The organism is Egicoccus halophilus, assembly GCF_004300825.1.
GTDB classification, from domain to species: Bacteria; Actinomycetota; Nitriliruptoria; order Nitriliruptorales; family Nitriliruptoraceae; genus Egicoccus; species Egicoccus halophilus.
In genome coordinates this window covers 3,727,919-3,958,604 of the sequence record NZ_CP036250.1, presented here as the reverse complement: position 1 = coordinate 3,958,604, position 230,686 = coordinate 3,727,919, and the positions used below count along the sequence as shown (strand labels likewise).

The following is a 230,686-nucleotide window of genomic DNA, read 5'->3' as shown; positions in this document are numbered from 1 at the left end:
GGCGCATCAGGTGGGTGGGGCCGCCCCGACGCCACCTCGAGGTCCGACGCCGCGACGTTGGGGTACAGGTGCGCCGGAACGGGCAGCCGCGGCCCGCGCTCGTCGACGTCGGCGGTGGAGTCGCCCAGCACGAACAGCCGAACAGGGCCGGTCCCCGGCCCCGGCGTGCTCATGCCGTCGAGACGTCGCGCGCCAGCGGCGGCCGGGAGGCCTCCGTGTCGGCCGGGTCGCCGGGCAGGTCCGGCAGTGGACGCGCCCGCGCCCAGCACGACACTGCGGCGGCCCACACCAGCGCGGCCCCGAGAATGTGCAGCGAGACCAGCCCCTCGGGGATCCCCAGGGCGTACTGCGTGTAGCCGATGGTGCCCTGCAGCAGCTCCAGGCCGAGCAGCACCCGCAACATCGACCGCAGTCGGGGCGGCCCGCTTCGCCAGGTCACCGCGACCAGCGCGACCGTCAGCCCCAGCAGCAGCCACACGGCGTCGGCGTGGGCGATCGCCACGAACCGGATGTCGACCCCCAGGCGCGGGACCTCCGGGTCACCGGCGTGCGGGCCGGCGCCGGTCACGATCGTCCCGAGCACCAGGACGACGGCGGCCACGACGAGCAGGACGGTGGTGGCCCAGCGGATCCCGCTCGAAGCGGGCACCCGGTCGGCGGGATCCCGGGCCGGCGGGCGCACGTACTCGTGCAACGCCACGGCCACCGCGATGAGCACCATCGACAACAGGAAGTGGGCCGCGACCGTCCACGGCGTCAGGCGCAGCAGCACCGTGATGCCCCCCATCACCGCCTGGGCGAGGACACCCAGCGGCAGGGCCCAGCCGAGCAGCCGGATCGGTCGCGGATGCGGTCCGGTCCGCCGCAACTGCACGAACACGGCGATGGCGGCGGCGAGCACCACGAAGGTCAGCAGCCGGTTGCCGAACTCGATCGCCGTCTGCCAGCCGGCGTGGTCGCCGCCGGGCGTCGGTACCAGCTGTCGGCCGTCGCAGGCGGGCCAGGTCGGACAGCCGAGACCGGACCCGGTGACCCGGACCACGCCGCCGGTGAAGACGATGCCGATGTTGGTCACCAACGCGGCCAACGTGAAGCGGCGCAGCAGACGCAGCGAGGCCGGGGCAGGGGAGGTCGCCATGCGCCGAGGGTACCCCTGCCAGCGCGCCTCCAGACCCCCGGGTCGCCGCAGGACCGGAACTACGAATACCCTGGGGTCGGCCCCCTCCGCGCCGTCAACGGACCGCATCGTGTCGACCTCCGCCCCTTCCTCGCGGAACGTCGCCGCTGGCGCCGACACCGTGGTCGCCACACCCGTCGCCGTCCACCGCCGCCGCGCCGTCATCCTGCTCGTGCTGGCGCTGTTCCAGTTCTGGCTGTGGGGCACCCGCATCAACAACCTCGTCCGGGACGCCGGGGACTTCTCGGCCGCGTTCGTGGCCGTCCACGCCGTGCTGTACGCCGCCGCCATCGGTGCCGGCGTCGTGCTCGCCGTGCTGGGGGTGCGCATGTGGCGCGAGGCGCGGGCGCCCGGAGGGCGACCGTGAGCTCCACCGCCTCCGGCCGGGGCGGCGTCACCCCCGGTACCGGCGACGCAACGGCCGCTGGGGACGAACCTCGCGCGGCAGCGGTCGGTCCGATGCACACGGCCGGACGCTACGAGTCCCGGCGGGCGACCCTGCGTCGCTACCTGCTGGTCACCAAGCCGCGCATCATCGAACTGCTGCTGGTCACCACCGTGCCGTCCATGGTGGTCGCCGCGCGCGGCTGGCCGGGTACCTGGCTCGTGATCGCGACCGTGCTCGGCGGAACGATGTCGGCCGGCAGCGCCAACGCGCTCAACAACGAGATCGACCGCGACATCGACCGGATCATGGCGCGCACCTCGGCGCGCCCCACCGCCACCGACGAGGTGCCCCAGGGGCACGCGCTGCGGCTCGGGCTGGTGCTCGGCGTGGCCGGCTTCGCGTGGCTGTGGGGGTTCGTCAATCTCACCGCCGCGCTGCTGGCCACCTCCGCGATCCTGTTCTACGTGTTCGTCTACACCCTCGGGCTCAAGCGGCGCACCAGTCAGGCCGTCGTCATCGGCGGCGCCGCCGGCTGCGTGCCCGTGCTCACCGGCTGGGTGGCCGTGCCGGGCGCGACCCTTGCCGACCCGACCCCCTGGCTGCTGTTCGCCCTGATGTTCTGGTGGCAGCCGCCGCACTTCTGGGCCCTGGCGATGAAGTACCGCGAGGACTACGCCCGCGCCGGGCTGCCGATGCTCACCGTCGTCCACGGCAACGACGAGGCCACCCGTCACATCCTGCTCTACAGCTACCTGCTGCTGTCGATCGTGCTGCTCACCGTCGTCGGTGCCGGTCTCGGGTGGATGTTCGCCGTCGTCGCGCTCGGTATGACCGCCGGCTGGCTCGTGCTCGCCCACCGCCTGCGCCGCACCCGCACCATCGGCGACGCCATGAAGCTGTTCCACTACTCGACGATCTACGTGGCGGTCGTCTTCGTCGCCGCCGCCGTCGACGCCGTGCTCTAGATCGGATCGCCGCGGTTCCTCGTGGGGGTTGCGGGGGGAGCTGGCCGGAGCGTGGGGCCGGACTGGTCACCGCCGACGGCCGCTTCGGCCGTACGTCCGCGTCGCTCTTGACGACAACTGAACATGTGTTTAGCGTACTGAACATGAGTTCAGTCGAGGCGGGCCCGCCGACGGGCGAGACGGATGCCGACCGCACGGCGCGGGCGCGGATCCGGGACACGGCCATCCGCTGCTTCGCCGAGTCGGGTGTCGCCGCGACCTCGGTGCGGGCCATCGCCAAGGCGGCCCGGGTGTCGCCGGCGCTGGTGATCCACCACTTCGGCTCGAAGGACGCCCTGCGGGTCGCGTGCGACCAGCACGTCGCCGCCCTGGTTCGCGAGCAGAAGGTCACGGCGATGGCCGAGGGCCCGAGCCTCGACCCGCTCGCCGCCTTCCGCGTCTACCGCGAGGGGCCGCCGCTGCTGCCCTACCTCGCGCGCACGCTCGTCGACGGTTCCCCGCACGTCGCGGAACTGATCGACGAGATGGTCGCCGACGCGGTCGGCTACCTGCAGACCGGGGTGGACGCCGGGATGCTCACCCCGAGCGACCACCCCTACGGCCGCGCCGCCGTGCTCACCCTGTGGTCCCTCGGTGCGCTGGTCCTGCACGAGCACACCCGGCGGCTGCTCGACGTCGACCTGCTCGGCGACCCGCAGGCCGCGACCGACTACTTCCTGCCGGCCCTCGAGCTGTTCGGCGAGGGCCTGCTGACGCGCCAGGCCTACGACGCCATCCAGGCGTCGATGTCACACCCTGCCCGGGAGGACGGATCATGACCGACGTGGCGATCCGCGCAGAGCGTCTGGTGAAGGACTACGCCGGCAGCGGTCCGCCCTGGAAGCGCACGGCGCCGTTCCGGGCCCTGCAGGGCGTGGACCTGGAGGTGCGACGCGGCGAGGTGTTCGGGTTCCTCGGCCCCAACGGTGCCGGGAAGTCGACCACCATCCGCATCCTGCTCGACCTGCTGCGCCCCACCGCCGGACGCGTCGAGGTGCTCGGCCGGACGCCGGCCACGGCCGGCCCGTCCCTGCGCGCCCGCATCGGCTACCTCCCGGGCGAGCTGACGATGGCGGGGCAGCGCACCGCCGGGGAGGAGCTCGCCTACCTCGTCAGCCTGCGTGGCGGCGCCGGCCGCGACGCGATCGCGCCGCTCGCCGAGCGGTTCGGGCTCGACCTCGACCGGCCGATCCGTGGCCTGTCGAAGGGCAACAAGCAGAAGATCGGCGTGATCCAGGCCTTCGTGCACGCGCCCGAGCTGCTGATCCTCGACGAACCGACCAGCGGCCTCGACCCGCTGCTCCAGCGCGAGTTCCTCGACCTGGTGCGCGAGGCCCGCGACCGCGGCGCCACCGTGCTGATGTCCTCGCACGTGCTCTCGGAGGTCGAGGACGTCGCCGGCCGGGTCGCCATCATCCGGGCCGGCGAGATCGTCGACACCGACGACGTGGGCACCCTGCGCCACCACGCCGGCCAGCAGGTGGTGCTGCACTTCGGTGACCACGTCGCCGTCGAGGAGTTCCACGGCCTGCCCGGCGTCGAGGACGTCCGTCTCGACGGCGGGCAGCTGACCTGCCTGCTGCGCGGCGAGCCCGACGCCCTGCTGAAGGTGGCCGCCCGCCACCACGTGCGCGGGTGGTCCGCCCAGGACCGCGAGCTCGAGGACCTGTTCCTCGACTTCTACCGGCTGCCGGTCGACCCGGTGGCCGAGCGCGAGGAGGTGGCCGCCCATGGCCGCTGACACCCTGCCCCGGACCGGTGCCGACGCCACGGACACCGCGCCGCCGCTCGCCGTCCTGCGCGGCGTGCTGCGCGACCGGCGACGCTCGCTGCTGCTGTGGTCGGTGGCCCTGGCCGCGATCACGGCCGTCTACGTCAGCTTCTATCCCGCCATGGGCGAGGGCGCCGACCTCGACGTGTTCGTCGAGAACCTGCCCGAGGGACTCGTCAGCGCGCTCGGCTACGACCAGATCGGCACCTCCGGCGGCTACCTGGGCTCGACCGTGTTCGGCATCCTCGGTCCGGCCCTGTTGCTGGTCTTCGCCATCGGCTGGGGGGCCCGCACGCTGGCCGGTGCGGAGGAGGACGGCACGCTCGAGCTCGAGCTGACCTCGCCGGTCAGCCGGACGCAGGTCTACCTCGAACGGCTGGCCGCCCTGTGGCTCGGCGTGCTGCTGCTCGCCGCGGTGGTGTTCGCGACCACCGTCGGGCTGATCGCCGTGCTCGACATGGAGTTGGCGACGGTCAACGTCCTCGCCGGCTCGGTCGGACTGCTCCTGCTCGGCCTCGCGCTGGGGACGCTCGCCGTCGCCGTCGGTGCCGCGACCGGCCGACGCGGGATCGCCCTCGGCACCGCGGCCGGGGTCGCCGTGCTCGCCTTCGTCGCCGACGCGATCGGCCCGATGGTGGACGGGCTCGGCTGGCTGACCGCCGTCTCGCCGTGGTCGTGGTACCTCGGCGAGGACCCGCTCGTCGAGGGCTTCGACGGCGTGGGTCTGTCCCTGCTCGCCGCACTGGCCGTGGTGGCGGCGCTCGCCGGGCTGGTCCGCTACCGGCACCGCGACCTCGGGGTCTGACCGGCGACCTGGCCGTGCGCCGTCGCCCGCCGTCGCCCGTCGCCCGCCGTCGCCCGTCGGCCGCCGCGGACCTCGCGTCCGCGGCGGCCGACCGCGTCGCGGAGGCGGACGGGAATCGAACCCGCCAGAGGGCGCCGAGCGCCCTCTCGTCGGCGTTGAAGGCCGCGGGACCCACCAGGCGTCCGGACGCCTCCCCACCCCTGGCAGCCAGGGGTACGGACGGCAGTCTAGGCGGACGTCCCTGCCGGGCGGACGGGCGGGGCCGCCGGCGGGAGGTCGGCGCTGGCCTAGGGTCCGCGGCCATGCCCATCCTTTCCCTTCCCGTGGCGTTGCTCGCGCTCGCGCTCGCCGCGGGCGCCATCGCGCTGGCCGGACCGCGGATGGTGCGGGTCGCCGATCGTCTCGCCGACGTCACCGGCCTCGGCGAGGCGTTCGTCGGAGCGGTGCTGGTGGGCGCGGCGACCTCGCTGCCCGACATCCTCGCCACCGCCCTGCCGGCCGTCCGCGGGTTCGCGGAGCTCGCGGTCGGCAACGCGCTGGGCGGGGTGCTCGGGCAGACCGCGTTCCTGGCGATCGCCGACCTGACCTACCGGCGGGCCAACCTCGAGCACGCCGCCGCGTCGCTGCCCAACCTCGTGCAGGGCACGTTGCTGATCACCCTGCTCGGGGGCGTGATGGTGCTGTTCACCGCCCCGGAGGGCGCCGTGCTCGGGGTGCACCCGGGGTCGCTGGTCCTGTTGGTGGTGTACGGCTACGGGCTGCGGCTGGTCACCGAGACCTCGCAGGCGCCGATGTGGCGGGCGGTCGAGACCGAGGAGACGACGCTCGACGTCCCCGACGAACCGGTGTCCGACGACGGGGCCCCCGCGCGCCTGTGGGGCGCCTTCGCCGGCCTCGCGGCGGTGCTGGCCGGCGCCGGCATCACCCTGGCGGTGGCCGGCGAGTCGCTGGTGTCGCAGGCCGGTTGGAACGAGGCGGCCGTCGGGGTGTTCCTGACCGGTGTGGGCTCGTCGCTGGCGGAACTGGTGGTGTCCATCGCGGCGATCCGTGCCGGTGCGTTGACCCTGGCGGTCGGCAACGTGATCGGCGGCAACACCTTCGACACGCTGCTCGTCGTCGTCGCCGACATCGCCTACCGCGACGGATCGGTGTACGCGGCGGTCGGGAGCAGCGCGCCGCTGGTGACCGCGCTGGCGCTGGTGGCGACCGCCGTGATCACCCTCGGGCTGTTGCGTCGCGAACGCCACGGCGTGGGCAACATCGGCGTCGAGTCGGTCGTCGTCCTGCTGCTCTACGTCGGCGCGATCGCGCTCGTCGTGTGAGCGGTGCACCGCCCGCCGCCGGGCGGGACGGGGAACGACGTCAGCCGCCGTCCACGGCCGTGTCCCCGTCGCGCCAGCCGGGGGCGCGCAGGTAGCGCGCCAGGGCCTCGGCGGCGGTGTCGGCCGGGTCGCCCCGCAGGCCGTACTGGGTCCGTCGTCCCTCCTCGCGCAGGCTGACCAGTCCGGCCTGGCGCAGCAGCGCGAGATGGTGGTGTGCGGTGGCCTTGGCGACCTCGAGCTCCTCCATGGCGTCGGCCAGCATGATCGGCCCACCGCTCATGCGGCGCAGCAGCCGAAGACGGCCCTCGTCACCCAGTGCCTTGGCCAGCTTCACCAGGCTCGGCGGCGGTGCCTCGCTGGGCAGCGCGACGAACTGGTCGGCCACCGGGGTGGACAGGACCTCGACCTCGTCGAGGCGGCCGAGGATCAGCCACGGTCGGAACCAGAAGCTCGGCAGCAGCACCACCCGCCGCAGCGTGCGGTCGTCCTCGGGCAGCTCGTAGCCGTTGGTGGCCTCGAGAACGACCTCGGCGGGCGGGACCTCGTCGTCGAGCTGGCGCCGGCGGTGCAGCACGTCACGTTCGATGGCGCCCATCGCCTCGTCCTGCAGGTCGCGGAACACCTCGGACTCGAACCGGTCGATGGCGGCGACGAGCCGGTCGCGGTAGTCGGCCGGGCTGGTCCGCAGCAGCACCTCGAGCTCGGCGGGGCATTGTCCGGCGGCATCCATCGCGCGCAGCGCCTCGAGGGCGTCCTCGTCGCCGTCCAGCACCCGTTGCACGAGCTCGACCGGGTTCGGGCCGTCGTGGTAGTGGTCGGAGAACACGAGGTTGGCCGCCAGCAGCCGCCACGGCAGCATCGGATCGTCGTGCAGCGCCTCGCGGATCTGCTGGACCGTGCCCGGGGCCGGCACGACGGCGCCCGCCTCGGCGAGCAGCAGCAGCGCCTTGTCGCCACGGTCGCCCGAGAGCGCCCGCAGTTCGTCGAGCAGGTCGTCGGGCGTACGCGCCCGGACGGCGGCGATGCGCTCGGGTCCGACGTCGAACGCGTCGGGGTCGTCGGTGATGAGCACGCCCGCGCAGCGCAACAGCTCGGCGCCGCTGGACGCGCGCACCTCGACCGCGGGGGTGGGCACACGCCCGCCGGCGCGGAGGTCGACCAGTCGCATGGCGGCTCTCTGACGGCTTTCGGACGCCCGCAGCGTATCCGCCCCACCGCCTGTCGAGCGGTCTCGAACGGCATCCGCCACCCTGGTTCGACGGAGGCCAAATGGTCAGGGGAGTAGCGTTCGACACGCGTCGTACGAAGTGGTTCGATGGACGTCGAACGGCTCGCTCGACGAGCCGCGGACGCACACGAGGCCGGACGCCACCGGGATCACGATCCCGGGCGACGCCGGACGAGCGAAGGATTCCCCCATGGTGGACCAGGACCTGCAGGCACAGACCGATACCAGGCACGCCGAGCTGCGGCGCTCGGTCGACGCCACGCGCGCCCGCCGACGCCGCCGTGGCCGTGCGCGTCCCGATGGCCGCCTGCGGGCGACGGGACGCCGCACGGACCGGCAGACCCGCCGCTGACCACCACGCCTCCCGGCGGCGACGACCCGGCGGCGACGTCGCTGCGGCCTTCAGGCGGTCGGGACCTCGGCCAGGCCGGCCAGCAGGAACGCCTCGGTCAGGCAGGCCTTGGCGAAGTCCTCGAGGTGGAGCGACTCGTCCTCGCCGTGGGCGTTGGAACCGGGGTCCTCCACCCCGACGAGCAGGCACGGCGCGCCACCGAACGCGTCGCTGAACGGCTCGACGAACGGGATCGAGCCGCCGCAGCCCATCGCGGCGGGGGCACGGCCGTACGCGGCCGTCATCGCCGCGACGGCGGCGTCCCAGGCCGGACCGCCGGGCTCGGTCACCCAGGCCGGGTTGCGCTCCCCGAAGACCACCTCGACCTCGAGCCCCCACGGCACGTTCGCCTCGAGGTGGCGGCGCAGCGCCGCCAGCGCCCGCTCGGGGTCCTGCCCGGGAGCGAGCCGGCACGACAGCTTCGTGCGCACCTGCGCGAGCAGCGTGTTGGCGGCGTCGGCCACCGCCGGCACGTCCATGCCGGTCGGGGTGATGGTGGGCCGCATCCACAGCCGTTCGAGGACCGTGCGACGGTCGTCGCCCACGAACCCGGCGCCCGGCACCAGGCGGGCGTCGCGGCGGAAGTCCTCGGCGAGCGCGACCCCGTCCCCCTCGAGCTCCGCCAGCCGGGCGCGCTCGTCCTCGCCCAGCGGGCGCACGTCGTCCTCGAACCCGGCCACGGCGATGGCGCCGGTGTCGTCGTGCAGGCTCGCGAGCAGCCGCACCGTGCCCGTCAGCGCGTCGGGGACCACGCCGCCCCACATCCCCGAGTGCACCGGTTGCTGCATGGCGCGCACCGTCACGGTCACGTCCGCCATGCCGCGCAGCGCATAGGTGAGTCCGGGCCAGCCGACCTGCCAGTTCGTCAGGTCGGTGAGCACGATCACGTCGGCCTGCAACGCTGCACCGTGGCGCGCGAGGAACCGCTGCAGGTTGGGCGAGCCGATCTCCTCCTCGCCCTCGACCACCACCTTGACGTTGACCGGCAGCGACCCGCGGGCGTCGAGCCAGGCGCGGATCGCCGCGACGTGGGCGAGGATGCCCGCCTTGTCGTCGGCCGATCCGCGCCCGTACAACCGGCCGTCGCGCTCGGTCGGCGCGAACGGTGCCGAACTCCAGCGGTCGGGCGTGCCGACCGGTTGGACGTCGTGGTGGGCGTAGAGCAGCACCGTCGGTGCGTCCTCGCCGGCGTGCACCCACGAGCCGGTCACGTACGGGTGCGTGCCGTCGAGTTCGAGCAGCCGGACGTCCTCGAGGCCGGCGTCGCGGAGCCGGTCGGCGGTCGCCTCGGCCGAGCGGCGGCAGTCGGCCACGTGCTCGGGTTGGACGCTGATCGAGGGGATGCGCACCAACTCGCGCAGCCAGTCCAGCGTCTGCGGCAACTGCTCGGCGAGCCGTTCGGCGACGTCGTCGAGGCCCTCGGGCACCCGGGTCTCGGCAGGCAGGCGGGACAACGGCTCGGCGGACACGTCGGGACCTTCGGTCGGCAGCAGGAGGCGGTGCGAGGCGGTGGCGAGGTGGTGGCGAGGCGGTGACCAGGCGGTCGCGAGTCTGCCCGACCCGCCACCGAGGTGCGCGAACCCGAGCCGTTGCCGCCGATTCCGCCGGTGCGGCCCTCGCGGCGACTATCCTCGCGCCGCAACATCTGGCGGTCGACTGGTCACGGAAAAGGCGAGCGGGTGGGCCACGCAGCAGACGTGTGGGAGCAGCTGTCGGGCATGCTCGTCAGCAGCGACGTGTCGGGGGTGCCGCAGCTGTATGCGGCCGACGCGCTGTACCTCGAGCCCTACAACCCGCCGCACCGCGGCAACCTGCTCATCCAGGCCTACCTCAAGGACTGGCTCGGCGGCAAGGAAGAGCTCGCCGTGCAGGCCAAGCGGGTGATCGAGGCCGCCGACGGCGCCTCGCTGGGCGTGGAGTGGACGATCTCGTACACGGCTGCCGGCCGGCGCTGGAACAACCTGCCGCGGGCGAGCTTCTTCGGCTTCGACGCCACCGGCCGCATCAACTACCACCGCGACTACACGTAGTCCCCGGCTGGCGGGAATTCAGCCGTCCCCGCGCAGCACGAAGCGCCAGACCGCGAAGCCGACCGCCATGGCGCCCACCGCGCCGGCCAGCACCTCGTTGCGCGGCTTGGCGACCTCGGGCAGACGGTCGCGCAGGCGGACCGGCGCGTGGAAGTCGCGCACGGCCCACGACATCGCGGTGGCCGCGGCACGCAGCTCGCGGTCCGGATTGACCGCGACCGGGTTGCCGACCACGGTGAGCATCGGCAGGTCGGTGATCGAGTCGGAGTAGGCGAAGCACCGGTCGAGGTCGTAGCCGCGGACCTCGGCGACCTGCCGGATCGCGGTCGCCTTCGCCCCGGCGTAGGCGTAGAACTCGAGCGTGCCGTCGTAGCAGCCGGTGTCGTCGATACCCGAACGGGTCGCGATGACGTCGCGGACCTCGAGGTAGTTCGCGAACGGCTCCACGATCTCCTCGCCCGACGAGGAGACGATCCAGACGTCGCGGCCGGCGCGCTGGTGCCGGGTGATCAGGTCGAGCGCCTCGGCGTAGGCCAGCGGGGCGATCACGGTCTCCATGGTCTCGCGCACGAGCCGCCGCACCCGCGCGGCCTCCCACCCCCGGGTGAGCTCGATGGCGGCGTGCCGCATCTGCTCCATCTTGTCGTGGTCGGCCCCGACGAGTTGGTAGACCGCCTGCGCGTAGAAGGTCTTGAGCACCGTGGTGGAACTGATCAGTCCGTCACGCAGCAGCGTGCGGCCCATCACCAGCGTCGACGAGCCGGCGATGATGGTCTTGTCGAGGTCGAAGAACGCCGCTTCGCTGGCGCCGGTGCGCCCCGCGGCGACCTGCTGCAGGAACGCCTCGCCGAGGCGGTCGGCGTCCGGGCGGGCGTAGCGCTGTTCGGTCTCGTCCGTGGCGCTCGTGGTGGGCCCGACCAGCTCGGCGGCGGCGGACACCACCCGGTCGAGGGATGGCCGGCCCTCGACGGTCGGCGTGTCGTGTCGGTCGCGGTCGGGGTTGCGGCCCACGGCGGAAGGTCCCCCTGCGGATGGTGGTGGCTGCACCGCCCCAGGTTAACCGCGTCCGATCGACTGCTGCTCGGCGACGGCCTCGAGGTCGAGGCGCATCAGCGTCCGGCCGTTGGTGACCAGGAGCGGGGGCTCGAGGTTGACCGGCCAGACGTCGTCGCCGTGCACGGTCACCTGCGTCCCCCGGAACCACAGGCGCAGGCGCTCGGGGCGGTGGTCGATGGCCAGGTCCGGGGACAGCCACCAGGTGCTCTCGGGCATGCCCGGCAGCAGGTCGGCGACCGTGGGGACCGGCTCGCCGGTGTCGGCGTCGAACGCCAGCGTGTACTCGCTCCGGTTGCCCATCTGCTGCGTGGCGAGCACCAGCGCCCCGGCGTGCCGTCGCGGCTGCGGGCAGCACAGCGAGCGGGAACGCAGCTCGTCGGGCAGCGGGCGTTCCCAGCGCAGCCGCCCGTCCGCCTCGTACAGGCGCAGGACCGGCGACGCGTCCGCGTCCGCTGCGTCGTCGTCGGCCGGGCCGCCGAGGCCGACGAACGCCTCCTCGCCGAGCACGGGAGTCAGTTCGGTCGCGTCGTCGATGGTGGCCAGCACCTCGAGGGTCTCGGCGTCGAGCACGTGGTGGGTGAGGTCGGGCTCGGTGACGAAGACCGTGGTCCCGTCCCCGAAGCTGATCCAGGCGTCGGCCGACACCGGCAGGTCGGCGACGACCTCGCCGGTGCCGGGGTCGAGCCGGACGTGGCGGTCGCCGTCGTGCGCGAGCAGTGCCTGCTGCGACGAGTGCGACACCTGCAGGTCGTTCCGCGTCCAGCGCACCGTGCCGTCGGTGGCGTCGATGGCCGTGAGCCGTTCGCCGACGTACCCGGTGTCGCCCGCGTCGTCCTCCCCGCCGCCGGTGACGTCGTCGGTGACGTCGTCGGTGACGTCGCCGGTCGGGTCCTCGACGTCACCGGGGTCGAGATGGCCGTCGCTGCCAAGCCCGTGACCGGCGGTGACGACGACACCGCCGGCGACGAGCGCGTGGTAGGCCGGGCGCTCGCTGACGTGGTGCCAGGCGAGCGTGCCGTCGCGGTCGAGGCCGATCGCCTCGCCGCTCTCGGGGCGCACCAGCACGAGACGCTCCTCGTCGGCGGTGAGGATGAGCGTCCACGCCTGCCTCGGCCGAACGTCCGCGCGGGCCGGCCAGGACGTGCTCCACCGGTGTTCGCCGGTGTCGAGGTCGTGCGCGTCGATCCGGTCGCGGCCGGCGACGACGACCAGGTCGCCGAATCGTCCGACCTCGCCGTTGGGGTGCCCAGGGTCGCCGCCGTCGGTCTCGACCCGCCAGGCCTCGCACCCGCGCGGTTCGCAGCGCAGGTTGGCCGGGTCGAACGGCGCGAGCACGCGGGCGCGCTCCTCGTCGCTCAGCGGTGCGCCGCTGGGCACCGTGTCGTCGGCGACGAGCTCGACGTCCGCGCTCGGTCGATCACCGGGCAGCTGGATCGTCGGCAGCGCACCGGTGCCGGCGGCCACGGCGGCGGCCACCACGACGACCAGTCCGGCGCCCGCGGCGGCGGCCCACCGCACGGCCCGCGACGGCCGACGCCGCGGCGTCCGTGTGGTCGCGCGTAGCGCGTCACCACAGGACCCGCAGAACCGGGCGGTCGCGCGGTCCCACGCGGCAGCACAGGACGGGCAACGGATGGTCCTCGCCCGGTGCACGCCGTCCTCCCCCTCGCGGCGTCCGCGTCCACCGTGCCGTCCGGCACGCCGGTCGCACGGTGTGAGCGCAGGGTACGACCTGCGTCGAGCCCCGGCGGGCCGCCGTGCGCGCGGCGGCGTGGGATCAGCCGTCGAGCAGCACGACGTCGAGCCGTCGCGGCCCGTGCACCCCCTCGACCCGGTCGAGCTCGATGTCGCTGGTGGCGGAGGGTCCACTGATCAGGGTCAGCGGCCGGGTCGGCACCAGCCGGGCGAACGCCTGCGGGACCGTGGCGTCGATGCGGTCGACCGGCACCACGCACACGTGGTGGTCGGGCACGAGCGTCAGTGCCCGCCGCCCCTGGTCCGGGGAGCCGTCGAGGACGATCGTGCCGGTCTCCGCGATCGCCCGGGCGCAACCGGTCACGACCGCGTCGAGCTCGTCGATGGCCGCGACGCTCAGCCCACCGTCGTCGCGGCGGACGGCAGGCAGCCCGTCGGTCCACGCGGCCGGCAGTCCGGCCGGCACCCCGACCCGTGCCGCGACGCCCACGATCGTCGCGAGCAGCGGCGGCAGGCCGGCCACGTCGCTGCGGTGCACGGTCGCGCGGTACTCGTCCACCCGCTCGGCGAACCGCCGCACGACCTCGCCGGGTGCCGTGGTGTCCCCGGTGCGGTAGTGGCGGGCGACCTCGACCTGCTCCGGGTCCGGGCCCAGCGCCGCGCGCACGCGTGCGAGCACCGCGTCGCGGGCGGGCGTCGATGGTGGGGGCGCGGTGCTCACGCGTCGTGTCCCCGCTCGCGCGCCCACCACGCACGGAACGTCTCGGTCGGCGGGCGCGGCGCGTCGCGGCGGTCCGTCCAGGCGGCGAGCGGGCCCGGCAGCGACCGGATCCGTCCGGCGTCGCGATCCTCCCGGCGTCCGAGCCAGCGACCGACGCGGGTGGCGGCCTGGGCCTGCTCCCAGCGCGAGGCGTCCGACATCGTCCACGCCGCCGCCGCCATGCCGATCGCCTCGGGGGTGGGAACGCGCCGTTCGCGCTGGGCTTCGACGTGCTGCGTGCGCAGGTGCACGAGCATGGAGGGGATGTCGATCTTCACCGGGCAGACGTCGTAGCAGGCCCCGCACAGCGACGAGGCGTAGGGGAGCGAGGCGTTGTCCTCGACCCCGGTCAGCTGCGGCGAGAGGACCGCGCCGATCGGCCCGGGATACACCGAGCCGTAGCTGTGCCCACCGGTGCGCTCGTACACCGGGCAGACGTTGAGACAGGCGCTGCACCGGATGCAGTGCAGTGCGTCGCGGCCGTGCTCGTCGGCCAGCACGGCGGTGCGGCCGTTGTCGAGCAGGACGAGGTGGAACGCCTCGGGACCGTCGCCCGCGTGGACCCCGGTCCACAGCGAGGTGTAGGGGTTCATCCGTTCCCCGGTCGACGACCGCGGCAGCAGCTGGAGGAACACCTCGAGGTCGCGGAAGCGGGGCACGACCTTCTCGATCCCCATCACCGTGATCAACGTGCGGGGCAGCGTCAGGCACATCCGGCCGTTGCCCTCGGACTCGACCACGGCCAGCGTCCCGGTCTCCGCCACGCCGAAGTTGGCGCCGGAGACGGCCACCCGGGCCCGCAGGAAACGCTCGCGCAGGTGGCGGCGTGCGGTCGCGGCCAGTGCCCGGGGGTCGTCGGACAGTGCCGGGTCGACGTCCGGGATGGTGCGCAGGAACAGGTCGCGGATCTCGCGGCGGTTGCGGTGGATGGCCGGCACGAGGATGTGTGACGGCCGGTCGGCGGCGAGCTGGACGATGAGCTCGGCGAGGTCGGTCTCCAGGGCCGTGATGCCGGCGTCCTCGAGTGCCTCGTTCAGCCCGATCTCCTGGGTCGCCATCGACTTGACCTTGACCACCTCCCGGGAGCCGGTGGCCCGCACGAGCCCGGTGACGATCGCGTTGGCCTCGTTGGCGTCGCGGGCCCAGTGCACCGTGCCGCCGCGGGCGGTCACCTGCGCCTCGAGGGTCTCGAGCAGCTCGGGCAGTCGCGCCAGCGTCTCGCGCTTGAGGTCACGTCCGGCCTGGCGCAGCTCCTCCCAGTCCGCGACCTCGTCGACGACCCGCGCGCGCTTGGTCCGGATGGTCGAGGTGGCGTGGCCGAGGTTGCGACGCAGTTGCGCGTCGGCCAGGGCCTCGCGGGCCGCGTCGGGGAACGGCTGCTGCTCGCGCAGCATGCCGACGCCACGTGGGGCGTGGACCGGCAGGGGTTCGCGCAGGTTCACACCGGGTCCTCCGTGGCGGCGAGGATCTCGGCGAGGTGGACGGTGCGCACCCCGGTCCGCAGGCGGGAGAGCCCACCGCCGATGTGCAACAGGCACGAGGCGTCGGAGGCGGCACAGACCTCGGCGCCGCTCGCGAGCACGTGGGTCATCTTGTCGGCCAGCATCGCGGTGGAGGTGTCGGCGTTCTTGATCGCGAAGGTGCCCCCGAAACCGCAGCACTCGTCGGCCCGGTCGAGTTCCTGCAGCCGCAGGCCCCGCACCGCCCGCAGCAGCGCCAGGGGAGCGTCGCCGACGCGCAGCAGCCGCAGCGAGTGGCAGGTCGGGTGGTAGGTCACGGTGTGCGGGTAGCTGGCCCCGACGTCGGTGATCCCCAGCACCTGCACGAGGAACTCCGAGAGCTCGTGGGTCCGGCGTCCCAGTTCCTCGGCACGTGCGGCCAGCTCCGTGTCGCCGGCCTGCCGGGCGACCAGCGCGTGCTGGTGGCGGATGGAGCCGACACAGGACCCCGACGGCGCGACCACGGCGTCGTACGGGGCGAAGACGTCGACGAAGTTGCGCACCAGCGGCAGGGCGTCGCGGGCGTAGCCGGTGTTGATGTGCGCCTGCCCGCAGCAGGTCTGCGCACGCGGGAACACCACCTCGATCCCGAGCCGCTCGAGCACGGTGACCGTCGCGCGTCCGACCTCGGGGCGCAACGTGTCGGCGAGACAGGTCACGAACAGCGCGACGCGCCGGGGCGCGCTGCCGCGCTCGCCCGTGTCGCCACCGGGGTCACCGACCGTGACGCCCCTGGGGTCGCCGTTCGTGACGTCGCTGGGGTCGCCGTTCGTGACGTCGCCCTCCCGCTCGGTCGCTCACCGGCACGGTAGCGCCGCCCGCCCGGCTCCGAACAGCCGCCCACTGTCGGAGGCGCCTGCCGGAGAGGTGCAACATCCGTGGAGTCGTGGAACGACCGACAGCTTCCACGACTCCACGGATGGCGGCGACCACGCCGTACCGAGCCGACCTGTGGAGTCCTGGAACGACCGACGGCTTCCACGACTCCAACGATTGCGAATCGTCGAATGGTGCGGCGACCGGCGTGTGCCGTCCGGTTGCCAGCTGGTGGTGATCCCGGCGCCGTCGAGCCCGCCACCGCCTGTCCACAGCCGGCGGCGAACTCGCGGCCGACGAGGCCGCCCGGCCTCGTACGGTCCCCGACGTCCACCAGCCCAGACGAACGGAGGCTCGAGTGACGTCCGCCACGTCGCCGTCCGCCACGTCGCCGTCCGCCACGCCGCCGTCCGCCACGCCGCCGACCGTCACGTCGCCGACCGTCACGTCGCCGACCGTCACGTCGCCGCCCGGGCTGCTGTCGGTCGAGGCGGCGTCGGTCCCCGACCCGCTCACCGCCCTGCCGGTGGTGCTGGCGCTGTCCTCGTCGCACGCGGAGCGGGTCCGCAGCTGGGTGGAGGGCGTGCTCGGGTGGCAGCCGGTGGAGGCCGTCGTCGAACCGCTGGTGCCACCGCGACTGTGCCTGACCGACGTGGGCGACGACGCCGACCGGCGTGACCCACTGCCGGCCGGTGTACCGGTGGTGCTGCTAGTCGCGCCCGACGACCCCCCGACGACGGTCGCCGCGCACGCCGTGCACCTGCGACCGGTGGCGACCCTGTGCTGGCCGCAGGACCGCGACCGGCTCGAGGACGCCGCCCGCACGGCTCTGCGGGTGCCGGCCGATGCGCGTGGTGACCGACGCCTGCTGCGCGTCGGTGGCGCGGCCGGCGGGGTGGGTACCTCGACCGTGGTCGCGGCACTCGCGGGTCTGTTCGGCTGGCAGGGGCACGCGAGCCTCGCCGTCGTCGGCCCCGGCGCTCCGGTCGGCGCCGTCCGGGACGTCGCCGTCGAGGCGCTCGCCGGCACCGGGCTGTGGTCGCAGGCCAGTGCGCTGCCCGGGGTGCCGCGAACCCGCGCGGTCCGGGTCCCGCATCGGCCGTCGGCCCGGGTGGTCGTCGGGGACGCCGCCGTCGAGGTCGCCGTGGTCGACGCCGGGGTCGACGACGACGTCGACGTGCTGGTCACCCGGCCGGACGCCGCGGGGCTGACGGCGGCCCGCCGGACGACCGCCGCGGTGGTCGTCGTCGTCGGCAACGGCCCGGCGCCACGTGCGGCAGTGCAGGAAGCCTGTGGTGCGCGCCGTCGGGTGCACCTGCCGCGTTCGGCACGGGTGGCCCGTGCCGGTCTGCTTGGCCGGGTCCCGGCCGGGCTGCCCGGAAGCTGGTTGCGGCCGTTGATCGGTCTCACGCACGTGCGTGGGGGCGACCCGCCGTAGGCCGGTGTCGCGCCGACCTCGTCGGCACGACGACACCAGCACACACCCCGTGGGGGCGGGGACGGATCCGAGGTGGACACCGACAACGACCAGCAACGCCGCGACCCGCACCACGACGACCCGCAGCGCACCGGCCGGGCGCCGGACGCTGCCCGCGCCACCACCGTCTCGCGCCCGGCGCCCTCCGAACTCGTCGACGCCCGACTCCGTCAGGCGGTGGCGACCCGGCTGCGCACCGACGTGGAGATCACCAGCGGTGTCGCCGACCGCGCCGCGCTGCGGCGGGCGGTGGCCCGGGCGCTCGCCGCCGAGGGCGTGGTGGCGGCACCCGACGTCTGGGCCCGCGCGGTACGTGACCTCGTGGACGAGCTCGGTGGGCTCGGCCCGCTCGAGGCGCTGCTGCGCGACCCGACGGTGACCGACGTGATGGTCAACGGCCCGGCCGACGTCCATGTCGAGCGCGCCGGCGAACTGCTGCGCGCCGACGTGCGCTTCGACGACGACGCCCACCTCGAGCGCCTGCTGCGACGGGTGCTCGGCCCGCTCGGCGTGCGCCTCGACCGTTCCCACCCGTTCGCCGACGCGGTGCTGCCCGGCGGTGTGCGTCTCCACGCGCTGCTGCCGCCGCTGTCCGAACATCCGCTGGTGACCCTGCGGCGCGTGCCCGCGGTCGTGCCCTCCTGGGAGGAGCTGCTGGCGAGCGGGTCGGTCACCCGCGCGCAACGCGACCTGCTCGTGCGGGCGGTCGACGACCGACGCAACCTCGTCGTGTGTGGTCGCGCCGGCGTGGGCAAGACGACGCTGCTGGCCCGCCTGTTGGCCGGGATCGGCGACGACCGGCTGCTCGTCATCGAGGACGCACCGGAACTGCGGCGCCCCTCCGCACACACGGTGCACCTGCGGGTGCGCCCGGCCAGCCCGGACGGAGCCGGCGGTGTCGACGTCGCCACCCTGGTGCGCAACGCCCTGAGGATGCGGCCGGACCGGCTGGTGGTCGGAGAGGTCCGCGGAGCAGAGGTGGCCGACCTGCTCCAGGCGATGAACACCGGGCACGACGGCTCCATGACCACCGTCCACGCCAACGGTGCGGCCGAGGCGATCGTGCGTCTCGAGGGCATGGCGTTGCTCGCCGGCATCCCGTTGTCCGCCGCGCGGGCGCAGGTGGCCGCGGCCCTCGACCTGGTCGTCGCGCTCGACCGCGGCCCGGACGGGCGCCGGCGGGTCGCCGAGGTCGTCGAGGTGGTCGCCGGCGTCGGGGGCGCCGAAGTTCGGGCGGTGACCCCGTGAAGGCCCACCGCCTCGGCCCGCTCGTGACGCGCGGCCGACGCCGCGACGGCGAGCGCACCGGGCCGGTCGACACCGGGCAGCTGGACCTGCTCCGGTTGCAGGCGGCCGCCGGACTGACCCCCGTGGGCGTGGACCGTCTGCCCGCCCGTGCCCGGCGTGGCCTGGCCGTCGCCCGGACCGTCGGCGCCCCACTGCTGCCGGCGTTGGACGTGGCCGCCGCGGCACAGGACGACGTCGAGGCCACCCGGCGGGCCATCGGGGTCGCCTCGGCCCAGACCCGCGCCGTCGCCGGCGGCCTGCTCGCCGCCCCGTTCGTGCTCGTCCCGGTGATGGGCCGCCTGTTCTCCGCCGACCTGGTCGGCTTCTACACCTCTGGCGTCGGCCGGGTCGTCGGCCTGATCGGGCTCACCCTGCTGGCGTCGGGGGCCGCGGCGATCGCGGCGATCGTCCGTCGCGTCGGGGCCCCGCCCCGCCCGCCGCGAACCCGTGCGGCGGCGCTGCTCACCGGCGTCGGCGCACTCGCTACCGGTTGGTTCCTGCTGCACCCGGTGGCCGGCATCGGTGCCGCGCTGTTGCTGTGGCGTCGCAAGGCGCCTGCTGCGGGAGCGCTGCCCGGTGTCGACGAGGCCGCCGACCTCGTGGCCACGGCGCTGGCCGGCGGTGTCGCCCCCGGCGAGGCGTTGCGCGTGACGGCCGACCAGCTGCCCGCGCACGCCGCCGACCTGCGCGGCCTCGCCTTCGAACTCGACCTCGGCCTGCCCCCGGCCGGCGGGAGCGCCGTCTCCCGTCTCGGCACGGTCCTGCGGGCCGCGACCGATGTCGGCGCCCCCGTGGTGCCGGCCCTGCGCCGGCTGGCCGGCGAACTGCGTGCCGACGAGCGCGCACGGGTCCTGGCAGCCGCCGAACGGCTGCCGGCCCAACTGACCTTCCCCACCGCCCTGGCATTGCTGCCGGCGACCCTGCTGCTGGTCGGTGCACCGATCGTGCAGGTGGGTCTGCGGCAGGCACTGCCGTGATCCCGCACCACGAACAGGAACCCCTCATGTCCCGTCCCGTCCCCACCAACCGTCCCGTGTCCACCAACCGTCCCGTGTCCACCAACCGTCCCGTGCCCACCAACCGCTCCGTGCTCGTCACCGACCCCGGGCTCGCGGTCCCGTCGGTGGCGCCGTCCCTGAGCCGGTCCCTGCACCCGTCGACCACCGCACCGCGCCCGCGCCTGCAGCTGGTCGCGGCACCGGTCGTGCTCGACGTCGAGCGTCGGACCGACGAGGAGGGCTCGCTCGTCACCGAGTACGGCCTGCTCGCCGTCGTCGCCGCCTCGATCGCGGGCGTGCTCATGACCTGGGCCTCCACCGGCGCGGTCGCGCAGCTGTTCGACGCGCTGCTCAGTGCCGCGCGCTCGCTCGTCGGCGCATGACCGGCGAACCGTCGTGGTCCGTCCACCGTCTCCGGTCGCGCCTGTGGCGCCGCCCTGGGCACGGTGGGCGGACCGCCCGCCAGGACGGATCGATGTCGCTCGAGACGCTGTTCGTGCTCCCGGTGCTGGCCATGCTGACCCTCGGGCTGCTGGGCACGGTCACGATCCTGCGGGACGTCCTGCTGCTGCACGAGGCGACGCGGGTCGGGGCCCGCGTCGCGGCGACGACGGTCGAGGACGCCACCGTCCACGCCGCGGTGCGGACCGCCGCGCCCGAACTCGAGGACCTGTCGCTGCAGGTCTCCCCGTCGGCCCGCGGGTCGGGAGACGTGGTCACCGTGTCGGCGGCCGTCTCCCGCAGCCTCGGTCCGACCACCTTCCGCCTGCGAGCACGCGCGCACGCGCGGGTCGAACCGATCGTGGACGCGCCGGGTACCGACGGGCACCCCTGGTGGTCCGGAGCCGGTCCCAACGCCGGCCCGCGCCCGGCGCCCGACCTCGCACCCGTCGCGCCGCCGGGGGAGCCGCCATGAGGCCACCGTCGCACGCCACGTCGTCCCGGCTGCCCCGGCGGTGGTCCCGCGCCGGCGACGAGGCCGGTTTCGCGTCCTTCGCGTTCCCGTTGTTGCTGTTCGTCACGGTCGTCGCCGGCATCGCGCTCGTCGACGTCGCGGCCTACCTCGTCGCCGCGGCACGAGCCCAGCAGGCCGCCGACGCCGCGGCGCTCGCGGCCGTGTCGGTCGACGTCGGTGCCGGCGGATTCGACGCGGCGACCGAGGCGCAACGGGTGCTCGTCGCCGCCGACGCCCGTCTGGAGGCCTGTCGCTGCCGGACCGGAAGCGAACAGGCCGAGGTGACCGTCAGCGTCGTCGTCCCCGGCCTGCTCGTGCCGTCCTTCGGCGCCGGCCGGGTCCAGGCGGTGGGGCGCGCGGTCCTCGCCGAGCCGCCCTGACCGCCGCGCGCGCAGCGGGCCGCGCAGTCCTCCCTCGCCGCGGAGCCGCGCGGTCCTTCCTCGCCGCGGAGCCGCGCGGTCCTGCCTCGTCGCGGAGCGACGCGTGTCCGGCTGCCGCCAGCCGCCAGCCGCCAGCCGCCAGCCGCCAGCGGTCAGCTCGTCGGCGCCTCGCCCAGCAGCAGGTCGAGCACCCGCACCGCGCCGGCCTTGTCGAGCGGGTCGTTGCCGTTGCCGCACTTGGGCGACTGCACGCACGACGGGCAACCGCGCGAGCAGCGGCAGGTAACGATCGTCTCGCGGGTCCGGGCCAGGTGCTCGGGCAGCCGCCGGTAGGAGCGCTCGGCCAACCCCGCCCCGCCCGCGTAGCCGTCGTAGACGAACACGCTCGGTCGCCCCGTGTCCGGGTGCAGCGCCGTCGACAGCCCGCCGAGGTCCCACCGGTCGCACAGCGCCAACAGCGGCAGCATGCCGATCGCGGCGTGCTCGGCGGCGTGCAACGACCCCGGGACCGCGGCGATCCGCACCCCGGCCGCCTCGAGCAACTCGTCGGGGACCGCGTACCAGACCGCGACCGTGCGCAGCTCGATCGGTGGCAGGTCGAGCTCCACGCGGTCGAGCACCTCGTCGGAACCGAGCCGCAGCACCTCGTACCCGGTCACCTGCGTGGTGACCTCCACCGTGGCGAGCCCGATCTCGATCTCGCCCCACCGACCGCCCTCGATCGCGGCCAGCAGGCGAACGTCGGTGTCGCTGCGCGGCCGGGTCGTGTGCGCCAGCCGTGGCGCCTCGGCGGCCAGCGCCACCGATCGCTCCAGGTCGAGCTCGGCGACCTCGTACTGCCGCCCCTGGTGCAGGTAGACCGCGCCGGGGTGGACCTGCCGGTGCGCGCGGGCCTCGTCGACGTCCCCCACCAGCGCGCCGGTGTCGACGTCGACGATACGTACGTTGCGGCCGCCGGCCGAGCGCAGGTCCACCTCGGCGCTGGCCCGCCGGCGCGAGACCCAGTGGTGCCGTCCGGCCCGCAGGCGCAACCTGCCTGCCGCGACGTCGTCGGCCAGCAGTCCCGGCGCCGACGGGCCGAAGAACGCCACCGCCTCGTCGTCGTCGAGCGGGAACTCCTGGCAGGCACACCGCAGGTGCGGGGCGAGCTGGTACGGGTTCGACGGGTCCAGGATCGCGTCCTCCGGCGGCCGCGAGAGCAGCTCCTCGGGATGGCCGACCAGGTAGTGGTCCAGCGGGTCCTGCTGGGCGACGAGCACGCCGGCCGACGCACCCCCGGCCCGGCCGGCCCGCCCCAGCCGCTGCCAGAACGACGCGGTCGTCCCCGGCCAGCCCGCGAGGACCACCGCGTCCAGCCCGGCCACGTCGATGCCGAGCTCGAGCGCCTCGGTGGCCGCCACCCCGCGCAGGGCTCCGGCCCGCAGGTCGGCCTCGAGCGCCCGGCGTTCCTCGGCGAGATAACCGGCCCGGTACGCGGCCACCTTGCCGGCCAGGGGCTCGCCGCCGGCGTCGCTGGCGTCGCCGAGCCGCTCGCGGGCCTGCAGCGCGACCACCTCGGCGCCCTTGCGGCTGCGGGTGAACACCAGCGTCTGCACGTCCGCGGCCACGAACGAGGCCAGCAGGTCACCGGTCTCGCCCAGCAGCGACCGGCGCGTCTCGCCGCCCTCGCCGCTCGCCTCGTCGCGGTCGACGAACGGTGGCTGCCACAGGCCGAGGTCCATGGGCCCGCGCGGCGAGCCGTCCTCGACGATGGCGGCCACCTCCACGCCGGTCAGCGTCGAGGCGTGCTCCGCCGGGTTGCCGATCGTGGCGCTGGTGAGCAGGAAGGTCGGATCCGCGCCGTAGCGCTCGGCGATCCGCCGCAGCCGCCGCAGCACCAGGGCGACGTGGCCGCCGAACACGCCGCGGGCGACGTGGGCCTCGTCGACGACCACGAAGGCGAGCCGGTGCAGCAGGTCCCGCCACGCGCGGTGGTTGGGCAGCAGCGCGTGGTGCAGCAGGTCCGGGTTGGTCAACAGCCAATTCGCGGTGCGCCGTACCGCCTCACGCTCCGGTGCCGGGGTGTCGCCGTCGACCACCGCCGCGCGCACCTGCGGCAGCCGGAAGGCGCGTACCGCCCGCAGCTGGTCGTGCGCCAGTGCCTTGGTCGGGGCCAGGTAGAGCGCCACCGCCCGGTCGTCGTCGAGCAGCCGGTCGAACACCGGCAGCTGGTAGCACAGCGACTTGCCCGAGGCGGTCCCGGTGGCGACCACGAGGTGCTCGCCCGCCCGCGCCCGGCGCCAGGCCTGCTCCTGGTGGACGTAGAGCGCGTCGATCCCGGCCTGCTCGAGGCGGACCCGCACCGCGGCGGGCAGTGCCTCGGGCACCGGGACGGTCCGCGCCGCCCGGGCCGGCAGCCGGGCGAGGTGCACCAGTCCCTCGTCGTTGGACGCGCCGCCCTGCGAGGCGCGCTCGCGCACGGCGCCCGACGCCGAGGTGCGGCCGAGCAGCTCCAGCACGTCCCGGGGGTCCGTCGGTGCTCCTCCTGCGCGCGGTCGGACGACGAGCCGTCGGACGGTACCGCTACCGTTCGCCTCCGCCGCGCCGAGGACACGCCGCCGGCGACCCGACCGGACCCAGGAGGAGACCGACCGTGCAGCTGCTGCGGACCTCGACCCGCGAGGAGCAGGACTGGACCGTCGTCGAGGCGTCCGGTCAGCTCGACGTCGCCACCGCGCCCCAACTGCGGCAGGTGCTGGTCGAGGCGCAGTACGGCGGCGCGTCGCAGGTGCTGCTCGATGTCGCCGGGGTGCAGTTCATCGACTCGATGGGGCTCGGTGTGCTGGTCGGCGCGCACAAGCGGGCGCGCTCCCACGCGGGCGCGTTCGTGCTCGCCGCCCCGTCGGAGCGCATGCGTTCGCTGCTGGAGCTCACCGGCCTCGACACCGTGCTGACGGTCGCGTCCGCGGCCACCGACGTCCTCGACGCACAGGGCTAGCATCGTTCGACGCGGCCAGCGACGGCGACGACAAGGGCACGGGTGGACCTCGACGAGCGGACGCTGCAGAGCGTCGCGGCCTACGACGCGCACGCCCCGGCCTACCAGCAGTCCCTGCGGCTGAAGCGGCCGGTGGCCGATGTGCGTCGGTTCGCCGACCGCGCCCGGCGCGACGCCCTGGTGCTCGACGCCGGCTGCGGCCCGGCCAACGACCTGCGCCTGCTGCGTGACGCCGGGGTGCATCCGGTGGGCGTCGACCTCGCCATGGGGGCCCTGCGCGAGGCCCGCATGCTCCTGCCGCGCCACCCGTTGGTCCGGGCCCCGTTGCACGCCCTGCCCTTCCGCCCGCGTTCGTTCGGTGGGTTGTGGCTGTCGGGCACGTTCACGCACCTGCCCCGCGCCGCCTGGCGCCCGACCTTCGCCGCACTGCTGGAGCTGGTCGACCGCGGCCCGGTCTACCTCGCCTGCTACCGCGGCACGGCCGACCTCGAGCGGCTCGACGACCCGGTCCTGGGCGAGGTGTTCGTGTCCGCCGCGGTCGAGCAGGAGATCGAGGCGCTGTTCACCTCGCACGGCCTCGCGGAGCCCAGCATCGAACTGCGCCCCGATCCGATCCACGACCGTCGCCGGCCGTGGGTGGTCGCGCTCGGCACGCTGGAACGTTGAGCGCCCGGTGCGCCCGGCGCGCCCGGCGCCGCCCGGCGCAGCCCGGTCGTCTCGCACCGTGGTCGGGGGCGTCCGGCAGTCGACGGCGGCGACCGCGCCGCTGTCAGGCGTCGTCGTGGAGGCGCTCGAGCAGCGGGCCGGCGGCGACGTGCAACGGGCGGATGGCGAGGTCGGCGCCACCCTCCACGAGTGCCTGCTCGCTGCCCTCGTCGTCGGCGGCCACCGCGATGCGTCCCCGGTAGCCGTGCCGGCGCAGCGCCTGCACCAACGCGAGGTTGGTGTCCCGTCCCCGCAGCGTGCTGACCACCCAACGGGTGCGCTGCAGCGGCAGTTGCTCGGGCAGATCGGGGTCCTCGGCATCGCCGTAGAGGACCGGGATCGACCAGTCGTCACGGATGCTGCGCGGGTCCCAGTCGACCCCCAGGACGTCGTCGCCGCGCTGCTCGAGCTCTGCGCACACGGTCCGGCCGAACCGGCCGAGGCCGATCACGACGTGGCTGGGCTCGACGGTGCGTTCGTCGAAGTCGATCGACGCGGTCGGCCGGCGGCGCTCGAACACGCGCAGCAGCGGCTCGATGCGGGCATAGATCCGGTCCGAGCCGTAGATGAGGTAGGTCGAGGCCGTGATGGTGATCAGACCGACCGCGGTCACCAGCCCGATGACGTCGGTGCCCACGTGTCCCTGTGCGGCGCCCAGGGCGACGAGGATGAGCGAGAACTCGCTGATCTGCGCCACCGTCAGCCCGGCCTTGAACGCGACCTTCTTGCGGTAGCCGAGCAGCCCCATGATCACCAGCACGATGATCGGGTTGCCGACCAGCACGAACAGGCTGAACAACAGCGCGGCCGGGATCTGCTCGGCTGCGGCGGTCAGCTCGAAGCTGGTGCCGAGTTGGATGAAGAAGAACACCAGCAGGAAGTCGCGCAGCGTCGACAGCCGCCCCGACAGCGCCTCCCGGTAGGAGGTCGAGGCCAGCGACATGCCGGCCAGGAAGGCGCCGACCTCGGAGCTGAAGCCCAGGACGTGGGTGAGTGCCGCGAGCCCGACGGCCCAGGTCACCGCGGCCAGGACCAGCAGCTCGCTCTGGCGCGCGAGCAGGTGGGTGACCCGCGGCAGGACCCACGTGCCGATGGCGGCCACCGCGAGCAGCAGCAGCACGCCCCGCAGGGCGATGCCGGCGAACTCGCGGGCGAGTCCACCCTCGCCGGTGTCGCCGGCCGCGGTGATCGCGATCATGGCCAGCACGACCACGATGTCCTGCACGATCAGGAAGCCCAGGGCGATGCGCCCGTGCAGTTCGTCGAGCTCGCGCTTGTCCGTGAGCAGCTTGACGATGATGATGGTGCTGGAGAACGTCAGCGCCACCGCGATGTAGATCGCCTGGACCGTGGCGAAGCCGAGCAGGGTGGCGATCAGGTAGCCGAACGCCGAGGTGAAGATCACCTGGCCCAGTCCGGTGGCCAGCGCGACCGGCCCCAATCGCTGCACGAGCCGGACGTCGAGCTTGAGGCCGACGACGAACAGCAGCAGCGCGATGCCGATCTCGGCCAGCAGCTCGATCTCCTCGGTGGCCTCGACCAGTCCGAGCGCCTCCGGCCCGACCGCGATGCCGGCGGCGATCAGCCCGACCAGCAGTGGCTGACGGAGCAGGGTCGCCAGTGCGCCGGCGACGACGCAGACGAACAGCACGGCCGCGATCTGTTCGAACGCCCCCATCAGCTCACTCCTGCCCGGCGCAGGCGGCGCTCGCCACGTCGGCGTCCACCCGTACCGAGTCGAGGACCTCGTCCGCGAGCGCGTCGTCGGACGCCCGGGCGGGTTGGGAGAGCTCCACCAGCACCAACGTGTCGCCGACGCCACCGTAGAGACCGATCACGCGCAAGGTCTCGGCGTCGTCGTCGCGGCCCGCACCGAGTGTCAGCGCCAGGCGGCGGGCGGTGTCGAGGCCCGGCACGGGCTGCTCGGTCTGGTCCTCCTGCGCCGCGGTGACGACCAACGGACCGCGGGGGGACTGCGCGCTCGCCTGCACCAGTTCGTCGACGGTGCCGCCGCAGCCGACCACCACCTGCAGGTTGCGGACGTCGCCGGTCGTCGACGGCGTCCAGCGGTGTGAGCCGACGACCCCGTCGGTGTCGCCCTGCTCGGCACGCTCCCACCCGTCGGGCACCGACACGCTCACCCCGTCCACGGTGGCCTCGGTCGGCCCGCCGTCGCAGGCGGTGGCCAGCAGCAGCACGCCGACGAGCGCCGCGGTGGACCGCACGCCGCGGCGGCCGGCGGAGCGAAGCGCTGCAGCGGGTTCGGTCACCGGTCGCCTCGTCTCGGGGGGTCGAACCGTACGTGACCGCCCCGCAGCACCGACGTGCACTGCGCGCTCGGTGAGCGTCCGGTACGTCCTCGTAGCGGCCCCCCTACGGGGGGCCCGCCCCGTCAGCGTCTCCACCCGTGTTCGAGGGTGTTTGACAGGTGACACCGGCGCCGTCACCTTCCGGCTCCCTCGCCCCTCTCCGGGCCCGACGCCCCGAAAGTCGAGCAGCACGTGGCAGACAACCTCGTCATCGTGGAGTCGCCCGCGAAGGCCAAGACCATCGAGCGCTACCTCGGCAGCAGCTTCAAGGTCCTCGCCTCCTACGGCCACATCCGTGACCTGCCACGCTCCGACTTCGCGATCGAGGTCGAGGACGGCGGGGACTGCCACCTGCGCTACGAGGTCCCGGAGAAGTCCAAGAAGCACGTCTCGGCGCTCAAGCAGGCGGCCAAGTCGGCCACGACCGTCTGGTTGGCGCCCGACCTCGACCGCGAGGGCGAGGCGATCGCCTGGCACATCGCCGAGATCCTCGACCTCGACGTGGCGCAGACCAACCGGGTCACCTTCGACGAGATCACGGAGTCGGCGATCCGCGCCGCGTTCGAGGCGCCGCGCCGGCTCAACACCGCGCTGGTCGACGCACAGCAGGCCCGCCGCGCCGTCGACCGCATCGTCGGCTACCGCCTCTCCCCGGTGCTGTGGCGCACGGTCGCGTCGGGAATCTCGGCCGGCCGGGTGCAGTCGGTGGCGCTGCGCCTGATCGTCGACCGCGAGGACGAGATCCGCGCGTTCGTGCCGCAGGAGTACTGGAGCTTCCCGGGTGCCTTCGCCCGGGACCGCGACGGTGCGCCGGAGATCCAGGCCAACCTGTACGCGGTCGGCGAGCAGCGTCTGTCGACCCCGAAGGACCTCGAGGACAAGTCCGAGGCGCGACGGGCCAAGCTGTTGGTCGTGCGTTCGGAGCCGGAGGCCACCCGGCTGGCCGAGCGCGCCCGCGCCCTCGAGTACACGGTCGCCGAGGTGCGACGCACCGAGGCACGGCGCAACCCCAAGCCGCCCTTCAAGACCTCGACGCTGCAGGGCGAGGCGTCCAAGTACGGCTTCTCCGCCCGTCAGACGATGGCCGTCGCCCAGCAGCTCTACGAGGGCATCAACCTCGGTGGCGAGCAGGTCGGGCTCATCACCTACATGCGTACCGACTCGCTCAACCTCTCCGCCCAGGCGCTGGGGGAGATCGGTTCGCTGGTCCGCGACCGCTTCGGCGAGCGCTACGCGTTGGCCGAGCCCCGCCGCTTCGCCGGCACCACCAAGGGCGCGCAGGAGGCCCACGAGGCGATCCGCCCGACGTCGGTCAACCGCACGCCCGAGAAGATCCGGCGCTACCTCTCCGACGAGCAGGCCCGCCTGTACGAGCTGATCTGGAAGCGCACGGTCGCGACCCAGATGCAGCCCGCCGTCTTCGACCGCGTCTCGGCGGACGTCGTCGGTGCGGACGCGGAGGGCGAGCTCACCTTCCGGGTCACGGGCCAGGTCGAGAAGTTCGACGGGTTCCTGCGGGCCTACCGGGCCGTGCGCGACGAGGACGAGGAGGCCGACGAGGTCACCGACCGCCTGCCACAGCTCGAGCAGGGTCAGCGACTGCACCTGGCCGAGCTGCTGCCCGAGCAGCACGAGACCTCGCCGCCCCCGCGCTACTCCGAGCGCACGCTGGTCGAGGCGCTCGAGGAGCAGGGCATCGGACGCCCGTCGACCTACGCGTCGATCATCTCCACCCTCGAGCAGCGCGAGTACGTGCTCAAGGAGTCGCGCCGGTTCTTCGCGACGGCGCTCGGCGAAGTGGTGGTCAGCTTCCTCAAGGCCCACTTCGGCGAGATCGTCGACGTCAACTTCACCGCCCGCATGGAGGAGACCCTCGACGAGATCGCGGCCGGCGACCAGGCCTGGTGCCGCACCGTCACCGGGTTCCTCGACGAGGTGGACGACTGGGTCAAGGAGCGCAAGCCCGAACGTCCGCGCCTGCCGTTGCACCACCCGGCCGACTGCCCCGAGTGCGGCGCACCGATGGAACGGGTGTTCTCGGGCAAGTCCAAGCAGTGGTTCGCCTCGTGCAGTCGCTGGCCGGACTGCGAGGGAACGCTGCCGCTCAACGACGACGGCACCGTCGGCGAACCCGAGCCGGAGCCCGAACCCGACGAGGACGTGCGCTGCCAGGAGTGCGGCAAGCCGATGCTGCTGCGCGAGGGACGCTTCGGCAAGTTCTTCGGCTGCGTCGACTACCCCAAGTGCAAGGGCATCCGCAACCTGCAGCAGCGGCTGATGTACCGCGACACCGACGGACAGGCCAAGCCGTTCCGTTCGCCGACCGACCCGAACAGCTTCATGGAGCTGCGCACGTCGCGCTACGGCAAGCCGTTCGTGGGATCGACCGGCTACCCCGACGACGCGTTCGCGGTCTGGTCGGTGCCGATCGCCACCCCGTGTCCGGCGTGCGGTGCGCCGCTGCGCCCGCCGCCGCGCAACCGCAAGGCACCGGTCGCGATCTGCACCGCCCCGAAGGTCAACCACGTCTACGACGCCGAGGACTTCGACCTGCCGTCGGTCGCGACGTGGACGGTCGTGGAGGGGGTCGAGAAGTACGACCCCGAGCTCGGGGGCACGCCGATCGCCCAGGACGAACTGCCGGAGCCGATCGCGCTGTCCTACAGCGGCGAGCAGGCACCGCCGGCCAAGAAGAAGTCCGCGCGCAAGAAGACCGCGGCGAAGAAGACGGCCGCCAAGACGGGCGCGAAGACGTCGGCGGCGAAGGCCTCCGCCAAGAAGACGGGCGCCAAGAAGACCGCCAAGAAGACCGCGCGCAAGCGCTCCTGACCGGTCGGTGTCCTGCGGGCGCCCGACGCGTCGAACGCCGCGGGACACCACACCGGACACTGGTGCGGCCGGCACGGGAACGCCCCCGTCCGCCGGTAGGGTGGCGCAAGCATGGGTCAGGCAGACAACGGGGCGGCGTCGCCCGAGCAGGTGTCGCCCGGTGGCGCCTCGCCCCGGGTCTACGCGGCGTTGTTCCGCAACCGCGACTTCCGCAACCTCGGACTGTCGACCTTCGCATCGACGCTGGGGGACTGGATCGGCTTCCTCGCCATCCTGACCCTCACCGAGGACATCCTCGGTGCCACGCGCGCGGCGGCGTTCGCGGTCTCCGCGGTGATGGCCGCCCGGGTGTTGCCGAGCATGCTGCTCGGCCCGGTCGCGGGCGTGTTCGTCGACCGTTGGGACCGCAAGCGGCTGATGATCGCCTGCGACGTGGGTCGCGGCATCGTAATGGCGTTGATCCCGTTCAGCGACGAGATCCTGACCCTGCTGCTGGCCACGCTGGTGATCGAGGTGCTCTCGTCGTTGTTCGGACCGGCCAAGGACGCGGTGTTCCCCACGCTGGTGAAGCGCTCGGAGCTGGTGGTCGCCAACCAGCTCAACCTGGTCGTGACCTACGGCACGCTCCCGCTGGCCGGCGTGATGTTCGCCTCGCTGACCGCACTCGCCGGACCGCTCTCGGGCGTGATCCCCTTCCTCGGTGAGCGGGCGGTCGCCCTGCCGATCTGGTTCAACGCCGCCTCGTTCCTGCTGTCGGCCCCGTTGATCGCGCGCATGCGCACGCCGGCGTCGCGACACCGCGTCGGCGACCACAGCGCCCCCTCGGCCTGGGACGAGCTGCGCGAGGGGTTCCGGTTCATCGGCCGCCACCCCATCATCCGGGCCCTCATCGTCGGGGTGATGGTCGCCTCGGCGGCGGCCGGCACGGTGATCTCGACCGGTCAGTTCTTCGCCAACGTCGTCAACGCCGGCCCGTCCGGGTTCGGCATCCTGGTGGCCGCCGTCGGGGTGGGACTGGTCGCTGGCCTCGGTGCCAGCGCCTGGTTGACGGTCCGGCTCGCGCCCGAGCGGCTGTTCGCTCCCGGCATCGGGGTCGCCGGGGTGATGCTGGTGACCACCGCGTTCATGCCGTCGCTCGCGTTCGCCGCCGCCCCGGCCGGGATCATGGGCGCGGGTGCGGGGGTCGCGTTCATCGTCGGCTACACGATCCTGCAGGCACGCGCCGACGACCGCCTCCGCGGGCGGACCTTCGGGGCGATGAACTCCGGTGTGCGCGCCTCGATCTTCGGTTCGACCACCGCGGCTCCGCTGCTGATCGGCCTCATCGGCCGCGAACCTCGGGTGGTCACCGAGGCCGTGCCGGGCGGTTTCTACCCCTACACGATCGGCGGGGTGCGCCTGACGTTGGCCGCGGCCGGTGCCCTGGCCTTCGTCGGCGCGGTGCTGACCGGGCGGGCGCTGCACCGGGCGGTGGCCGAGCACCCGGAGCTCGACCAGCCGCTGACCGGCGACGAGGTCGCCACCGAGGGGCTGTTCGTCGTGTTCGAAGGCGGCGACGGTGCCGGCAAGTCGACGCAGATCAAGCTGTTGCGCACCGCGGTCGAACGTGCGGGTCACCGGGTGCTGGTCACCCGCGAGCCCGGGGGGACACCCATCGGGGAGCGGGTCCGCGAACTGCTGCTCGCGCGCTCCTCCGAGGGCATGGCCGACCGCACCGAGGCGCTGCTGTACGCCGCCGCCCGTGCCCAGCACGTCGAGGAGGTGCTCCGCCCCGCACTCGAGGCGGGCACGGTGGTGATCTGCGACCGCTTCGTCGACTCCTCGATCGTGTACCAGGGCGCCGGACGCGGGCTCGGGGAGGCCGAGATCGACCGGCTCAATCGCTGGGCCACCGGTGGCCTGACCCCCGACCTGGTGGTGCTGCTCGACCTCGAACCGGACCAGGGCCTGCGACGTGTCGACGGTGAACCCGACCGTCTCGAGGCCGCCGGGCTCGGCTTCCACCGCACCGTCGCCGCCGCCTACCGCGAGCGCGCGAAGCGGGGTGATCCGCACCGCTACCTGGTACTGGACGCCACGCGACCGGTCGAGGACCTGCACGTCGCGCTGCGCACCACCGTGCTCCAACGCCTCGCCGACGCCGACGCCGACGCCGACGCCGACGCCGACGCCGGCGCCGACGCCGGCGCCGAGGAGGACGGCGGCACGTTCGCGGTGGGGGAGGAACTCGCGCGTGACACGCTCGAGGGACGAGGCCACCCGTGACCACCTGGGACGACGTACTCGGACAGCCGGCCGCGGTCACGGCCCTGCGCGCCGCCCTGCGCGCCGACGAGGTGGCCCACGCCTGGCTGCTGGTCGGCCCGCGCGGGGTCGGCCAGCGGGAGCTCACCCGGGCGCTCGCGGCGACGCTCAACTGCGAACGACCGCCGGCCCCGGACGCCGCCTGCGGCACCTGCTCGTCGTGCGAGCGCATCGGCCGCGGGACCTCGCCGGTCCAGACCGACCTCGAGCCCGAGGGCAGCAGCCACCTCGTCGAGGGCGTGCGCGGCGAGTGGATGCCGCTCGCGACCCGCACGCTCACCGAGGGCCGGCGCCGGGTGCTGCGGGTGGTCGCCGCCGACCGCATGAACGAGGCCGCCCAGAACGCGTTCCTCAAGATCCTCGAGGAGCCGCCGCCGTCGGTCGTCTGGGTGCTCGACGTCGAGGACGAAGGTGCCCTGCTCGAGACGGTCGTCTCCCGCTGCCGTCGGCTCGACCTGGTCCCGTGGGGTCCGGAGGCGATGCAGGTGCTGGCCGAACGGTTGGACGTGCCGCCCGAGCAACGCACCGCGCTCGCCCGTGCCGCGCTCGGTTCGCCCGAACGGCTGCGTGACCTCGCCGATCCGCAGGTCGCCGACGCCCGCTGGCAGCACCTGGCCCTGCTCGACCGGCTGGCGACCGGAGGACCCGGACAGGTGGTACCGGCCGCCAAGGAGTCGGTGGCCTGGGCACGCTCACGGATCGCGCCGCTCAAGGAGCGGCACCAGGCGGAGCTCGCCCGGCTCGAGGAGGCGTTCGGCGTCGAGGGCAACAAGGGCTGGCCCCCGGGCGTCCGCCAGCGGCTCACGCGGCGGTTCGAGCGCCTCGAGCGCCAGGAGCAGCGTCGGGCGTTGGATCTGCTGCTCGACGACCTGGCCAGCTACCTGCGCGACCTGCTCGCGGCGCAGGCCGGTGCGTCGACCGACGTGCTGATCAACATCGACCACGAGGCGGCCATCCGGCGCGACGCCCAGCGGCTCGGCCCGGCCGAGCTCGTGTCGGCCCTGCACGCCGTGTCGCGCTGTCGCGAGGCGCTCGACCGCAACGGCAACCCGGAGTTGCAGCTGGAGCGGCTGCTGCTGCAGCTGGCGCTGCCACTGTTCGCGGTCGCCAACCGCGAACGCGTGAGCTGACGCGCGGCGCGACGTGGCGGTGGAAAGGGCCGAGGGGCCCGTGCGGGACGCGCCGCTGGACCCTGCCCGGGGGACGGACGACGGCGGATCATCGTCTCGAGCACACCCGTGGGTGGTGTGCCGGAGGAGTCCGCACCATGAGAGCCGCCGTCGTCCGGGGTTTCGGGGAGCCGCTGCAGATCGAGCAGCGTCCGCTCCCGGAGCCGGGTCCGTACCAGGTCCGGGTCCGTCTCGAGGCGTCCGGGCTGTGCCACACCGACATCCACGCCTGGCGTGGTGACTGGCCGGTGAAGCCGGCGCCGCCGTTCGTCCCCGGGCACGAGGGCGTCGGGATCGTCGACGCCGTGGGCCCGGACGTCACCCGGGTCGTCGAGGGGCAGCGGGTGGCGGTGCCGTGGCTGCACACCGCCTGCGGGACCTGCGAGCACTGCATCACCGGCTGGGAGACGCTGTGCGAGTCGCAGCAGAACAGCGGGTACTCGGTCGACGGCGGCTACGCGGAGTACAGCCTGGCCGACAGCCGCTACGTCGGCCTCGTGCCGGACGGCATCGACCCGGTCGACGCGGCTCCGTTGACCTGTGCCGGGGTGACGACCTACAAGGCCGTCAAGGTGGCGGGCACGCGTTCGTCGGACCTGGTCGCGGTGTTCGGCGTCGGTGGGCTCGGGCACCTCGCCCTGCAGTACGCCCGCATCGCCGGTGGGACCGTGATCGCGGTCGACCTGCACGACGACAAGCTGGAGATGGCCAAGCAGCTCGGGGCGACCTACACGATCAACGCCGCCCGGCAGGACGTCGCCGAGGAGATCCAGAAGCTCGGTGGCGCCGACCAGGCCATCGCCACGGCGGTGTCGCCGCGGGCGTTCGAGGCCGCGTTCGCGTCGCTGCGCCGAGGAGGGACGCTGTCGATGGTCGGCCTGCCGGCCGAGAACCAGATGGCGCTGCCGATCTTCGAGACGGTGCTCAAGGGCATCACCGTGGTCGGCTCGATCGTGGGTACCCGGGTCGATCTGGCCGAGGTGTTCGAGCTGCACCGGCTCGGACAGACCAAGGTGATCCGCGAGACCCGCTCCCTGGAGACGGTCAACGAGGACTTCGCGGCCGTCGAGTCCGGCGAGGTCACCGCGCGCCTGGTCTTCACCTTCTGATCACCGGCGTACCGGCCGATCGCGGCGTCCCGAACGGGGCGCCGCGATTCGTCAGAGGGGGAGGGACCGGCGTGGGTGCCGGTCTGCGACCCGCCGCCGGGGGCGGCCAGCGGTCGGGGGAGCCGACGCGGCCGGGTTCAGACCTCGTGTCGCCCCGGTTCCCCGCCGGCGAGCCGGGCCAGGTCGTCGCCGGCCTGCCGCAGGCGCTCCCGGCCGCCGCGGCCGGCGCCGGACAGCACCCGCTCGACCGGCTTGAACAGTCGCGAACGCACGTCGAGACGCAACGCGAAGCGCACGGCCGTGCCGTCGGCCTCCTCGGTCAGCTCGAGCCGTCCGGTGCCGTGCACCGGGCCGTCGACGGTGACGACGTCGAGCCGTTCGCCGTTGTCGGCAACGGCCACGGCAACCTCGACCCGCAGCGGACGGATCGGCGTCCCGAAGGTCAGCAGGGCCGACTCGGGCAGGCTCGGCGTCCCCGCAAGGAGCTCCACCTCGTCGATCGCCGGCCACCACTTCGGCCAGGTCGACAGGTCCGCCACCACGACCCACACGTCGTCGCGCGGCGCCGTGGTGCGCCAGGTGCCGGCGAGGTCGATCGCTGCCATGGCGGTCCTTCGGGGCGGGACGGCGAACCTATCGCCGGACCGGGGAAGCGGTGCGTTGGCGGGGGCGGCAGGCGGTCCGATACGCTTCCCACCGCTCCGCGGCCGAGGCCGCGCACGCGCGCCGGGATAGCTCAGTCGGCAGAGCGATTCACTCGTAATGAATAGGTCCGGGGTTCGATTCCCCGTCCCGGCTCCGAACACGTGCACTGCGCCCTGCACCTGCCCTGCACCGACCCGCACAAGCCACCGGGCACCGTCGTCGCGACGGTGCCCGGTGGCGTTGGCGGCGCCGCAGCGCCGCCGGGGTCTCAGGACGGCCCGCGCAGGGCCTGCAGGCGCCGCTCCACCTCGAGGTCGTCGCCGAGCTCGTCGAGCTCCTCGAACTGCGAGTCGATCGACGAGGCCGTCACCTCCTCCATGCCGCGCACCCGCGCCTCCTCGCGACGGATGCGCTCCTCGAAGCGGCCGAGCTCGCTGGTCGGGTCGAGCACCGACACGCTGCGCACGGCCTCCTGCACCCGGGTCTGCGCCTCGGCCATCCGCGAGCGGCTGACCAGCTCGTCGCGCTTGGCGACCAGCTCCTCGCGCTTGCGGCGGATCTTCTCCAGACCGTCCTTGAGCTTGTCCACCATCTCGGTCTGCTGGGTGATCTGCCCGGCGAACGAGTCGGCCTGCTGTTCGAACGAGATCTGCTTGCGCAGGGCGATCTTCGCCAGTTCGTCGAACCGGTCCGCCTCGCCGGGATCCTCGTCGCGCAACTGGTCGGCGCGTCGGGCCGCCGCGGCCGCCTTGTTGCCCCACTCCTCGGCGGTCGACCGGGCCTCGTCACGGTCGTCCTCGAGCAGGCGCAGGTTGCCGATGCTCTGCGCCACGGCCGCCTCGGCCTCGGTGATGCTGTTGGTGAAGTCGCGCACCAGCTGGTCGAGCATCTTCTCGGGGTCCTCGGCGCTGTCGATGAGCGCGTTGACGTTCGCGCGCAACAGCTGACTGAGTCGTCCCAGGATGGTCCGTGCCACGGTCGTTCCTCTCGTCGTCGCGGTGGCCCGGACCGGGCCACCGAGTTCGTCCTCGTCAGAACCGTCCACCGCCGGCGCGGCCGCCGCCACCGAAGCCGCCGCCCATGCTGCGTCCGCCGCCGCCGAAACCACCACCGAAGCCGCGGCCACCCCCGAACACCCCGCCGGTGCTGCGGCCGCCGGGCGAACCCCACACCGAGCCGCCGAAGCCGCCGCCACCACGGCGCGAGCCGCCCAGCGGGATCGGGAAGCCGCCGATCACGATCGTCGGTCCGCCGCCGCCGCCGTAGGGGCCGCGCCCGAACGGGCCGCGGTACTGGTCGTAGGAGTCGAAGTCCCGGCTGGCGAGCCGGTAGGCCTCGGCAGCGAGCCGCTCGGCCTCCCGGGCCTCGTCGGCGGCCGTCGCCGGGTCGGTGTCGAGCAGCGCCCGGGCGCGGTCGAGGTGGCGTTCGGCCTCCTGGATCCGGGTCCGGGCCTCACGGCCGACACCCTGCCGGCGTACCGCGAGGTAGTCCGCCGCCCGGTCGTACACCGCGGTCGCCGTTCGCAGCGCCGCGCGGGCGGCGGTGGTCTCCCGTTCCCGGCGTTCGACGGCGGCGTGCGCCAGTGCGACCGCCTGCACGGCCGCGGACTCGGCGCCGCGGGCCTGTTCGTACGCGCGCAGCGGGTCGTCGTCCCGCGCGGCACGGGCGTGTTCGAGCAGCCGCCGCGCCTCGGCCACCAGCGCCGGCGCGGACGGCGGCGGGGGTGGTGGTGGTGTCCCGGCGCCGCCGCGGGCGCGACCAGCACTCGGCGCCCGGGCCGGAGCCGGCGTCGGGACGCGGGTGTCGGTGGCCGCCGCGGTGGCCTCGTCGAGCGCACCGGCCGCGGCCCGAAGCGCCGTGTCGAGTTCCCGCTCGGCCTCGTCGAGCTCGCTGGCGGCGTGTTCGACGGCGAGCAGCAGCTGCTGGGCGGCGGCCAGGGCGCCCTGTGCCTCGCGCACCGCCCGTGCCGCGGTGCTGGTCTCGTTCCCGGTCAGGGCGGCCTGTCCGGCGTCGACGGCGGCCGCCGCCGCGGCCAGCCGCTTGTCGGCCTCGGTCAGATTGCCCCGTGTGGCGTCGCGGGCCGTGGCCGAACGCGCGGCGAGCCGCTCGTGCAGCGGACCGGCCGCCTCCCGGCGGGTACGGGCGTCGCGGATGTCGGCCTCCAGGTCGTCGAGCAGACGTGGTGCCTCCTGCTCGAGCTCCCGGAGGTCGTCGAGCCGCGCGTACTCGGCGGCCAGCACCCCGTCGATGCGCTCGGTGTGCTCCACGATGCGCTGCAACAGCTGCTCGCGTTCCAGCGGCGTCTCGAGGACCTCGTCGTCGAGACGCTGTCGCAGCTCGAACGCGTCGTGCAGGGCGTCGCGGGCCGTGTCCAGCGCCGCTCGCAGGGGTGCGACGTCGTCGGCGTGGAAGCGGGCCTCGGCGAACGCCAGCTCGGTGGTGGCCTCGCGCACCGCCTCGTCACAGGCGAGCAGGCGGGCGTTGGCCGAGCGCGCGAGCTCGCCGAGCCGGCGGTCGCGTTCCTCGGAACTGCGCCGACGTCCCTGGCGTTCGGTGAGGCGGGACGCGGCGGCGAACAGGACGAATGCCGCGATCGGGATCACCAGCAACCACGGAACCTGCCCCCCGGTCGCGCCGCCCGGTCCGGTGGTCGGGGCCGGCGTCGGATCGGTCGGGGCGGGGTCGTCGTCGGCGGGCGTGCCGGTCTGCCCGGCCTGGGCGTCGGCGAGCGCCTGTCCGGCCGCGATCGCGGCCCCCGCGAAGTCGCCCTCGGCGAGCAGGGGCTCGACGACCGACGTGTTGATGCGGTCGATGTCGGTGTCGCTCACCCCGCGCAGCCCGTCGGCGACCCACAACGCGTAGCTGCGGTCGTCGATCGCGACGAGCAGCAGCGCGTCGTCGCCCCCGAGCGAGTTCTCCGAGGCGACCTCCTGCACGAACGACGTGACGGGGGTTGCCGCCGTGGTGTCCGTCGTCAGGACGAACAGGTGCACCTGGTCGCGCAGCTCGGCGAGCGCGGCACGGACCTCGTCCTCGCGCCCGGTGAGCAGTCCTGCCTCGTCGTTGATCTCGTCGGTCAGTTGCGGCACCTGCTGGGCACCCGCCGGGGGAGCGACCAGCGCGCCGGCGCCCACGACGAGCAGACCGGTCAGCAGCGTGAGCAGGGCGACCAGCCGTGCGCCTGCCCCGGACCGCACGGCCAGACGCACGGGCGGCACGGCCGACGACGGGAGCGGGGCGCACATGGGCATGCGCCGGACCGTAGCGCTGTCCGCCCGGTGCCGGGCACGGTCACTGGGACGCGGGTCCGGCCGAGCGGCGTCAGGCGGCGCCGGTGAAGTCGCCGGTCACGTGCAGCGCGGTCGCCTCCCCGGTGCTCGACAGGACCAACGGCAGCTCGAGGTGGTGCCAGCCGTCCATGCCGGCGTGCATCTGCAACGGGAAGTCGACCACGGCCTCGTCGCCGGCGGCCAGGGTGACGGGTTGGCCCGGCTCGGTCGCGACCCCGTCGACGTAGACCGGTCCCGGGCAGCAACCCTCGAGCACCCGGGGCTGGCCGACCGCGAAGGTCACCTCCGCGTCCCCGGTGTTCTCGACCTGCCAGCTCGGCACGACCGTGACGTCGAGCGGCACGTCGCCCATCTGCACGGCGGCCCCGGCCACTTGCAGGTCCCCGAGGCGGACGACGCCGTCGACGGTGCCCGGGGCCGCCATCGCGGTCCCGCCCATGGGGTTTGGCAGGTCACGGGTGGGTTCGCCGCCACCGCCCGGCAGGCCCAGACCGACCGCGACGGCGAGCGCGCCGACGACCAGCGCGCCGGCCAGCGGGCCGGAACGGGTCCGGTTCGTGGGCGCGGGACGGGTGGTGGAACGGGTGGTGTTCGAGCGGGTGGGGGTCGACACGACGTCTCCGATGTCAGGTGGTGATCCCGCCGTAGCGGGCGTCGATGCGGGTGATGATCTCGTCGAGCGGCAGGCCACGATCGAGGTCGGCGACCACGTCGCGGGCCTCGCCGAGGCACACGCCACAGCCGGTGGCGTGCCGCTCCCAGGCGCCGTCCCCGGGCCGGACGAAGCACGTCAGCAGGTCCGGGTGGTCGAGGAAGTCCTCGCACCCGCAGTAGCAGCGCACCGCGGTGAACGCCTCGCGGTGCTCGGCGGCGGCGAGATAGAGCTCGCGGTGCTCGGCCGGCAGCTGGTCCAGTTCCACGCTGCCGCCGGGCGCGATCGCGACCATGGCGGCATGGGCGTCGTCGTCCGCGGCGCGCTGCTCGCCGGCGGCCCGGATCTCGGGCGGCAGGACGACGGCGAGGCCGAGCATCGCGGCCACCGCGACGGCGAGCGCCGGCCACGGTCGGGACGTACGGGCATGGGGTGGCACGGGCGCGCTCCTGGGGGATGGCTCGACACTCGAAGGGTCGGCCACCGCCGTGCCGGTCGCGTCCGACACAGGGCCCGAAGTCGCGGGCCGTTCGCCCCCAGTGGGCGACCCGCGCTAGACCCGGTCGGCCATCTGCCGCCGTCGCTTGACGACGTACATCGCCGTGTCGGCCGCCGAGAGCAGCGCGTGCGGGTTGTTGCCGACGTCGTCGGCGCTGACCGCGCCGATGCTGGCGCCGAGGCGCGTGGGACCACAGGGCAGCACGAGCGGACGGCACAACTCGTCCTGGAGCCGCGCCGTCAGTGCCCGTGCGTCCGCCGTCGTCTCCACCTCCGTGAACAGCACGAACTCGTCGCCGCCGAGCCTGGCGACGGTGTCCGACGCCCGGCTGGCCGCGGACAACCGGCGTCCCACCTCCACGAGTGCCAGGTCACCGATGGCGTGCCCATGGCGGTCGTTGAGCCGCTTGAAGCCGTCGAGGTCGACGAACAGCACCCAGACCTGCGTTCCCCGGCGCCGACGGCGGTCGAGTGCCACGGTCAGGCGATCGAAGAACAGCACGCGGTTGGGGAGACCGGTCAGCGGGTCGCGCAACGCCTGCTCGCGCAACTGGTCGCGAGCCCGCTCCCGATCGACGACCAGGAGGGTGAAGCGCGCGGCCACGGCGAGACAGACGGCCAGGCTGCCGATGGTGGCGACCGGGGCGACGCTGTCGTCGAGCCGCCATCGCAGGGCGACTGCCAGCGGACAGACGAACAACGCGAGGGAGGGCAGCACGGTGCGCACGATCACGTGCGCGGTGTCGACGTCGGCCGGCTCGGTCAGCCGCGCCATGGAGGGATGCAGGGCGGCGACGCCCAACAGCAGCAGCCCGACCCCCCACAGCACGACCGTCGTTCGCGGCAGGTGTCCGTCGGGCATCCCGCTCGAGACCAGGTGAACGGCAGCGGCACCACCTGCCGTGCTCGCGGCCGCCAGCGTCCAACCGCTGAAGGTGGCGTACCCGCCGGCGAACACGACGCGCATCGTCATGGCCGCGACCCAGCAGGCCAGCGACGCCGTCACCAGGATGACGAGCAGTTCGGCCTCGGTGTCCAACGCCCCGCGGGCATGGCGCACCAGCGCAGCCTCCCACATGGCGGCGGTACAGGCGACGGTCACGATGAGACTGTCGAGCCACGGCCCGCGATCGCAACCGTCGCTCTGGGCCCGTGCGAATCGGCCCGCCGAGACCCCCAGCAAGGGGTAGGCGAGGACCATGAGCCCGCCGGCGACCGGGTGCATCCCCGAACCGACCGGCGGCAGCACGACGTGCGCCGTCAGGGCGGCGGCGAAGCCGAGCGTCGTGATCGACAGCAGCCGCCAGGCGAGCGGATCACGGGGACGATGGCGACGCCGGCCGCGCTCGATGGCGATCGTGGTCAGGCCGAGCAGCGTGGTCCACGTCGCCGCCTGGGCGAGACCGGTCGTGACGAGACACGCCGCGAGCAGTCCGCTCGCGACGGCGCCGAAGCGGACCCAGGACCGTTGCATGCCGTGTCCGTCGGCCCGGCGATCGACGACCTGAGTGGTCGGGAGCCCCGTGGGTCGGCGACGGGAATACGACACGGCCGTCGCGAGTTGTCCCGGTGCGACGCCTGCGCCGCCGCTCCGCCTGCGCCGACGGCGTCGTTCGTTCGCTGTCGCGCTCCGTCCTCGAGCGCTGTCGCGCTCCCATCCTCGAGGTGTCCGCCGTGTCCTTCCCACTGTCGCTGCTGGACCTCGCCGACGTCGGGGAGGGAGAGACGGTCGCCCAGGCCCTGCAGGCCAGCGTCACGCTGGCGCGCGCCGCCGAGGGGCTCGGGTACCGCCGGATCTGGTACGCCGAGCACCACAACGTGGCCACGATCGCGTCGGCTGCGACCAGCGTCCTGATCGCCCACGTGGCCGCGCACACCGAGACGATCACGCTCGGGGCCGGCGGCGTGATGCTGCCCAACCATTCGCCGTTGGTCGTCGCCGAGCAGTTCGGCACGCTCGCCGAGCTGCACCCCGGCCGCATCGAGCTGGGCCTGGGTCGTGCGCCCGGGAGCGACCAGGCGACGTTCCGTGCCCTGCGGCGCGACCTCGCCGCCGCCGACCGGTTCCCCGACGACGTGCTGGAACTGCAGGCGTACCTCGGCGACACCTCGCGCATCCCCGGGGTCGAGGCGACCCCGGGCAAGGGCACCCACGTGCCGCTGTACGTGCTGGGCTCGTCGCTGTTCGGGGCGCAGCTGGCCGCCGCGCTCGGGCTTCCCTACGCGTTCGCGTCCCACTTCGCCCCTGCGGCGCTCGAGCAGGCGGTGGCCGTCTACCGGCGCGAGTTCCGGCCCTCGGCGCAGCTCGACCGGCCGCACGTGCTGGCGGCCGTCAACGTCGTCGCCGCCGACGAGCACGACGACGCGCAGGCGCAGTTGCAGCAGGCCAAGCGCCGTCGGGTCCAACTGCTGTTCGGTCGCGGTCAGCAGCTCTCGTCCGCGGACGTGGACGCCGTGCTCGCCTCGCCGGCCGGCCAGCAGGTCGAGCAGATGGTGCGCTACACCGCCGTGGGGACCGCGGACGAGGTCCGCGCCTACCTGGAACGCTTCCGCACCCACGCCGATGCCGACGAGTTGATCCTCGCCGCCGCGGGCATCGGCCGCGACGCCCGCCTGCGCTCCTTCGAGCTCGTGGCCGACGCGTTCGCCCTGCCCCGCGCGGCCTGAGGAAGGACGTGCGCCAGACGTGCGTTTCTGAAAAAGCCCTGAAGTCTTTCGGGTGACGCGTGGCAGGGTGGCCCCTCCGGCGGTCGGGAGACACCGCCGGAGCGGTCCCGCCGGACGGCGGACCGCGTTGACGGAGGGAACGCGCGTGAGACGATCCACCACGGCGCGCCGGGGGCTGACGTTCGCCCTGGCCGCCCTGCTCGGTACCAGCCTGACGGTCCCTGCGGCCGCCGCGCCGCAACAGGACAAGGCGGCGAAGGTGGCGGCGTCGGCCGCTGCGGTGAAGGCCGCGCCGGCCGCTGCGGCGAAGGCCGGTAGCGCCGCTTGCGACAACCGCAACAACAACAGCTACGACAAGCTGCTCGACTGCATCACCCTGCCGGGCGTCCGGCGGCACCTCGCGGCCTTCCAGGCCATCGCCGACGCCAACGACGGCAACCGCGCCGCGGGGACGTCGGGCTACAGCGCCTCGGTCGCCTACGTCGCCTCACAACTCGAGGCGGCCGGCTACGAGGTCGAGTTCGACGAGTTCGAGTTCACCTACGTCGCCCCGGCGGTGCTCCAGCAGCTGTCCCCGGTGTCGGCCGACTACGAGACCGGGGCCTTCACCGGCAGCGGCGCCGGGGACGTGACCGCGACGGTCACGCCGGTGGACGTCAACGTCACCAATCCCGCCGAGGTGCCGCCCGAGGCGCTCAACAGCGGTTGCGAGGCGGCCGACTTCGCCGGCTTCCCGACGGGGGACATCGCGCTGGTGCAGCGCGGCAGCTGCCCGTTCGGGCAGAAGGCCGCCAACGCCGAGGCGGCGGGCGCCCGGGCCATGGTCCTGTTCAACACCGGCAACGTCCCGGCCAACGAGGGGCTGATCGTCGGCACGCTGCTGCCGGCCTTCGAGGGGGCCACCATCCCCGTCGTCGGCGCCAGCTACGAGCAGGGTGTCGCGCTCGCGCAGCCCGGCTCCACGGCGCGCGTACGGGTCGACGCACCCGAGACGCGCACCGACGTCAACGTGATCGCGGAGCTGCCCGGCGCCAACGACGACAACGTCGTGATGCTCGGCGCCCACCTCGACTCGGTCCAGCGCGGACCCGGGATCAACGACAACGGTTCCGGGTCGGCCGCCATCCTCGAGACCGCCATCCGCATGCGCAAGGTCTCGCCGGAGAACACGGTGCGCTTCGCCTGGTGGGGCGCCGAGGAACTCGGCCTGATCGGCTCGCGCGAGTACGTCCGTGGCCTGTCGGAAGCCGAACGCGACCGCATCGCCCTCTACCTGAACTTCGACATGGTCGGCTCGCCGAACTTCGTGCGGTTCGTCTACGACGGCGACGAGTCGTCCTGGACCGCGCCGGTGCCCGTCCCCGACGGTTCGGTGGCGATCGAGCGGCTGTTCGAGCGCTACTTCACCTGGCAGGGGCTGCCCTACGAGGACGCGGAGTTCTCCGGGCGCAGTGACTACCAGGAGTTCATCGTCAACGACATCCCCGCCGGCGGGCTGTTCACCGGCGCCGAGGTCGTCAAGACGCCCGAGCAGGCGGCGATCTGGGGTGGTACGGCCGGGATCTCCTACGACCCGTGCTACCACCAGGCGTGTGACGACCTCGGCAACATCGACGACGGGGCGTTGCTGACCAACAGCCAGGCCATCGCCTTCGCGGCCTTGACCTACGCCTTCTCCACCGAGGACGTCAACGGCGTCCCGGGTCGTCGGGTGCCGGGCAAGCCGCTGACGCTGCCGGCGCCGCAGGGGCCGGAGGGCACCGTCGGCGAGAACGCCGGTGGCCTCGGTCATGACCACGACCACGACCACGAGCACCACGAGGTCGACTGACCCGCGTGGGATCCCGTCGTGAACGCCGCCCCCGGTCCTCGGCCGGGGGCGGCGCCGTCGTCAGTCCCGGGCGGTGACGGCCCGGTCGTAGAGGGCGACGACCTCGGTGCGAACCTGCGCGCGTTCGGTGACCCGCGCGGCGAAGGGCAGACGCACCCGGACCTCGCCCGACGGCGTGGTGGCGCGCACGTCGAGTCCGTCCACGTCCACGCCGGTCGCCCGCGCCGCCGTCGCCCGTTCCACGCCGCCGAGCGTCCGACACAGCAGCAGCGTGTCCTCGGCATGGTCGGCGTTGAGGTGGCCGACGATCGCCTGCACGGCCACGTCGTCGAGTTCGTAGGCCATCGCGTCCTCCGGAGCAGCGGAACGGGAGTGAAGCAACGGATGGACCAGTCAGGGCAGCCCTGCCAAGGTGGGCCACCACTGCCTCGCCGACGTCCGTGCGCAGGGGCCAGCCGGGAGACGGCCGACCGTCGACCACCGACCACCCGGCGAGTGGTGACCGGCCCCGGGCGAAGTGCGGGCCTGGGCGGACCGCGCTGCGCCCGGCTTGGCACAGCCTGGCGCGCACGTCCGGCGGGGCTGCGAGGCGGTTCCGGTCGGGGCGCAGACGGAGGTGCGTGCGTGGCCGGGACGGAACGGCTCACCGTCGGAGCCGAGGAGGAGTACCACCTCGTCGACGCCGACCGTGGGGTGCTGGTGTCGGCGGCGGACGCGGTGCTCGAGCATCTCGACCACGAGGCCTACGAGCACGAGTTGCAGCGCTCGATGGTGGAGACGCACTCGGGCGTGCACGTGGCCCTGGGCGACCTGCGGGCGGACCTGGCCGCGCGCCGGCGGGCGCTACGGACCGTCGCGGATGCCCACGGGGCGTCGCTGGTCGCCAGCGGCACCGTGCCCCTGAGCGACTGGCGCGAGCAGCGCATGAGCGGCGACGAGCGCTACCAGCGCCTGCGCGCCGAACACGGCACGCTGGCCGAGGAACAGATCGTCTGCGGCTGCCACGTCCACGTCGGCGTGCCCGACCGGGCGACGGCACTGCAGGTCGTGCCGCACGTGCTGCCCTGGCTGCCGGTGCTGTTGGCGTTGTCGTCGAGTTCGCCGTTCTGGCAGGGGCTCGACACCGGCTACGCCAGCTTCCGGACGCCGCTGTGGGGGCGCTGGCCCACCGCCGGATTCCCGCCGACGCTCACCGACGTGGCCGCCTACGAGCGGCTCGCCGCGTCGCTGGTGGAGACGGGCACGGTGATCGACCGCAAGCAGCTGTACTGGTTCGTCCGCCCGTCGGAGCAGTTCCCGACACTGGAGTTCCGGGTCGCGGATGCGTGCACCCGGCTCGACGAGACGGTGCTGCAGGCGGCGCTGTGTCGCGGGCTGGTGGCGACCGCACTCGAGCGGCTGGAGCGGGGGGTCGACGCTCCTGAGCCGCCGCCCGCGTTGCTCGACGCGGCGCTGTGGCGCGCGTCGCGCTCGGGCCTCGGTGACCAGCTGATCGACCCCGTGGGGGCGGTCTGCGTGCCGGCACCCGAACTCGTCCGGCGACTGGTCGACGAGCTCGCCGGGGCGCTCGACCGCCACGGTGATCTCGACCTCGTCCACGACCACGTCCAGCGGATGCTGGTCGAGGGCACCAGCGCCGAACGGCAGCGCGCAGCGGTCGCGGTGCGCGGACGCCTCGAGGACGCGGTCGCCCGGCTCGTGCAGGAGACCGATCCCGACGGGGCCGGCGCGGCGTGAGCCCGCGCGCCAGGCGGCGCCGACTCCTCCGACGTACCGGCCGATCGGCCACCACCATGGGCCGGGTGGTCCACCTCCGCTCCGTAGCGTGCTTGCATGCGTGCCGGCCCGGCGTCCGATGCGCCGGATCTGCCGGTCGCCGCTCCGTCCGTCGACGCGTCCCGCCGGTCCCGCTTCGTCCGTCCGAGGAGGACGTCCCTTGCCCTCCGTGCGACCCGCCTCCCGACGCGACCTGCGGTCCACCGCGCGGCTGCACCGGGACCAACTTCCGGACGGCTTCTTCGCACGACTCGGGCCGGGCTTCCTGCGCACGTACCACGCCACGTTCCGGCGCAGCCCGGACGCGATCGCGATCGTGACCGGTGAACCGGGGCGCCCGGGTGGCTTCCTGGTCGGCACGCTCGACAACCGCACCCACTACCGCTTCGTCGTCCGTCGATGCGCGTGGCGCCTGGCGCTGCGGGGCCTGCTGGCGCTGCTCGCCCGCCCCCGGATGGGGTGGCTGTTCGTGCGTACCCGGGCGCTCCACTATGCGCGCTGGGTGGTGCGCTATCCGCTGCAGCGACTGCGGGGCGCAGACGGTGGTGCGGAGGCGCCCGACGCGACGCCGGACACCGCGGCCAGCGGGTCCGACCCGGTGCCGGACGTCGCGGGCGACGCGACCGACGACGCCGGTGGGACCGCCGCGGCCGGTGACCCGGACGAGTCACCCGCGCACCGGATCGCCGTGCTGACCCACGTCGCCGTCGACCCGGTCCGCCAGGGCGGCGGTGAGGGCCGCGCACTCGTGGAGGCCTTCGTGTCCGCGGCCCGGGAGGCCGGTGCCAGTGAGGCCCGCCTGGTCACCAAGGCCGGCGGTGGCGCCGAGGCGTTCTACGACCGCCTGGGCTGGGTCGCGGGCGCCCGGCGCCCGGGGTCGGGTGGGGAATCCGTGCGCGAGTACCGACTCGACCTGCGCGAGCACGTCTGAGCGACGTCGGACCGGGCCCGCTTCGGCGGTGGGTCCCGGCTCGGCTAGGATCCGCGCCTGCTTGTGCGTGCACGTTCGCCTGCTGGGAGGAACCGACCGATGCGCCGCGTTCTCGGGCCGCTGGTGCCCCTGCTGCTCCTCGTCGGCCTGTTGGCGACGCCCGTGGCGGCGTTCGCCGACGACGGCGGCGACCTCGGTGCGACGATCGTGCTCGCTGCGGACGCGGACGCCGAACCCCAGGGTCCGACGCCCGCACCGCGCACGCAGGAGGAGAACCCGGCCCGCACGCTGGCCGGCTACGAGGACCGGGAGACACAGTTCACGTGGGGGGCGGCCTGGATCCTGCTGGTCGCCGGCGCCTTCGGTGTCACCCTTCTCGGCGGGCTGTACTACCTGCTCGTCGAGCGGCCCTCGCGCCAGAGCGCCGGACGGCGCTGACCGCGGACATCGAGGCGACTCGTGCCAACGCCCTTCTCGAACGCGACGGAGGGCGATCGGCCTGCCGTGCCCGTGATCGACGAGTCGGCGGCCCTGTGGGCCGCCAGCCTCACCATTCCTCGTCGCCGCGACGACCCTGACGCCGCTGCGCGGCTGCGCTCCGAGGTGGCGGCCGACGTGCCCGACCTCGACGCGGCAGCCCGCCGCTGGAGCGGACTCGGCCTCGGACTGCCGCCGACGTCGGCCTCCGTGGTCGGACGGCTGGGCTGGATCCGGATCAACCTCTCGAGCCTGCGTGGCGCCTTCTCGCCGCTCGCCGAGCGCATGGGCGGCAACCGGGCGGTCGCGTCCCGGGTCGTCGGCGTCCAGCTCGGAGCGTTGTTCGGGCTGCTCTCGGCCAAGGTGCTGGGTCAGTTCGTGCTGCCCTTCGGCGGGCCGGGTGGGGGGCAGCTGCTCGTGGTCGGTCCGAACGTGCTCGAGCTGGCCGAGCGCCACGGAGAGTTGGCGACCGACATCCGCCGCGCGGTGGTCCTCCACGAGATCACCCACCGGTTGCAGTTCGACGGCACGCCCTGGCTCGGCGACCACCTGCGCGGGTTGATCGACCGCTACCTCGCCGAGGCCCGGGTCGACGGGGACGCGGTGCGCGAGTTGGCGCCGCGCCTGCCGCAACTGGTCGCCGACGTGAAACGGACCGGCACCATCCAGCCACTGATGGACGCGGTGCTCACCGAGGAGCAGGCCCGCCTCGTCTCCCAGGCGCAGGGCCTGATGAGCCTGCTCGAGGGCCACGGGAACACGGCGATGTTCGACGCCGCGGCGCAGGACCTGATCGCCGACCCGGAGGCGGTGCGCGCCGCCATGGCCGAGCGCCACAACGACCTGACCTCCAAGGTGCTCACGGCCGTGGCAGGCCTGGAGATGAAGCGCCGGCAGTACCGCGAGGGCGAGGAGTTCGTGCGCGGGGTCCTCGACCTCGGCGGCATGGAGGCGCTCAACCTCGCCTTCGAACGCCCCGAGCACCTGCCCATGGGGCGCGAGGTCGCCGATCCCGCCGCGTGGCTGGCCCGGGTACGGGCCGGCTGACGTGGAGCCGCCGGTCGGCCCGCTGGCGACCGGCCGGCCGCGGGCACAGCTCGTGGCCGCGGTGGCCGCCGGCCTCGCCCCGCTGCCCTCGGGCGCGCTCGCCCTGGTCGCCGTCTCGGGCGGGTCCGACTCCACCGCGCTGGCCTACCTCGTCGCCGAGGCCCGCCCCGACCTCGAGTTGACCCTGGCCCACGTCCGGCACGGACTGCGCAGCGACGACGACGAGCAGCGCTCGCTCGCGCGCCACGCGTCCTGGCTCGGGCTGCCGCTGGCGTGCCGCGAGGTCGAGGTCGTCGCGCGGGGACGCGGGGTCGAGGCCGCCGCCCGCGACGCCCGGTACGCAGCCCTGGGCACGCTGGCCGAGGAACACGACGCCCGTTTCGTGCTGGTGGGTCACACCGCCGACGACCAGGCCGAGACCGTGCTGTTGCGGGCGGCACGCGGCACGGGGACCGACGGGCTGGCCGCGATGACCGCGCACCGGGCACTGGACGGACGGCGTCGGCTGGTACGGCCGCTGCTGCGGCTGCGACGCGAGGCGCTGCGCGAGTTCCTGGTGGCCGAGGGGATCGGGTGGGTCGAGGACCCGGGCAACCAGGACCCGGCCATCCGCCGCACCGTGATCCGCCACGAGGTGCTGCCGGCGCTCGCACGCGCGGCGGGGGACCCGGTCGGGGCGCTGGGCCGGCTCGCGGAGCTCGCGCGCGCCGACGCCGAGGCGCTCGACGAACAGGCCGCCGACGCCACGCGTCGGCTCGTGCTGCGCACCGGACCGGTGCGCAGCCTGCCCGACGGAGGGCTCGACGCGCTGCCGGTGGCGCTGCGGCGGCGCGTCGTGCGGCGGGTGCTGGGGGAGCTGCTCGACCAGCCCGTCGGCGCGGTGGCGGTCGAACGGGTCCTGACGCTGGGGCCCGGCGCCGCACTCGACCTGCCCGGCGGGGTGCGGGCGACGGCCGGAGGTGGCTGGCGGACCCTGGGGCCACCGGTGTCCGCCGGTGGAGAGGCGCACGCGATCGCGATCCCGGGGCAGACGCCGTGGGCGCCGGCCGGTCTGCGCATCGACGCGTTGACGCCCGAGGCGGCGCGGCCTCCGCTCGAGGAGGGTGGGCAGGTGCAGATCGCCTTCGCGCTCGCCGACGCCTGGACGCCCCCGCCGGTACGGGTCCCGGCCCGTCTGGTCCCACCCGGGGGACGCCGCGAGCGGCTGTCCCTGGCGCTGGGCCCCGGTCTCGGGCCGCTGCAGGTCCGCCACCGCCGCCCCGGCGACCGGGTGCGCACCGCCGCCGGCACCCGCCACCTGCAGGACGTGCTCGTCGACGCCGGGGTGCCCCGGCCGGTGCGTGAGCTGTGGCCGGTCGTTTCCGACGGCGACCGGGTCGTGTGGGTGCCCGGTGTCGCCGCCGACGCCGAGGTCGTCCGTGCCGGCCGCTCGACACCCCGGGCGCTGCTCGTCGTGCAGCCGGCCCACTAGGATCCCGCTCCTCGCGCCGCACCGTCACCCGCAGCGTCGCCGCCGCCCCGTCGCGGCGGCGCCGCCCGTCTCGCGACCCGCCCACCCGGACGACGAAAGCGCCAGCCACATGGACGAGCTCGCCGACATCCCCCCGGGCTTCCGTGACGACATCGAGTCGATCCTCATCCCGGAGGCACGGCTGCAGGCGCGTCTGTCCGAGCTCGCCGCCGAGGTCGACCGCGACTACGCCGGCCGCGACCTGCTGCTGGTCGGGGTGCTCAAGGGCGCCATCTTCGTGATGGCCGACCTCGCCCGTCGTCTGACGCTGTCGACCGCGATGGACTTCATGGCGGTCTCGTCCTACGGCGCCTCCACCTCGTCGTCGGGGGTGGTGCGCATCCTCAAGGACCTCGACACCGAGATCGAGGGCCGCGACGTCCTGATCATCGAGGACATCGTCGACTCCGGCCTCACCCTCGACTACCTCACCAAGAATTTACGTTCCCGCCGGCCGGCCAGCGTCGAGATCCTCTCGCTGTTGACCAAGCCGTCGCGGCGGGAGGTCGACCTCCCGGTCAAGTACGTCGGATTCGAGGTCCCGGACGTGTTCGTGGTGGGTTACGGGCTCGACTTCGCCGAGCGGTACCGATCGCTGCGCGACATCGTGACCCTGCGACCCGAGGTCTACGGGTCCTGAGCCTGCCGCCGGCGGTCGGGCCGGGGCGTGCCGGCGCCCGCAGGGCCTGTCACAGCCCGAGGGGCCGTCTGCGCCGGTGGTAGCATCGAACCTCCCTAGCACAACTGGTCCGTGCGCGTCGGACGTGCCCCTCGGACAGGCTCCACCGCCTGTTCGCCGCGCCGGACAGGTGGAGGAATCGTGAAGCCAGGTCAGCGCCTTCTCCGCGGCCCCCTGCCGTGGGTGCTCGCCCTCGCCGCCGCGCTGTGGCTCGGCGTGAGCTTCGTGGCGGGGCAGGGCGCCCCGGACGAGCTCACCTGGACCCAGTTCGCGCAGGCGGTCGACAACGGCCAGCTGCAGGGGCAGGACCTCGAGGTCACCACGATCGGCAACCGCTCCGACGAGATCGCGGGTGAGCGTCGGGTCGGCAACCAGACCGAGGAGTTCTCGGTCCACTACAACCGTGACATCAACGCCGACCAGCTCGCCGCCTGGGTCGACCAGGGACAGATCGGCACGGTGCAGTTCGACCCCGAGCAGCCGGGCGCGCTGACCTCGATCCTGGCCACCGTGCTGCCGTTCATCCTGATCCTGCTGATCTTCTTCCTGTTGATGCAGAACATGCAGGGCGGCGGCGGCCGGGTGATGCAGTTCGGCAAGTCGAAGGCCAAGATGGTCTCCAAGGACGCGCCGAAGGTCACCTTCAGCGACGTCGCCGGCTCGGACAGCGCCATCGAGGAACTGCGCGAGATCAAGGAGTTCCTCGAGAACCCGACCAAGTTCCAGCAGATGGGCGCCAAGATCCCCAAGGGCGTGCTGCTGTTCGGACCCCCGGGAACCGGCAAGACCCTGCTCGCGCGTGCCGTCGCCGGCGAGGCGGGGGTGCCGTTCTTCTCGATCTCCGGCTCGGACTTCGTCGAGATGTTCGTCGGTGTCGGTGCCTCCCGCGTACGCGACCTGTTCGAGCAGGCCAAGGCCAACGCCCCGGCGATCATCTTCATGGACGAGATCGACGCGGTCGGCCGTCACCGCGGCGCCGGCATGGGCGGTGGGCACGACGAACGCGAGCAGACCCTCAACCAGCTGCTCGTCGAGATGGACGGCTTCGACGTCCGTAGCTCGGTGATCCTGATCGCGGCCACCAACCGGCCCGACATCCTCGACCCGGCGCTGCTGCGTCCGGGCCGCTTCGACCGCCAGATCGTCGTCGACCGGCCCGACCTGATCGGTCGCGAGGCGATCCTCAAGGTGCACGCGCGGGGCAAGCCGCTGTCGAGCGACGTCGACCTGTCGGTCCTGGCCCGTCAGACCCCCGGCTTCACCGGTGCCGACCTCGCCAACCTCATCAACGAGGCCGCGCTGCTCGCCGCGCGCTTCGGCAAGAAGGAGATCGGCCACACCGAGCTCGAGGAGTCGATCGAGCGCGTCATCGCCGGTCCGGAGCGCAAGACGCGCCTGATGGGCGAGAACGAGCGCCGAACGGTCGCCTACCACGAGGCCGGGCACGCCATCGTCGGGCACGCGCTGCCCAACGCCGACCCGGTGCACAAGATCACGATCATCCCGCGTGGGCAGGCGCTCGGCTTCACGATGCAGCTGCCGACCGAGGACAAGTACCTGATCTCGCGCAGCGAGCTGATCGACCGTCTCGCGGTGATGCTCGGCGGCCGGGTCGCCGAGGAGATCAAGATCGGCGACATCACCACCGGCGCCGGCGACGACATCCGCAAGGCCACCGCGACCGCCAAGGAGATGGTCACCCAGTACGGCATGAGCTCGAAGCTGGGTCCGATCACCCTCGGCCAGCGCGACTCGCAGCCGTTCCTGGGCAAGGAGTTCGGTCACGCCCCGGACTACTCGGGGCAGGTCGCCTTCCAGATCGACGAGGAGGTACGCCAACTCCTCGACGAGGCCCACGACGAGGCGCTCGAGATCCTGGTGGAGAACGACCACGTCCTCGAGCACCTCGCGACCAAGCTGCTCGAGGTCGAGACCGTCGACGGCGAGCTGCTCGCCGAGGTGTTCTCGCCGATCGACAAGCGGCCGACGCGCGCCGTCTCCGCCCCGGAGGCGGACGACCCGCGCGTGGTGATCAGCAAGCTGCGGCGGTTGACCGGCGCCACCAACGGCAACGGCAACGGGCACGCTCCGCAGGGTGCGCTCGGTGCGGGCTCCACCAGCGAACGCGGTGACGCGTGAGCGAGCTGCCCGTCCAGCCCGAGCCCCAGGAGGACGCGGGATCGGTCGCCGACCTGCCCGGCGTCGAGCCCCGACGGGTCTTCGACCACGACAAGATCCAGCGGGCCGTCCGCATGCTCTTCGAGGCGATCGGCGAGGACCCCGACCGGCCCGGCATCGTCGAGACCCCGGCCCGCGTCGCCCGTGAGTACGACGAGATCTTCGCCGGACTGCTGGTCGACGACCCCTCCGACGTGCTCTCGGTGGTGTTCGACGAGCGTCACGACGAGCTCGTGCTGATGCGCGACATCCCGTTCCACAGCCAGTGCGAACACCACCTGGTGCCCTTCGTGGGGCACGCGCACGTCGGCTACCTGCCCAACGTCGCCGGGCAGGTCACCGGGTTGTCCAAGCTGGCCCGGCTCGTCGACGTCTGCGCGAAGCGGCCGGGCCTGCAGGAACGCATGACCACGATGATCGCCGACGCGCTGGAGCGGGCGCTCGATCCGCGCGGCGTCATCGTCGTGGTCGAGGCCCGGCACTTCTGCATGGAGATGCGGGGCGTGCGCAAGCCCGGCGCGGAGACGGTCACGTCGACCGTGCGGGGCATCTTCCGGGAGGACCCGCGCACGCGGGCCGAGGCGCTGTCGTTGCTGCGCGGGGATCCACGCCGCAACTGACAGATCCCACACCGTATGCGTCGGGGGCAGCCGGACCCGGTGCCGTACGCTGGTGGACCGCGTGCCGGCACTTCCCCGGCGGTCACGCTTCGCGACCGGACAGGCACCTGCAGTGAGCGACACCCCCATCACGCGCGTCGAGGACGCCGCCCTGGTCCCCGCCGGCGGACCGGCGCGCCTCGCGCTGTCCCGACTGCCCCGGGCCCAGGCGATCGCCGATGCGGTGGCGGCGGCACGGGGGGTGTCCAACTGGATCGACGGGCGTCTGGTCGTCACGGCGGTGCCCTCGCGGCTGATCGACGCGGCCGGCCGCGTCGGCGGCCGCGAACTCGCCGACCTCGTCGGGGGCTCGGTCGAGCCGGCGGTCGCCGCCTGGTTGGGGGAGCCCACCGACCTGGCCCTGCCCGGTCGGGAGGCGCTGCCCACCGGTCGTCGACCCGTCGTGATGGGCATCGTCAACGTCACCCCCGACTCGTTCTCGGACGGCGGCACGGCCTACGACCCCGACGACCACCCGGCGGCGGCGGTACGGGCCGCCCTCGCGCTGCGGGAGGCCGGTGCCGACGTGCTCGACGTGGGTGGGGAGTCCACCCGTCCGGGCGCCGAACCGGTCGATGCCGACGAGGAACTGCGCCGCGTGGTGCCGGTCGTCGAGGCGTTGGCGGCCGAGGGGGCGCTGGTCTCGGTGGACACCACCAAGGCCGTCGTCGCCCGGGCCGCGGTCGAGGCCGGTGCGGTGCTGGTCAACGACGTGTCGGCCGGGACCTTCGACCCGCAGCTGCTGCCGACCGTCGCCGAGCTCGGCGTGCCCTACGTGCTGATGCACCTGCGGGGCAATCCGGGCACGATGCAGGACCAGACCGAGTACACCGACGTCGTCGGCGAGGTGTTCGACTTCCTCGCCGACCGGCTCGACCAGCTCGAGCGGCTCGGCATCCCACGGGAGCTGGTCGTGGTCGATCCCGGCATCGGTTTCGCCAAGACCGCGACGCACAACCTGCTGCTGCTGCGTCACCTGCGCGAGTTCACCTCGCTGGGACGTCCGCTGATGGTGGGCACGTCGCGCAAGTCGTTCCTCGGGCGCGTCGGCGGCGTCGAGGAGGCCGGGGACCGGCTGGTCGGCTCGGTGGTCTCCGCGGCCCTGGCCGTCGCCGCGGGAAGCCGTATGGTGCGCGTGCACGACGTGGCCGAGACGGTGCAGGCCGTCCGGGTCGCCCATGCCACCGCCACCGCCGGGGACGACGACGCCGAGGAGTCCGCGTGGACCGCATCGTCCTGACCGGCATCGAGGCGTTCGGTCATCACGGTGTACTCCCGCACGAGCGCGAGTTCGGCCAACGCTTCGTCGTCGACGTCGTCCTGGAGCTCGACCTGTCGACCGCCGCCGCGTCCGACGACCTGGCCGACACCGTCCACTACGGCGAGTTGGCCGGGCAGGTGGCCGACGAGGTGGCGGGAGCACCGGTGGACCTCATCGAGGCCCTGGCCGGGCGTATCGCCGATCGGGCGCTGCAGCCCGGGCGGGTCGTCGCGGTCGAGGTGACCGTGCACAAGCCGTCGGCGCCGCTGCCGGTCGTCGCCCGCGAGGTGGCGGTCACGCTGCGTCGGGAACGTGGCGGAGCGGGTGGGGCGGCGTGACGAGCGAGCAGGTGCTGCTCGGTCTGGGCGCGAACGTCGGCGACCGCCTCGAGACGCTGGCCGCGGCCGTCCACGCCATCGACGATCTCGACGGGGTCGCGGTCCAGGACGTCTCGGCGGTCTACGAGACCCCGCCGTGGCCGCCACCGGACGATCCGCGAGCGGTCTCCCAGGAGCCGTACTTCAACCTCGTGGTCAAGGCGGTCACCTCGCTCGATCCGCACGCCCTGCTGGCCGAGACCCAGCTGCTCGAGCAGGCCTTCGGGCGGGACCGTGACCGCGAGGTGCGCTGGGGGCCACGCACGCTCGACATCGACCTGCTGCTGTTCGGCGGCCGCGAGCTCGACACGCCCCGGTTGACCATTCCGCACCCACGTCTGACCGAGCGGGCCTTCGTGCTCGTCCCTCTGCTCGAGCTGCTGCCGGGCGGGGAGCTGCCGGACGGTCGCCGGCTGACCCGGCTGCTGGCGGCGCTCGCCCCGCTCGAGGGCATCGAGCTCGTCGTGCGACTCGAGGACGTCCCCGGCCGCCGCTTCGAACGGCCCGAGGGCCCGCGCGCTCCCCGGGCGTCGTTCACCCGTCCGGTCGTGGACCCCACGGACGGCGCGTGAGCGCCCGCGTCGCCGTGGTCGGCCCGGGCCGGGTGGGCACCCTGCTCGCGGTGGCGCTGTCGCGGGCCGGTCACCGGGTCGTGGCCGTGGCCGGCGGCTCGGCCGCGGCACGCGAGCGGGTCGGCTCCCTGGTCGCCGGGGTGCGTCCGCTGGCCTCGGTGACCGAGGCCGCGGCGCGTGCCCAGCTGCTGGTGCTCAGCGTCCCCGACGACGCGATCGAGGGCGTGGTCCGCGACCTGGTCCGCGACGACGCGATCGCGCCGGGCCAGCGGGTGGTCCACGTCGCGGGGGCACGTGGGCTGGCCCCGCTCGATCTCGCCCGCCGCGCGGGCGCCGCCACGGCCGCCTGTCACCCGGCGATGACGGTGTCGGCCGGTGCGAGCGACCCCGAGCTGCTGCACGGGACGGCGTGGGCGGTGACGGCCGCGGCGGCCGACCGGTCCTGGGCCCATGAGCTGGTGACCGATCTCGGTGGCGACCCGCTGGACGTCCCGGAGGCCGCCCGCGGCCTCTACCACGCCGGCCTCAGCCTCGGGTCCAACGCGGTCGGCGCGGCGGTCGCGGCCGCGCGACAGGCGCTGCTCGGCGCCGGGATCCGCCAACCGGAGCGTTTCCTGGGACCGTTGGCCGCCGCCAGCGTGACCAACGTGCTGGACCGCGGCGCCGCGGCGCTGACCGGGCCGGTGGTGCGGGGCGACGCGGGCACGGTCGCGCGGCATCTGGAGGTCCTGCACGCCGACCTCCCCGCGCTCGCGACGACCTACCGGCACCTGGCCGCCGCGGTGCTCGCGCAGGCGACGCCGGGCCTCGACGACGACGCGGTCGCCGCCCTGCGCGCGGCGCTGGAGGCGACGCCGTGCGACGGGTGACCTCGATCGCGGACCTGCGCACCGCCCTGGCCGCCGAGCGTCGCGCCGGCCGTACGGTCGCGCTGGCGCCGACGATGGGGGCGCTGCACGACGGCCACCTCGCCAACGTGCGTCGCGCGGCCGCCGAGGCCGACGTCGTGGTGGTCAGCATCTTCGTCAACCCGACCCAGTTCGACCGTGCCGACGACCTCGCCGCCTATCCCCGGACGCTCGACGCGGACGAAGCGGCACTGCGTGGCCTGGGGGGCGCCGCTCCCGCCTACGTCTTCGCCCCGTTCGAGCGGGAGATGTACCCGACGACGCCGACGACGACCGTGCACGTCGGCGGCGGCATCACCGAGGTCCTCGAGGGGGCGTCGCGTCCGGGACACTTCGACGGGGTCGCCACCGTGGTCACCAAGCTGTTCCACGTCGTCGAGCCGGACGTGGCGCTGTTCGGTCGCAAGGACGCGCAGCAGAACCTCGTCATCCGCCGGTTCGTGACCGATCTCGACGTCCCGGTGCGGCTGGTGTTCACCCCGACGGTCCGCGAGGCCGACGGACTGGCGCGCTCGTCGCGCAACCAACGGCTGTCGGCCGGGGCGCGCGCGGCCGCGGTGGGGCTGCCGCGGGCGCTGCGGGCCGGGGTGCTGGCGGCACGTGTCGACCGCGAGGCGGACCGGGCCCCCGATCCGGGACGGGTCCGCCACGCCGCCCTCGCTACCCTCGCGAGCGTTCCGGACGTGGCCGTCGACTACCTCGAGGTGGTCGATCCCGACACGCTGGCACCCCCCGACGCCGCGCGCGGGGAGGCGGCCGGTGTCCCCGCGGCGTCGTCGTCCGCCCCGGGACCGTCCCGACGGTTGCTCGTCGCGACGGCCGCCGTCGTCGGTGGCGTCCGCCTGATCGACAACGTCGAGGTGGGTGACGTCGAGGACGAGGACCGGCTGCTCGCCGCGACCGACTGACGCGACGCCGCACCAGTGACCGGTTGGAACCTCCGGCCCCGGCCCGCCATCACGATGGCGGGTCCGGCACGGGAACGACACGGGGTACCCCATGCGACGCACGCTGATGAAGTCCAAGATCCACCGCGCCACGATCACCGAGGCGAACCTGCACTACGTCGGGTCCATCACCATCGACCGGGACCTGATGGACGCCGCGGACCTGTTGCCCAACGAGAAGGTGCAGGTCGTCGACAACGACAACGGCGCCCGGCTCGAGACCTATGTCATCGAGGGCCCGCGCGGCAGCGGGACGATCTGTCTCAACGGCGCCGCGGCCCGCCTGGTCCACCCGGGCGACACCGTCATCGTGATCAGCTACGCCGAGTTCGACGACGCCGAAGCGCGGACCTTCGCGCCGACCGTCGTGTTCGTCGACGCCGACAACCGCCCCACCGCCGCCGGAAGGGAGATCCATGGTGTCGTCGCCTGACGCGGGAGGAGCGTCGCCTGACGCGTTGTCGGCGGCCGGTCGGGAGGCGGTGCGCCGGGCCCTGGAGGAGGACCTGGGCGAGGCCGGGGACCTGACCAGCATCGCCACCGTGCCCGCCGACGCCAGCGGGCACGCGGCGTTCGTCGCCCGTGAGTCCGGCGTCGTCGCGGGCCTGGCGCTGGTGGCGCAGACCTACGAACAGGTCGACCCCGACGTGGTGGTGACGTTCGAGGTGCACGACGGCGACGGCGTGGATGCCGGTCAGCGGCTGGCCACCGTCCGCGGTCCGCTGCGCTCGATCCTCACCGGCGAGCGGACGGCGCTGAACTTCCTGACCCACCTGTCGGGGATCGCGACCCGGACCGCCGCGTTCGTCGGGGCGATCGAGGGCACCGGGTGTGTCGTGCGCGACACCCGCAAGACCACGCCGGGCCTGCGGCTGCTGGAGAAGGCCGCGGTGCGGGCGGGCGGCGGGGTCAGCCACCGCACCGGGCTGTTCGACGCGCTGCTGGTGAAGGACAACCACGTCGCCGCGGCCGGATCGATCGAGGCGGCGACCCGCCGTGCCCTCGCCGGCAGCGGCGGTCGCCCGGTCCAGGTGGAGGTCGACTCGCTCGCGCAGCTCGACGAGGCCGTCGAGGCCGGAGCCCGCGACCTGCTGCTCGACAACTTCGGCGTCGAGGACACCGCGACCGCCGTGGCACGGGTGCGCGAGCTGGAGGGCGACCACGGTCGCATCCGGCTCGAGTCGTCGGGGCGGGTCGACCTCGACACGGTCGCCGGCTACGCCCGCACCGGGGTGGACCGGGTCTCGGTCGGGGCGATCACCCACTCGGCCCCGCAGCTCGACGTCGGGCTCGACATCCGCCTCGACGACACGGAGCGCTGAACCGATGCTGCTCGCCCTCGACGTCGGCAACTCCAACACCGTGGTCGGCGTCTACGACGGCGAGGACCTGGTGCGGCACTGGCGGCTCAAGACCGACGTGGACCGCACCTCCGACGAATTCGTGCTGGCCCTGGCCGGTTTCCTCGACTTCGCCGGCATCGACCTGCTCACCGACGTGGACGGGCTGGTGGCCGGCAGCGTCGTGCCGACGGTGACCGAGGTGGTGCGCGAGATGGCGGCGCGGCACCTGCCGTTCGCGCCGGTCGTCGTCGAGCCGGGGGTGCGCACCGGCATCTCGCTGCGCCACGACCAACCGCAGGACATCGGGGCCGACCGGATCGTCAACGCGGTCGCGGCCCATGCCCGCTACGACACGGCCGCCGTCGTGGTGGACTTCGGGACCGCGACCAGCTTCGACGTCGTCAGTGCCGACGGGGCGTTCGTCGGCGGGGCGATCGCCCCGGGCGTGCACGTCTCGGCCGAGGCCCTGGTCCAACGGGCCGCGCGCCTGCCGAAGGTCGCGACGGTGGCGCCGCCCTCGCCGATCGGCCGGTCGACGGTCACGGCCCTGCAGGCGGGGATCGTGTACGGCTTCGCCGGGCAGGTCGACGGCATCGTGCGTCGCATCCTGACCGAGCTCGGGGGCGAGGTGGCGACCATCGCGACCGGTGGCGCGGCGCCTGCGGTGCTGTCCGCCTGCGAGACGATCGACACCTACGACCCGTGGCTGACCCTCGAGGGCCTGCGGCTGATCTGGCACCGCAACCCGTGACCGGTAGCGTTGCGCGCCAACCACCGCTCCCGTGAGAGACCGCCGTGACCGACGCCCAGCACCCCGACGACGCGACGTCCGACGACACGACGTCCACGAGCGAGTCGAAGCTCGACGAGATCGTCGCGAGCCGACGGGCCAAGGTCGGCCAGTTGCGCGAGGCCGGCGTCGAGCCGTACCCGGTGCGGTTCTCGCCGTCGGCGACGGTGGCGCAGGTCCGTGACCGCTACCCGGACCTCGAGCCGGGGACCGAGACCGGTGACCAGGTGACGGTCGCGGGCCGCGTCGTCGCCAAGCGTTCGATGGGCCGGCTCCGCTTCCTCGTCCTGCGCGAGGAGGGAGCCGACCTGCAACTGTTCTGCCCGGTCAAGGCACTCGACGAGCCCTCGCGGGAGCTGATCGAGCTGCTCGACGTCGGTGACTGGATCGGCGCGACCGGTGAGGTCCTGGCGACCAAGACCGGCGAGCTGTCGGTCAAGCCGTCGACGCTGACGCTGCTCGGCAAGGGGCTGCGGCCGCTGCCCTCGACGTGGTACGGGTTGTCCGACACCGAGGCCCGCTTCCGCCAGCGGGAGCTCGACCTGGTGGTCAACGCCGACGCCCGACGGGTCTTCGCGATCCGCGCGAAGGTGTTCAGGGCCCTGCGTGCGGAGCTCGACGAGCGCGAGTACGTCGAGGTGGAGACGCCGATGCTCCACCCGGTCCCGGGCGGTGCGACGGCGAAGCCGTTCGTGACCCACCACAACGCGTTGGACGTCGACCTGTACCTGCGCATCGCCCCGGAGCTGTACCTCAAGCGGCTGGTCGCCGGTGGGATGCGGCGCGTCTACGAGATCAACCGCAGCTTCCGCAACGAGGGGATGTCCACCCGGCACAACCCCGAGTTCACCATGCTCGAGTCGTACGAGGCCTACGCCGACTACGCCGACGTCATGGACCTGACCGAGGCGCTGTTCCGCCGGGCGGCACAGGAGGCACTCGGGACGCTGGAGCTGACCTACCAGGGCCGCGAGGTCTCGCTCGCGAGGCCCTTCCGGCGAGCCACGCTGCTGGAGCTCACCCGCGAGGCGACTGGTCGCGACGAGCTGTCCTACGACACGCCGGTGGACGAGCTGCAGACGCTGTGCGCCGACCACGACGTGCACACCGAGGACGCCTGGGGCCCCGGCAAGTTGCTGCTGGAGCTGTACGAGGCGCTGGTCGAGCACACCCTGTGGGATCCCACCTTCGTGATCGACTACCCGGTCGAGGTGTCGCCGCTCGCGCGCCGGCACCGCGACGACCCGCAGGTGACCGAACGCTTCGAGCTGATCCTGGTCGGTCGCGAGCACGCCAACGCGTTCTCGGAGCTGACCGACCCGGACGACCAGCGCGGCCGGTTCGAGGCGCAGGCGCGGGCGAAGGCCGCGGGCGACGACGAGGCGATGGCGGTCGACGAGTCCTACCTGCGCGCGATGGAGCTCGGCATGCCGCCGATCGGCGGGCTCGGCATCGGCGTCGACCGACTGGTGATGCTGCTCGCGGACGTCGCCAACATCCGCGACGTCATCCTGTTCCCGACGCTGCGTCCCGAGCAGCAGGCGTGAGCACGACGGTGGTCCCCACCGGGCACGCACGGAGCGGCGGTTGACGACGTTCACGGTCTACACGTCGTCCTCGGACGCCATCGACCCGCGCTACCCGGCGGCGGCCCGGGCGTTCGGTCGCCGCCTCGGGGAGCGTGGCGACGCGCTCGTCTACGGCGGCACCGACGTCGGGGTGATGGGCGTGCTGGCGGCGGCGGTCCGCGAGGCGGGCGGGCACGTGACCGGCGTGCTGCCCCGCAGGATGTACGAGCGGGGGATCGGCGACGAGGCCTGCGACGAGCTGCTGGTGACGGACGGCATGAGCGAGCGCAAGCAGCAGATGATCGCCCGCGCGGACGCGTTCGTGGCGCTGCCCGGCGGGTTCGGCACGCTCGAGGAACTGCTCGAGGTGCTCACGCTCAAGCAGCTCGGCTACCACGACCGGCCGATCGTGCTGCTGAACCTCGACGGGTTCTACGACCCGCTGCTCGCGTTCTTCGAGGAACTGTTCGCGACGTCGTTCGCGGCCGAGGCCTACCGGGCGCTCTACGCCGTGGCCGCCGCCGTGGACGAGGTCTTCGCCCACGTCGACGGCTACCGGCCGGGGGCCGTCCCCGAGAAGTGGGCCTGACCCGCACGACGCCTCGCGGTCGGGCCGCGACGCCTCGCGGTCGGGCCGCGACGCCTCGCGGTCAGGCCGCGGCGGCCCGGGCGCGTCGGGTGTCCTCGGCGACCAGGTCGGCGTTGACGGCGGCACCGACCCGGGTCCCCTGCGCGGCGGCCGCGATCACCTGCGCGGAGGGGTCGGTGAGGTTGCCGGCCACCCACACGCCGGGCACCTCGGTGGCGCCCATCGGGTCGGCCGGCACGTGCAGGCCGGTGCCCGAGGGGTGCTCGAGCGTCGGTACCCCGAGGTCGTCGAGCAGCTGGGAACGGCCCACGAACCGGGGACCGACCGCCAGTGCCTCGAGCGCGACGCGGCGACCGTCGGCCAGTCGGACGCCCGTGAGCGTGTCGTCGGCGTGCTCCACCTCGACGACCTCGCCCTCGACGACCTCGATGCCCCGGGCGGCGAGGGTCGCGGCGTCGTCGGGGGCGGGAGAGGGCGAGGTGTGGGGCAGGAAGACCACCGTGTCGCTCAACTGCCGGAACAGTCCCGCCTGGTGCAGCGACAGCGGAGAGGTGGCGAGCACGCCGATGCGGCGGTCGCGGACCTCCCATCCGTGGCAGTAGGGGCAGTGCACCACGTCGCGGCCCCAGCGCTCCAGCAGACCCGGGACGTCGGGCAGCTCGTCGACGAGGCCGGTCGTCACCACCAGCCGGCGCGCGAGGAGCACGGCGCCGGTGTCCAGCTCGACCGCGAACCGCTCGCCGCGGCGACGCAGCGCCACCGCCCGGGCGGAGCGGTGCTCGACGCCGTAGCGGCTCACCTCGTCGCGGGCGATCGCGACGAACTCGGCGGGGGCGAGTCCGTCGCGGGTGAGGAAGGCGTGGACGCCGTCGGCCGGGGCGTTGCGGGGCTCGCCGGTGTCGACGACGGTCACGGCGCGCCGTGACCGTCCGAGGACCAGGGCGGCGGACAGGCCGGCGGGGCCGCCACCGACGACCACGACGTCGGCCTCGGCAGGGGATCGAGCGGGTTCGGGTCGCATGACGGGCTCCGGTGAGGTCGGCGCGGGAGTCCGAGGTTGACGGGCGGCGGACCGTCCCGCAACATCGTTTGCTGAACCGGCAAAGCTCGTCCAGGGGTGTGGTGGATGTCCGGGGAACCTCCGACGTCGGCGAGCGCCGAGCCGTCGCTCGACCAGCGGGTCCGCGACCGGCTGCGTGGGCTGCGGGCCGAGCGGGGCCTGACCCTCCAGCAGGTGGCCAGCGCGGCGAACCTCGACGTGTCCACGCTCAGCCGGCTCGAGTCGGGCAAGCGTCGTCTCGCGATCGACCACCTGCCGGGACTCGCCGCGGCGCTCGGGGTCCGTGTCGACGACCTCCTCGGGCCGACGCGCACGCCCGACCCGCGGGTGCGGCGTGGCCCGCAGCGCCACGACGGCATCACGTCCTGGCCGCTCACGCACCGCGGGCCGGCCGGCGGGCTGCAGGCCTACAAGTTCCGGGTCGAGGCCGAGCGCCACACGCCACCCGATCCACTGCCGGTGCACGAGGGGCACGACTGGATGTACGTGCTCGGTGGCCGTCTACGGCTGCTGCTCGGGGACGACGACCTCGTCATCGAGCCCGGGGAGGCGGTGGAGTTCTCCACGCTCACCCCCCACTGGTTCGGCGTCGTCGACGAACCGGTCGAGCTGATCGCGATCCTCGGCGCCCACGGCGAACGGGTCCACCTGCGCACCGGGGACGCCGTGCCGTGACCGGCCGGGGGCGGCAACGGTGGCCGGTCACTCAGCCCGTCGCGCCCTCGTCACCACTGGCCTGCTCCGGCTCCGCTCCGTCGTCGACGGTCGTGACGTCGGAGACGGTCGTCCCCGGGGTGCCCTCCGAGGCCCCACCGTCGGCGACCGTGGACTCACAGGTGAGGTCGTCGACCACCTGGTCGGCGACGTACTCGAAGCGGGAGACCACGTCCTCGGGCACGTCGCCGGCGGCGAACCCGTCGCGCGCCTGCGTCGCCAACGTCCGGGCCTGCTCGATGGCCTCACAGGCGGCGTCGCGTTCCAGCAGTCCGGCCAGTTGCTCCGCGCCGGCGGCGAGGTCCCCGGTCGTGCCGGAGGCCGGCTCGGTCGTGGGGGCGCTGGCGCACCCGGCGCCGAGGCCCAGCAGTGACAACGCGACCAGGGCCCTGATGGCGTGTCGGGGGCGCAGGCCTCGTCGACGGCAGGGCATGGCAGGGCGGCGGGGGAGCACAGGCATGTCGTGGCGGAGGCTACGGCGGTGACCGACACGCCACCGGAACCGGTGGCGGCGGCCGGCCACGGCCGCGTGCGCCTCTCGCCCAGAGCGTTCGCGTGTGCCGCTGCCGTGAGCGAGGCGGAAGGTACAGCGGCGGGCGTGCGTTGTTCCCCCACCCGGGGTGGTGCGGTCACCCCCGGGTCGCGTCCCGCCCGGTCCGGTACTGCTGACCGGCATTCCGTCGGCCGGGCGTGCGCGGGCGGTCCGGCGCCGATTCCTTGCGCCGCCATCACTCAGGCCGACGTCCGTCCCCTACGGACGTGACGTACACCGAGGGTCAGCTTTCGAGCTTCCGTTACGATCGTCCGGGCCACAAGGCTCCTCATCCGGAGGATGCCCACGGCCCGACGTGGGAGTCAGTCCTATGTTCGAGCGGTTCACCGACCGAGCCCGACGGGTGGTCGTCCTCGCGCAGGAAGAAGCGAGGATGCTCAACCACAACTACATCGGCACCGAGCACATCCTGCTCGGCCTCATCCACGAGGGTGAGGGTGTCGCCGCCAAGGCGCTCGAGTCGATGAGCATCTCGCTGGAGGCCGTCCGCAACCAGGTGACGGAGATCATCGGTCGCGGCCAGACCGCCCCCGCGGGCCACATCCCGTTCACCCCGCGCGCCAAGAAGGTGCTCGAGCTGTCCCTGCGCGAGGCGCTGCAGCTCGGCCACAACTACATCGGCACCGAGCACATCCTCCTCGGTCTGATCCGCGAGGGCGAGGGCGTCGCCGCGCAGGTGCTGCAGAAGCTCGGCGCCGACCTCAACCGCGTGCGCCAGCAGGTGATCCAGCTGCTGTCCGGCTACGCCGGCGGTGAGCAGGGCAAGGCCGGCGCCGGCGTCGGCGAGGGCTCGCGCGAGGGGTCGCGTGAGGGATCGACCATCCTCGACCAGTTCGGGCGCAACCTGACCCAGGCCGCCCGGGACGGCGAACTCGACCCGGTCATCGGTCGTGCGCGCGAGATCGAGCGCGTCATGCAGGTCCTGTCGCGCCGCACCAAGAACAACCCGGTGCTCATCGGCGAGCCCGGCGTGGGCAAGACCGCCATCGTCGAGGGCCTCGCGCAGCGCATCATCGCCGGCGAGGTGCCCGAGACCCTGCGCGACAAGCACCTCTACACCCTCGACCTGGGTGCACTGGTCGCCGGCTCGCGCTACCGCGGTGACTTCGAGGAGCGCCTGAAGAAGGTGCTCAAGGAGATCACCTCCCGCGGCGACATCATCCTGTTCATCGACGAGATCCACACCCTGGTCGGTGCCGGTGCCGCCGAGGGCGCCATCGACGCCGCGTCGATCCTCAAGCCGATGCTGGCCCGCGGCGAGATCCAGACCGTCGGTGCCACCACGCTCGACGAGTACCGCAAGCACCTGGAGAAGGACGCCGCCCTCGAGCGTCGGTTCCAGCCGGTCAAGGTCGAGGAGCCCTCGATGGAGCACTCCATCGAGATCCTCAAGGGGCTGCGCGACCGCTACGAGGCGCACCACCGCGTCACCATCACCGACGAGGCGTTGGTGGCCGCGGCGGAGCTCGCCGACCGCTACATCTCCGACCGTTACCTGCCGGACAAGGCGATCGACCTCATCGACGAGGCCGGCTCGCGCCTGCGCATCCGCTCGATGACGACCCCGCCGGACCTCGCGGACCTCGACTCGGAGATCGAGCGGGCCCGCAAGGCCAAGGAGGACGCCATCGACGCGCAGGACTTCGAGCGCGCCGCGGCACTGCGTGACGAGGAGAAGAAGCTCATCGAGCGTCGCACCGCCCGTGAGGACGAGTGGCGCTCCGAGGGCATGGACACCGTGCTCACCGTGGACGAGGAGGTCATCGCCGAGGTCCTGGCGACCTGGACGGGCATCCCGGTCTTCAAGCTCACGCAGGAGGAGACCGAGAAGCTGCTGCACATGGAGGACCACCTCCACGAGCGGGTCATCGGTCAGCACCAGTCGATCGAGGCCGTGTCCAAGGCGATCCGCCGCACCCGTGCGGGCCTCAAGGACCCCAAGCGCCCCGCCGGCTCGTTCATCTTCCTCGGCCCCTCGGGCGTCGGGAAGACCGAGCTCGCCAAGACGCTCGCGGCCTACCTCTTCGGCGACGAGAACGCGCTGATCCACCTCGACATGTCCGAGTACATGGAGAAGCACACGGTCAGCCGGCTCATCGGCTCGCCGCCCGGCTACGTCGGCTACGACGAGGGTGGTCAGCTCACCGAGCAGGTGCGCCGCAAGCCGTTCTCGGTGGTGCTGTTCGACGAGGTCGAGAAGGCCCACCCGGACGTCTTCAACACGTTGCTGCAGATCCTCGAGGACGGGCGTCTGACCGACGCGCAGGGTCGGACGGTGGACTTCAAGAACACCATCCTGATCATGACGTCGAACCTCGGCACCAAGAACCTCACCGCGCCGGCGGTCGGGTTCGTCCAGGCCGACGACGACTCGATGTACGAGAAGATGAAGCGGCAGGTGGACGAGGAGCTCAAGAAGCACTTCCGTCCCGAGTTCCTCAACCGCATCGACGAGACGATCGTCTTCCACCCCCTGACCCGCGAGGAGGTCAAGGAGATCGTCGACCTGATGATCACCCGGGTGAAGACACAGCTGCGTGCCCGCGACCTCGACCTCGAGCTGACCGACGCCCTCAAGGGCTGGCTCGCGGAGAAGGGCTACGACCCGCAGCTGGGTGCCCGACCGCTGCGTCGCACGATCCAGCGCGAGCTCGAGGACAAGCTCTCCGAGCGCATGCTGTACGGCGAGTTCACCGCCGGGCAGTTGATCGTCGCCGACGTCGACCAGGAGAACGACGCCGTCGCCTTCCGGGCCGTGGACTCCCCGTCCGCGCCGGACGTCCCCCCGGTCGAGCTCGCCGGTGGCGACCGCGACCGCGACGGCGAGCAGGACGAGTGAGCGCTTCCGGCTGACACGAAGCCGCACACCTCGAGGGCGGGCCGAACCGGCCCGCCCTCGACGTGTTCCGGCGGACACCACGGACAGCGACGCCGGTCGGCGTGGTGCGCGACGGGTACCCTCGATCTCCCGCAGGGACGCAGGAGACGAAGCGTGAGCCATCAGCCGAGCGAAGCCGTCGAGATGTACCTGCGCACGGTCCTCGAGCTCGAGGAGGAGGGGGTGCCGGCACTGCGGGCGCGCCTGTCCGAGCGGCTCGGCCTGTCGGCCCCGGCGGTCTCCGAGGGCGTGTCCCGGCTCGAGCAGTCCGGACTGGTCGTGCTCCAGCCCGACCGGCACATCGAGCTCACCGAGCAGGGGCGCGAGCGCGCCGAGCACGTGATGCGCAAGCACCGCCTGGCCGAGCGGCTGCTGGTCGACGTGCTCGGACTCGACCACGAGCACGTCCACGAGGAGGCGTGCCGTTGGGAGCACGTCATCTCCGACCGGGTCGAGGCCAAGCTGCTCGAGTTCCTCGGCAACCCGACCACCTCGCCCTACGGCAACCCGATCCCGGGTGCCACGCCGGGCGACCACGAGCCGGTCAGTCTTGCCTCGATCGACGCCGCCGAGGTCACGATCAGCTACATCTCCGAGCGGCTGCAGAGCGACCACGACGTGGTGTCACAGCTGCGCGAGCACGGGATGTGGACCGGGGCGCAGGTCGCGGTCGAGCGGTCGCCGGACGTCGTCCGCCTGCGCACCGACGGGCACGAGGTCGAGTTGCCGGCCGATGACGCCAAGCTGGTCTTCGTCACCCCGGTCTGAGCCGAGCGCCGTGCGCGGCGGAACAACGGCGACCCCGTCGGGGTCGCCGTTGCTCGTTCGTACGCTGCGTCGCGGGCTGCGTCAGGAGGTCGGGTCCTGGTCGACCTCGCCGCGCCACGCGCCGGTCTCGACGCCGCGCTGCTCGATGAAGCCCTTGAAGTTCTCGAGGTCGCGCCGGACGATGCGGTCGTAGGCACCGACGGCGTCGCCGAGCTTCTCGGCCCAGTCGTTCGGCTCGACGTCCATCTGCACCATGACGCGGGTGCGACCCTCGTCGATGCGGTGGAAGGTCACCACGCCCGCGTGCTTGGTCTCGCCACGGGCTTGCCAGGCCACCCGCTGGTCGGGCTCCTGCTCGGTGATGTCGGCGTCCCACTCCCGTTCGTTGCCCGCGACGTTGACGACCCAGTGCGTGGTCGTGTCGTCGACCTGGTCGATGCGTTCCACGTCCTCCATGAACTTCGGGAAGCTCTCGAACTGCGTCCACTGGTCGTAGGCGGTCCGGACCGGGACCTCGACGTCGATGGACTGCTCGACGGTGCTCACTGGCTGCCTCTCTGTGCCGGGAGGGGCGACCGTGCCGCACCGGGCGACGTCGTGTGCGCGTCGAGGCCTGCACGTCGTCCACCCGCCCAGCGGTCACCGGCACCCGTCCGACACCCACCGCCGGGCCGGCGTGGCGGCGCTCCTGCGTCCGGATGTCGTCCACCGTCGTCGTGCCGGACCCATGGCCATGGCCGCGGCGGGACCGGTACCGTCGCGCGCTCGCCGCAACCCGACCAAGGCCCGCTCCGTCGTGTCCTCGCTCCTGCCGGCCCCTGTGCCCGTGCGCGTCCCGACCCTCGCGGACCGTCTCCTGCAGTGGGGCGCCGAGACCCGCCGTGACCTGCCCTGGCGTCGCACCCGTGACCCGTGGGCGGTGCTCGTCTCGGAACTGATGCTCCAACAGACGCAGGTGGCCCGGGTGCTGCCGCGCTACCGCGACTTCCTCGACCGCTTCCCGACGCCGCAGGCGTGCGCCGACGCGGCTCCTGGCGAGGTCGTCCGACGCTGGGACGGCCTGGGCTACAACCGGCGCGCGCTGAACCTGCACCGCGCGGCCGTGGTGATCGTCGACGAGTACGGCGGTCGGCTCCCCGACGACCTCGAGGCACTGCTCGCCCTGCCCGGCGTCGGCCCCTACACCGCCCGGGCGGTGCTCGCGTTCGCGTTCGAGCGCGACCATGGGGTCGTCGACACCAACGCGGCCCGGGTCCTCGCGCGGGCCGTGGCCGGACGACGTCTCGGGCCCCGGGAGGCGCAGGCGCTGGCGGACGCGCAGGTGCCGGCCGGTGCGGCGTGGGCCTGGAACCAGGCCATGCTCGACCTCGGCGCCACGGTCTGCACCAAGCGCTCGCCGCGGTGCGAGCGTTGTCCCCTGCAACCCGCGTGCGCCTGGTTCTCCGCCGGACTTGCCGAACCGGACCCGGCGGTGGGCAGCGCCGGCGTCTCCACGCCGCAGGCCCGCTTCGAGGGCTCGGACCGGCAGGGACGCGGACGGCTGGTACAGGCCCTGCGCACCGGGCCGCTGGAGCGCGGGCGGCTGGCCGACGTCGCCGGGTGGCCCGAGGACCCCGACCGCGCGCAGCGCATCGCCGACACGCTCGTGGCCGAAGGGCTGGCCGAGTACGTCGACGGCCAGCTCTCGCTGCCGCACTGAGGTGGACCTCGCCGCTCGCATCGTCGCGCGGCTGTCCGACGGCCGTGCCCGCACCGTGCCGGTGCTGGTGCGTGAGTTGCGCGACGACGGGCCACGGCTGCCACGTCGGATGATCGAGCAGGTCCTGGCGGCCGACGGCCGGTTCGTCTCCGACGACGACCCGCTCAAGCCGCGGTGGTCACTGCACACCGACGCGGGACGGGACGTGGCGACCGACACCCGCGCCCGGCTCGACCTGCTGGCGCTGCGCGACTGGCAGGCCGAGGCCCTGGCGGCCTGGTCCGCGACCGGCCGTGGGGTGGTGGAGGCCGTCACCGGTACCGGCAAGACCCGGCTGGCGATGGCCGCGATCCGGCTGGTCGTGGACCGTGGGGGCCGTGCGCTGGTGCTCGCGCCGACGCTGGAACTGCAGGACCAGTGGGTGCGCGAACTGCGGGCGGCCGCACCCGACCTGCGGATCGGGCGGCTCGGCGGGGGGCACCGCGACGACCTGTTCGAGCGCGACGTCGTCGTGGCCACGCCCCACTCCGCGGCGAGCGTGCCGCTCGAACCGCCACCCGGTCAGCTGGGCCTGCTCGTCGCCGACGAGGCCCACCGCTACGGCGCGCCCACCTGGGGGGCGGCGCTGGCCGACGCGTTCTCCCTGCGACTGGCCCTCACGGCCACCTACGAGCGCAACGACGACGGCGTGGCCGACGTGCTCGCGCCCTACTTCGGCGCGGTCGTGCACCGCTACGGCTACGACCGCGCGGTGGCCGACGGCACGGTCGCCCCGTTCCGGATCGCTCTGGCCGGTGTGCGTCTCGAACCTGCGGAGCGCGAGGCCTACGACCGCGCCGACGCCCGAGCACGTCAGCTCCACCGCGAGCTCGTCGGCGGGCTGGGGATGCCCAAGGACCCCCGCAAGCTCTTCGCCGCCGTGTCGGCCGTCGTCGCCGAGGCGGAGACGGCCCGCTCGGACGGCCCGCAGGTGCGCGCCTGTCGGGAGTACCTCGTCCGGGTGCGCGAGCGTCGCGAGGTCGCCGCGGCCTGCGTCGGCAAACTGCGGCTGTGCGCCGCCGCCGCACCCGGACTGGCCGGTCGAAGGTCGCTGGTGTTCACCGACACCGTCGACCAGGCCGATGCCGCCGCCGCCGAGCTGACCCGGCGCGGCGTACACGCCGAGACGCTGCACGGGGAGCTGCCCGGGGACAAGCGACGGATCCGTTTGGCGCAGTTCCGGCGGGGCCGGATCGACGCGCTGGTCGCGCCGCGTGTCCTCGACGAAGGGGTGGACGTCCCCGACGCCGACGTCGCGCTGGTGCTCGCCAACTTCCGCACCCGCCGACAGCTGGTCCAGCGGTTGGGCCGGGTCCTGCGGGTCAAGCCCGACGGGCGCACGGCGATCCTGGTCCTGGCGCACGCGCTCGACACCTTCGAGGACCCGTCGCGCGGTGGCCACGCCGACTTCCTGCGGCAGGTCCGCGACGTGGCCCTCGAGGTCGCGACCCATGACGCCGACGCGGCCCCGGGGCGACTGCGCGACTGGCTCGGCGACGCCGGCAGCGACGGGCCATGATCGACCGGTCCGCATCCGCTGACCACGAACGCGCGCCGTTCCAGTAGTCTGCGCGGCGGCCGCGCATACCCGTCAGGACGTTCGTGCGGGTGTGCCATCGAGGTGGTGTCGCGTCCGGGCGAGGCGGCCGTCGGCGTTCCCGAACGCCGCAGAGGAACGACGGAAGGACGTGCGGTGCCCGAACCGATGCGTGACGAGGGGCTGCGAAGCGTCCTCGCCATGCTGGCACCGGGCTCGCCACTGCGTGAGGGCATCGAGCGCGTGATCCGCGCCGGACGCGGCGCCCTGATCGTGATCGGCTGGACGCCGGAGATCGAGGCGGTCGTGTCGGGCGGCTTCGTGATCGACATCGGCGCGACCAGCCAGCGGGTGGCCGAGCTGGCCAAGATGGACGGCGCGCTCGTGCTCGACGGCGACGCCCAACGGGTCCTGCGGGCCAACGTGCACCTCGTGCCCGACCCCGCGATCGAGACCTCGGAGACCGGTACCCGGCACCGCTCAGCGGAGCGGACCGCCCGGCAGACCGGCCAGCCGGTGATCGCGGTGTCCGAGTCGATGGGCATGGTCACCCTCTACTACGGCGACCGACGCCACACGGTGGAGGAGGTCTCGGCGCTGCTGTTCCGCGCCAACCAGGCCCTGTCCACGCTGGAGCGCTACCGCGCCCGCCTCGACGAGGTGTCGGCCACCCTGGCGGCCCGCGAGGTCGAGGACGCGGTCACGGTGCGCGACGTGGTGCTCACCCTGCAGCGCGCCGAGATGCTGCGCCGCATCGCACTCGAGGTCGAGGACCACGTGGTCGAGCTCGGCTCCGAGGGCCGGCTCATCCAGTTGCAGCTCGACGAGCTGGTCGCCTCGGTCGCCGACGACCGCGAACTGGTCGTGCGCGACTACCTCGCGGACCGTCGGCGCAAGCTGCCGCGGGTCCTCGACGACGTCGCGGCGTTGTCGACCGACGACCTGCTCGACAGCGAGTTGGTGGCGTCGATCCTCGCCTACGACGAGGAGGAGCTCGACCGGCCGGTGACTCCCCGTGGCTACCGGTTGCTCTCGCGGATCCCGCGGCTGCCCCCCCGGGTGGTCGAGCGACTGGTCGACCGCTTCGGGAACCTGCCACGCATCATGGAGGCCTCGATCGCGGAGCTCGACGAGGTCGAGGGTGTCGGTGAGTCCCGCGCGCGGACCATCCAGGACGGCCTGCGGCGACTGGCGGAGGCGAGCCTGCTGGAGCGCTACGTCTGACCCCGCCGCCGCCCGCGCGGGCGTCCGAACGGTGGTGGCCGTTCGGCCGGAAACGACGAGTTACGCCGGCGTAATCAGCCGCTGACCAGCACGGATGCACCAGAGGCCTGTTGAGGCCGCCCCCGGCCGTGTGGTAGGGTCCCTCTACACGTTCGCACTGCACGTGCCGACCGCGGAGGCTGCAACCGGGAACCGTGTGGGTCGGCACGCTCGAAACTCCGGGTGCCCGTCCAGCCTGCGCGCCCTCCTGCCGCCCCGGTCCGTGCGCGCGGCCGTTCGACTTGTTGGACGAACCGAGGAGCTGCCACTCATGGCCTACAGCGTCGGCGACACCGTCATCTATCCCCACCACGGCGCAGCGGTCATCGAGCGGAAGGAAGCTCGTGAACTCAAGGGCGAGGCCCGCGAGTACCTCGTGCTGCGGCTGACCTACGGGGACCTGACGCTGATGGTGCCTGCCGACTCGTGCGAAGAGGTCGGCATCCGCTCCGTGGTCTCCAAGAAGGAGGTCGAGCAGGTCCTCGACGTCCTGCGCGAGCCCGAGGGCAAGGCCGCCGGCAACTGGTCGCGGCGTTTCAAGGCCAACTACGAGAAGTTGCGCTCCGGCGACATCTACCAGGTCGCCGAGGTCGTGCGGAACCTCGCCACGCGCGAGAAGGACAAGGGTCTGTCCGCGGGCGAGAAGCGCATGCTGACCAAGGCGAAGCAGATCCTGCTCTCGGAGCTCGCCGTGGCCATCAAGAAGGACGAGGCCAAGGCCGAGGAACTGGTCGAGAAGGTCCTGGCCGAGTCCCAGGTCTGAGGTTGTTGACCGTGGCCGGTGGCCGCACCGGCCACGGTCGTTGCCAGTCGGGAGCGGATGCGGCGTGACGTTCGGCGTCGTCGTCGTCGCGGCCGGCCGCGGTGAGCGGCTCGGGCACGACCGCCCCAAGGCCCTGGTTGAACTCGCTGGCCGCCCGCTGGTGCACCATGCGGTTGCCGGACTGGCGGCCGCGGGTCTGCCGCCGCCGGTCGTGGTGTGCGCCCCCGGCGAGCAGGCCGCGTTCCGTCGTGCGCTGGCCGGGCTCACCGTGGCGGCGCTCGTCGCGGGCGGCGAGGACCGCACCGCCAGCGTCGCGGCCGGACTGGCCGTCCTGCCCGAGGACGTCGAGGTGGTGCTGGTGCACGACGCGGCGCGCGCACTGGTGCCCGCGGACGTGATCCGACAGGTCGCGGCGGCGGTCACCGGTGACGTCGTGGCGGCCGCGCCCGGAGTGCCGGTGAGCGACACGCTCAAACGTGTCGTGGGGAGCGAGGTCGTGGCGACCGTCGCGCGTGAGGGCCTCGTCGCCGTCCAGACCCCGCAGGCCTTCGACCGTGCCGCGCTGGCCGCCGCGCACGCCACCGGTGCGCGTGCGACCGACGATCTCGCGCTCGTCGAGGCGCTGGTGACACAGGGGCGGTTGCCGGGCCGGGTGGTCGTGACCCCGGGAGCCTTCGCCGCGATGAAGGTCACGTTCCCGGCCGACCTGGTCGTGGCCGAGGCGCTGCTGCGAGCAGGCCCCCAGTGACGCCGCCGATCCGCATCGGCAGCGGCGTCGACGTCCACCCCTTCGCCGACGACCCGGACCGTCCGTTGGTGCTCGGCGGGGTGACCATCCCCGACGCCGTCGGCCTGGCCGGCCACTCCGACGCCGACGTGGCCGCCCACGCCACCGCCGACGCGCTGCTCGGTGCCCTGGCGCTGGGGGACCTCGGGGCGTGGTTCGGCGTCGACCGTCCCGACACCGCCGGCGCCGACTCCACCGGCCTGCTCGCGACGGTGGTCGCCGCGCTCGCCGAGCGGGGCTGGCGGACCGGGAACCTCGATCTCACGGTCGTCGCGCAGCGGCCACGCCTGGCACCACACCGCGACGCGATGCAGGCGCGGCTGGCCGCGGTGATCGGCGTCGAGCTCGACGCGGTGTCGGTGAAGTTCACCACCACCGATCGGCTCGGCTTCCTCGGCCGGGGCGAGGGCATCGCGGCCTACGCCTCGGTCCTGGTGGTCGCCGCCGACGAGGCCTGAGCGGCCGCCGACGCCTGCGGGCGGGGCCGCCGACGCGTGCCGGGCGTGGCCGCCGACGAGGGGTGAACGCGGCCTCTAGACTGCGCCTGCTGCGGAGCCGGCCTGTGCTGCCCGCCGCTTCCCACCACACTCCCGATCCGGTGGTCGACGACGTTGTCCCTGGTCCTCTACGACACCCTGCGCCGCGAGAAGGTCCCCTTCGAGCCGCGGGACGCCGGACGCGTGTCGGTCTACGTGTGCGGCCCGACCGTGCAGGCCGACGCACACGTCGGACACGGGCGCCTGGCGGTCGTCACCGACGTCCTGCGTCGGCACCTGCGCCATGCCGGCAACGAGGTGACGTTCGTGCAGAACGTCACCGACATCGACGACAAGATCATCCTGCGCGCCCGTCGCGAGAAGGTCGACCCCGCCGTCGTCGCCACCCGCTACACGCGGGCGTGGAACCGCACCATGGACGCGTTGGACGTGCTCGCCCCCGACGTGCAGCCGCTGGCGACCGCCCACCTGCTCGAGATGCACGCCCTGATCCAGGAGCTGATCGACCAGGACAAGGCCTACGCGGTCGATGGTGACGTGTTCTTCCGGGTGCGTTCCTTCGAGGGCTACGGCAAGCTCTCGCGGCGGCCGATCGACGACATGCAGCAGGGCGACGACGTCGTCGGCGCCGACCGCAAGGAGGACCCGCTCGACTTCGCGATGTGGAAGTCGGCCAAGCCGGGGGAGCCGTCGTGGCCCTCGCCATGGGGCGACGGCCGTCCGGGCTGGCACATCGAGTGCTCGGCGATGGCGGTCCGGCACCTCGGCAGCGGCTTCGACATCCACTGTGGTGGACTCGACCTGGTGTTCCCGCACCACGAGAACGAGATCGCCCAGCACGAGGCCGCCCACGGCGGCGTCTTCGCCCGCCACTGGGTGCACAACGGCATGGTGCGCATGGGCGAGGAGAAGATGTCGAAGTCGATCGGCAACGTGGTCTCGCTGCACGACGCCGTCGAGGAGTGGGGCGTCGGCCCCCTGCGACTGTGGTACCTGTCCGCCCACCACCGCAGCCCGCTCACCTTCGACACCGAGCGGTTGCGTGACGCCGCCGCGTCGCACCAGCGGCTCACCACGTTCCTGCGCTCGGCGCGGCGGGCCGCCGACGACGTGTCCGCCGACGAGCAGGCGGCACGGCCGCACCTCGACGCCTTCACGGCCGCGATGGACGACGATCTCAACGCCCCGCAGGCCGTGGCGGCGTTGCACGAGCTGGTCTCGACCGGCAACGAGCGCCTCCCCGCTGCCGAGCGGGGCGACGAGACCGCCCGTGCGCAGGTCGCGTCGCTCGCCGAGGCCCTGGTCACGCTGGGCGACGGCGTGTTCGCGCTCGGTCTGGAGGCGGCACTCGCCGACGCGGCGGGCCTGGAGCGCCAGCTCGCCCCGCTCGTCGAGCAGCTGCTCGACCAGCGCCGCAACGCCCGCGGGGACCGGGACTTCGCCACGGCCGACCGCATCCGTGACCAGCTCGCCGCAGCCGGCGTGGTCGTCGAGGACCGTCCCGACGGTCCGCGCTGGTACGTCTCGTGACCAGCGTGCGGAGGAGCTGATGAGTCCGCGACCGCCCGCCGGCAACCGCCGTGGCCGGAATACCGGGCGAGGCCCGCGCCCGGCCGGGCGGGAGCACCGCGACGAGCGCCTGGTCGCCGGACTGCACCCGGTCCGTGAGCTGCTGCGGGCCGGGGCAGCCGTGCGCCGGCTGCTGGTCGCCGACACCCGCGACGCCTCCGCCGTGCTCGACGAGATCCTCGCGTTGGCCCGCACCGCCGGTGTCCCGGTCGAGGAGGTCGAGCGCCACCGCATCGACGAGCGGGCCGAGGGCCTGGTGCACCAGGGCGTGCTCGCCCTGGCCCCGCCCTTCCCCTACGCGACGCTCGACGACGCCCGCCGCCGTGCGGCGGACGAGCCGCTGCTGCTGGTCGCCCTGGACTCGGTCACCGATCCGCACAACCTCGGCTCCATCGCCCGTTCCGCCGACGCCGTCGGGGCCCACGGCCTGCTGGTGCCCGAGCGGCGGGCGGCGTCGGTGACGACCACGGCCGAGAAGGCGGCGGCAGGTGCGCTCGCCCACCTGCCGGTCGTGCAGGTCACCAACCTCGTGCGCACCATCCGGGCGCTCCAGGGCGAGGGGGTCTGGGCGGTCGGGCTCGACGGCGAGGCGCCGACGGCGATGGCCGACAGCCGTCTGCTCGGCGACCCGTTGGTGCTGGTCGTCGGGGCCGAGGGCCGGGGCCTGTCCCGGCTCGCCGGCGAGACCTGCGACGAGCTCGTGCACCTGCCGATGCGGGGTGCCGTCGGCTCGCTCAACGCCTCGGTGGCGGCCGCGGTCGCGCTCTACGAGGTGCTGCGCCACCGCGGGTGAGCGGCGTGTGCGGCCGCCGTACCGGGCCGGGGCACGGGTACGGTCGGGCCTCGCTCTCGTCCACCGGCATCAGGAGCCGCCCGTGCGCCCGCAGGACCTGCAGCACCTGGTGCTGCCCAGCGACCCACAGCTGCACCCCGACGGACGGCGGGTCGCCTTCGTGCTCAGCGAGCTGGACGTGGAGGACGACCGGACGCTGCGCACCATCCACCTGTTCGACGGGGTGCGCACGCGTCGCTTCACCCACGGCCCCAGCGACTCGCTGCCGCGCTGGTCGCCGGACGGGTCGTGCCTGGCCTTCCTGCGTACCGGGGTCGAGGAGGGCGAGCGGCCGCAACTGGTGCTGATGCCCGCCGACGGTGGTGAGGCACAGCGCCGCACCGAACTGCCGCTGGGCGTGTCGGACTTCGCGTGGTCGCCCGACGGTCGGCAGCTCGTGCTGGTGGCCGCCCGTTGGGTCGACGAGGTGGCCGACCTCGACGACGACGAGCGACGTCGCCGGCCCAAGCGCATCACCCGCCTGCCCTACCGCACCGATGCGGGAGGATGGGTCCACGACCGCACGGTCCACCTCTGGCTCGTCGATCGTGACGGCACCGAGCCGCCCCGTCAGCTCACCACCGTCGCGCGCGACCACCGGGAGCCGGCCTGGCGTCCCGACGGGCGGGCGATCGCCTTCGTCGCGCGCCCCGAGGACGGCGACGAACTCGACCCGCACGTGCAGGTCTTCGAACTGGACCTGGACACGGGCGACGTCCGGCCGCTGCTCGCCCCAGGGGCGTGGTCGTGGGTCGGTTGGTCGCCCGACGGGCGCCTGTTCGCGCTCGGCCACGTCGATCCGTTCGACTGGCCCGGCACCCACGACGTGTTCTGGTGCCGGCCCACCGACGACGGCGCGTATCCGTTCGCGCCGGTCGAACTGCTCGCCTCCCTCGACCGTGACGTACTGCCGGGGGCGCCCGGTACCAGCACCGTCGGTCCGCAGTTCGTCGCCGGTGGTTTCCACCTCGCGCTCGAGGACCGTGGGACCACCAAGGTGGTGCACGTCGACCTCGACGGCTGGGACCCGGACGGCGACACGCCACCGTCGGTGCGCGACGTCGTCGGCGGACGGCGCAGCGTCACCGGCTTCGGCGTGCGCCGGGACGCGTCCGCCCTGGTGTTCACCGTGACCGACCCGGCGACCCCGGGTGAGCTGGTGTGGTCGCACGACGGGCGCGAGCGCAACCTCACCGACCTGACGCCCGGCTTCCGTGCCCGGTCCCGGATCCTGCCCACGCAGCGGTTCACCTTCGTCCGCGAGGATGCCGAGATCGATGCGTGGGCGGTGCTTCCCGACGGGTTCGACGAGGCGGCGCCCGGCACGGTGCCGCTGTTGATCAACATCCACGGTGGACCGACCTCGCAGTACGGCGACTACTTCTTCGACGAGTTCCAGGTCGAGGCCGGTGCCGGCTACCTGGCGGTCGGGTCCAACCCCCGGGGTTCGTCGGGGCGTGGTGCGGACTGGGCACGGGCGGTCGTCGGTGCGTGGACCGACCACGGCTCGGTCGACACCCTCGACCTCGAGGCGCTGGTCGACGCGACCCTGGAGCGCTTCCCGCAGGCCGACCCGGACCGGATCGGGATCATGGGCGGCTCCTACGGCGGGTACGCGACCGCCCGGCTGCTCGCCCGCTCGGACCGCTACCGCTCGGCGATCGTCGAGCGCGGTCTGCTGCAGTGGGAGTCGTTCTCCGGCACCTCCGACATCGGTCCGTACTTCGACCGCATGTTCCTGTCCGCCTCCCTGCCCGACGGGGTCGAGGCCCACCGGGCGGCGAGTCCGGTCGGCACGGCGTCGTCGGTCACCGCCCCGACCCTGGTGCTGCACAGCGAGGCGGACCACCGCTGCCCGATCGAGCAGGGCGAGCAGTACTTCGTCGCGCTCAAGCGGGCGGGCGTGACCACCGAGATGGTGCGTTTCCCGGACGAGACCCACGAGCTGTCGCGCAGTGGCAGCCCGAAGCACCGCATCGAGCGCTTCGAGGTGGTGCTCGACTGGCACGCCCGACACCTGCTCGGTGCGGCGGACCCCGACGGTGACCCGGCGACGGTGGCGCCCGGCTCGCCACGCGTCTGACGGCGACGGCCCACGGTGCGGGGCAACACATGGAGGGACGTCGTTGGAGCCGGGTGCGGGATTCGAACCCGCGACCTTCGCTTTACAAGAGCGCTGCTCTGGCCAGCTGAGCTAACCCGGCACGGGGCCCCACCGTAGCCGGCCGTCACGGGCGTCGATGCGCGCTGCCCGACGGGTCACCACGGCGTAGTTGCAGGCCTGTGGTTCGTCTGCGACCCTGACGGGACACTGCGTCGATCGTCCGATCCCCTTCTCGTCCGATCTGCCGTCCGATCTGCCGTCCAATGTCCGTCGACCGATCCGCTGTCCGACCAGGAGCCGCCGTGAGCGCCGACCCGCAGGACGTCGTCGCCGTCGACCCCGACCCGGGGATCGACGAGCGCGCCCGGCAGATCCTCGACTTCGAACGTGAGTGGTGGCGGTACGCCGGCGCCAAGGAGCAGGCGGTCCGGGAACGGTTCACGTTGGCCCCGACCGACTACTACCAACTGCTCAACACCGTGATCGACGACGATGCGGCACTGGCATACGATCCGATGCTGGTCAAGCGGCTGCGTCGGCTCCGCTCCGCGCGTCAGCGGCAGCGGGCCGCGAAGCGTTCGGGCGCCGACGCCCGCTAGAGGAGGCGACCGTGACGACGCCGGGCAGCACGGGCAGCGAACGGCTCGGCGTGGCCGTGGGCAAGCGGGCCGCTGCCGCGCTGGTGGTCGTCGTGATCACCGCGGGGGCCTTCGCCTTCGTCGGTGAGCGTCAGCGCGACCCGGGGGAACAGCTCGCCGCCGGTGACCTGGTCGAGGTGCCGGAACCCGAGCCCGAGCCCGAGCCGGAACCCGATCCGGAACCCGAGCCCGAGCCCGAGCCGGAACCCGAGCCCGAGCCGGAACCCGAGCCCGAGCCGGAACCCGAGCCCGAGCCGGAACCCGAGCCCGAGCCGGAACCCGAGCCCGAGCCGGAACCCGAGCCGGAGCCGGAACCCGAGCCGGAACCCGAGCCGGAGCCCGAGCCGGAGCCCGAGCCGGAGCCGGAACCCGAGCCGGAGCCCGAGCCCGAGCCCGAGCCGGAACCGGCGATCGCCCCCGGGAACGTCACGGTCCAGGTGCTCGACGGGTACAAGGCCGATGGTGGCGCCGCCGCGCAGGGCGTTGCACAGACGCTGCGGGGCCAGGGCTACGACATCGTCGCGGAGAACATCGCGCTCGACTACTCGGTGACGACCGTGCTGTGGACGAGCGGCAACGAGGCCGCGGCGCGACAGGTCGCGGCCGCCATCGGCGCCGGCGACGTCCGCCCACAGCCCGGGAGCCTCTCCGAGTCGGTGGCGGTCCATGTCGTGGTCGGCGCCGACCGCGCCTGACCGCGCCGCTCGGCGGCGTGCGCGCCGGGACGGGGACCGCACTGCTCAGCCACGAGCGGCGCGTTCGATCGCCAGGCGGCTGGACGTGGCCGCGTCGTTGATGGTGCGCGCGAGCTGGTCGGTGGCGCAGCGTTGTTCGGCGGCTGCGCCCGACACCTGCGTCTGGGTCTGGTCGATCTCCTCGAGGACCCCGACGACGGCCGTGAGGGCGGCAACGACCTCCTCGACGCGTTCGCCGATGGCGGCGATACGGCCGCTGACGTCCTCGGTCGCGTCGGCGGTGTCCCGGGCCAGCTGCTTCACCTCACCCGCGACGACGGCGAAGCCCTTGCCGGCCTCGCCGGCTCGCGCGGCCTCGATGGTGGCGTTGAGCGCCAACAGGTTGGTCTGTTCGGCGATGGAAGCGATCGTCCGCACGACGTCGCGGATGCCTTCGCTGGCGGCGCCGAGTGCGAGGACGGCCTGCTGGCTGTGGTCGGCTTCCGTGACCCCTCGGGTGGTGATGGCCGTGGCGAGCTCGGCCGTGCCGGCGATCTGCGCCACCGATGCGGACAGTTCCTCGACCGCGGAGGCCGCGGTGTCGAGGTGATCACCGAGCGCGGCGACGGACTCGTTGGAGCGGCGCAGTTCCGAGACGTCCTCCCAGGCGACGACGTAACCGAGCTGCTGCCCGTCGGGCGCCACCAGTGCATCGATGCGGGTCTGCAGGCTCACCTCGCCGAAGCGGAAGGTCGCGTCGTGGGGGAGGCGGAACCCCGGTTCGCGGTGCAGGATGCGCTCGACACGTCGCGGGTCCCGGTGGAAACGGTGGATCGAGCCGCCGACGATGTCGGCGGCGGCGATACCGAACTGGGCGCGCAGCTGGGGCTCGATCGCGCGCAGGGTCTGCTCGGCCCGGCGGTTGGCGTGGACGATGACCAGCTCGAGGTCCGCGACGAAGACGTTGGTGCCGAGCGCGTCGAGCAACGGCCGGGACCGGCGCAGCAGCGCGGCCAGGGCGGTCTCGGTGTCGGCGGTCGAACGGTTCCTGCCCAGCGTGCGCACGGACGGCGGCTCCTGCCGGACCCGGCGGGTCCACGTCCGGAGACGTCGGCCGTCCGCTCCGCCGCGCAAGCAGATGTTGGTCGCCCGTCCAGCAGCGTCGCGTGTCGGGCCGCCGCAGGTCGGGCCCTGCCGGACGGGTCCGGGAACGCGTCAGTCGTTGCGCAGGAGCTCGAGCTTCTCCATGATCAGCCGCCGCCGCCGTTCCTCCTCGACGGGATCGGTGGCCAGGACGTCCTGCAGCACCTGGGACAGCGCCAGCGGAGAGAAGGGCTTGGTGATGTAGTCCGCGGCCCCGTGGGCCCAGCCCCGCAGCTGGTCGGCATCCTGGACCTTGGCCGTCAGCATGACCACAGGGATCTCGCGCAGGTCCGGGTCCGACTTCAGTGCCTGCAGGACCTGCCAGCCGTCACGCCGGGGGAGCATGACGTCGAGCAGGACCACGTCGGGCTGGTGCGCGCGCACGGCCGTCAGCGCGGCCTCGCCGTCGGTGGCCTCGATCACCTCGTAGCCCTCGAACTCGAGGTTCACCCGGCACAGCAACAGGACGTCGGGCTCGTCGTCGACCACCAGGACACGACGCCGTCGGTCGTCGAGCATGCGTGGGCCGCCTTTCTGACGCGGGGAGGCCAAGTATGGCCGACACGTGTGACACGCGCGGCGGTTGGCCACCCGCGGTGGGTCAGCGCACGGACGGCGTGCTCAGCGCCCGTCGCCGACCCGCGCCACGTACACCGTGTTGGCCGACCGCCCACCGATGAGCGGGTTGGGGAAGTCGACCACCTCGGCCGTGGCGTCGTCGAAGACCGCGCGGAGATCGGCGAGGAACGGCTCGTCGGGCGGGTCGTCGGACCACAGGGCGAAGACGCCGCCCGGGCGCAGCGACCGGAGCAGCTGCCGGAGGCCGTCACGCGCATAGAAGCTGGCGTGGCTCGGGTGCAGGACGTGACGCGGCGTGTGGTCGATGTCGAGCAGGACCGCGTCGACGCGGTCCTCGGGTCGACCCGGGGCGAAGCCGGCGGCGTCGCGGACCAGCGCGAAGAAATCGGCGGTGAGCAGCCGGGTGCGCGGGTCCGACGCGAGGCCGGCGACCTCGGGCAGCAGCTGCCGTTCGTGCCACGACACGACCTGCGGCAGCGCCTCGACGACCGTCAGTGACGCGACCCGCTCGTCCTCCAGCACGGTGCGTGCCGTGTACCCCAGGCCGAGGCCGCCGACCACGACGTCGAGTCGCCGACCCTCGACCGCGCCGAGCCCGAGGCGGGCCAGTTCGATCTCGGCCACCGGGAACAGGCTCGACATGAGGAACTCGTCACCGAGCTTGACCTCGAACACGTCGACGTCGAGCGTCAGTTCGCGCCGACGGCGCAGCGAGATCGGGCCCATCGGCGTCGACGCGGCGTCGAGTTGCTCGAACAGGGGCATGTCGGGGCCTGTGGTCGGGCCGGCCCGGTCGGTGGGCGCAGCGGCGTGGGGACGGCGGGCAGTGTGGCGTGGCTGCTGCCCCGGTGTCACCCGACCGGGGCGTGCGGGCGGGGTTGCGCGATGGATCCGCCGGCCCGGGCTAGGTTCCCGCGCTGGCCGGGGGTGGTCCGGCCGTCGACCGTGTTCCGAGGGGAGTGCCTCCATGTCCGACGCACTGGGCACGATCAGCGACTTCGTGTGGGGTCCGTGGCTGCTGATCCCGTTGCTGCTGCTGACGGGTCTGTATCTCACCGTGGTGCTCCGCGGGGTGCAGTTCCACAAGCTCACCTACTCGCTGTGGCTGGCGCTCGTGAAGCGCAAGGAGGTCGGCGGTGAGGGTGACGTCACCCACTACCAGGCGCTGGCCACGGCGCTGGCCGCGACCGTCGGCGTCGGCAACATCGCCGGCGTCGCGACCGCCATCGGCATCGGTGGTCCGGGCGCGCTGTTCTGGATGTGGCTGACCGGTCTGGTCGGCATGGCCACCAAGTACGCCGAGGCCTTCCTCGGCGTGAAGTACCGCCGTCGCGACACCGCCGGAGAGCAGTCCGGCGGACCGATGTTCTACCTGCGCGACGGGGTGGGCGGCTCGTTCGGCAAGGTGCTCGGCGTCGCGTTCGCCGTCTTCGCCGCCATCGCCGCCTTCGGGATCGGCAACGGCGCGCAGGCCAACACCGTCGCCGACGTGATGCTCGACGAGTTCGGGCTGGCGACGTGGATCACCGGCCTGGTGCTGACGGTCGGCGCCGGTGTCGTGCTCATCGGCGGCATCAAGTCGATCGGCCGGTTCGCGGCCGCCTTCGTGCCCCTGATGGCCGTGATCTACCTCGTCGCCGCCACGGTGGTCCTCGCCGCCAACGCCGCCGAGATCCCCGGTGCGCTGGGCATGATCTTCTCCGACGCCTTCACCGGGACCGCCGCGACGGGTGGGTTCGCCGGTGCCGCCCTGCTGACGGTGATCCGCATGGGTGTCGCCCGCGGCATCTTCTCCAACGAGTCGGGCCTGGGCACCGGCGGTATCGCGGCGGCCGCGGCGCAGACGACCAACCCGGTGCGGCAGGCGCTGGTGTCGATGACCCAGACCTTCCTCGACACCCTCGTCGTGGTCACCTTCACCGGGCTGACGCTGGTCGTGACCGGCGTGTGGACGGGCGAGGAGGAGGGCGCGACGATGACCTCGGCCGCCTTCTCCCAGGGCCTGCCGGGTGAGTGGGGCAGCATCCTGGTGACGATCAGCGTCGCCTTCTTCGCGTTCTCCACGCTGCTCGGCTGGGCGTACTACGGCGAGCGCAACATGGACTTCCTGTTCGGACGCAAGGCCGTGGTGCCGTACCGGGTGGTGTTCATCGCGGTCATCTTCGTCGGGGCGACGGCCGATCTCGACGTGGTCTGGACCTTCTCGGACATCATGAACGGATTGATGGCGCTGCCGAACCTCATCGGTCTGCTGCTGCTGTCGGGACTGATCGCCCGCGAGACCCGCGCCTACCTCTCGCGCCCGGACTGGAAGGACGTGGACGCGCCCGGTACGACGACCGGCGGCGACCGTCCGAGGAGTTGACGTCCGCGTTCGCGTGCGATCGCGCCCGAGTGGCGCGATCGCACGCGAACTGGCAGACTCGTCGCACTGGTGCTCATCCAGAGAGGTCGAGGGCTCGGGCCCATTGACGCCTCGGCAACCCCTTCGTCGGTGGAGACACGGACGGGGAAGGTGCCAAACCCGGTCCCGCCGGAAGGCGCGGTCGATGAGCGAGGACGCACCGTCGTCCACGAATCGTCGTCAGCGGCCTCCCCGGTGGGGAGGCCGTCGCCGTTTCCCGTCCCGTCGGGGACCCGGTCGCCGGTCTCCCGCCCGAACGTCGCGACCGCGACGTCCCGGTCGGCAACGATGAGACAAGGCGACGACGATGACCCTCACGACCCCGCCCTCCCCGACGGCGACCGCGGTGCCGCCCAACACCGCCGGCGTCCCCGCCCTCGGCGTCAACGTCACCGGACTGCGCTGCCGCGAGTGCGGTGAGCCCGAGGAGCTGGCCTCCTCGCACGTGTGCAGCTGGTGCTTCGGCCCGCTCGAGGTCGCCTACGACGAGGCACTGCTCGCCTCGCGGGTGAGCCGGGAACGGATCGAGGCCGGCCCGCGCTCGCTGTGGCGCTACGGCGACCTGCTCCCCGTGCTGAGCGACGACCCGGCCACCCGCATCGACCTCGGGACCGGCTTCACCCCGCTGCGTCCCGCGCCGCGCCTGGCCGCGCACCTGGGCCTGCGGGAGCTGTGGCTCAAGGACGACACCCGCAACCCGTCGGGCTCCTTCAAGGACCGCGTGGTCACCATCGCGCTCTCCGCTGCCCGGGCGCTGGGCATCGAGACCGTCGCCTGTGCCTCGACCGGCAACCTGGCCGGCTCCGTCTCCGCGCACGCCGCCGCTGCCGGCATGCCCGCCTACGTGTTCATTCCGCACGACCTCGAACGCGGCAAGGTCGTCGGCGCGGCCGTCTACGGCGCCAACGTCGTCGCCGTCGAGGGCAACTACGACGACGTCAACCGCCTGTGTGTCGAGGTCGCCGACCGCGAGGGCTGGGGCTTCGTCAACGTGAACCTGCGGGCGTTCTACGCCGAGGGATCGAAGTCCATCGGCTACGAGATCGCCGAACAGCTCGGCTGGCAGCTGCCCGACCACGTCGTGGCACCGCTGGCCTCGGGCGCGATGTTCACGAAGATCGACAAGGCCTTCGGTGAACTGCGCCGCTACGGACTGGTCGACGACGCCCAGCCCACGCCGCGGATGTCGGGTGCCCAGGCGACCGGCTGCTCGCCGATCGCCGAGGCCTTCGCCCGTGAGAGCCTCGACGTGCGCCCGCAACGGCCCGACACGATCGCCCGCTCGCTGGCGATCGGCAACCCGGCGGACGGCTACTACGCCCTGCAGGTCGCCCGGGCGACCGGCGGCGTCGTGGGGCACGTCCCCGACGACGAGATCGTCGCCGGCATCCAGTTGCTGGCCCGCACGGAGGGGGTGTTCGCGGAGACCGCCGGCGGCGTCACCGTCGCCAACCTGGTCCGGTTCGTCGAGCAGGGGCACGTCGACCGCGACGAGCGCGTCGTCGCCGTCATCTCCGGCAACGGCTACAAGACCATCGAGGCGGTCGAGGCCGCCGTGGGCGTCACCCACCGCACCACCCCGGCGCTCGACGACTTCCTGCAGGCGCTCGGCGCCTGACCTCCGCCCGCCGTTTCCGAAAGGACCTGCCGTGCCCACCGTTCGCATCCCCACCCCGCTGCGCAAGCTGACCGACGGACAGTCCGAGGTCGCCGTCGAGGGCGACGACCTGCGCACGGTCGTCGGCAACCTCGACGCGGCCCACCCCGGACTCGGTGACCGACTGCTCGACGAGAACGGGCAGCTGCGTCGGTTCGTCAACGTGTTCGTCCGCGACGAGGACGTGCGCTTCCAGGACGGGCTCGACACCCGGGTCGAGGAGCGCGACACCGTCTCCATCGTCCCGGCGGTCGCGGGCGGCGCCTGAGCGCGAGGGGCACGCCCGTCCGGCGCAGGTGGCCCGCGCGGCTGCCCGGCGCGCAGGGGCACTCGCGCCCGCGGCCGTGCGCGCGCCGTTCGGCCCTGGCCGTCGGAGGACGCGGAGCGCGAGACTCCGATCGACGCGATCCGCGGGATCGGATGGGGACGTGGGGGCACGGGTCGAGGCGACGGTCCCTTCGCGGCCGTCTTCGCGGGGATGGTGCTGGTGTTGGGCGCCGCCACGGTCTGGGTGGCGGCGACCTGGGTCACCGAGCCGCCCGGGATCGCGGCGGCACCGGCGACGACCGAGGCGGCGACCGGAGGCGCGAACGAGGCGACCCTGCGCCTGCACGTGACCCCGCCCCGGTACCTGGTGGCCGGTCACCCGTCCCCGGTCGGGCTCGCGCTGACCGACACCGACGGACGTCCGCTGCCTGCCGACACCCGGCTGGTGGTCTCGGCCGAGCTGGTCGGGATCGGGAACGCGCCGGTGCCGGTCGTCCTGGACGCCCCACCCGCCTGGCCGGTGACCGCCGGCGAGCTCGTCTCGTCGCCGCTGCGCCTGTTGCCGACCGCCGAGCCGGCGTGTGACACCGTGGTCGCCCAGCTGCGGGTCCGTGTGACGCCGGTCGAGGAGCGGGTGCGCGAGGCCGAGACCGTCCGCGACCTGCGCGGCCCGGTCTGTGACGGGGGGGCGTGAGAGACGACGGGCGGAAGCCGGCGGCGTCCGGTGCGTCCGGTGCGTCCGGTGCGTCCGGAGCTCAGGCCAGCAACGGGATGCAGACCAGGTAGCCGATCAGCAACGCGGCGCCCTCCCAGCGCACGACGCGCTTGCCGGTGACCATGAACGCGGTGGCGAGCACGGCGACCGCGACCATCAGCACGGTCGCGAAGCCGACGATGGTCGGATCGGCCAGTGGCCCCGGTCCGGCGAGCCCCGCGACCATGCTGACCGCGCCGGAGTTGAACAGGTTGCTGCCGAGCAGGTTCCCCACGATCAGGTCGGTCTCGCCCTTGCGTGCCGCCTGCACCGCCGTCGCCAGCTCCGGCAGCGAGGTCCCGATCGCCACCACGGTCAGTCCGACGAAGCCCTCGGCGAGGCCGAGTTCCGCGGCGATCGTGGTGGCCGAGGCCACCAGCAGCTGTGCCGCCGCGAGGGTGCCCAGCAACCCCAGTACCGTCCGGACCCACTCGCGAGGCAGCGACACCGCGCCGTCGGCCAGGTAACCGTCGACCTCGCCGCTCAACGACGGGTCGCCGCTGCGGGCGGAGCGCAGGATGAGGGCCAGGGCGACGACCAGCAGCAGCCCGAGCACGGCGGCGTTCCACCGGCTGAGCCCACCCTGGACCAGCACGGCGAACACCACCGTCAGTGCCAACGACAGCGGCGCCTCGCGCTTGAGGACCGGGGAGCTGACCGCGATCGGGGTGAGCATCGCGGCCACCCCCAGCACGAGCGTGAGGTTGGCGACGTTCGAGCCGACGATGTTGCCGACACCGATGTCCAGCGACCCCTGGGCGGCGGCGAGCCCCGACACCACCATCTCGGGTGCGCTGGTCCCGAAGCCGATGACGACGGCACCGATGACGACCGCCGACAGGCGCAGGGCGGCGGCGATGCGTGCGGCGCCGGCCACGAACTGGTCGGCGGCGAACGTCAGCAGGGCGAGGCCGGCGACGACCCCCAGCACGGGTAGCAGCATGCGCGGACGGTAGCCGGTCGGGGCCCGGCGGTAGGCTCGGCGTCCGATACCCCCGACGGCGGCCCGTGCGCGCGTGCGGTCCGACCGCCCCCCACCTCTGCCGGCACGACCCAGGACTGCTGGAATGACACGGATGCGACGTGCCACCCTGGCGGCGGCCACCGCTGCCGCCCTCGTGCTCGCCGGTTGCGGCGACGACGGCGGTGGCGACGGTGCCGGCGGGGATGCCACCACCGACACGACCCAGGACGCCGACATGGAACAACGCCCCGACCCGGCCGCCTCGCTCCCCGACGACGGCTCGGCCCCGCCCGACGAACTCGTCACCGTCGACGTCGTCGAGGGCGACGGCGCCGAGGCCACCCCCGGCTCGCAGGTGAGCGTGCACTACGTCGGCGTGGCGTGGTCGACCGGCGAGGAGTTCGACGCCTCCTGGGACCGTGGGCCGTTCGACTTCACGCTCGGCGCCGGGCAGGTCATCCCCGGTTGGGACCAGGGTGTCGAGGGCATGCGTGAGGGCGGTCGCCGTCGGCTGACGATCCCGCCCGAGCTCGCCTACGGCGACCAGGGCGCGGCCGGGGTCATCGCGCCGGGCGAGACGCTGGTGTTCGTGGTCGACCTGCTCGAGGTGAACGACTGACGGTGTCGAGCGCGACCGAGCTGCACCCGTCCCTGGCGCCGTTGGCCGGGCTGGTCGGTACCTGGGCCGGTGCGGGCGAGGGGCACTACCCGACGATCGACCGGTTCACCTACACCGAACAGGTCACGTTCACGCACGTCGGGCGGCCGTTCCTCGCCTACGCCCAGCGCACCACCTCGCCGGCGACCGGACTGCCGATGCACGCCGAGACCGGCTTCCTGCGGGTGGTGGGCAGCGACGACCCGGCGCGGCCCGCGATCGAGCTGGTGCTGGCGCATCCCACCGGCGTCGCGGAGGTGGAGGAAGGCAGCCTCGCCGACGGGGTGCTCGAGCTCGCGACCACGACGGTGGGCCTGACCGCGACCGCCAAACCGGTGCGCTCCCTGCGCCGCCGCTTCGTCCTCGACGGCGACGTGCTCGCCTACGATCTGTGGATGGCACACGCCGACACCCCCGAGACCCACCACCTGCGCGCCACCCTGCACCGCCAGCCCCGGGCCGCACGCCCAGGACCACCGGACCCAGGCCCACCGAATCCAGGACCACCAGGACCAGACCCAGGGGAGCATGGCTGACGTGGACCCCCGGACCGCTGCCGATCTCCCGGACGCCTTCCTGCTCGACGTGCGCGAACCCGTCGAGTGGATCGCCGGACATGCCCCCGGAGCCGTCCACATCCCGATGGCCGAGCTCGGGTCACGCCAGCAGGAGCTGCCCGCCGAGCGGACCATCGTGGCGATCTGCCGCAGTGGCATGCGCAGCGCCGCGGTCGTCGAGGCGCTCACCCGCGCCGGCTACGACGCGCACAACCTGGTCGGGGGCATGCACGAGTGGGCGGCCGAGGGGCTGCCGGTCGTGCGCGACGACGGCGCGCCCGGGGTCGTCGCATGACCGAGCGTCTCGTCGTCGTCGGGGGTGACGCGGCCGGCATGAGCGCCGCGAGCCAGGCCCGCCGCGGACGCGGCCCGGACGCCCTCGGCATCGTGGTGTTCGAGCGCGGCCACGACACCTCCTACTCCGCCTGCGGCATCCCGTACTGGATCGGCGAGGTCGTCGACGACCGTGCCGACCTGGTGGTGCGTACGCCGCAGGAGTTCCGCGACCGGCAGGCGATCGACGTACGCACGCGCACCGAGGCGGTCGGCGTCGACACGGCCGCCCGCACCGTGCGGGTGCGCGACCTCGACCGGGGGCGCGAGTACGACGAGTCCTACGACCAGTTGCTGCTGGCGACCGGGGCCGCGCCACGCCGCCCCGACCTGCCCGGCCTCGACGGTCCCGGCGTGTTCGGCGTGCAGACCCTCGATGACGGTCAGGCGATCCTCGACCACCTCGACGCCTGCCGGCCGCGACGTGCCGTGGTGATCGGCGCGGGCTACATCGGCCTCGAGATGGCCGAGGCGATGGTCGTGCGCGGCTACGAGGTGGACCTCGTCGAACGCAGCGACCGGCCGATGACCACGCTCGACGCCGACCTCGGCGGTCGGGTCGCCGACGCGATGGACGGCATGGGCATCCGGTTGCACCTCGAGACCGACGTGCAGGGCGTCATGCACGACGGAGACCGTCTGCGTGCCGTCGCCACCTCGGTCGGCGAGCTGCCCACCGACGTGGTCGTGCTGGGCCTGGGCGCCACCCCCGACGCACGCCTCGCGGTCGAGGCCGGCGTGCCGGTCGGGCCCGAGACGGGCGGGGTGGTCGTCGACGTGCGGCAGCGGACGAGGGTCGACGGGGTGTGGGCGGCCGGTGACTGCGCCGAGGTGCACCACCGTGTCTCGCGCGCACCGGCCGCCATCGCGCTGGGCACCATCGCCAACAAGACCGGACGGGTCGCGGGCATCAACCTCGGTGGCGGCTACGCGACGTTCCCCGGCGTGCTGGGGACCGCGGTGACGAAGGTCTGCGGGGTCGAGATCGGCCGCACCGGCCTCGGCGAGCGCGACGCCGAACGCGCCGGTTACGCCCCGGTGACCGCGACGGTCCAGACGACGACGAAGGCCGGCTACTGGCCCGACACCGCCTCGATGGAGGTGAAGGTGATCGCCGAGCGCCGTTCGGGCCGGCTGCTCGGTGCGCAGGTCGTGGGGGGCGCGGGCTCGTGCAAGCGCATCGACACCTTCGCCGCGGCGCTGTGGAACGAGATGACGGTCGAGGAGCTGCTCAACGTCGACCTGTCGTACGCACCGCCGTTCTCCCCGGTCTGGGATCCGGTGCTGATCGGCGCCCGCAAGGCCTGGGACGCCGTGCTGGCCGACCTGGACGGCTGAGTCAGTCGGCGAGGCGGGTCAGGAAGTCGGCGGCGAGCGGGGCCGCCACGCGCCCGCCGACGCTGTCCCGGGTCTCGGCGACCAGGACGGCGAAGGCGAGGTCGCCCTGGTGGCCGATGAACCACGCGTGGGTCCGTGGGGGCGTCTCGGTGCCGTACTCGGCGGTGCCGGTCTTGCCGTGCACCGGGTCGCCGGGCACGTCGGCGAGGGCCGAGCCGGTGCCGTCGGTGACGACCTGCCGTGTCAGCGCCTGCAGGTCGGTGGCGAGCTGCGGGTCGAGCGGGGCCTCGCCGGCCGGGTCCCGCGGATCCGGGTCGAGCACCAGCCGCGGCGTCCGGTGCCCACCACGGGCGACGGTCGCGGCCACGTCGGCCATCGCGAGGGGACTGGCGAGGTTGCGGCCCTGCCCGATCGCCGCCGCGGCCCGGTCGGTCGCGCCGTCGTTGACGGGGATCGAGCCGGTGAACGCGTCCACGCCGAGCGTGTGTCCGCCGCCGACGCCGAACCGGCCGGCGGCCTCGGCCAGCTCGTCGTCGTCGAGGTCGTCGGCGAGCGACACGAAGGTGGTGTTGCACGACTGGGCGAACGCCTCACGGAACGGGACCCGGCCGCGGGCGCCGTCCTCGGCGTTGGTGAAGCGACGGCCGTCGACCACGGCCTCGGCCTCGCACCCGACGGTCGCGTCGGGATCGAGACCGTCGGCGAGCAGCGCCGCGGTCGTCACCACCTTGAAGGTCGAACCGGGTGCGTACTGCCCGGACACCGCGATCTCGGCGCCGGCCGTGCCGGGGCCGTTGGCGACCGCGACCACGTGTCCGTCGCTCACCCGGACGGCGACCAGCGCGCTCGGGGCGTCGGACACGTCGGCCAGCGTCTCGTCGGCGGCGCGTTGCACCCGCTCGTCGAGCGTGACGGTCACGTCGCTGCCGTCGACCGCGGGCACCTCGTGCAGCACCGCCTCCTCGACGCCCTCGGGCGCGTCCGCGACGGGAACGGCGACCACCTGTCGGCCGGCCTCGCCGAACAGCTGCTCGTCGTAGCGGCGCTGCAGGCCGGACAGGCCGACGACGTCGCCCGGGGCGTAGCGCTGCGGGTGCGCTTCGATCCGCTCGGCCGTGACGTCCCCGGCCCGGCCGAGCAGGGCCCGGGCGAAGTCCGCGGTCGGCGCCAGCGGCAGCGTGCCGCGGCGTACCACCGTGCCCGGCAGCGGCAGCAGTTCGTCCTCGACGGCCGCGAAGGCGTCCTCGCGCAGCGTGACGACCGGCACGAACGCGTTCGGGTCCGCGGACACGATCCGTTCCGCGAGCCCGTCGCCGGAGATGGCGAGGATGTCGCGCAGGTCGTCGACCAGCGTCGCCACGTCGTCGGTCCGTGCCGGCTCGACGCCGACGTCCACGACCGGACGCGGCGTCACGATCGGCGTGCCGTCGGTGCCGACGACCTCGCCGCGGACCGGCCGGGTACGCCGGATGGTCAGGCCAAGGTCGTCGCCCAGCTCGGGGTGCACCACCTCGGGCGTGAAGACGACCTGCCAGCCGTCGTCGCCCCGAACCAGCTCGGCCCGCGTGGGATAGCTCCAGCGGCGCTCCCCACCGAGGTCCCAGCCCACCGTCAGCTCGGCGGTCGCGGTGCCGTCGACCGGTTCCGACACCGAGGCGAGCGCGACGTCGGGCGCGTCGGGGCCGAGGCCCTCGACGAGCGCCGCGTAGCGTTCGCGGACCCCGGCGGGGGCACCGGAGACCGGACCTGACGCCGGGTCGCCGTCGTCCCAGGCCACCGCGAAGGCCTCCGCGGCGGGGCCCGGCCCCTCGTCCCGACTGGTCCACCATCACCAGCCGCCCGCGGCCACCCCGACGACGAGCAGCACCGCGAGCCCGACGAGGGCATGCCGGCGACGTGGTCGCGTGGCGATGCGGCCGAGGTCGAGCGTGTCGGTCATGCCTTCTTGCTGGCGCGCGAGGGGGCGCGGCCGTCGGCGTTGGTGGCGATGTACTCGACGACCTTGCCGGCGACGTCGATGCCGGTGGTGGTCTCGATGCCCTCGAGGCCGGGAGAGGAGTTCACCTCGAGCACGACCGGGCCGTGGTTCGAGCGCATCAGGTCGACACCGGCCACGTTGAGCCCGAGGATCTTCGCGGCCCGCTTGGCGGCGGCCCGCTCCTCCGGGGTGAGGCGGACCTTGCGGGCCTCGCCGCCACGGTGGACGTTGGAGCGGAAGTCGCCCGGCGCGGCGGTGCGTTCCATGGCCGCGACGACCCGGTTGCCCACCACGAAGGCGCGGATGTCGGACCCGCCGGCCTCCTTGATGAACTCCTGCACCAGGATGTTGGCGTTGAGCTGCCGGAAGGCACCGATGACCGACTCGGCCGCCTTCTTGGTCTCCGCGAGGACGACCCCCATGCCCTGGGTGCCCTCGAGCAGCTTGACCACGACGGGGGCCCCACCGACCAGCGAGATCAGCCCGTCGATGTCCTTGGTCGAGTGGGCGAACGAGGTGACCGGGAGGCCCACCCCCTCGGCAGCGAGCAACTGCAGGGCCCGCAGCTTGTCGCGGGAACGCGAGATCGACTGCGAGTCGTTGGTCGGGTAGACGCCCATCATCTCGAACTGGCGCACCACCGCCGTGCCGTAGAAGGTGTGGGTCGCGCCGATCCGGGGCAGGACCGCGTCGACGGCGTCGAGACGCGCGCCGCCGTAGTGGATCGCCGGTCGGTGCGAGGTGATGTCGATCACGCAGCGCAGGTAGTCGACGATGCGGACCTCGTGACCGCGCTGCTCGGCCGCCTCGCGGAGCCGACGGGTCGAGTACAGCTGGGAGTTGCGCGAGAGGATCGCGAGCTTCACGTACGCATCCGATAACGACGAATCGACCGGGGCGTCTCCCGGGCGACGAAGGGCGTGGAACGGTGCGCACGGTAGTGGGCGAGAACGCGACGCGTGGCGCGGGCGGTGGTGCGCAGGCGCGCCGCGAGCAGGTCGGCGTGCCGCGTGTCGCGGCGTGACGGTCAGGCGCTACCGTCCGGGCATGCCGAGTCCCGTGCCCTTCGTGATCATCGCCGTGCTGATCCTGCTCGCGGCGCCGCTGTGGCCGTGGAGCCGCGGCTGGTCGTGGGCACCCGCCGGGATGCTCATGATGGGGCTGGCCACGATGCTGCTGTTCCAGTACGCCGTCGTCCCCGAGGGCTGAACCGCAGGAGAGGGGCTCGCACCCCCTCACCCGTTCGCGGCGCTCCCGGTCTTCACGGCCTTCGCCTCCGCCTTGCGGGCCTGCTTGAACGCGCGGACCTCGAGCAACGTGTCGGCATCGACGACGTCGGCGATCGAGCGGCGACCGTCCTGCCCGTAGTCACCCGCGGCCTCCCGCCAGCCGTCGGGGGTGACGCCGCACTGCTTGCCGAGCAGCGCGACGAAGATGCGCGCCTTCTGGTCCCCGAAGCCCGGCAGATCCTTCAGCCGCTCGCGCAGCGTGCGACCGTCGGGGACCTCGCGCCACAGCGCCTCGGTGTCGCCGTCGTGACGTTCGACGAGCGTGGTCGCCAGTGCGTGGACCCGCTTGGCCATCGAACCGGGGTAGCGGTGGACGGCGGGGGAGATCCGGAACAGGCGCTCGAGCTCGTCGGGATCGACCGCGGCGAGGTTGGCCGGGGTCAGCGGTCGACCGAGTCGCTCCTCGAGCCGTCGAGGCCCGACGAACGCCTGCTCCATCGCGATCTGCTGGTCGAGCAGCATGCCGACCAGCAGGGCGAAGGCGTTGTCCGACAGCAGCCGGTCGGCGTCGGGGTCCCCGGTGAGGGTCAGGGTCGGCATCGCGGCTGGCCTGTCTGTCGGGCGGGGCGTGGTGCGGTTCAACCGTCGGCGGCGAGCTGGAGCTCGAACTCGTCGACGAGTCGGCCGGCGATCGGGGCGGCGACCTCGGCCCCGCTCCCGCCGTCCTCGACGAGCACCGCGAAACCGTACTGCCCCCAGGAGCCGGCGAACCAGGCGTGTCGCTCGCCACCGCTCGTGCGGGCCGTGCCGGCGACCCCTTCGACCAGCTCGCCCGTCGCGCCGTCCCCGGCCGCGCCGGCGGCCGCGACGGCGTCGCCGTCGGTGACCGCCGCCCGCAGCAACGTTCGCAGGTCGTCGAGCGTCCCGGCCGCGAGCTGGCGGGCCTCGTCCGGCTCGTCGTCGACCATCAGCGAGGGCGGGTGCCACACGCCCGAGCGGGCGGCGGCCGCCATGCTGGCCAACTGCAACGGCGACACCTCGACCCGCCCGAGCCCGACCGCCGCTTCGACCAGCTCGGTGGTGTCGGCGGGGGTCGGGAACGAACCGCCGAAGGACGGCACCGGCAGCTGCGGCTGGGTCCCGACCCCGAAGCGTTCGGCGGCGGCGGCGAGCCCTTCGGGCCCGAGCGCGTCGGCCGCGAGCGTCGCCAGGGTGGTGTCACAACCGGCGGCGAAGGCCTGCTGCAGCGAGGTGGTGCCCAGCGCCGGACCTTCGGCGTTGGTCACCGTGCGCCCGCCGACCGTGGTCCGCTCGTCACACACGACCTCGGAGCCCGGCACGTTGCCGGCCGCGAGCAGGGCCTCGCCGGTCACCAGCCGGAACGCCGATCCGGGCGCGTAGCGGCCCTCGAAGGCCCGGTTGTAGGCCGTCAGCGGCCGGCTCGCGGCCGCCCGGATCGCGCCGTCGGCAGCGTCGACGACCACGATCGCGGCCTCGTCCTCGACGCCGGCCAGGGCGTTCTCGACCGCCTGCTGCACGGGTACGTCCAGCGTGGTGCGCACGGCGTCCAGCCCGCCCGCCAGCGCTTCGCCCAGGACCTCGTGGACTGCGCCCTCGGCGCGCTCGCGCAGGACCGCACGGATCCGGACGGCGTCGACGAGGTCGGACTCGTAGACGGCCTCGAGCCCGAACTGTCCCACCTCGTCGCCCGACGCGTAGCTCGGCCCGAGCCGCTCGAGCTGCTCCGCGGTCACCGGACCGACCACACCGACGACGTGGTGGGCGAAACCGGCGTCGTACAACGCCCGGCCGGTGCCGCTGCGCAGTACCACCCCCCGCACCCCCCGCAGCGCGGCACGCACCTCGTCGGCCTGCTCGGCCGGCAGGCTGATGACCGGGTAGAACCAGTCGTCGACCAACCCGCCGCGGGCGTACAGCCGCTCGACGATCTCGCCGGTGTCGGGGAGCACCTCCTCGAACGTGGCCACGAGCTCGTCGCGGTCGGCGACGGTGCCGGGTTCGAACCCGACCGTGACCTGTTCGCGTTCGCCGGCCAGCTCCTGTCCACCGACGGCGAGGATCGGCGCGCGGTCGACCTCCTCGCGCACGACGTCGAAGACCATGCCCGGCCGCAACGAGGGGTGCACCGTCGCGGTCGACCACACCACGCCCCACGCGCCCCGTTCGCGCACCGTCTCGAGTTCGACGTCCCAGCTCACCTCGCCGAACGGACCGTCCACCGTGACGGCCACCGGGGTGCGCGCGCGGCCGTCCTGGACCTGCTCGGTCGGCCCGGGCCGGACCTCCAGCGCGTCGCTGTCCGCCATCAGCCCCTCGGCGAACTGCTCGTAGGTGGCACGCACCGTGTCGTCGTCCTCGCGGGCCAGCTCTGCCAGGCTCTCGGCGTCCCCGCGCTCCCAGGCAGCCGCGAAGGCGCCTGCCGTCTCGGCCGGGTCGGCTTCGGCGGCCGAGTCGGCGAACAGTTCGCTCTCGGTCAGCACCCACCAGCCACCCAGGGCGACGACGGCGAGAGCACACAGCGACAGGACCGCCACGAGCAGGTCCTTCACGGCTACCTCCACGCCCGTCGGCTCCGTGCGCGAACGGTACCCGCCCGGGTCCCCGCGCACGGCCCGATCGGCGCGCCGTGGGGCTTGACGTGCGCCCGGAGGGCCGGTCCACTGCCGGTCGTGGCAGCGGGGTCGTCCCCGACTGCCGTTCCCGTGTCTCCCCGCGCCGGCCGCCCACCTCCCGGTCCCGCGTTCCGCGACCGCCGTGTCCGTGCGCCGATGGGGAGCCTCGCCGCCGCCGCCCTACCCTGGGGGCACGTCGCCCCGGAGCCTGAACGCCGACATGGCCAACCAACCCGCCGCCTCGTCCCAGTCGGAGCTCAACGCCTGGCTCGTCGAGGAGATGTACGAGCAGTACCGCGACAACCCGGACGCGCTGTCCAAGAGCTGGCGAGACTTCTTCGCCGACTACCGGCCCGAGGACCAGGGCCGGACCGGCAACGGTGCCGCTCGCACGGCCTCGAAGCCCTCCGGCAACGGTGCTGCGGGCGCGTCCGGTGTCGCGCGCACCGCGCCGACCGTGGCCGCCGACGACCCCGCGGCCAGCCGGATCCGTGGCGTGGGCGCGCGCATCGTCGAGAACATGGAGACCTCGCTCGGCGTGCCCACCGCCACCTCGGTGCGCGACGTCCCCGCGAAGCTGCTCGAGGTGAATCGGCGCATCGTCAACAACTACCTGCGCCGCACCCGTGGCGGCAAGGTGTCGTTCACCCACCTGATCGCGTACGCGATGGTGCGCGCCGTCGACGCCGTGCCGGCCATGAAGTCGACCTACGCCCAGACCGAGGACGGCAAGCCGGCGCTGCGCCGCGCCGACCACTTCGGGCTCGGTCTCGCCGTCGACGTGGAGAACAAGGACGGCTCGCGCAGCCTGCTCGTCCCGGTGATCCAGGACGCCGACGCGCTCGCCTTCGACGAGTTCCTGCGGGCCTACGAGGAGATCATCCGCAAGATCCGCACGGGCAAGCTCGACCCGGCGATGTTCTCCGGTGGCACCATCACCGTCACCAACCCGGGCACCATCGGCACCGTGCACTCGATCCCGCGGCTGATGTCGGGCCAGGCGGCGATCCTCGGCGTCGGGTCGATCGACTACCCGGCCGGCTACCAGGCAGCCGACCCGCGCACGATCGCCAAGCTCGGCGTGTCGAAGGTCATCACGCTGACCTCGACCTACGACCACCGGGTCATCCAGGGCGCCGAGTCGGGGCTGTTCCTCAAGCGCGTCCACGAACTGCTGCTCGGGGAGCACGGCTTCTACGACGAGGTCTTCAGTGCGCTCGGCCTGCCCTACGAGCCGGCCCGCTGGCGACCGGACTCGAGCGACTTCGACGACGAGTTCGACCTGCTCGCCAAGCAGAGCAAGGTCGACCAGCTGGCGAACATGTACCGCGTGCGCGGCCACCTGATCGCCGACCTCGACCCGCTGCGCCTGCAGCCGAAGGCGATGCACAACGAGCTCGACCCGACCTACTACGGGCTCTCGATCTGGGACCTCGACCGCGACTTCATCACCGACATCGGCGGGACGCCGCGACGCATGCCGCTGCAGAAGATCCTGGGTGTGCTGCGTGACGCCTACTGCCGCACCATCGGCATCGAGTACGGCCACGTGCTCGACCCCGAGCAGAAGCACTGGATCCGCGAGAAGGTCGAGGGCGTCGACGACGAGCTCTCGCCGGAGGACCAGCTGTGGATCCTCGAACGGCTCAACGCGGCCGAGGCGTTCGAGTCGTTCCTGCACACCAAGTACGTCGGGCAGAAGCGCTTCGGCATCGAGGGTGGCGAGAGCCTGATCCCGCTGCTCGACGCGGTCTGCGAGGCCGCCGCCGACGACGCCGACATGGCCGACATCGTGATGGGCATGGCGCACCGCGGCCGCCTCAACGTGCTCTCCAACATCGTGGGCAAGTCCTACCACCAGATCTTCGGCGAGTTCGAGGGGCACATCGACCCCGACACCGTCCAGGGCTCCGGCGACGTCAAGTACCACCTGGGAACCCACGGGGTGTACGAGGCCCGCTCGGGCAACACCGTCGAGCTGCACCTGCCGCCCAACCCCTCGCACCTCGAGGCCGTCAACCCGGTCGTCGAGGGCATCGCGCGGGCCAAGCAGGACCGCTACGACCGCGGCGAGGAGTACGTCTACCCGGCGCTGCCGCTGCTGATGCACGGCGACGCCGCCTTCGCCGGCCAGGGCGTGGTCACCGAGACCCTCAACCTCTCGCAGCTGCGGGGCTACCGCACCGGCGGGACGATCCACGTCGTCATCAACAACCAGGTCGGGTTCACCACCTCGCCGCACGCGGCCCGCTCGTCGTACTACGCCACCGACGTGGCCAAGACGGTCCACGCGCCCATCCTGCACGTCAACGGCGACGACCCCGAGGCGGTCGTGCGGGTGGCCCGGCTGGCGTTCGAGTACCGCCAGCGGTTCCACCGCGACATCGTCATCGACCTGATCTGCTACCGGCGTCACGGCCACAACGAGGCGGACGACCCGTCGTTCACGCAGCCGCAGATGTACGAGGTCATCGACAACCTGCGCTCGGTGCGCAAGCTCTACACCGAGCGACTGGTCCGCCGCGGCGACATCTCCATCGAGCAGGCCGAGGAGTTCCTCCAGGACTTCGAGGCACGTCTCGAGGAGGCGTTCAGCTCCACCAAGCAGGCCGCCCCGCCCGAACCGCCCAAGGCGATCCGTCCCGAGGAGTCGACCTCCATCCTGCCGCCGGCCGAGACGGGGGTGGCCAGGGACGTCCTCGACCGCATCGCGGCCAACCAGTTCGACGTGCCCGAGGGCTTCACCCGGCACCCCAAGCTCGACCGGATCTTCAAGAAGGCCCGGGAGCGCTACGACGCCGGGACGATCGACTGGGCCTTCGGCGAGACGCTCGCGTTCGGCTCGCTGGTGCTCGAGGGCACCAACGTCCGGCTCGCCGGGCAGGACTCGCGGCGCGGCACCTTCTCGCAACGGCACGCGGTCCAGGTCGACTTCAAGACCGGCGAGGACCATCTGCCGCTGCAGAAGCTCGACGACGAGCAGGGCAAGTTCTTCATCTACGACTCGCTGCTCAGCGAGTACGCGGCCGTCGGTTTCGAGTACGGCTACTCGGTGGAGGACAAGACGTCCCTGGTCGCCTGGGAAGCCCAGTTCGGCGACTTCGTCAACGGCGCCCAGATCATCATCGACCAGTTCATCGTCGCCGCCGAGGACAAGTGGGGTGAGACCTCCGGGCTCGTGCTGCTGCTCCCGCACGGCTTCGAGGGCCAGGGGCCGGAGCACTCGTCGGGCCGCATCGAGCGGTTCCTGACGCTGTGCGCCGAGGACAACATCCAGGTCGTGAACTGCACCACCGCGGCGCAGTACTTCCATGTGCTGCGGCGGCAGATGCACCGCGAGGTCCGCAAGCCGCTGATCATCTTCACGCCGAAGTCGCTGCTGCGCTCGCCCAACGCCTTCTCGAACATCGACGAGTTCACGGCGGGTTCGTTCCGCGAGACGCTCGACGACCCGACGTGGGCCGAGGGCGACCGGTCGCAGGTGCAGGCGGTGACGCTGTCGTTCGGCAAGGTCGCCTACGACCTGATGAAGGCCCGCGACACGCGCGAGGCGCCGGTCGCGGTGGTTCGCGTCGAACAGCTCTACCCGTTCCCCGGCGACCAGATCCGCGAGATCCTCGCGTCCTATCCGAACGCCAAGGACGTCGTCTGGGTGCAGGAGGAGCCGTCCAACATGGGCGGTTGGGGCTTCGTCGACGGGCGGCTGTGGAACCTGCTCGACGAGCTCGACGACGGCCGCAAGCTGCGCCACGCGGCCCGGGTGCCGTCGGCGTCGCCGGCCGCCGGTCAGCACGTGGTGCACGACCAGGAACTCGAGCAGCTGCTCGGCGACACCTTCGACCCCGTCGGCAAGGGCTGATCCCCCCGCCCGACCCGCACCACCTCGGACGCCCCGGCCATCTCGGCCGGGGCGTCCGCGGTTCACGCGTGGGCCGGGTGGCGCTCGGCAACCTCCTCCACGGAGATCATCCGGCAGGCCGAGGCACGCGGCTACCGCTTCGTCACCCTCGACCCCTACCGCTGACCGACGCGGCCACCACTTCCGTCGCCCGCGACGGAAACCGCTCGCGGGGACCGCTCCCACCGTCCACCGACTTGTTGTTCCCGTCGCCCGCGACGGAAACCGCTCGCGGGTCCGGTGGCTGCGGGCCGCCGGCCGTGACGCCCGACGTCGTCCACAGGCCGGAAGAGCGTCGTCGGCGTCGAAGGGTCCACCGCGAGCATGCTGCCGGCCATGGACGACTTCCCCCCGCCGACACCGACGGCCATCGCGCCCGAGGCGCCCGACGCCGAACCCGCCGCCCGACGCCGCGATCGCTCTGCGCCTTCGCCGATGGACCGTGCGCTCTCGCTGGCCGAGCGACAACACGGCGTCATCGCCCGGTGCCAGCTGGTCGATCTGCTCGGGTCCGGCCCGACCGACCACCTGCTGCGCACCGGGCGGCTGGCGCCGCTCGTGCGTGGCGTCTGGCGGGTCCGTGGCGGTGCGCTGCTGCCCGAGCAGGCGGCCTTCGCGGCGGCCCTGCGTGCCCGTCCCGGCGCGTGCGTCACCGGACCCGTGGCACTGGGGCTGTACGCGGTGCCTGGCTTCATCGGCGCCGAGGCGTTCGAGATCCTCACGGCCGAGCACCGCTGGCTGCGCAACGTCGAGTTCGCCCATCGGCCGGACCGGCAGGCGCGGCGGGGCACCGCCCCGTACGGCGCTGTCCGGGTGGCGAGCCCGCTCGATGCGCTGATCGACAGTGCGGCGTTTCGCGCCGAGGTGGACGAGCGCAGCCTGCGGGTCGCCTGGGACCACCTGCGGGCCACGGGCATGGTGACCGTGGCCCGGCTCCGTCGCCAGCCCGAGCGTCTCCGTGCCGTGGCGCCGGGTGCGTCGATTCTCGCTGCGGTCCTCGAGGCGTCCGGCGGGTACCTCGTCGAGAGCGAGGGTGAACGCCTGCTGTGGCCCTTCGTGTCCTGCTTCGAGCCGGTTCTCGAGGCGCAGGTGTGGGTCACCCCGGCTCGTCGTCTCGACTACTTCTCGCGGCGTTGCCGGTTCGGCTGGGAGTACGTCGGCAAGGTCGACCACCAGTACGTCGCACAGCGCATCGCCGACGACGAGCGCGACGCCGAGCTGCGCGTGAGGGCATCCGGCTGGGCTACGTCACCAAGGCGGACCTCGACGAACCGACGGCCCTGTTCGCCACGATGGTCGCGAGCCTGACCGTTCGCGCCCATGAGCTCGGGGTCCAGCCTCCCGTCGCCGTCCGCTCCCCGCAGACCTGAGGCCGCTCGAAGGGCAGGGCGTGGTTGGTCTGCTGGCTGCGGTTTCCCGCGCGGGCGACGGAAGGACGCGCGAACAGTGACCTGGCCCAGGGGTCAGGCGGGCAGGGACTCGAGGTAGTCGCGGATCGCGAGGTCGACCGTGCCGGCACGTGCCGGGGCCAGGGCGTGGTCGTCGCCCTCCAGCAGGTGCACGCCCCGGGCGTCGCGCAGGGGCGAGGTCAGCGTCTCGAGCGACGCGCGTGAACGGGTGCCGGGCGCCGCCGGGGCGTGCACGACGACGGTCGGGATGTCGAGCTCGTCGAGGCGGGCGTACTCGTCGGCGTCGTGCGCCGGAAGGTCGAACAACAGCACCCCGCGCACCCGGTCGGGGGCGAACAGGCCCGCGCGCAGCCCGACGAGCGCCCCTGGGCCGTCCCCACCGAAGATCGACCGCTCGATGCCGACGTGGTGCAGCAGGGCCAGGGCCAGGCGTGCGTGCTCCCGCGTCGCGTCCGAGTCCAGCACCGGCGGAGGGTTCCAGGCGATCACGCGGTAGATGGTCGCGAAGGCGGTGAAGCGCGCCGCCAACTGCGACGCCGACGTGTCGACGCCTGGGGTCAGCAGGATCGGTGGCCCCTCCCCACCGACGTCCTCGAACGTCACCTCGTGCTCGTGCAGCAGGGCGGAGTAGGCCACGTCGGTCTCGACCTCGTGCGTCGGGGAGCGGTGCATGGGGGGAAGCTAGCCAGCCGGCACGGCGTGACGACCGCGCGGTCGCCACGCCGGGCTGCCCGCGACCGCGCCCGCCGTCGCGGTCGGGTCACTCCTCGCGGTCCTGCGGCATCGCGTCGTAGGCCTCCGGCGTGTAGCGCACGCTCGGGTCCCACATGAGGAACTCGTCGATGCCCTGGTCACGCGAGGCCCGGATCTGTTCCCGGACCTGGAACGGCCGGTCCCAGGCCCGGTAGGTGGTGTCCTCGAGCCACGGCACGATGCGCGTGTCGGTGCCCTCGACCGCGTCCTGCCAGACCTCGAGCGTGGCGGTGATGATGTCGTAGGGCTGCCGGTTGGGATCCGCCACGCCGTACTCGCCCGGCCCCCAGTGCGACGGGTAGATCATCGGGGCGACGTAGTCGAGGTGCTCGGACATGCCCGGCACGTCCTGGGCGATCTGGGTCGGCCGGTCGGCGGCGATGCCGTACAGCGACGCACCGTGCCCGATCCCGTAGCGCGAGAGCCGTTCGTCGGCCTGCCGGGTGAACTCGATGATGGCCGGCTCGAGCGGCTCGTCGTTGGGGATGCCTTCGAGCACGAGGTTGTCCCGCGGGCCGTCGGGCTTGCGGATGTAGTCCCACAGGATGTCGTCGACGCCGGCCCGGGCGGCCTCCTCGGCGATCGCGAGGTTGTACTCGATCACCTCGGGATGGGCGAAGTTGGTGAAGCAGCACTCGTAGCGGCCGGTGTAGGGCTCCCCGGAGGTGGTCTGCACCAGCCAGTCGAGGTCGCCGTTGTCGCGCGCGTAGGGCCCGAGCATCGGATCACGGAAGGCGACGATGCGCCCCGCGACGTGGATGCCGCGCTCGTGCAGGTCGGCGATCGTCTGCTCGAGGTCGTAGACGCCCTCGTTGGCCCCCGACAGCTGGGCGAGCTCCACGTCGCTGTCCCAGCCGATGCGGCCACCCTCGTCCTTGAGGGTGAGGGCGATCGAGTTGATGATGCCGTCGTCGGCCATCTGCAGCAGGCGTTCGCGGAAGCTCTCGGTCGCCCAGGCATGGGAGGTCACGTGCACGGAACGGACCTCGTCGACCTCCACCCGCGAGGGCACGGTGACGAGCGTGAACTGGTCGTCGCTGGTGTTGCCGGCCTCGTCGACGGCGACGATCTCCAGGTCGCCCTCGGGGGCCTCGTCGAGTTCGACCTCGAAGGCGCCGTCCTCGTCCGCCTCGGTCTCCTGGCCGGCGACGGTGACGGTCGCGCCGGCGTCGGTCGTGCCGGCCACCAGGACGGACTCGCCGGCGACGACCGCGCTGTCGGGGGAGCTCAGCGCGATCTCGGGCGGGGTGGCGTCGACGGCGAACTCCCATTCGTGCAGCAGTCGGGGTTCCTCGTCGTCCTCGTCCTGGCGTTGGACGACCAGGGTGTACTCGCCGTCGTCGAGGTCGTCGGGGTCCCAGCGCAGGGTGTCGGCCGCTCGCTGGGCGTCGACCGACTGTCCGTCGAGCAACAACGTCAGCGTGGGGGGCAGCCCGTCCTCGTCGTCGGTGCGCACCTCCCACGCGGCGTCCTGGAGCGTCTGCGCGTTGAGCAGGGTGCCGTCGTCGGGTCCCTCGAACTCCAGGGCGGCGTCGCCGCCCCCGCAAGCGGTCAACAGCACGCCGGCGGTCGCCGCGCCGAGCAGTCGGATGGTGGCCTCGCGTGCGCCGCGGAACGTCATGCCGCCCCCGTGGGTCGTCCGTCCGGCCGGCGAGCAGCCCCGCCGGCGCCGCCGGCGCCAGGGGCTGGCGGCACCGGTCGTACCGCCCACTGGGGCCAGCGGTCGCGGCGACACTACCCGTCCGATGGGGCTCCGCCACGGCAGCGAGGATCGGCCGGACGGCCCGATAAGGTCGGGCGACCTTGCCGGTACACCTCGGGGGACCTCGTTGCCGCTCTCCGCTCGACCGGGCCGTCCGCGCCCCGTCCGCACGTCGCTGTCCGTCGCGGTGGCCCTCGCGCTGGCGGTCTCCGCCTGCGGCGGGCAGCCCGACGAGCCCGGTGACGGCGCGGTCGTGACCGATCCCGACACCGCGCCCGCCACGCCGGAGGACGCAGCGACCGAGGAGGCCGGTGCCGCGTCGGGTGACGGCGCCGAGGCCACCGGGGAGGACGCCGAGGGTGCGACCGAGGCCGCAGCGGACCTCCCGGACCCGGCCGAGGTCGGCGCGAACGAGCTCGGTCAGATCCCGGTGCTGATGTACCACCGGCTGCTGCCGGGCGGGGGAGGCGACTACGACCTGACCGCGGACGAGTTCCGCGGCGAGCTGCAGTATCTCTACGACCACGGCTACCGACCGGTCCGCATGGCCGACGTCGCCGCCGGCACGATCGACCTGCCGGCCGGGACCAGCCCGGTCGTGCTGACCTTCGACGACTCCACCCGTGAGCAGTTCGCGTTGGACGAGCAGGGCGAGGTCGACCCGGAGACCAAGGTCGGCATCCTCGAGGCGTTCGGATCGCGCCACGACGACTGGGACGCGACCGCCGCGTCGTTCTACGTGATCACCAGTTCGCTGTTCGGTGGTGGCCAGGGCAGTGAGCAGCTGCTGACCGCACTCGCCGAGCGCGGCTACGAGATCGGCAACCACACCCACACGCACCGCAACCTCGGCCAGGCCAGCGCGCAGGAGGTCCAGGAGGAGCTCGCCACGACCTCCCGCATGGTGGAGGAGCTCACCGGACAGCCGACGACCACGTTGTCGCTGCCGTTCGGCGTGCGGCCCCAGGACCCCGCCCTGGCCGGCGCGGGCGAGGCCGACGGGCACCGCTACGAGCACACGGCCGTGCTGCTGGTCGGTTCGGGTCCGGCCCTGTCGCCCTTCGACGCCGACTTCGAGCCGCTGGGCGTGCCGCGGATCCGCAGCTCCCCGTCATGGGACGGTGGGGAGCCCGACTACGGCTCGGCGTTCTGGTTGCAGGTGTTCGAGGACCATCCGGACCGTCGCTACGTCTCCGACGGCGATCCGGCGACCATCTCGTTCCCCGCCGAGCTCGAGGACCAGCTCGACCCCGCCCACGCCGAGCGCGCCAACCCGTACTGACCGGGGGCGGCCGAGCGGCGGTCGTCCCGGACTTGCGGTCGTCGTGCCGCCCGGCGAACCTCTCCCCGTGACCAGCATCCTGCCCCCGTATGCCTCGCGAAAGTCGAAGCGACGTGCGTGACGACGCCGACCGCCTGTTGCCTGCCGCTCCCGTGCGCTCGCTCGACGAGCATCTCGCCGCCGGCGGTGGCGCCGGGCTGGCGCGCGCGTTGGAGCTCGACAGCGACGCCATCATCGACGAGATCGACCGTGCCGGGCTGCGCGGTCGCGGCGGAGCCGGGTTCCCGACCTCCCGCAAGTGGCGCGGGGTGATGGAGACCGCCGCCTCCGCCGGTGGCCGTCTCACGCTGGTGGCCAACGGGGCCGAGGGCGAGCCCGGCACCTACAAGGACCGCGTGCTGCTCGAGCAGCAGCCCTACGCGTTCCTCGAGGGGGTCTGCATCGCGGTGCACGCCACCGGGGCCGACAAGGCCTACGTGGGTACGAAGGCCAAGTTCGTCGGTCCGGTCGAGCGGTTGCGCGCAGCCCTCGAGGAGGTCCGGCAGGCCGGCTGGCCCGGTGCCGATCGCATCGAGGTGGTCCTCGGTCCCGACTCCTACCTGTTCGGCGAGGAGACCGGGATGCTCGAGGTCATCGAGGGCAAGCTCCCGATGCCCCGAATCGTGCGCCCGTACGAGCAGGGCCTGTTCGCGACCACCAGCGTCCCCAACCCGACGATCGTCAACAACGTCGAGACCCTGACGCACGTCGCCGCGATCCTGGCCAACGGCGCCGACTGGTTCCGGCAGGCCGGCACCGAGTCCTCGCCCGGCACGATGATCTTCACCGTGGTCGGCGACGTCGAGAACCCGGGGATCTACGAGCTGGCGCTGGGGACCCCGCTGCGCACGCTGCTGGTCGACATCGCCGGTGCCCACGACATCAAGGCGATCTACTCCGGCGTGTCGACCCAGGTGCTCACGCCGGAGCGGCTGGACGTGCCGCTCGGCTTCGACGAGATGCGCGACATCGGTGCCGGCATGGGGTCGGGCGGTTTCGTCGTCTACGACTCGTCGCGCAGCATCGTCGACGTGCTGGCGGCGCTGATCCGCTTCCTCGCGGTCGAGTCGTGCGGGCAGTGCAACTCCTGCAAGCTCGGCAACCTCGCGATGTACGACGAGCTGGCCAAGGTCCAGCGGGGCGAGGCGACCCAGGCGGACCTCGAGACGCTGCTGCGGCGCAGCCACGCCGTGACCGACGGCAACCGCTGTTACCTGCCGGTCGGTTCGCAGCTGTTGGTCGCGAGCACGATGCAGGCGTTCGTCGAGGAGTTCGTGGCCACCGTCGAGCGCGGCGAGCCCACGCCCGACGACGTGCCCGTGCCGCTGGTCGACCACATCGACGAGGCGACCGGCGAGGTCACCTTCCATCCGCGCTACCACCTCAAGCGCAGCGACTGGTCCTACGCCGACGCCGACCCGCGCGACGAGCGCCTGGCCGCGATCCGCGACTGAGCGGTCAGCCCGAGCGGTCAGGGTCGAGTGGTCAGACGAGCGGTCAGGGCCGAGTGGTCCCGGCAGCCGGTCACCAGCGCCGGTCGTCCGGTGGGCGGCGGACCTCAGTGTCCCGCGAGGTCGTCGCCGAGCTCGGCCCGGCGCGGCGGGTCCGCGCCCTGGCGCGTGCAGGTGATCGCCGCCACCCGCACCGCGGTGCGCAGCGCCTCGGCCCACGCCGTGGGGTCGAGTGAGCGCACCCCCGAGGCCGACGCCGCGCCCCGACGCCCGAGGGCGTGCAGCAGGCCGGAGGTGAAGGCGTCACCGGCACCGACCGTGTCGGCCACCTCGACCCGTTCCCCGGGCACCTCGACCCGCTCTCCCGAGGCGAGCAGCGCGACGGCGCCGTCGGGGCCGCGGGTGACGACCACCGCACCGGGGCCGCTGGCGACCCAGCGGCGGGCGGCCTGTTCGGCGGGCAGATCCGGGTACAGCAGTTGCAGGTCCTCGTCGCTGACCTTCACCAGGCCGGTGTGGCCGATCGAGCGCTCGAGCAGGCGCGCGTAGGCCGGCAGGTCGTCGATCACGCTCGGTCGGACGTTGGGGTCCAGGCTCACCAGCGCGTCACCGTGTCGGCGTGCGAGCAGCTGACGCAGCGCCTGCCCGGCCGGTCGGGTCTCGAGGGTCACGGCGCCCAGCGAGACGTGCACCGCGGCGCCGTCGGGGACGGCGGTCAGCTCCTGCTGACGCAGGCCGGCCGCGCTGGTGCCCTCGAGGTAGAAGCCGTAGCTGGCCCGACCCTCGTCGTCGAGGTGGACCACGGCGAGGGTGGTGGGCGCGTCGGTTCGGCCGGCCAGTTCCAGCGACACGCCCTCGGCCGTGAGCCGGTCGGCGAGCTGCCGGCCGAAGGCGTCGCGCGACAGACCCCCGAGGAAGGCGGCCGGCGTGCCCAGCCGCCCGAGCCCGACCGCGACGTTGTACGGCGAGCCGCCGAGCAGCGGCCGCAGCAGACCTCCGGCACGCGGCTCCTGCGGCGCGAGGTCGACCAGGGCCTCCCCGACGACGACGATCATGGTGCCAGCTCCACGAACGCGGCCACGTCGGCCGGCAGGAACAGCGTGTCGCCCTCGACCCGGGCGCCGTCGTCGCTGGCGTACACCAGGCGGCCCGGTGCGGGGAGCGGGACCTCACGGACGTCGTCGGCGTCGTCGCCGCCGACGTGGACGGCCACGACGACGTCGGCACCGCCCGTCGGCTGGTCGGCGCCGTCGCTCGGCTGGTCGGCGCCGTCGCTCGGCTGATCGGCGTCGTTGCGGCGGATGGCGACCACGTCCGACGCCCCGTCGAGCCAGGTCCAGTTCGCGTCCTGGGCCAGCACCCCCAGCGACCGGCGAACCCGTAGCAGCTCGCGGGTGCGTTCGAGCGGTGAGCCGGGCACACCCTGCTGGGACGCCACGGTGTGCTGCGGCCCCCGGTTGTCCCCGAACGGCAGCCACGGGGTGCCGGTGGTGAACCCGAAACCGTCACCGGGCTCCCACAGCATCGGTGTTCGGACGGGGTCGCGGCCCGGTGCACCGGGGTTGCGGACCGCGACGGGGTCCTGGGCGGTGTCGTCGGCCAGTTCGCCGTCGTCGAGCCCCAGTTCGTCGCCCTGGTAGAGGAACGGCACGCCCGGCAGGCCGCACAGCAGCGTGAGGTAGGCCCGTGCCCGCTTCGCGCCGCGCTCGCCCCCGCCGAAGCGGCTCGCGGCGCGGGGGTCGTCGTGACTGCCCAGCGGCCAGGCGAAGTGCTCGCCGGCGGCGTCGACCAGTTCGCCGAGCGTGGTCCGGATCTCCTTGGCGTCCCACGCGGCGTGCAACGTGGCGAAGGCGAAGGCGAGGTGCAGGCCGTCACGGCCCTCGACGTAGCGGCGCAGCCGGTCGGTCTCGAGCAGGTACACCTCGCCGAGCAGCATCGCGTCGTGCCGGGCCGCGACCTGGTGCCACTCGCGGTAGACGTCGAGCACGCCGTCCTGGTCCTGGTCGTAGCGGTGGTCGAACGACTTGAACCGTTCGCCGGGGGTCGCGTCGTCGCCGAGTTCGACGATGACCGGGTTGTCCCGGAACTGCTGGTCCTCGACCAGCGAGTGGGCGACGTCGATGCGGATGCCGTCCACGCCGCGGGCGAACCAGGTGTCGAGGATGTCGACGAACGCGGCGCGCACCTCGTCGCTGGCCCAGTTCAGGTCCGGCTGCTCGGGCAGGAACAGGTGCATGTAGTACTGACCGGAGGCCTCGTCGAGCGTCCAGGCCGGACCGCCGAAGTTGCTGACCCAGTTGTTGGGCGGTCCGCCGTCGGGTGCCGGATCGCGCCAGACGTAGAAGTCGCGGTGGGTCGCGTCCCTGCCGCGCAGGGCGTCGCGGAACCACGGGTGCTCGCTGGAGGAGTGGTTGGGGACCAGGTCGACGACGACGCGCAGCCCGAGTTCGTGGGCGCGCTCGACGAGTGCGGTGACGTCGTCGACGGTGCCGTAGGTCGGTTCGACCCCGAGGTAGTCGGACACGTCGTAGCCGTGGTCGGCCTGTGGTGAGGGGTAGAACGGGGTGATCCAGACCAGGTCGACCCCGAGGTCGGCGAGATACGGCAACCGCTCGCGGACACCGGGCAGGTCGCCCATGCCGTCACCGTCGCTGTCGGCGAACGAGCGCACGTAGATCTCGTAGCCGACCGAACCCTGCCACCAGCTCACGAATGTGTCCTTCGAGGAGTGGATCTGCGGACCGGGGGACCACGGCACCGCGGAGGAGTGTGCGTGCCGGCGGCGTCCACCGGCGCACACCCGACACGCTATCGGCGTGGACGCGGGCCCCGCCCGGCGTCGGGACGGTCGGCGTCGGGGGCCCGGGCGGTCTATGGTCGGCGCCGTGGCGGCGGGGACCCGCCGCGTCCCGAGACCCGGTTGCTGCCTCGACGCGTTCGACACCGGCGGCCGACACGAGAGGAGCCGCAGATGGCGGGCGTGGTGTTCGAGGATGTCCAGAAGGTGTATCCGGACGGGACCCAGGCGATCTTCGATCTGTCGTTGCAGATCGAGGACGGCGAGTTCGTGATCCTGGTGGGGCCGTCGGGGTGTGGGAAGTCGACCGCGTTGCGGATGGTCGCGGGGCTCGAGGAGATCTCGGGCGGCAAGCTCTACATCGGTGATCAGGTCGTCAACGATCTGTCGCCCAAGGAGCGCGACATCGCGATGGTGTTCCAGTCCTATGCGCTGTATCCGCACATGTCGGTCGCGGACAACATGGGGTTCGCGCTCAAGTTGGCCAAGACGCCCAAGGAGGAGATCGACCGGCGGGTCAACGACGCGGCGGACATCCTGGGGTTGACCGAGTACCTGCACCGCAAGCCCAAGGCGCTCTCGGGTGGGCAGCGGCAGCGGGTCGCGATGGGCCGGGCGATCGTGCGCTCGCCGCAGGCGTTCTTGATGGACGAGCCGTTGTCGAACCTGGACGCGAAGTTGCGGGTGCAGATGCGTGCGGAGATCGCGGCGTTGCAGAACCGGTTGGGGGTGACCACGGTGTATGTCACCCACGACCAGATCGAGGCGATGACGATGGGGGACCGGGTCGCGGTGTTGATGCGCGGCAAGCTCCAGCAGGCCGACTCGCCCCAGACGTTGTACAACGAGCCCAAGAACCTGTTCGTGGCCGGGTTCATCGGTTCGCCGTCGATGAACATCGCGCAGGCCACGTTGGTCAAGGCCGACGGTCGGGTCTGGATCGAGCTCGATCGGGGTCAGACCCGGTTGTTGGTGCCCGATGCGGCGTTGGACCGGTATCCGGGTGCGGCGCAGCGGGATGGTGGGCCGGTCGCGATCGGGATGCGTCCGGAGCACTTCGCGCCGGTGGACGAGGTCGCGCCCGAGCAGATCTGGCGGGACCGGGAGGTCACGCTGGTCGAGATGCTCGGGGCGGAGATGCTGGTCCACTTCCGGACCGACACGCCGCCGATCGTGACCGATGACATGAAGGAAGCGATCGACGACGACGAGGCGTTCGAGGAGCTCAAGCGGCAGGCCGCCGCGGGTGGACAGACCTTCACCGCCCGGTTCGAGCCCGGGAACCCGCCCAAGTCCGGGACCCGTATCGACGTCGGTTTCCGTACCGAACGGCTCCACTTCTTCGACCCCGAGACCGGCCTCGCCCTGCGCTAGACCCACCGGCACCACGTCTTCCCACCGGCATCACGGATCACGGCCAGCGGCTCACGCCGCTGGCCGTCGCCGGGTGCGACCGCGCTGCACGCCTGCCAGGACGCCGTGAGCGTCGACCGCCGTCGCGGTCACGGGCTCGACCCGCCGCGTCGCACACCCGGACCACCGGTCGGCCATGCCGTCCTCCACGCCGTCGTTCCCCGGCCTACCGTTCACACGTCCCCCCGTCACCCGCGTCCCCACGCTCCTCGCGTCACCACGTCCCCCGCGCCACCACGTCGCCGCAGCGGAAGGTCGTCCCCGAAGTTGCGCTTCCAGTTGACCGCCCGCACCGGGCATCCCGACTTCCTCGACCTGCCCTGGAACGAGCCGCTCGCCGAGTGGACCTCACCACGGCTGGTCGAGATGCCCATGGGCATCCATCGGCACGTCGTGCGCACCGTCCGCTACGACGACCGGCTCTACCACCTCAAGGAACTGCCGCGCCGGTTCGCCGACCGCGAGTGGCGGTTCCTGCGCCATCTCCGGGCCGAGGGGGTCCCGGTCGTCGACGTCGTGGGCGTGGTCAGCCGCCGGGAGGCCCTCGACGGCAGCCCGCTCGAGGCGGTACTGATCACCGAGCACCTCGAGTTCTCGGTGCCCTACCGCCTGCTGTTCCTGCGCCAGGAGCACCAGCGCATCCGCGAGCCGATGATCGACGCGCTCGTGCACCTGCTCGTGCGCATCCATCTGCAGGGCTTCCTGTGGGGCGACTGCTCGCTGTCCAACACGCTGTTCCGTCGCGACGCCGGGCGCCTGTCGGCCTACGTGGTCGACACCGAGACCGGCGAGCTCTACCAGGACCTGTCCGCCGGTCAGCGCCGCATGGACGTCGAGCTCGCCATCGAGAAGTGCGGCGGTGAGCTCATGGACCTGCAGGCCGCCGGGGTGCTGTCGACCGCGATCGACCCGTTCGACCTCGGCCTGGAGCTCGAGGAGCGCTACCACGCGCTGTGGGCCGAGCTGACCCGCGACGAGTTGTTCAGCGACGACGAGCGCTACCGCATCGCCGACCGGCTGCGACGCATCAACGAGCTCGGCTACGACGTCGAGGAGCTCGAGCTGGTGCAGGACCATCACCGCAGCGACCTGACGAGGATGGTGCTCAAGACCTCGGTGCTCGAGCCCGGCCGCTACCGCCGCCTGCTGCGCCAGCTGACGGGGCTCGACGTGCAGGAGCACCAGGCTCGACGCCTGCTCAACGACATGCACAACTTCGGCGCGTGGCTGCAGGCCGAGGAGGGGCACTCCCTGCCGGAGTCCCTGATCGCCCACCGGTGGATGCAGCAGTCGTTCGAACCCATCGTGGCGCTCGTTCCCGAGGACCTGCACGGCAAGCGCGAGCCGGCGGAGCTCTTCCACGAGGTCATCGACCACTGGCACCACCTCTCGGAGCTCAAGGGCGCCGACGCGGGGCTGTTCGACGCGGCCCGCAGCTACGTCGAGACCGTGCTGCGCTTCGAGCCCGAGGAGCGACGGGTGTCACCGGCGGAGGCCGACGACGAACTCGTCGACCTCGTCCCCGACGCGCTGGTCGCCTTCGACGAGGAAGCGGACGAGGTATGAGCGACGCGGCCGCGCTCGAGCGTCTCGCCGGCGCGCTGGAGGCGCTGCGTTTCGAGCTGAGCGCGGACGCGGGGGAGCGGTTGCGTCGCTCGGCCACCGCGACCACCCGGCTGCTGCGGGCCACGGTCGCCCGCGCGGCGGACCCTGACGCCCCGTTGCTGGTCGTGGTCGCCGGCGGCACCGGTGCGGGCAAGTCCACGACCGTCAACACGCTGGCCGGGGCGCAGGTCGCGGCCACCGGGGTGGTGCGGCCGACCACGCACGCTCCCGTGCTCGTGTGCCACCCCGACGACGAGGCCGCGCTGGTCGACTCGCGGTTGCTGCCGCACCTGCCCCGCGTGCGCGGCGACGACGGGCGCCACCTCGGCGCCCGGCTGGTGGTCCGCACCGCGCCCGGACTGCCGCCCGGGCTGGCCCTGGTCGACACTCCCGACGTCGACTCGGTGCAGACCGACAACCGGCACCTCGCCGAGGACGTGCTGGACGTCGCCGACGCGTGGCTGTGGTTCGTCACCGGCCGCACCTACGCCGACGAGGTCGGCGCCGGCTACCTGCGCCTGGCACGCGACCGGCAGGCCGTCACCGCCGTCGTGGTCACGCAGCTGCGGCCCGGCGACCGCGACGAGATCCTCGCCGACGTCGAGCGCCTGCTCACCGGCGAGTCCGTCCCGGTCGGGACGATCGTCGACGTGCCGGCCAGCGAGGTCGTCGACGGACGCTTGCCCCCGGCCGCCGTCGCCGGGCTCCAGGCGTGGTTGACCGGTCTGGCCGCCGACGGTGCGCGTGAGGAGGTCCGTCGGCGGGCACTGGCGGGGCTGCGGGCCGCGGTGCCGGGTGAGCTCGGTCCGGTCGTCGCGGCACTCGACGCGCAGGACGCGGCCGCCGACCGCCTCGAGGCGACGGTGGACGCCGCCTACGGGCGGGTCGAGCAGGAGCTGTCGGTCGAGCTCGAGCGCGGCATCCCGATGCGTGCCGACGTGCTGGACCGGTGGCGGGACCTGGTCGGCGGAGGGGAGACCCTGCTGCGGGTGCAGACCGCCGCGGCCCGCGTGCGCACGATGGTGCGGGGGCTGCTCGGCAACGCCGACGATGCGGCCGAGAGCCCGCGCCAGGTCCGCGTCGAGGTGGCCGACACGTTGACCGAGACGATCCAGCGCCTGCTGGAGCGGGCGGCGTGGGACGCCCGCCGGCGGCTCGAGCAGGACCCGGCCGGACGCCAGCTGCTGGACCAGCACCCGACCCTGCGCGAGGAGGATCCGGAGCGACGACACCGGATCCGTGCGGCCGTCGACGCGTGGGGGGACCACGTCGCCGAACTGGTCGCGACCGTGGGAGCCGATCGCCGCGTGCAGGCGCGGGTGTGGTCGACGGCGCTCAACGCCGTCGCGACCGCGGCCATCCTGGTCGTGTTCACGGTCAGCGGAGGCCTCACCGGTGGCGAGCTGGGCATCGCCGCGCTCGCCAGCGCCGGCAGTCAGGCGTTGCTCGTGCGCCTGTTCGGCGAGCAGAACCTGCGTCGCCTGCTCGAGGACGCCAACGAGGACCTGTCCCGCCGGGTGACCGAGGTGGTGGCACAGGACCGGGCGGTCGTGGACGGCGCGGTGGCGGCCGCCCGTCCCGATCCGGACGCCGCCGCGACCGTCCGTGCGGCGGCGGACCCGCGCTCGTGATCCGGTCGCGGCACGCCGGTGACGCGCCCGCCCGGCCCGATCCGGACGGCACCGCGGCGGCGCTCGACACGGTCGTGGCGTTCGGCCCCGGTCGCCTCGACGACGACGCGGTCGGCGCCGCCGTCGCCCTGCGCCAGCGCTTCGACGAGCGCCTCGCCCGCGGGGACGGCCTCACCGTCGCCGCCGTGGCCGGTGGTACCGGCGTGGGCAAGTCGGCCCTGGTCAACGCCCTGCTGGGGCGGCCGGTGGCCGTCGAGGGCGTCCGGCGGCCGACCACCTCGGTCACCCTGGCGGCCGCTGCCACCGTGGGCCCGGAGGTCAGCGCGCTGCTGGACTGGCTCGAGGTGCCCGAGCGGCACGAGGTCGACGCGGCCCTGCCCGACGGGCTGGTCCTGCTCGACCTCCCCGACCACGACTCGGTCGTGGAGGCCCACCGCCGGACCGCGGCCCGGCTCGCCGGGCGGGTCGACGTCGTGGTGTGGGTGGTCGACCCGATCAAGTACGCCCGCGACGACGCCCACGCGGGTCCCCTCGCGCAGCTCACCGCGCACGCCGAGGTGCTGCTCGTGGTGCTCAACCGCGTCGACGAACTGGCGCCGGCCGACGTCGAGGTCTGCGTCGCCGACCTGCGCACGCGGCTGGCCGCCGGGGGACACCGGGACGCCACCGTGCTGACGACCTCGGCGGCCACCGGTCACGGGCTCGACGTGCTGCGCGGGGAACTGACCCGCCGTGCCGCCGCCCGGACCGCCGCGGCCGCACGCCTGGTGGGGGACGCCACGGTGCTCGGCGAGCGGCTCGGCACCGGCCTCGAGGCCCCGCTGCCGCCGGAACCGTCGGTCGGGGAGCTCGTCGGGGACGTGCTCGTCGCCGTCGACGGCCACCGTGCGACCGCCGAGGCCGCCGGCCGCTACCGGCGGGCCGCCGCGGCCGCGACCCGCTCCCCGCTCGGACGGGCGGTGCGGGCGCCGCTGCGGGCGCTCACCGGCGGGTGGGCGGGCGCACCGGGGGGCGGGGCGCTGGAGCGCGGCCGTGGCGCCGCGGACGCGGTGCCGGCGCGGACGGTGACCACCGAGGCCCTCGAGACCGCCCTGTTGCGGGCGCTGCGCGTGGGGACCACCGTGGGCGGGACCCACGCGGCGCTCGACCGGGCCGTGCGGGCCGCCGCGGACCGGGCCACGCCGGCCCTGACCGACGCCGTCGGGGAGGCCAGCGAGCGCCCGACGCCACGACGGTGGTGGGCGCTGGCGGCCATGCTGCGGTTGGTGACCGAGCTGGCGGCGGTGGTCGGTGGTGGTTGGTTGGCGGCCGTTGCGGTCGTCGACTGGCTGCTGCTGCCGGCCCTCCCGGTGCCCGAACTGGCGGACGGCGTGCCCTGGCCGACGGCGCTGCTGCTGGGAGGCCTGGTGGCGCGGGTCCTGGTCGGGGTCGGTACCCGGCTCGCGGCACGGGCCGGTGCGCGCCGTCACGCCGCGGCGGTGCGCCGCCGGATCGAGCGCCGGCTGCGGGCGGTGATCGAGGGGACCCTGCTCGAGCCGGTCCGCGAGGAGCTGTCGGCGCAGCACCGGCTGCGCAACGCCGTCGCCACGCTGCGTGCGCCCGACCGGTGAGTGCGCCGGCGGGTCAGCCGAACAGCTGGGTGGCCTTGAGCACGGTCTGCACCAGCCCGTAGGCGAGCGGCGCCGCCACCAGGGTCCAGGCGAGCACGAGGCGGGAGGTGGACGTCGTCATGCGGGCACCGCCGGTTCGAGGGGACGGGGGTCGGGCAGTGGGCGCCGATCCGGCAGCGGCCGGACGGCGAGGTTGGCGACCAGCCCGACCAGCAGCAGCCCGACCATCAGCAGCAGCGACGGTCGGTACGCCGCCGCGCCGGTGACCCCGGCGGCGCGGCGGGCGTCGGTCAGCACGTTGACCACCAGTGGGCCGGCCACGCCCGCCGCCGACCAGGCGGTCAGCAGCCGACCGTGGATCGCGCCGACCTGCGTGGAGCCGAACAGGTCCCTGAGGTAGGCGGGGACGGTGGCGAAGCCGCCGCCGTAGAAGCTGATCGCGACCGCGGTCGCCAGCACGAACACCGGCAGGCTCGAGGTCCCGAGACTGGCGGCGGCGAGGAAGGCGAGAGCACCGACGCCGAGGTAGACGACGTACACGCGGCGCCGTCCGATCGCGTCCGACGCCGACGACCAACCGAAGCGCCCGGCCATGTTCGCCAGCGCCAGCACGCCGACGTAGCCCGCGGCGGTCTCCGGGCTGACGTGCGCGAAGAAGTCCTGCACCATCGGTGCGGCCTGCTCGAGGATGCCGATGCCGGCGCTGACGTTGCAGAACAGCACCAGCCACAGCAGCCAGAACTGCCGGGTACGCATCGCCTCGGCGGCCGTGCGGTCGTCGACGGCGGCGGCCGGTGCTGCGGCGGCCGGCATCGTGGCCGAGGCCGCGGGTGTCACGGCTGCGGCGGGAACCGGGGGCGTCCGGCCGGGCGGGGTCCAGCCGGGTGCGGGGACCCGGATGGTGGCCGCGCCGAAGGCGATCAGCACCAGGTAGACGGCCGCGAGGGTCACGAACGTGGCGACCAGGCCGTCCCCACCGTTGGCGCCGTGGAGGGCCAGCAGCCGGTTCGACACCGGCGCGGCGACCAGCGCGCCGCCGCCGAAGCCCATGATCGCCAGGCCCGTGGCCAGCCCCGGGCGGTCCGGGAACCACTTCAGCAGCGTCGAGACCGGGGAGATGTAGCCGATGCCGAGCCCGATGCCGCCGATCACGCCGTAGCCGAGGTGGACGAGCCACAGCTGGCCGAGTGCGATGCCGAGGGCCGCGACGAGGAAGCCACTGGACCAGCAGGCTGCCGCGACCACCATGGCCCGACGCGGACCGTTGCGCTCCATCCAGGTGCCGCCGAACGCGGCCGACAGGCCCAGCATGACGATCGCGATCGAGAACACGACCGCGATGGCGGTCTCGCTGGTGCCGAAGCGCTCCACCAGCGGCAGCTTGAACACGCTGAAGGCGTACACCTGCCCGATGCTGAGGTGCACGGCCAGGGCGGCCGGGGGCATCAGCCAGCGCGACTGGCCCAGCGGGGCGACGCTGCGTTCACGCGACAGTCGGTCCCACCAGCGGTGGAGGGCGGTCATCGAGGTTCCTTGTCGTCCCGCGCGGCGAGGGACACGCGCACGACCCCGAGGGGTCGTCCGAGCATGACGGCCGGTGCCACCGCGGCATCGGGGGCCAAGGTCCCGACTTCGGGGGTCGGCCGACCGTCGAGGCAGGTCGCGGTCGGCCGCGCCGGGGCCGGGAGCCGGCCACCGGTGGCGAGCCACGGCATGTCCCAAGGTCGGCGACGCGCCACGAGCCCGCCTCGGGCAGAATCGTCGGCACGACCAGGGGGGTGCCGGTGGCCGACGGGGGCACCCGCGACGACGCGTGTGGGCTCCGGTTGCTGACGCTGAACCTGTGGGGCACCAACGGGCCCGTCGCACGCCGGATGGAGGACCTGGCCGGTTGGCTGGCCGCGAGCCGACCCGACGTGGTCGCGTTGCAGGAGGTCCGACGGTTCGACGGCGAACTGCAGTCCGACCTGCTCGCCGAGGCGGCCGGCTACCCCCACCGGTGGTGGGCGCGCACGTTCACCCGCGACGGCGAGCAGGAAGGGCTCGCGGTGCTCGCCCGGCGACCGTTGACCGCGGGGGAGACCACGCGACTGCCCGGTCATCCGCGCGACGTGCCACGCCAGTTGCAGCGGGCCGAGATCGCCACCCCCACGGGCCCGGTGCTGGTGGCCAACACCCACCTGACGTGGCGCCGCCGGCACGGAGGCGTGCGGCTCGCGCAGGCCCGTGCGGTGCGCCACCTGCTGGGCGAGGAGTCGCTCCCGGTGCTCCTGGTCGGTGACCTCAACACCACCTGCCGGTCACGGGCCGTGCAGGCGCTGGCGGCCGACTTCCCGCCCGGCAGCGGCCTCACCGACGTGTTCGACCTCGCGCCGACCCGCCCGCGCGCGACCTTCGCGTTCGACAACCCCTTCGCCCGACAGCCCTGGCTGCTCGGCCGACGCGTCGACCACGTGCTCGTCGGCGCGGCCTTCGAGGTCGTCGACGCCCGGGTCGTGCTCGACGGCCGTGACGGCCCGGTGGTGTCCGACCACCACGGCGTGCTGGCCGAGCTGCGACTGCCCGCCCCCGACGGTCCCGCCGACGGTCCCGGCCTCCCGCCGCTGGTCGCCTAACTTCGGGCCGTCACGGCCCTGGCGTCGCGGGTCCCGTGAGGCAGGAGGGGGTACGGGCCGCGAGGGATAGGCTTCGGCCCATGAGCGCTTCCGACACCTCCGCGGGCGACCCGCGCCACGTCCTCGTGGCCGTCGCCTGGCCGTACGCGAACGGGCTGAGCCACCTCGGGCACATCGCCGGGTGCTACCTGCCGGCCGACGTCTTCGCGCGCTACCACCGCATCAGCGGCAATCGCGTGCTGATGGTCAGCGGCACCGACGCCCACGGCACGCCGATCACGGTGAAGGCCGACCAGGACGGGGTCGAACCGGCGGACGTGGTCAACCGCTACAACCCGCGGTTCCACGAACAGTGGGAGCGGCTGGGCATCTCGTTCGACCTGTTCACGACGACGATGACCGACAACCACCGTGAGGTCACCTGGGAGCTGTTCCGGGCACTGCACGCCAACGGCTACATCGACACCCGGACCACCGAGCAGTTCTACGACCCGCAGGCCGGTCGGTTCCTGCCCGACCGCTACGTCGAGGGCACCTGCCCGCACTGTGGCTCCCCCGACGCCCGCGGGGACCAGTGCGAGACCTGCGGCAAGACCCTCGACCCGATCGATCTGATCGACCCGCGCTCGAAGTTCACCGGTGCCACGCCCGAACCGCGTGAGACCGAGCACTACTTCATCCTGCTGCCGCGGCTCCAGGAGGACCTGCTGCGCTGGCTCGAGGGGCGCGAAGGCTGGCGCGGGCACGTCATCAACTGGGCGCTCGGCTTCGTACGGGAGGGGCTGATCGAGCGCGCGATCACCCGCGACCTGGCCTGGGGCGTGCCGCTGCCACCGGAGCTCGACATCTCCACGCCGGACTCGCAGAAGCGCATCTACGTCTGGTTCGAGGCCGTCATCGGCTACCTGTCGGCGTCCAAGGAGTGGGCGCAGCGCTCCGGGGACCCGGACGCGTGGAAGGCCTGGTGGCTGGACCCTGCCGCGGAGTCGTACTACTTCATCGGCAAGGACAACATCCCGTTCCACGCGGTGTTCTGGCCGACCTACCTGCTCGGGTCGGCGACGGCGGAGTCGCCGCCGCTGAACCTGCCGACCAACGTGCCGGCCAACCAGTACGTCACCTTCCGCGGCGCCAAGGCGTCCAAGTCCCGCGGCATCGGCAAGTCGCTGCTCGACTACCTCGACGACTACCAGCCCGACGAGCTGCGCTATGCGCTGGCGACGATCCTGCCCGAGTACAACGACACCGACCTGACCGAGGACGAGCTCGTCCGGCGCATCAACGGCGAGCTGGTCGCGGCCTGGGGCAACCTCGTCAACCGGGTGCTGGCGATGACCCGCAAGAACTTCGACGGGGTCGTCCCCGAGCCGGGTGAGCTCGACGAGCGTGACCGCGACATCCTCGCCACGGTCGACCGCAACCTCGCCCGCGAGGCCGAGCTGCTCGAGCGCGTCGAGCTGCGTGCCGGGCTCAAGGAGGCCCTCGACGCCGCCCAGGAGGTCAACGCCTACCTCAATGCCACCGAGCCGTGGAAGACGGCCAAGACCGACCTCCGGCGCACCGGGACGACGCTGTGGACCGCCCTGCAGGCGATCGCCGGGTGCAATCTCGCCTTCGCGCCCTACACGCCGTTCGCCGCGGCCAAGGTCGGGGCGTGGTTGGGGCACGGCGAACAGCTCGAGGGCACCGGCTGGCAGCGACGCGAGGTCCCGGCGGGAAGCACCCTGGGCGCGCCGACCCCGCTGTTCCGCAAGGTCGAGCTCCCGGAGGACGACGGCGACGTCTGACGGACCGCGGGGGCGCGCGGGCGCTCTCGACGGAGGCCGCGGAAGGTCCCTTCGGTGGTGGTCGCGCGGACGACGAGGCGTTCACAGACCTCCGCCCCTGCCGCACGGACGGGTGCGCACGGTCGCCCACGCCGCAGGATGGGGCGCCCAACCGTCGTGGAGGTAGGCCGTGGACCTGTCCGCCGTCGAGCCGTGGATGTGGATCGTCGCCGCCGTCGTGGTGCTGCTCGTCCTCGTCGTGGTGTTCGTGGTCGTCCGCAAGCGGCGTCGCGAACGCCTCGAGGTGCGCCGTCACCTGCAGCGGCGCTTCGGCCGTGAGTACGACCGCACCGTCGACAGCGCGAAGAACCGGCGCGCCGCCGAGGAGGAACTGCTCGCACGCGAGCAGCGCCGCCAGGCCTTCACCGTGCGGCCCGTCCCCGTCGACCATCGAGACGGGCTGCGGCACCGTTGGGACGAGGTCCAGGCCAGCTTCGTCGAGGCGCCCAACGCGGCGCTGCGACGGGCGGACGAACTGCTCGACGAGGTGGCGGTGCTGCGGGGCTATCCCGACGCGCCGCGCGAGCAGCGGCTGGGAGACCTGTCGGTCGACCATCCCGCGGCGGTGGAGCGCTACTGCTCGGCCCGCCGCGAGGAGGCCAAGGAGCCGACCACGGAGCAGCTGCGCGAGGCGATGCTGACCTCCCGCGACCTGTTCGAGACCCTGGTCAGCCAGGGTGATCCCGGCTCCGAGACCGCCCCGGCGACCCCGTTCCAGCAGCTGGTGGCCGAGGACGACGCATCTCCGACGGACGACGCGCGACCCGGGGCCGCGCGCGCCGAACCCGCGCCCGGCGGTGACACCGAGCGTCCCGACGCCCACAGGTCGGGGGGCAGTACCCCGGTGGGCGAGCGCGACCGACCCTGACGAGGCGTGGGCGGCACCTCCCCGACACCGCCGTCGGGCTCAGGCCAGCTGGATGGTCAGCCCGGTCTCGCGCAGCTCGTCGAGCAGCTCCGGGTCGGCCGCGCGGTCGGTGAGCAGCAGGTCGACCTCGTCGAGCGAGCAGACGTGGGCGAGCGCGACCGCGCCGAGCTTGGTGTGGTCGGCGCAGATCACCCGCCGCTGGGCCGCCTGCAGGATCAGCTTCTTGACCTGCGTCTCGGGCAGGTTGACGTTGGTGACCCCGCCGCGCACGTCCACGCCGTTGCAGCCGAGGAAGGCGATGCCGGCCCGGATCTGCGCCAGCACCAGGCCGGCCAGCGGTTCGACCAGTGAGTGCTGCGCCGGCCGCAGCGTGCCACCGGTGACGACCACGGTGAACCCGGGCGTCGCCGCCTCCAGCGCCATCGCGATCGTCAGCGAACTGGTGAACACGGTGACGTCGTGCAGGTCGTCGCGGCGGGCGAGCTCCTGGGCGATCGCCGTCGTGGTGGTCCCGACGTCGAGGATCACGGTCTCACCCGACTGCACCATCGCGGCCGCGGCCCGGGCGATGTCGCGCTTCTCGGCGGCGGCGGCGACGGTCGACTCCTCGAAGCGTCGCTCGACGAGCGGACCGGTGCCCGGCACCGCACCGCCGCGCACCCGCCGCAGCAGGCCGCGGTCGGCCAGCGCGTCGAGGTCGGTGCGCACGGTCACCTCGGAGACCTCGAAGCGTTCGGCGAGCTCGGCGACGCGTACGAACTCCCGCTCGCGCACGAGGGAGAGCATGCGGTCGCGACGGATCCGGGCGGGGATCGGGGCGGCGTCGGGCATGCGGGTCGGAGCCTTTGTGCGGCGCGTCGGACGGTCGCTCAGGCTGGCGCGGAACCTTCGCGCCACGCGTCGGCGACGATCTGGTGCAGGTCGGTGTGTCGGGGTCGCCATCCCAGCACGTCGGCCGCCCGGCGCGAGGAGGCGACCAACGTCGCCGGGTCACCGCTGCGGCGTGGCGCCTCCTGGGCCGGGATGGGGTGTCCGGTCACCTCGCGGGCGGCCTCGACCACCTCGCGCACGCTGAAGCCGCGTCCGTTGCCGAGGTTGAGCGTCAGGTGCGGATGGTCGGCCAGCGCCTCGACCGCACGGACGTGGGCGTCGGCGAGGTCGGCGACGTGGACGTAGTCGCGCACGGCCGTGCCGTCCGGCGTGGGGTAGTCGGTGCCGAAGACGGCGATCTGCTCCCGGCTGCCGGCGGCGACCTGGAGCACGAGGGGGATGAGGTGGCTCTCGGGGTCGTGGCGCTCGGGTCGACCGGGCGTGGCCCCCGCGGCGTTGAAGTAGCGCAGGCTCGCGGTCCGCAGGCCGTGGATGCGGTGGTGCCAGGCCAGCATGCGTTCGACGAGCAGCTTCGACTCGCCGTAGGCGTTGGTCGGCGCCAGCGCGTCGTCCTCGTCGATGGGAGTGCGCTCGGGTTCGCCGTAGACCGCGGCCGTCGAGGACAGCACGAACCGCTCGACGCCGTGCTCGATCAGGACGCGCAGCAGCGTCGCGGACCCGGCGGTGTTGACGGTGAAGAACCGTTCGGGCGCGCGCATCGACTCGCCGGCCTCGATCAGCGCCGCGAAGTGCAGGCACGCGTCGAACCGGCCGTCGGCGACGACCGGCGTGAGCGCGTCGGCGTCGGTGACGTCGGCGCGCACGAACGTGGCCTCGGCGGGTACGGCGTCCTGGTGGCCGGTGGAGAGGTCGTCGACGACCGTGACGTCGTGGCCGGCGTCGACCAGCGCCGCCGCGGTCGTGGCACCGATGAACCCGGCACCGCCGGTGACGAGGACCCGCACGAGACGTTCCTTTCGGTTTCTTGCCCTAGGCTTCGATCGAAGTTCGGTTCTCGGCTCGAGCTTCGCTTCGGCTTTCGCACATCCTGTCACACGAGAGGGCGCCTCCGTGCCACGTTTCCACGCTCCCGGTCGGGCCAACCTCATCGGTGAACACACCGATCACACCGACGGCCTGGTCCTGCCGGTGGCGATCGACCGTGGGGTCACCCTGGAGGTCGAGATCGGCGGGGACGCCATCGAACTGACGTCGGCGGACGCCGCGGGAACGGTCGCGGTGCCGGCCGACGGCAGTCGCGCCCCGCAGGCCGGCTGGGGCCGCTTCGTGGCCGCCGTGGCGGGCGAGCTCGACGCGCTCGGGCGTCCGGCGGTCGGCATGCGCGGCGAGCTGCGCAGCGACCTGCCGCAGGGTGCCGGACTGTCGTCGTCCGCGGCGCTGGAGGTGGTGCTGGCGCTCGGACTGTGCCACGCCGCCGGATTCGAACTGCCGCCGCTGGAGCTCGCGGCGCTGGGCCGCCGGGCCGAGCGGCGGGCCGTCGGCGTGCCGTCGGGGATCATGGACCAGGCCGCCTCGGTCCTCGGCCGGGCCGACCATGCGGTGCTGCTCGACTGCGGCAGCCTCGCGTACCGCCACGTGCCGCTGCCCTCCGACCACGTCCTGCTCGTGGCCGACTCCGGCGTGCGCCGCCAGCTCGAGACCTCCGGGTACGCGCAGCGTGCCGAGGAGCTCGCTGCCGCGCTGCCGGTGCTCGCGGGCCGCAACCCCGCCACGGTCGACGTCGAGGACCTCGACGAGCTGCTGGCCGGGTTGCCCGACGTGCCGGCCCGCCGCCTGCGGCACGTCGTCACGGAGAACGAGCGGGTCCGGCAGACCGAGGCGGCGCTGCGCGACGGCCGCCTCGAGGATCTCGGCCTGCTGTTCGCCGCCGGGCACGCGAGCCTGCGCGACGACTACGAGGTCACCATCCCCGAACTGGACCGACTCGTTCAGCTCGCCCGCGGCGGTGGGGCCACGGCGGCCCGCATGACCGGCGGCGGGTTCGGGGGCGCGATCGTCGCGCTGGTGCGCGAGGACCGCGTCGCCGCCGTCGAGGCCGCCATCCGGGACGGCTACGGCGCCGAGTACCCGCAGCACGCGCTGCGACTGCACCGCTGCCGCGTCGCCGACGGTGCGCGCCGTCTGTCCGACTGAGCGAGCGCCGCCCGAGCGCGTGGAGCGGCCCTGGCCGCGGGCAGCGCGTCGACGGCGGGCCTAGTCGACCTGGCGGACGGACGGCACGACGACCTCGCGCCAGTCGGTGTGCGGCGGGTGGGTCTCGCGCAGGCCGGCAGCCGTGGTCTCGGGCAGGGTGTCGTTGATGAACAGGCCCGTGGCCGTCTCGACCGAGGCGCGGACCTTGAGCTTGTCGGGGCCGCGGTGGGGTGGGAAGAACTCGAACGACAGGTGCCAGTCCGGCTGCTCGTGCGGCGCCTCGTGGGCGACCATCATGTAGGGAAGGTCGTGGTCGAACAACCGGTCGTAGCGCAGCACGAGGTCGCGCAGCGCCGCGGCGAGGTCGCGCTGCTCGTCGCCGGTGAGGTCTCCCAGGCGCCCAGCGCCGTGCCGCCGGGCGCGCACGTGCACCTCGTAGGGCCACCGCGGAGCGAAGGGCACGGCGACGGTGAAGCTGTCGTTGGCCGCGACCTGCCGCTCGGCGGCGCCGTCGTCGGCCGCGACGACCCGGCAGCCGAGGCAGTCGTCGTGCCGGGCCCGGTGCTCGCGGTGACGCCGGGCGCGCAGGGCGATCTGCGGCGGCAGGTGGTCGAAGGCGTAGATCTGACCGTGCGGGTGCGAGAGCGTCGCGCCGACGCCCTCACCCCGGTTCTCGAAGATCAGCACGTCCGCCACGTCCGCCTGGGCCCACAGGTCGTTGCTGCGGTCGGTCCAAACGGCGACGACCTCGGCGACCTGGGCGGGCGCGAGCGTCGCCAGCGAGCCCACGTGCTGTTCGGTGTAGAGCACCACCTCGCAGCGCCCCGAGGACGGGGCGGTCGGGGCGATCAGCGCGTCCTCGGCAGCCGGAGGTGCCGGTGGGTGTGCCATCAGCGACGGGAAGCGGTTCTCGAACACCGCGGCCTCGTAGGAGAAGGGCAGCTCCGGTCCGCCGGGGCACAGCGGACACGACGGGCCCTCGTCGGGGGTGTCGACGGCACCGTCGGGTGCGTCGGCGCTGCCGGGTCGCGGCGGCGTCTGCGGGCGCGCGTTGCGGGCCGGGGAGACCGCGACCCAGGTGCCGGTCAGCGGGTCGAGGCGACGGTGCAACTGCGGCGGGGGCTCGCTCCGGGCGCCGTCGGTCGGCAACTGGCCGCGCAGCTCGCCGTAGACGTACAGGCGTCGACCGCCCGGATGCTCGAGCACCCGTCGGTCGAGCAGGCGGATCGGACGCCGGGTGCCGGTCGATGGTGCTGCCATGGTGCACGCTCCTGACGTCCGCACCGACGTCGCCGGGCGGGAGGACACTGCGGCGGGACGCTACGATGACTTTCGATTCCTTGTCAACGCTTGCGCATTGCAGCGGGCGCACCGTGCCACCCGAGTGAACTGTTCGGTATCTGTTCGGCTTGTGGGGTCATCCTAGCGGTTGGATGTCGGAACTTGTTCGTTCGTGTTGACTTTCGCCACCGCAAGTGCGACGGTGGCGGCAAGCGGTCGCCGACGCGCGCGCCGCGCCGCCAGGTCTCGGACCCGGCGGGCCATCGACAGGGAGAAGGTCATGAGCATGCATCGACGGCGTCGATATGCGCTGCTGGCGGCGACCGCGCTGGTCGCCGCCGCGTGCGGCAACGGGGGCGACGGCGGTGAACAGATCGAGACCGCGGACACCCCCGCGGAGGACCTCGAGGCGAACATCACCGTCTGGGCGTGGAACGTCGCAGCGGGTGCCCTCGACGGGCTCGTCCCGGCGTTCAACGAGGAGTACCCCAACGTGCAGGTCACGGTGGAGGACATCGGTCGGCTCGACGTCTACGACCGGCTGACGGTCGGCCTCGAGGCCGGGACCGGACTGCCCGACGTGGTCGCGATCGAGACCGACCGCATGCCGACGTTCGTCAACGCCCACCCGCAGGGCTTCGTGGACCTCGGCCCGCTCGGCGCCGACGAGCACGTCGACGACCTCAGCCCGTCGCAGCTGCCGCAGTCCGAGGGCCCGGACGGCGAGCTGTTCAGCATCCCCTGGGACGGTGGCCCGGCTGCGGTCTTCTACCGCACCGACCTGTTCGAGGAAGCCGGCGTCGACGCCGACTCGATCGAGACCTGGGACGACTACCTCGCGGCCGGTGAGCAGATCCTGGAGGCCACCGGCACGCCGCTGCTGTCGATCGACATGCCCAGCGACGACGGCATGTTCCGCACCTTCACCCAGCAGCAGGGCAGCTTCTACTTCGACGAGAACGGCGACGTCGCCGTGGCCTCCGACGAGGCCGTGCGCACGATGACGTTCCTGCAGGACCTGGCGGAGGCCGGTCTGGTCTCCAACGACGCCGGCTGGGACGGCCTGGTGACCGCCAACATCTCCGGTGAGGTCGCCAGCCAGCCCAACGGCGTGTGGTGGAGCGGCACGCTCGAGGACGAGGCGTCGGACATGGCCGGCCAGTGGGGCGTGTTCGAACTGCCGGCACCCGAGGCCGGCGGCAACCGCGCGTCCAACCTCGGTGGTTCGACGCTGGCGGTCCCCGCGGCGTCGGAGAACCAGGAGGCCGCGTGGCGCTTCGTCGAGTTCGCGCTGCTCGACGCGGAGAACCAGGCCTACATGCTCGACGAGTGGGGCCTGTTCCCGTCCTACCTGCCGAGCTACGACGAGCCGGTGTTCTCCGAGCCGCGTGAGCTGTTCGGTGGCGAGCCGATCTTCGAGCTGTTCGCCGACACGGTCGAGGACATCCCGGAGGTCAACTACACCGAGGACTTCTCCGAGGCCCAGGAGATCGTCATCAACGCCCAGGCCGACATCCTGCTCGAGGGCGCCGACCCGGAGACCCGACTGCAGGAGGCCGCCGAGCTGATCGCCAGCCAGACCGGCCGCGACGTCGCCGAGTGATGGCCTCGCGCGACGCGACCCCGGCGAAAGGGGAGCAGATGAGCTCGTCCGTCGACCGTGTGTCGCGTCGCGCGGCCGTGCCCGGTCCCGAGCAGGACGATCCTGCCGGGACCGGGACGTCCGGCCGTCGCCGTCGACAGCTGCCCAGCGGGTGGATCTTCGTCGGCCCGGCCGCGGTGTTCTTCGCGATCTTCTTCGCGTACCCGATCATCGCCAGCTTCATCATGAGCTTCCAGACCCGGGAAGCCGGCGAGATGGTCTTCGCGGGCATCGACAACTACGCCCGCCTGGCCGGTGACCCGATCTTCCGGCGGGCGCTGTTCAACACGATGCTGGTGCTGTTCGTGCAGGTCCCGGTGATGCTCGTCCTGGCCATGCTGCTGGCCGTCATGCTCAACTCGAGCCTGATCAAGGCACGTGGCACCTTCCGGGTGATCTACTTCCTGCCGGCGCTGGTCTCGCTGGTCGCCTATGCGATCGTGTTCCGGATCCTGCTCAACACCGACGCCGGACTGGTCAACCAGTTCCTCGGTGCCGTCGGCCTGCCGGAGGTCGACTGGCTCAACCGCGGCTGGAACGCCCGGTTCGCCATGATCGCGTCGATGACCTGGCGCTGGACCGGCTTCAACATGGTGATCCTGCTCGCGGGCCTGCAGGGCATCTCGCAGGACGTCTACGAGGCCGCCCGCACCGACGGCGCCGGCCCGGTCGACATCTTCTTCCGCATCACCCTGCCGCTGATGCGGCCGATCATCCTGTTCTGCGCCGTGCTGTCCACCATCGGCACGCTGCAGCTGTTCGACGAGCCGTTCGTGCTCACCGGTGGTGGCCCGTCCAACGCCACGCTGACGCTGGTGCTCTACCTCTACCAGCAGGCGTTCCAGAGCCTGAACTTCGGCTACGCGTCCGCCATCGCCTACGTGATCGTGTTGTTCGTGGGGATCCTCTCGTTCCTGCAGTTCAAGTTCCTCGGCCGAGGGGACGTCACATGAGCGCCGCGCCGCAGACCCCGCTGCCCGCCACGGACACGCCGACCGGCCCGCCGCCGGCGTCGCGTCGCCAGCGCCGACTGGCCGGCCGGATCGGCCTGCACGTGCTGGTGCTGATCGGCGCCATCGTCTCGATCGTGCCGTTCCTGTGGATCGTGATCGCCTCGACCCACCCGACCAGCGGCATCTTCAGCCGGCCACCGAACTTCCTGCCCGGCGACAACCTGCTCACCAACCTCAGCAACCTGCAGGCGGCGACGAGCTTCGCCCGGGTGACGCTCAACTCGCTGATCATCGCGGTCGCGTTCACCGCCATCGGCGTCGTGGTGTGCTCGATGTGCGGCTACGGGCTCGCCAAGCACCGCTTCAAGGGGCGCGGGATCGTGCTCGCGCTGGTGCTGATGACGGTGATGATCCCCTACCACGTCACGCTGGTGCCACTGTTCCGGCTGATGGCGAACCTGGGGTGGCTCAACACCTACCAGGCGGCGATCCTGCCGTTCGTCGCCAACGCCTTCGGCATCTTCCTGATGCGCCAGGCGTTCCTGTCGTTCCCCGACGAGCTGATCGAGGCCGCCCGGGTCGACGGCGCGGGCGAGCTGCGGACCTTCTACCGCATCGTGCTGCCGGCGGTCCGGCCGAGCCTCGCGGCGCTGGTCATCTACCTGTTCATGTTCCAGTGGAACAACTTCCTGTGGCCGCTGGTGGTGCTGACCTCCGGCGACATGTACACGATCCCGGTGGCGCTGAGCTCGCTCATCGGCCTGTCGCGCATCGACTACGGACAGGTCATGGTCGGCACGGCGATCTCCGTGCTGCCCGTGGTCGTGGTGTTCCTGTTCTTCCAGAAGCACTTCATCGCCGGCCTGCTCGGCGGATCGGTACGCGGATGACGATCGACCTCTCGCAGTTGACCGCCGCCGGAGCCGCGCCCGCCGTCGTGCCGCCGCCACCGGCCACACGGCGCGACGGTGGCCGCGAGCTCGGCCGGGCGTTGGGTGGGTTCGCCTACGGCGGGGACTACAACCCCGAGCAGTGGCCCGAGCCGGTGTGGAAGGAGGACGTCGCGCTGATGCAGGAGGCCGGCGTCAACCTCGTCACCGTCGGCGTGTTCTCCTGGGCCAACCTGCAACCCGCCCCCGACACGTGGCGCTTCGACTGGCTCGACCGCGTGCTCGAGCTGCTCCACGAGGGTGGCATCGGTGTCGACCTCGCCACCGCGACCGCCAGTCCGCCGCCATGGCTCGCGCGCCGCCACCCCGACACGCTGCCGGTCACCCGCGAGGGCACGACGCTGTGGCCCGGTGGGCGCCAGCACTACTGCCCGTCGAGCCTGCGCTTCCGCGAGGCGGCCACCGAGCTCGCGACCGCGATGGCGCAGCGCTACGCCGACCACCCCGCGCTGCGACTGTGGCACATCGGCAACGAGTACGGCTGCCACGTCGCGGTCTGCTACTGCGACCGCTGCGCATGGGCGTTCCGGCACTGGCTGGTCGAGCGCTACGGCGACCTCGACACCCTCAACGACGCCTGGGGCACCGATTTCTGGTCCCAGCGCTACGGCGACTTCGAGGAGATCCTGCCGCCACGCGTGGCGCCGACGTTCCCCAACCCCTCCCAGGTGCTCGACTACCGCCGCTTCGCCTCCGACGCGCTGCTGTCGTGCTACCTCGCCGAACGTGCGGTGCTCGACGAGCACGCACCACAGGTGCCGATCACGACCAACGCGCACCCGGACATCCCCGCGCAGGACTGGTGGCGCTGGGCCGCCCACCTCGACGTCGTCTCCTACGACTCCTATCCGGACCCCGCGGACGAGGTCGGGACGCACGTCGACGCGGCCACCGCCTACGACCTGATGCGCGGGCTCGGTGGCGAACGGCCGTGGATGCTGATGGAGCAGGCGCCCAGCGCGGTGAACTGGCGCGACGTCAACCCGATGAAGTCGCCCGGCACGATGCGCCGCTGGAGCCTGCAGGCGGTCGCCCGCGGCGCCGACGCGGTGATGTACTTCCAGTGGCGCGCCTCGCGCGCCGGCGCGGAGAAGTACCACAGCGGCATGGTCGGCCACGCCGGCACGGAGGGCTCGCGCACGTGGGACGAGATCCGGACGCTCGGCGGTGAGCTCCAGCAGGTCCGCGAGCTGGCCGGCTCCGCGGTCGAGAGCGACGTCGCCTACGTGGTCGACTTCGACTCGTGGTGGGCGCTCGAGTTGCCGAGCCAGCCCAGCGCCCGCCTGCGCGCGGCCGACCAGCTGCGCTGGCTGCGCCGCCCGCTCGAGGAGCACGGGTTCGCCGGCCGTATCGTGCGGCCGGGTGACGACCTCGACGGCGTGCGGCTGCTGGTGCTGCCCAACCTCTACCTGTGCCGCGAGGAGACCGCCGCCTGGCTCGAGCGGTTCGCCGAGGGCGGCGGCGTGGTCGTGGTCGGGTTGTTCTCCGGCATCGTCGACGCCAACGACCGCATCCACCTCGGGGGCTATCCGGCACCGCTGCGCGACCTGCTCGGCATCCGCGTGCCCGAGGTGGACCCACTGCCCGACGGCGCCGAGATCGCGGTCGAGCTGGCCGGCGCAGGCGCTGGGTCGGCCGGGACCGCGACGCTGTGGCGCGAGCCGATCGAGCTCCACGGCGCCGAGGCGCTGGCCACCCACGTCGAGGGTTGGCTCGCGGGCCGTCCCGCGGCAACGGTGCACACCTTCGGCGAGGGGGCGGCGTACTACCTCGGCGCGCGGTTCGACGACGAGACGACGGGCCGGCTGCTGCTGGCCGCCGCCGAGCGCGCCGGCTGCCGCCCGCCGGTGGCCGTGCCGGCCGGCGTCGAGGTGCGACGTCGCCGGGCCGGGGACGGACGCTCCTGGTTGGTGGTGTGCAACCATGGCGCCGACGAGGTGACGATCGAACTGCCGGTGCCCGGTACCGACCTGCTCGCCGACGGTGGGCCGAGCGGGACGCTGACGCTCGCCGCCGGAGGCGCCACGGTGGTCCGCGAGGAACGGTCGGCGTGAGCCGGGGAGGTTGAGCGTGCTCGCCAGCGCGCGACGCTCGCGAATCCTGGACGCGGTGCGTGACCACGGCAGCGTCCGGGTCGCCGACCTCGCCGTGCAGCTCGACGTGTCGGACATGACGATCCGGCGCGATCTCGACGCGCTCGCCGAACAGGGGGTCGTCCGCAAGGTCCACGGTGGTGCGGTGCTCGCCGGGGAGCGGGCGATCGAGCTCGGCTTCGAACGCAAGCGCCGGTTCGCGGCCGCGGAGAAGCGGGCCATCGCCCGTCGGGCGGCGCAGCTGGTCCGGCCGGGGACGGCCGTCGCCCTCTCGGCCGGGACGACCACCTGGCAGCTCGCGCAGGAGCTCGCGCAGATCGACGGGCTGACGCTGGTCACCAACTCGACCAACGTCGCCATGCAACTGCACCGGCTCGGGGTGCCCGGGCAGAGCATCGTGCTCACCGGCGGGGTGTTCCGCACCCCGTCGGACGCGCTGACCGGCCCGATCGCCGACGCCGCGCTGCGCGGACTGAACGTCGACGTGCTCTTCCTCGGTGCCCACGGGCTCGACCTGCACGCCGGGGTGACCACGCCGAACCTCGCCGAGGCGCAGACCAACCGCACGATGATCGCCTCGGCCGGACAGGTCGTGGTCGTCGCCGACCACACCAAGTGGGGCGTGGTGGGCCTGGCGACCTTCGCGCCGCTGCGAGCCGTCGACGTGCTGGTGACCGACACCGGCTTCCCGCGCGTGGCCCGCGAGGCGGTCGCCGACCAGGTCGGCGAGATCCTGTTCGCCGAGCCCGACGCGCTCGACGCGCCGGCCTGAGCGGTTCCGGCTGGCCGTGCGGTGGGGCCGGCCGGTCCGACGCGAGTGGCTGGTGGTGTGGCGCCCCCGGCAAGAATCGAACTTGCGACGCACGGTTTAGGAAACCGACGCTCTATCCACTGAGCTACGGGGGCGGGACCTCCGCGGAAGGGTCCGCGTGGGGCTCCGCGCGTTCCGAGCCCTGGGGACCCTGCCCACAGAAGGTCCCGGCCAGCCTACCGGCGTGCAGCCCAGCGACCGTGGGCGCCGACGGTATGCAAATGGGGAAGTTTGCAGTTTGACGTACGCTGGCGCGATGGAGACACGGACAGAGCTTCTTGAACGGCGCGAGTCACTCCTGCGGGAGAAGGAGGGGGTCTGCCCAGACTCGCATCCCTCGGCTGGCGACGCCAACTCCTGGACGTCGCCGGCTGGGCCATCCTGATCAACAGCCGCGCCCACGCCCGACACGGCCCACCCCGACCCGCACCGCCGAACGCTGCGCTCGAACCTGCGGCACCGCTCGACACCCTCCTGACCTCAAGATCTGTCGCCTCCGCCTCAGCAGCCACGACCGGCGGGCGTAGCCAGCACGGGTCCGCTTTGGCGGCAACTGCTCGCCCTCCTCCTACAGCGCGCCGGGCAATCACGAAACGACTGACCGCCGCTGCCCTGCCGTCAACCGTCGCGGCGGCTACTCCCCACCACCAACGACTGGCCATCTCAGTCGCAGGGCGGCTTGCTCTTCTTCTCTGGGATCCAGATGCAGCCCTCGCCGCTCGGGAACTCCTTGCCGGGGAATCCACGGCGCTCACCGACATCGAGCCGAGCCACGAGGCTGGCGACAAGCGCGTCCCGCTCATGTTCCGTCGCCTTGTACGGATCCTGTTGCCGTCGGCTCGGGTCCCACGAGACGTCATCTCGGATCAACGCTTCGACGTCATCACCGAGGTGTTTGCGGTCCGGCCACTCCCAGACGTAGCGCGCCGCGGCGGGGTAGGTCTCCAGCACGTGGTCAGCGGCGTTCGTGTCCTTCATGGCGGCCCGGATGGCAAACCAACGCATAGTCGCGGCCCCGAGCTTGTCGGTCGAGGCCGACAGGGGTGAGGGAACCTTGTTGGCTCCCCAGTTCGTGGGCTTAGGCAAGACCTCGTGGAGGTGTCCGTGAAGATCCTGGTCCGCTTGACGTAGACGGAGATCGATGTAGCGGTAGTCCTTGCGGTGATGCTGGAGGAGTGCCTTGGACTCCTCGGAACTCGGGTCCTGGAGGAAGTCTCTGAACTTCGGCGACCAGCCCAGTGGGACATCGATCGCGACGGGAACCCTCGGCTTCGCTTCCCAAGCTTTGTAGATGAGTGCTGCGAGATCCTCATCGTTGCGTCGCGAGTCGAAGTAGGCGTAGGTCTTCCCGTCGGAGTCCTTCCTCAGGACGCAGACCCCCGTCTTCGAGGCCTGCACGGCGAGGTCGATGCCTACGGCGATCATGGTGTCGCTCACGTGTTCTCCATTGGCCAGGTTCGTCCAAGACGCTCGTGCTGGCGGCGGGTCTACGCGGAGCTCGAGACCTCGAGTCGGGCTCGAGCGGCGGCGTACTTGGCCGCGAGTCGCTCCTGTGTCTCTGGGTCGAGGAGCGCGAGCCGGGCGTTGTCGGCGTTGTCGGCGATGTCTGCGGCTTTGACCCTGGCGGCGATGGGATCGGCGGCAGCGCGGCTGATGGCCTGCTCGTACGGCTCGCCGTCGCGTTTGGTGAGCGCGTCGACGGCGTCGCGGACGGCTGTGGGGAATCCGGCGGCGGCGAGGTCGTCGAGAGTGAGGGTCGAGTCTTCGACGACGTCGTGGAGCAGTCCGGCGGCGACCACGTCGTCCCCGTCGGCGACCAGGCGTGCTGCGACCCGCATCGGGTGGGCGAGGTAGGGCAGGCTCGCCTCGTCGAAGGTGCCGGCGTGCGCCGTTGCGGCCAGACAGAGGGCGGCAGCCAGCAGCGCCGGTCCTTGCAGTTCAGGTGCGGCCACAGCGCCATCGTCCTTCGTGTCGTCGGGAGATCAGGGTGACCCGTGGCGGAGTCCCGGACGGCGGTCATCGCCATGCGGCGATGGAGGTCAGGTCGTCTGCGGTGTCGAGCCAGTTGCGGACGTGGACGGTGGCGGCGACGTCGTCGCGGTTGTACTGCAGCAGCCGCTGCCGCTGTAGTTCCCGGAGGTCGGGGGCAGGGTCTGGTCGACAGCGTCCTGCCACCACTGCATCGACTGTGCCCCGCCGGGGTCGTGATCCTGCCAGGCGAACCCGAGGCGTGTGGCGACGGTCTTCAGTCCGTTGCCATGGCCGGTGACGAGCTGGTCGCGGAACACCGCGAGCAGGTCGATCCACTCGGCCGAGTCGATGAAGGTCTCCACCTCGTCGGCGAGGTCGAGATGCTGGCCGCCGGTGCGGAGCCAGGTGTTCTCGGCGGAGGCCGACCAGCAGTAGGCCGCGACGCTCACACCTGCCGCTCGGCACTGGTGACGGAGCTGTTGCAGCCAGGACCAGAACCGCTCGAAGGCTGCGATGCCGGCCTGGGCTGGGTCTGGGTTCCAGTCGACGAACGCCTGGTACCCGCCGACGGCGATGCCGAGGCCCGTTCGGTCGGTGACCCACACGCCCCACAGGTAGGCCCCGCCCTCGACGTTCTCCATGTCCACGTCGATCTCGACGTCGGCCCTCGGGACATCGAGCCGCTGGATTCCGCGGCGCAGGTAGGCGAGCTGAGGACCGAGGTAGGCGCGAGCCTCGTCGGCTGCCCGCTGCAGCCGGCCTTCGTCGACGTCATCGACCTGGTCAAGGTCCTCCCAGTAGGCGAGGGCGGGGATGGTGTCGAGCCCCACGTCGTGGAGTTGCCGCCACAGCGCCAGGTCCACAGCCGGGAGCAGCGAGACGTCTTGGCGGTCGGTGAGGAGCTGGCCGCAGTGCAGCCGCCAGCGGCACTGTTCGCAGTCTCCGATCCGCACCGGCTGCACCGGCAACGGCACCTTCGGGTCGTGGAGGTAGCTGGTCGCGGCCTCGGCAACAGTCCGGCGGTGGGCGAACTCGTGGTCGTAGACCTCGAGGGTGGTCGCATCCGGCAGGTCCGTGCCGTCGCTGGCTCGGTGTTGCCACGCCGGTACGTCGAGCCGGTACCAGGCGATCGCGCCCTCACGGCCGAGCACACCCGCCCACACCGGCCCTGGGGCGGCGTGCCCGCAGGCCCCGAGGGTCCGCTGGTAGTGGGCCAGCTGCAGCAGGTCCTTCTTCGTCGTGCTGTCGCGACGTCCGACCGGTTCGGTCTCGGCCCCATCGGGTGAACCGAGGTCGGCCAGGTCGTGCACGACGACCTCGGCGCCCTTGTCGCTGTCGACCAGGGTGGCGTGGTGTTTGACGTCGACCGCCAGGTACCGCCACCGGCCATCCACTGGCTCGGACCCGTTGCGGACCAGGACGTCGGGGTGCGCGACCCGGCCGCCGAGGTGGTCCACCGGTAGGCGGCCGCCGAGGATCAACTCCACCCCCGCGTCCATGGCCTCGCTGGTGAGCCCGGCGCGTTCGGACCGGCGGACGTCTTCGGCGATCCACGCCACCGACGGGTGCAGACGAGCGAGCTGTTCGAAGACGGTCGCCTCGAAGCTGACACCGGCCTCACCGAGTCCCGCGAAGAACGCCGACGCGGACGCGGGCTCAGCGGGCCGCACGATGTCCCACTGCGTCACCACGGGGCAGGACCGTGCCGCGTAGCCCCCGAGCGGCGCGAACCCCTCGCGCACGTCCCCGTCCATCCCGCCCCATCTCCCCGTTGCTGCCCCAAGCCTGTCACACGACTGCGACGTCTCGTCGTGATGTGGGTTCGGGTGCACGCTCACAGGTAGTTCCCGTGTCTGGCTGCCGGGTCGGCGAAGTCGGCGTCGGTGACTGCAGCGAGGAGCGCGGGCGTGTCGGGTGCTCCGTTGGTGGCGAGGACCGCGTGGCGGACGACCTCGCGGAGGTCAGCGCGGTCGCTCCGGCGCTGGCGGTGGCGATGCGTTGCACGTCGACGTTGTCGGCGAACCGGCCGAGGTAGCGGGTCAGGATGCGGGCCCGCCCGGCCGCGGGTGGTCGGGGGAGTTCGATGAGCCGGTCAAACCGTGCGGAGCGGCGGGCTGCTTCGTCGATGACCTGCAGCCGGTTGGTGGCTGCCAGGGTGATGATGCCCTCGTGGGAGTTGACCGCCCCGTCCACGCTGGCCAAGAAGTCGACCAGTGTCGTGCTCGATCGGCCGCTGCCGATGATGAGGTCGATGTCGTCGAGCACGACCAGGCTCGGGCGGAGCTGGGCGGCCAGCGCGTAGAGCCCGGTCAGGTTGTTGCGGGCGGCGCTGTTGTCGGGCAGGAGCACGGTCACCTGGTCGCGGAGTTCGTGCATCACCACCCGCATCAGGTCAGTCTTGCCGGTCCCGGGCGGCCGTGCAGCAGGACCCCACGGTCGAGCCCGAGGCCGAGGTCGAGCAGGACCTCGGCGTTGTCGAACAGTCGCAGCACGTCCTCATCGACGACGCGCCAGACCTCGGCGTCGAACTCCAGCTCGGCACGTTCGATGGGCGCAGGTCGAGGTTCGATGGTGCCGTCGCTGACCCGGTACACCGCACCGCGCAACGCAGCACCGAGGCTCTTCTCCAGCTCCCGGGTGGTCTGGCGACGCCAGGCGTGGAAGCGTCGGACCAGCGGTCGGGGCACGTACCAGGCCAGGTCGAACGCGTCAGCGAAGGTCCGGCTCGGTGCCACCAGCAGACCGACCGGCCCGCCCAGACCCTCCAGGTCCTTCCAGCCAGCAGGCAGCCCGTGTGGCGGAACCGGCACGCCGGGGGCGAGCGCATTGTCAACGGACACGCATCACCCCACACCGGCTCACGACCAGGCAGCACGCCCTCGAGCAAGGTCGGTGGCTGCTTCTCCAGCAGGATGCCGAGACCAGCCCACTCGACCAGATCGGCCAGCCCACCGACCCTGTTTGCGAACTCGACGAAGTCGGGGTCGCCACCGAGCGCCGACGCCAACCGGTTGCGGAAGGTCGGCGGGGTACGCCGTTCTACCTCACCGGCCAGGAGCTCGGCGATGAGCAGCGCCGGTGCACGCTGACGCCAGTCGAGCCAGTCAGTTCGCTCAGTCACGTTCGCCTCCATCGGACAGCGGCTCACGGCCACGGACGTGGCGCGAGTGCGATCGATGGAGCCGCCGCGGGCACCGACGTGCCTGGCGACGAGGATCAGTATCCCGGGCACCTGTGACACGGCGGGTGCGAGCGGGGGTGGCTCGGCGTCAGAGTCGCAGCGAACTCGTGTGGTCGGCCATGAACTCGTCGAACTCCGGCAGGGTCGACCAGTCGAGCTTGGCGCCGAGTTCGAGGTTGAGGTTGACCATCGCGTCGAGGGCGTCGCTCGCGTGACCATCGGTGAGGGCGCTCTCGAGTCGGTCCATCGTGGGCAGCAGGGTCGTCTCGAAGACGTCTACCTCGGTGGCGATGGTCGCCTCGACTGTCAGCCGACACTCCTCGAGCCGCATGATGGCGGTCATGATCTCGTCCTCGATCGAGACCAGGCGCGCTTCTGCTGCGTCGGCATCCGCAGCGGCGAGGCGGGCGAGCTTGAACCCTTCGAGGACTATCGCGGAGGTGAGGTACCCGGCGGTCGAGCCGACCAGTGCGCCGACGACGGGGACGGGGACGACCGCCTGGCCGATGATGCCGAAAGCCCATGCGCCGGTGTTGCGCAGAGCGACCTCGCCGCACCGATCGATGAGTTCATCTCGAGATGTGCGGCCGAGCGCGTAGTCGTAGGCGGCCTGGCCGGTGGAGATCACGGCGCTGGCGATCGCTACCGGCGCGGTGGTCTCAGCAAGGGGCGAGAACATCTGGCTGTTGCGGGCGCCGATCTGGATCACCTGTGCGAGACCCGATGTGGTTCCCGACCTGACCGCAGCGGTGGCCGACGTGGTCGCGATCTCCACGATCGACTCGGCGATGCCGATCTCGCCGTGCTGGGCGGCCAGCCCGAGCCGGAGCGACTGCGCCGCGGCGGTGAAGACACCTCCTGCGGCGGCACCGACCGCGGCGGCCGCGAGGGTCTCGTTGACCATCGAGCCGACCTGCTGCTCGCGAAGCCAGCCGGAGGGGTCGCCCGCGGCTCGCTGAGCCTCAGCGCGACTGGTTCCGCCCGAGCTGACACCGTCGTGGTGCAGTTCGCCGGTGAGGTTGCGTTCCACGTCGCGGTAACCGGACACGCGGATGCCATCAGGGTTCATGCCCAAGCGACGGCTGAGTAGATCTCGGAGGTCCTCGACCTTGTCGGCGGATGCCAGCCGCTGCATCCCGTCGTACTTCTCCGCCTCGAACGCGTTGAGCGCTTCACGGGCGTTCTCGTAGAACTTGGCCTGCACCTCGCGGACAAGGTCACCATCCCGCGAGATGATGATGTCGGCAGCTGCGGTCGACTGGCCCATCGAGGCTGTCGTCACGGCGCGCAGTGTCTCGCCGGCTCTCGCGCTCGCGGCGTTGAACTTCAACGTCTCAACGAACTCGAACGCGTGGCCGGCGGCGAAGTGCGACGCCTTGTTGGCGTGCTGGCGCGCGAGTTCAGCCGCAGCGGTGCGGTTCCCGTCGGCCAGCCACTCCTGGGTGGCGCGGGCGAGACCCGCCGACGCCTCGCGGGCGAAGACCCAGGCAGCGTGCCGCCCGGACTCCTCAACGAGTCGCTGCTGCTCCTTCACCGGGCGACCTGCATGTCGTTCTCGGACAGCAACTGTTCAGCAGCCTCGAGCGCGTCGTTGCTCGCGCCGGCGAGCGCGCCGTCCTCGTCGAGCAGTGGAACGTCGATCACCGTGCGAAGCGTCTTGGTCGCCGAGACAGCCAGCATGACCGCCTGTCGGTCGTGCTCGTCGAAACTCGCGTAGTCGTCGTTCCTGTCGACGAGGTGTTCGAGCACGGCCACCCGGCGCTGAGCCAGGTCCGCCAAGACCGTCACCAGCGCGGTGATGTGTGAAGCGCGCAGCGCGATCCCGTGAGCGACTGTTCGGGCCAGTTCCATCTCGGTGATCGTGAACTCCGCCTTCGCCGCGTCCTCCTTGGCTTCGGCCAGCGCCTGCCTGCCCTTGTGGTGGACGACCAGCCCACCGACAGCCAGCACCGGGAGGGCGACGAGGCCACCCAGCACCATCGTGCCTGCCGCCACGCCGCCCCCTCCCGCAGCCAGCGATCCGCCACCCAGCCACGCAAGCGTCGCGTTGGTGGCAGCCGCCCCACTCAGCGACCCGATCGCCGTACCGGTCGAAGCGGTCGCCAACGTGCCGACCGCCGCGAAGGCGGTCAGGCCCGCTGTCGCGCCCGCGCCACCGCCCGCGGCCAACGTCTTCAGTGCGTCGACGGCCGCGAAGTCCACCTTCCGCACGTCCATGTCGAAGGACCGCACGAACTCCGGTGCCTCCTCGATGGTCAGCTCAGAGAGCTCGACGTTCTTCAAGCGTGCGAAGACCGTGACGAAGTCGCGGATGGGACCGTCGTAGGCAGCCAGCTCCTCCTCGCCGAGCTGCTGCACGGCCGCAGCGGTCTCGGTGTGCTGTTCCTCCAAGCCGGCGGCCGCAGCCTCCAGCAACCCGGCCGTGCCCTTGCTCAACCGCTGAGCTTCGAGCAACGGAACCGTGACCTCGACCTCGGACAGGCGGCCCCGGATCTCACGGACAGCACCCTCGGTCGCGACCCGTACCTCGCCCGTGGTCGACGTCAACCGGTCACGTGCCGACGACATCAACCGCTTGCCGTCCTGGAGGTCCGGGATCTTGATCTTGAACTCGCGCACTTCAACCCCCCCGCGATCAGTACGTCACCCTCATCGAGCACCCCAGTCAGGCGCTCGGCGTACGCGACGATCTGCCGCAACGCCTCCCCAGCAACCTCGAACTGCGCACCGAACATCTCGATCAAGGCGCGCTCATCATCGCTCACCTGACCGTCGGCCGCAGCCAGGAGCGACAACTCGACCAGAAGGCCCCGCCGACTCGCAGCAGACGCGAACAGCCTAGCTGGAACCACGACCTCGCCCTCCGGTCTCGAGGGAAGCTCATCCAGATCCATCTCCCGCGCGACCCGGCGTAGGAAGGGGGTCTGCCCAGACTTCGGTTGACGGCGGTTGGCAACAGGCCATCGAGAGCGCCGCATCACCGGACGCGGTGGCGGCCAACACCCGAGTCCTCGACGTCGCGACCAACGGCGCACTCGATCGGGATGCGCTCTTCTCCCTGGCAGAGATCGCCGACTGGGACGCGCTGCACCTCGCCACCCTCATCTGGGGGTACGGCAGGTTCGCCAACCTCACCCACCGCAAAGCCGTCAAGCAGTTCGTCGCCACCGAACCCACCGTGCGCGCCGAGGTCTGCGAGGAGGTCCGCATCAACAGCCGGGCTGGATGGGGCCGGTGGTGGATCGGCAAGGCCCAGACCGCCATCCCGGGTCTACGGGTCGCGATGGGGACCAAGCTGCTGTACTTCGCCGGCTACGACTCGCCCGCCCGACCCCGGCCCCTGATCTACGACCGACGAGTTCACAGCCAGCTCACCGCCCTCGGCTACGACTTGACCAACCCGACGGCAGCTACGGCCTCATCCGCTGGACGGACGACTACCGGCCCTACCTCGAGCTGTGTGCTGCGGCCGCAGCCGAGTGTGAACTCGAACCCGAAGACGTCGAGTACGCCCTCTTCCGTGCCGCCTCCTGACCGACCTCGCTTGTCGGCGTTCCGAACGCAAACGTCCGGGCGACCGCGTCGGTAGCCGGCCGCCGAACACAAACTGGGGATCGGATGGCGCAGCAGCCGGCCGGCGATCTCGGTGCGCGAACTCGGCCGGATCGATTGCGCGTTCCACCTCACGCCCCATGGTCGGCGAAGCGGGCGTGTACCCGAACGGGCTCAGCGCCTGGTCAGACGCTTCCCGCGGAAGTCCCACGGGGGCGGGCCTTCGATCCGACGTCCGCGTGCGGCGTCGCGCGCTGGCGCCGTTGCGGCGGGCGTCGGAAGGCGGGGGCAGCGTACCGATGGCAGCGGACCGGGAGCGTTCGGGCCGCGTCGTCGTGGTGGCGGAATCTCCCGGTGCCTCGGGAGCGTGCACCCTGGCGGTCGGGAACGCGGGCGGGTCAGCATGGGGTCAGGCGTGACGTCCACGCCGCCGACCCGAGAGGTGCATCATGACCCTGTCACCCACCACCGTCGACGAGCGCGCGTCGTACCCCCTGGCCGTGATCGGCGCGGGCCTGCTGCTCAACGGCACGCTGTTCGGCCTGCCGTGGCTCTTCGACGGCGCGGAGCGCTTCTCCGAGACCGCCGGTCTGTGGCAGTACGCCGCCTTCCACCGCGTGCAGTTGGTGCTGCTGATCGCGCTCGTGCTCGTGCTTCCCCGGTGGCGCGGCGCGGGCGGCGTCGCGGGGACGCGCACGCTGGGCGCGACGTTGCTCGGCGCGGTCGTGGCCGCGTGCGTGCTCAAGGCCGGCAGCGTGTTCGCGATGGCGTTCGTGGCGCCGTTCCTGGCGCAGGTGGCGCCCGCGGCCCTCGACGTCGAGAACGGCGGGACGTTCATGCTGGCGATGATCGCGGCCGACGTCGTGTTCCTCGCCGCCACCGTGGCGCTCGGGATCACCGCCTTCCGGGCCCGCGCCTTTCCACGTCCTGCCGCCGTGGCCGTCGTCCTCGGCGGCCTGCTCACGCCGATGTTCGGTCCGCTCGCCGGCGTGCTCGTCGGCGTCGGACTGGCCTGGGCCGGGTGGGCCGCTGGTCGCGCCGCGACCCGCCCGGCGGCGCCGCTGGCGCACACGAGCGCCTGATGCGTCCGGGACCCCGCCACCCGTCGTTGCGCCGACGTATCTTCCGCCGGTGACCACCGTGGACGCCCTGGGGGAGCCGAACCTGCCGTCGGCTCCCGACGCGTCGGTCCGGGTGCTGCCGGATCTGCTCGTCGTGCTCGCCGTCACGAGCGCGGTGCTCGCGCTCGCGCTGGTCGTGTGGCTACCCGATCTCGGCGACGGCGGGATGGGTCGCCTGGCGGTCGGCGCCGTCGTGTCGGGCCTGAGCGGCCTGGCGCTGACCGGCACGGTCCTGCTCCGGCGCCGGCCCGGCCACCCCATGGGACGGCTGCTGGTCGCGGGCGGCCTGGTGGGCACGGCCGTCTACGTCCTGATGGGGTACGCCGCGGCGACCGCCACGACGCCGGCCCTGCCGCAGCCCGACGTGGTGCTGTGGGCCACGAACTGGGCCTGGGTGCCGGCGCAGGTGCTGGCGGTCTCCCTGCTGCTGCGGTTCCCGGACGGGACGCTGCCCGGCCCGCGCTGGCGGTGGGGCGAACGGCTGGCCTGGTCGTGGGGCGCGACGACGGTCGTGGTCACCGCGGCGCTGCCCGGGCCGCTGGGGGCCAGTCCGCTGGAGCACCTGGACAACCCCTACGGCGTCGCCGCGCTCGCCGGGCACCTCGAGGCGCTGCTCGGTCCGCTGTTCGTGTGCTCGCCGCTGCTGATGGGGATGGTCGCCGCGGCCGGGGTGGTGCGTTGGCGGCGGGCCGACGGCGAGGGCCGCCAGCAACTGCGCTGGGTCCTGGCCGCGCTCGTCACCATCGCCCTGGCCGCGCCCTTCGCCGCCCTCGGCGGGGTTCCCGAGCTCGCCGAGGCGTTCGCGTTCCTGGTCCTGCCGGCTGCGATCGCGGTCGCCGTGCTGCGGCACCGGCTGTGGGACCTCGGTCTCGTCGTGCGTCGCGGTCTGGTGTACGGCCTGGCCACGGTCGCCCTCACCGCCCTCTACCTCGCCGTCAGCGTCGCGGTGGACGCGCGCGTGAGCCCGCTGCTCGCCGCGGGGCTCGTCGCGGCGGTGGCGGTCCCGGTCCGGACGCTCGCACAACGCGTCGTGGAGCGGGTGCTGTACGGCGACCGCGGCGACCCGGACGCGGTCGTGCGTCGCCTCGCGGGCCAGCTGCACGACCCGCCGCGCCCCCTGCTCGAGGTCGTCACGACCCAGCTCGCCCGCTCGCTGCGACTGCCCTACGTGGCGATCGAGCACCTCGACGGGTCGCTCGCGGCCAGCGCCGGGAACCCGACCCGGGTCGCGTCGCGCCTGCCGCTGTCCGCCGAGGGGCGGGTGCTCGGGCACCTCGTCGCGCACGAGCGTGCCCTCGGGGAGGGTCTGGGCCCCCGGGACCGGCGGTTGCTCGCCGAGGTGGCCGGGCACGTCGGCATCGCGCTGTACTCCACGCGGCTCGCGGCCGAGTTGCGGCGCAGCGCCGAACGGGTCCTGGCGGTCCGGGACGAGGAGCGGGCTCGGCTGCAGCGTGACCTGCACGACGGGCTCGGTCCGACCCTCGGCGCGATCGGCCTCCAGGTCGAGGCCGCCCGCAACCTCGTCGGACGTCCCGAGGCGCTCGACCGGCTGGACCGGATCCTCACGGACGTGGGCGCGGCCACCGAGGCCACGGTGCAGGAGGTCCGTCGTCTGCTGCACGACCTGGCACCGATCCCGCTCGAGGCGCAGGGATTCGAGGCCGCCACGACGGCGGCGGCGCGGGCGGCGGCCCGAGGGCTGGCCCTGGACGTGGTGATCGACACCGGTGGCCGTCAGCTCCCACCGGCGGTCGAGGTGGCGGCCCACCGCATCGTGGTCGAGGCGGTGCACAACGCCGCCCGCCACGCGCAGGCGACCCGGTGCCGGGTCGCGGTCTCGCTCGCGCAGGACGTGCTGGTCGTGACGGTCCGGGACGACGGCCGCGGCCTGGGTGACGTGCCCGCCGGAGTCGGGATCGCCGCGATGCGCGGTCGGGCGAGCGATCTCGGTGGCACCTTCTCCGTGGCGACCGCGGAAGGTGGCGGGACGAGGGTCGAGGCGCGCCTGCCCGCGCGGCTCGCCGCGAGCGGGCTGCCGGGACACGAGGCATGACCATCCGGGTCCTGATCGCCGACGACCACCAGCTCTTCCTGGACGGACTTCGACTGCTGCTCGACACCACGCCCGACCTCGAGGTGGTCGGCGCGGTCGGCGACGGTGCCGCGCTCCTCGAGGCCGCCGAACGCACCGACTTCGACGTCGCGGTGGTCGACCTCGACATGCCGGGGTTGGACGGCGCGACCGCCACGCGTCGGCTGCTCGCGTCGCAGCCGACCGCGGCGGTGCTGATCCTGACGATGCACGACGACGAGGCCTCGTTGGTGCAGGCGCTGCGGGCGGGGGCGCGGGGGTACGTGCTCAAGGGCGCCGGCCAGGGCTCGCTCGTGCGGGCGATCACCGCGGTCCACGAGGGCGACACGGTGCTCACCGGCGCCGCCGGTCGCGCGGTGCTCGCCGCGGTCCGGGCCGAATCGCCGCCGTTCCCGGGCTGCACGCCCCGGGAGACGCAGGTGCTCGACCTCGTCGCGCGGGGACTCGACAACGACGAGATCGCGCGGCGGTTGTCGTTGTCCCGCAAGACCGTGCAGAACCACGTCAGCGCGCTGCTCACCAAGCTGCAGGTCAACTCGCGTGCACGCCTGGTCGTCCGGGCGCGCGACGCCGGCCTCGGGGCCTCGCGCAGCTGACCCGGCAGGCGTCACAGGGGCAGGCGTCGGACGAGCCAGTCGGCCAGCAGCGGGTCGGTGACCACGATGTCGCCCTCGTCGCGGTGGCGCAACTTGCCGTCGGCCAGTAGGCGGTCGCGGGCGTGGTTCGCCGCGCCGGGGGACAGCTCGAGCCGTTCCGCCGCCGAGCCGTAGATCGAGCCGCCGTTGGCGTAGATACGCACGACCTTCTTCTCGGTCGCCGTCAGGTCGTCGTAGGTGGCGGCCAGCACGCCGGCCTCGGCGTCGCGAAGGCGTGTCAACGCTCTACCCCACCGCCCGTCCGCGGACTCGCCCGGGCCGGTCAGTCGCCACACCTGGTCCGCCGCGCGCATGGTCCGCTGGGGATGGCCACCGGTGAGGTCGAAGAGGTTGCCCGCCACCGATCCGGCGTCCCGGCCGGTGTCGGCGAAGCCGTCGACGACGATGGCGTGGACCGCGGCGAGGTCCAGCGGCTCGATGGTCACGAGGTCCGCCTGGTTGAAGAACGGCTGGTCGTGACGGGTGAACACGTCCCGCATCGCCGACGGCGCCGATCCGGCGAAGATCAGCCCGACGTCCGCGTAGTGGTGCTGCAGGCGGGTGCGCAGCACCGCCGTGGCCCCGTCGACGGTGGTGAGCGACTGGAACTCGTCGAACACGAGCAGCAGCGGCATGCGGCGCCCCAGCGTGACCAGCATCTGCACCAGCTGGTCGAACAGCGCCCGGGCGTCCGGCCGTCTGGCGGGCGACAGCGCGAGCTTGGCCTGCAGCCCGCCGAGGTCGATCCCGGCCTCGACCGACAGCTCCACGGCCGGCTCGCGGATGCTCGGGACCGCCGCCTGCATCGCCGAGGACAGCCGCACGACCGCGTCCGCGTGGGTCTGCACGCCGAACAGGTCGATCGCGATGGTCGAGACCTCCGTGAGGTCTGCTGCCAGGCGCCGCAGGACGGAGGTCTTGCCGAACCGCCGTGGTCCGAGCAGCGCGGTCACCCGCCGTTCGGTGACGCGCTCGGCCAGGTCCTGCAGCAACCCGTCGCGCCCCCGCACCCGGTCGGGCGGCAGCGGTCCCTGGTAGGGAAACGGCGAGACCTCCATGATCCCTCCAGAAACCAGTGGGAGATAGGCACGGTTTTCTGGTGTACCTTAGCGTGCGGAGAGCCCGCCGGTCAGTGGGCTCGGGTGCGTCGGGCCGCCGCGCGCCGCCGCGCGCCGCCGCGGGGCGCCCAGGACGCGCTTGCCGACGGCTCGGCACCTCCTTACCCTTGGGCGAGGTAAGGCTCACCGAAGTGACAGCCCATCGAAGGGGCGGCATGTACGGGCAGGTGGTGGCGGTCGAGCGTCTGACGCCGTCGATGGTGCGGATCACGCTGGGCGGCGAGGGGTTGGCCGGGTTCGCGCCCGTCGACGCGACCGACGCGTACGTCAACGTGGCGATCCCGCCGGACGGGGCCGCCTACACCGCGCCCTTCGCGATCGAGACCGTGACCCAGCTGCCGAACGAGCAGCGGCCGCACCGGCGCCGCTACACCGTGCGGCGCTGGAACGCTGCCCGGAGGGAATTGCAGCTCGACGTCGTGGTGCACGGTGACGTCGGCGTCGGCGGCCGCTGGGCCGCCGCCGCACAGGTCGGTGACGCCCTGGTGTTCCAGGGGCCGTCCGGGAAGTACCGTCCCGACCCGAGCGCCGACTGGCACCTGTTCGCCGGCGACGAGTCGGCCTTACCGGCCATCGCCGCCTCGCTCGAGGTGCTGCCCGCCGGCGTGCCGGCCGTGGCGCGCATCGTCGTGGACGGTCCCGACCACGAGCTCGAGCTGCGCACCGCCGCCGACCTCGACCTGGTCTGGCTGTACCGCGGCGGCACCGACCTCGACCCGCAACTGCTGCAGCACGCCGTCCGGTCGCTGCAGGCACCGGTCGGTCGCGTCCACGCCTTCGTGCACGGCGAGGCAGGCGAGATCCGTGAGGTTCGCCGTCACCTGCTCGCCGAGCGGGGTGTGCCGAAGGCCGACCTGTCCTGCTCGCCGTACTGGCGACGCACCTACACCGACGAGGCCTGGCGGGAGGTCAAGCGGGACTGGGTGGCCGAGGTCGAGCGCGACGTCGCCTGACCGCCCCGCACCGCGGTCGGTCCGGGCGGCGCCGACGTGGGCGTGCTTGCCTGTCCGCCGAGGTGACCTCGAGACCAGGAGCGAACGTGCGGGCGGTACAGGTGACGCGGTTGGACGGGCCGGACGCGGTGGAGGTCGCCGACATCGACGAACCGGCCGGCGACGGGCTCGTGGTCGTCGACGTGCATGCCGCCGGCGTCACCTTCCCCGACGTCCTGGTGACCCGCGGCCAGTACCAGGTCAAGCCGGACCTGCCGTTCGTGCCGGGCTCGGAGGTCGCCGGCGTGGTCCGCAGTGCCCCGGAGGGCGCCGGAGTCGGCGTCGGTGATCGCGTCGCGGCCTTCGGCGGTTTCGGCGGGTTCGCCGAGACGGTCGCGGTCGACCCGGGGCTGGTGTTCGCGTTGCCGGACGAGCTGTCGTTCGCCGCCGCTGCCGGACTGCCGATGAACTACCTCACCGTCCACTTCGCCCTCGTGCGGCGCGGCGGGTTGCAGCCGGGGGAGACGGTGCTGGTCCACGGTGCCGCCGGGGGGGTCGGCACGGCTGCCGTGCAGCTCGCCAAGGCCCTCGACGCCCGGGTCGTCGCCGTCGTCTCCAGCGACGCGAAGGCCGAGGTGGCACGCCGCGCCGGGGCCGACGAGACCGTGCCCGCCGACGGGTTCCGGGATGCCGTGGCGGCGCTCACCGACGGCCGCGGGGTCGACCTGGTGGTCGACCCGGTGGGCGGGGACCGGTTCACCGACTCGCTGCGCAGCCTCGCGCCCGAGGGGCGGTTGCTGGTGATCGGGTTCACGGCCGGCGAGATCCCGACCGTGAAGGTCAACCGGCTCCTGCTCAACAACCTCGCCGTCGTCGGCGTCGGATGGGGGGCCTTCTGGCTGCGCGAGACCGACTACCCGCGTCAGCAGTGGACCGAGTTGTGGCCGCACCTCGAGGCCGGGGTGCTGCGGCCGGTGCTCGGGTCGACCTACCCGCTCGAGCACGCCGCCGAGGCGCTGCGCGAGCTCGACGAGCGCCGCGCCCAGGGCAAGGTCGTCCTCGAGGTCCGTTGAACGACGCACGTGCGTCCGCGGTCCGCCGGGTGCGGACGACGACGCACGTGCGTCCGGATCGGTGAAACCGACGACGCGGCGACGGTGCTCGCCGAACCGACTCGCACGTGGGGCACGCTGCGGCGAGAAGGTGGTCGCCCCGTGGTTCGGCGGCCGGATGGCCGGCTCGCGCGCGCAGGCGGAGGTGCCCGTACGACTCGCCGACCGCGCTTCAGGCGTTTTCTGGCCGATCGGTACGCGTTCCGACGGTGAACGTATGGTCTAGCTCGGGGTGGGGGAGTGGCCATGACCGTCGGTATGAGACCGGTTGTCCAGATGCCGCGGCTGCTCGTCGGTCCGATCGTGCGTCGGGTCGAGGTCGAGCGAGCCCACTTCTTCTTCGCCACGCGCGTCCCCGGCTCGATGCGTGTGGAGGTGCACCTCGGCCGCAAGCAGACCGGCGCGGCCGGTCCGGTGGCGACGGGCACACGTGCGCTGACGAGGATCGGCCAGCACCTCTACGTCGCGCTCGTCACCGTGCAGCTGCCCACGGTCGGACCAGGGCAACTGTGCAGCTACGACGCCGTCCTGGTCGAGGCGGGAGGCGAGGCACGCCTGCACCAGCTGGGGTTGCTCGGCGGCTCGGTGCCGGTCGATGGGATCGATGTCAGCCAACAGCGTCTGCGGTTCCCCCTCGGCTACGAGGTGGGGAAGCTGCCGACGTTCGTCACGCCCGTCGTGGACCCGGGACAGCTGCGGATCGTTCACGGTTCCTGCCGCAAGCCCCATGGCGGGGGCGAGAAGGAAGCCGACGCCCTGCATCTGCTCGACCTCGAGTTCACCCGCCTCACCAACGAGCCCCTGGTCGCCGACGACCCAGCCGAGCGGCCGCAGCAGCTGGTGCTGACCGGTGACCAGATCTACGCCGACGACGTCGCGGGCGCATTGCTGCACAGTTGCACGGAAGTGGGCCGTGAGCTGCTGGGCTGGGACGAATCGCTCCCCGCCACCGACGACGCCTACCCGGTCTCACCCGGGTGGCGCACCCGGTATCTCGAACGGGCCAAGATCAAGCGGGACGCGGACACCGGGTACTCGCGCAACCACCTGTTGCGCTTCGCCGAGTGGTGTGCGATGTACCTGTTCGCCTGGTCCGACGCACTGTGGGCGACGGACCCGTCGACCGGCGCCTACACGCTGCCGCCTCGCCCGTCGTCGCCGCTGGGGGCGCCGTCCCACCATGCCGATGCCGTCAACGCGTGGGAGGAGACCGCGCCGAAGGTGCTGGGGTTCGCGACGTCGACCTGCGCTGTCCGCAGGGTACTGGCCAACGTCGCCACCTACACGATGTTCGACGACCACGAGGTCACCGACGACTGGTATCTGAACGACCGCGTTCGCCGCGCCCTCAAGGGCGAAGGGCAGGCGGGCGAGCTCGGGGAGGTGGGACCGCGGCTGTTGCGCAACGGCCTGAGTGCCTATGCGATCTTCCAGCACTGGGGCAACGTGCCCGAGGACTTCGACGTCGATCCGCAAGGCAACCGGCGGCAGGGGCTCGAGCTGCTCGACCTGTGGACGTGGGGCGGGGACACCGATCCGGCACCGCTCACGAAGCATGCCAATCGCCGTGCGGCCGACGAACTGCTCGATCTCGGAATCGACGACCAGCCGATCCCTGTCAGCGGCATGCGCGGCGACTTCGAACGCATTCGCTGGGACTACGCGATCGCGTTCCCCGCTCACCGTCTCCTCGCGCTCGACACGCGGACCTGGCGAGGATTTCCCGACGACGACCCGTTCAGCTGGGAGTCGCTCGCGCCGGCACCACCACCGCCGGGGGAGGTGCTCGCCAGCGGAGGCACCTACCTGCAGGCCGTGGCGCAGGCTTGGATGACCGCCGGGTCGACCTCCAACGACGGAGCGCTCTCGCTGTTCGGCGTCGTCCTGTCGAGCGCCGTCGAACTCGCCGAGGCCCTCACGGATCCAGTCGGGCCGGTGCATACCAAGTTGACGGCGCTGCTCACCGCCTACGCGGGTCTCGTCGCGGTCCTGCCCGGGCGGGCAGCGGTGCCGCCGGGGCAGCTCCTCGACGGCCGGCCGCGCTTCGGGCCGGCGTTGCTCGCCGACACGCCCGCGCTGGTGAGCGCGCTCGATGCGTTCGGCGACGACGAACTGGGCGCCCTGGCCCCCGAGATCGTGCGCGACCTGGCCGCCCTCGACTTCGGTCCCGAGAGCCAGGAGCTCGGCCACTTCTTCCTCGCCCTCGCAGAGTTCGTGGCAACCGCGACGGTCGCGTCGGCCGCCGGCATGGCGAACGCGGCGGCTCAGGTCGCGAGCCATGCCGGGGAGACGGTGTGGAGCTCACTGACCACCCTCGGCCGATCCGTCCCCGCGCACGTCGCGCTGCTCGACGAACTGCGTCCGGCCCTCCAACAGCTCGACCACCTCGCCGCGACGACACCGGTCGGACGGCATGCGGCGAAGCTGTTCCGTGACGGCAGCCACCGGCTCGGCGCGGCCCTCATCAGCCGGCCGGCGCTGCAGTTCATGGTCGCGGACGCGTTGGCGGCCACCCGGCCGTCGCCGCTGACGTTCGTGCTCAGCCCTGCACCGATCTTCGGCAACCGCCTGGTCGAGGTGATGCAACGCACGATGGTGGCCAAGGCCATGGCGGCTGGCGAGGCCGGCGAGGAGGAGTGGGACTTCGAGGCTTGGAGCGTGAACGTTCCTGCCATGTGCGACCTGTTCAGCGCAGCCCGCGAGCTCACGTGTGCCATCGTGCTCTCCGGCGACGTCCATTACGCCGGCAGCAGTGTGAACGAGGTGACGCTCACCGTCCCGGTCGACGGCAACGGCGACCGGGACGGCACCCCGGTACGAACTCGCTACGTGCAACTGACCTCGTCCAGCACCCGCAACTCCGACGGCACGACGCGCGCGCTCGCTCACGCCGACGACGTGCTCTACGACCCCGATGGCACGTTCCTGATGCTGCAGTCGGACTGGCTCGGGGTGCTGGATCACGGGGCGGCCGCCGCCGGCCATCTGGCGGTGCTCGCCAAGGCCGCCATCGCCGACCTGCTCGACGACCTCGCGGGCTTCGATCCGTTGAAGCCCCTGCGCGACTGGTGGGCCAAACCCTTCGACTGGGAGGTGGTCGACGAGCTCGTACAGCGCATCCTCGCTTCGCCCGAGACCCTGGCGCGCCTCTGGCTCCAACAGCTCGCCTGGGAGATCGCTGCGACGGCGGACCTGATCGTCGAGTTCTTCGACGATCCGCTGTTGGCGATCCTCGGCGATTTCATGACCGCGCGGGAACTCAGTCGCCAACTGCTGCGCGAGCTGTACCGCGACCTCGGGCTCGACCCCTCGCTCGGCCTCAAGATCGAGGGCACCGTCCTGCGCGACGGGCGTCCCGCTCGGGTACCGAACTACCCCGCCCTCGCGGAACGCCTGCCCACCGGCTCGCGCACGGACCGGGCCGAAGCCCTGGCCCGCCGGGTCGTTGGCCATGCCAACCTCGGCTTCGTGGGCGTCGAGAAGCGGGGGATCGAGATCGTCCAGGTCCGGCACGAGTTGCGTTGGTATCCGTTCGACGAGCCCGCAGCCGGCGGTGCCGCCGCGTCCGCCGTACCCCGCGGTGACGTCTACGGGACGCTGCATCGCGCCGGGTGGGGTTCGCTGCCAGGGGCGCCCGCGGAGGTCGGGACATGACCACCAACCTCGTCGTGGTCGCACTCGAGCAGTTCACCGACCTGTTGCAACCGATACGCGAGATCACCGAGGCCGACGACCCGCTGCTCGCGACCCGACGCTTCCTGCGCTCGGCGGGTTGGCACCTGCACGGCACGATCGACGTCGCGCCGATCACCTCGACGGCCGGGACGGTCCTCGCCGCCGTGGAAGCAGCGAAGGACGGTCTCGATCCGAAGGACCTGGTCCAGTTCACCCGCGCCACGGTGGACGTGCTCGGTGTGGTCGCCAAACTCGGCGACCTCATCGACGCGTTCACGGCCGCCGGGCCCGGCGGCGACTCGGCGACGCGCGAGGCACTCGGCGAGGACGTCGTCCACCGACTGTTGGTCGGCTGGTTGCGGCGCCGACGCGTCGTGCGTCACCTCGCCTCGCCCCTGGGACTGATCACCACGGTCGACGTCGACGAGCGGGCCTTCGGCGGGTGGCTCGTCCGACGGGCGGGAACGGCCGAACGACTCCGTCCGGCCGCGTTGCTCGATCTGCTCGACGACCCGGTCGCCACGGTCCGCGACATCCTCGCGCCTCACGGCATCGACGAGCGTGCGCTGGCGGCGACGACCAACCTGTTCGTGGCCAGGTTGTTCGACCCGGCGCTGCGCGCTGTCGGTGGCCGCTGGGAGTTGCATCCCGACGCGCTCGCTGACGCCGACCGTGTGCTCGACCTCGGCCGCAAGGGCTTCATCGACCTGACCTTCCCGGTCGCCGACGGTGACGGCAACGCGAGTGTCGGCACCACCTACGAGGTGCTGTCCGGATCGGACGTCTCCAGCCGCGGAACCACCGGTCCGGGGCTCGAGCTCGCGCCGCACGGCCGTTACTCGCATCGGTTCAGTCGCGACGGCTGGGAGATCGATCTGGCGGTGATGGTGCTGCTCGCTGGCGTCGACGCGGGCACGGCGGCGCCCGCGATCGTCGTGGACGCCGACGGTGTCCACCTCGACGCTCACGTGACCGCCGAAGCAGCGGTCGGTGCGAGTTTCGACCTCGACGTCCTGGTCGGTGGCATGGGCAGCCGCATCGAACTCGGGACGATCGAGCTCCGCTTCGAGACGGGGGTCTCCGCCACCGGCCTCGATGTGGAACTCGAGGTGGTCGCGCGTGGTGCCCGGATCGTGTTCAGCGCCGCCGACCTCGGTGCGGCCGTCGCTGCCGTCGTCGACTTCGAGAACGCGATCGAGTTCGACCTCGGCCTGGCCTGGTCGATCCGGGACGGGCTGCGGCTGTCGGGCGCCGCGTCGCTCGTGCTCGAGTTCACCGAGGGCATCGACATCGGCGGGGTCGTCGCGCTGTCCGGCATGCGCGTCGCTCTCGAGCTCGGTGACGGGCTGTCCGTGGCGGCCACCGCGGACGTGCGGATCGCGCTGGGACCGGTCGCGATGGTGTTCGAGGACGTCGGCCTGGCAGCCGTGATAGCGCTCGGCAGCGGTGACGGCCCGCCCTTCGCGCTCGCGCCGAGGCTGCCGACCGGGATCGGGGTCCGGATCGACGCCGGGGTCGTCCGCGGCGGTGGGTTCTTGAGCTTCGACCCCGAACGTGGTGAGTACGCCGGCATCCTGGAACTCGGCATCCCGGCGCTGTCGCTCTCGCTCAAGGCGGTCGGGATCTTCACCACCGACCTGCCCGGCGGCGCCGACGGCTACGCGCTGCTGTTGCTCGTCTACGCGGAATTCCCGGCCGTGCAGCTCGGATACGGATTCACGCTCAACGGTGTCGGAGGCATCCTCGGCATCCAGCACGGGGTCAGCCTCGATGCGCTGACCGCCGGCATGCGGACCGGGGCGCTCGACAACGTGCTGTTCCCCGACGATCCGGTCGCCCGGGCGCCAGGGCTGCTCAACGACCTTCGTGCGGTGTTTCCGATCGTCCCAGGCGCACTGACCTTCGGACCCGTGCTCCAACTCGGCTGGGGCACCGGCATCGTCACGTTGTCACTCGGACTGGTGGTGCAGTTCGACGACGTCCTGGGCGGTGGCGGCGCCGGACCGACGCTGTCACGGATCGTCCTGATCGGCCAGCTCGAGGTGCGGTTGCCGCCGATCGAGGGCGTCCCGGCGCTGGTCCGGCTGCTGGTCGACATCGTGGGTTGGTTCGAGGTGAGCGACCTCGAACTCGGTATCGACGCGCGCTTGCGCGACTCCCACGTCTCGGGATTGCCGCTGACGGGTTCACTCACGGTCCGAGCCCGCTTCGGTGACCGACCCACCTTCGTCATGGCCGTCGGCGGCTTCCATCCCGCGTTCACCGATCTGCCACCAGGGCTGCCGCCGCAGGACCGCATCGGTTTCGCCCTGGTCCGAGGGAAGCTCCGTGCGGAGCTCGCCGCCTATCTCGCGATCACCTCGAACACCTTCCAAGTCGGGGCGCAGGTGTCGGTCCGCGCCGAGGTCATGGGCTTTCGTGTCGAGGCATACCTGGGCTTCGACGCGCTGTTCGTGTTCGAACCACGCTTCCACTTCACGATCGACTTCCGGGTCGGCGCCTCGATCTCGTACAAGAAGTGGGACTTCGCCTCGGTGCGCTTCCGCGGGAACCTCACGGGACCGGGACGCTGGCAGCTCACGGGCTACGCGACCGTCACCATCCTCGGCTTCGACAAGGACGTCGACGTCAACGAGGCCTGGGGCGCGGCCCCCGCAACCCCGCTGCCGAACGTCGCCGTCCTGTCCCGTGTCGTGCAGGCGTTGACGTCCGCGGATGCCTGGCAGGCGAGCTTGCCGGCGGGACCTCTCGTCACGTTGCGCCCCGTCGAGGCGGGCCTCGGTGAGGTCGTCGTCCACCCGATGGGGCGACTGCAGGCGCGCCAGACGGTGGTCCCACTGGGCATCGACGTCGCCCGCGTCGGCGCCAGCCGGCCGAGCGATGGCCCTCGTTACACGATCGACCTCGCGACCGTCGAGGTCGGCGGCGTCCCGGCCACCGACGTCCGGCTCGTCCAGGAACACTTCGCCCGGGCCGAGTACCTCGACCTCTCCGAGGACGACAAGCTCGCGGCGCCGTCGTTCGAGCGGTTCGACGCCGGGATCGCGATCGGTCTCGACGGGTTCGTGCTGCCCGACCGGCACGTCGGCTTCGAGCCCGAGCACGAGACCAAGTACCTTCAGGCCTCGGAGGTGAGCGAGCTCACGCTGCTCCGGGGTGACCTGCTCGTCACGCTCAGCCACTGGGGCGCGGCCGCGTACACCGAACGGGCCCGGTACCTCCGGCTCGTCGGCCACGACCGGCTCGCCATCGAGGTCCGAGAACCCGGTCACGAGGTCGTCGATGCCGTCACGCTCGCACCGGTGACGCTGCCCGAGCACGCCGTCACCGGCGACCGTCCGATGACCTTCACCGAGGCGATGCAGTGGTCCGAGGCCGTGGCCGGCCCGGTGCTGGCCGTCCAACGGGCGGAGGTCTTGGCATGACGACACGGTTCCTGCCCTGGACCCGTCGCGGAATGACGGGTCAGCTGACCGAGGTCGACACCGGCGGGTCGCTGCCGCTGCGCGCCACTCTGCCCGTGTCGGTCCGGGTCAATGGCACTGCTGCCACCGCGGACGTCGCCACCTACGGGCCTGGGGACGTGACCGGGCTCGATGCCGACACGATCGTGCGGACCGTTCCGGAGCGCTCGGCGGTCGACGTGGCTCCCGACGAGTTCGTCGCGGTCGAGTTCGACGAGCCCGACCTCCCGTGGATGTTCACGCCCGCCGCCGCCGGGAGCGACCAGCAGCTACGGCCGTGGCTGGTGCTCGTCGTCGTGCGAGCGGGCGCCGGGGTGTCCCTCGGGCTCTCGGCCCGGGCACCCCTGCCGCGGATGGTGATCGAGGCCCCAGCGGTGCCTGACGCGGAGCTGCCAAACCTCACGCAGAGCTGGGCATGGGCACACACCCAGGTGATCACCGGTGCCGGCGACTCCCTGACGGCGTCCACCCTTGCTGCGGCGCCGTCGGCGGTCTCCCGGCTGCTGTGCCCGCGGCGGCTCGAGCCTGGTGTGCGCTACCACGCCGCGCTCGTGCCCGCCTTCGACGCGGGTGTGGCAGCAGGGCTCGGCGTGCCCTTCACGGGTGAGGTGCTCGGCCCGGCGTGGACATTGACCGGGCGCGAAGACCGGGTGGTGCTTCCCATGTACCACCACTGGGAGTTCACCACCGGTCCCCCCGGTGACTTCGAGTCGCTGGCGAGGCGCCTGCAGGCGACGTCGCTGCCCGAAGGCGTGGGGACGGCCAGGATGTGGCTCGGGGCTGCCCATCCCGCGTTGCCAGACCTCGCCGCCGAGGATGCGACCGTCGGCATGGAAGGGGCCCTGCGCGCTCCCGAACCGGGTTCGGGCGACCAGCTCGGACCTCGACACGCTGGCTGGGTGACCCGACTCATCGACCTCGTCGACGGTCCGGCGGCCGCGGTCACCGGCGGCACGCTCGCCGATGGCGAGGTGGTGGCGCCCCCGGTGTATGGCTCGTGGCACGCCGCATGCCCCACCATCCCGGCCTCGCGCAGCGGTCCCACCTGGTTGCGCGAGCTCAACGTCGACCCGCGGCACCGTGCCGCCGCCGGCCTCGGCGGCGAGGTCGTGCGCGCCAACCAGGAGGAATACGTCGACGCGGCCTGGACGCAGGTCGGTGAGGTGGTGGAGGCGAACCGACTGCTCGAGACCAGCCATGCCATGACCCTCGTGGCCGAGCGGCTCCATCAGCGGCACGTTGCCGCCCGGGATGCCTTCGACGGGCTCGTGCTGACCCACGCCGCGCATGGGCGCATCCGTCACGCTGGCACCACGCTGCTGGCCAGCCTCGACGCCTCGACGGCACCGGCCGGGCTCGAGACCCGCTCGTTCCAGCGCTTGGCCAGCCCGCGCCATCCGAAGCTGCGCGCGGCCTCGGCCCGCGCCGGACGGACGCGAAGCCGCGTCGACAACGCGGCGCTCGACGGCCTGTCGTTGCTTCCGGTCGGCAAGCTGCCGCCGCGGGTGTCCGTCGTCCCCGATGGGTTGGTGGACACGGTGCTCGCCGCTCACCTCGGCAGCTTCCAGGAGCTCCTCGCTCCTGAGGTCGCGAACCCTTCGCTGCTCGAGCAACTCGCCGACGTCAGCCGCACCCTGCAGACGCGGGTCAAAGAGCTGACGTCCAGCCCCGTGTCGCCGCCGAGGCCGCGCCGCGACCTCGGTCACGTCGGCGTCCTCGACGACCATCATCTGGCAGCGCTCCGCCTCACGGCCTCCCCGACCGCCGACCTGCTGCTTGCGGTCGAGCAACTCCGCGCGCTCGTCCATGCCGCGCCGGGACGTGGAGACGAGCGCGTGATCGGCGTCCGGAAGGTCGGCGACGCCGTGCAGCCGTTGGCTCTCGACCGCTTCGGTGTGGTTCGGGTCGAGGGCACCAGAGACGAGGTGCTCCGCATCGCGACCGGCCGCGACCAACCGCTCGTGGACGTGCGGGATGCTGCCGCGAAGGTGCGCGCCTTGCCCGACGTGGTCGCGCCGGGCGACCCGTCGTCGGCCACGGTCGACAAGCCGTTGGCACAGGCGCAACAGGTGACGGCGTTCGCCCGTGACCTGCAGGTGGTGTTGGCCAGATCCGCCACGGCGGTCGTGCCGCTTCCCCCGCCGCGAGCCGAACTGGATCTCGAGGCCGTTGGCGCGGTCGTCGTCGAAGCGACCCGGCCGACGCCGGTGGCACAGGCGCGAGTCGACGAGCGCCTGCGCATCGGCGGCCACCGCTTCGCGCAGTTCCCGGGCGGGACGCGACGGGTGGATCTGCTGCGTCAGGATCGCGACCTGGCACCGGTGATGGTCGGGCCGGTGCTCGACCGCCCGCTCTACCTGGACCTGGCCCGCCTCGACCCGGGACGGTTCCTGCCCGGCGCCGGGGCCATCCCCGACGACACGATCACACTGCTCGAAACGAATCCGCGGTTCGTCGAGGCGTTCCTGGTCGGGGCCAACCACGAGATGAACCGGGAACTGCTGTGGCGCCGCTATCCCACCGACCGGCGGGGGACGCCGTTCCGACGGTTCTGGGACCGTCTCGACGACGGCGACGACATCGCGCCCATCCACGAGTGGGACGGTCGCCGCGGACTCGGTTCGCACAGTGGGGGGGACGCCGACGGCAACCTGGTGCTGCTCGTGCGAGGTGCGCTGCTGCGTCGATTTCCGAGGACGGTCATCTACGCGATCGCGGCCACGGCCGACAAGCGCATCGATGCCGTCGCGGTGCCGAGAACGCCCGTCTTCGCCGGGAGGGTGGAGCCGGACATCACCTTCGTCGGCTTCGACTTCGGCGTCGCGGAGGCACGCGCGGGACACGGGACGATGTTCGTGCTCCAGGAGCAACCGAGTGAACCGCGCTTCGGTCTCGACGGGGAGACCGATGACACGACCGACATGCCGCCCACGTGGTCGGACCTCGCCTGGGACCACGTCGGCGTCCAACCCGGAGCCCACCTCGATCTCGAGCGAGTTCCGAGTGAACTGCGCGCCGATCCGTCCCGGCCGCTCGCCACGCCTCCTTCACCGTCGGCCGTCTTCGGTCGTGACGCCGGTGACATGGCCGCCATCACCTTCCAGCGTCCCTTCCGGGTCGCCGTTCACAGCTCCGCGATCCTGGACCAGGTCTGATGCCGACCCACCCCGACCCCCGCCGCACTCCTGACCGGCGTGTGCTCGACGCGCTCGGCCAGGACCTCGACCGGGTCGACCACGACCTCGACAGCGAACGTCTTCGGCTCACCGAACTCGTCTCCGAGCGCAAGCGGCTCGAGCGGCTGCTGGCGGATCCGGGAACGACTGCCGCCACCGGTCGGAGGTTGCAGAGCAGGCTCGACCGCGTCCGGGGCGAGCAGGCGCGAGTGCACGGCGAAGTCGCTGGCCTGCTCGAGCACCACCGCGACCTACGGAACCGGTTCGACGGCCTTGTCGTGCAGTCCGACCCGCTCGCCGGTCACGACGGTTCCGTGCCGATTGCGCTGCTGCCGGTGCGGCTCGAGACGCGGTTCGTCGGTGACGAGCTGCGGGTGCGCATCTTCCCCGACGTGGTGCACGTCGACCAGCACGAACCGCTGCTCACCGACGAGGAAGCCGCGTTCGGCGAAGCATGGTGGCGCCAGCGGTGGGACGCGACCGACGAGGTCGCGGCTGCTCTGTGGGAGTCAGCGCTGGAGGGCCGGCGACCCGGCCGGGTCGCCTGGGTCCTGCGAGCGACACGGCCCACGAACCACCAACAGCTGGGTCATGACGAGCCGCTGTTCGCCAGCGCGCCACGACGTGACGCCGCGGTGACCACGCCGCCCCGAGCGCGGCTGCTGCCCAGCCGCTGGCTCGTCGTGGGCAGCCGCGGGGACGCCGAGGTGGTCCGCGCCTGGTCGGCGCTGGTCACCGACCCGCTCGCGACCGGCATGGGTGATCCGGACACCGACGCGGCGAACCTCGACGTCGACGCACCGCCGGACGTCCAGGACGAGCTCGCGATCGATGAGGCCACCCGGTGGTTGGTCGACTTCGATGCCGCGGTGGCGGCCGGCATGGCCGTGACCATCCGGGCCGGGGACGTCGATGGCGGCCTCGCTGCCGGTTTCGACCGCCTGACCGCGGTCGGTGTCGCCGCCGGCACCCCTGCCGGTCGAGCGGCGGAGTTCGAGCGGCTGCTCGAGGCACACCACTTCACCGACGGAGTGGACCACGTGCCGGCCGGGACCCCGACCAACGCCGATGATGCCGACGCGATCCCGGACCGCCCGCGGCCGGGGCGGCCCGACCGGCCAGCCGTCGCCGTCGGTGCCGATGGCGCGGGTGCGCGCCTCGCCGGCGCGTTCGGCCTGCCCAGCTCCTCGACCCTGAACCGGGTCCCAGCTGCCGAGCACCGTCACGACCCGCTGGCCGGGGCGATGGCGACCGCACTGTGGGAGCCCACGCTCGGCTACTTCCTGCGGCAGGTCCTCGAGCCGCTCGTGCCCGACGAGCTCGCCAGCCGGATCCGGGACCACTTCCGCCTCCACGTGCGGCCACGTGGGCCCTTCGCACCGCTGCGCGTCGGCGCACAGCCCTACGGGATCCTCCCGGTCACCTCCCTGCGTCACCACCGGGGAGATGAGACCGAAACGATCCTGGCCAGCATGCTGCGCCGTCTGCGACCGCTGTGGGTGCTGGCCGCTCGTAGCAGCCGGCAGCTCGGCAGTGGCGACGACCCTGGTGCCGACCTGGTCCATCTGCTCCAGCGCTCCAGCCGGTCCAGCCATTGGCGGGTGCGCTCGGTCCTTGGCCCCGGCACGGTGGCCAACACCACGGGATGGACGGGATTGTTCAACGTCCAGCAGTCGAGTGCCCACCTGCTGTTCGCCATCCTCGGGGTCGAGGGGCGGCCCGCGGTCGTGGACTGGACCCTGCAGGACGACCAGGTGCCCCTTCCGGTCCCGCTCGTCACCGGCGCTGGCACCGAGGCGACCGCACCTCTCACGGACGACTACGTGGCGCGCATCCTGCGGGACCTCCGTTCGGCCGGCGACTACGCGCGGGCCGTCGGCGAACCGAGCAGAGCAACCACGCTCCTCGAGGCACTGCTCGTCCATGCGGCCAAGCTCGAGGTGGCCCGCGCCTCGGCCACCACGATCCTCGACCACCTGCAGATCCATGCGCCGCTCCAGGTGGCGCTGCGTGAGCGCGAGATCGCGCTGCCCACGTCGTCCGAGACGGCGAAGACGGCCACGGCGAAGGCGGCCACCGTCGCCAAGAAGCTGTCGCAGGTGCACGTCGAGGACGCCGGCACGGTGTCGGCTCGCCTCAATCTCGACGTCGGCGAGCTCGCGCACGTGGCGATCCCGGAGCTGACGGGGCGGCTGGGCGTCGCCGAGTGGTTGTTGCACCGGACCGACCGCGACCTCGTTCGCCTGCCAGGGGGCGGCCAGATCGCGGAGTTCCGCGGCAGTCTCGAGGCACTGGTCGGTGCGCCGACGAAGGCCCTGCACGACACCACGGCCGACGTCCTGGACGCGGTCTCGCACCGGTTCGACGCTTGGGAGACCTCGCTGGCGACCCGGCGCCTGCACGCGCAGCGGGACACCGGCGTCGCGGGGCTGCACGTGGGCGCGTACGGCTGGGTCGAGAACCTGCGCCCTGCCGCTGGTCCCGTCAGTCACGGCTTCGTGCACGCGCCGTCGGTGCCCCACGCCGCGACGGCAGCCGTCCTGCGTTCGGGTCACCTCGCCCGTCGCGATCCGGCGGCAGCCGAGGCAACGGCCATCGACCTGTCGTCGCGACGAGTGCGCACCGCGATGAAGCTCGTCGACGGGCTGCGTCAGGGGCAGCCGCTCGGCGCGCTGCTCGGCTACCAGTTCGAACGCGCCCTCCGGGACCGTGACGTCGAACTGGTCGAGTATGTGCTCGACATCCGCCGGGAGCACCCGCTCGGTGCGGACACGGACCCACGGGCCCCCCGGGGACCCGTGGCCACGACGGCGGTGCGCAACGTCGTCAACGGCGCGGAACTCGCCGAACTCGACGACGCGGGACGGCAACGCCTGCTCGACCGGGCCGGTGTGGACGCGGCGCACCGGCCTGCCCTGATCGAGGAGATCGACCGCCTCGGTGACGCACTCGACGCGCTCGGCGATCTGCTGCTCAGCGAGTCGGTGTTCCAGATGGTGGCCGGCAACGCGGACAGGGCCGCAGCAGCCATGTCCGCACTCGACCGGCAGCAGTTGCCCCCCGACATCCAGGTGGCGCGTACGCCGTCGGCCGCCACGGGAGTCGACCACCACCTCCTGCTCGTGCTCGACGACACCACGCCACCCGCGGGCTGGAGCGGCCTGTCGGACCTGCGTGCCCGCGTCGCTCCCCGCGTGAACGCTTGGGTCGGCCATGCCCTCGGGGATCCGACTCGCTACCACCTGGCCGCAGACGTGCTCGACGCTGACGGTGAGGTGCTCGCCACCATCACGGTCGGGCTCGAGGAACTCGGACTGTCCCCCTTGTCCACCGTGTTGGCCGCCGTCCGCGGTGGGCCGGAGGGCAGCGAACTACAGGGCCACCTCGCAGCTCGTCTCACGACGGCGGTGACCGACGAGCGGGCAGTCGGGTTGCGTGCCCACGACGGCCCCGCCCCGGGGGGCCCGTCGGACGCGATGGGACTGACCGACCTCGTCCTGCTCGCTCGTCGCCTCGCCGACCTGCTCGGCAGCGCACGGTCCCTCGCGCCGGAGGACCTCGCCGGGCAGGATGCGGGCGACGACCCGGCCGGCTGGGAGGCCAAGGACGTCGCCGAGGTGCAGACGCGGGCCGACGTCGCCGCGGCCTTCGTCGCCGATCTGGCCGGCGTCACCGACGTCGGCAGTCTCACCATCAGCCAGCTGCGGAGCCGTCGCCGCCAAGGGGTCGAGCTCGGCATCCGTGAGACCCAGGCCCTCGAGGACGACCGTGACGGCCTGCGCGCCCAGGTGGAGGCCGCGGTCGAGATCGCCCGATCGTTGCAAGCCCGCCACGACGAGGTGGTCGCCACCTTCACCGCCCACCAGGCCGAGGTCGCCACCGGCGGCGGCGAGGTGTCTGCGCTCGAACAGGTGCGGTTCCACACGACCCGCATCCAGACGCTGCTCGGAGACGACGTGCCGGTCGTCGTCCCCGTCACGACGAGGGGCGAGGCCCGCGGGCGCTTCGCCCTCGCGGCGGGGGACCCGGCGCTCGTCGACGACGAGCCCTTCGCTCCGACCGAGTTCCTGCTCGCCCACGCCCGCGTGCGCCCGTCCGTCGGTCGGCTCTGGGACGTATTCGGACAGGCCGAGCTGTTCGGAACCGGTGTCGACGCGACCCAGCTCGTGATCGGGCAGACACCCCACCGGCCGGGGACACCCTGGGTCGGTCGCCGGCTCGGCCCGGCCGACGGTGCGCCGTTGCCGACCACCTCCTGGCTCCTTCACCGCCGCGCCGAGGAAGGGGCCCGTCACGAGCTACCGGAGCGCCTGCACGCGCTGGTGATCGACCAGTGGCACGAACTGGTGCCGAGCACCGAACGGACGACGGGGGTGGCCGTGCACCACGACGCCCCCGGCGCCCGCCCACCACAGGCGATCCTGCTCGCCGTGCCACCGGATCCTGATGCCGCGCACTGGCGGCTCGACGTCCTGCTCGACGTCGTGGGCGACACCATCGAGCTGGCCCGGATGCGCACGCTCGACATCGATGACCTGCCGCTGGCCGGCCGCGTGCTGCCCGCCACCTACCTTGCTTTCGACCTCGAGAACAAGACGGCCTCGTTCGGAATGCAACGTCTCGTCGAGCATGCCGTGAAGACGTGGGGCATGGTGGAGGTGGACCGATGAGCATCACCACGTGGAACCGCCTCGAACCGGTTCCTCGTTCGTCCGACATGCGACCGCAGTTGCGGGCCGAGCTCGCCGACCCCCTGTGGTCGCTGTCGCGACAATGGCAGTTCGGTGAGTTCGCCGGCGAGGACGCCGGCACGCCGATCGACGTGACCACGACCGTCGAGGTGGCACCGGTGACCCGCTACCACCCTGGCCGTCCGGGCGGGACGGCGGCGTCGCGAGCGAGCGACATGGATGCGCGGCACCTCCCGCTCGAAGCGGTGGTCGAACAGCGACCGGTCGTAGGCACGATGGCCGGCGTTCGACGCCGAGTCGACGGGGGCCAGCACCTGTTGCGGTTGCTGGCTGCGGCTGGTGCATCGCGTGCGCAGCGCTCCCGCTGGGTCGCGACCTTCCCCCTCGATCTCGCCTCGACCCCGATCGCCCATCTCGTTCCCCACGACCCGGCCGGTGCCGCCTGGCTGGACGCCGCCGTCGGGCGCGTCCCCGACGGCGAGGCGGTCGCCGCCACGCTCGAGCGGCTCCGCGACGACGGCCGGCCGGACGATCTGCCCGACGAACTCGAGGTGCCTGCCCGCCAGCTCGATCGCATCGTCGCCGCCGCGGACCGGTGGTTGACCTGGTGGCGAGCAGACGTCGACGAGCCGGCCACGGACGCCGGCGGCGATGCGTGGGAGACGCGACGGCTCGAGTACGCGTTCGCGGTCCAGGCCCGTCTGTCCGACGGTGACGTGGTACTGCATGCAGACGACTACGGCGGTGGACGCCTCGATTGGTTCGAGTTCGAGGCCGATCATCGGCAGTCCCTCGGCGGGGCCGGTGCCGACGGTCGCACCCTGGTCCGCCACGCCGTCCCGACTCCCGCCTACTACGGCGGGATGCCCGCCGACCGGTTCTGGGAGTTCGAGCCGACGACCGTCCGGTTCGGGGCGACCACGGTGGCACGCACGGACCTCACCCACCTGCTGCTCGACGAGTTCGCGCTCGGCTACGGAACGGACTGGTTCGTCGTTCCCGTGACGCTACCGACCGGCTCGGTCGCCGCGGTGCGCGAACTTCGCGTTCGGGACGTGTTCGGCGTCGAGACCACGATCGCCCCGACCGACCGTGATGGTCATGGCTGGCGCATGTACGCGACGTCCACGCGCCTCGGCGCGGCGCCGCGCGTGGCCGGGCTGCTCCACCTGCCGGCCGTCGCGCCGGCCGGCCAGGAGGGACCTGCGATCGAGGAGGTGGCCTGGTTCCGGGACGAGCTGGCCAACCTCGTCTGGGCCGTCGAGGAACGCACCCCGGGGATCCTGGGTGGGGCGGTCGAGCGTCGAGAGGCCCGACGCCGCGGCCTCGTGCCGGGCACCAGCCAGCGGCTCGACGTCGACGTGCCGGACATCGACCTGGTCTACCGCCTGCACACGGCGATCCCCGAAGACTGGCATCCTCTGGTGCCCGTCGTCCCGCGCGGGGCGGACGTCGGTGCGCTGGAGCTCGAGCTGCGCACCGTCGAGCGTGTCGATGCCGACGGGATGGTCCACGCCAGCGCACCCCTGGGGCATCTGCTCAGCCTCGAGACACCATTGCGGGTCGCGGCCGAGGAGGTGGGCCGCGAGGGTCGCCGGACCCGGCTGCACTGGCAGCTGGCGCGCGCCGCCGACGGGACCTACCACTCGTGGTTAAGCCATCGGGTCGGTGTCGGGCGCGGGGAGGGCTCGAGCGACCTGGCTTTCGACGTCTCGCGCCCGCCTCGCACAGGACTGCGCTGACGGCAACACCGGACCGGGGGTCAGACGATCGAACCCGGTGGGCGCAGCGGGACGGCGGTGGCGTAGAACAGCAGCCGCCCGACCAGCTCCGAGGCGCCGAAGGCGACCAGCATGCCCCACACCAGCGGGCTGGCGCGATAGACGAGCCGGTCGGTGCGCAACCGCTGGAGCAGCACCACGACCAGGGCGACCCCGACGATCCAGCCGACCGCCCGCAACGCCAGCAGCCACCGGTGGTCGACGGTGAACAGCGCGAGGCTGGCCTCGCCCTCGAGCCCCAGCGCCGGGAGCCGGCCCAGCTTGAGCAGCAGCGACGCGGCCGACAGCAACGCGCCGGCGAGCACGGTCACCGCCATGGCCCGCAGGTGCAGCCCCAGCAGCGGCTCCAGCGACCCGGCCGTGCGGCGCCGTGCGTAGATGGTGAGGAACACCGCGGCGACCAGCAGTGGCCCGAGCACCAGCGCGGAGGCCACGAAGGACAGCGGTGTGGACAGCTGGTACCAGCTCGGCATCGCCGGGACGAGGTAGAGCATCGTCATCGACGCCAGTCCCAGTGCGCCGGCCACCCCGGCAACGGCACCGAGCGTGGCACGCAGCGGGAAGCGGTCGCGGTAGCGCCACCACAGCGCGGCGTACAGGCCCCCGAGGGCGAAGAACCCGCCGAGGAAGAGGATCTCGCGCGAGAGCCACGAGTTGCCGAGGTTGAACAGGGCCCGGTAGGCGTGCATCGGCTGCCCGAGGTGCAGGGTGGACGCCACGAAGCCGAGCGCCATCAGCGGTCCGAGCAGCCAGACCCCGACGCTGGTGAGCTCCTCCTGCTCCCCGGTGTCGGCGAGCTGGCGAGCCAGCAGGTCGGTGACCCACAGCACGGCGAAGGCACCGAGCACCAGCTGGGTGATCAGGGTGAAGACGGTCAGCGGCCAGTCGAAGGCAGGCATGGCTCAGCCCTCCCGGGACTCGGCGAGGCGGTCGGTGCCGTCGACCCGTCGCAGGTCGTCGGGCAGCTCGGCCGGCAGGTCGAACAGGATGTTGGGGCGCGTGATGTCGATGTCGGGGAAGAACGGCGCCTCACGCTGGGCGGTGGGGTGCCGGCGGTACAGCTCGTCCATCGGCCCCCAGTCGAGTGCGTCGTAGGGGCAGCTCTCCACGCAGGCCGGGATTCCGCCCTCGTCGACGATCGGGGCGCACATGTTGCACTTGCTGACCTTGCCGAGCTTCTTGTCGTACTGCGGCGCGCCGTAGGGGCAGGCGAAGGTGCACATCTTGCACCCGATGCACACGTCCTGGTCCACCAGCACGATGCCGTCGTCGCGCTTGGTGTAGGCGCCGGTCGGGCACGCGCTGGCGCAGGCCGGCATGTCGCAGTGGTTGCACGACAGCGACATGAACAGCTGGGTGACGTCGGGGAAGTCCCCGGCCTCGAGCGTGCCGACCTTGCGGAAGGACACGTCGATGGGGGTCTCCCAGGTCTGGTCGCAGGCGGCCTCGCAGGTGCGGCAGCCGACGCACTTGTCGAGGTTGACGTAGAAGCCGAGACGGTCGGTCATGGTGAGGTCTTCCGGTGCCAGGGAGGGTGGGGGAGCTCAGAGGAGTTCGAGGGCGGCGGCCGTGTGCTTGAGCGCGGGCTGGAAGCTCAGCTCGTCGAAGAACCGCCCGGTGAGGTCGTTGACGGGCCGGCTGCCGAACTTCGGGCCGAAGTGCATCGGCACGAACAGCGAGCCGGGCGCGACCTTCGCGGTCACCCGTGCCGGGACCTCCATCTGCCCGCGACGCGATCGCAGACGCACCCGGTCTCCGGACCGGATGCCCAGTCGACGGGCGTCGTCGGGGTTGACCTCCACGTAGTTCTCCGGGGAGCGCTTGAGCACCGAGGGCATCCGGCCCGTCTTGGTCATGGTGTGCCAGTGCTCCTGCACCCGACCGGTGTTGAGCCAGAACGGGTAGCTGGCGTCGGGCGCCTCGAGCGGCGGCACGTAGTCCATCGCGTGCAGCACCGCACGGCCGTCCTCGGTGTTGAACCGGCCCTCGGTGTACAGCCGGGGCGTGCCGGGGGAGGCGGTGTCGGGCACCGGCCACTGCAGGCCGTGCTCGGCCTCGAGCCGGTCGTAGGTGATGCCACGCAGGTCGCAGGGGCGGCCCTCGGTGAGCGCCTTGAACTCGTCGAAGGCGTCCTCGGTGGTGGCGAAGGGGAACATCTCGGCGAACCCGAGGCGGCGGCCGACCTCGACGAAGATGTCGAAGTCGGAGCGGGCGCGGCCGTAGGGCTGCACCGCCTGGCGCAGGACGTTGACCCGCCGCTCGGAGTTGGTGAACGTGCCGGCCTTCTCCCCCCACATCGCCGCCGGCAGCACGAGGTCGGCCAACTCGGTCGTCTCGGTCTCGAAGACGTCCTGGACGACCAGCGTCTCGACGTTGCGCAGCACCTCGGTGGCCCAACGCGTGTCGGGGAAGGTCACGGCGGGGTTGGTGCCGATGACCCACAGGAAGCGGATGTCACCGGCTTCGATGCCCTCCCAGATCCTGTGGGCCGCGACCGGGGCCTCGGGCAGGTCCTCGAGTTCGATGCCCCAGGCGTCGGCGATCTGCTGGCGGTGCTCGGGCTTGGCCAGCGAGCGGTAACCGGGCAGCGACCCGCCGCCACCGGCCTGGCGGAAGTCCATCGAGGACGGCTGACCGGTCAGCGAGAACGGACCGGCACCGGGGCGTCCCACCTGCCCGGTCATCAGGTGCAGGTTGCACATCTGGTTGACGGCGGCGACGCCCTGGGTCTGCTGGTTGATGCCCATGGTCCACAGGCTCGTGGTGGCGTTCGCCTCGCCGAACCAGCGGCCGGCCGTCTCGATGTCGGCGGCCGGGACCCCGCACACCTCGGCGGCACGCTGCGGCGTCCAGTCGGCGACCAGCGCGGCCACCTCGTCGTAGCCGGTGGTGTGCGCGTCGAGGTAGGCGCGGTCGACGAGCCCGTCGCGGATCACCACGTGCTGCATCGCGTTGAGCAGCGCCACGTCGGTACCCGGACGGATCGGCAGGTACAGGTCCGCCAACCGGGTGAACTGCACCGCGCGCGGGTCGGCGACGATCAGCTTGCAGCCGCCTTCCTGCAGGCGTGCCATCAGCCGGCCACCGAGGATCGGGTGCGCCTCGTGCAGGTTCGCGCCGGTCAGGTAGACGAGGTCGGTCTCGGCGAGGTCGGCGTAGGCGTTGGGCGGACCGTCGGAGCCGAACGAGCGTTGGTAGCCGGTGACGGCGCTGGCCATGCACAGCCGCGGGTTGCCGTCGAGGTTGGGGGTCTTGATCGCGCCGCGGGCGAGCTTGCTGAGCGTGTAGAACTCCTCCTGCAGCAGCTGGCCGGTGTTGTAGATCGCGACCGCCTGCGGGCCGTGCTCGTCGATCACCGCGCGCAGACGCCCGACGAGTTCGTCGAACGCCCGGTCCCAGCCGACAGCAGACAGCTCGCCGTCGGCGTCGCGCAGCTGCGGGTCGCCCAGGCGACCCTCGGCGCGCACGACCTCGGCCTGGTGCAGCGACTTCTGGCACAGCAGACCCTGGTTGACCGGGTGGTCCGGGTTCCCGCGCACCATCACCGGCTCACCGGCGGTGGTGCCGATCTGCAGGCCGCAACCGGTGGCGCAGAACTGGCAGGTGGAGGTGGTCCACCGCTCCACGCGCTCGGCGGGGGTGAGCGCGGCGGCCGCGGCGGCCGTCGGCGCGAGCAGTCGGGCACCGAGCGGAACCGCACTCGCGGCGGTCAGCCCCAGACCGGCCGTCCCCGTCACCTGCAGGAAGCGGCGGCGGTCCATGCCGAACAGGCGGTGCGGACCGTCGTCCCGGGTCGCGGGGGGCGTGGCGGTGTCGACCACGGCGGCTCTCCTGGCGTCGTACCCGGCCGCGACGTTCGCGGTGGGCTTCGGTCAGGAGGGTCGGCCGTCGCGGGTGTCCGTGTGAGCGCGACAAGGCCCGACTTCGCGGGACCTCTCCGGGCTCCCTCGGGGCCGTTCGGCCCTGCCGCGCGACGCTCAGGCCTCCTCGGCCAGGACGTCGTCGATCCAGCCCATGGCGGCGACCGCGGACGGGAAGCCGGCGGTGGTGATCGCGAGCACGGCGACGTGGCGGATCTCCTCGGCCGTGCAGCCGACCCCCAGGGCCTTGCGGACGTTGGAGCGCACCGCGCCCTTGGCCAGGGCGCCGACGGCGATGCCCAGGGTCGTGAGCCGCTGCTCGCGCTCGTCGAGCGGTCCGGCCTGTTCCCCGGCGCGCCCGAGGCCGTCGAGGGCGTCGGCGACCTGCGGATAGCGGTCGCGGATACCGAGGTAGATGTCGGGGAGGTACGCGACGTCGGGGGTGTCGGACACGATGGCTTCCTCGTCGATCGGCCGTCCCGACCCTAGTGATCGACGTCGCTCGCGGTCGGGGAGCGGACACGACGCTCGGCCAGCCCGCCGTGACGCCCGGCGGGCCGCCCGCGACGCCCGGCAGGTCTGTGGCGCTCAGGCGGCGGTGCGTCCGAGGTCGCTGCGCAGGTCGCGGACGGCGATCCGGGCGGCGCGGTTGGCCCCGATCGTGGACGCCGAGGGCCCGTAGCCCAGCAGGTGCAGGCGCGGGTCGTCCGCGACGTGCGTGCCCTCCATGCGGATGCCGCCGCTGGCATCGCGCAGATCGAGTGGCGCGAGGTGGTCGAGTGCGTGGCGGAACCCGGTCGCCCACAGGATCACGCCGGCGCGGACGGAGCGGCCGTCGTCCCACGCGACGCCATCGGGGGTGATGCGGTCGAACATCGGCGATCGTTCGAGCGCGCCCCGGCGGCGGGCCTCCTCGACCGGTGGGGTGGCGACCAGGCCGGTCACGCGGACGACCGACGCGGGCCGTCGGCCCTCGGCGACGGCGCGCTTCACCTTCGCGATCGCCTCGCGGCCGGCGTCGTGGTCGAAGGGGGTGTCGCGCCACACCGGTTCGCGCCGGGTCACCCACGTCGTGGTCGTCACCCGCGAGATCTCGGCGAGGTGTTGCACGGCGGAGTGCCCGCCGCCGACGACCACCACGTGCCGGCCGGCGAAGGCGTGCGGCCCGGCGTAGTCGGCGGTGTGGAGCTGCTCGCCGCGGAACCGCTCGCGACCCGGGTAGCCGGGCCAGAACGGGCGGGTCCAGGTCCCGGTCGCGTTGATCAGCGCGCGGGTGCGCCAGGTGCCGCCGTCGGTCTCCACCACCAGGCGCCCGTCGTCGGGAGCCTGGACCTCCCGGACGGCGCGCACGGCGACGGGGCGGTGCACCGGGAGGTCGAAGGTGCGCTCGTACCGGGCGAAGTAGTCGGCCATCACCTCGCTGGCGGGCTCGTCGTCGCCCACCTCGCCCAACGGCAGGCCCGGCAGGTCGTGCACCCCGTGGACCGCCCGCATCGTCAGCGTGGGCCAACGGTGACGCCAGGCGCCGCCGGGCCCGTCGTCGGCGTCGAGCAGGACGAACTCGTCCCCCGGCGAGAATCCGCGCGCACCGAGGAAGTGCGCCGCGGACAGTCCCGCCTGTCCGGCGCCGACGACGACCACCTCGACGTCGCGCATGCGCTCCTCACCGATTCGTTCGTCATGCAACCACGTGGGCAACGCCGGGGTGGCCGCCGGCATTCCGCGCCAGTACGGTCGCGGCCGCGCACCAGGGGGAACCATGCGGTCCGACTTCCGCCTCGTCCGGCTGATCGCCACGGCGTTGGCCACGACCGGCCTGCTGCTCGGCGGCTGCACGTCCGACGACACCGGGGTGTCCGACCGCGTGCGCGACGGCGCGCCGGTGGCGCAGGACCCGGCCGACGACGACCCGGCCGACCGCGAGCCGGCGGACGACGACCCGGCCGACGATGACCCGGCCGACGCGGCGTCCGCCGGTGACGGCCCGGGCGAGAGCGTTCCCGGAGCCGGTGACGTACCCGGGGACGCCGAGGACGGCACGACCGACGCGGCCGGGCAGCCCGCCGCGGGGCGAGACGCCGAGGATGCCGCCGCGGCGGACGACACCGGCGCGAACGGCGCTGCCGACCGTGGCGTGGACGAGGGCACCGGCGGCGCGGGCCGGGGGGAGTCGACGTCCGGTGCTGCCCGCCCACGCCCCACCGAACCGCCGGCGTTCCGCGAGGGCGGCGTGCTCGAGGAGGCCTTCGGGGCGGACAACCCGTTCCCGGCCGACGTGGAGCTCGACTGCGTGACCCAGCAGGACCTCGACGTCGTCGCCCAGGTGCTCGGCGAGGAGGCCGTCGCCGAGTTCGAGGACCTGATCGCCCAGGGCTATCTGGAGCGTTGCTGAAGACCCGCGAGACGCGGGCACCGAGGCAGCCCGAACGGACTAGGGTCCCGCCGCCTCGGGTGCGGCGCGACGGGAGTTCACGGGAGGACTCCCACGGCATCGCGTGACCGCGCCCGGCGGTCACGGGAGCCTGGACGTGAAGACAACGCTTCGTGCGGTGCTGGGGGCGGTGGCCGCCGCCGGCCTGCTGTTGCCGGCGACGACCGCGGTCGCCGTCGACGCTGCCTCATCGGTCACCACGACAGCGGCGCGGACCGGTCCGCCGGCGTCGGTCGCCGTGCTCGGTGACTCGATCTCGGCCGGGACCGGTGCCGACGGGCGCAGCTTCGGTGACTCGCTGATCCCGCTGCCGGGCAGCGAGCGGCCCAACCGTTCGTGGGCGACCGGCGACCAGTACACCGATCTGCAGAGCGTGTTCCAGCGGGTGCGGTCCCTGCGGCCGGGGCAGAGCACCACGCGGGCGAACCTGGCGGTCAACGGCTCCCGGGGATCGGACGTCGCCCAACAGGTTCGGGGCGCACCGGTGGACGTGGGGTTGATCCTGGTCCAGATCGGTGGCAACGACCTGTGCCGGCCGACGGTGCAGGACATGACGCCCGTCGAGGAGTACCGGGCGCAGATCGACGCGACGCTGGCGTGGATCGCCGAGCACCGACCCGAGGCGCTGGTGCAGGTCAACTCGGTGCCCGACATCTACCGACTGTGGGAACTGCGGCGCACCAACGCGGTCGCGGTGACGTTCTGGTCCCTCGGGCTCATCCCCTGTCAGTCGCTGCTGGCGAACCCCACCTCGCAGGACGCGGCCGACGTCGCCCGCCGCGACGCGGTCCGTGCGCACGGGTTGGCCTACAACGACCAGCTGCGCGAGGCCTGCGCCCGGTACCTGCGCTGCCGCTACGACGACGACGCCACCTGGCGGTTCAGCAACGATCCGGCCACGTTCGTCGACAGCGACGTGTCCAGCCAGGACCACTTCCACCCCTCCTACCGGGGACAGGTGAAGCTGGCCGAGGTGTCGTGGCTGGCCGGGTTCGACTTCGCCGACGAGGCGGTGCCCCAGGTGACGCTGGCGACGACGACGGCGCCGACGTCCGCCGGCTGGCACGCCGCGGCCGTGGACGTCGAGGTCGTCGCGACCGACGAGGCCGGTGTGGCCGGCATCGAGTCCCGGGTGCACGCGCCGGACGGCAGCGTCGGTACCTGGCAGACGTCCTTCGGGGACCGGGCGCTCGTCACGGTCGAGCAGGACGGCGCCAGCTTCGTCGAGGCCCGGGCGATCGACGTCAACGGCAACGTGTCCGCGAGCGAGGTGCACGCGGTGTCGCTCGACCGGCAGGCGCCGACCGTCACCGTGACCGGGGTCGACGACGGCGACGAGGTGCTCCTCGGGGCCGAGGCCGGGTTCGGCGTCGCCTGCGACGACGACCGCTCCGGTGTGGCGTCCTGCGAGCCGTCCCAGGCGGACGGCGTCCTGGACACCACCACGGCCGGACGGCGGACGCTCACGGTCACGGCCGTCGACGCCGCTGGCAACCGCACCGAGGCCACGGTGGGCTACCGCGTCGTGTACGACGTCGCGGTGGCGTCGGACCGGCTCGAAGGAACCGGGCCGATCGAGATCCAGCGCAACGCCATGCTGCCCGTCCGCGTGTCGGTCCGTGACGCCGCCGGACAGCCCGTGGCCGGCGTGCCAGCGTCGTTGCGGCTCGTCAGCGCCCACGGGACCGCGTTGGTCGCCGGCGAGCTGACGGAGGGCTACGACGGGGACCGCTACGGCGCGCAGCTCCCGCTGCGGCGCCTGGGGGTGACGCCGGGCGGCTGGACGCTGGTCGCCGACCTCGACGACGGCACGACGCGGGTGCTGGCGGAGCTCGACGTCCGCTGACACGACCGACACGACGGCGCCCGGGGCACTCGCCCCGGGCGCCGTCGTGTCGACAGGGGGTCGGTCAGCGCCGGCGTGCCCGTCGACGCGGCTGACCCTGCGACGAGCGGGAGTCACCGCCGGCGCGCTGTCCGCCGCCGGTGCGCTGTCCGCCGCCGGTGCGCTGGCTGCCGTCGGCGCGCTGCCCGTCGCCCGTCCGCTGGCTGCCGGACGCGTGCGATGCGCCGGAGCGGCCGGACTCCCCGGTGCGCGGTCCACCCGAGCGGTGGCCGCCGCCGGAGCGTTGCCCGTCACCGGAGCGCTGCCCGCCACCGGAACGCTGCCCGCCACGCGAGCGTTGGCGCGGGCGCGCCTCGGTGGTGGCGCCAGGACGCGGGGACGGGAGGGTGTCGGCCGACAACAGCGACCACTCGACGTCGTGCAGGCCGACCGGCAGCTCGAGGTCGCGCTGGAGCTTCTGCACGTCACCGCGCTCCTCGGCACCGACGAGCGAGACGACCAGGCCGTCAGCGCCCGCACGACCGGTGCGACCCGAGCGGTGCACGTAGTCCTTGTCCGTCGCCGGCTGGTCGTAGTGCACGACCGCGGCGACGTCGTCGACGTGGATGCCGCGGGCCGCGACGTCGGTGGCCACCAGCGCCTGGACGGTGCCGTCGGCGAAGCGGGTCAACGCCGACTCGCGCTGGTTCTGGCTGCGGTTGCCGTGGATCGCCGCGGTCGTGATGCCGTCCTTGGCCAGTTGCTTCGCAAGCCGGTCGGCGCCGTGCTTGGTGCGGGTGAACACGATCGTGGCGCCGGTACGGCGGACGATCTGGGCGGTCAGGGAGCGACGCTCGGGACGCTCGGCGGGCCAGAACAGGTGGCGTACGTCTCCGCGACGCTCGGCCGGCGTGTCGAACTCGTGCCGGGCGGGGTTGCGCTGGTAGCGGCGGATCAGCACGTCGACGTCGCCATCGAGCGTCGCGCTGAACAGCAGCGTCTGCCGGTCACCGCGGGTCTGGTCGAGCAGGCGCCGCACGACCGGCAGGAAGCCCATGTCGGCCATGCGGTCGGCTTCGTCGAGCACCACCAGGTCGACGTCACCCAGGTGCAGGGCGCGCTGCTGCAGCAGGTCCTCGAGCCGCCCGGGCGTCGCGACGAGCACGTCGACCCGGCGGCCCAGACGCTGGCGGTCGCGGTTGACGCTGGTACCGCCGTAGACGGTCACCAGGTTGCGGCCCATCTCCTCGAGCAGCGGCGCGAGCACGTCGCGGACCTGTGCCGCGAGCTCGCGGGTGGGGACCAGCAGCAGGGCGCGGGGTCGGCCGGCCGCGCCGCGACCGACGCGCATGGCGACCGGCAGGGAGAAGGCGAGCGTCTTGCCCGAGCCGGTCGGTGCCTTGCCGCACAGGTCCCGACCGTCGACGGCGTCACGCAGCGTCAACTGCTGGATCGGGAACGGTGCCTGGATGTCCAGGGCGCGCAGTCGCGCCACCAGTGCGGACGGAACCCCGAGGTCGGCGAACGAGCGCTCGGAGGTGGAGGTCGTCATGAAGATGCCTTGCAGCCCGCCGTACGCGGGCACGTCGTCGTCGCGTCGGATCGGGGACCCGGACGCGTGCACGCGAGGAGCCGGCGGTGCCGGCGCACGGTGCGTGTGTCGAACACGCAGCCGATCGAGGGTGCGGCGTGTGCCGCAGGCCGACCGAGGGCCAGGACTGCTCCGAACCGAACGCGTGCGGCGGACGGAGGAGCGCGTGTTCCGAGTGGACTGGGGCCAGCTCGTGGCACGAGCCTACCGCGCCCGGGGTCGCGGGCCCAGGAGGTCCGACGGTGGCCTCCGGATGCGTGCTCACCCGGACTGCCCACCGAGCGGGACCGGAGTAGGCTGGTGGACGTGAGTGACAACGTTGGCGCCGAGGAGCGCGAGCAGGCGCTGGCGGCGAGGGAACGTCAGCTCGCGACCCGCCATGCGGATCTGCAGGCGCGGGAGCAGCGGGCCGACGATCGCGAGCGGCGTGCCGACGCGCGTGACGAGGCGGCGCGCCACAGCGGGACCCCGTCACCGGGTGAGGTGACCCGGGCGCTGGACGGTGACGTCCGACCGGGTTCGCTGATCGGCGAGCGGTGGCGGATCGAGGAGCTGATCGCCCGCGGCGGCGCCGGCACCGTCTGGCGTGCCACCGACCTGCGGTTGCAACGGCCGGTGGCCGTGAAGCTGTTGCGCACCGACCTGCTCGACGACGGCCTCGCGATGCGCCGCTTCCGGCGGGAGGCCGAGCTGCTGGCCAGCGTCGAACACGAACACGTCATGCGTCTGCTCGACGTGCACGTGCGCGGACACCAGCTGTGCCTCATCGCCGAGCACGTGGGTGGGATGAGCCTGCGATCGCTGATGGCCCGGCATGCGCCGTTCTCGCCCGACGTGGTGGCGGCGCTCGGGGTGCAGTTGGGGACCGGGGTCGCCGCCATCCATGCCCAGGGGATCGTGCACCGCGACCTCAAGCCCCGCAACGTCGTGCTGACCGAGCGCGGCACGCTCAAGATCGTCGACTTCGGCACGGCTCGGCACCTCGCGGGCGAGCTGACGCCGGCGACGGCCGGGCAGGTCGCCGGCAGCCCGGCCTACCTCGCACCCGAGCAGGTCGAGGGCCGGCTCGGCGACCAGCGCACCGACCTGTACGCCCTCGGGCTGATCCTGTGGGAGGCGGCCGCCGGTCGCCGCCCGTTCAGCGGCGACACCAGTACGGCGATCGCGCTCGCGCGGCTGACCGCCGAGGTGCCCGAGCTCGCCGAGCTGACCGCGTTCCCGTCCCATCCCCTCAGTGCGGTGGTGCACCGGCTGACCCGGTCCGACCCGCGGACACGCTTCCGGTCGGCTTGGGAGGCCGTGGACGCGCTGGCGCCGCTGGTCCCGGCACGACCCGTCGACCTGGTGGCCGCCGTCACCGAGGACCGCTGAGCCGGGACGGCTCAGGTGCCGGTCGGCTCCGAGCGCCGACGCAGCGACGACGGGGCGACGACGTCCTCGCCACCCAGGGCGCGCCGGAACAGCGACAGGTCGTCGGCGATGAAGCGCGCCAGGGCGCTGAGCATCGTCTTCTCGTAGTACACGAAGGCGCCGGCCCGCAGGGAGTTGAGCTCCTCGAGCTCGGCCGGTACCGAGGTCATCATGGCGATCATGGACCGTGGGGCCGAGCGCAGCAGCGGCGCGATGAGGTCGGTGCCACGCTCCGCACCCAGCATGAGGTCGAGCAGGACGACGTCGGGCTGTTCGTCGGCGACCATCTGCATCGCCTCGGCGCCGTCGGCGGCCAGACCGACCACCTCGATCTGACCGCTGCTGCGCAGGGTCAGACTGACGACGTCGCGGATGGTGCGATCGTCGTCGACCACGACGAGTCGCGGCAGCTCGGAGGATGCGTGCACGAAGGGACCCAGTGACGAGATGGTGTGGGCGCGCTCGTGGTCTGAACGGCGGTCGGACGACCAGAAGGTAGCCGAGCCCACGGACGTGCCGCGAGCCGGACCGCCGGTCTGGTGCTGCGGCACTCTAGCCGACCTCTCGGCCACCGGCCGTCCGGCATCGGGATACCGGTCGGTCTCCATCCGGCTGTTCAGGCTCCTGCCGCGGGGTTACGGAAACGTTGCGCACGGGCGGCTCGCCGGGTCGGGGTCCGCGTCCGCGCAGCCATGGATCGGTGGAGTCGGTGGAGGCCCTCGCGACGACGTCCCGCGACCTGCTGTCGGTGGCTTACGTGCTGCTGGCGGTGACGGCCGCCTGGCAGTTCGTGCGCCGGCGGCAGCTCCCGGCGGCCCACCTCGCGACCGCCTTCGGTGCCCTCGCCGTCGGCCTGTTCGTCGGTCGGGTCAGCGTGGTGGTCGACGCCGTCTGGGTGGCGCAGGGGCTCGCCGTCGCCGCGGTGGCGGCCTTCCCGTGGTTGATGGCGGCCTTCGCCTGGTCCTTCGACGACGGGCCACTGCCGCGCTGGCTGCGTCTCGGGCCCGCGGTGGTGCTCACGGTCTCGGCGGCGTTCGTGCTCGCTGCGCCCGACGGCGGCGGGGTGCGGGACGGGAACGACCTGGTGTTCTACGGGCTGTTCCTGGGGGCCTGGCTGCTGCCGTCGGCCGCGGCGGCGGCCCGGTTGCTCGGTGCGGGGGGGACGTCGCGGGTCGTGCGGGCGCGGATGCACCTGCTCGCGGTCAGCCTCATCCTGCTCTCGACGGCCGTGGTCGCCACGGTGGGAGTCGGCTCGGCCCGCCCCGCGGCGCAGGTGGCCGTCAACGCCCTGTGCCTGGCCGCAGCTGCGCTGTCGGCCGCGGCCTTCGCACCGCCGTTGCCGCTTCGCATGTGGTGGCGGCGGCAGGGCGCGCACCACTTCCAGTTGATGCAGCAGCAGCTGATCGCGGCCGTCACCCCCGGCGAGGCGGCGCGGGCGATGGCGCCCATCCTCGCGAGCCAGATCGGTGCCGGCACCGCGGTGTTCGGCATCGACGGTGACGTGCTCGCCTCCGCGGAGCTGTCCCGGGACGAAGCCGAGGCGATCGCCGCGCGGCTCGCCGCGGGCGACTCCCCGCACGTCGGCACGCAGGTCGTCCCGCTCACCAACGCCACGCTGGTGGTTCGCCTGACGCCGTACAGCCCGTTCTTCGGTGACTACGAACGGGAACTGACCACGGCGTACGCCTGGCAGTTGCAGCTCGCGCTCGAGCGCAGCGAGCTCGCGGCCAAGCACCTCGCCGCGCTCGCGCAGGTGGAGCGCGCCAACCGGGAGCTCGAGGCGACGCTGCTGGGCCTGTCGCACGACCTGCGCAGCCCGGCCGTCGCCATCGGCGGGTACAGCGCCCTGCTGCGCAGCGTCGCCACCGACGAGGAACGGGCGCCGCTGCTCGACGGCATCGCCGCCAGCAGTGCGTACCTCAACGGCCTGGTCGACGCGCTGCTCGACCTCGCGCGTCTCGGTCGGGACGCGGCGGTCAGCGAACCGGTCGACCTCTCGCGCGTCGCGCGCACGGTGCGGGAGCGGGTCGCCGTCACCGCTCCCCGGTCCCGGATCGACCTCGACCCCCGACCTGCCGGTGCTCCGGCTCGACCCCGTCCGCGCGGAACAGGTGCTGGACAACCTGGTCACCAACGCGGTCAAGCACGGCGGGCGCGACGATCTGCGGGTGCAGGTCACGTCCCGGTTGACCGCCGACGCGGTCGAGCTGCGGGTCACCGACGACGGCCGTGGCGTGGCGACGGAGGACGCCGAACGCATCTTCGGGCTGTTCCAGCGCGGACGCAGCGCGGGCGCTGCTGGCTCCGGCGTCGGTCTGGGCATGGTCCGTCGCATCGTCGAGCACTACGGCGGCGAGGTCGGGCTGGAGCCCCGCGAGCGAGGAGCCGCGTTCGTCGTGTCCCTGCCCCGCCACCTGCTCGCCGCGCCGCCGGAACGGCGCGGCGCCGACGCCGCCGTCGACGTCGAGGTCCGTCCCGCGACCGCGGCACAACAGCTAGCGTTGGTCCGTCCACCTGATCCCACGCCGGAGCCGGGCCCGTGCCGTCCAACGAACGCCACTGGACCTTCCTGACCAATCACGGTCATGCGCTGGTCTGCATCTCCCGCGATCCCGACGTACGCATCCGCGACATCGCGGAGCTGGTGGGCATCACCGAGCGCGCCGCGCAGTCGATCGTCGCCGACCTCGTCGAGGCCGGCTACGTCAACCGGCAGCGCATCGGCCGGCGCAACCGCTACGAGGTCAACCACGACCGACCGCTGCGTCACGAGCTCGAGGCCGACTCGCGCGTCGGCGAGCTGCTGAAGGTCCTGCAGGTCTGAAGCGTCCGGCGGCTACTGCGGCAACGGCGTGAGCAGCTGGTCGACCGGTGCGAAGTCGTCGGTCAGGACCGGCGCGTCGCCGACGAAGTCGCGCAGGTCCGTGCCGTGCAGCACGTCGTCGACCTGCCCGCGCGCGCGGTTGGCGGCCAGCAGCTCGTCCACCGGCAGTGCGGCGTCGGAGGCGAGCACGACGAAGTTGCCGCCCAGCCCCGGGACCGTGGGGCCGAGCGCGTCCTCGCGCCCGATGATCGCGACGGAGTCGAACACGGCGGCGGTCGTGGCGAGGTAGGCGCGCAGGAAGTCGCGGTCGGCGTAGTCGATCACGTTGGTGACGACGACGCCCTCGTCGTCCAGCGCGCCCTCGACCTGGGTGAGGAACTCGACGGTCGCGAGGTGCCAGGGGACCGACACGCCACCGAAGGCGTCGTTGATCACCAGGTCGTAGGCGCCGGCGTCGACCCGTGGCGCGGTCAGCCGCGCGTCACCGGTGAGGACCTCGATGTCGTCGCGCAGTTCGAGGCCGAGCTCGTCACGCGACAGCTCCACGAGCAGCGGGTCGACCTCGAGCACCGTGGAGGTCGAGCCCGGATTGCTGACGCGCAGGTACTGCGGCATCGTGAACCCGCCGCCACCGACGTGCAGGGTGCGCAGCGCCTCGCCGTCGGGCGCCACGGCCGTGATCGCGTCCCCGAACCACTGGGTGTAGGTGAACTCGAGGTGCGTCGGGTCCTCGACGTCGACGTAGCTGTGTCGCAACGTGTCCAGCCACAGTGCCCGACCGGTGGGGCGTTCGGGATCCACCTCGACCCGCGCGCAGTAGTAGGCCGACTCGTGGTCACAGGGGTGACGGGCGGCGAACGACAGCGCGCCGGCGGCGACGATCGCGACCACCATGGTGGCACTCACCGCGCTGCGGGTGCCGCGCAGCCACACCAGCGTCCCGATGCCGAGCAGGACCAGGAACACCCCGACGAACCGGATCGAGGGCCGCGTCGGCGCGGCCGCGACCAGCAGGAACCCGGTGAAGAACGTGCCGATGATCGCGCCGGCCGTACCGATCGCCGACAGCCGTCCGACGACGCGCCCCGTCTCGTCGAGGTCGGCGAGCTGCAACTTGATGACGGCCGGCGTGACGGCGGTCAGCACGGCCGCCGGCGCGAAGAAGGCCGTGAACGTCAGGACGACCGTGGTGAGCGCGTTCGCGCCCCGCATGCCCGTGCCGAGCAGGTCGACGAGCGGGATGGTGAGGAACGACAGCCCACCGCCGGCGATCAGCAGCGGTCCGATCAGGGTGTTGGGGTCGCGTCGGTCGGCCCACCGGCCGCCCCACCACGAACCGAAGGCGATCCCGGCCAGGATGGTGCCGATGATCGCGGTGTAGACCTCCAGCGTGTCCCCGACGTAGGGCGCGAGGAGCCGCGCCGCGAGGATCTCGAGGACCAGCACGGCGGCGGAGGAGAGGAAGACCAACAGGGCGGCGGCGAGAGCAGGCATGGGGGCGGAGGGTACGGCCTGTCGCGCCCGAGCCGTGCACCGGGTGACGGCAGGCCGCAGACGTGCGGGCGGAAGCGCAACTTCCCGATCGGACAGGTGGTCGTGCGATCGGCACCCGACAGGCTCCTATCGTCGGACCAGAGCTGGTGGCGGCACGGCGGCGGGGACGCGGAGACTTCGGGGGACGCGGTCGCCGGTCGGGACGGTGCCGCACCGGCGTGGACGTCCCCGACGAGGAGCACAACCATGTCGTACGCGAGCAAGACGTTCCGAAGGCGCGTGTTCGCCTCCGTCGCCGCACTGGCGCTGGTCGTCACCGCCTGCGGTGGCGACGACGTCACCGACGACACCCCACAGGTCGGCGGTGACGAGGGCACCGAGGACACCACCACCGACGAGACCACCGACGGTACGGACGACGGGGCCGACGACGGCGCGACGGGGGAGACCACCGCGGGCGGTGACCTGCTCGCCGAACTGCAGGAGGCCGGCGTCGTCCGCGTCGGGATCGCCGACGAGGAGCCCTACGGCTACGTCGACGACGACGGCAACGTCACCGGGCAGGCCCCGGAGGTCGCTCGCCGGGTCCTGGAGGAGCTCGGCATCGAGGAGATCGACGCCCAGGTCGTCGCCTTCGAGTCCCTGATCGCCGGGCTCCAGGCCGGGCAGTTCGACATGATCACCGCCGGGATGTACATCAACCCGGACCGTGCCCAGCAGATCCTGTTCTCCGACCCCGATTACTGCGTCGGTGAGGCGTTCGCGGTGCCGGAGGGCAATCCGCAGGACATCTCGGACCTGCAGTCGGTCGCCGACAACCCCGACGTGACGCTGGCGATCCTGTCCGGGGCCGTCGAGGAGGGCTATGCCGACACCGCCGGGGTGCCCGACGACCAGATCGAGTTCTTCTCCGACGTCAACGCCCAGTACGAGGCGTTGCAGGCCGGCCGCGTCGACGCCGTCATCGGCACGACGCTGACCGTGCTGACGCAGGTCGAGGACATGGACGGCTTCGAGGCGACCGAGTCGTTCTTCCCGCTCGACGAGGACGGTGAGGAGATCCTGGGCTGCGGTGGCTACGGCTTCCGCAACGACGACCAGGAGTTCCGCGACGCGTTCAACGACGAGCTCAACCGCCTGCAGGACGAGGGTGAACTGCTCCCGATCATCACCGACTTCGGCTTCGCCGAGGAGGACATCGAGCGGGCGCAGGAACTGACCGTCGAGGACCTCGCCGGCTGACACCGGTCGTGCCCGGCGTGTGACCGGAAGGTCGCGCGCCGGGTACGCCGCCCCGTCCGGCCGACCCGAGGGGCTGCCGTGGACGACTTCCTGCTCACCCCCGGCCAGTACGAGCGCCTGTTCGCCGGCTTCCTGATGACGGTGCGCATCCTGGGTGCCTCGTTCGCGCTCGGCATCGTGCTGTCGCTGCTCGTCGGCGTGGCTCGCCTGTCGCAACGCCCCTGGGTCCGTGGCGCCGCCCTGGTGTTCGTGGAGTTCGCGCGTGGGATCTCCTCGATCATCCTGCTGTTCGTCATGGCGTACGCCATCCCCATCCTGTTCGGGGTCGAGCAGCGCAACCTGCTGGTGCTGGGTTCGATCGCACTCGGCATCAACATGGGCGGTTACGGGGCCGAGATCATCCGCGGGGCGATCCTCGCCGTCCCGCGCGGGCAGACCGAGGCCTCGATCGCGCTCAATCTCAGCGAGACGCAGCGCCTGCGCCACGTGATCCTGCCGCAGGCGCTCCGGGTGATCCTGCCGCCGATGGGCAATCTCACCATCGAGATCCTCAAGGGGACGGCGCTCGTGTCGCTGATCGGGCTCGGTGACCTGTTGGCGATCGCGAACCAGATGCGTCAGCGGGTCGACACGGTCGTGTTGTTCCTCAACGTGCTGATCGCCTACTTCGTGCTCTCCCAGCTCATCAACGGCCTGTTCCGTCTCGCCGAGTCCCGCGTGGACCGGCGCTTCGAGTCGCGTGCGGCGGGTCCCGACCAGGCCGACACCCTGAAGGCGGTCACATGAGCTCCACGACCACCTCCACCTCGACGCCGCCGACGCCGCCGTCGGGCTCGACCGATGCCGCGACCGGTGGCCCGCGACGGTGGTACCAGCGACCGAGGTTGGTCGTCGGCCTGCTGCTCGCGGCCGGGCTCTACCTCGTGCTGGCGCGACTGGGGACCCGGCGCCTGCGGTTCCGGGGCGGTGACGTCCTCGGTGACCCGGACCTCGCCTTCGACCCGGCCTACGCCTGGTCGCTGGTCCCCGACGCCCTCAATGCGCTGACGGTCACCGCGTTCAGCGCCGTGACGGGTTTCGCCTTCGCCGCCGTCCTGGGCCTGGTGCTGGCGCTCGGCCGGCGTGCCCGCAGCCGGTTGCTGAGCTGGCCGTTCGCCGCCTTCATCGAGTTCGTCCGCAGCACGCCGCTGCTGGTGCAGTTGTTCTTCCTGTTCTTCGCCCTCCCCGAGCTCGGCGTGACGCTCTCGCCGATGCAGACCATCGTGCTCGGTCTCGGAGTGCACTACGCGACCTACTGCTCGGAGGCCTACCGGGCCGGTATCAACAGCGTGCCCAAGGGGCAGTGGGAGGCCGCGACCGCGCTGAGCCTGAGCCCCGCGGTCACCTGGATGCGGGTCGTGCTGCCCCAGGCGATCCCCAACGTGCTCCCGGCCCTGGGCAACTTCCTCGTGGCCGGGTTCAAGGACGCCCCCCTGGGGTCCGCGATCCAGGTCACGGGCGTGCTGTTCTTCGCCAACACCACCGCCGGCCGGGACTTCCGGCCCGTCGAGCCCTACCTGATCATCGGGCTGTGCTTCCTGCTGGTCAGCATCCCGGCCGCCTGGCTGGTCCGACGTCTGGAGCGCCGCATTGGCTACGAACGTGTCTGACAAGGGAGCCGCGGCCGTCCGCATGCGTGGCGTGCGCAAGGCCTTCGGCGACAACGTCGTGCTCGACGACCTCGACCTCGACGTCGAGCCGGGCGAGCGGGTCGTGATCATCGGGCCCAGCGGATCCGGCAAGACCACGATCCTGCGGGTCTGCATGACCCTGGAACGCCCCGACGACGGCACGGTGCAGGTCGGCGATCGTCAGCTCTACCACGACGAGCGCGGGGGGCAGCTGCGACCCGCGGGGGAGAAGCACATCCGCTCCGTGCGCTCCGACATCGGCATGGTGTTCCAGCACTTCAACCTGTTCCCGCACATGAGTGCGCTCGAGAACATCATGCTGGCGCCCGTCAAGGTCCACGGCCGCTCCAAGGACGAGGCACGGGAGCGGGCGATGGCGCTGCTCGACAAGGTCGGCCTGGCCCATGCCGCCAACCAGACCCCGGGGCAACTCTCGGGTGGGCAGAAGCAGCGGGTGGCGATCGCGCGCTCGCTGGCGACCGAGCCGGCCGTGATGCTGTTCGACGAGGTGACCTCCGCGCTCGACCCGGAGCTGGTCGGCGAGGTGCTCAACGTCCTGCGCGACATCGCCGAGGAGGGCAGCACGACCATGATGCTCGTGACCCACGAGATGGGGTTCGCGAGCGAGGTCGCCGACCGGGTCGTGATGTTCGACCAGGGCCGGATCCTGGAGTCCGGGCCGCCGAGCCAGGTCCTGCGTGATCCGCAGGAGCAGCGCACCAAGGACTTCCTCGGCGCCGTCTTCGAGCACTGACGGACGGGCCGGCCGGCGCCGGTCGGCCGTCACCGCGCCTACCGTCGACCGCCGTCGAGGGAGAGGAGCGCGCGTGGCACGGGTGGCAGTGGTCGGTGCGGGCATCGTCGGGTTGTCGGCCGCGCTGGCGCTGCGCGACCGCGGGGCCGAGGTGCGCGTCTTCGAGCTCGGCGACCCGGGGCAGGGCCAGTCCGGCGGCCGGTCGCGACTGTTCCGTCACGGGCACGACGATCCCCGCCTGGTGGCCTGGGCCCGGCGCAGCCGCGCGGTGTACGCCGCCTGGGAGGAGCGCTTCGGGATCGAGTGCATCTCGCGGGACGGTGCCGTCGCACTCGGACCGGCGGTCGAGCATCGCCTGCCGCTGCTCGAGCAGGCCGGCGTCGACGCCCGCCCGGTCGACGCCGACGAGGTGGCCCGGCGCCTGCCGCTGTTGACTGCGGCGCCCGACGGGGAGCTGGGACCGGCCATGTTCGACGCCGAGGGTGGCGCGATCCGCACGCGCGAGACCATCGGCGCGTTGGCGCACGAGCTGCGGGACGAGCTCGTCCGCGAGGAGGTGCTGACGCTGCGATCGGTCGCGGGGGGTGCCGAGGTCCGCGCGGCCGAGACGACCGCGCGCTTCGACGCCGTCGTGGTGTGCGCCGGTGCCGGCACGGCACCCCTGGCCCGGCAACTCGGCGTCAGCATCCCGGTCGACCTACAGGTCCACGTCCGCTCGACGTTCGCCGTGCGCGGCGAGCCGCCGACGCACCTCGCCTGCCTGCAGGACTCCAGCGGCGCCTTCGGGGAGACCGGCGTGTACGCGGCGGCGGCCCCGGGCAACCGCGCCTACGCGGTCGGGCTCGGGGAGACCGCCGCCGTCCGCGAGGACCTCAGCGTGGTGGATCCGGCCGAGCTCGCCGCACACGACGAGCGGGTCCGCGACTACGTCCGCCGGGCGTTGCCGGGTCTCGACCCCGACCCGACCGAGGTCAAGCACTGCTGGGTGACCGCGCTGCCCTGGAGCGACGACGGCGTGGCGGTGTGGCAGGTCGATGGCGTGTCGCTGCTCGCCGGGCACAACCTGTTCAAGCAGGCGCCGGCGCTCGGTGAGGCGCTGGCCGGGGCCGCGCTCGACGCTCGCCTGGACCCCGACCTGCATCCCGACGCCCGCCTCGGCACCTCCTGACGCCGGGCGGCCGCCGCGACAGCCGCTGCGCGCCCTCTACCCTGCGTGGCAACGCATTCCCTCAACCCGACGCACCCGCTGGAGGCTGCCGCGTGGCCGAGTACTGCTATGTGATGAAGGGCCTGACCAAGACCGTCCCGGGCGGCAAGGAGGTCCTGTCCAACATCTGGCTGTCGTTCCTGCCGGGCGTCAAGATCGGCGTCATCGGCCCGAACGGCGCCGGGAAGTCGACCCTGCTCAAGATCATGGCCGGGGTCGACACGCAGTTCGAGGGCGAGGCCTGGGCCGCCCGGGGGTACTCCGTCGGCTACCTGCCACAGGAACCGGAGCTCGACGGGTCCAAGTCGGTGCGCGAGAACGTCCTCGACGGGCTCGGCGAGACCGCCCAGCTCGTCGGCCGGTTCAACGAGCTCACCGCGAAGCTCGCCGAGCCGATGGACGACGACGAGATGCAGCGCGTCTACGAGGAGATGGGCGACGTCCAGGACAAGATCGACGCGGCCGACGCCTGGGACCTCGACCGCAAGATCGAGATCGCCATGGACGCCCTGCGCGTCCCGGACGCCGACGACGTCACCGTGCTCTCCGGCGGGGAGAAGCGCCGTGCCGCGCTGTGCAAGCTGCTGCTGAGCCGGCCCGACATCCTGCTGCTCGACGAGCCGACCAACCACCTCGACGCCGACACGGTCGCCTGGCTGCAGCGTCACCTCGCCGACTACCCGGGCATGGTCGTGGCGATCACCCACGACCGCTACTTCCTCGACCAGGTCGCCGAGTGGATCCTCGAGCTCGACCGTGGCAAGGGCCATCCCTTCGAGGGCAACTACTCGGGCTGGCTCGAGCAGAAGCAGGAGCGCCTGCGCCAGGAGGAGAAGGAGGAGTCGGCCCGTCAGCGCCAGCTCGCAGAGGAGGCCGACTGGGTCAAGGCCTCGCCACAGGGCCGACGCACGAAGGCACGCGCCCGCATCCAGGCCTACGAGGCGCTGCTCAACCAGGAGCGGCCGAAGCAGGTCACCAAGCCGATCATCATGATCCCCGAGGGCCCGCGTCTCGGCGACGTCGTGGTCGACGCCAATGGCGTGCTCAAGGGCTTCGGCGACAAGCTGCTCTACGAGGACCTGACCTTCGAGCTGCCGCCGGGCGGCATCGTCGGCATCATCGGCCCCAACGGCGCCGGCAAGACCACCCTGTTCCGCATGATCGTTTCGGCTGCGGGGTTCGCTTCACTTCTGCCCGACGGCGAGGAGTCGCCCGACGAGGGCGAGCTGCGCGTCGGGGACACGGTCCAGCTGTCCTACGTCGACCAGTCGCGGCAAGCCCTCGCGTCCGACAAGACGGTGTTCGAGGAGATCACCGGCGGCGGTGACTGGGTGCAGCTGGGCAAGACCGAGATGTCCTCGCGGGCCTACGTCGCCGCGTTCGGGTTCAAGGGCGGCGAGCAGCAGAAGAACGTCGGCTCGTGCTCGGGCGGTGAGCGCAACCGGATCCACCTCGCCAAGCTGCTGCAGAACGAGGCGAACCTGCTGCTGCTCGACGAGCCGACCAACGACCTCGACGTCGACACGCTCCGCTCGCTCGAGGAGGCACTGCTCGAGTTCCCGGGCTGTGCGGTCATCACCAGCCACGACCGCTGGTTCCTCGACCGCGTCGCCACCCACATCCTCGCGTTCGAGGGCGACTCGCAGGTCACCTGGTTCCCGGGCGGCTACTCCGAGTACGAGCAGGACCTGCGCAAGCGCAAGGGCGAGGACGCGCTCAACCCCACCCGCATCAAGTACCGCCCGCTCACCCGCCGCAGCAGCTGACGCAGGGCCGTCGACGGGGTTTCCCGGCCAGACGCGGGAAACCCCGGACCGCGACGGCGTCAGGCGCGTCGGATCCTGACGTCGCCGAACACGGCCGTTCCGCGGACCCGGACCACGCCGCGCGCCGGGGTGCCCGTGGTGGGGACCGGCGTACGCACGTCGCCGAACACCGCCAGCGGTCGGACCTCCACGTCGACGTCGCGCGGCACGGTCAGCGTCGTGCTGCCGAACACCGCGACGCAGTTGACGACCTCGTCGCCGGCAGGCAGGCCGTGCAGGTCGGCCGAGGTCTCGCCGAAGACGGCCACCAGCGGCTGCAGGGGCGCGCCGTCGGCGACCTCGACCTCGCGGTCGTCGAACAGGGCGATGCCGGACACGCCGGGGAAGTCGTGCAGCAGGCGTCGTCCGCGGGCGGCGCCCGCGATGACCAGGACGCCCAGTGCGATCAGCGACGCCGGCCAGAGGTACTCGCCGGGGACGTTGGTGACCACCAGCAGGACCGTGCCGACGACGGCCATGGTCCCGGCCGCGCTCCGTCGGCCGCGGCCCGCCAGCCAGCCGGCCGCGGCCAGCAGCAGCACCGGCCACCACGAGCCGGTGCCCGGTGGCAGGACCTCGAGCGCGGCGAGGCCGGCCCACAGCCCGGAGGCGACCAGGACGAGCCCCAGGGCGGTCAGGCCGTCGCCGGCGGCGCGCACGGCGTCGCGGCCGGACGGTGGCACGGTCGAGGGATCGGTGGTGGCGTGGTGGTTCATGCCTCGCTCCGCGGGTCGTCGTCGAGATAGCGGACCTTCGCGTCGCCGAAGATCGCCAGGCCGTGCAGCTCCACCACCGGCGCCTCGGCGTAGGTGGGTTGGTCGCGGGGGATGCGGACGGTTCCCAGCAGGGCCGTCGTGCGGTCGACCACCCGCCAGCCGGCGGGGACGGCCACCTCGACGTCGCCGAACACCGAGACGGCGGTGACCACCGCGTGGTCGGCGCCGTCGACGTCGCCGATGGCGATGCGTGCGTCACCGAAGACCGCGGTGGCGGTCGGTGCACGCTGCCAGCGCTCCTGAGCCGTCGGGACGGACGTCGACGCCGGGCCACCGGCCGGCACGGCGACCGCCCGCCGTAGGCGTGCGCCGGAGCTCAGCGCGCCGATGCCGATGCCGGCGAGGACGATCGGCGCGATCAGGTTCGCCAGCGACAGGTCGACCACACCCCGGACCATCGCGAGCACCAGCGCGCCGACCACGATGGTCACGCCGCCGGCGATCCGCGCCCGGTCGACCAGCAACCACCACAGCCCGAGGCCGATCAGGGACACCGGCCACCAGTCGGCCACCAGCGCCCAGGCGTCGAGGTGGCCCATCCGGTCCAGCAGCAGCACGCCGCCGGCGGCGATGAGCAGCAGGCCGAGCACCAGCGTGGGCTGCACGCGGGGCGGGCGGTCGGTGCGGGTCGAGGAGACGGTGCTCATGACGAGCCCTCCAGTGGCAACAGGGCCTCGACGGCCGAGCCGTCGAGATAGGTCGTGATCGCGTCGACGTAGGCGGCGTGGGCCTCGCGTCCGGTGTCGGTCAGTGACACCGAGGTGACCGGGGTGCGGTCCCGGAAGGCCTTGGTCACCGCGACGTAGCCGACGTCCTCCAGCTTGCGCAGATGCGTCGAGAGATTTCCAGGGGACAGGGTCAGCAGCTCCTGCAACTGCCCGAACGTGAGCTCCCTGCCCGCGGGCAGCGCTCGCAGCAGCGAGACCATGCGCAGGCGTACGGGCGCATGGACCACGGGGTCGAGCTCGGGCAGCGTGGGTGTTCCCCTGTTCCGGGTCCGGTCGGGCGAACGCTCTCGACGCCAGACCGCTTTGTGGCACAAAGTACCTCGCGTGGGTGGGGCCGTCAACCGCGGAGACGGGCGACGGCCCCGCCAGTGGCGGGGCCGTCGGATGGTGCGTGCGTGCGTGGGCTCAGCGACCGCGCGCGGGCTGGTTGGTCAGCTCGAACTGCGGCGAGGTCCACGTGTCCCAGTGGGCCGGGTTGCTGGCGTCGCCGTTGGCGCGCAGCACCCGCAGCTCCAGGGTGTAGTTGCCCGGGGGCACCGGACGGGTGTTGTCGCTCTGCCCGGCACGGACACGCCCGTCCCACAGGATCGGGGTGCGCACACCCGGCGCGCTGCTGCGCGAGAGGTACTCGTCCTCGGCGACCAGGTAGCGCTGGTTGCCGCGGTCGCGGGTCGCCCACAGCTCCATGCGCTCGGGGAAGTGGCCGAAGAACGCGGCCACGACCGGGAACTCGCCGTTGCGGACCCGGTAGGTCTGCCCCGGGTCGGCCGCGACCAGGTTGCCGTCCGCGGTGTAGCGGGCGAGCACCGGGTCGACCTCGACGAACGTCGGCTCGTCGAAGTCGGCCGGCCAGTCCCAGTAGCCGAGCAGACCCATCTCCTCGACGTAGTCGCCGGCGTAGCCCGAGTACGGCAGGCGCAGCGTCGTGCCCTCGCCCTCGGCGGGCGTGAGCACGACCCAGCCGCCGTACTGGTGGTTGGGCAGACCGACGTACGGCGTGGTGACGCTGAACGTCAGCTCGGTCGAGCCGCCGGCCGGGACCGTCAGCGTCGACGGACCGGTGAACGGCACCGGCGTGAGCCAGAAGTCCGGCGCGAAGGTGCTCGCCACGACCTGGATGCCGTCGACGTGGCTGACGTCGTAGGTGACGGCCTCGTCGGCGCGGTTGGTCACCGTGACCGTCACGGTCGACTCGCCGGCGTCGTACAGCGACACCTGGCCGGGCACGACGTGCTGGTCGGCGAGGATCGCCGCGTCGACCTGGATCAGACCGGCGCCCTGACGGAAGGTGTGGTCGAGCAGGCCCGCGGCCGCGTTGAGCGACCAGGCGGCCGGCTCGGCGGTGTTCTGCAGTCGGCTGCGGACCGCGATCGGGTCGAGGTCCGGCTCCGCCTCGAGGAGCAGGGCGGCGGCACCGGCGACGTGCGGCGCGGCCATCGAGGTGCCCGACAGCATCGCGTACGCGCCCGAACCGAGCGGGTAGGTCGAGACGATGAGCCCGCCCGGCGCCATGACGCTGGGGCCGAACTCGAGCTCGACGTTCTGGCCGTAGGAGGTGAACGACGACGCGAGACCGCCGGTCGGGTTCGGCGTGGTGGCCGTCTCGTCGGTGAAGGTCAGCGTGACCTGTTCACCGGCGGCGACCAGCTCGGCGAGCGCGAGACCGGAGCTGCGGCTGATGCCCGCGCCCCAGACCCCGTCGATGCCGGCGTCGGCGACCGTGCCGGCGAACAGCCCGGCCACGTTGTTGAAGATCACCACGCCACTGGCACCGGCGTTGGCCGCGTTGACGTACTTGTCCGCGAACGGGCACTCGCCACGCATGACGAGGGCCACCGCACCGTCCGGCAGGCCGGCGAAGTCGCCGGGGGCGCAGCCGATCGGGCCGGTGGTGTTGCCGACGGTGGTCACCGCGGGCAACCACAGCGGAGCCGACTCGCCCTCGGTCGGCGGCAGCTCGGCGCCGGTCAGCGGCAGGTACGGCACGAGCTCGTCGAGCTCGTCGACGGCGAAGACGCTGGTCTGCTGCTCGGTGTTGTCGGCGCTCGCGACGCTGATGATGTCGTGGGCGTTGGCCGGGGCCGACAGGGCCCAGGTCCCCAGTGAGCCGTCGTTGCCGGCGGAGTTGACGACCACGACGCCGTTGGCGGCCAGCTCGTTGCTGACCCGGGTGGTCGGGTAGTCCTCGCCCCAGGCCAGCGTGGCGCCCAGCGACATGTTGACGATGTCCATGCCGTCGGCGTAGGCGTCCTCGAGGGCCTCGACGATGACGTCCGAGGTGGTCGACCCGGGGCCGAACACCTTGTAGGCACCGAAGGTGACGCCCGGGGCGACGCCGGTCACGCCGGTGTCGGTGGCCGCGTCGGCGCCGACGATGCCGGCGACGTGGGTCCCGTGACCCTCGGTGTCGCGCGGGTCCGGGTCGGGCTGGGGCACCTGCGGGGCGTCGGGGTCGGCCGGGTTGAACGCCTCACCGACGTAGTCCCAACCGTGCGTGACGCGCGGGTGGTCCAGCTCGCGGGTGTTCGGGTCCGCCGCGAGTCGCTGGTCGTTGTTCCCGTCGCCACCCAGGTCCGGGTGGTTGTAGTCGATGCCGGTGTCGATGATGGCCACGCTCAGCCCCTCACCGGTGTAACCGAGCTCGGACTGGGCGACGTCGGCGCCGGTCATCGACAGCGCGGTGGCCAGCTCGGGACTGACGTCCGAGGGCTCGGGACGCTCGACGACGGCGACCGGGTGCACGGCACGGACGGTGCGCAGGTCGTGGATCTGCGGGATCTCGTCCAGACTGGCGCGGACGGTGACGCCGTTCCACAGCTCCCGGAAGTCCTTCTGCTCCCGGACCTGCACGCCCTCGGCACGCGCCTGGCTGCGGAACGCCGCACGCTCGGCGTTCTGCGCGGCGCGTTGACCGCCACGACTGGTCGACGGCGCGGCGAACTCGACGAACCACAGGTCGTCGACGAACTCGGCCTCGTTGGCCGCCGCGAGCTCCCACGGCGTCGGCTCGGCTGGCTGGATGCGGTCCCCGGTCGCGCTCGCCGGTGCGGCCGCAGCCGCCACGAGCGCGCCGACGAGGGCCGCGGGGCCGACCAGCTTTCGGCTCCCTCTCATGCTCATCCCCTCTGTCGTACCGGTCGTGCGGAGGGCACGACCGGAATGTCCGAAGAGGCTAGGGCGTTCGGGCGGGGCCGTGAGGCCGTGTGCGGGCCGAGCACGACGCCGACGTTCCGCCGCGGCAGTGAACGAGTCGCCGTTCGCGGCGGGGCTGCCTCGCCCGTGCCCGTTCCGGGCGTTTCCGGCGATCCGGTCACCTGGGACCGGGATCGTGCGCGTGACGGACGGGTGGCGCCCGTCCGAGGTGCGGTGCCTACGTGGCCGCACCGCGGGGCCCGCCGGGGCGCGGCGCGGCGCAGACTCGGGGATACGTCCCGCCGCCGACGACGGCAGCGCCCGGTGCTCGACGCCGGACCGTGCCGTTCCGCGGCTCCGACCGGGACGGCACCCGACAGAGCGGAGCGCACATGAACGAGCAGGCCAGCAGCAACCCGAACGTCGACGAGCGCACCCCGACGCCGCCGGTGGACCTCCAGGAGGTCGGGACCCAGCTGATGGAGGAGGCGCGGGGTCACGACAGCGGTCGCGCCGCGCTGACCCTCACGCCGACCGGCGGAGGGCCGCTGAAGCAGACACTGCTGGCGTTGTGCGCCGGACAGGGCCTGGCCGAACACCCCTCGCCCGGACCGGCCACGATCCAGGTCCTGACCGGCGTGGGCACCCTCACCTCCGGTGGCGACGAACTGCGACTCACCCCGGGCTCGTGGGCGCCGGTACCGCTCGATCGTCACGCCGTGTCGGCGGAGGAGGACCTGCTCGCGCTGCTGACGGTGGTGCCCGGGACCCGGTGACCGTCAGGTCCGGACCCGTGCGCGATGGGTGTGGAGGTTGCCGCGCCCGTCGCGCACGAACCCGGCCAGCGTGATGCCCAGCCGGTCGGCGGTGCGCACGGCCAGGTCGGTCGGGGCGCCGACGGCGACGAGCACCGGGATGCCGGCCGCGGCGGCCTTGGCGACGAGCTCGAACCCGACCCGGCCCGAGAGCACCGCCACGAGGCGCCCGAAGTCCCGCTCCCCGGCACGGACGCGGGCGCCGATCGCGGCGTCCAGGGCGTTGTGGCGGCCGATGTCCTCACGCACCACCTGCGGCTCCCCGGCGAAGCTGAACAGCCCGGTGGCGTGCACCCCGCCGGTCGTGGCGAACAACGACTGGGCTGCCCGCAACCGGGACGGGAGCTCCAGCAGCACCGCGGCCGACAGCGCACCTGCCGAGTCCGCGGGCGACTGGGGGGTGCAGCGTGCCGCGAGCTCGTCGATCGACGCCCGACCGCACACGCCGCACGACGCGGTGGCCGCCGCGAAGCGGCGGGCACCGACGTCGAGGTCCAGTCGGTGCGGCAACCGCACCGTCACCGTGTCCTCCGGGCGGGACAGCAGCAGCGGGTCGCCGAACGCCACCTCGGCGACGCCCGCCGCAGGGTCGTAGAGGCCTTCGGTGAACAGCCACCCGACCGCGAGATCGGCGTCGTGCCCGGGGGTGCGCATGGTCGTCACCACGTCGACCGGCGGCGCTCCGGGTCCCGCGGCGAGCAGTCGCAGTGGTTCCTCGGTCGCCACGGCGTCCTCGTCGGCGCGCGCTCCGACACCGTCGGGCGATCGTCGCAGCCGCCACACCGGGAGTCGGCGGGGGGCCGGGACACGCGCCGGCCCGTCGGCCCCGCGCGACCGGGCCGCCTCGTCGTCGGCGGTCCCGCGTTCGCCACGTCGGCGCAGGTCGTCGGGGGTGTCGAGATCCACCGCCGTGGTCGCGGCGGGGTCGTGCGCCCGCCAGCGCTCGAACGGCAGCACCTCGACGTCGAGGTGGTCGCGGACCGCCCCGGCCCGCCGCTCACCGGCCGCGAAGGCGGCCCGCAGACGCGGGTGGACCCGACGCCGATAGGCCCCGATCAGGGGCTGGACCGCACCGTCGGGGTCACCGAGCAGCACCGCGTCGGCGGACGGCGTGCTGGCCAGGTGCTCCGTCAGGGCCAGCAGCACGGCCGGTACGAGATCGGGGTGGTCGCCGGCGACCACGAGCACGACGTCGACCTCGCCAGGAGGCAGCCCCTCGACGTGGACGCCGTCGGCGACGTCGTCGGCGACGCGCAACGCGGTGACGAGTCCCCCCAACGGCCCTTCGCCGGGATGGTCGTCGACGACCACGGCCACCGGCGGGTCGACCGAGGCGGCGACGGGGGACGGCGTCCGGCCGACCACGACGAGCACCGGGGCGATGCCGGTGACGGCGGCCACGGCCCGCTCGAGCAACGGCGTGCCGTCGACGGACAACCGGCGCTTGTCCTCACCCATGCGCCGCGAGCGGCCCCCGGCGAGCACGGCCGCCAGCACCTGCGGGGACGCCTGTCCGCCGGGCACCGTCGTCGATCCCGTCACCACCGTCTCCTGCCCGACCACGACGGCAGAGCGTAGGAGCACGCACGACGACGGCCGACCCGCGGGGGGTCGGCCGTCACCGATGGTCGTCCTACGCCGTTCAGCGCAGGCCGAGCTGACGCGAGCACGAGGGCCACGCGTTCCAGCCCTGACGCTCGAGGAGGATCTCGGCGCGGTGGATCTGCTCCGCGCGCGAGGCCTCGTGCGGGTAGCCCTGGCCACCGACCCACTCCCACGAGCTGAGCGCGAACTGCAGCCCGCCGTAGTAGCCGTTGCCGGTGTTGATCGACCAGTCGCCGCTGGACTCGCACTGGGCGAGGCGGTCCCACACACCGGTGTCGGTGGTGGCGGCCGGCGCGGACGCCGGCTCGGACGTGGGCTCGCTGGCGGGCTCGCTGGCCGCCGGGGCGGCAGCGCCACCGGTGGCGACCTGCAGGACCTGGCCCGGGAAGATCAGGTTGGGGTCGCTGAGCTTGGGGTTGGCAGCGTGCAACTGCTGCCAGGTGTCCACCGTGTCGAGGCTACGGGCGATGCCCGACAGCGTGTCGCCGGGCTGGACCTCGTAGGTCTCGGCCGCCGCTGCTGCACCGGCACCGAAGCCGACGAGGCCGACGGTCGCTGCCGCGGCGGTGAACACGCGCATGCCAAAGGAACGCACAGATCTCCAATGATCGGGAGGAGGGAGTCAGAAGGCGCCGCGGGGCCGTCCAGGGCCGCTCGGTCCGACGCGACCGAGCACGGTACGGAGGACCCCCGACTCCTGCACACGTCCGTTGACCAAGCGATCATGTCCGTGCGGACAGGGTGTGTCCGCCGGAGGTCCGACCTGGGACCCGGTCCACCCCGGCGAGGCGCGCCCGCGTTCCCGCGCGGGCCGGCTCGGCCCTAGCCTGCGGGGTATGTCCACTCCCGCGCCGTCCGACATCCGTGCCTACCTCGAGATCCGCACCGCGTCGCCCAGCGGTTGGTCTCCCGACGGGGCGAGCCTGCTCGTCTCCTCGGATCTGCCCGGCAGTGCCCAGGTGCACCGCCTCGACCTCGCCGACGCGGTGCTGCCGGTGCCGGCGCACGACCTCGTACCGGTCACCCGCTTCGAGGAGCCGATCGGGGCCGGCTACCTGCCGGCCGACCCGACCGGCGCGAACGGGCACCGACTGCTGCTCGCCACCGACCGCGGCGGCAACGAGCGCCATCAGCTGTTCACCGCGCCGCACGCGCCGGCATCGGCGTTCACCGGACCGGACGAACTCGATGCGCTCGTCGTCGACGACGAGTACATCCACCGCCCCGGTGGCGTGACCCGCGACGGTCGGTTGCTGGCCTACGCGACCAACCGGGGGAACGGCGTCGCGTTCGACACCTGGGTGCGGGACCTGACCGACGGCAGCGAGCGGTGCGTGTTCGCGACCGGTGGGTGGACCGGTCCCGGCGGCTTCTCGCCGGACGGCCGCTACCTGGCCGTCACGGAGATGACCACCCGCCCCGGCGACAACGTGGTCCATCTCGTCGACCTCGAGCAGGTCGGCGACACCCCCCTGTCGGCCGGCGACCCGGGCGTCGTGGAGCTCGCGCCGCACCCCGAACGCGAGTCGAGCGTGGGGACGCCCTCCTGGCTGCCGGACGCGTCGGCGTTCTTCTTCTCCACCGACGTCGGCCGCGACCACAGCGCCATCGCGCGGGGCACCCCCGCCGGCGACCACGAGATCGTCGTCGAGACCGGATGGGACACCGGCTGCGGTGTCGACTGGTCCGGCCGGCACCTGCTGGTGGCCTGGAACGACGACGGTCGCACCCGGGTCCAGTTGCGGGATCCCGCCACGCTGGCGGTCACCGACGAGGTGCCGCTGCCCGGCGAGGGCGTGGCCGGGGGGTTCCGCTTCACCCGTGACGGTCGCTGGCTCGTGTTCGCGTTCACCTCCGCGACGGTCCCGGGTGACGTGTGGCGCTACGACACCGACGAGCGGCACCTGCAGCGTGTCACCGTCTCGCCGTGCGAGGTCGACCCCGCGACGTTCGTGACGCCGGAACTGGTGCGCTTCCCGTCGTTCGACGGCCTCGAGGTGCCCGCCTTCGTCTATCGCCCCCAGCGGGCACCCGAGCGGGGCCCGGCACCCGTGGTGGTGGTGATCCACGGTGGCCCCGAGAGCCAGTACCGGCCGAGCTTCCCGGCGCTGACGCAGTACCTCGTCGCGCAGGGGTTCGCGGTGGTCGCACCCAACGTGCGCGGCTCGACCGGGTACGGCCGGCGCTACCAGCACCTCGACGACGTCGACAAGCGGCTGGACTCGGTCGCCGACCTCGCGGCACTGCACGACTGGCTGCAGACGCAGGACGACCTCGACGCGTCCCGCGCCGCCCTCTACGGCGGGTCCTACGGCGGCTACATGACGCTGATGGGCCTGGTCACCCAACCCGAGCGGTGGGCGGCCGGTGTGGACGTGGTCGGGATGTCGAACCTGGTCACGTTCCTGGAGAACACCTCGGCGTGGCGGCGGGCCTTCCGTGAGCGCGAGTACGGCTCGCTCGAGCACGACCGCGACGTCCTGCTCGAGGCGTCGCCGATCACCTACGTCGACCGGTTGCGTGCGCCGCTGTTCGTCGTCCACGGCGCCAACGACCCGCGCGTGCCGCTGTCCGAGGCCGAGCAGCTGCACGCCGTGCTCGAGGAGCGGGGCGTGCGCAGCGAGCTGCTGGTCTACAAGGACGAGGGACACGGGCTGAGCAAGCTCGCCAACCGCATCGACTGCTACCCGAAGGTCGTCGCGTTCCTGCACGAGGTCCTCGGCGACTGACCTCGTGCGACCCCGGGGCGTGCGCGCCTGCTCGGGGGAACCGGGTCAGCCGAGCACGAAGGTGGCCCCGAACAGCACCGCGGCGAAGACGACGACGTAGCGCGCGAAACCGAGCAACGTCTCGCTCTGCACCAGCCGCAGCAGGAACGAGATCGCGAGGTAGCCGCTTGCGGCGGCCACGAGCACGCCGACGGCGATCTGCAGCGGGCCGAACGCCAGGGTGCCGGGCTCGGCCGTGCCGAGGTCGGGCAGCTTGAAGACGACCGCCCCGACGATGACCGGGATCGACAGCAGGAACGAGAACCGGGCGGCCGCCGCGCGCGAGAGTCCCAGGGCCATGCCGGCGGCGATCGTCGAACCGGAGCGGGAGATGCCGGGGAAGATCGCCAGGGCCTGCGCGACCCCGATGACGCCGGCGTCGCGCAGCGTGGTGGTGTCCTCGCCCCGGCCCGGGTCGAGGCGCCGCTCGGCGTCGTCGAGCTCGTCGACGGACTTGCCCAGCTGTGCCGCGGCGCGGTCGGTGCGCAACCGCTCCCCGAACCACAGCAGGAAGGCGGTCACCAGCAGGAAGCCGGACACGGCCCGGACCGAGCCGAACGCGGCCGCGAACACGTCCTCGAACAGCAGTCCGGCCAGCGCGGCGGGGACCGATCCGACGGCCAGCAGCACGAGCGTGCGTCGCGCGAGGCGTCGCTCGGTCACGGGATGGTCGCCCCCCAGGCCGGTCACCCGGGTGGCCAGGAACGCCAGGTCGCCGCGGAAGTAGACCACCACCGCCGCCAGCGTCCCGGCGTGCACCATGACGTCGAACGTCAGGCTGCCCGACGGCCAGCCGAGCAGGTACGGCACCCCCTGCAGGTGACCGGAGGAGGACACGGGGAGGAACTCGGTCAGGCCCTGGAGCAGGCCGAGCACGATCGCCTGGATCAGCAGCACGGGAAGGCGCAGGCCGGCGGAGCGGGGGACCACACGGCGAGCCGGCGAAGAATACTCCCGACGGTCGGGGTCCGACGACGGGGCGCCGGCCCGGTCCGAGGCCGTGGCGCGCCGCGAACATGGGGCGACGGCTGGACGCGGTCGCGTCCATGCCCGACGACGGAGAGGGCGACGGCGTGCGCGTGCTGGTCATCGGTGCGACCGGCTACATCGGTGGCCGGCTGGTTCCCGAACTGCTCGAGCGGGGGCACGAGGTCCGCTGCGGGGCCCGGACCCCGGCCAAGCTCGACGGCCGTCCGTGGCGGGACCGGGTGGAGATCGCCCGCGTCGACGTCGCCGAGCCCGACGAGATCCGGGCAGCGGCCGAGGGCTGTGACGCGGTGTACCTGCTCGTGCACTCCATGGACGGCGCGGGCAGCTTCGAGCAGCGCGACCGCGAGGCGGCGACCAACGTCCGTGACGCGGTCGCCGACGCCGGGGTGCGCCGGCTGGTCTACCTCGGCGGGCTGGGCCACGGCACCGGCCTCTCGCCGCACCTGCGCTCGCGGCAGGAGGTGGGGCGCATCCTCGCCGAGGGGCCCGTCCCGGTCACCGAGCTTCGCGCCGCGATCATCATCGGCTCGGGCAGCGCCTCGTTCGAGATGCTGCGCCACCTCGTCGAGGTGCTGCCCGTGATGACCACCCCGCGGTGGGTGGAGACGCGGTGTCAGCCGATCGCCGTCCGCGACGTGCTGGCGCTGCTGACCGAGGTCCTCGACGTCGAGGAGACCGCCGGCCGGGTGCTCGAGATCGGTGGGCCCGACGTGCTGACCTATCGCGAGCTGATGCAGACCTACGCCGAGGTGGCCGGCCTGCGCCGACGCGTCATCCTGCCGGTGCCGGTGCTGACCCCGTCGCTGTCGTCGCTGTGGATCGGCCTGGTGACCCCGCTGCCGACCGGCCTCGCGCGGCCGCTCGTGGAGAGCCTCGTCAACGAGGTGGTGGTGCGCGACGACACCGCGCAGCGGCTGCTGCCGCGGCAGCTGCTCCCCATCCGTGAGGTGCTGCGTCTGGCGCTCGAACGGGTCCAGGATCTCGAGGTCGCCACGACCTGGGCCGGCGCCGGGGGCACGCCCTCCCGCTCGGCCGTCCGTCACGGCCCCGAGGCCCCCCAGCCCGAGGATCCCGACTGGTCGGGCGGCACCGTGATGACCGACGAACGTCGGGTGCGGACCACGGCGCCACCGGCGGCGGTGTTCCAGGCGGTCAGTGGCATCGGCGGCCACCGCGGCTATCACGGCTTCCGCTGGATGTGGGAGACCCGTGGTGTGCTCGACAAGGTGGTCGGCGGCGTCGGGCTGCGCCGGGGACGCCGCCATCCCGTGGAGCTCGCCATCGGTGAGCCGGTCGACTTCTGGCGGGTCGAGGCGCTTCTTCCCGACCGGCTGCTGCGCCTGCGGGCGGAGATGAAGGTCCCGGGCACGGCCTGGCTGGAGTTCCGGGTCGAACCCGACGGGACCGGCGCCTGCCTGGACCAACTGGCCCGATTCCACCCACGCGGACTGTTCGGGCGCCTGTACTGGTGGGTCCTCACGCCCTTCCACGCCCTGATCTTCCCCCGCATGGCGCGCCGCCTCGCCGCGGAGGCGGAACGCATCGCCGGCGAGCCCGCCTCAGGGCGGTAGGACCACCGCGGTCAGCTGGCCGGAGGCGGCCGCCCCGGCGACCGCGGCGGCCTCGTCGCGTCCCACGGCGATCCACACCCGCGCCTCGTCGACCCGCACCACCTCGACCTCGGCGGCCAGCACGCTGCCCGATCCGTCGTGCGCGGCGCCGACGAGGTCGATGTGCGCGCCGGCGGGCAGCTCGGGCAGCAACTCGCGCGGCACGGCCACCCCGGCCTGCGTGTCGGCCAGTGCGCCGGCCACCCCGGTGGAGGCCAGGTGTCGTTCGGTGAGCACCGTGCCGGCCGGAACCGCGATCGTCAGGCGGGCGTCGCGAGGCGTCCGCACGGCGTCACCGGGCACGAGGTCGGCCGGCCAGTCGGTGGCCCGCACCGCGGCGTCCGCCAGCTCGCTGCCGACCGCCAGGTCGTCACCGGCGACCAGCACCGGCACCGGCCCGCCCCACGGTGAGGTCGACAGCCGCGCGAGGAAGGCTCCCAGGGCGCCGATCAGGAGCACCACGACGACGGCCAGCCGCAGCCGGGGTCCGGCACGGAACCACTGTTCGCTGAGCGCGTCGAGCGGCCGCGGCAGCACCACCGGGGCGCCGTCCAGGCGTGGGAGCACGGGAGCATCGGATCGGGTTCGCATGCGACGCACCCCACCACACGAACGCGCCTGCGTCCGATCGGGACGCAGGCGCGCGGTGGAAAACGTCAGGGTCGGGCGGTCAGGCGCTCTTCTTCGCCTCGCTCGACGTCGACGACGTGTTCGACGACGAACCCTCCGACGACGAGCCGCCCTTCGTGCCGCTGTCCTTGGCGGCGCCGGTGTCGGAGGACGACTCCGACGACGAGCCCTCCGAGGACGAGCCCTCCGACGACGACTCGCCCCGGTTGCCCCCGCCACGCTTCGACGAGGCGGCGTAGTCCTTGACGTGCCACCCGGAGCCCTTGAAGATCAGGCCGGCGGCGCTGTAGACCTTGCGCAGGGAGCCGGAGCAGGTGGGGCACTCGGTCAGCGCATCGTCCTGGAACGACTGCACGACCTCCAGGTGCTCACCGCAGTCCCGGCAGGCGTACTCGTAGGTGGGCATGGCAGCTCTCTTCCACACTCGCGCGCGAGCGACGACTGGCACTCGGCAGGGGCGAGTGCTGATTCTGCCGTAGGTCGGTCGGACCCGCAAACGATGCACCCGTTCAGCGGTCGGGCGTGCGGTGCAGCGCGCGGTGGACGGCACGGTCGGTGACCACCAGGTCCACCGTCGCGTCGTGGTGCTCGGTCGGGACCCGCGGCACGAGCTGGCACGCGAACGCGATGCCCACCCGTGTGGTGGTGCGGGGCAGGGACGCCAGCAGACGGTCGTAGTGTCCACCACCCTGGCCCAGGCGGCCCCCGAGTGGGTCGAACGCGACGCCGGGGACCAGGGCCACGTCGATGTCGGTGAGCTCGGCCGCCGCTCCGGCCGGCTCGCGGATGCCGCGGTAGCCCAGCTGGAGCGTGCGCAGGTCGGCGGCCGCCACCACCTCGAGGACCTCGCCGTCGACCCGGGGGAAGTAGGTCCGCACCTCACGGGCCAGCAACCGCGGCAGCAGCCCCGCCGGGTCCGCCTCGAACTCGGACGCGGCGTACAGCAGCACCCCCGACGCGCGACGCAGTTCCGGTAGGCGTGTCAACCGGCCGACCAGCCGGGCGTTGGCCGCCGCGCGTTCGGGACCGGACAGGGCTGCGCGTGCCGCGCGGGCGCAGGATCGCAGCGCGGCCTTCGGGGTGCCCTCCACGCGCCTGCCCGCTCCTCGGCCGCCGGTCGCTGCCGGTGCGCCGGTGGCCAGCCTACGGTCGGTCGGCCGCGCCCGAGAGGATTAGGCTCGGGACGCGCCGATCCAACGCGTGTCGTCTGCTCCAGGAGCACCCATGGTCCGCAAGGCCGTCCTGCCCGTCGCCGGACTCGGAACCCGCTTCCTGCCCGCCACCAAGGCCGTGCCGAAGGAGATGATGCCACTCGTCGACCGGCCGGCCATCCAGTACGTGGTCGAGGAGTGCGTGCGGGCCGGTCTCGACGACGTGCTGCTGGTCACCTCGACCGGCAAGTCCGCCATCCCGGACCACTTCGACCGACGGCTCGACCTCGAGCAGGCGCTCGAGGCGAAGGGCAAGGACGAGGAACTGGCCGTCGTCCGTCAGTTGGCGGAGCTCGCCCAGATGCACAGCATCCGGCAGGGCGAACAGCTCGGACTGGGCCACGCGGTGTTGATGGCGGCCGGGCACGTGGAGGCCGACGAGAGCTTCGCGGTGCTGCTCGGTGACGACATCGTCGATCCCGCGGTCCCCTTCCTCGAGCGCATGGTCGAGGCCCATGAGCGCACCGGTCGTCCCGTGGTGGCCCTGATGGAGGTGCCGCACGACCAGGTGCACCTCTACGGCGTCGCCGACGTGGAGGCGGGCGAACGCGACGGGGAGTTCACGATCCGACGCCTGGTGGAGAAGCCCGATCCGGCCGACGCTCCCTCGAACCTGATCGTGGTCGGCCGCTACGTGCTGCCGGGCAGCATCTTCGACGTCCTGCGCGACACCCCGCCGGGCAGCGGAGGCGAGATCCAGCTCACGGACGCCCTGGAGACCATGGCCGCCGAGGAACCCATCGTCGGGATCCGCCTCGACGACGAACGCTACGACACCGGCGACAAGCTCGGCTTCCTGAAGGCCACCGTGCAGCTCGCGGCCAAGCGGGACGACCTCGGCGACGAGTTCGTCGCCTGGCTGCGCGACTGGCTCGCGGAGCAGGACGCGTGACCCGTTTCGTCGGGCACGGACGCACGGAGGTCACCGCCGCCGAGGAGCTGACCCCGGTCGACGAGCACCTGCAGGCGATCCTCGACGCCCTGCCCACGCCCGACGCGATCGGACTGACCGTCTTCGACGCGCTCGGGTTGGTGCTCGCCGAGGACGTGGTCGGTCAGGCGATGCTGCCGGCCTTCGCCAACGCGGCGATGGACGGCTACGCGGTGGTCGCCGCCGACATCGCCGGCGCCAGCCTCGACCAGCCCGTCGAGCTGCCGGTGATCGGCGAGGTGGCCGCGGGAGCGGGCGCACCGGCGGGGGTCCCGCCCGGCAAGTCGGTACGGATCATGACCGGTGCTCCCGTCCCGGCCGGCACCGACGCGGTCGTGCCGGTCGAGACCACCTCGGGCGGTGCCGCGACGGCCGCCTTCCACCGGCCGGTCGCCGCGGGCGACCACATCCGCCGGCCCGGCGAGGACCTCCAGCCGGGGCAGGTGCTGCTGCGCTCGGGGCGCCGGGTCCAGCCCGCCGACGTCGGGTTGCTGACCGCCGCCGGGGTCGCACGGGTGCTGTGCGTCCCGCCGCCGCGGGTGGTCGTGCTCTCCAGCGGCGACGAACTGGTCCCGGCCAACCGCGAACCGGGACCGGGGCAGATCCGCGACTCGAACGGGCCGATGCTGGCGGCGATGGTCCGCGCCGCCGGCGGCATCCCGTTCACGACCGGGGTCGTGCCGGACGATCGCAAGGCCCTGATGTACGCCTTCGACACCAACCTCGGGCACGCCGACCTGTTCGTGTGCACCGGGGGGGCGAGTGCCGGTACCCGGGACCTGCTGCCCGACGTCATCGGGGCGATGGGGGAGGTCGCCACCGCCAAGGTCGCGATGAAGCCGGGTATGCCGCAGATCCGAGGCCGTATCGGCGGCACGCCGGTGATCGGCCTGCCCGGCAACCCCGTGTCGGCGTTCGTCTCGTTCGAGGTGTTCGTCCGGCCGGCGATCCGACTCCTCCAGGGCCGGCGGGACGTCACCCGGCCGGTGGTCACGGCACGGGTCGCCGAACCGCTGGTGGGGGCGTCGCGCAAGCGGCACTACGTGCGGGTGCGCCTCACGCGGACCGGCAGCGGGTGGTCGGCGACCCCGACCGGCGCCCAGGGCTCCCACGTCATCAGTTCGATCTCCTCGGCGGACGGACTCGCCGTCGTGCCCGAGGACCGCGACCGCCTCGAGGTCGGCGAGAGCGTTCCCGTCCAGTTGCTCATCGAGGGATGACCGTGCCCGAGCAGGACCCGACCGGACTCACCCACCTCGACGCCCGTGGCCGGGCCCGGATGGTCGACGTCGGCGACAAGCCGGTCACCGGTCGTACCGCGGTCGCCGAGGCGCGGGTGCGGATGCGCCCGGACGTGGCGGCCCGACTGGTCGCCGGCGACCTGCCCAAGGGCGACGCGCTGCCGGTCGCCCGGATCGCCGGCATCCAGGCGGCCAAGCGCACACCCGAGCTGATCCCGCTGTGCCACGGCATCGCCCTGACGGCGGTCGAGGTCGAGATCGACGTCGATGCCGAGGCAGGCACCGCCAGGGTCACGGGTACGGCCCGGGCCGCGGACCGCACCGGCGTCGAGATGGAGGCGATGACCGCCGTCAGCGTCGCCGCCCTGACCCTCTACGACCTGGTCAAGGCGGTCCAGCGCGACGTCGTGATCACCGACGTCCGACTGCGCCGCAAGACCGGGGGGCGCTCCGGAGACGTCGAGCTGCCCTAGCGCCGTCGCACCTGCTTCGTGTCGGCGTCGGCGTCGGTTACGGTCCGGCAACGCCCCGAGAACGGTGGCGTTCGGAAGACGACGAGGACCGGTGCGGGGACGTGGTGACGGGATCGTTCGTGGTGTTGGTCCTGCTGTGGGCCGTACTGCTGGTCCCGGGAGCGGTGCGCCGCTCCCGTGCGTCGTCACCCCTCGTGACCGTGGGAGGATTCGAACGGGCCATGACCGTGCTCCGCGACAACCGCAGCACGACCCGGCAACTGCTGGTGCCGGGCGACGCCGACCGCATCGTTGGTCGTGACGTCGACGAGACCGACCGCAGCTCGGGGGTGGATCGCCCCGAGGACCCGGTCGTCGCGACGCGGCGGCTGTGGTTCCTGCGTGCGCTGGTCGCGAGCGGTGTCTCGCTGGTGCTCGCCGTCGCCTTCGGGGGCTGGTTGTGGTTCCCCACCGTCCTGGTCGTGCTGGGCACGGCCGGGTACACCGTGCTGCTGCGTCAGCTCAAGCTCCAGCGCGACGAGGCCCGCCGGGTCGTGGCCGAACTGGACCTGCACCGGCCGGACGAGCCGACGACACCGGCCGCCGAGGTCGACGAGGTGTGGGGCGTCAGCGGCGGGGTGCGTCTGCGCCGCTGGGAGGCGTGAGCGACGCGCCGGCAGCACTGGCGGCGCTGACCGAACCGGTCCGGGGTCGGTTGGTCGCCCGCCACGAGGCGCGTGAGGTCGGCCTCGACGCGGGACGCGACGCGATCCGTGCGGCGGCGAACGCCATCCGGGCCACCCACCGCGCCGAGCACGAGCGGGCCGCGACACTGATCGACGAGGCGCGGTCCGCGCTGGCGGAGGCGTACACCGCGTGTGGGTCCTTCCCGGACGTCCTGCACGCCGGGTTCGTGCAGGACGCGGCCAAGGAGGTCGCCGAGGCGGTGCTGACCCGTGCCGCCGTGCGCGGCGAGCCGCTGCCGTCACCGGACCAGGTCGGCGTCGACGACGTGTCGTGGCTGCACGGGCTGGCGGAGACGGTCGGCGAACTGCGGCGCGCGAGCCTCGACCACGTCCGCGGTGGCCGGGTCGACGAGGCCGAGGCGGCGCTCGGGCTGATGCAGGAGATCCTCGCCGCGCTGGTGACCATCGACGTGCCTGACGGACTGAGCCGCGGACTGCGCCGGGCGACGGATGCGGCGCGCGCCATCACCGAGCGGACCCGCGGGGATCTCACCACCGCGGCCGGTCAGCGCGAGCTGCGCCGCGCCCTCGACGCCCACCGCGAGGCGTTGCAGCGGATGCTCGACCGCCCCGAGTGAGTCGCCGGCCCCGCCCGGCGCCCTCACCCCGTCCGCCGCGCCGCACGCCGACCGGTCGCCGATCTGACGGCGCGCCGGCGCCGCGCTACCCTTCCGCCCGCTGCGCCTCGCGGGGCGCGCGCCTGGACTTTCCCGGGGGTGTAGCTCAGTTCGGCAGAGCACTTCGTTCGCAACGAAGGGGCCGTCGGTTCAAATCCGATCACCTCCACCTCGAGAACCGCCCTACGGGGCGGTTCTCGCCGTTTCCGGTGAGTACCTCTCGAACCGGTGCGTATCGAGTCCGCAAGAAGCACGCACGGGCGGGCTCCAGGCTCCCGGGGCCATCGCCGCGCCGGAGGCGGTGCGTCCCTGCTCGACCACCTCGGCGAAGCCGGCGGCGCCGCTCCCGAGTTCGAGGAGCGTGGAGGACGCGCCGAGGACCTTCGCGCACAGCTCGCCGATGAGCTCGAGCACGGCCTCACGGTGGGGGACTACCGCCGCCAAGTACGACTCCCAGCCGTCGAACCAACCAGGGCCAGTCGGTCGGAGCGCTCGGTACTGGGGTCATCTGTTCGCTGCCGATCGGCAGATGCGTGGGGTGGCCAGCGCGGGCCCCGGCCCGCCAGCCGTGGCGCCGACCGCCGCCCACGCAGACTTCAGCGAAGACGAGCGGTTCTCGCTGATCGACCGGAGCGACGACAGCCGGATCGCCTACGTCCACGGCGACCACTGGCACGGCAGCCTGCCGGCCGTACCGCTCGACGGCCGGTTGTCGCTCGGTGCGACGATCCTCGACGACGACGGCGAGGAGATCTCCCTCGACGGCTCGCCCTACGAGCTCGGCGTCGCCCTGGCGACCGGTGCCGAGGACGGCGTCCTCGACCTCGTCATGCACGGCGACCACGTGTACCTGCGCGGTGAGTCCGAGGGCGAGACCTCGGTCGTCTTCCAGCTGCTCGACGACGGCGACGTCGCGTACGAGACCCCGTCGATGACGGTCACCGTCAGCGCCGATGTCGAGGGTGACCGTGGCGATGACCATGGTCACGGCCACGACGACGATCACGGTCACTCCCACGACGACGATCACGGCCACGCTCACGACGACGACCACGATCACGATCACGATCACGACGATGCGCCGGTCGGCGGCGTCGATGCCGGCTTCGGTGGCGTTGCTGCCGCTGGGATGAGCACCACCACGGTGCTGTTCGCCGGGATGGTCCTGTTCGCGCTGCTCGCGCTCGCCGTCGCGGCGTGGCCCGCCGTGCGCTCGATCCGTCGCTGAGGAACGTCACCGCATGACGCAGGGTCAGCGCTCGAGGGGCTCCCGGCTGTGTGCCGCGGGGCTCCTCGGCCTGGTGGCGCTCGTCTTCGGCGTCACCGCCGTCGCGTGGGAAGACGCGCCCACGGGGCCGGATGCCTCGGAGGATCCGGCTCATCGCCAGGACGGCGTCATCTTCTCGCCGGATGCTCCTGGCCCGAGCGACGACCTGGCATCCGGTGCGCGAGACCCCGAGCGCCGCGACGCGGGTGCCGACCACCGGCCACTCACCCTGCCGGTACAGGTCACCGTCCCCTCCGTCTCGATCGATGCCGAGATCGAACCGGTCGGTGCCGACGATGATCGTCGCCTCGTCGTGCCACCTCCGGAGTTGGCCGGCTGGTTCGAGGGCCGTGCCGTACCTGGACAGCGCGGGCCGGCCGTGCTCGTCGGTCACGTCGACTCGCGCGAGGGACCTGCGGTCTTCCACGGGCTCGACCGTGTCGAAGCTGGTGACCGCATCGAGGTGACCGACGAAAGCGTCACGCGGGTCGCCTTCGAGGTCGAGCGCGTGCAGGTCGTCCCGAAGGACGACTTCCCGACCGGCGACGTCTACGACGCGGTCGATCGCGCCGAGCTGCGGCTGATCACCTGCGGGGGTCCGTTCGACCGCGACGCCGGCAGCTATCGCGACAACGTCATCGTCTTCGCCGTTGCGCTCGACGAGGCATCGGCCGACGACGCTCGCTGAGGTCCCGGGTGCGGAGTCCGGATCGCGGGGGACCGTGGAGGTCGTCGGGCCGGGACGTTCCGTGGCGCTCTCGTCGAGATGACTGCTCGGCGGCGATCCGCAGGTGACCGTCGAAGAGCTCCGTGCACTGTGGGCGCGTCGCCGAGAACGGGGCGTTGCGGCAAAGAGGGCGAAGGTCGTCAGGCGCCGTCGAGACGTTCGAGGATCGCTCCGCAGACGCGGGCCAGTTCGTCGACGTCCTCGGGGTCCAGCCCATCGAAGACGAGCTGGCGGACGGTGGCGACGTGGCCGGGAGCGGCGGCAACGACCTCGTCCCAGCCGGTGTCGGTGAGTACGGCCAAGGTGGCGCGTGCGTCGTCGGGGCAGGGGCGCCGCGTGGCCCAACCACGCTTTTCGAGCCGGGACATGACGTGGGAGAGCCTCGACAGCGACGCGTTGGCTCGCGCGGCGAGCTGGCTCATGCGGAGCGTGCGGTCGGGAGTCTCGCTGAGCAACGCGATCACCCAGTACTCGAAGTGGCTCATCCCGGCGTCGCGCTGCAACCGTGCTTCGAGTTCGCTGGGCAGCTTGAGGATGACGGCGGCCAACTGCCGCCAGGCACGTTGCTCGGCGGCGTCCAGCCAGAGCGGTTCCCGCCGGTCGCCTTGCTGCTGGTCGTCGGCGGTGACCGAGGTCGCCGGGGTGTCGTCAGGCATCGGCGGTCGCCGTCACGAGGCGTCCGACACGGCATCGTCGGGCAGGTGCCAGGCGGTGCGGATCCCGGACCACCTGACGATCTCGGCGTCGAGGTCGAGCCGTTCGACCGGCGCCTGGTCCTCGTAGGCGCCCCACTGCTCGCGCGGCAGCATCCACATGATCTCGAACTCGTTGCCGTCGGGGTCGGCGCCGTAGACGCTCAGCGTGGCGCCGTGGCTCGACTCGCCGGTGAACGCGCCGGCCTCCGCGAGGCTGCGGCGGGCGTCGGCGAGCTCGTCGACGGTGTCGAGCTGCCAGGCCAGGTGGTAGAGCCCGATGGCGCCGCGGCGCTTGGGTCCCCCGTCGGTGCCGACACCGAACAGCCCCAGGTCGTGGTGGTTGCCGGAGCGGGGCAGGCGCAGGAAGGCGGCGTCGGCCCGTGGCTCACGCGCGACGACCTGCATGCCGAAGGTGCCGGTGTAGAACTCCACCGAGCGTTCGAGGTCGGCGACGAACAGCACCGCGTGGTTGAGACGAACGGGCGAGAACACCATCGTCGGATCCCTTCGCTGTCTGGGACGGTGGTGAGGGGGCCGGTCGACCAGACCGGCTCCTGCCGCCCCGGGTGGGAGAGTCAGCCGCCCCGTCGTCGGCAGTCCGAACTGGTTGAAGCTTCAAGAGAAACGTACCGGGTGTGGAGCAGGACGCGAGCGCGCGTGCCCGCCGTGACGCGTTCATGCGCGTCGGCAGCCTGCTCCAGCGGCATCGGCGTGGAGATGTCGATGGTCAGCGAGCCGTCGGACGCCGCGCTGGTGAGGTCCCGTGCCGCCTGCTGCTTGGCCTGCGCCGGGAAGTCGTCGCTGCCGAGCAGGCGGATGGTGGCGTTGCCGAACAGCATCGGCCAGAACGGAAGGGCCGGCCGGCCGTCACGTGTGGCATAGGCGGCGATGATCCCGTCGTTGCGGAGAACCGCCGCGTCGAGATCGACGTTGTCGGAGAACGCGACCTCCACGATGCGGTTCACGCCATCGGGGGCGAGGCCCAGGATCGCGTCGACGGGGTCGTCGACATCGAGTGCTACGAGGTGATCGACGCCGCGAGGCGGGCGCGCCTGCAGATCCGCGCGACGACGCGTGGTGCCGATCACCGTCGCGCCTGCTCGATGCGCCAATTGCGCGGCGAGGTTGCCCACACCGCCGAGAACGCCGTGCACCAGCACGGTCGCACCATCGACCGGACCGTCACCGAGGACCGCTCGATGCGCCGTGATGCCAGGGATGCCGAGGCAGGCACCCACCTCGTCGCTCACCTGATCGGGCAGACGGACCGCGAGCGCGGAGGGAACCACGGTCCACTCCGCCGCCGTGCCGAATGGTCGGTAGGACTGCGCGCCGTACACCCAGACGCGCTGCCCGATGCGGCCAGGGTCGACACCCTCACCGGCCGCGTCGATGACGCCGGCGCCGTCGCTGTGTGGAATGACACGCGGGTAGGGCATCGTCGAACCGAGCCATCCGCTTCGCTTCTTGATGTCGCCGGGGTTGACCCCCGAGTAGCGGATGCGAACACGCACCTCGCCAGTCGCGGGCTCGGGAGTCGGCACCTCACGTACCCGGAGAACCTCGCCGGCAGCGCCTTGGCGGTCGTAGCAGACGGCGCGCATCGTCCCCTCGCTGACCTTGTCGGAGCGTGCGTGGATGCGCGCCGAAACGGTTGCCGACCCCGCGGGTCGTGTGCTCAAGTCCGGGTCGTTCTGCCCAGATCATCCGGGCTTGGGCAGGCAGGCGGTCCTGCCGGCTGGGCAGGACTGAAGTCATCGGCGTCAGCATCCCGGACAGAGTCACTGCTGCGCGATCACGACGAGAAGGGTGCCCGACTCCAGTCGGTTCTGCGCGCCTGACTCACCGCGGACGAGGTCATCATGTCGAAGTCGCCCCGCCTGGTGTTGGTGCTCTCGGAGAACTGGACCTTCCTCGACCCCCGGCGCCCGGGCGAGCTGGTGGAGTCCGCCCGCATCGCCGAGGACGCGGGCATCGACACGGTGATGCTGTCGGAGCACGTGGTGCTCGGTCCGTCCGCCGGGGCGGACGGTGTCATGGCGAACCCCCGCGACTACGCGATGCCCGGCAACCAGGACCCGGAGACGCCGTGGCCGGACTCGCTCGTGGTCGCCAGCGGCATCGCCGCCGCGACGACCTCCCTGCGTATCGCCCTGGCGGCGATCATCGCGCCGCTGCGCCACCCGCTGCTGTTGGCCAAGCAACTGGCGACCCTCGACCGCCTCAGCGAAGGACGACTGGTGGTCCAGCCGACCGTGAGCTGGCACGAGGACGAGTACTCGGCGCTGCAGGTTCCCTTCCGCGAACGCGGGGCGAGGCTCGACGAGCATCTCGCCGCCTGGCGGGCGCTCTGGCGGATGTCGCCCACGACGTTCGAGGGGCGCCACTACCAATTCTCCGACGTCTACCTCGAACCCAAGCCGGTGCGTCCAGACGGTCCGCACACGTGGATCGGAGGCAGCTCCGTCCACCCCGCGGTGGTGCGCCGCCTGGTCGAGTACGGCGACGGTTTCCACCCTCTGGGACAGCCCAGCGACGAGGACCTGGCACGGCTGCACGAGCAGTTGCGGCTCGCCGGACGCGACCCCGCGGCGCTCGAATGGATCGGTGGAGTGCGAGGCAGGTTCCCGGACGACCATTCGCCCGCAGACCTCGACGAGGCGCTCGAACAGGTACCGGTGCAAGTCAGTCGCGGGTTCGGCTCGATTTGCATCAAACCTTCGCAGTTCATCGACAACGCCGATGCGTTGCCGGGCTTCTGCCAGTACGTCGTCCGTCGCGTCGAGGGGTTGACCGGGTGATCGAGCCGCCGCCGTGAGCGAACGGCGTGCGGCCGGCGCCGCTACCGCTGCCGGCCGGTGGTGCCGTCGAGGTCGGCGGGGCTCGGATGCGGGGCCGTCACCGGATCCGATCAGATGCCGGAACATCGTTGGTATCCGAACGATGTGATCTAGGCTCGCGTGCGGCCGGCCACGAGGGAGACGTGGTACGGCTCGCTCGAACGAGGAGAGGGACCCGTGAACAACCCCGCGGATTCGCATGGCGCCACGGCATCGTCACCGGACAAGCTGCTGCACGATGCCGTCGGGTTCCCGACCGCGCTCGCCACGGCGGTCGGACTGATCATCGCGTCGTCGGTGCTGCTGACCGCCACGACGGGCTTCGGCGCGGGTGGGTGGGTGTTCGCGTTCGCGATCCTCATCGCCTACGTGCTGATGGTGTTCCAGTCGATGAGCTTCTCCGAAGCGGCGGGCATGATGCCGCTGGCGGGGTCGGTCTACGACTACATCTCGGCCGGGCTCGGGCGGTTCCTCGGAGTCACGGGCACGCTGGTCGCCTACCTCGTCGTGCACATCTTCGCCGGGACCGCCGAGACGGCCTCGGCGGGACTGTTCGCCAGCGTCAACTTCCCGTTCCTCGAGGGCCTCAGCCCGGAGAACAGTTGGGTCGTCGGGGTCGGGCTGTTGCTGATCTTCGGGGTGATCAACGCCGTGGGCGTGCGCGTCTACGGGGCGGTCGAGGTCGTGTTGACGGCCGTGATGTGGCTGACGCTGGTCGTGTTCGGGCTGCTCGGCGTGTTGCGCGCCGCCACGGTGGCGACCAGCGGCTTCTTCGGCGAGTCCTTCGTCGGCACCGACCTGACGGCGATCCTGTCCATGGTCGGACTCGCCATGTTCCTGTTCGTCGGCGTCGAGTTCGTCACGCCGCTGGCGTCCGAACTGCGCGAACCCGCCCGCTCCATCCCGCGGGCGATGTTCATCGGCCTGACCGCGGTCGCCGCGTCGATGGTGCTCTACGGCGTCGGGGTCCTCCGTCACGTGGAGAACGTCGAACTCGAGCCGGGCGTGCTGATGTTCGACACGCCGGTCCCGATCCCGATCTTCGCCGAGTCGGTCCTCGGCACCTTCGGCCGCTGGTGGCTCGCGATCGCGGTGCTGTTCGCTGCCGCCGCCACCATCAACACCCTGCTGGCCGGCATCCCTCGGATCCTGTACGGCATGGCGAAGGACAACGCGTTCCCGCCGGTCTTCGCCTGGCTGCACCCGCGTTTCAAGACGCCGTGGGCCGGCATCGCACTGGCGGTGGTCATCCCCGCCGTGCACGCCATCGTCATCCAGGGGGACATCGACTCCATCATCGTGCTGATCCTGGCGGCGGTGTGCGCGTGGCTGTTCGCCTACATCCTGGTGAACATCTCCGTGATGGTGCTGCGCTCGCGACGCCCCGACCTGGCGCGGCCGTTCAGGAGCCCGTTCTTCCCGGTGCCGCAGGTGCTCGCCACGGTCGGCATGCTCGTCACGATCTGGTACATCGCGCCGCCAGGCATCGAGCGCTCCGACGTCTTCGTCCGCTTCTTCGGCATGCTCGGCATCGTGGCGGTCTTCGCCGCCTGGCAGACCATCGTGAAGACGAAGAAGCCCATGTTCGAGCCGGTCGATCCCGAGGAGTTCGTCCGCGAGGAACTCGGTCGCGCGTGAGCCCTCGCCACACCCAGCGGCGGACCTCCGACCACCGTCGCCCGATATGGGGTCGACCGGCCGGCACGGCCGGCTCGCGCCCGTCCCCGGGTCCTACCGTGACGGGTCCGACGAACCAAGGAGTTCTGCATGTCCTTCCGCAAGCCGATCGGTCTGGCCGCTGCCGCTGCACTCGCCCTGGGTGCGGTCGGGTGTGGTGACGACGACACCACCGACACGACCGAGACGACCGACACGACCGGCGACGCCGGCACCACCGACGGCGCGGACACGGACACCGACACGGACACCGACACGGACACGGACGGTGCGGGCACCGAGGACCCGACCGATCCGACCGATCCGACCGACCCGGCCGACCCCGAGGCCTGATCCACCCCGTTCCGTCCGTCGATCGCCGGTGCCCGCGGGCACCGGCGATCGCGTGTCCGGGGCCGACGTCAGCCGGTCCCGTCTGCTCGCGCTCGGGCGTGGTCGAGGCGGTAGAGCACCGCGCCCTCACCGGTCTCGACGGCCGCGCGGGACGCCGCCGACGCCGGGGACGGGGCCTCGACCGAGTCCCAGCCGAGGTGCCAGTCGATGTCGTGCTCGGCCAGTTCGGCGGCCAGGGCCGGTCCGTCGGTCGGTTGCCGGGGCACCCCGTGGTAGCGGCAGTCGAGGTGGAAGCACACCGTCGCGCCGATGCCCCAGTGGCGGTCGGAGCTCAGACGGTCACCCGGGGCGATGCCCGCCGCCCGCAACTCCTGCGCCAACGCGGCGATGCCCGGGCCGAACTGCCGCTGCCGATCGAGCTCCGCGACCGACGGGCCGACCCAGGCCACCAGGGCCGCCGCGGCCAACACGGGGAGGACGGCCCGACCGCGTGCACGCGTGAGCCCGGCCGCGATCACGGGGAGCAGCAGGAGCATCGACACCCACAGGTAGCGGGCGTGGACGACCAGCGGCAGCAGGCCCCCGGCCCACACCGCGGCGACCCCGACGACGGCGAGCAGCCGCGCGTCCGCGGGCCCGCCGACGGTGTGTCGCCGCCGCACCAGGCCCGCGACGGCACCGACCAGGACGACGCCGACCGCCAGCCACCACGTCCCGGCCACCTCGGCGGTCCGTCGCAGGTTCTCGGCCACGTTGTCGACCAGGCCGTACCACCGCCCGGCCCCGGGGACGTCGGGTGACGACGCGCCGTCACCCTGCGAGGCGGGCCGCTCGAGCGGGGCACGTTCCTCGTCACTGGAGGGGCTGGGGATCAGCTGCGAGGGGTCCTCCCAGGCGCTGATGGCGAAGGGCGTCGGTGGGACGAACAGGCCCTGCGTGAGCACGGGTTGTCCCTGCGTCCCGCGCCCGAGCACCTCGACGTTGACGCTGCCGGCCGTGCCGAGGGTCGGCGCGCCGACCACCAACGACAGGATCCCGCCCCAGGTGGCGAGCACGGTGGCCAGCCCGGCGGCCAGCGCGACGACGCGTCGGGCGGTGCGGCGGCCCTCGCGCCGCAGTGCGAGCAGGGCGGCGACCGCGAGGACCACCGCGACGACCGGGAGCGCGTAGAGCTTGGCGAGGTAGGCGACCCCGGCGAGTGCGCCGGTGCCGAAGGCCGCCGGCGTCGAACGCTGCCACCGTCGTCGCACGACCCGGTCGGTCAGCCACAGCACCGGGACGGCGACCAGCAGGTCCGGGGACATCCAGGTGACGGCGGCGTGCACCAGCAGGGGCACCGCTCCGAGCAGCGTGACGGCTCGGGCCACCCGGTCCGCGCCGGTGGTGACCAACAGCCGGTCCACGGCCAGCAGGGCGGCGACCGCGGCCAGGATGCCGACGAGCTTGAAGGCCACCAGCGGCGGGATCCCGACCGCGAGCAGCGGCGCGAGCAGCCACGACAGCAGCGGTGACCAGTACGGGTTGACCGCGTCGAGGAAACGTCCCTCGGCCAGGTGCCGGGCGATCGAGAGGTAGGCGACCCCGTCGGGGGTCAGGTGCCAGCGGTAGGCCGGCAGGACGACGAGGCCGGCCACCACCAGCCCGACCAGGGCCGCGGTGGGCGCACCGATCCGGTCGACCGCACGTGTCAACGTCGGATGCCAACCGGCGGCGGCCGGGCGCGGGGAGGGGTTCGCGGTCGTGACGGCGTCCTCGATCGCGGGCGGCGCACGGCGACCCGCCACCGTAGCGGTGGTGGCCGGGTGTCTCGATCCGGCTTTCTTATGCGAAAGCAAGCGAAGGATTTGTTTGACGATTCCGCAAGTCGCTGCAAGGATGCGGGCGCGACTCCGTCGGTGCGACGCCTCCGTCGGGACGGGGGTCGCGGGAGCGCAGCACGGCCGCCGGGGGAACGCATCCGGTGGGCACCCGTCCCCGCACGATGTCGGTGGGCGGGTCGGACGACAGGGAGAAGCATGAGACAGTCAGCTGGCAGGACGGCGCTCGGCCGTCGCGGCCTGGCGGGGCTCGGTGCGGCCGCATTGGTCGCCGGACTCGGCCTCCCGGCCGCGGCCGAACCCGGCGCGAACGAGGTCGGCGATGCCGCGACAGCCACGGCGCAGGACGTCACCTCCACCGTGACGGTCCGGCCGGACCCCTCGTACCACGGCGAGACCTTCGAGGGCTGGGGGACCAGCCTCGTGTGGTTCGCCAACGCGACCGGGGACTACCCCGACGAGATCCGCGAACGCCTCTACGACCTCGTCTTCGGCGACGAAGGCCTGCGCCTCAACCTCGCCCGGTACAACGTCGGTGGCGGCAACGCGCCCGACGTCGAGGACTACCTGCGCCCCGGCGGCGCCGTCGAGGGCTGGTGGCAGGCACCCGAGGGCACCACGCGCACCGACCGGGACTGGTGGGACCCGAACGACCCCGACCACTGGAACGACGACGCCGACGCCACCCAGCGCTGGTGGGTCGATCGCATCAGGGACGACATCGACCACTGGGAGGCGTTCAGCAACTCGCCGCCGTACTTCCAGACCGTCAGCGGCTACGTCTCCGGCGGGTTCAACGCCACCGCCGAGCAGATCCGCCCCGACACCATCGACGACTTCGTGGCCTACCTGGTCGGTGTGGTCGAGCGGCTCGAGGACGCCCACGGCATCGAGGTCGACACGATCGACCCGTTCAACGAGCCCAACACCAACTACTGGTCCACCACCCTCGACGCCTCCGGTGAACCGGTCGGCGGGCGCCAGGAGGGCGCCCACGTCGGACCGGGTCGTCAGCAGCAGGTGATCCGTGCGCTCGCGGACGAACTCGCCGACGCCGACACCGACGCGGTCATCGCCGCGATGGACGAGACCAACCCCGGCACGTTCCTCACCAACTGGAACGCCTACGCCGAGGACGTCCGCGAGCACGTCGAGCAGCTCAACGTCCACACCTACGGCACCGGCCAGCGCACCGCCGTCCGCGACATCGCCAAGGGCGAGGACAAGCGGCTGTGGATGAGCGAGGTCGGCGGGTCGTGGCTCAACTACCGCGACTTCGAGAGCATGGTGCCCGCGCTCGGTCTGGCCCAGCACATGGTGTCGGACATGCGCGAGCTCGAGCCGTCCGCGTGGGTGTTCTGGCAGCCGGTCGAGGACTACGACAACATGGCGCCGGGCGGCGAGTCGGCCGCCGGGATGAACTGGGGCAAGATCCACGTCCCGTTCGACTGCACCGAGGACGACACGCTCGAGACCTGCCAGATCGAGGTCAACCGCAAGTTCGACTCGGCCCGCAACTTCACCCACTTCCTGCGTCCCGGGGACGTCTTCGTCGGCACGAACGACGCCAACTCGGTCGCGGCCGTCAACGACACCGGCGTGAACCTCGTGCACGTCAACGCGACCGCCGGTGCCCGGGCCGTCGAGCTCGACCTGTCCGGCTTCGCCGACGTCGCGGCCGACGCCACGGTCACCCCCGTGGTGACCGACGCCGACGGTTCGCTGGTCGAGCACGCACCCGTGGCCGTCGCCGACGGCACCGCCGTGGTGCGCGTTCCCGCCCAGTCCGTGACCACGCTCGTGGTCGACGGGGTCTCCGGCGTGGCCGACGACGCCGCGCTGATCCAGTCCGGTCACGTCTACCGGCTCGAGGGCGTGCAGAGCGGCCGCTCGCTCACCCCGTCCGGCGACGCCGTCGTCATCCGCAGCCGGACCGAGGCGGACGCCTCGCAGCTGTTCGCCATCGAGCGGATCGGCGAGGACCGTGGTGCCCGCAGCCGCTACGCCGTGTCCAGCGTCACCGACGGTCGACAGCTGGCCGTCCACGACGGCGGGGTGCGACTGGTGGCCGTCGACGCCGCCGACGACCCGACGGCCCAGTGGATCCTGTCCACCACCGGTGACGGCACCTACACGCTCGTCAACGTCGCGTCCAAGCGGCTCCTCGAGGTCGGTGGCCAGTCCACGGCCGAGGGCGCCGGTGTGGGCGTCTGGCTCGCCAACTCCGGGAACAACCAGCGCTGGCGGATCGTCGACGAGACCGTCGTCGACGTCGAGCCGGTCGAGGTCTTCACCACACCGGATACGCGTCCGACGATGCCGGACACGGTCGTGCCGCTCCGCCGCGACGGCAGCACCGGTGCCCCGATCGACGTCGACTGGAACCTGCCGGGCGACGGCGTGTGGCGCACCATCCGTACCCACACGGTGCGGGGCGTGGCGACCGATCTCACCGGACGCCAGCACCGCGTCGAGGCCACCGTGGTCGTCGACACCCTGACCGACACCCTCCCGGCCCGAGCCAAGGCGTTCGTCGGCGGTGTGCCGGACCTGCCCGACACCGTCGACGCCGTCGGCCGGCTCGACCGGCCCGTCCCGCGCCCGGTGGTGTGGGAGGACGTCGACGCGAGCCGGTTTTCGTCGCCCGGTGTGGTGACGGTCGAGGGCGTCGCGGACGCCGGCGACGGTCGTCAGCTGCCCGCCACCGTGCGGGTGCAGGTGACCGAGCCGGTCTTCACCGAGGACGCGGCGCTGACGCCCGGCACGACCGCGTCGGCGAGCTTCACCGAGCCCGGCTACAGCGCGGCCCGGCTGATCAACGGCGTCCTCGACGACAAGGCGTGGTCGAACTGGCGCTCGGGCACGAAGAACGCCAGCGACACGCTGACCGTGACCCTGCCCGAACCGCACACCGTGGGCGAGGTCGTGACGCACTTCTACGCCGACGGCTCGCACCAGAGCTGGGCCGAGTCGCTGCGGGTCGAGGCCCGCGACGCGGACGGCACGTGGCAGGACGTCTCCGGCGTCGTGCCGGTGACCGCCGACGACGGTGGCGCCCCGGTCGTGTCGGTCGGGTTCGACCCGGTCGTCACCGACGACGTGCGCGTCGTGCTGGCGGCCCGTCCGAACACGCACATGACGGTCAGCGCCATCCAGGTGCTGGCGGCCGCACCGGGCGTCTCGGACGTGGCCGAGGCCGCCACGATCGCGGTCGACGGGGTCGCGGTGCCCGGGTTCGCACCCGAGGTCACCGAGTACACCGTCGGCGGCGTGCGCGTCGGTCACGTGACGGCGGTCGCGGCCGACCCGTACGCGACCGTCACGGTCGACCAGCCGACGCGGGCGCGGGTCCCGGCCACCGTCACGATCGTCAGCGAGGACGGCACGACCTCGCGCACCTACACGATCGCGCCGACGAGCCCCGGCCGTTCCTGAGACCGGCACGGCGAGACCGCTGCGGCAACACCACACGAGGCCCCGCCCCCGTCGAGGGGCGGGGCCTCGGCCGGTCCACCGCACGGCACGTCGCGCCGACCGGCCCGGTTCGACCCGACGCCCCGGCCGCTGGCCGACCAGAACGGGAGCCCCCGCGCCGGTGACGACCTTCAGGCCCGGGCGCGGTGGTGACGGTCCCACAGCAGCAGGCAGCTCGACTGGGCCACCAGGGTCGTGACCAGTGCCGCGGCCATCGTCAGGGCGGTGATGCCGCCGAACTGCACGATCGGCTCGAGGTCGCTCAGCATCAACACCCCGAACGCGAGCGTCGTCGTGATCGCCGAGCCCGCCAGCGCCGCCCCGGTGTGCCGGACCGTCTCGCGCACCGCCTGCTCGGAGCTCCCGGCCCGCGCCGACTCCTCCTGGAACCGGTTGCTGAGGTGGATGCCGTAGTCCACCCCGAAGCCGATGGCCACCGAGGCGATCGTCGCCGTCAGCGCGTTGAACGGCAGCCCGATCAACCACATGACGCCGAGCACGATCGGCACGGCGAAGACGGTCGGCACCATCGTGATCACGCCGAGCATCGGCCGTCGGCTGCGCACGGTCTCGTAGACGACCAGCAGCAGCAGCGCCGTGCCGAGGCTGTAGAGGATCTTCTCCGTCTGCGCCTCGATCAGCAGGTCCAGCGTCTCCTGCACGACGAGCTGTTCACTGACGACCAGCACGTCGTCGGCGACCTCGGCGAGCGGCGCGGCCGCCTGCTCGAGGGCGTCCGCCAGCGGTTCGGCGTCCTCCTCGCCGGCCTCGGTGGGCACCATCACGAGCGCGAGCGTGCGACCCTCGTCGAGCACCTGGTCGAGGGCGTCGTGGGCGAGGTCGGTCACCCGGTCGTAGACCGTGTCGAGGTCGGCGTCGTCGTCGGGGGCCTCGCCGGACCAGCCGGCGGCCTCGAGGTCGACGGCCAGGGCGAGCAGCTCCCGGCTGCTCTCCTCGAGCTCCTCGAGCGGGTAGCCGATCGCCTCGAGCAGGGCGAGATCGACCTCGCCCGGCTCGGTGGCGGCCAGTGCGGTGGCGGTGTCCTCGCCGAGCGTGCCCAGCAGGTCCTCGCGCAACTCCTCCTCGGCGCCCTGTTCGAGCGCCTGCGCGACCTCCTCGTCGTCGAGGAGTCCGAGCAGCGCGTCCGACTCGTCGACGCCGGGAGGGAGCCGCCGTTGCAGCTCGTCCTCGTCGATGCCCCCGCCGGCACGGGTGTCACCGGTCGGGGCGTCGACGCCGTCCCCGCCGAGGTCGTACTCCCCGTCGTCGATCCCGTCGGTGCCGAACCCGCCCTCGTCGGGCAGTTCCTCGCGACCGATCGCGTCGGGCAGCGGCAGCAGGTCCTCGACCGGTTGCTCGCCGACGGCGACGCGGGCCTGTTCGACCAACCGCTCGCGGGTGACCTCCGCGCCTTCCCGGAGCTCGTTGACCAGGGTGCGCGGGGAGACCACGTCCACGCCGCCACCCTCGACGGTGCGGACGTCGTCGATGTCGGGCAACGACGCCTCGGTGTCGTGCAGCGCCTGCACCACGGCCGGGTCGGTGAAGTCGCCCTCCACGAGCAGGAACGTCTCCTCGGTGACGTCACCACCGAACAGCTCGTCCATGCGGTCGAGCAGTCCGCCGACCCGTGCGTCGTCGGGAACGAACTCCTCCTGACTGAACTCGGTGTCGAGATCGATCGCGGCGAGCGTGCCCAGCACCCCCGCGACGAGCCCGGCGACGATCACCGGGACGGGGAAGCGCACCGCGAGCTCCGCCACCGACGCCATCGCCTGCTCGAGGCGGCCCTCACCGCCGCCGACCGCCCCGCCGATCGGGCCGTCGGCGCTGCGGCGGCGGTCCAGCAGCTGCCGCGCGGAGGGGATCAGCAGACCCATGACCAGGAACGCGCCGAGCATGCCGGCCGCCGTGAAGATGCCGAAGTCCGCGATCGGCGGCAGTGGGCTCGTGACGTTGCTGAGGAAGCCGACCATCGTGGTGACGGTCACCAGCAGCAGGGCGACACCGACGGTGCGCACGGCCCCGCCGGCGGCCGTGGGCGCATCCCGACCCGCGGCCTGTTCCTCGCGGTAGCGGGCGACGAGGTGCACCGAGTAGTCGACCCCGAGGCCGACGAGCATCACCGGGACCGCCACGGCGATCTGGCTGAACTGCCCGGTCAGGCCGAGGAACTGCGGACCGAGCAGGACCGCACTGCCCGCCAGCCACACCTGCACCAGCAGCAGCCCGGTCAACGACAGCAGCACGTCGCCGAGTCGGCGGAACAGCACCCACAGCACCGCCATGATCAACAGGACCGACAGCCCGAGCAGCACCGGGAGCTCGGTCAGCATGCTCTCCTCGAGCTCGTGGCTGAACAGCTCGAAGCTGAACGGTTCGGCGTCGAGGAACCCGGTGTCCTCGGCGTCCAGCGCTTCCTGCAGCGCCAGGCCGGCCTCGAGTCGTTGCTCCTCGTCGAGCTCCGGGTCGAGGTCGACGACCACCAGCCCGCCGCGTGCCCGGGCGCGCTCGACGTCGAGGTCTCCCGAGAGCAGACCGCGCAGTTCGTCGCCGTCCTCGGCCAGCGACTGCTGCAGCAGCGCCGCGACGAACGTGTCGGTCAGTTCCTCGACCGGCAGGTCGAGTTGCTCGGCGCCCTCGAGCACCGGAAGCGCGTAGGAGACCACCGCCGGTTGCTGCGGCGTCTCCTCGGCCAGCACGTCGCCGAGCGTGCGTTCGGTGAGCTCCTCGAGCCGTTCACCGACGCGCAGGCCCTCGCCGTCGAGGACGTTGCCGCCGATCCCGGCGTCGACGACGACCTGCAGTCCGCCGCCGCGGACACCGAAGCGTTCGTCGACGGCCTCGAACGCCTGGGCGAGTTCGGCGTCACCGGCGAACTCCGCGATGTCGGTCTCGACCTCGAGCCGCACGCCGAACACGCCGAGCACGGCGGTGACGAGCGCGAGCGCGAGCAGCGTCCACCCGGGACGCCGCTCCACCAGGCGGCTCATGGCGTCGACCAGGCGTTGCACGCGCTCCTCTCGGTCCGGCGTGCCGGTCGCGGCACGACCCGGCAACCGACGGAGAAGGGACGCCGGACCTCCCCGTCGCGTGGGCGTCCGGACACGTTGGCCACCGGCCAGCGCAGGGGCCGGCCTGGCACGCTGGACAGCATGACCGAGGAACCGAGCGTGCCGACGGCCGCCACCACTGACGTCCGGTCGTGGCGCGGGCCCGAGCGGCCGGGCGGACCGGACGTCGAGGCCGTGCTGCTCCCGGCCGTGCTGGTGGTCGGCATCGGTGCGGCGTTGGTGGCCACCGGGATCGCGCCGCTGTCGGCGGTCGCGGTCGGTGCCGCGTTGGGCCTGGGGACGCCGGGTCCGGCGCTGCGCCGGTTGGTCGGCGCCGCGCTGGGCGGGGGCGCGACGTTGCTGGTGCTGGCGGCGCTGGGCTGGCTCTCGCCCCCGGCCGTCGTCCCGGCGCTGCTGATCCTGGCGGTGCTCAGCGGGGGCGCCCTGCTCGGCCCGGTGACCTCCGAGGGGTGGGTCGCGGGCTGGACGGTGCCGCTCGGTGGCGTGGTGGTGCTGGTGCTCACCGACGGCCGGTCCCCCGACCTGCCGTCGGTGTTGTCGGCCGCGGCGGTCGTACTGGGTGGGGCGGGCCCGGCGGTGCTGGGCGAGGCCGTGGTCGCGGGGCGCGACGCCCCGGTGCGGGGGACGGGTCGTCCCGGCGCATCGCCCGACGACGACGCGACGGACGGCGCGTGATGCGGCGGACGCGGGCGGCGTTCGCCACGATCCCGCTGGCCGCGGTCCTGCTGGCGTCGGCAGCAGGCCCCGGGGTGCTGGCAACCGAGCCGATCGAGCGGCAGGTGCTGCGGACGGTGGAGGTGGAGCTCAACGAGATGGGCACGCCGCAGCGGGCCACGGCCCACACCCGCCGGGAGGGCGTCGGGGCGCCGGGTGGGGTCGACGACCGCACGGTCGACCTCCCGACCGACGAGCTGCCGCTGACCGTCGAGGTCCGCTACGTGGCCGACGGTGCCCCGCTGACGGCCGCCGACCTGCGCAGTCACCGCGGGCCCGTGAGCATGTACGTGCGCTTGCGCAATCTCACCGCCGCGCCGCGCGAGATCGTCTATGCCAGCGTCGACGGTGAGCAGCGCGAGACGCTGGACGTGGTCGTCCCGCTGCACGCCGAGGTGTCGGTCACCCTCGATCCGGCCTGGACCCGGGTGCACGCGTCGGGTGCGCGGCGCAGCGCGGCGCTCGGCGGCGGCACCGAGGTGACGTGGAGTGCGTCGCTGTTCCCGCCGTTCGGGACGCAGCGCGCCGACCTGCGTGTCGACGCCGAACTCGACGGGGGTCCGCCGCCGGTGCTCGCGGTCGAGGCCACGCCGGTGTCGTCGGCCGAGGCGGCCGTCCTCGACGCGGCCGGAGCGCTGCTCACCGAGCGGGCGACCCTCGACGCCGTCGCGGCCGTGCTCGCGTCGGCGCTCGTGGACGCCGTGACCGGCATCGCCGGTGGCGCGCAGGAGTTCGCCGGAGGTCTCGACACGCTGGCCGAGGAGTTCGCCCAGGCGGCGGACGGGTTCGACGACCTCGCCCCGCAGGCGGCGATCGACCAGGCGCTGGCCGGCCTCGCCGACGAGATCGACCCGCAGGCACTGCTCGACGACGCGGTGGATCTCGAGACGCTGTTCGACGACGCCTTCGACACCGACGCGTTGCTCGCCGGGCTCGACCTGCAGGACCTGCTCGGCGACCCCGACCTCGGTGCGGACCTGCCCGACCCGGCGACCCTGCTCGACGACGTCCTCGCGGACGTCGTCGGCCGACTCGACGCGGCGGACCTCGAGGCCCTGCTGGCCGGGGTGGCCGGCGACGCTCTGGACGGGGCGCTCGAGGACGTCGACCTCGCCGCGCTGGCGCAGGGCCTGCTCGACGAGGTCGGCGAGGTGCCGCTCGCGACCCTCTTCGACGATCTGGACCTCGTCCTGTTGCTGCGCCAGCTCCTGGAGGTCGACGACCTCGCGTTCGATCTGGCCACGTTGGCGACGTTGCTGCTCGACGAGCTCGACGTCGACCTGCCCGACGTCGAGCTCGACGTCGACCGGCTGGTGACCGAGCTCACCGGGTTGCTGGCCGTCGTCGACTCCCTCGTGGCGCACGTCGACGCGCTCGAACCGCCGCCCGCGCACGCACCGGTCGTCGACCGTGCGGCCCTCGCGGCCCTCGCCGGAGAACTCGCCACCGCGCTGCACGAACTCGCGGGGGAGCTGGCCGACCCCGACCTGCCGTGGCAGCTGCTGACCGACGCGTTGGACGCCGCTCGTGGACACCTCGACCATGCGCTGGCCACCGCGCGTGCCGCCCGCGAGCACCTGCCGGAGGAGCACGCCGACGGGCTCGACGGGGTCGTCGCCGCGATCGAGCGCGCACTGGTCTCCCTCGACGACGCCGAGGAGGTGCGTGAGCAGGTCGCCGACGCGGTCGCCGTCCACCTGGTGAAGGCCGCGCGAGTCGTCGGCGAGGTGGCCGAGCGCACCGGCGGGCTGTCCGAACGACTCGCCGACCCGGCGGCCCTGCCGGCCCTGCCCGACCCCGACGAGCTCCGCGCCGGCCTGTCCGAGCTCCGCGCCGGAGTGGCCGTCCTGGCCGAGGAGTTGGCCGCGTTCGCCGAGCAGGTCGACGGACGCGCGCCGCTCGAGGACCTGCTGCTGGCGGCGCTACGCGGCCGGACCGTGGACCTCGCTCCGGTGGCGGCGCGCGTGGAGACCGCCCTCGCCGACGCGCTCGCGGGCGTGCAGGTGGGCGACCTGGGCCTGAGCGCGCTGGGCCCGGCCGAGCTGGGCCTGGCCGAGTTGGGCCTGGCCGACCTGCTCGACCGGCTCGACCTCGACCTCGACCTCGCCGCGCTGCTCGGGGGACTGCCCACGCCGGACCTCGAGGCCCTGCTCGACACGCTCGACCTCGACGACCTCGCGGCGCTCGACGCGCTCGCCCTGCCGGACCTCGACGCGCTGCTCGAGGATCTCGACCTCGACCTGGAGGGCCTGCTGGACGAGGCGGCGCCCGACCCGGCCGAGCTGCTCGAGGCCGTGGAGCTGCCCGACGGCGCAGGGCTGCTCGACGCCGTCGACCTCGACGCCGACGCGTTCCTCGACGACCTCGGCTTCGACGAGCTCGAGGAGCTCACCGACGGTTTCGACCAGGCCCTGGCCGGGATCGGTGAGCTCGCCGACGGCGCCGACGCGCTGGTGGACGGCCTCGAACAGGTGGCCGACGAGGGGCTCGCGCAGCTGGTCGACCAGCTCGACGACGACAACGTCGAGGCCCAGCGCGACCTCGCCGTGCTCGACGCCCTCGACGAGCGGGCGGACGAGGCGTCGTTGCTGGCGGCCGACGGGGACGAGGACGGGGACCTGCGGTTCGTGTTCGCCACCGCGCCGGCCACGCCGGTCACCGCCCCGGCCCTCGCGGTCGCGCTGCTGGGACTGGCCACGCTCGGGGCCGAGCTCGCCCGACGCCGTCGGCTGACCGACTGAGTAGCGACGTGCCCGCTCCGTGCGACGGCGCGCACGGCCGTGGTCCGTGCGAGGGCGCCCGCACGGGCGTGGTCAGGTCGCGGTCGACGGTCCGGCGTCGGTCAGCTCGCGGTCGACGGAGAGGACCAGCGGGGGAACGCACTGGGTGTCGAGCACGACCCAGGTGCCCTCGACGGCGTCGTCGGGGAGCTCGTCGGCGCCCAGGTGCAACGGCGTACGTCCGGGGCCGACGAGCAGCACGGCGCGGCCGTCGGCCAGCGTCTCGACCAGGGCCCGGTCCGGCCCGATCCCGGTGGGTTCGGCGGCTGGCATCGTCAGTCCCCGTCCCCGCCGAACAGCTCGTCGGCGTCCTCGGCGACCGCCTCGCGTTCCTCGGTCGTGCCGGCGGCGGGAGCGTCGCCCCCGGCGTCGCGTTCGCTGCGCTCGAGCTCCTGCTGCGGAAGGTCCTGTTCCGGCGGCGCCGGTTCGTGCTCGCGACCTTCGGGGCGGCGGGCATCGCTCATGCGACGGACTCCTCGTGCAGGGTGCGGTGCGGGGGGGAGGCGCGGGACGACGCACCGGAGAGCGGGCAGCAGCGACGTCCGTCCAGGGACACTCTTCCGTGCCGCGGGTCCGCTCGTCACCGGCGCGTACGGTCGGACGGACGACCTCCGGATCAGCTCCGACCGACCGGATGCGGATGCAGGGCCGCCCGCACGGCGGCCGGGAGCGTGTCACCGGCGGGAGCGGCGTCGGACAGCGGCACCGGCCGGCCGAGCAGGTAGCCCTGGACGGCGTGGGCGCCCAGTTCCTGCAAGGCCAGCAGCTCGTCGATGCGCTCCACCCCCTCGGCGACGAGCACCGTGCCGGTCTCGTCGGCGAAGTCGACCAGGCAGCGCGCCAGCGCGCGACGCATCGGGTCGGCGTCGACGTCCCGGGTCAGGCTCCGGTCGAGCTTGATCAGGTCCGGTTCCAGCCGCACGATGTGACGCAGGGTCGAGAACCCCGCCCCTGCATCGTCGATCGCGATACGGCACCCGCCGGCCCGCAGCCCCTCCAGCGCTTCGCGCAGCCGGCCGTAGTCCTCGACCACGTCGTGCTCGGTCACCTCGACGATGAGCCGCGGATGGTCCTCGACCAGGGCGGCGAACCGGTCGTCGACCACCGTGTCGGGGGAGACGTTGACCGACACCTCGATCGGTGCGGCGAGCCCGGCGGCCGTGGCCAGGGCACGCGCGGTGACCGACAGTTCCAACTCGACGCGCAGGCCGAGTCGCCCGGCGCCGGCCAGGACCCGGTCGGGCGGTGCCGCGGGATCGAAGTCGAACCGGACGAGCGCCTCGAGCGCGACGACCTCACCGGTCGTCAGCGACCAGATCGGCTGGAAGACGGGGGAGAACCGCTGCGCGCCGAGGATGTCGACGAGACGGTCACGACCGAGCGACGGTACGGCCGCCGCCGACGGGGCGGTCGGGCGCAACTCCTCCCCGAACTGCTCCTCGAGGCGGCCCTCGTGGTGATGCAGCAGTCGCAACAGGCGCCGGTCGTCGGCCAGCAGACCGACGGCCGGGACCGCGAACTGGGCGATGCGCAACACCGCCCACGACCACCACGCGGCCTCGGGCAGTCGGCTGCTGCCCATCGCCACGGCCAGGTCGAGGACCATCAACAGCAGCCCCACGCCGATCCACAGTTCGGTCCGGCTCGCGCGGGCGCCCGTCCGCCACAGCCAGCCGGCCAGGGCAGCGACCTGTGCCAGCAACAGCCCGGCCAGCAGCCCCGGCACCAGCGGGGTGACCGATCCTGCCGGGTCGACCAGGCGCGGCAGGTCCAGCGGTGCGGGCGCACGGACGGCGACCACGAGCGCGAGGGCGAAGCCGGCCGCGACGCCCCACCGCCAACGTGCACGTCGGGGGACGACCAGGGCGCCGGCGACGAAGACGGGCATCGCCGCCTGGGAGAGCAGGTAGAGGCCGACGGCCCCGTCGATCGGGGTCACCACGGGACCCCGGACGGCCGCAGCGACCGCGATGCCCTGGGCGAGCACGAGCCCGCCGGTCACCAGGAAGCCGGCCGAGAGCCACCGGTGGGCGTCGTTGGCGACGATGCGGGCGCGACCGGCGAGCAGGTGGGCGAGCAGCAGGGCGGCGACGACCGCGAGCGTGTAGACGACGGGGACGGCCAACAGGCTCGTCGTGGCGCCGGACTCGAGCCGGAGCCAGGCGGCCAGGTGCGCGACGAGCGCGACCGTGGCGGCGAGTGCGACGGCGCGCGTGGAGGCGCGCTGGTCGGCCGCCGTCTCCAGCACGGACGGCGACCGGCTCGGCAGCGCCGGGCCGGTCGGCGTCCGTCGATCGTCGTCCGAGCCGGTCGTGGTCCGTCTCCCGCGTTGCGGACGCTGGGAGACTAGTCCGTCCGGGCCGGACCGAAAACCGGGCGGTGCCGGGACGAACGCCCGGGCTCAGGGAACGCGTCGGACCCCACCGCGCGTCAGGCCGCGTCGCGGTCCACGTGGGGTTCCTCGACGGGCACCACGTGTCCGTCCGCCCGGCGACGCCCCATCCGCGCCCGCACCGCCGTCCCGGCGTCCCGGATGCGGCGAAGCACGATCGTTCGCAGGCGTGACGCCCAGCGGTAGTGTCGCCCGAGTACCGCCAGTCCGGCGACGACGGTGACCAGTCCCGGCCCCGGAGTCGCCAGCATCACCAGGCCGGCGACCAGCAAGAGATGGCCCAGGACCGTGTCGGCCACGAGGCGCGTGCCGGAGAGCAGGGTGCGCTTCACGGGCGGGAGCCTACGCGCTCCCGTCGTCGAGCGCCGGGATCCGGCCCTGCTGCCGCTCCGCTGCAGCCACGCGACGGTCGGCCGCCGGCCCTCACACCCAGCCGTCGAACCACCAACGGGCCCGGATGGCGTCGTCGGGCAGCGGGATGCCGTACCAGACGGGGGCGAAGTAGACGAACAGGGCGGCGGCCGCCAGCATCACGACGGCGAGCAGCACCGATCCCGTCCGACCACCACGCGGCGGGCCGTCGGGTGCGGGCCGGTCGAGCCGGTCGGCGACCAGGGCGATGCCGATCGCCAGGTAGGGCACCAGCGGCGCGGCGTAGAAGGCGAACACCGGTCGCGCCACGACCAGCCACGGCAGGTACTGCGCCGCGAGGAACGCCGCGGGGACACTCGCCCGCCGGTCGTGGCGGATCGCGGCGACCACCAGCAGCGGCAGCGCCGGCAGGAACCCCCACCACAACGCCAGGTTGCCCAGCGCGATCACCTCCGAGGTCCGGCCCGGTGGGCCGGTGCAGCGCTCGCCGTCGCCGTCGCGCCCGTCGGGACCGCAGGCCTCGTAGTGGTAGACGACGGGTCGCTGTTGCAGCGGCCAGGTCGCGGCGGTGGCCCGGTAGGGATGATCGGCGTCGAGGTGCAGGTGGAAGTCGGCGACCTGCCGGTGGTGGTCCACGAGCCCCGACAGGCGGTCCGCGAGCGTGATGTCGCCGGCCGCCCGCGCCTCGGCCGCGGCCGGGGTGCGTTCGAATCCCACCAGCCACGGAGTCCAGGACAGCGCGTACACCAGCAGCGGCACCAGGCCGAGGAAGACCGTCACGGTGGCCAGCGACCGGCGTGCGGCCGCGCCCCGCACCCGGCCCCGGCGGCGCGCGCGGGCGTGCTCCCAGATGGCGAGCAGCACCCCGGCGGCGAGCAGGGCCAGCGCTCCGGACCACTTGACCGCGACCGCGGCGCCGAACGCCGCACCGGCGGCCACCAGCCACCACCGTGGTCCCGCACGGTCGGGGGGAGCGTCGCCGTCGGTGGGAGCGTCGCCGTCGGTGGGAGCGTCGCCGTCGGTGGGAGCGTCGCTGGGCCCGCCGCTGCGGGCGTCGGCGCGGTCGCGGTCGACGAGCAGGAGCCAGGTCCCGAGCACGACCAACAGCACGAGATGGACGTCGAGCATGGCCGTGCGGGCCTGGACCAGCAGCACGCCGTCGAGCAGCACGAGCAGACCGGCGACCCCGCCGAGCGCGTCCCGGCCGGTCAGCCGCCGCACGACCAGTGCCACCAGCGCGGCGGTCGCCGCCCCTGCCAGAGCGCCGGCGACCCGCCAGCCGGCCGGGTGGTCGCCGGCCACCGCCATCCCGGCGGCGATCGCCCACTTGCCCAGCGGTGGATGGACCGCGAAGCCGTGTTCCACGCCGGTCGCGAGCATCGACCGGGCGTCGGTGACGTAGTAGACCTCGTCGAAGACGATCGTGGCCGGCTGCCCGAGTCCGACGAGCAGCAGGACGGTGCCGGCCAGCAGGACCGCCGTCGGGACCAGCCAGGGCGGTCGCACACGTCGCATCGTCGGCAGGGTAGGCGAGGGGGTCGGGGTCGTGCCGCCTACGCTCCTCGGGCCGGCCGCGACGCGCGTGGGCGGCGGCGGAGGTCTGGCGTGAGTGGCACGCTCGTGGTCGTGGCGACCCCGATCGGCAACCTCGGCGACCTCTCGCCGCGGGCGGCCGAGGCGCTGTGCTCCGCCGACCTGGTGCTCGCCGAGGACACCCGCCGCACCGGCCGCCTGCTGCAGCACGTCGGCAGCGGCGCGCCGCAGCGCTCGCTGCACGAGCACAACGAGCGCGAGCGGATCGGTGACGTGCTCGAGCAGTTGCGGGCCGGCGCGCGCATCGCCCTGGTGTCCGACGCGGGCACCCCGACGGTGTCCGACCCCGGCTACCGGCTGCTGGCCGCGTGTGCCGAGGCGGAGCTGGCCATCGAGGTGGTCCCCGGTCCTTCCGCGGCCCTCGCCGCGCTGGTCCTGGCCGCCCTGCCCACCGATCGGGTCGCCTTCGAGGGCTTCCTGCCCCGCAAGGGAGCGGCCCGGCGGGGTCGCCTCGCCGAGTTGACGGGTGAGCCGCGCACGATGGTGCTGTTCGTCTCCCCCCACCGGGCGGCCGCCGACCTCGCCGACCTCGCCGGTGCGCTCGGTCCGCAGCGTCCCGCCGCGCTGACCCGCGAGCTGACCAAGTTGCACGAGCAGGTCGTTCGCGCCCCGCTGGGAGTGCTCGCCGAGCGGGTCGCCGACGACGGGGTGCGTGGAGAGGTGACGCTGGTCGTCGCCGGGGCGCCGGCGTCGGTGCCCGAGCCGGTCGGCGAGGACGCCCTGGTCGCCCGGGTGCAGGCGCTGCTGGCCACGGGCATGGCCAAGAAGGCCGCCATCGCCGAGGTGGCCACCTCGGCGGGGGTGCCGAAGAAGGTCGTCTACCAGGCCGTCGTCGACGCCGGGTCCTGACCCGGTCGGTCACCTGCCGCCGTGTCGACCTCGCCCATCCGCGTCGGCCCGCGCCGCGCGGCCCGCGCGCCCACGACGGGTCGGGTGACGGATGGGCCGCCGAATCGCCCTGGCTGAACGCCGACTGAAGTCCCGGGCCGTACGGTGGTGGTACCGGACGGCGATGGGGTCGCCGATCCGATGCAACCTCCCGCGGCAGTTCGGCGTCGAGTGCGGGTGGAGCCGGTGCCGGCCCTCGACGACAGGTCGCGGCGAGCACCGTACGACCAGGTCCACGAGCCACGGCCGGCGTGGGGGAAGGGGAGGCGACGTGCTCGCGATGGTGCGCACCGCGACCGAACGCGACTCGTTCGCGGCGGTCTTCAACGCCCATCACCGACAGGCCGTCCGGCTCGCCTACCTGCTGACCAGCGATCCCCACCAGGCGGAGGACATCGTCGCCGATGCCTTCACCAAGGTGTACGTCCGCTGGCAGAAGGGCGAGGTCCGCGATGTCGGTGCCTACCTGCGACGGGCGGTGGCCAACGAGGCCAACTCGAAGTTGCGGCGGCGCTACCTCGAGCGCCGCGAGGCGGCCAAGCGCTCGGGCGACGACCGGGGCGTGCGGCTCGTGGACGACGTCGCCGCGGACCACGACGTGGTGTGGCAGGCGATCCAGCGGCTGCCCGACCGGCAGCGGCAGGCGGTCGTGCTGCGCTACTACGAGGACCTCACCGAGGCCGAGACCGCCGAGATCCTCGGCTGCTCGGTCGGCACGGTGAAGTCCCAGGTCTCGCGCGGCCTGGCACGGATGCAGGAGCTGTTGTCCGCATCCGGACTGGCCGCGTCGACCGAGGGAGGTGTCAGCTGATGGATCGCGTCGAAGAGTTGATCCGCGAGAGCCTGCAGACCCGCGCCCTGGACGTCGAACCGACGCCCGCGCTCTGGCGTGAGGTCGACCGGCGCGTGGTCGCCCGCAGGCGCTACCAGGTGTTGACCTGGTCGCTGGCAGGCGCCGCCGCCGCCCTCGCCGGGATCCTGGTCGTGCCCCTGGTCGCCGACCAGGTGGGAGGCACCGG

The 230,686-nt window shown here is 72.9% G+C and carries 195 protein-coding genes, 5 tRNA genes, 3 pseudogenes and 1 riboswitch (1 of these 204 only partly in view); of the genes and pseudogenes, 124 read left to right on the top strand and 79 right to left on the bottom strand.

What is annotated here, in order from left to right:
• Positions 1 to 169 precede the first annotated feature (169 nt).
• Positions 170 to 1,138, bottom strand: a complete 969-nt coding sequence (locus ELR47_RS17945; RefSeq protein ID WP_165404184.1) for a COX15/CtaA family protein — start codon at positions 1,136 to 1,138, stop codon at positions 170 to 172.
• Between the two features lie 109 nt (positions 1,139 to 1,247).
• On the opposite strand from ELR47_RS17945, the gene ELR47_RS18560 reads away from it, so the two are divergent.
• The 5 genes from ELR47_RS18560 (at position 1,248) to ELR47_RS17925 (ending at position 5,145) form a co-directional block, all read left to right on the top strand.
• A complete protein-coding gene (locus tag ELR47_RS18560; protein WP_165404183.1) occupies positions 1,248 to 1,544 on the top strand; it encodes a hypothetical protein in 297 nt (98 codons plus the stop codon).
• A gap of 92 nt (positions 1,545 to 1,636) precedes the next feature.
• Positions 1,637 to 2,530, top strand: a complete 894-nt coding sequence (locus ELR47_RS17940; RefSeq protein ID WP_130651117.1) for a heme o synthase — start codon at positions 1,637 to 1,639, stop codon at positions 2,528 to 2,530.
• A 143-nt stretch (positions 2,531 to 2,673) separates the two neighbouring features.
• On the top strand, positions 2,674 to 3,348 hold the full coding sequence (locus ELR47_RS17935; protein WP_130651116.1) for a TetR/AcrR family transcriptional regulator: 675 nt from the start codon (positions 2,674 to 2,676) through the stop codon (positions 3,346 to 3,348).
• Positions 3,345 to 4,310, top strand: coding sequence for an ABC transporter ATP-binding protein (locus ELR47_RS17930; RefSeq protein WP_130651115.1), 966 nt, complete (start codon positions 3,345 to 3,347; stop codon positions 4,308 to 4,310). The genes ELR47_RS17935 and ELR47_RS17930 overlap by 4 nt, the downstream gene beginning before the upstream one ends.
• The gene (locus tag ELR47_RS17925) at positions 4,300 to 5,145 is read left to right on the top strand and encodes an ABC transporter permease subunit (protein WP_130651114.1); all 846 of its coding nucleotides are present in this window, start codon (positions 4,300 to 4,302) and stop codon (positions 5,143 to 5,145) included. Before ELR47_RS17930 ends, ELR47_RS17925 begins: the two co-directional genes overlap by 11 nt.
• A 99-nt stretch (positions 5,146 to 5,244) precedes the next feature.
• Here ELR47_RS17925 and ELR47_RS18555 read toward each other — a convergent pair.
• A tRNA-Sec gene (locus tag ELR47_RS18555) sits at positions 5,245 to 5,339 on the bottom strand.
• Between the two features lie 108 nt (positions 5,340 to 5,447).
• On the opposite strand from ELR47_RS18555, the gene ELR47_RS17920 reads away from it, so the two are divergent.
• Positions 5,448 to 6,467, top strand: coding sequence for a sodium:calcium antiporter (locus ELR47_RS17920; RefSeq protein WP_130651113.1), 1,020 nt, complete (start codon positions 5,448 to 5,450; stop codon positions 6,465 to 6,467).
• Between the two features lie 40 nt (positions 6,468 to 6,507).
• Here ELR47_RS17920 and ELR47_RS17915 read toward each other — a convergent pair whose 3' ends face one another.
• On the bottom strand, positions 6,508 to 7,635 hold the full coding sequence (locus ELR47_RS17915) for an ArsR/SmtB family transcription factor (protein WP_130651112.1): 1,128 nt from the start codon (positions 7,633 to 7,635) through the stop codon (positions 6,508 to 6,510).
• A gap of 250 nt (positions 7,636 to 7,885) precedes the next feature.
• On the opposite strand from ELR47_RS17915, the gene ELR47_RS18550 reads away from it, so the two are divergent.
• Positions 7,886 to 8,047, top strand: coding sequence for a hypothetical protein (locus ELR47_RS18550; RefSeq protein WP_165404182.1), 162 nt, complete (start codon positions 7,886 to 7,888; stop codon positions 8,045 to 8,047).
• Positions 8,048 to 8,097: 50 nt separating this feature from the next.
• On the opposite strand, the gene ELR47_RS17910 is transcribed toward ELR47_RS18550, so the two are convergent.
• The gene (locus ELR47_RS17910; protein WP_205745355.1) at positions 8,098 to 9,555 is read right to left on the bottom strand and encodes a M20/M25/M40 family metallo-hydrolase; all 1,458 of its coding nucleotides are present in this window, start codon (positions 9,553 to 9,555) and stop codon (positions 8,098 to 8,100) included.
• A gap of 210 nt (positions 9,556 to 9,765) precedes the next feature.
• Here ELR47_RS17910 and ELR47_RS17905 point away from each other — a divergent pair, with 210 nt between their 5' ends.
• On the top strand, positions 9,766 to 10,116 hold the full coding sequence (locus ELR47_RS17905) for a nuclear transport factor 2 family protein (RefSeq protein WP_130651111.1): 351 nt from the start codon (positions 9,766 to 9,768) through the stop codon (positions 10,114 to 10,116).
• Positions 10,117 to 10,134: 18 nt separating this feature from the next.
• Here ELR47_RS17905 and ELR47_RS17900 read toward each other — a convergent pair whose 3' ends face one another.
• From ELR47_RS17900 to ELR47_RS17880, 5 genes are all read right to left on the bottom strand, one after another.
• Positions 10,135 to 11,127, bottom strand: coding sequence for an HAD family hydrolase (locus tag ELR47_RS17900; protein ID WP_205745354.1), 993 nt, complete (start codon positions 11,125 to 11,127; stop codon positions 10,135 to 10,137).
• A 45-nt stretch (positions 11,128 to 11,172) separates the two neighbouring features.
• Complete coding sequence (locus tag ELR47_RS17895) at positions 11,173 to 12,690, bottom strand: outer membrane protein assembly factor BamB family protein (RefSeq protein WP_165404181.1); 1,518 nt, start codon at positions 12,688 to 12,690, stop codon at positions 11,173 to 11,175.
• 259 nt (positions 12,691 to 12,949) lie between these two features.
• A complete protein-coding gene (locus tag ELR47_RS17890; RefSeq protein WP_130651109.1) occupies positions 12,950 to 13,588 on the bottom strand; it encodes a LutC/YkgG family protein in 639 nt (212 codons plus the stop codon).
• Positions 13,585 to 15,021, bottom strand: coding sequence for a LutB/LldF family L-lactate oxidation iron-sulfur protein (locus ELR47_RS17885; RefSeq protein WP_130651494.1), 1,437 nt, complete (start codon positions 15,019 to 15,021; stop codon positions 13,585 to 13,587). The genes ELR47_RS17890 and ELR47_RS17885 overlap by 4 nt, the downstream gene beginning before the upstream one ends.
• 44 nt (positions 15,022 to 15,065) lie before the next feature.
• The gene (locus ELR47_RS17880; protein WP_229730623.1) at positions 15,066 to 15,785 is read right to left on the bottom strand and encodes a (Fe-S)-binding protein; all 720 of its coding nucleotides are present in this window, start codon (positions 15,783 to 15,785) and stop codon (positions 15,066 to 15,068) included.
• A gap of 515 nt (positions 15,786 to 16,300) precedes the next feature.
• Here ELR47_RS17880 and ELR47_RS17875 point away from each other — a divergent pair.
• From ELR47_RS17875 to ELR47_RS17850, 6 genes are all read left to right on the top strand, one after another.
• Positions 16,301 to 17,380: a hypothetical protein gene (locus ELR47_RS17875; RefSeq protein ID WP_130651107.1), complete on the top strand. Its 1,080-nt coding sequence runs from the start codon at positions 16,301 to 16,303 to the stop codon at positions 17,378 to 17,380.
• Positions 17,381 to 17,452: 72 nt separating this feature from the next.
• Positions 17,453 to 18,667 carry a TadA family conjugal transfer-associated ATPase gene (locus tag ELR47_RS17870; RefSeq protein ID WP_130651106.1) on the top strand — a complete coding sequence of 405 codons (1,215 nt, stop codon included), beginning with the start codon at positions 17,453 to 17,455 and terminating at the stop codon, positions 18,665 to 18,667.
• Positions 18,664 to 19,683, top strand: coding sequence for a type II secretion system F family protein (locus ELR47_RS17865; protein ID WP_130651105.1), 1,020 nt, complete (start codon positions 18,664 to 18,666; stop codon positions 19,681 to 19,683). Before ELR47_RS17870 ends, ELR47_RS17865 begins: the two co-directional genes overlap by 4 nt.
• A gap of 26 nt (positions 19,684 to 19,709) precedes the next feature.
• Positions 19,710 to 20,087, top strand: coding sequence for a hypothetical protein (locus ELR47_RS17860; RefSeq protein WP_130651104.1), 378 nt, complete (start codon positions 19,710 to 19,712; stop codon positions 20,085 to 20,087).
• Between the two features lie 92 nt (positions 20,088 to 20,179).
• Positions 20,180 to 20,620: a TadE family type IV pilus minor pilin gene (locus tag ELR47_RS17855; RefSeq protein ID WP_130651103.1), complete on the top strand. Its 441-nt coding sequence runs from the start codon at positions 20,180 to 20,182 to the stop codon at positions 20,618 to 20,620.
• A complete protein-coding gene (locus ELR47_RS17850; protein WP_130651102.1) occupies positions 20,617 to 21,039 on the top strand; it encodes a pilus assembly protein TadG-related protein in 423 nt (140 codons plus the stop codon). The genes ELR47_RS17855 and ELR47_RS17850 overlap by 4 nt, the downstream gene beginning before the upstream one ends.
• A gap of 152 nt (positions 21,040 to 21,191) precedes the next feature.
• Here the strand turns inward: ELR47_RS17850 and ELR47_RS17845 are convergent, their stop codons facing one another.
• Complete coding sequence (locus ELR47_RS17845; protein ID WP_130651101.1) at positions 21,192 to 23,537, bottom strand: DEAD/DEAH box helicase; 2,346 nt, start codon at positions 23,535 to 23,537, stop codon at positions 21,192 to 21,194.
• Positions 23,538 to 23,671: 134 nt separating this feature from the next.
• Here ELR47_RS17845 and ELR47_RS18545 point away from each other — a divergent pair, with 134 nt between their 5' ends.
• Entirely contained in the window at positions 23,672 to 24,016 is a 345-nt protein-coding gene (locus ELR47_RS18545) for an STAS domain-containing protein (protein WP_165404180.1), read from the top strand.
• 42 nt (positions 24,017 to 24,058) lie between these two features.
• Positions 24,059 to 24,682, top strand: coding sequence for a class I SAM-dependent methyltransferase (locus tag ELR47_RS17835; RefSeq protein WP_130651099.1), 624 nt, complete (start codon positions 24,059 to 24,061; stop codon positions 24,680 to 24,682).
• A gap of 103 nt (positions 24,683 to 24,785) precedes the next feature.
• On the opposite strand, the gene ELR47_RS17830 is transcribed toward ELR47_RS17835, so the two are convergent.
• Together ELR47_RS17830 and ELR47_RS17825 are read right to left on the bottom strand one after the other, a co-directional pair.
• A complete protein-coding gene (locus ELR47_RS17830) occupies positions 24,786 to 26,399 on the bottom strand; it encodes a cation:proton antiporter (protein WP_130651098.1) in 1,614 nt (537 codons plus the stop codon).
• A gap of 4 nt (positions 26,400 to 26,403) precedes the next feature.
• Positions 26,404 to 26,991: a hypothetical protein gene (locus ELR47_RS17825; protein WP_130651097.1), complete on the bottom strand. Its 588-nt coding sequence runs from the start codon at positions 26,989 to 26,991 to the stop codon at positions 26,404 to 26,406.
• Positions 26,992 to 27,222: 231 nt separating this feature from the next.
• Here ELR47_RS17825 and topA point away from each other — a divergent pair, with 231 nt between their 5' ends.
• The 4 genes from topA (at position 27,223) to ELR47_RS17805 (ending at position 34,441) form a co-directional block, all read left to right on the top strand.
• Positions 27,223 to 29,859 (top strand): type I DNA topoisomerase, encoded by a 2,637-nt coding sequence (gene topA / locus ELR47_RS17820; protein ID WP_130651096.1) that lies wholly within the window; start codon positions 27,223 to 27,225, stop codon positions 29,857 to 29,859.
• A 111-nt stretch (positions 29,860 to 29,970) separates the two neighbouring features.
• Positions 29,971 to 32,124, top strand: coding sequence for a dTMP kinase (tmk, locus tag ELR47_RS17815; protein WP_130651095.1), 2,154 nt, complete (start codon positions 29,971 to 29,973; stop codon positions 32,122 to 32,124).
• A complete protein-coding gene (locus ELR47_RS17810) occupies positions 32,121 to 33,293 on the top strand; it encodes a DNA polymerase III subunit (RefSeq protein WP_130651094.1) in 1,173 nt (390 codons plus the stop codon). Before tmk ends, ELR47_RS17810 begins: the two co-directional genes overlap by 4 nt.
• 137 nt (positions 33,294 to 33,430) lie before the next feature.
• A complete protein-coding gene (locus ELR47_RS17805; RefSeq protein WP_130651093.1) occupies positions 33,431 to 34,441 on the top strand; it encodes a zinc-dependent alcohol dehydrogenase in 1,011 nt (336 codons plus the stop codon).
• Between the two features lie 137 nt (positions 34,442 to 34,578).
• Here the strand turns inward: ELR47_RS17805 and ELR47_RS17800 are convergent, their stop codons facing one another.
• Complete coding sequence (locus ELR47_RS17800) at positions 34,579 to 35,046, bottom strand: SRPBCC family protein (protein ID WP_130651092.1); 468 nt, start codon at positions 35,044 to 35,046, stop codon at positions 34,579 to 34,581.
• 120 nt (positions 35,047 to 35,166) lie between these two features.
• Between ELR47_RS17800 and ELR47_RS17795 the strand changes: the two genes are divergently transcribed.
• Positions 35,167 to 35,239, top strand: a tRNA-Thr gene (locus ELR47_RS17795).
• A 115-nt stretch (positions 35,240 to 35,354) separates the two neighbouring features.
• Here the strand turns inward: ELR47_RS17795 and ELR47_RS17790 are convergent.
• The 5 genes from ELR47_RS17790 to ELR47_RS17770 all read right to left on the bottom strand — a co-directional run bounded on the left by ELR47_RS17790 (position 35,355) and on the right by ELR47_RS17770 (position 41,000).
• The gene (locus ELR47_RS17790; RefSeq protein WP_130651091.1) at positions 35,355 to 36,062 is read right to left on the bottom strand and encodes a PspA/IM30 family protein; all 708 of its coding nucleotides are present in this window, start codon (positions 36,060 to 36,062) and stop codon (positions 35,355 to 35,357) included.
• A 55-nt stretch (positions 36,063 to 36,117) separates the two neighbouring features.
• Positions 36,118 to 38,337 carry a TPM domain-containing protein gene (locus ELR47_RS17785; RefSeq protein WP_130651090.1) on the bottom strand — a complete coding sequence of 740 codons (2,220 nt, stop codon included), beginning with the start codon at positions 38,335 to 38,337 and terminating at the stop codon, positions 36,118 to 36,120.
• Positions 38,338 to 38,407: 70 nt separating this feature from the next.
• Positions 38,408 to 38,989 carry a hypothetical protein gene (locus tag ELR47_RS17780; RefSeq protein WP_130651089.1) on the bottom strand — a complete coding sequence of 194 codons (582 nt, stop codon included), beginning with the start codon at positions 38,987 to 38,989 and terminating at the stop codon, positions 38,408 to 38,410.
• 13 nt (positions 38,990 to 39,002) lie between these two features.
• Positions 39,003 to 39,467 carry a PCYCGC motif-containing (lipo)protein gene (locus tag ELR47_RS17775; RefSeq protein WP_130651088.1) on the bottom strand — a complete coding sequence of 155 codons (465 nt, stop codon included), beginning with the start codon at positions 39,465 to 39,467 and terminating at the stop codon, positions 39,003 to 39,005.
• A gap of 114 nt (positions 39,468 to 39,581) precedes the next feature.
• Complete coding sequence (locus ELR47_RS17770; protein ID WP_130651087.1) at positions 39,582 to 41,000, bottom strand: GGDEF domain-containing protein; 1,419 nt, start codon at positions 40,998 to 41,000, stop codon at positions 39,582 to 39,584.
• Between the two features lie 200 nt (positions 41,001 to 41,200).
• Between ELR47_RS17770 and ELR47_RS17765 the strand changes: the two genes are divergently transcribed.
• Both ELR47_RS17765 and ELR47_RS17760 read left to right on the top strand, forming a co-directional pair.
• On the top strand, positions 41,201 to 42,193 hold the full coding sequence (locus ELR47_RS17765) for an LLM class flavin-dependent oxidoreductase (RefSeq protein WP_130651086.1): 993 nt from the start codon (positions 41,201 to 41,203) through the stop codon (positions 42,191 to 42,193).
• Positions 42,194 to 42,338: 145 nt separating this feature from the next.
• Complete coding sequence (locus tag ELR47_RS17760; protein WP_205745352.1) at positions 42,339 to 44,024, top strand: M28 family metallopeptidase; 1,686 nt, start codon at positions 42,339 to 42,341, stop codon at positions 44,022 to 44,024.
• Positions 44,025 to 44,084: 60 nt separating this feature from the next.
• Here ELR47_RS17760 and ELR47_RS17755 read toward each other — a convergent pair whose 3' ends face one another.
• Entirely contained in the window at positions 44,085 to 44,369 is a 285-nt protein-coding gene (locus ELR47_RS17755) for a DUF2470 domain-containing protein (protein ID WP_130651085.1), read from the bottom strand.
• Between the two features lie 279 nt (positions 44,370 to 44,648).
• Here ELR47_RS17755 and ELR47_RS17750 point away from each other — a divergent pair, with 279 nt between their 5' ends.
• The 18 genes from ELR47_RS17750 to ELR47_RS17665 all read left to right on the top strand — a co-directional run bounded on the left by ELR47_RS17750 (position 44,649) and on the right by ELR47_RS17665 (position 61,636).
• Positions 44,649 to 45,761, top strand: coding sequence for a carboxylate-amine ligase (locus tag ELR47_RS17750; protein WP_165404179.1), 1,113 nt, complete (start codon positions 44,649 to 44,651; stop codon positions 45,759 to 45,761).
• Positions 45,762 to 45,969: 208 nt separating this feature from the next.
• Positions 45,970 to 46,731, top strand: coding sequence for a GNAT family N-acetyltransferase (locus ELR47_RS17745; protein ID WP_229730642.1), 762 nt, complete (start codon positions 45,970 to 45,972; stop codon positions 46,729 to 46,731).
• 99 nt (positions 46,732 to 46,830) lie between these two features.
• Positions 46,831 to 47,169, top strand: a complete 339-nt coding sequence (locus tag ELR47_RS17740; RefSeq protein ID WP_130651082.1) for a hypothetical protein — start codon at positions 46,831 to 46,833, stop codon at positions 47,167 to 47,169.
• Positions 47,170 to 47,235: 66 nt separating this feature from the next.
• Positions 47,236 to 48,255 (top strand): zinc-dependent metalloprotease, encoded by a 1,020-nt coding sequence (locus ELR47_RS17735; protein ID WP_165404177.1) that lies wholly within the window; start codon positions 47,236 to 47,238, stop codon positions 48,253 to 48,255.
• Between the two features lies 1 nt (position 48,256).
• Positions 48,257 to 49,726 carry a tRNA lysidine(34) synthetase TilS gene (gene tilS / locus ELR47_RS17730; protein ID WP_130651080.1) on the top strand — a complete coding sequence of 490 codons (1,470 nt, stop codon included), beginning with the start codon at positions 48,257 to 48,259 and terminating at the stop codon, positions 49,724 to 49,726.
• Between the two features lie 109 nt (positions 49,727 to 49,835).
• Complete coding sequence (hpt, locus tag ELR47_RS17725) at positions 49,836 to 50,405, top strand: hypoxanthine phosphoribosyltransferase (protein ID WP_130651079.1); 570 nt, start codon at positions 49,836 to 49,838, stop codon at positions 50,403 to 50,405.
• 180 nt (positions 50,406 to 50,585) lie between these two features.
• Positions 50,586 to 52,583 carry an ATP-dependent zinc metalloprotease FtsH gene (gene ftsH, locus ELR47_RS17720; protein ID WP_276319915.1) on the top strand — a complete coding sequence of 666 codons (1,998 nt, stop codon included), beginning with the start codon at positions 50,586 to 50,588 and terminating at the stop codon, positions 52,581 to 52,583.
• A complete protein-coding gene (gene folE, locus ELR47_RS17715) occupies positions 52,580 to 53,242 on the top strand; it encodes a GTP cyclohydrolase I FolE (protein ID WP_229730625.1) in 663 nt (220 codons plus the stop codon). Before ftsH ends, folE begins: the two co-directional genes overlap by 4 nt.
• 112 nt (positions 53,243 to 53,354) lie before the next feature.
• On the top strand, positions 53,355 to 54,521 hold the full coding sequence (folP, locus tag ELR47_RS17710) for a dihydropteroate synthase (RefSeq protein WP_229730630.1): 1,167 nt from the start codon (positions 53,355 to 53,357) through the stop codon (positions 54,519 to 54,521).
• Positions 54,503 to 54,880 (top strand): dihydroneopterin aldolase, encoded by a 378-nt coding sequence (gene folB / locus ELR47_RS17705; RefSeq protein WP_130651078.1) that lies wholly within the window; start codon positions 54,503 to 54,505, stop codon positions 54,878 to 54,880. Before folP ends, folB begins: the two co-directional genes overlap by 19 nt.
• The gene (folK, locus tag ELR47_RS17700; RefSeq protein ID WP_130651077.1) at positions 54,877 to 55,491 is read left to right on the top strand and encodes a 2-amino-4-hydroxy-6-hydroxymethyldihydropteridine diphosphokinase; all 615 of its coding nucleotides are present in this window, start codon (positions 54,877 to 54,879) and stop codon (positions 55,489 to 55,491) included. The genes folB and folK overlap by 4 nt, the downstream gene beginning before the upstream one ends.
• Positions 55,488 to 56,360, top strand: a complete 873-nt coding sequence (locus ELR47_RS17695; protein ID WP_130651076.1) for a Rossmann-like and DUF2520 domain-containing protein — start codon at positions 55,488 to 55,490, stop codon at positions 56,358 to 56,360. Before folK ends, ELR47_RS17695 begins: the two co-directional genes overlap by 4 nt.
• Entirely contained in the window at positions 56,348 to 57,307 is a 960-nt protein-coding gene (gene panC / locus ELR47_RS17690; RefSeq protein WP_130651075.1) for a pantoate--beta-alanine ligase, read from the top strand. The genes ELR47_RS17695 and panC overlap by 13 nt, the downstream gene beginning before the upstream one ends.
• A gap of 91 nt (positions 57,308 to 57,398) precedes the next feature.
• Complete coding sequence (gene panD / locus ELR47_RS17685; RefSeq protein ID WP_130651074.1) at positions 57,399 to 57,779, top strand: aspartate 1-decarboxylase; 381 nt, start codon at positions 57,399 to 57,401, stop codon at positions 57,777 to 57,779.
• Positions 57,763 to 58,668, top strand: coding sequence for a carboxylating nicotinate-nucleotide diphosphorylase (nadC, locus tag ELR47_RS17680; protein WP_130651073.1), 906 nt, complete (start codon positions 57,763 to 57,765; stop codon positions 58,666 to 58,668). Before panD ends, nadC begins: the two co-directional genes overlap by 17 nt.
• A 4-nt stretch (positions 58,669 to 58,672) precedes the next feature.
• Positions 58,673 to 59,440: a type III pantothenate kinase gene (locus ELR47_RS17675; RefSeq protein ID WP_130651072.1), complete on the top strand. Its 768-nt coding sequence runs from the start codon at positions 58,673 to 58,675 to the stop codon at positions 59,438 to 59,440.
• 44 nt (positions 59,441 to 59,484) lie between these two features.
• Positions 59,485 to 61,026: a lysine--tRNA ligase gene (gene lysS / locus ELR47_RS17670; protein ID WP_130651071.1), complete on the top strand. Its 1,542-nt coding sequence runs from the start codon at positions 59,485 to 59,487 to the stop codon at positions 61,024 to 61,026.
• A gap of 40 nt (positions 61,027 to 61,066) precedes the next feature.
• On the top strand, positions 61,067 to 61,636 hold the full coding sequence (locus tag ELR47_RS17665; RefSeq protein ID WP_130651070.1) for an LOG family protein: 570 nt from the start codon (positions 61,067 to 61,069) through the stop codon (positions 61,634 to 61,636).
• Positions 61,637 to 61,697: 61 nt separating this feature from the next.
• On the opposite strand, the gene ELR47_RS17660 is transcribed toward ELR47_RS17665, so the two are convergent.
• Entirely contained in the window at positions 61,698 to 62,657 is a 960-nt protein-coding gene (locus ELR47_RS17660; RefSeq protein ID WP_130651069.1) for an NAD(P)/FAD-dependent oxidoreductase, read from the bottom strand.
• A 105-nt stretch (positions 62,658 to 62,762) separates the two neighbouring features.
• On the opposite strand from ELR47_RS17660, the gene ELR47_RS17655 reads away from it, so the two are divergent.
• A complete protein-coding gene (locus tag ELR47_RS17655; protein WP_130651068.1) occupies positions 62,763 to 63,371 on the top strand; it encodes a helix-turn-helix domain-containing protein in 609 nt (202 codons plus the stop codon).
• A 31-nt stretch (positions 63,372 to 63,402) separates the two neighbouring features.
• Here the strand turns inward: ELR47_RS17655 and ELR47_RS17650 are convergent, their stop codons facing one another.
• The gene (locus ELR47_RS17650) at positions 63,403 to 63,786 is read right to left on the bottom strand and encodes a hypothetical protein (RefSeq protein ID WP_130651067.1); all 384 of its coding nucleotides are present in this window, start codon (positions 63,784 to 63,786) and stop codon (positions 63,403 to 63,405) included.
• Between the two features lie 487 nt (positions 63,787 to 64,273).
• Between ELR47_RS17650 and ELR47_RS17645 the strand changes: the two genes are divergently transcribed.
• Both ELR47_RS17645 and ELR47_RS17640 read left to right on the top strand, forming a co-directional pair.
• The gene (locus ELR47_RS17645; protein WP_130651489.1) at positions 64,274 to 66,802 is read left to right on the top strand and encodes an ATP-dependent Clp protease ATP-binding subunit; all 2,529 of its coding nucleotides are present in this window, start codon (positions 64,274 to 64,276) and stop codon (positions 66,800 to 66,802) included.
• Positions 66,803 to 66,955: 153 nt separating this feature from the next.
• Positions 66,956 to 67,609 carry a metal-dependent transcriptional regulator gene (locus ELR47_RS17640; protein ID WP_229730634.1) on the top strand — a complete coding sequence of 218 codons (654 nt, stop codon included), beginning with the start codon at positions 66,956 to 66,958 and terminating at the stop codon, positions 67,607 to 67,609.
• Positions 67,610 to 67,690: 81 nt separating this feature from the next.
• On the opposite strand, the gene ELR47_RS17635 is transcribed toward ELR47_RS17640, so the two are convergent.
• Positions 67,691 to 68,155: an SRPBCC family protein gene (locus ELR47_RS17635; RefSeq protein WP_130651066.1), complete on the bottom strand. Its 465-nt coding sequence runs from the start codon at positions 68,153 to 68,155 to the stop codon at positions 67,691 to 67,693.
• 250 nt (positions 68,156 to 68,405) lie between these two features.
• Between ELR47_RS17635 and ELR47_RS17630 the strand changes: the two genes are divergently transcribed.
• The 9 genes from ELR47_RS17630 (at position 68,406) to ELR47_RS17590 (ending at position 78,678) form a co-directional block, all read left to right on the top strand.
• A complete protein-coding gene (locus tag ELR47_RS17630) occupies positions 68,406 to 69,308 on the top strand; it encodes an HhH-GPD family protein (protein ID WP_205745351.1) in 903 nt (300 codons plus the stop codon).
• 1 nt (position 69,309) lies between these two features.
• Entirely contained in the window at positions 69,310 to 70,866 is a 1,557-nt protein-coding gene (locus ELR47_RS17625) for a DEAD/DEAH box helicase (RefSeq protein ID WP_130651064.1), read from the top strand.
• 186 nt (positions 70,867 to 71,052) lie between these two features.
• Complete coding sequence (gene disA / locus ELR47_RS17620; protein ID WP_130651487.1) at positions 71,053 to 72,108, top strand: DNA integrity scanning diadenylate cyclase DisA; 1,056 nt, start codon at positions 71,053 to 71,055, stop codon at positions 72,106 to 72,108.
• Between the two features lie 310 nt (positions 72,109 to 72,418).
• Complete coding sequence (locus ELR47_RS17615; protein ID WP_130651063.1) at positions 72,419 to 72,910, top strand: CarD family transcriptional regulator; 492 nt, start codon at positions 72,419 to 72,421, stop codon at positions 72,908 to 72,910.
• Between the two features lie 64 nt (positions 72,911 to 72,974).
• Positions 72,975 to 73,658, top strand: a complete 684-nt coding sequence (gene ispD, locus ELR47_RS17610; RefSeq protein WP_130651062.1) for a 2-C-methyl-D-erythritol 4-phosphate cytidylyltransferase — start codon at positions 72,975 to 72,977, stop codon at positions 73,656 to 73,658.
• Positions 73,655 to 74,155, top strand: coding sequence for a 2-C-methyl-D-erythritol 2,4-cyclodiphosphate synthase (gene ispF, locus ELR47_RS17605; RefSeq protein ID WP_240730369.1), 501 nt, complete (start codon positions 73,655 to 73,657; stop codon positions 74,153 to 74,155). The genes ispD and ispF overlap by 4 nt, the downstream gene beginning before the upstream one ends.
• Positions 74,156 to 74,308: 153 nt before the next feature.
• The gene (gene cysS, locus ELR47_RS17600) at positions 74,309 to 75,724 is read left to right on the top strand and encodes a cysteine--tRNA ligase (RefSeq protein WP_130651061.1); all 1,416 of its coding nucleotides are present in this window, start codon (positions 74,309 to 74,311) and stop codon (positions 75,722 to 75,724) included.
• A gap of 19 nt (positions 75,725 to 75,743) precedes the next feature.
• Entirely contained in the window at positions 75,744 to 76,556 is an 813-nt protein-coding gene (gene rlmB / locus ELR47_RS17595; RefSeq protein ID WP_130651060.1) for a 23S rRNA (guanosine(2251)-2'-O)-methyltransferase RlmB, read from the top strand.
• Positions 76,557 to 76,638: 82 nt separating this feature from the next.
• Positions 76,639 to 78,678, top strand: a complete 2,040-nt coding sequence (locus ELR47_RS17590) for a S9 family peptidase (RefSeq protein WP_165404176.1) — start codon at positions 76,639 to 76,641, stop codon at positions 78,676 to 78,678.
• A 44-nt stretch (positions 78,679 to 78,722) separates the two neighbouring features.
• Here ELR47_RS17590 and ELR47_RS17585 read toward each other — a convergent pair.
• Positions 78,723 to 78,799, bottom strand: a tRNA-Thr gene (locus ELR47_RS17585).
• Positions 78,800 to 79,001: 202 nt separating this feature from the next.
• Between ELR47_RS17585 and ELR47_RS17580 the strand changes: the two genes are divergently transcribed.
• Complete coding sequence (locus ELR47_RS17580; RefSeq protein WP_229730638.1) at positions 79,002 to 79,298, top strand: DUF3263 domain-containing protein; 297 nt, start codon at positions 79,002 to 79,004, stop codon at positions 79,296 to 79,298.
• Between the two features lie 11 nt (positions 79,299 to 79,309).
• Entirely contained in the window at positions 79,310 to 80,032 is a 723-nt protein-coding gene (locus ELR47_RS17575) for a LytR C-terminal domain-containing protein (protein WP_130651057.1), read from the top strand.
• Positions 80,033 to 80,077: 45 nt separating this feature from the next.
• On the opposite strand, the gene ELR47_RS19220 is transcribed toward ELR47_RS17575, so the two are convergent.
• The 3 genes from ELR47_RS19220 to ELR47_RS17560 form a co-directional block, all read right to left on the bottom strand.
• Positions 80,078 to 81,076 (bottom strand): methyl-accepting chemotaxis protein, encoded by a 999-nt coding sequence (locus ELR47_RS19220; RefSeq protein ID WP_165404175.1) that lies wholly within the window; start codon positions 81,074 to 81,076, stop codon positions 80,078 to 80,080.
• A 150-nt stretch (positions 81,077 to 81,226) separates the two neighbouring features.
• Positions 81,227 to 81,673, bottom strand: a complete 447-nt coding sequence (locus ELR47_RS17565; protein WP_130651055.1) for a response regulator — start codon at positions 81,671 to 81,673, stop codon at positions 81,227 to 81,229.
• A 102-nt stretch (positions 81,674 to 81,775) separates the two neighbouring features.
• The gene (locus tag ELR47_RS17560) at positions 81,776 to 82,498 is read right to left on the bottom strand and encodes a spermidine synthase (RefSeq protein ID WP_130651054.1); all 723 of its coding nucleotides are present in this window, start codon (positions 82,496 to 82,498) and stop codon (positions 81,776 to 81,778) included.
• A gap of 202 nt (positions 82,499 to 82,700) precedes the next feature.
• Here ELR47_RS17560 and ELR47_RS17555 point away from each other — a divergent pair, with 202 nt between their 5' ends.
• The 4 genes from ELR47_RS17555 to ELR47_RS17540 all read left to right on the top strand — a co-directional run bounded on the left by ELR47_RS17555 (position 82,701) and on the right by ELR47_RS17540 (position 86,755).
• Positions 82,701 to 84,098 (top strand): alanine/glycine:cation symporter family protein, encoded by a 1,398-nt coding sequence (locus ELR47_RS17555; protein ID WP_130651053.1) that lies wholly within the window; start codon positions 82,701 to 82,703, stop codon positions 84,096 to 84,098.
• Between the two features lie 70 nt (positions 84,099 to 84,168).
• A riboswitch (SAM riboswitch) is annotated at positions 84,169 to 84,289 on the top strand.
• 155 nt (positions 84,290 to 84,444) lie between these two features.
• Positions 84,445 to 85,755 (top strand): threonine synthase, encoded by a 1,311-nt coding sequence (gene thrC, locus ELR47_RS17550; RefSeq protein WP_130651052.1) that lies wholly within the window; start codon positions 84,445 to 84,447, stop codon positions 85,753 to 85,755.
• Between the two features lie 31 nt (positions 85,756 to 85,786).
• Positions 85,787 to 86,062, top strand: coding sequence for a MoaD/ThiS family protein (locus tag ELR47_RS17545; protein WP_130651051.1), 276 nt, complete (start codon positions 85,787 to 85,789; stop codon positions 86,060 to 86,062).
• Positions 86,063 to 86,281: 219 nt separating this feature from the next.
• Complete coding sequence (locus ELR47_RS17540; RefSeq protein WP_130651050.1) at positions 86,282 to 86,755, top strand: hypothetical protein; 474 nt, start codon at positions 86,282 to 86,284, stop codon at positions 86,753 to 86,755.
• Positions 86,756 to 86,816: 61 nt separating this feature from the next.
• On the opposite strand, the gene ELR47_RS17535 is transcribed toward ELR47_RS17540, so the two are convergent.
• On the bottom strand, positions 86,817 to 87,758 hold the full coding sequence (locus tag ELR47_RS17535) for a calcium/sodium antiporter (protein ID WP_130651049.1): 942 nt from the start codon (positions 87,756 to 87,758) through the stop codon (positions 86,817 to 86,819).
• Between the two features lie 256 nt (positions 87,759 to 88,014).
• On the opposite strand from ELR47_RS17535, the gene ELR47_RS17530 reads away from it, so the two are divergent.
• The 4 genes and pseudogenes from ELR47_RS17530 to ELR47_RS17515 all read left to right on the top strand — a co-directional run bounded on the left by ELR47_RS17530 (position 88,015) and on the right by ELR47_RS17515 (position 90,665).
• Positions 88,015 to 88,398, top strand: coding sequence for an FKBP-type peptidyl-prolyl cis-trans isomerase (locus ELR47_RS17530; RefSeq protein WP_130651485.1), 384 nt, complete (start codon positions 88,015 to 88,017; stop codon positions 88,396 to 88,398).
• Positions 88,399 to 88,400: 2 nt separating this feature from the next.
• Positions 88,401 to 88,889, top strand: a pseudogene (locus ELR47_RS17525) (heme-binding beta-barrel domain-containing protein); the annotation flags it as partial.
• A 76-nt stretch (positions 88,890 to 88,965) separates the two neighbouring features.
• Positions 88,966 to 89,289 (top strand): rhodanese-like domain-containing protein, encoded by a 324-nt coding sequence (locus ELR47_RS17520; RefSeq protein WP_130651047.1) that lies wholly within the window; start codon positions 88,966 to 88,968, stop codon positions 89,287 to 89,289.
• Entirely contained in the window at positions 89,286 to 90,665 is a 1,380-nt protein-coding gene (locus ELR47_RS17515; protein ID WP_130651046.1) for an FAD-dependent oxidoreductase, read from the top strand. Before ELR47_RS17520 ends, ELR47_RS17515 begins: the two co-directional genes overlap by 4 nt.
• A gap of 1 nt (position 90,666) precedes the next feature.
• Here the strand turns inward: ELR47_RS17515 and ELR47_RS19265 are convergent, their stop codons facing one another.
• From ELR47_RS19265 to rimK, 3 genes and pseudogenes are all read right to left on the bottom strand, one after another.
• Positions 90,667 to 92,172 carry a penicillin-binding transpeptidase domain-containing protein gene (locus ELR47_RS19265; protein WP_268234466.1) on the bottom strand — a complete coding sequence of 502 codons (1,506 nt, stop codon included), beginning with the start codon at positions 92,170 to 92,172 and terminating at the stop codon, positions 90,667 to 90,669.
• A pseudogene (locus tag ELR47_RS19260) lies at positions 92,161 to 92,457 on the bottom strand (NTF2-like N-terminal transpeptidase domain-containing protein); the annotation flags it as partial. The gene ELR47_RS19265 and the pseudogene ELR47_RS19260, both read right to left, overlap by 12 nt.
• A gap of 143 nt (positions 92,458 to 92,600) precedes the next feature.
• A complete protein-coding gene (rimK, locus tag ELR47_RS17505) occupies positions 92,601 to 93,509 on the bottom strand; it encodes a 30S ribosomal protein S6--L-glutamate ligase (RefSeq protein WP_130651044.1) in 909 nt (302 codons plus the stop codon).
• Positions 93,510 to 93,690: 181 nt separating this feature from the next.
• Here rimK and ELR47_RS17500 point away from each other — a divergent pair, with 181 nt between their 5' ends.
• Complete coding sequence (locus ELR47_RS17500; protein WP_130651043.1) at positions 93,691 to 93,852, top strand: DUF3309 family protein; 162 nt, start codon at positions 93,691 to 93,693, stop codon at positions 93,850 to 93,852.
• 26 nt (positions 93,853 to 93,878) lie between these two features.
• On the opposite strand, the gene ELR47_RS17495 is transcribed toward ELR47_RS17500, so the two are convergent.
• Together ELR47_RS17495 and ELR47_RS17490 are read right to left on the bottom strand one after the other, a co-directional pair.
• Positions 93,879 to 94,472 (bottom strand): HhH-GPD-type base excision DNA repair protein, encoded by a 594-nt coding sequence (locus ELR47_RS17495; protein WP_130651042.1) that lies wholly within the window; start codon positions 94,470 to 94,472, stop codon positions 93,879 to 93,881.
• A 38-nt stretch (positions 94,473 to 94,510) separates the two neighbouring features.
• The gene (locus tag ELR47_RS17490) at positions 94,511 to 96,442 is read right to left on the bottom strand and encodes a penicillin-binding transpeptidase domain-containing protein (protein WP_165404174.1); all 1,932 of its coding nucleotides are present in this window, start codon (positions 96,440 to 96,442) and stop codon (positions 94,511 to 94,513) included.
• Between the two features lie 283 nt (positions 96,443 to 96,725).
• Between ELR47_RS17490 and ELR47_RS17485 the strand changes: the two genes are divergently transcribed.
• Together ELR47_RS17485 and ELR47_RS17480 are read left to right on the top strand one after the other, a co-directional pair.
• On the top strand, positions 96,726 to 100,364 hold the full coding sequence (locus ELR47_RS17485; RefSeq protein WP_130651040.1) for a multifunctional oxoglutarate decarboxylase/oxoglutarate dehydrogenase thiamine pyrophosphate-binding subunit/dihydrolipoyllysine-residue succinyltransferase subunit: 3,639 nt from the start codon (positions 96,726 to 96,728) through the stop codon (positions 100,362 to 100,364).
• Between the two features lie 363 nt (positions 100,365 to 100,727).
• Positions 100,728 to 101,711 (top strand): hypothetical protein, encoded by a 984-nt coding sequence (locus tag ELR47_RS17480; protein WP_130651039.1) that lies wholly within the window; start codon positions 100,728 to 100,730, stop codon positions 101,709 to 101,711.
• A 155-nt stretch (positions 101,712 to 101,866) separates the two neighbouring features.
• Here ELR47_RS17480 and ELR47_RS17475 read toward each other — a convergent pair whose 3' ends face one another.
• Positions 101,867 to 102,484 (bottom strand): alpha/beta fold hydrolase, encoded by a 618-nt coding sequence (locus ELR47_RS17475; RefSeq protein WP_130651038.1) that lies wholly within the window; start codon positions 102,482 to 102,484, stop codon positions 101,867 to 101,869.
• Between the two features lie 88 nt (positions 102,485 to 102,572).
• The gene (locus ELR47_RS17470) at positions 102,573 to 104,186 is read right to left on the bottom strand and encodes a putative glycoside hydrolase (protein ID WP_130651037.1); all 1,614 of its coding nucleotides are present in this window, start codon (positions 104,184 to 104,186) and stop codon (positions 102,573 to 102,575) included.
• Between the two features lie 268 nt (positions 104,187 to 104,454).
• Between ELR47_RS17470 and ELR47_RS17465 the strand changes: the two genes are divergently transcribed.
• Entirely contained in the window at positions 104,455 to 105,549 is a 1,095-nt protein-coding gene (locus tag ELR47_RS17465; RefSeq protein ID WP_130651036.1) for a polysaccharide deacetylase family protein, read from the top strand.
• Between the two features lie 113 nt (positions 105,550 to 105,662).
• Positions 105,663 to 107,042, top strand: a complete 1,380-nt coding sequence (locus ELR47_RS17460) for an NADH-ubiquinone oxidoreductase-F iron-sulfur binding region domain-containing protein (protein ID WP_130651035.1) — start codon at positions 105,663 to 105,665, stop codon at positions 107,040 to 107,042.
• A 104-nt stretch (positions 107,043 to 107,146) separates the two neighbouring features.
• Here the strand turns inward: ELR47_RS17460 and ELR47_RS17455 are convergent, their stop codons facing one another.
• Positions 107,147 to 108,094 (bottom strand): carbohydrate kinase family protein, encoded by a 948-nt coding sequence (locus tag ELR47_RS17455; protein WP_130651034.1) that lies wholly within the window; start codon positions 108,092 to 108,094, stop codon positions 107,147 to 107,149.
• The gene (locus ELR47_RS17450) at positions 108,091 to 109,749 is read right to left on the bottom strand and encodes an alpha-amylase family glycosyl hydrolase (RefSeq protein WP_130651033.1); all 1,659 of its coding nucleotides are present in this window, start codon (positions 109,747 to 109,749) and stop codon (positions 108,091 to 108,093) included. Before ELR47_RS17450 ends, ELR47_RS17455 begins: the two co-directional genes overlap by 4 nt.
• A 261-nt stretch (positions 109,750 to 110,010) precedes the next feature.
• Between ELR47_RS17450 and ELR47_RS17445 the strand changes: the two genes are divergently transcribed.
• From ELR47_RS17445 to ELR47_RS18750, 4 genes are all read left to right on the top strand, one after another.
• Positions 110,011 to 111,210: an ABC transporter ATP-binding protein gene (locus ELR47_RS17445; RefSeq protein WP_130651032.1), complete on the top strand. Its 1,200-nt coding sequence runs from the start codon at positions 110,011 to 110,013 to the stop codon at positions 111,208 to 111,210.
• A gap of 306 nt (positions 111,211 to 111,516) precedes the next feature.
• Positions 111,517 to 112,815, top strand: coding sequence for a DUF4032 domain-containing protein (locus ELR47_RS17440; RefSeq protein ID WP_205745349.1), 1,299 nt, complete (start codon positions 111,517 to 111,519; stop codon positions 112,813 to 112,815).
• Positions 112,812 to 114,485 carry a GTPase family protein gene (locus ELR47_RS18755; protein WP_188584349.1) on the top strand — a complete coding sequence of 558 codons (1,674 nt, stop codon included), beginning with the start codon at positions 112,812 to 112,814 and terminating at the stop codon, positions 114,483 to 114,485. The genes ELR47_RS17440 and ELR47_RS18755 overlap by 4 nt, the downstream gene beginning before the upstream one ends.
• Positions 114,482 to 116,095 (top strand): GTPase, encoded by a 1,614-nt coding sequence (locus tag ELR47_RS18750; RefSeq protein ID WP_188584350.1) that lies wholly within the window; start codon positions 114,482 to 114,484, stop codon positions 116,093 to 116,095. The genes ELR47_RS18755 and ELR47_RS18750 overlap by 4 nt, the downstream gene beginning before the upstream one ends.
• A gap of 13 nt (positions 116,096 to 116,108) precedes the next feature.
• Here the strand turns inward: ELR47_RS18750 and ELR47_RS19460 are convergent, their stop codons facing one another.
• Positions 116,109 to 116,216, bottom strand: coding sequence for an MFS transporter small subunit (locus ELR47_RS19460; RefSeq protein ID WP_420811106.1), 108 nt, complete (start codon positions 116,214 to 116,216; stop codon positions 116,109 to 116,111).
• Positions 116,213 to 117,619 carry an L-lactate MFS transporter gene (locus tag ELR47_RS17430; RefSeq protein WP_130651031.1) on the bottom strand — a complete coding sequence of 469 codons (1,407 nt, stop codon included), beginning with the start codon at positions 117,617 to 117,619 and terminating at the stop codon, positions 116,213 to 116,215. Before ELR47_RS17430 ends, ELR47_RS19460 begins: the two co-directional genes overlap by 4 nt.
• A gap of 260 nt (positions 117,620 to 117,879) precedes the next feature.
• Between ELR47_RS17430 and ELR47_RS17425 the strand changes: the two genes are divergently transcribed.
• The 3 genes from ELR47_RS17425 (at position 117,880) to ELR47_RS17415 (ending at position 121,404) form a co-directional block, all read left to right on the top strand.
• A complete protein-coding gene (locus tag ELR47_RS17425) occupies positions 117,880 to 118,710 on the top strand; it encodes an endonuclease/exonuclease/phosphatase family protein (protein ID WP_130651030.1) in 831 nt (276 codons plus the stop codon).
• 80 nt (positions 118,711 to 118,790) lie between these two features.
• Entirely contained in the window at positions 118,791 to 120,497 is a 1,707-nt protein-coding gene (metG, locus tag ELR47_RS17420) for a methionine--tRNA ligase (protein ID WP_130651029.1), read from the top strand.
• Between the two features lie 169 nt (positions 120,498 to 120,666).
• Positions 120,667 to 121,404: a hypothetical protein gene (locus tag ELR47_RS17415; RefSeq protein ID WP_130651028.1), complete on the top strand. Its 738-nt coding sequence runs from the start codon at positions 120,667 to 120,669 to the stop codon at positions 121,402 to 121,404.
• A 39-nt stretch (positions 121,405 to 121,443) separates the two neighbouring features.
• On the opposite strand, the gene ELR47_RS17410 is transcribed toward ELR47_RS17415, so the two are convergent.
• Both ELR47_RS17410 and galE read right to left on the bottom strand, forming a co-directional pair.
• Positions 121,444 to 122,235, bottom strand: a complete 792-nt coding sequence (locus ELR47_RS17410) for a DeoR/GlpR family DNA-binding transcription regulator (protein ID WP_130651027.1) — start codon at positions 122,233 to 122,235, stop codon at positions 121,444 to 121,446.
• Positions 122,236 to 122,273: 38 nt separating this feature from the next.
• A complete protein-coding gene (gene galE / locus ELR47_RS17405; protein ID WP_130651026.1) occupies positions 122,274 to 123,239 on the bottom strand; it encodes a UDP-glucose 4-epimerase GalE in 966 nt (321 codons plus the stop codon).
• 106 nt (positions 123,240 to 123,345) lie between these two features.
• Here galE and galK point away from each other — a divergent pair, with 106 nt between their 5' ends.
• The gene (galK, locus tag ELR47_RS17400; protein WP_165404173.1) at positions 123,346 to 124,428 is read left to right on the top strand and encodes a galactokinase; all 1,083 of its coding nucleotides are present in this window, start codon (positions 123,346 to 123,348) and stop codon (positions 124,426 to 124,428) included.
• A gap of 60 nt (positions 124,429 to 124,488) precedes the next feature.
• Here the strand turns inward: galK and galT are convergent, their stop codons facing one another.
• Positions 124,489 to 125,688 (bottom strand): galactose-1-phosphate uridylyltransferase, encoded by a 1,200-nt coding sequence (galT, locus tag ELR47_RS17395; protein ID WP_130651024.1) that lies wholly within the window; start codon positions 125,686 to 125,688, stop codon positions 124,489 to 124,491.
• 301 nt (positions 125,689 to 125,989) lie between these two features.
• On the opposite strand from galT, the gene ELR47_RS17390 reads away from it, so the two are divergent.
• The 5 genes from ELR47_RS17390 to ELR47_RS17370 are packed head-to-tail and all read left to right on the top strand — an operon-like array spanning position 125,990 to position 132,119.
• The gene (locus ELR47_RS17390; RefSeq protein WP_130651023.1) at positions 125,990 to 127,312 is read left to right on the top strand and encodes an ABC transporter substrate-binding protein; all 1,323 of its coding nucleotides are present in this window, start codon (positions 125,990 to 125,992) and stop codon (positions 127,310 to 127,312) included.
• A 38-nt stretch (positions 127,313 to 127,350) separates the two neighbouring features.
• A complete protein-coding gene (locus ELR47_RS17385; RefSeq protein ID WP_130651022.1) occupies positions 127,351 to 128,304 on the top strand; it encodes a carbohydrate ABC transporter permease in 954 nt (317 codons plus the stop codon).
• Complete coding sequence (locus tag ELR47_RS17380) at positions 128,301 to 129,194, top strand: carbohydrate ABC transporter permease (protein ID WP_130651021.1); 894 nt, start codon at positions 128,301 to 128,303, stop codon at positions 129,192 to 129,194. The genes ELR47_RS17385 and ELR47_RS17380 overlap by 4 nt, the downstream gene beginning before the upstream one ends.
• Positions 129,191 to 131,308 (top strand): beta-galactosidase, encoded by a 2,118-nt coding sequence (locus ELR47_RS17375; RefSeq protein ID WP_130651020.1) that lies wholly within the window; start codon positions 129,191 to 129,193, stop codon positions 131,306 to 131,308. Before ELR47_RS17380 ends, ELR47_RS17375 begins: the two co-directional genes overlap by 4 nt.
• Positions 131,309 to 131,324: 16 nt before the next feature.
• A complete protein-coding gene (locus tag ELR47_RS17370) occupies positions 131,325 to 132,119 on the top strand; it encodes a DeoR/GlpR family DNA-binding transcription regulator (RefSeq protein ID WP_130651019.1) in 795 nt (264 codons plus the stop codon).
• 58 nt (positions 132,120 to 132,177) lie between these two features.
• Here ELR47_RS17370 and ELR47_RS17365 read toward each other — a convergent pair.
• From ELR47_RS17365 to ELR47_RS17325, 9 genes are all read right to left on the bottom strand, one after another.
• Positions 132,178 to 132,253 (bottom strand) — tRNA-Arg (locus ELR47_RS17365).
• A gap of 568 nt (positions 132,254 to 132,821) precedes the next feature.
• Positions 132,822 to 133,595, bottom strand: coding sequence for a DUF429 domain-containing protein (locus ELR47_RS17360; RefSeq protein WP_130651018.1), 774 nt, complete (start codon positions 133,593 to 133,595; stop codon positions 132,822 to 132,824).
• A gap of 50 nt (positions 133,596 to 133,645) precedes the next feature.
• Positions 133,646 to 134,110, bottom strand: coding sequence for an HD domain-containing protein (locus tag ELR47_RS17355; protein WP_205745347.1), 465 nt, complete (start codon positions 134,108 to 134,110; stop codon positions 133,646 to 133,648).
• An 87-nt stretch (positions 134,111 to 134,197) separates the two neighbouring features.
• Positions 134,198 to 135,871 (bottom strand): TM0106 family RecB-like putative nuclease, encoded by a 1,674-nt coding sequence (locus tag ELR47_RS17350; RefSeq protein ID WP_130651017.1) that lies wholly within the window; start codon positions 135,869 to 135,871, stop codon positions 134,198 to 134,200.
• Between the two features lie 46 nt (positions 135,872 to 135,917).
• Positions 135,918 to 136,517 (bottom strand): AAA family ATPase, encoded by a 600-nt coding sequence (locus tag ELR47_RS17345; protein WP_130651016.1) that lies wholly within the window; start codon positions 136,515 to 136,517, stop codon positions 135,918 to 135,920.
• Positions 136,517 to 136,969: a hypothetical protein gene (locus ELR47_RS17340; RefSeq protein ID WP_130651015.1), complete on the bottom strand. Its 453-nt coding sequence runs from the start codon at positions 136,967 to 136,969 to the stop codon at positions 136,517 to 136,519. Before ELR47_RS17340 ends, ELR47_RS17345 begins: the two co-directional genes overlap by 1 nt.
• A gap of 429 nt (positions 136,970 to 137,398) precedes the next feature.
• Positions 137,399 to 138,844, bottom strand: a complete 1,446-nt coding sequence (locus ELR47_RS17335; RefSeq protein ID WP_130651014.1) for a hypothetical protein — start codon at positions 138,842 to 138,844, stop codon at positions 137,399 to 137,401.
• Positions 138,841 to 139,746, bottom strand: coding sequence for a hypothetical protein (locus tag ELR47_RS17330; protein ID WP_130651013.1), 906 nt, complete (start codon positions 139,744 to 139,746; stop codon positions 138,841 to 138,843). The genes ELR47_RS17335 and ELR47_RS17330 overlap by 4 nt, the downstream gene beginning before the upstream one ends.
• A gap of 131 nt (positions 139,747 to 139,877) precedes the next feature.
• Entirely contained in the window at positions 139,878 to 140,075 is a 198-nt protein-coding gene (locus ELR47_RS17325; RefSeq protein ID WP_130651012.1) for a hypothetical protein, read from the bottom strand.
• 224 nt (positions 140,076 to 140,299) lie between these two features.
• On the opposite strand from ELR47_RS17325, the gene ELR47_RS17320 reads away from it, so the two are divergent.
• The 4 genes from ELR47_RS17320 to ELR47_RS17305 all read left to right on the top strand — a co-directional run bounded on the left by ELR47_RS17320 (position 140,300) and on the right by ELR47_RS17305 (position 144,671).
• Complete coding sequence (locus ELR47_RS17320) at positions 140,300 to 140,899, top strand: 8-oxoguanine DNA glycosylase OGG fold protein (RefSeq protein ID WP_130651011.1); 600 nt, start codon at positions 140,300 to 140,302, stop codon at positions 140,897 to 140,899.
• 412 nt (positions 140,900 to 141,311) lie between these two features.
• Entirely contained in the window at positions 141,312 to 141,944 is a 633-nt protein-coding gene (locus ELR47_RS17315) for a hypothetical protein (protein WP_130651010.1), read from the top strand.
• A 49-nt stretch (positions 141,945 to 141,993) separates the two neighbouring features.
• On the top strand, positions 141,994 to 144,036 hold the full coding sequence (locus ELR47_RS17310; protein ID WP_130651009.1) for a sensor histidine kinase: 2,043 nt from the start codon (positions 141,994 to 141,996) through the stop codon (positions 144,034 to 144,036).
• Positions 144,033 to 144,671 (top strand): response regulator, encoded by a 639-nt coding sequence (locus tag ELR47_RS17305; RefSeq protein WP_188584351.1) that lies wholly within the window; start codon positions 144,033 to 144,035, stop codon positions 144,669 to 144,671. Before ELR47_RS17310 ends, ELR47_RS17305 begins: the two co-directional genes overlap by 4 nt.
• An 11-nt stretch (positions 144,672 to 144,682) precedes the next feature.
• On the opposite strand, the gene ELR47_RS17300 is transcribed toward ELR47_RS17305, so the two are convergent.
• Positions 144,683 to 145,768, bottom strand: a complete 1,086-nt coding sequence (locus ELR47_RS17300) for an AAA family ATPase (protein WP_130651008.1) — start codon at positions 145,766 to 145,768, stop codon at positions 144,683 to 144,685.
• Between the two features lie 215 nt (positions 145,769 to 145,983).
• Between ELR47_RS17300 and ELR47_RS17295 the strand changes: the two genes are divergently transcribed.
• The 7 genes from ELR47_RS17295 (at position 145,984) to ELR47_RS17265 (ending at position 164,620) form a co-directional block, all read left to right on the top strand.
• The gene (locus ELR47_RS17295; RefSeq protein WP_188584352.1) at positions 145,984 to 146,781 is read left to right on the top strand and encodes a siderophore-interacting protein; all 798 of its coding nucleotides are present in this window, start codon (positions 145,984 to 145,986) and stop codon (positions 146,779 to 146,781) included.
• 86 nt (positions 146,782 to 146,867) lie between these two features.
• Complete coding sequence (locus ELR47_RS17290) at positions 146,868 to 147,833, top strand: NADPH:quinone oxidoreductase family protein (protein WP_130651007.1); 966 nt, start codon at positions 146,868 to 146,870, stop codon at positions 147,831 to 147,833.
• Between the two features lie 285 nt (positions 147,834 to 148,118).
• Positions 148,119 to 151,526 carry a hypothetical protein gene (locus ELR47_RS17285; protein WP_130651006.1) on the top strand — a complete coding sequence of 1,136 codons (3,408 nt, stop codon included), beginning with the start codon at positions 148,119 to 148,121 and terminating at the stop codon, positions 151,524 to 151,526.
• Entirely contained in the window at positions 151,523 to 154,972 is a 3,450-nt protein-coding gene (locus ELR47_RS18540; protein WP_165404172.1) for a DUF6603 domain-containing protein, read from the top strand. Before ELR47_RS17285 ends, ELR47_RS18540 begins: the two co-directional genes overlap by 4 nt.
• Positions 154,969 to 158,166: a hypothetical protein gene (locus tag ELR47_RS17275; RefSeq protein ID WP_130651005.1), complete on the top strand. Its 3,198-nt coding sequence runs from the start codon at positions 154,969 to 154,971 to the stop codon at positions 158,164 to 158,166. The genes ELR47_RS18540 and ELR47_RS17275 overlap by 4 nt, the downstream gene beginning before the upstream one ends.
• Positions 158,166 to 162,857, top strand: coding sequence for a hypothetical protein (locus ELR47_RS17270; RefSeq protein WP_130651004.1), 4,692 nt, complete (start codon positions 158,166 to 158,168; stop codon positions 162,855 to 162,857). Before ELR47_RS17275 ends, ELR47_RS17270 begins: the two co-directional genes overlap by 1 nt.
• Positions 162,854 to 164,620 (top strand): hypothetical protein, encoded by a 1,767-nt coding sequence (locus ELR47_RS17265; RefSeq protein ID WP_130651003.1) that lies wholly within the window; start codon positions 162,854 to 162,856, stop codon positions 164,618 to 164,620. The genes ELR47_RS17270 and ELR47_RS17265 overlap by 4 nt, the downstream gene beginning before the upstream one ends.
• A gap of 20 nt (positions 164,621 to 164,640) precedes the next feature.
• Here ELR47_RS17265 and ELR47_RS17260 read toward each other — a convergent pair whose 3' ends face one another.
• The 5 genes from ELR47_RS17260 to ELR47_RS17240 form a co-directional block, all read right to left on the bottom strand.
• The gene (locus ELR47_RS17260) at positions 164,641 to 165,558 is read right to left on the bottom strand and encodes a dimethyl sulfoxide reductase anchor subunit family protein (RefSeq protein ID WP_130651002.1); all 918 of its coding nucleotides are present in this window, start codon (positions 165,556 to 165,558) and stop codon (positions 164,641 to 164,643) included.
• A gap of 3 nt (positions 165,559 to 165,561) precedes the next feature.
• A complete protein-coding gene (locus tag ELR47_RS17255; RefSeq protein WP_130651480.1) occupies positions 165,562 to 166,167 on the bottom strand; it encodes a 4Fe-4S dicluster domain-containing protein in 606 nt (201 codons plus the stop codon).
• A gap of 36 nt (positions 166,168 to 166,203) precedes the next feature.
• Positions 166,204 to 168,480, bottom strand: a complete 2,277-nt coding sequence (locus ELR47_RS17250) for a molybdopterin oxidoreductase family protein (RefSeq protein WP_130651001.1) — start codon at positions 168,478 to 168,480, stop codon at positions 166,204 to 166,206.
• Between the two features lie 156 nt (positions 168,481 to 168,636).
• The gene (locus tag ELR47_RS17245; RefSeq protein WP_130651000.1) at positions 168,637 to 168,972 is read right to left on the bottom strand and encodes a carboxymuconolactone decarboxylase family protein; all 336 of its coding nucleotides are present in this window, start codon (positions 168,970 to 168,972) and stop codon (positions 168,637 to 168,639) included.
• A 135-nt stretch (positions 168,973 to 169,107) separates the two neighbouring features.
• Complete coding sequence (locus ELR47_RS17240; RefSeq protein ID WP_130650999.1) at positions 169,108 to 170,175, bottom strand: NAD(P)-binding domain-containing protein; 1,068 nt, start codon at positions 170,173 to 170,175, stop codon at positions 169,108 to 169,110.
• A gap of 103 nt (positions 170,176 to 170,278) precedes the next feature.
• Between ELR47_RS17240 and ELR47_RS18535 the strand changes: the two genes are divergently transcribed.
• Entirely contained in the window at positions 170,279 to 170,911 is a 633-nt protein-coding gene (locus ELR47_RS18535; protein WP_165404171.1) for a hypothetical protein, read from the top strand.
• Positions 170,912 to 171,047: 136 nt separating this feature from the next.
• Positions 171,048 to 172,796, top strand: a complete 1,749-nt coding sequence (locus tag ELR47_RS17230; RefSeq protein WP_165404170.1) for an SGNH/GDSL hydrolase family protein — start codon at positions 171,048 to 171,050, stop codon at positions 172,794 to 172,796.
• 64 nt (positions 172,797 to 172,860) lie between these two features.
• On the opposite strand, the gene ELR47_RS17225 is transcribed toward ELR47_RS17230, so the two are convergent.
• Complete coding sequence (locus ELR47_RS17225) at positions 172,861 to 174,327, bottom strand: DEAD/DEAH box helicase (RefSeq protein ID WP_130650997.1); 1,467 nt, start codon at positions 174,325 to 174,327, stop codon at positions 172,861 to 172,863.
• A gap of 345 nt (positions 174,328 to 174,672) precedes the next feature.
• Here ELR47_RS17225 and ELR47_RS17220 point away from each other — a divergent pair, with 345 nt between their 5' ends.
• Complete coding sequence (locus ELR47_RS17220) at positions 174,673 to 175,737, top strand: serine/threonine-protein kinase (RefSeq protein WP_165404169.1); 1,065 nt, start codon at positions 174,673 to 174,675, stop codon at positions 175,735 to 175,737.
• A gap of 11 nt (positions 175,738 to 175,748) precedes the next feature.
• On the opposite strand, the gene ELR47_RS17215 is transcribed toward ELR47_RS17220, so the two are convergent.
• Positions 175,749 to 176,204, bottom strand: coding sequence for a response regulator (locus tag ELR47_RS17215; RefSeq protein WP_165404168.1), 456 nt, complete (start codon positions 176,202 to 176,204; stop codon positions 175,749 to 175,751).
• Positions 176,205 to 176,719: 515 nt separating this feature from the next.
• Here ELR47_RS17215 and ELR47_RS19455 point away from each other — a divergent pair.
• The 3 genes and pseudogenes from ELR47_RS19455 to ELR47_RS17205 all read left to right on the top strand — a co-directional run.
• A pseudogene (locus ELR47_RS19455) lies at positions 176,720 to 177,727 on the top strand (histidine kinase dimerization/phospho-acceptor domain-containing protein); the annotation flags it as partial.
• Entirely contained in the window at positions 177,687 to 178,349 is a 663-nt protein-coding gene (locus ELR47_RS19450) for a sensor histidine kinase (protein WP_420811110.1), read from the top strand. The pseudogene ELR47_RS19455 and the gene ELR47_RS19450, both read left to right, overlap by 41 nt.
• Entirely contained in the window at positions 178,316 to 178,600 is a 285-nt protein-coding gene (locus tag ELR47_RS17205) for a helix-turn-helix transcriptional regulator (RefSeq protein WP_130650994.1), read from the top strand. The genes ELR47_RS19450 and ELR47_RS17205 overlap by 34 nt, the downstream gene beginning before the upstream one ends.
• Positions 178,601 to 178,612: 12 nt before the next feature.
• On the opposite strand, the gene ELR47_RS17200 is transcribed toward ELR47_RS17205, so the two are convergent.
• The gene (locus ELR47_RS17200; protein ID WP_130650993.1) at positions 178,613 to 180,094 is read right to left on the bottom strand and encodes a fused MFS/spermidine synthase; all 1,482 of its coding nucleotides are present in this window, start codon (positions 180,092 to 180,094) and stop codon (positions 178,613 to 178,615) included.
• Between the two features lie 246 nt (positions 180,095 to 180,340).
• Here ELR47_RS17200 and ehuB point away from each other — a divergent pair, with 246 nt between their 5' ends.
• The 6 genes from ehuB (at position 180,341) to ettA (ending at position 186,733) form a co-directional block, all read left to right on the top strand.
• Positions 180,341 to 181,336: an ectoine/hydroxyectoine ABC transporter substrate-binding protein EhuB gene (gene ehuB, locus ELR47_RS17195; RefSeq protein WP_130650992.1), complete on the top strand. Its 996-nt coding sequence runs from the start codon at positions 180,341 to 180,343 to the stop codon at positions 181,334 to 181,336.
• Positions 181,337 to 181,414: 78 nt separating this feature from the next.
• Positions 181,415 to 182,122, top strand: a complete 708-nt coding sequence (locus ELR47_RS17190) for an amino acid ABC transporter permease (protein ID WP_130650991.1) — start codon at positions 181,415 to 181,417, stop codon at positions 182,120 to 182,122.
• Positions 182,119 to 182,985, top strand: coding sequence for an ectoine/hydroxyectoine ABC transporter permease subunit EhuD (gene ehuD, locus ELR47_RS17185; protein WP_130650990.1), 867 nt, complete (start codon positions 182,119 to 182,121; stop codon positions 182,983 to 182,985). Before ELR47_RS17190 ends, ehuD begins: the two co-directional genes overlap by 4 nt.
• 22 nt (positions 182,986 to 183,007) lie before the next feature.
• On the top strand, positions 183,008 to 183,760 hold the full coding sequence (gene ehuA / locus ELR47_RS17180) for an ectoine/hydroxyectoine ABC transporter ATP-binding protein EhuA (RefSeq protein ID WP_130651478.1): 753 nt from the start codon (positions 183,008 to 183,010) through the stop codon (positions 183,758 to 183,760).
• 73 nt (positions 183,761 to 183,833) lie between these two features.
• Positions 183,834 to 184,928, top strand: coding sequence for an NAD(P)/FAD-dependent oxidoreductase (locus tag ELR47_RS17175; protein ID WP_205745346.1), 1,095 nt, complete (start codon positions 183,834 to 183,836; stop codon positions 184,926 to 184,928).
• Positions 184,929 to 185,020: 92 nt separating this feature from the next.
• Positions 185,021 to 186,733, top strand: a complete 1,713-nt coding sequence (ettA, locus tag ELR47_RS17170; protein ID WP_205745345.1) for an energy-dependent translational throttle protein EttA — start codon at positions 185,021 to 185,023, stop codon at positions 186,731 to 186,733.
• A 59-nt stretch (positions 186,734 to 186,792) separates the two neighbouring features.
• On the opposite strand, the gene ELR47_RS17165 is transcribed toward ettA, so the two are convergent.
• The 4 genes from ELR47_RS17165 to ELR47_RS19205 all read right to left on the bottom strand — a co-directional run bounded on the left by ELR47_RS17165 (position 186,793) and on the right by ELR47_RS19205 (position 191,390).
• Positions 186,793 to 187,488: a LiaF transmembrane domain-containing protein gene (locus ELR47_RS17165; protein ID WP_130650989.1), complete on the bottom strand. Its 696-nt coding sequence runs from the start codon at positions 187,486 to 187,488 to the stop codon at positions 186,793 to 186,795.
• Positions 187,485 to 188,195, bottom strand: a complete 711-nt coding sequence (locus ELR47_RS17160) for a LiaF transmembrane domain-containing protein (protein WP_130650988.1) — start codon at positions 188,193 to 188,195, stop codon at positions 187,485 to 187,487. The genes ELR47_RS17165 and ELR47_RS17160 overlap by 4 nt, the downstream gene beginning before the upstream one ends.
• A complete protein-coding gene (locus ELR47_RS17155) occupies positions 188,192 to 188,503 on the bottom strand; it encodes a transcriptional regulator (protein WP_205745344.1) in 312 nt (103 codons plus the stop codon). Before ELR47_RS17155 ends, ELR47_RS17160 begins: the two co-directional genes overlap by 4 nt.
• A 178-nt stretch (positions 188,504 to 188,681) precedes the next feature.
• Positions 188,682 to 191,390, bottom strand: coding sequence for a S8 family serine peptidase (locus ELR47_RS19205; protein ID WP_188584353.1), 2,709 nt, complete (start codon positions 191,388 to 191,390; stop codon positions 188,682 to 188,684).
• Positions 191,391 to 191,800: 410 nt separating this feature from the next.
• Between ELR47_RS19205 and ELR47_RS17145 the strand changes: the two genes are divergently transcribed.
• A complete protein-coding gene (locus ELR47_RS17145) occupies positions 191,801 to 192,184 on the top strand; it encodes a cupin domain-containing protein (RefSeq protein ID WP_130650987.1) in 384 nt (127 codons plus the stop codon).
• Positions 192,185 to 192,187: 3 nt separating this feature from the next.
• Here ELR47_RS17145 and ELR47_RS17140 read toward each other — a convergent pair whose 3' ends face one another.
• On the bottom strand, positions 192,188 to 193,765 hold the full coding sequence (locus ELR47_RS17140) for a formate dehydrogenase accessory sulfurtransferase FdhD (protein WP_130650986.1): 1,578 nt from the start codon (positions 193,763 to 193,765) through the stop codon (positions 192,188 to 192,190).
• Positions 193,766 to 193,865: 100 nt separating this feature from the next.
• Positions 193,866 to 194,408 carry a transglycosylase family protein gene (locus tag ELR47_RS19200; protein ID WP_130650985.1) on the bottom strand — a complete coding sequence of 181 codons (543 nt, stop codon included), beginning with the start codon at positions 194,406 to 194,408 and terminating at the stop codon, positions 193,866 to 193,868.
• Positions 194,409 to 194,664: 256 nt separating this feature from the next.
• On the opposite strand from ELR47_RS19200, the gene ELR47_RS17130 reads away from it, so the two are divergent.
• The gene (locus ELR47_RS17130; protein ID WP_130650984.1) at positions 194,665 to 196,557 is read left to right on the top strand and encodes a S9 family peptidase; all 1,893 of its coding nucleotides are present in this window, start codon (positions 194,665 to 194,667) and stop codon (positions 196,555 to 196,557) included.
• A 45-nt stretch (positions 196,558 to 196,602) separates the two neighbouring features.
• On the opposite strand, the gene ELR47_RS17125 is transcribed toward ELR47_RS17130, so the two are convergent.
• Positions 196,603 to 197,526 carry an undecaprenyl-diphosphate phosphatase gene (locus tag ELR47_RS17125; protein WP_205745343.1) on the bottom strand — a complete coding sequence of 308 codons (924 nt, stop codon included), beginning with the start codon at positions 197,524 to 197,526 and terminating at the stop codon, positions 196,603 to 196,605.
• 116 nt (positions 197,527 to 197,642) lie between these two features.
• Here ELR47_RS17125 and ELR47_RS17120 point away from each other — a divergent pair, with 116 nt between their 5' ends.
• Positions 197,643 to 199,157: an SDR family oxidoreductase gene (locus ELR47_RS17120; protein ID WP_130650983.1), complete on the top strand. Its 1,515-nt coding sequence runs from the start codon at positions 197,643 to 197,645 to the stop codon at positions 199,155 to 199,157.
• Here the strand turns inward: ELR47_RS17120 and ELR47_RS17115 are convergent.
• From ELR47_RS17115 to ELR47_RS17105, 3 genes are all read right to left on the bottom strand, one after another.
• Positions 199,146 to 199,787: a CpaB family protein gene (locus ELR47_RS17115; protein WP_130650982.1), complete on the bottom strand. Its 642-nt coding sequence runs from the start codon at positions 199,785 to 199,787 to the stop codon at positions 199,146 to 199,148. The genes ELR47_RS17120 and ELR47_RS17115 overlap by 12 nt on opposite strands.
• Positions 199,788 to 199,866: 79 nt before the next feature.
• A complete protein-coding gene (locus ELR47_RS17110; RefSeq protein ID WP_130650981.1) occupies positions 199,867 to 200,232 on the bottom strand; it encodes an FmdB family zinc ribbon protein in 366 nt (121 codons plus the stop codon).
• Between the two features lie 103 nt (positions 200,233 to 200,335).
• A complete protein-coding gene (locus ELR47_RS17105; protein WP_165404167.1) occupies positions 200,336 to 200,917 on the bottom strand; it encodes a 5-formyltetrahydrofolate cyclo-ligase in 582 nt (193 codons plus the stop codon).
• Between the two features lie 133 nt (positions 200,918 to 201,050).
• Between ELR47_RS17105 and galU the strand changes: the two genes are divergently transcribed.
• The 8 genes from galU to ELR47_RS17065 all read left to right on the top strand — a co-directional run bounded on the left by galU (position 201,051) and on the right by ELR47_RS17065 (position 206,979).
• Positions 201,051 to 201,929: a UTP--glucose-1-phosphate uridylyltransferase GalU gene (galU, locus tag ELR47_RS17100; RefSeq protein WP_130650979.1), complete on the top strand. Its 879-nt coding sequence runs from the start codon at positions 201,051 to 201,053 to the stop codon at positions 201,927 to 201,929.
• The gene (locus ELR47_RS17095; protein WP_205745342.1) at positions 201,926 to 203,188 is read left to right on the top strand and encodes a molybdopterin molybdotransferase MoeA; all 1,263 of its coding nucleotides are present in this window, start codon (positions 201,926 to 201,928) and stop codon (positions 203,186 to 203,188) included. The genes galU and ELR47_RS17095 overlap by 4 nt, the downstream gene beginning before the upstream one ends.
• The gene (gene moaC, locus ELR47_RS17090; protein ID WP_130650978.1) at positions 203,185 to 203,682 is read left to right on the top strand and encodes a cyclic pyranopterin monophosphate synthase MoaC; all 498 of its coding nucleotides are present in this window, start codon (positions 203,185 to 203,187) and stop codon (positions 203,680 to 203,682) included. The genes ELR47_RS17095 and moaC overlap by 4 nt, the downstream gene beginning before the upstream one ends.
• Before the next feature lie 104 nt (positions 203,683 to 203,786).
• A complete protein-coding gene (locus tag ELR47_RS17085) occupies positions 203,787 to 204,326 on the top strand; it encodes a hypothetical protein (protein WP_130650977.1) in 540 nt (179 codons plus the stop codon).
• Entirely contained in the window at positions 204,323 to 204,985 is a 663-nt protein-coding gene (locus ELR47_RS17080; protein ID WP_130650976.1) for a translin family protein, read from the top strand. The genes ELR47_RS17085 and ELR47_RS17080 overlap by 4 nt, the downstream gene beginning before the upstream one ends.
• Before the next feature lie 134 nt (positions 204,986 to 205,119).
• A tRNA-Ala gene (locus ELR47_RS17075) sits at positions 205,120 to 205,193 on the top strand.
• A 192-nt stretch (positions 205,194 to 205,385) separates the two neighbouring features.
• Entirely contained in the window at positions 205,386 to 206,252 is an 867-nt protein-coding gene (locus tag ELR47_RS17070) for a hypothetical protein (protein WP_130650975.1), read from the top strand.
• A 13-nt stretch (positions 206,253 to 206,265) separates the two neighbouring features.
• A complete protein-coding gene (locus ELR47_RS17065) occupies positions 206,266 to 206,979 on the top strand; it encodes a class F sortase (protein WP_205745341.1) in 714 nt (237 codons plus the stop codon).
• 179 nt (positions 206,980 to 207,158) lie between these two features.
• Here ELR47_RS17065 and ELR47_RS17060 read toward each other — a convergent pair whose 3' ends face one another.
• From ELR47_RS17060 to ELR47_RS17050, 3 genes are all read right to left on the bottom strand, one after another.
• On the bottom strand, positions 207,159 to 207,674 hold the full coding sequence (locus ELR47_RS17060; protein ID WP_130650974.1) for a MarR family winged helix-turn-helix transcriptional regulator: 516 nt from the start codon (positions 207,672 to 207,674) through the stop codon (positions 207,159 to 207,161).
• A gap of 12 nt (positions 207,675 to 207,686) precedes the next feature.
• Positions 207,687 to 208,208: a VOC family protein gene (locus tag ELR47_RS17055; protein WP_130650973.1), complete on the bottom strand. Its 522-nt coding sequence runs from the start codon at positions 208,206 to 208,208 to the stop codon at positions 207,687 to 207,689.
• An 80-nt stretch (positions 208,209 to 208,288) separates the two neighbouring features.
• Positions 208,289 to 209,317 carry an NADPH:quinone reductase gene (locus ELR47_RS17050; protein WP_130651470.1) on the bottom strand — a complete coding sequence of 343 codons (1,029 nt, stop codon included), beginning with the start codon at positions 209,315 to 209,317 and terminating at the stop codon, positions 208,289 to 208,291.
• Positions 209,318 to 209,575: 258 nt separating this feature from the next.
• On the opposite strand from ELR47_RS17050, the gene ELR47_RS17045 reads away from it, so the two are divergent.
• The 3 genes from ELR47_RS17045 to ELR47_RS18530 all read left to right on the top strand — a co-directional run bounded on the left by ELR47_RS17045 (position 209,576) and on the right by ELR47_RS18530 (position 212,563).
• Complete coding sequence (locus tag ELR47_RS17045) at positions 209,576 to 210,514, top strand: TIGR03619 family F420-dependent LLM class oxidoreductase (RefSeq protein WP_130650972.1); 939 nt, start codon at positions 209,576 to 209,578, stop codon at positions 210,512 to 210,514.
• A gap of 216 nt (positions 210,515 to 210,730) precedes the next feature.
• Positions 210,731 to 212,191, top strand: a complete 1,461-nt coding sequence (locus ELR47_RS17040; RefSeq protein ID WP_205745339.1) for an APC family permease — start codon at positions 210,731 to 210,733, stop codon at positions 212,189 to 212,191.
• 129 nt (positions 212,192 to 212,320) lie between these two features.
• The gene (locus tag ELR47_RS18530; RefSeq protein WP_165404166.1) at positions 212,321 to 212,563 is read left to right on the top strand and encodes a hypothetical protein; all 243 of its coding nucleotides are present in this window, start codon (positions 212,321 to 212,323) and stop codon (positions 212,561 to 212,563) included.
• Between the two features lie 68 nt (positions 212,564 to 212,631).
• Here ELR47_RS18530 and ELR47_RS17030 read toward each other — a convergent pair whose 3' ends face one another.
• Entirely contained in the window at positions 212,632 to 214,347 is a 1,716-nt protein-coding gene (locus ELR47_RS17030) for a hypothetical protein (RefSeq protein ID WP_130650971.1), read from the bottom strand.
• 231 nt (positions 214,348 to 214,578) lie between these two features.
• On the opposite strand from ELR47_RS17030, the gene ELR47_RS17025 reads away from it, so the two are divergent.
• The gene (locus ELR47_RS17025) at positions 214,579 to 217,815 is read left to right on the top strand and encodes an RICIN domain-containing protein (RefSeq protein WP_130650970.1); all 3,237 of its coding nucleotides are present in this window, start codon (positions 214,579 to 214,581) and stop codon (positions 217,813 to 217,815) included.
• A 170-nt stretch (positions 217,816 to 217,985) separates the two neighbouring features.
• On the opposite strand, the gene ELR47_RS17020 is transcribed toward ELR47_RS17025, so the two are convergent.
• Positions 217,986 to 220,868, bottom strand: a complete 2,883-nt coding sequence (locus ELR47_RS17020) for an efflux RND transporter permease subunit (protein WP_130650969.1) — start codon at positions 220,866 to 220,868, stop codon at positions 217,986 to 217,988.
• Between the two features lie 141 nt (positions 220,869 to 221,009).
• On the opposite strand from ELR47_RS17020, the gene ELR47_RS17015 reads away from it, so the two are divergent.
• Both ELR47_RS17015 and ELR47_RS17010 read left to right on the top strand, forming a co-directional pair.
• Positions 221,010 to 221,603 (top strand): hypothetical protein, encoded by a 594-nt coding sequence (locus tag ELR47_RS17015; protein ID WP_130650968.1) that lies wholly within the window; start codon positions 221,010 to 221,012, stop codon positions 221,601 to 221,603.
• A complete protein-coding gene (locus ELR47_RS17010) occupies positions 221,600 to 224,383 on the top strand; it encodes a hypothetical protein (RefSeq protein WP_130650967.1) in 2,784 nt (927 codons plus the stop codon). Before ELR47_RS17015 ends, ELR47_RS17010 begins: the two co-directional genes overlap by 4 nt.
• A 72-nt stretch (positions 224,384 to 224,455) precedes the next feature.
• Here ELR47_RS17010 and ELR47_RS17005 read toward each other — a convergent pair whose 3' ends face one another.
• The 5 genes from ELR47_RS17005 to ELR47_RS16985 form a co-directional block, all read right to left on the bottom strand.
• Positions 224,456 to 224,695, bottom strand: a complete 240-nt coding sequence (locus ELR47_RS17005; protein ID WP_130650966.1) for a hypothetical protein — start codon at positions 224,693 to 224,695, stop codon at positions 224,456 to 224,458.
• 2 nt (positions 224,696 to 224,697) lie between these two features.
• Complete coding sequence (locus tag ELR47_RS17000; protein ID WP_130650965.1) at positions 224,698 to 224,886, bottom strand: hypothetical protein; 189 nt, start codon at positions 224,884 to 224,886, stop codon at positions 224,698 to 224,700.
• Between the two features lie 152 nt (positions 224,887 to 225,038).
• On the bottom strand, positions 225,039 to 226,670 hold the full coding sequence (locus ELR47_RS16995) for an EAL domain-containing protein (protein ID WP_130650964.1): 1,632 nt from the start codon (positions 226,668 to 226,670) through the stop codon (positions 225,039 to 225,041).
• A 182-nt stretch (positions 226,671 to 226,852) separates the two neighbouring features.
• Entirely contained in the window at positions 226,853 to 227,146 is a 294-nt protein-coding gene (locus tag ELR47_RS16990) for a PGPGW domain-containing protein (protein ID WP_130650963.1), read from the bottom strand.
• A gap of 91 nt (positions 227,147 to 227,237) precedes the next feature.
• A complete protein-coding gene (locus ELR47_RS16985) occupies positions 227,238 to 228,692 on the bottom strand; it encodes a phospholipid carrier-dependent glycosyltransferase (RefSeq protein ID WP_130650962.1) in 1,455 nt (484 codons plus the stop codon).
• A gap of 99 nt (positions 228,693 to 228,791) precedes the next feature.
• Here ELR47_RS16985 and rsmI point away from each other — a divergent pair, with 99 nt between their 5' ends.
• The 3 genes from rsmI to ELR47_RS16970 all read left to right on the top strand — a co-directional run.
• Positions 228,792 to 229,628 carry a 16S rRNA (cytidine(1402)-2'-O)-methyltransferase gene (gene rsmI / locus ELR47_RS16980; RefSeq protein WP_130650961.1) on the top strand — a complete coding sequence of 279 codons (837 nt, stop codon included), beginning with the start codon at positions 228,792 to 228,794 and terminating at the stop codon, positions 229,626 to 229,628.
• 319 nt (positions 229,629 to 229,947) lie between these two features.
• Complete coding sequence (locus ELR47_RS16975) at positions 229,948 to 230,478, top strand: SigE family RNA polymerase sigma factor (RefSeq protein ID WP_130650960.1); 531 nt, start codon at positions 229,948 to 229,950, stop codon at positions 230,476 to 230,478.
• A protein-coding gene (locus ELR47_RS16970; protein ID WP_130650959.1) for a hypothetical protein crosses the window boundary here: on the top strand, positions 230,478 to 230,686 show its 5' portion. The gene runs 2,041 nt beyond the window's last position; the window shows 209 of its 2,250 coding nt (coding positions 1-209); the start codon lies at positions 230,478 to 230,480; the stop codon falls past the right edge of the window. Before ELR47_RS16975 ends, ELR47_RS16970 begins: the two co-directional genes overlap by 1 nt.

Excerpts from the sequence above, each read along its gene's own strand:
- ELR47_RS17945 (WP_165404184.1), bottom strand. The coding sequence starts at position 1,138 with ATGGCGACCTCCCCTGCCCCGGCCTCGCTGCGTCTGCTGCGCCGCTTC.
- ELR47_RS17940 (WP_130651117.1), top strand. The coding sequence starts at position 1,637 with ATGCACACGGCCGGACGCTACGAGTCCCGGCGGGCGACCCTGCGTCGC.
- ELR47_RS17935 (WP_130651116.1), top strand. The coding sequence starts at position 2,674 with ATGAGTTCAGTCGAGGCGGGCCCGCCGACGGGCGAGACGGATGCCGAC.
- ELR47_RS17930 (WP_130651115.1), top strand. The coding sequence starts at position 3,345 with ATGACCGACGTGGCGATCCGCGCAGAGCGTCTGGTGAAGGACTACGCC.
- ELR47_RS17925 (WP_130651114.1), top strand. The coding sequence starts at position 4,300 with ATGGCCGCTGACACCCTGCCCCGGACCGGTGCCGACGCCACGGACACC.
- ELR47_RS17920 (WP_130651113.1), top strand. The coding sequence starts at position 5,448 with ATGCCCATCCTTTCCCTTCCCGTGGCGTTGCTCGCGCTCGCGCTCGCC.
- ELR47_RS17915 (WP_130651112.1), bottom strand. The coding sequence starts at position 7,635 with ATGCGACTGGTCGACCTCCGCGCCGGCGGGCGTGTGCCCACCCCCGCG.
- ELR47_RS18550 (WP_165404182.1), top strand. The coding sequence starts at position 7,886 with ATGGTGGACCAGGACCTGCAGGCACAGACCGATACCAGGCACGCCGAG.
- ELR47_RS17885 (WP_130651494.1), bottom strand. The coding sequence starts at position 15,021 with ATGCTGCGCGAGCAGCAGCCGTTCCCCGACGCGGCCCGCGAGGCCCTG.
- ELR47_RS17860 (WP_130651104.1), top strand. The coding sequence starts at position 19,710 with ATGTCCCGTCCCGTCCCCACCAACCGTCCCGTGTCCACCAACCGTCCC.
- ELR47_RS17855 (WP_130651103.1), top strand. The coding sequence starts at position 20,180 with ATGTCGCTCGAGACGCTGTTCGTGCTCCCGGTGCTGGCCATGCTGACC.
- ELR47_RS17850 (WP_130651102.1), top strand. The coding sequence starts at position 20,617 with ATGAGGCCACCGTCGCACGCCACGTCGTCCCGGCTGCCCCGGCGGTGG.
- ELR47_RS17830 (WP_130651098.1), bottom strand. The coding sequence starts at position 26,399 with ATGGGGGCGTTCGAACAGATCGCGGCCGTGCTGTTCGTCTGCGTCGTC.
- tmk (WP_130651095.1), top strand. The coding sequence starts at position 29,971 with ATGGGTCAGGCAGACAACGGGGCGGCGTCGCCCGAGCAGGTGTCGCCC.
- ELR47_RS17805 (WP_130651093.1), top strand. The coding sequence starts at position 33,431 with ATGAGAGCCGCCGTCGTCCGGGGTTTCGGGGAGCCGCTGCAGATCGAG.
- ELR47_RS17800 (WP_130651092.1), bottom strand. The coding sequence starts at position 35,046 with ATGGCAGCGATCGACCTCGCCGGCACCTGGCGCACCACGGCGCCGCGC.
- ELR47_RS17785 (WP_130651090.1), bottom strand. The coding sequence starts at position 38,337 with ATGCCCATGTGCGCCCCGCTCCCGTCGTCGGCCGTGCCGCCCGTGCGT.
- ELR47_RS17770 (WP_130651087.1), bottom strand. The coding sequence starts at position 41,000 with ATGCAACGGTCCTGGGTCCGCTTCGGCGCCGTCGCGAGCGGACTGCTC.
- ELR47_RS17755 (WP_130651085.1), bottom strand. The coding sequence starts at position 44,369 with ATGGCCTACGAACTCGACGACGTGGCCGTGCAGGCGATCGTCGGCCAC.
- ELR47_RS17740 (WP_130651082.1), top strand. The coding sequence starts at position 46,831 with ATGCGCCGCGTTCTCGGGCCGCTGGTGCCCCTGCTGCTCCTCGTCGGC.
- hpt (WP_130651079.1), top strand. The coding sequence starts at position 49,836 with ATGGACGAGCTCGCCGACATCCCCCCGGGCTTCCGTGACGACATCGAG.
- panD (WP_130651074.1), top strand. The coding sequence starts at position 57,399 with ATGCGACGCACGCTGATGAAGTCCAAGATCCACCGCGCCACGATCACC.
- nadC (WP_130651073.1), top strand. The coding sequence starts at position 57,763 with ATGGTGTCGTCGCCTGACGCGGGAGGAGCGTCGCCTGACGCGTTGTCG.
- ELR47_RS17675 (WP_130651072.1), top strand. The coding sequence starts at position 58,673 with ATGCTGCTCGCCCTCGACGTCGGCAACTCCAACACCGTGGTCGGCGTC.
- ELR47_RS17660 (WP_130651069.1), bottom strand. The coding sequence starts at position 62,657 with ATGCGACCCGAACCCGCTCGATCCCCTGCCGAGGCCGACGTCGTGGTC.
- ELR47_RS17655 (WP_130651068.1), top strand. The coding sequence starts at position 62,763 with ATGTCCGGGGAACCTCCGACGTCGGCGAGCGCCGAGCCGTCGCTCGAC.
- ELR47_RS17645 (WP_130651489.1), top strand. The coding sequence starts at position 64,274 with ATGTTCGAGCGGTTCACCGACCGAGCCCGACGGGTGGTCGTCCTCGCG.
- disA (WP_130651487.1), top strand. The coding sequence starts at position 71,053 with ATGCGTGACGAGGGGCTGCGAAGCGTCCTCGCCATGCTGGCACCGGGC.
- ELR47_RS17615 (WP_130651063.1), top strand. The coding sequence starts at position 72,419 with ATGGCCTACAGCGTCGGCGACACCGTCATCTATCCCCACCACGGCGCA.
- rlmB (WP_130651060.1), top strand. The coding sequence starts at position 75,744 with ATGAGTCCGCGACCGCCCGCCGGCAACCGCCGTGGCCGGAATACCGGG.
- ELR47_RS17565 (WP_130651055.1), bottom strand. The coding sequence starts at position 81,673 with ATGCTCGACGACCGACGGCGTCGTGTCCTGGTGGTCGACGACGAGCCC.
- ELR47_RS17560 (WP_130651054.1), bottom strand. The coding sequence starts at position 82,498 with ATGCCCCTGTTCGAGCAACTCGACGCCGCGTCGACGCCGATGGGCCCG.
- ELR47_RS17555 (WP_130651053.1), top strand. The coding sequence starts at position 82,701 with ATGTCCGACGCACTGGGCACGATCAGCGACTTCGTGTGGGGTCCGTGG.
- thrC (WP_130651052.1), top strand. The coding sequence starts at position 84,445 with ATGACCCTCACGACCCCGCCCTCCCCGACGGCGACCGCGGTGCCGCCC.
- ELR47_RS17535 (WP_130651049.1), bottom strand. The coding sequence starts at position 87,758 with ATGCTGCTACCCGTGCTGGGGGTCGTCGCCGGCCTCGCCCTGCTGACG.
- ELR47_RS17530 (WP_130651485.1), top strand. The coding sequence starts at position 88,015 with ATGGAACAACGCCCCGACCCGGCCGCCTCGCTCCCCGACGACGGCTCG.
- ELR47_RS17520 (WP_130651047.1), top strand. The coding sequence starts at position 88,966 with ATGGCTGACGTGGACCCCCGGACCGCTGCCGATCTCCCGGACGCCTTC.
- ELR47_RS17515 (WP_130651046.1), top strand. The coding sequence starts at position 89,286 with ATGACCGAGCGTCTCGTCGTCGTCGGGGGTGACGCGGCCGGCATGAGC.
- ELR47_RS17500 (WP_130651043.1), top strand. The coding sequence starts at position 93,691 with ATGCCGAGTCCCGTGCCCTTCGTGATCATCGCCGTGCTGATCCTGCTC.
- ELR47_RS17495 (WP_130651042.1), bottom strand. The coding sequence starts at position 94,472 with ATGCCGACCCTGACCCTCACCGGGGACCCCGACGCCGACCGGCTGCTG.
- ELR47_RS17485 (WP_130651040.1), top strand. The coding sequence starts at position 96,726 with ATGGCCAACCAACCCGCCGCCTCGTCCCAGTCGGAGCTCAACGCCTGG.
- ELR47_RS17480 (WP_130651039.1), top strand. The coding sequence starts at position 100,728 with ATGCTGCCGGCCATGGACGACTTCCCCCCGCCGACACCGACGGCCATC.
- ELR47_RS17475 (WP_130651038.1), bottom strand. The coding sequence starts at position 102,484 with ATGCACCGCTCCCCGACGCACGAGGTCGAGACCGACGTGGCCTACTCC.
- ELR47_RS17470 (WP_130651037.1), bottom strand. The coding sequence starts at position 104,186 with ATGACGTTCCGCGGCGCACGCGAGGCCACCATCCGACTGCTCGGCGCG.
- ELR47_RS17455 (WP_130651034.1), bottom strand. The coding sequence starts at position 108,094 with ATGATCGTCGTCGTCGGGGAGGCCCTGGTCGACCTCGCGCCGCAGGAG.
- ELR47_RS17445 (WP_130651032.1), top strand. The coding sequence starts at position 110,011 with ATGGCGGGCGTGGTGTTCGAGGATGTCCAGAAGGTGTATCCGGACGGG.
- ELR47_RS18755 (WP_188584349.1), top strand. The coding sequence starts at position 112,812 with ATGAGCGACGCGGCCGCGCTCGAGCGTCTCGCCGGCGCGCTGGAGGCG.
- ELR47_RS19460 (WP_420811106.1), bottom strand. The coding sequence starts at position 116,216 with ATGACGACGTCCACCTCCCGCCTCGTGCTCGCCTGGACCCTGGTGGCG.
- ELR47_RS17430 (WP_130651031.1), bottom strand. The coding sequence starts at position 117,619 with ATGACCGCCCTCCACCGCTGGTGGGACCGACTGTCGCGTGAACGCAGC.
- metG (WP_130651029.1), top strand. The coding sequence starts at position 118,791 with ATGAGCGCTTCCGACACCTCCGCGGGCGACCCGCGCCACGTCCTCGTG.
- ELR47_RS17410 (WP_130651027.1), bottom strand. The coding sequence starts at position 122,235 with ATGCCCGACGCCGCCCCGATCCCCGCCCGGATCCGTCGCGACCGCATG.
- galT (WP_130651024.1), bottom strand. The coding sequence starts at position 125,688 with ATGGCAGCACCATCGACCGGCACCCGGCGTCCGATCCGCCTGCTCGAC.
- ELR47_RS17390 (WP_130651023.1), top strand. The coding sequence starts at position 125,990 with ATGAGCATGCATCGACGGCGTCGATATGCGCTGCTGGCGGCGACCGCG.
- ELR47_RS17385 (WP_130651022.1), top strand. The coding sequence starts at position 127,351 with ATGAGCTCGTCCGTCGACCGTGTGTCGCGTCGCGCGGCCGTGCCCGGT.
- ELR47_RS17380 (WP_130651021.1), top strand. The coding sequence starts at position 128,301 with ATGAGCGCCGCGCCGCAGACCCCGCTGCCCGCCACGGACACGCCGACC.
- ELR47_RS17375 (WP_130651020.1), top strand. The coding sequence starts at position 129,191 with ATGACGATCGACCTCTCGCAGTTGACCGCCGCCGGAGCCGCGCCCGCC.
- ELR47_RS17345 (WP_130651016.1), bottom strand. The coding sequence starts at position 136,517 with ATGCGGGTGGTGATGCACGAACTCCGCGACCAGGTGACCGTGCTCCTG.
- ELR47_RS17315 (WP_130651010.1), top strand. The coding sequence starts at position 141,312 with ATGACCCTGTCACCCACCACCGTCGACGAGCGCGCGTCGTACCCCCTG.
- ELR47_RS17305 (WP_188584351.1), top strand. The coding sequence starts at position 144,033 with ATGACCATCCGGGTCCTGATCGCCGACGACCACCAGCTCTTCCTGGAC.
- ELR47_RS17300 (WP_130651008.1), bottom strand. The coding sequence starts at position 145,768 with ATGGAGGTCTCGCCGTTTCCCTACCAGGGACCGCTGCCGCCCGACCGG.
- ELR47_RS17295 (WP_188584352.1), top strand. The coding sequence starts at position 145,984 with ATGTACGGGCAGGTGGTGGCGGTCGAGCGTCTGACGCCGTCGATGGTG.
- ELR47_RS17285 (WP_130651006.1), top strand. The coding sequence starts at position 148,119 with ATGACCGTCGGTATGAGACCGGTTGTCCAGATGCCGCGGCTGCTCGTC.
- ELR47_RS18540 (WP_165404172.1), top strand. The coding sequence starts at position 151,523 with ATGACCACCAACCTCGTCGTGGTCGCACTCGAGCAGTTCACCGACCTG.
- ELR47_RS17275 (WP_130651005.1), top strand. The coding sequence starts at position 154,969 with ATGACGACACGGTTCCTGCCCTGGACCCGTCGCGGAATGACGGGTCAG.
- ELR47_RS17270 (WP_130651004.1), top strand. The coding sequence starts at position 158,166 with ATGCCGACCCACCCCGACCCCCGCCGCACTCCTGACCGGCGTGTGCTC.
- ELR47_RS17265 (WP_130651003.1), top strand. The coding sequence starts at position 162,854 with ATGAGCATCACCACGTGGAACCGCCTCGAACCGGTTCCTCGTTCGTCC.
- ELR47_RS17260 (WP_130651002.1), bottom strand. The coding sequence starts at position 165,558 with ATGCCTGCCTTCGACTGGCCGCTGACCGTCTTCACCCTGATCACCCAG.
- ELR47_RS17255 (WP_130651480.1), bottom strand. The coding sequence starts at position 166,167 with ATGACCGACCGTCTCGGCTTCTACGTCAACCTCGACAAGTGCGTCGGC.
- ELR47_RS17240 (WP_130650999.1), bottom strand. The coding sequence starts at position 170,175 with ATGCGCGACGTCGAGGTGGTCGTCGTCGGCGCCGGACAGGCGGGACTG.
- ELR47_RS18535 (WP_165404171.1), top strand. The coding sequence starts at position 170,279 with ATGCGGTCCGACTTCCGCCTCGTCCGGCTGATCGCCACGGCGTTGGCC.
- ELR47_RS17225 (WP_130650997.1), bottom strand. The coding sequence starts at position 174,327 with ATGACGACCTCCACCTCCGAGCGCTCGTTCGCCGACCTCGGGGTTCCG.
- ELR47_RS17200 (WP_130650993.1), bottom strand. The coding sequence starts at position 180,094 with ATGCCTGCTCTCGCCGCCGCCCTGTTGGTCTTCCTCTCCTCCGCCGCC.
- ehuB (WP_130650992.1), top strand. The coding sequence starts at position 180,341 with ATGTCGTACGCGAGCAAGACGTTCCGAAGGCGCGTGTTCGCCTCCGTC.
- ehuD (WP_130650990.1), top strand. The coding sequence starts at position 182,119 with ATGAGCTCCACGACCACCTCCACCTCGACGCCGCCGACGCCGCCGTCG.
- ehuA (WP_130651478.1), top strand. The coding sequence starts at position 183,008 with ATGCGTGGCGTGCGCAAGGCCTTCGGCGACAACGTCGTGCTCGACGAC.
- ELR47_RS17165 (WP_130650989.1), bottom strand. The coding sequence starts at position 187,488 with ATGAACCACCACGCCACCACCGATCCCTCGACCGTGCCACCGTCCGGC.
- ELR47_RS17160 (WP_130650988.1), bottom strand. The coding sequence starts at position 188,195 with ATGAGCACCGTCTCCTCGACCCGCACCGACCGCCCGCCCCGCGTGCAG.
- ELR47_RS19205 (WP_188584353.1), bottom strand. The coding sequence starts at position 191,390 with ATGAGAGGGAGCCGAAAGCTGGTCGGCCCCGCGGCCCTCGTCGGCGCG.
- ELR47_RS17145 (WP_130650987.1), top strand. The coding sequence starts at position 191,801 with ATGAACGAGCAGGCCAGCAGCAACCCGAACGTCGACGAGCGCACCCCG.
- ELR47_RS19200 (WP_130650985.1), bottom strand. The coding sequence starts at position 194,408 with ATGCGCGTGTTCACCGCCGCGGCAGCGACCGTCGGCCTCGTCGGCTTC.
- ELR47_RS17130 (WP_130650984.1), top strand. The coding sequence starts at position 194,665 with ATGTCCACTCCCGCGCCGTCCGACATCCGTGCCTACCTCGAGATCCGC.
- ELR47_RS17120 (WP_130650983.1), top strand. The coding sequence starts at position 197,643 with ATGCCCGACGACGGAGAGGGCGACGGCGTGCGCGTGCTGGTCATCGGT.
- ELR47_RS17115 (WP_130650982.1), bottom strand. The coding sequence starts at position 199,787 with ATGCGAACCCGATCCGATGCTCCCGTGCTCCCACGCCTGGACGGCGCC.
- ELR47_RS17110 (WP_130650981.1), bottom strand. The coding sequence starts at position 200,232 with ATGCCCACCTACGAGTACGCCTGCCGGGACTGCGGTGAGCACCTGGAG.
- galU (WP_130650979.1), top strand. The coding sequence starts at position 201,051 with ATGGTCCGCAAGGCCGTCCTGCCCGTCGCCGGACTCGGAACCCGCTTC.
- moaC (WP_130650978.1), top strand. The coding sequence starts at position 203,185 with ATGACCGTGCCCGAGCAGGACCCGACCGGACTCACCCACCTCGACGCC.
- ELR47_RS17065 (WP_205745341.1), top strand. The coding sequence starts at position 206,266 with ATGACGCAGGGTCAGCGCTCGAGGGGCTCCCGGCTGTGTGCCGCGGGG.
- ELR47_RS17060 (WP_130650974.1), bottom strand. The coding sequence starts at position 207,674 with ATGCCTGACGACACCCCGGCGACCTCGGTCACCGCCGACGACCAGCAG.
- ELR47_RS17055 (WP_130650973.1), bottom strand. The coding sequence starts at position 208,208 with ATGGTGTTCTCGCCCGTTCGTCTCAACCACGCGGTGCTGTTCGTCGCC.
- ELR47_RS17050 (WP_130651470.1), bottom strand. The coding sequence starts at position 209,317 with ATGCGCGCCGTCTGCTACGACCGCCAAGGCGCTGCCGGCGAGGTTCTC.
- ELR47_RS17045 (WP_130650972.1), top strand. The coding sequence starts at position 209,576 with ATGTCGAAGTCGCCCCGCCTGGTGTTGGTGCTCTCGGAGAACTGGACC.
- ELR47_RS18530 (WP_165404166.1), top strand. The coding sequence starts at position 212,321 with ATGTCCTTCCGCAAGCCGATCGGTCTGGCCGCTGCCGCTGCACTCGCC.
- ELR47_RS17025 (WP_130650970.1), top strand. The coding sequence starts at position 214,579 with ATGAGACAGTCAGCTGGCAGGACGGCGCTCGGCCGTCGCGGCCTGGCG.
- ELR47_RS17015 (WP_130650968.1), top strand. The coding sequence starts at position 221,010 with ATGACCGAGGAACCGAGCGTGCCGACGGCCGCCACCACTGACGTCCGG.
- ELR47_RS17005 (WP_130650966.1), bottom strand. The coding sequence starts at position 224,695 with ATGCCAGCCGCCGAACCCACCGGGATCGGGCCGGACCGGGCCCTGGTC.
- ELR47_RS17000 (WP_130650965.1), bottom strand. The coding sequence starts at position 224,886 with ATGAGCGATGCCCGCCGCCCCGAAGGTCGCGAGCACGAACCGGCGCCG.
- ELR47_RS16975 (WP_130650960.1), top strand. The coding sequence starts at position 229,948 with ATGGTGCGCACCGCGACCGAACGCGACTCGTTCGCGGCGGTCTTCAAC.